The sequence below is a fragment of the Amycolatopsis thermalba genome (assembly GCF_023376025.1).
In the GTDB taxonomy this organism is placed as follows: domain Bacteria; phylum Actinomycetota; class Actinomycetes; order Mycobacteriales; family Pseudonocardiaceae; genus Amycolatopsis_E; species Amycolatopsis_E thermalba.
On sequence record NZ_CP091196.1, the window covers coordinates 3,404,079 to 3,633,589 of the forward strand.

Annotated in this window: 204 protein-coding genes, 4 tRNA genes, 6 pseudogenes and 1 riboswitch (2 of these 215 cut by a window edge); of the genes and pseudogenes, 130 read left to right on the forward strand and 84 right to left on the reverse strand. The window is 73.4% G+C overall.

The annotated features are described in order from the left end of the window. Positions 1-135: the 3' portion of a sugar ABC transporter permease gene (locus tag L1857_RS16385; protein WP_249465491.1), read on the forward strand. The gene continues 1,296 nt to the left of window position 1, outside the view; only the last 135 of its 1,431 coding nucleotides appear in the window; its start codon lies off the left edge, out of view; the stop codon is at positions 133-135. A 45-nt stretch (positions 136-180) separates the two neighbouring features. Next, positions 181-1,356 (forward strand): ROK family transcriptional regulator, encoded by a 1,176-nt coding sequence (locus L1857_RS16390; RefSeq protein WP_094008675.1) that lies wholly within the window; start codon positions 181-183, stop codon positions 1,354-1,356. Between the two features lie 111 nt (positions 1,357-1,467). Here L1857_RS16390 and L1857_RS16395 read toward each other — a convergent pair whose 3' ends face one another. The 5 genes from L1857_RS16395 to L1857_RS16415 form a co-directional block, all read right to left on the reverse strand. Beyond that, positions 1,468-3,051 carry an ABC transporter ATP-binding protein gene (locus L1857_RS16395; protein WP_249465494.1) on the reverse strand — a complete coding sequence of 528 codons (1,584 nt, stop codon included), beginning with the start codon at positions 3,049-3,051 and terminating at the stop codon, positions 1,468-1,470. Beyond that, positions 3,048-3,929 (reverse strand): ABC transporter permease, encoded by an 882-nt coding sequence (locus L1857_RS16400; protein WP_094008673.1) that lies wholly within the window; start codon positions 3,927-3,929, stop codon positions 3,048-3,050. Before L1857_RS16400 ends, L1857_RS16395 begins: the two co-directional genes overlap by 4 nt. Further along, entirely contained in the window at positions 3,926-4,882 is a 957-nt protein-coding gene (locus tag L1857_RS16405; RefSeq protein ID WP_094008672.1) for an ABC transporter permease, read from the reverse strand. Before L1857_RS16405 ends, L1857_RS16400 begins: the two co-directional genes overlap by 4 nt. 5 nt (positions 4,883-4,887) lie before the next feature. Continuing rightward, on the reverse strand, positions 4,888-6,528 hold the full coding sequence (locus L1857_RS16410; protein ID WP_094008671.1) for an ABC transporter substrate-binding protein: 1,641 nt from the start codon (positions 6,526-6,528) through the stop codon (positions 4,888-4,890). Between the two features lie 177 nt (positions 6,529-6,705). After that, positions 6,706-8,493: a gamma-glutamyltransferase family protein gene (locus tag L1857_RS16415; protein ID WP_094008670.1), complete on the reverse strand. Its 1,788-nt coding sequence runs from the start codon at positions 8,491-8,493 to the stop codon at positions 6,706-6,708. A gap of 87 nt (positions 8,494-8,580) precedes the next feature. On the opposite strand from L1857_RS16415, the gene L1857_RS16420 reads away from it, so the two are divergent. Further along, on the forward strand, positions 8,581-9,462 hold the full coding sequence (locus L1857_RS16420; RefSeq protein ID WP_233157517.1) for a LysR family transcriptional regulator: 882 nt from the start codon (positions 8,581-8,583) through the stop codon (positions 9,460-9,462). A 9-nt stretch (positions 9,463-9,471) separates the two neighbouring features. Here L1857_RS16420 and L1857_RS16425 read toward each other — a convergent pair whose 3' ends face one another. Both L1857_RS16425 and lysA read right to left on the reverse strand, forming a co-directional pair. Further along, positions 9,472-9,855, reverse strand: a complete 384-nt coding sequence (locus L1857_RS16425) for a VOC family protein (RefSeq protein WP_094008668.1) — start codon at positions 9,853-9,855, stop codon at positions 9,472-9,474. 17 nt (positions 9,856-9,872) lie between these two features. Then, on the reverse strand, positions 9,873-11,189 hold the full coding sequence (gene lysA / locus L1857_RS16430) for a diaminopimelate decarboxylase (RefSeq protein ID WP_116109966.1): 1,317 nt from the start codon (positions 11,187-11,189) through the stop codon (positions 9,873-9,875). 144 nt (positions 11,190-11,333) lie between these two features. Here lysA and L1857_RS16435 point away from each other — a divergent pair, with 144 nt between their 5' ends. Continuing rightward, the gene (locus L1857_RS16435; RefSeq protein ID WP_094008666.1) at positions 11,334-11,837 is read left to right on the forward strand and encodes an OsmC family protein; all 504 of its coding nucleotides are present in this window, start codon (positions 11,334-11,336) and stop codon (positions 11,835-11,837) included. On the opposite strand, the gene L1857_RS16440 is transcribed toward L1857_RS16435, so the two are convergent. The 4 genes from L1857_RS16440 to L1857_RS16455 all read right to left on the reverse strand — a co-directional run bounded on the left by L1857_RS16440 (position 11,792) and on the right by L1857_RS16455 (position 15,460). Further along, entirely contained in the window at positions 11,792-12,712 is a 921-nt protein-coding gene (locus tag L1857_RS16440; RefSeq protein WP_094008665.1) for a cobalamin-binding protein, read from the reverse strand. The two genes, L1857_RS16435 and L1857_RS16440, sit on opposite strands and share 46 nt — an antisense overlap. 9 nt (positions 12,713-12,721) lie before the next feature. Then, complete coding sequence (locus L1857_RS16445) at positions 12,722-13,210, reverse strand: pyridoxamine 5'-phosphate oxidase family protein (protein WP_094008664.1); 489 nt, start codon at positions 13,208-13,210, stop codon at positions 12,722-12,724. Positions 13,211-13,277: 67 nt separating this feature from the next. Then, positions 13,278-14,024: an IclR family transcriptional regulator gene (locus L1857_RS16450; RefSeq protein ID WP_094008663.1), complete on the reverse strand. Its 747-nt coding sequence runs from the start codon at positions 14,022-14,024 to the stop codon at positions 13,278-13,280. Beyond that, entirely contained in the window at positions 14,021-15,460 is a 1,440-nt protein-coding gene (locus L1857_RS16455; RefSeq protein WP_249465497.1) for an APC family permease, read from the reverse strand. The genes L1857_RS16450 and L1857_RS16455 overlap by 4 nt, the downstream gene beginning before the upstream one ends. A gap of 242 nt (positions 15,461-15,702) precedes the next feature. On the opposite strand from L1857_RS16455, the gene L1857_RS16460 reads away from it, so the two are divergent. Together L1857_RS16460 and L1857_RS16465 are read left to right on the forward strand one after the other, a co-directional pair. Beyond that, entirely contained in the window at positions 15,703-17,103 is a 1,401-nt protein-coding gene (locus L1857_RS16460; RefSeq protein ID WP_249465500.1) for an APC family permease, read from the forward strand. 11 nt (positions 17,104-17,114) lie between these two features. Beyond that, complete coding sequence (locus L1857_RS16465; protein WP_249465503.1) at positions 17,115-19,031, forward strand: primary-amine oxidase; 1,917 nt, start codon at positions 17,115-17,117, stop codon at positions 19,029-19,031. Here L1857_RS16465 and L1857_RS16470 read toward each other — a convergent pair. Continuing rightward, positions 18,946-19,957: pseudogene (locus L1857_RS16470) on the reverse strand (LysR family transcriptional regulator). The gene L1857_RS16465 and the pseudogene L1857_RS16470 sit on opposite strands and share 86 nt — an antisense overlap. A gap of 99 nt (positions 19,958-20,056) precedes the next feature. Between L1857_RS16470 and L1857_RS16475 the strand changes: the two are divergent. The 4 genes from L1857_RS16475 to L1857_RS16490 are packed head-to-tail and all read left to right on the forward strand — an operon-like array spanning position 20,057 to position 23,997. Beyond that, a complete protein-coding gene (locus L1857_RS16475; protein WP_249465506.1) occupies positions 20,057-21,349 on the forward strand; it encodes a CitMHS family transporter in 1,293 nt (430 codons plus the stop codon). Continuing rightward, positions 21,346-22,644: an acyclic terpene utilization AtuA family protein gene (locus tag L1857_RS16480; RefSeq protein WP_249465511.1), complete on the forward strand. Its 1,299-nt coding sequence runs from the start codon at positions 21,346-21,348 to the stop codon at positions 22,642-22,644. The genes L1857_RS16475 and L1857_RS16480 overlap by 4 nt, the downstream gene beginning before the upstream one ends. Beyond that, entirely contained in the window at positions 22,644-22,952 is a 309-nt protein-coding gene (locus tag L1857_RS16485) for an AtuA-related protein (protein ID WP_233157519.1), read from the forward strand. Before L1857_RS16480 ends, L1857_RS16485 begins: the two co-directional genes overlap by 1 nt. Positions 22,953-22,962: 10 nt before the next feature. Further along, positions 22,963-23,997, forward strand: a complete 1,035-nt coding sequence (locus tag L1857_RS16490) for a DNA polymerase IV (RefSeq protein ID WP_094008655.1) — start codon at positions 22,963-22,965, stop codon at positions 23,995-23,997. Positions 23,998-24,027: 30 nt separating this feature from the next. Here L1857_RS16490 and L1857_RS16495 read toward each other — a convergent pair whose 3' ends face one another. Further along, positions 24,028-24,969 (reverse strand): zinc-binding dehydrogenase, encoded by a 942-nt coding sequence (locus tag L1857_RS16495; RefSeq protein ID WP_249465513.1) that lies wholly within the window; start codon positions 24,967-24,969, stop codon positions 24,028-24,030. A 57-nt stretch (positions 24,970-25,026) separates the two neighbouring features. Here L1857_RS16495 and L1857_RS16500 point away from each other — a divergent pair, with 57 nt between their 5' ends. From L1857_RS16500 to L1857_RS16510, 3 genes are all read left to right on the forward strand, one after another. Then, positions 25,027-25,881 carry a universal stress protein gene (locus L1857_RS16500; RefSeq protein ID WP_116109974.1) on the forward strand — a complete coding sequence of 285 codons (855 nt, stop codon included), beginning with the start codon at positions 25,027-25,029 and terminating at the stop codon, positions 25,879-25,881. 84 nt (positions 25,882-25,965) lie between these two features. Then, positions 25,966-26,736 carry an ABC transporter ATP-binding protein gene (locus L1857_RS16505; protein WP_116109975.1) on the forward strand — a complete coding sequence of 257 codons (771 nt, stop codon included), beginning with the start codon at positions 25,966-25,968 and terminating at the stop codon, positions 26,734-26,736. A gap of 2 nt (positions 26,737-26,738) precedes the next feature. Beyond that, on the forward strand, positions 26,739-28,583 hold the full coding sequence (locus L1857_RS16510; RefSeq protein ID WP_249465515.1) for an FtsX-like permease family protein: 1,845 nt from the start codon (positions 26,739-26,741) through the stop codon (positions 28,581-28,583). On the opposite strand, the gene L1857_RS16515 is transcribed toward L1857_RS16510, so the two are convergent. The 3 genes from L1857_RS16515 to L1857_RS16525 form a co-directional block, all read right to left on the reverse strand. Further along, positions 28,564-29,751 carry a cytochrome P450 gene (locus L1857_RS16515; protein WP_116109977.1) on the reverse strand — a complete coding sequence of 396 codons (1,188 nt, stop codon included), beginning with the start codon at positions 29,749-29,751 and terminating at the stop codon, positions 28,564-28,566. The two genes, L1857_RS16510 and L1857_RS16515, sit on opposite strands and share 20 nt — an antisense overlap. A 14-nt stretch (positions 29,752-29,765) precedes the next feature. Continuing rightward, positions 29,766-30,707, reverse strand: a complete 942-nt coding sequence (locus L1857_RS16520; RefSeq protein WP_476726861.1) for a PDR/VanB family oxidoreductase — start codon at positions 30,705-30,707, stop codon at positions 29,766-29,768. 72 nt (positions 30,708-30,779) lie between these two features. Beyond that, entirely contained in the window at positions 30,780-31,541 is a 762-nt protein-coding gene (locus tag L1857_RS16525) for an IclR family transcriptional regulator (RefSeq protein WP_162830987.1), read from the reverse strand. 91 nt (positions 31,542-31,632) lie between these two features. Between L1857_RS16525 and L1857_RS16530 the strand changes: the two genes are divergently transcribed. Continuing rightward, positions 31,633-32,037, forward strand: coding sequence for a winged helix-turn-helix domain-containing protein (locus tag L1857_RS16530; protein ID WP_094008647.1), 405 nt, complete (start codon positions 31,633-31,635; stop codon positions 32,035-32,037). Between the two features lie 167 nt (positions 32,038-32,204). On the opposite strand, the gene L1857_RS16535 is transcribed toward L1857_RS16530, so the two are convergent. Then, positions 32,205-32,543 carry a cupin domain-containing protein gene (locus tag L1857_RS16535; RefSeq protein WP_094008646.1) on the reverse strand — a complete coding sequence of 113 codons (339 nt, stop codon included), beginning with the start codon at positions 32,541-32,543 and terminating at the stop codon, positions 32,205-32,207. 170 nt (positions 32,544-32,713) lie between these two features. Between L1857_RS16535 and L1857_RS16540 the strand changes: the two genes are divergently transcribed. Genes L1857_RS16540 through L1857_RS16560 form a run of 5 tightly spaced genes read left to right on the forward strand, consistent with a single transcriptional unit; the run spans position 32,714 to position 37,382 of the window. Next, positions 32,714-33,538: an ABC transporter permease gene (locus tag L1857_RS16540; protein ID WP_094006943.1), complete on the forward strand. Its 825-nt coding sequence runs from the start codon at positions 32,714-32,716 to the stop codon at positions 33,536-33,538. Further along, complete coding sequence (locus L1857_RS16545; RefSeq protein ID WP_116109979.1) at positions 33,523-34,233, forward strand: ABC transporter ATP-binding protein; 711 nt, start codon at positions 33,523-33,525, stop codon at positions 34,231-34,233. The genes L1857_RS16540 and L1857_RS16545 overlap by 16 nt, the downstream gene beginning before the upstream one ends. Continuing rightward, entirely contained in the window at positions 34,220-35,230 is a 1,011-nt protein-coding gene (locus tag L1857_RS16550; protein ID WP_116109980.1) for an ABC transporter substrate-binding protein, read from the forward strand. Before L1857_RS16545 ends, L1857_RS16550 begins: the two co-directional genes overlap by 14 nt. A gap of 1 nt (position 35,231) precedes the next feature. After that, a complete protein-coding gene (locus L1857_RS16555) occupies positions 35,232-36,371 on the forward strand; it encodes an LLM class flavin-dependent oxidoreductase (protein ID WP_116109981.1) in 1,140 nt (379 codons plus the stop codon). 33 nt (positions 36,372-36,404) lie between these two features. After that, entirely contained in the window at positions 36,405-37,382 is a 978-nt protein-coding gene (locus L1857_RS16560) for a serine hydrolase domain-containing protein (protein WP_240323106.1), read from the forward strand. Here L1857_RS16560 and L1857_RS16565 read toward each other — a convergent pair. Further along, complete coding sequence (locus L1857_RS16565; RefSeq protein WP_249465518.1) at positions 37,372-38,280, reverse strand: proline dehydrogenase family protein; 909 nt, start codon at positions 38,278-38,280, stop codon at positions 37,372-37,374. The two genes, L1857_RS16560 and L1857_RS16565, sit on opposite strands and share 11 nt — an antisense overlap. 11 nt (positions 38,281-38,291) lie before the next feature. Further along, entirely contained in the window at positions 38,292-39,917 is a 1,626-nt protein-coding gene (gene pruA, locus L1857_RS16570) for an L-glutamate gamma-semialdehyde dehydrogenase (protein ID WP_249465521.1), read from the reverse strand. A 96-nt stretch (positions 39,918-40,013) separates the two neighbouring features. Between pruA and L1857_RS16575 the strand changes: the two genes are divergently transcribed. Then, a complete protein-coding gene (locus tag L1857_RS16575; RefSeq protein ID WP_249465525.1) occupies positions 40,014-41,573 on the forward strand; it encodes a PucR family transcriptional regulator in 1,560 nt (519 codons plus the stop codon). A gap of 191 nt (positions 41,574-41,764) precedes the next feature. On the opposite strand, the gene L1857_RS16580 is transcribed toward L1857_RS16575, so the two are convergent. Then, the gene (locus L1857_RS16580; protein WP_094006954.1) at positions 41,765-42,217 is read right to left on the reverse strand and encodes a hypothetical protein; all 453 of its coding nucleotides are present in this window, start codon (positions 42,215-42,217) and stop codon (positions 41,765-41,767) included. A 123-nt stretch (positions 42,218-42,340) separates the two neighbouring features. Between L1857_RS16580 and L1857_RS16585 the strand changes: the two genes are divergently transcribed. Continuing rightward, on the forward strand, positions 42,341-43,081 hold the full coding sequence (locus tag L1857_RS16585) for a TetR family transcriptional regulator (protein ID WP_249465528.1): 741 nt from the start codon (positions 42,341-42,343) through the stop codon (positions 43,079-43,081). Positions 43,082-43,363: 282 nt separating this feature from the next. Here the strand turns inward: L1857_RS16585 and glgB are convergent, their stop codons facing one another. From glgB to malQ, 9 genes are all read right to left on the reverse strand, one after another. Next, complete coding sequence (gene glgB / locus L1857_RS16590; RefSeq protein WP_094006958.1) at positions 43,364-45,550, reverse strand: 1,4-alpha-glucan branching protein GlgB; 2,187 nt, start codon at positions 45,548-45,550, stop codon at positions 43,364-43,366. Beyond that, the gene (locus L1857_RS16595; protein ID WP_094006960.1) at positions 45,547-46,938 is read right to left on the reverse strand and encodes a maltokinase N-terminal cap-like domain-containing protein; all 1,392 of its coding nucleotides are present in this window, start codon (positions 46,936-46,938) and stop codon (positions 45,547-45,549) included. The genes glgB and L1857_RS16595 overlap by 4 nt, the downstream gene beginning before the upstream one ends. 1 nt (position 46,939) lies before the next feature. Then, positions 46,940-48,751, reverse strand: coding sequence for a maltose alpha-D-glucosyltransferase (gene treS / locus L1857_RS16600; RefSeq protein ID WP_094007146.1), 1,812 nt, complete (start codon positions 48,749-48,751; stop codon positions 46,940-46,942). Between the two features lie 101 nt (positions 48,752-48,852). After that, positions 48,853-50,838 (reverse strand): maltotransferase domain-containing protein, encoded by a 1,986-nt coding sequence (locus tag L1857_RS16605; RefSeq protein WP_094006962.1) that lies wholly within the window; start codon positions 50,836-50,838, stop codon positions 48,853-48,855. A 745-nt stretch (positions 50,839-51,583) separates the two neighbouring features. Next, positions 51,584-53,719, reverse strand: a complete 2,136-nt coding sequence (gene glgX / locus L1857_RS16610) for a glycogen debranching protein GlgX (RefSeq protein WP_094006963.1) — start codon at positions 53,717-53,719, stop codon at positions 51,584-51,586. A gap of 453 nt (positions 53,720-54,172) precedes the next feature. Next, the gene (gene treZ, locus L1857_RS16615) at positions 54,173-55,882 is read right to left on the reverse strand and encodes a malto-oligosyltrehalose trehalohydrolase (RefSeq protein ID WP_094006971.1); all 1,710 of its coding nucleotides are present in this window, start codon (positions 55,880-55,882) and stop codon (positions 54,173-54,175) included. Further along, positions 55,879-58,149, reverse strand: coding sequence for a malto-oligosyltrehalose synthase (gene treY, locus L1857_RS16620; protein WP_249465530.1), 2,271 nt, complete (start codon positions 58,147-58,149; stop codon positions 55,879-55,881). The genes treZ and treY overlap by 4 nt, the downstream gene beginning before the upstream one ends. Next, positions 58,146-60,263 (reverse strand): glycogen debranching protein GlgX, encoded by a 2,118-nt coding sequence (gene glgX, locus L1857_RS16625; RefSeq protein WP_094006975.1) that lies wholly within the window; start codon positions 60,261-60,263, stop codon positions 58,146-58,148. The genes treY and glgX (L1857_RS16625) overlap by 4 nt, the downstream gene beginning before the upstream one ends. A gap of 61 nt (positions 60,264-60,324) precedes the next feature. Further along, on the reverse strand, positions 60,325-62,265 hold the full coding sequence (malQ, locus tag L1857_RS16630; RefSeq protein ID WP_249465532.1) for a 4-alpha-glucanotransferase: 1,941 nt from the start codon (positions 62,263-62,265) through the stop codon (positions 60,325-60,327). A gap of 58 nt (positions 62,266-62,323) precedes the next feature. On the opposite strand from malQ, the gene L1857_RS16635 reads away from it, so the two are divergent. Further along, the gene (locus L1857_RS16635) at positions 62,324-63,580 is read left to right on the forward strand and encodes an alpha-amylase family protein (RefSeq protein ID WP_249465535.1); all 1,257 of its coding nucleotides are present in this window, start codon (positions 62,324-62,326) and stop codon (positions 63,578-63,580) included. Between the two features lie 66 nt (positions 63,581-63,646). Here the strand turns inward: L1857_RS16635 and L1857_RS16640 are convergent, their stop codons facing one another. Continuing rightward, positions 63,647-63,979, reverse strand: coding sequence for a hypothetical protein (locus L1857_RS16640; protein WP_249465538.1), 333 nt, complete (start codon positions 63,977-63,979; stop codon positions 63,647-63,649). A gap of 46 nt (positions 63,980-64,025) precedes the next feature. Next, a complete protein-coding gene (locus L1857_RS16645) occupies positions 64,026-64,664 on the reverse strand; it encodes a DUF6801 domain-containing protein (protein ID WP_094006980.1) in 639 nt (212 codons plus the stop codon). A gap of 247 nt (positions 64,665-64,911) precedes the next feature. On the opposite strand from L1857_RS16645, the gene L1857_RS16650 reads away from it, so the two are divergent. Next, positions 64,912-66,411 (forward strand): AMP-binding protein, encoded by a 1,500-nt coding sequence (locus L1857_RS16650; RefSeq protein WP_116109990.1) that lies wholly within the window; start codon positions 64,912-64,914, stop codon positions 66,409-66,411. A gap of 69 nt (positions 66,412-66,480) precedes the next feature. Further along, positions 66,481-67,374 (forward strand): IS982 family transposase, encoded by an 894-nt coding sequence (locus tag L1857_RS16655; RefSeq protein WP_116109991.1) that lies wholly within the window; start codon positions 66,481-66,483, stop codon positions 67,372-67,374. Between the two features lie 20 nt (positions 67,375-67,394). Here L1857_RS16655 and L1857_RS16660 read toward each other — a convergent pair whose 3' ends face one another. Together L1857_RS16660 and L1857_RS16665 are read right to left on the reverse strand one after the other, a co-directional pair. Then, positions 67,395-68,663, reverse strand: a complete 1,269-nt coding sequence (locus tag L1857_RS16660) for a PucR family transcriptional regulator (protein ID WP_249465541.1) — start codon at positions 68,661-68,663, stop codon at positions 67,395-67,397. 211 nt (positions 68,664-68,874) lie between these two features. Then, positions 68,875-70,035, reverse strand: coding sequence for a helix-turn-helix domain-containing protein (locus tag L1857_RS16665; RefSeq protein ID WP_249465544.1), 1,161 nt, complete (start codon positions 70,033-70,035; stop codon positions 68,875-68,877). Between the two features lie 157 nt (positions 70,036-70,192). Here L1857_RS16665 and L1857_RS16670 point away from each other — a divergent pair, with 157 nt between their 5' ends. Continuing rightward, the gene (locus L1857_RS16670) at positions 70,193-71,257 is read left to right on the forward strand and encodes a T6SS phospholipase effector Tle1-like catalytic domain-containing protein (RefSeq protein ID WP_116109993.1); all 1,065 of its coding nucleotides are present in this window, start codon (positions 70,193-70,195) and stop codon (positions 71,255-71,257) included. 104 nt (positions 71,258-71,361) lie between these two features. Here L1857_RS16670 and L1857_RS16675 read toward each other — a convergent pair whose 3' ends face one another. From L1857_RS16675 to L1857_RS16685, 3 genes are all read right to left on the reverse strand, one after another. After that, complete coding sequence (locus L1857_RS16675; protein WP_116109994.1) at positions 71,362-72,474, reverse strand: CapA family protein; 1,113 nt, start codon at positions 72,472-72,474, stop codon at positions 71,362-71,364. Positions 72,475-72,544: 70 nt separating this feature from the next. After that, positions 72,545-75,823: a PQQ-dependent sugar dehydrogenase gene (locus L1857_RS16680; protein WP_240323104.1), complete on the reverse strand. Its 3,279-nt coding sequence runs from the start codon at positions 75,821-75,823 to the stop codon at positions 72,545-72,547. 43 nt (positions 75,824-75,866) lie between these two features. Beyond that, positions 75,867-76,826, reverse strand: coding sequence for a sugar phosphate isomerase/epimerase family protein (locus L1857_RS16685; protein WP_116109995.1), 960 nt, complete (start codon positions 76,824-76,826; stop codon positions 75,867-75,869). A 187-nt stretch (positions 76,827-77,013) separates the two neighbouring features. Between L1857_RS16685 and L1857_RS16690 the strand changes: the two genes are divergently transcribed. The 13 genes and pseudogenes from L1857_RS16690 to L1857_RS16750 all read left to right on the forward strand — a co-directional run bounded on the left by L1857_RS16690 (position 77,014) and on the right by L1857_RS16750 (position 92,189). Beyond that, complete coding sequence (locus tag L1857_RS16690) at positions 77,014-78,210, forward strand: ROK family transcriptional regulator (RefSeq protein WP_249465547.1); 1,197 nt, start codon at positions 77,014-77,016, stop codon at positions 78,208-78,210. 200 nt (positions 78,211-78,410) lie between these two features. After that, complete coding sequence (locus L1857_RS16695; RefSeq protein ID WP_249465549.1) at positions 78,411-79,634, forward strand: ROK family transcriptional regulator; 1,224 nt, start codon at positions 78,411-78,413, stop codon at positions 79,632-79,634. Further along, entirely contained in the window at positions 79,634-81,142 is a 1,509-nt protein-coding gene (locus L1857_RS16700; protein WP_249465552.1) for a sugar ABC transporter ATP-binding protein, read from the forward strand. The genes L1857_RS16695 and L1857_RS16700 overlap by 1 nt, the downstream gene beginning before the upstream one ends. After that, positions 81,139-82,170: an ABC transporter permease gene (locus L1857_RS16705; protein WP_094006994.1), complete on the forward strand. Its 1,032-nt coding sequence runs from the start codon at positions 81,139-81,141 to the stop codon at positions 82,168-82,170. The genes L1857_RS16700 and L1857_RS16705 overlap by 4 nt, the downstream gene beginning before the upstream one ends. A gap of 34 nt (positions 82,171-82,204) precedes the next feature. After that, complete coding sequence (locus tag L1857_RS16710; RefSeq protein WP_162830650.1) at positions 82,205-83,260, forward strand: substrate-binding domain-containing protein; 1,056 nt, start codon at positions 82,205-82,207, stop codon at positions 83,258-83,260. A gap of 28 nt (positions 83,261-83,288) precedes the next feature. Next, complete coding sequence (locus L1857_RS16715) at positions 83,289-84,437, forward strand: Gfo/Idh/MocA family protein (protein WP_198958305.1); 1,149 nt, start codon at positions 83,289-83,291, stop codon at positions 84,435-84,437. After that, on the forward strand, positions 84,430-85,581 hold the full coding sequence (locus L1857_RS16720) for an inositol-3-phosphate synthase (protein WP_249465554.1): 1,152 nt from the start codon (positions 84,430-84,432) through the stop codon (positions 85,579-85,581). The genes L1857_RS16715 and L1857_RS16720 overlap by 8 nt, the downstream gene beginning before the upstream one ends. Continuing rightward, positions 85,578-86,432 (forward strand): SCO3242 family prenyltransferase, encoded by an 855-nt coding sequence (locus L1857_RS16725; RefSeq protein WP_249467434.1) that lies wholly within the window; start codon positions 85,578-85,580, stop codon positions 86,430-86,432. Before L1857_RS16720 ends, L1857_RS16725 begins: the two co-directional genes overlap by 4 nt. Beyond that, positions 86,429-87,841: an EboA domain-containing protein gene (locus tag L1857_RS16730; RefSeq protein ID WP_249465557.1), complete on the forward strand. Its 1,413-nt coding sequence runs from the start codon at positions 86,429-86,431 to the stop codon at positions 87,839-87,841. Before L1857_RS16725 ends, L1857_RS16730 begins: the two co-directional genes overlap by 4 nt. Next, positions 87,841-88,716: a TatD family hydrolase gene (locus L1857_RS16735; protein WP_116110002.1), complete on the forward strand. Its 876-nt coding sequence runs from the start codon at positions 87,841-87,843 to the stop codon at positions 88,714-88,716. The genes L1857_RS16730 and L1857_RS16735 overlap by 1 nt, the downstream gene beginning before the upstream one ends. After that, positions 88,713-89,798 (forward strand): metabolite traffic protein EboE, encoded by a 1,086-nt coding sequence (gene eboE, locus L1857_RS16740; protein ID WP_116110003.1) that lies wholly within the window; start codon positions 88,713-88,715, stop codon positions 89,796-89,798. Before L1857_RS16735 ends, eboE begins: the two co-directional genes overlap by 4 nt. After that, positions 89,795-91,188, forward strand: a pseudogene (locus L1857_RS16745) (alkaline phosphatase family protein). The gene eboE and the pseudogene L1857_RS16745 overlap by 4 nt, the downstream one beginning before the upstream one ends. Further along, the gene (locus tag L1857_RS16750) at positions 91,185-92,189 is read left to right on the forward strand and encodes a sugar phosphate isomerase/epimerase family protein (RefSeq protein WP_094007004.1); all 1,005 of its coding nucleotides are present in this window, start codon (positions 91,185-91,187) and stop codon (positions 92,187-92,189) included. Before L1857_RS16745 ends, L1857_RS16750 begins: the two are co-directional and overlap by 4 nt. Positions 92,190-92,323: 134 nt before the next feature. Here L1857_RS16750 and L1857_RS16755 read toward each other — a convergent pair whose 3' ends face one another. Together L1857_RS16755 and L1857_RS16760 are read right to left on the reverse strand one after the other, a co-directional pair. Beyond that, entirely contained in the window at positions 92,324-93,328 is a 1,005-nt protein-coding gene (locus L1857_RS16755; protein WP_249465560.1) for a 1-aminocyclopropane-1-carboxylate deaminase, read from the reverse strand. 153 nt (positions 93,329-93,481) lie between these two features. Next, a pseudogene (locus L1857_RS16760) lies at positions 93,482-94,122 on the reverse strand (GntR family transcriptional regulator). 67 nt (positions 94,123-94,189) lie between these two features. Between L1857_RS16760 and L1857_RS16765 the strand changes: the two are divergent. The 7 genes and pseudogenes from L1857_RS16765 to L1857_RS16795 all read left to right on the forward strand — a co-directional run bounded on the left by L1857_RS16765 (position 94,190) and on the right by L1857_RS16795 (position 101,143). After that, positions 94,190-95,359 carry an AI-2E family transporter gene (locus L1857_RS16765; RefSeq protein WP_094007009.1) on the forward strand — a complete coding sequence of 390 codons (1,170 nt, stop codon included), beginning with the start codon at positions 94,190-94,192 and terminating at the stop codon, positions 95,357-95,359. A 51-nt stretch (positions 95,360-95,410) separates the two neighbouring features. Beyond that, the gene (locus L1857_RS16770) at positions 95,411-95,980 is read left to right on the forward strand and encodes a biotin transporter BioY (RefSeq protein WP_094007010.1); all 570 of its coding nucleotides are present in this window, start codon (positions 95,411-95,413) and stop codon (positions 95,978-95,980) included. Positions 95,981-95,982: 2 nt separating this feature from the next. Beyond that, on the forward strand, positions 95,983-97,212 hold the full coding sequence (locus L1857_RS16775) for a class I adenylate-forming enzyme family protein (RefSeq protein ID WP_116110028.1): 1,230 nt from the start codon (positions 95,983-95,985) through the stop codon (positions 97,210-97,212). 157 nt (positions 97,213-97,369) lie between these two features. Then, positions 97,370-98,317, forward strand: a pseudogene (locus tag L1857_RS16780) (thiolase family protein); the annotation flags it as partial. An 85-nt stretch (positions 98,318-98,402) separates the two neighbouring features. Beyond that, positions 98,403-99,077 carry an energy-coupling factor ABC transporter ATP-binding protein gene (locus L1857_RS16785; protein ID WP_094007014.1) on the forward strand — a complete coding sequence of 225 codons (675 nt, stop codon included), beginning with the start codon at positions 98,403-98,405 and terminating at the stop codon, positions 99,075-99,077. Positions 99,078-99,726: 649 nt separating this feature from the next. Beyond that, on the forward strand, positions 99,727-100,326 hold the full coding sequence (locus L1857_RS16790; protein ID WP_116110008.1) for an energy-coupling factor transporter transmembrane component T family protein: 600 nt from the start codon (positions 99,727-99,729) through the stop codon (positions 100,324-100,326). A gap of 40 nt (positions 100,327-100,366) precedes the next feature. Further along, positions 100,367-101,143 carry an adenylate/guanylate cyclase domain-containing protein gene (locus tag L1857_RS16795; protein ID WP_094007156.1) on the forward strand — a complete coding sequence of 259 codons (777 nt, stop codon included), beginning with the start codon at positions 100,367-100,369 and terminating at the stop codon, positions 101,141-101,143. A gap of 345 nt (positions 101,144-101,488) precedes the next feature. On the opposite strand, the gene L1857_RS16800 is transcribed toward L1857_RS16795, so the two are convergent. Continuing rightward, the gene (locus tag L1857_RS16800; RefSeq protein WP_116110009.1) at positions 101,489-101,719 is read right to left on the reverse strand and encodes a hypothetical protein; all 231 of its coding nucleotides are present in this window, start codon (positions 101,717-101,719) and stop codon (positions 101,489-101,491) included. 354 nt (positions 101,720-102,073) lie between these two features. On the opposite strand from L1857_RS16800, the gene L1857_RS16805 reads away from it, so the two are divergent. Then, a complete protein-coding gene (locus L1857_RS16805; protein WP_249465562.1) occupies positions 102,074-103,153 on the forward strand; it encodes a polyprenyl synthetase family protein in 1,080 nt (359 codons plus the stop codon). 36 nt (positions 103,154-103,189) lie between these two features. Here the strand turns inward: L1857_RS16805 and L1857_RS16810 are convergent, their stop codons facing one another. Continuing rightward, positions 103,190-103,711, reverse strand: a complete 522-nt coding sequence (locus L1857_RS16810; RefSeq protein ID WP_116110011.1) for a YceI family protein — start codon at positions 103,709-103,711, stop codon at positions 103,190-103,192. Positions 103,712-103,819: 108 nt separating this feature from the next. Between L1857_RS16810 and L1857_RS16815 the strand changes: the two genes are divergently transcribed. Further along, complete coding sequence (locus L1857_RS16815; RefSeq protein ID WP_116110012.1) at positions 103,820-104,944, forward strand: sensor histidine kinase; 1,125 nt, start codon at positions 103,820-103,822, stop codon at positions 104,942-104,944. Further along, positions 104,932-105,585: a response regulator transcription factor gene (locus L1857_RS16820; protein WP_094007024.1), complete on the forward strand. Its 654-nt coding sequence runs from the start codon at positions 104,932-104,934 to the stop codon at positions 105,583-105,585. Before L1857_RS16815 ends, L1857_RS16820 begins: the two co-directional genes overlap by 13 nt. A gap of 4 nt (positions 105,586-105,589) precedes the next feature. Here the strand turns inward: L1857_RS16820 and L1857_RS35705 are convergent, their stop codons facing one another. From L1857_RS35705 to L1857_RS35715, 3 genes are read right to left on the reverse strand one after another with little or no spacing between them, the layout of a single operon-like run. Then, positions 105,590-105,760, reverse strand: a complete 171-nt coding sequence (locus L1857_RS35705) for an Orn/Lys/Arg family decarboxylase (RefSeq protein ID WP_429727764.1) — start codon at positions 105,758-105,760, stop codon at positions 105,590-105,592. Further along, positions 105,697-106,602, reverse strand: coding sequence for an aminotransferase class I/II-fold pyridoxal phosphate-dependent enzyme (locus tag L1857_RS35710; RefSeq protein WP_116110013.1), 906 nt, complete (start codon positions 106,600-106,602; stop codon positions 105,697-105,699). Before L1857_RS35710 ends, L1857_RS35705 begins: the two co-directional genes overlap by 64 nt. Continuing rightward, positions 106,554-106,916, reverse strand: a complete 363-nt coding sequence (locus L1857_RS35715) for a hypothetical protein (protein WP_429727765.1) — start codon at positions 106,914-106,916, stop codon at positions 106,554-106,556. The genes L1857_RS35710 and L1857_RS35715 overlap by 49 nt, the downstream gene beginning before the upstream one ends. Before the next feature lie 327 nt (positions 106,917-107,243). On the opposite strand from L1857_RS35715, the gene L1857_RS35400 reads away from it, so the two are divergent. The 5 genes from L1857_RS35400 to L1857_RS35405 all read left to right on the forward strand — a co-directional run bounded on the left by L1857_RS35400 (position 107,244) and on the right by L1857_RS35405 (position 110,497). Continuing rightward, positions 107,244-107,369, forward strand: a complete 126-nt coding sequence (locus tag L1857_RS35400) for a hypothetical protein (RefSeq protein WP_255407928.1) — start codon at positions 107,244-107,246, stop codon at positions 107,367-107,369. 74 nt (positions 107,370-107,443) lie between these two features. Beyond that, on the forward strand, positions 107,444-107,653 hold the full coding sequence (locus L1857_RS16830) for a hypothetical protein (protein ID WP_094007025.1): 210 nt from the start codon (positions 107,444-107,446) through the stop codon (positions 107,651-107,653). 326 nt (positions 107,654-107,979) lie between these two features. Further along, positions 107,980-108,741: a 3-hydroxyacyl-CoA dehydrogenase gene (locus tag L1857_RS16835; RefSeq protein ID WP_116110015.1), complete on the forward strand. Its 762-nt coding sequence runs from the start codon at positions 107,980-107,982 to the stop codon at positions 108,739-108,741. Between the two features lie 80 nt (positions 108,742-108,821). Further along, on the forward strand, positions 108,822-109,466 hold the full coding sequence (locus L1857_RS16840; protein WP_094007029.1) for a TetR/AcrR family transcriptional regulator: 645 nt from the start codon (positions 108,822-108,824) through the stop codon (positions 109,464-109,466). Continuing rightward, entirely contained in the window at positions 109,463-110,497 is a 1,035-nt protein-coding gene (locus L1857_RS35405) for an enoyl-CoA hydratase/isomerase family protein (RefSeq protein WP_094007030.1), read from the forward strand. Before L1857_RS16840 ends, L1857_RS35405 begins: the two co-directional genes overlap by 4 nt. Before the next feature lie 208 nt (positions 110,498-110,705). Here the strand turns inward: L1857_RS35405 and L1857_RS16855 are convergent, their stop codons facing one another. Next, a complete protein-coding gene (locus L1857_RS16855) occupies positions 110,706-111,713 on the reverse strand; it encodes a zinc-dependent alcohol dehydrogenase (protein WP_116110016.1) in 1,008 nt (335 codons plus the stop codon). A gap of 345 nt (positions 111,714-112,058) precedes the next feature. After that, positions 112,059-112,136: riboswitch (S-adenosyl-L-homocysteine riboswitch) on the forward strand. Positions 112,137-112,151: 15 nt separating this feature from the next. Here L1857_RS16855 and metH point away from each other — a divergent pair. The 5 genes from metH (at position 112,152) to L1857_RS16880 (ending at position 120,145) form a co-directional block, all read left to right on the forward strand. Next, positions 112,152-115,760: a methionine synthase gene (metH, locus tag L1857_RS16860; RefSeq protein WP_116110017.1), complete on the forward strand. Its 3,609-nt coding sequence runs from the start codon at positions 112,152-112,154 to the stop codon at positions 115,758-115,760. After that, the gene (locus L1857_RS16865) at positions 115,757-116,626 is read left to right on the forward strand and encodes a hypothetical protein (protein WP_162830988.1); all 870 of its coding nucleotides are present in this window, start codon (positions 115,757-115,759) and stop codon (positions 116,624-116,626) included. The genes metH and L1857_RS16865 overlap by 4 nt, the downstream gene beginning before the upstream one ends. 67 nt (positions 116,627-116,693) lie before the next feature. Further along, positions 116,694-117,161 (forward strand): DUF6292 family protein, encoded by a 468-nt coding sequence (locus tag L1857_RS16870; RefSeq protein WP_094007037.1) that lies wholly within the window; start codon positions 116,694-116,696, stop codon positions 117,159-117,161. Positions 117,162-117,587: 426 nt separating this feature from the next. Further along, on the forward strand, positions 117,588-118,766 hold the full coding sequence (locus L1857_RS16875) for a 4-hydroxybenzoate 3-monooxygenase (RefSeq protein WP_116110019.1): 1,179 nt from the start codon (positions 117,588-117,590) through the stop codon (positions 118,764-118,766). A 104-nt stretch (positions 118,767-118,870) separates the two neighbouring features. Further along, entirely contained in the window at positions 118,871-120,145 is a 1,275-nt protein-coding gene (locus L1857_RS16880) for a sigma-70 family RNA polymerase sigma factor (protein WP_116110020.1), read from the forward strand. A gap of 315 nt (positions 120,146-120,460) precedes the next feature. Here L1857_RS16880 and L1857_RS16885 read toward each other — a convergent pair whose 3' ends face one another. From L1857_RS16885 to L1857_RS16895, 3 genes are all read right to left on the reverse strand, one after another. Further along, positions 120,461-121,660, reverse strand: coding sequence for an ROK family protein (locus tag L1857_RS16885; RefSeq protein ID WP_094007042.1), 1,200 nt, complete (start codon positions 121,658-121,660; stop codon positions 120,461-120,463). 49 nt (positions 121,661-121,709) lie between these two features. Then, positions 121,710-122,888 (reverse strand): xylose isomerase, encoded by a 1,179-nt coding sequence (gene xylA, locus L1857_RS16890; protein ID WP_094007043.1) that lies wholly within the window; start codon positions 122,886-122,888, stop codon positions 121,710-121,712. 105 nt (positions 122,889-122,993) lie between these two features. Next, positions 122,994-124,100: an ABC transporter ATP-binding protein gene (locus tag L1857_RS16895; RefSeq protein WP_094007045.1), complete on the reverse strand. Its 1,107-nt coding sequence runs from the start codon at positions 124,098-124,100 to the stop codon at positions 122,994-122,996. A 105-nt stretch (positions 124,101-124,205) separates the two neighbouring features. On the opposite strand from L1857_RS16895, the gene L1857_RS16900 reads away from it, so the two are divergent. Then, positions 124,206-125,333, forward strand: a complete 1,128-nt coding sequence (locus tag L1857_RS16900; RefSeq protein ID WP_249467436.1) for an ROK family transcriptional regulator — start codon at positions 124,206-124,208, stop codon at positions 125,331-125,333. Positions 125,334-125,557: 224 nt separating this feature from the next. On the opposite strand, the gene L1857_RS16905 is transcribed toward L1857_RS16900, so the two are convergent. Further along, complete coding sequence (locus L1857_RS16905; RefSeq protein WP_233157381.1) at positions 125,558-126,265, reverse strand: GntR family transcriptional regulator; 708 nt, start codon at positions 126,263-126,265, stop codon at positions 125,558-125,560. 93 nt (positions 126,266-126,358) lie between these two features. Here L1857_RS16905 and manD point away from each other — a divergent pair, with 93 nt between their 5' ends. From manD to L1857_RS16935, 6 genes are read left to right on the forward strand one after another with little or no spacing between them, the layout of a single operon-like run. Then, positions 126,359-127,567 carry a D-mannonate dehydratase ManD gene (gene manD / locus L1857_RS16910; RefSeq protein WP_094007074.1) on the forward strand — a complete coding sequence of 403 codons (1,209 nt, stop codon included), beginning with the start codon at positions 126,359-126,361 and terminating at the stop codon, positions 127,565-127,567. Next, the gene (locus tag L1857_RS16915; protein ID WP_249465564.1) at positions 127,564-128,964 is read left to right on the forward strand and encodes a mannitol dehydrogenase family protein; all 1,401 of its coding nucleotides are present in this window, start codon (positions 127,564-127,566) and stop codon (positions 128,962-128,964) included. Before manD ends, L1857_RS16915 begins: the two co-directional genes overlap by 4 nt. A gap of 35 nt (positions 128,965-128,999) precedes the next feature. After that, entirely contained in the window at positions 129,000-130,370 is a 1,371-nt protein-coding gene (locus L1857_RS16920) for an MFS transporter (protein ID WP_094007077.1), read from the forward strand. Next, complete coding sequence (locus L1857_RS16925) at positions 130,367-131,392, forward strand: L-idonate 5-dehydrogenase (RefSeq protein ID WP_094007079.1); 1,026 nt, start codon at positions 130,367-130,369, stop codon at positions 131,390-131,392. The genes L1857_RS16920 and L1857_RS16925 overlap by 4 nt, the downstream gene beginning before the upstream one ends. After that, positions 131,389-132,348, forward strand: coding sequence for a sugar kinase (locus tag L1857_RS16930; RefSeq protein ID WP_116114682.1), 960 nt, complete (start codon positions 131,389-131,391; stop codon positions 132,346-132,348). The genes L1857_RS16925 and L1857_RS16930 overlap by 4 nt, the downstream gene beginning before the upstream one ends. Further along, on the forward strand, positions 132,345-132,950 hold the full coding sequence (locus L1857_RS16935; protein ID WP_249465567.1) for a bifunctional 4-hydroxy-2-oxoglutarate aldolase/2-dehydro-3-deoxy-phosphogluconate aldolase: 606 nt from the start codon (positions 132,345-132,347) through the stop codon (positions 132,948-132,950). The genes L1857_RS16930 and L1857_RS16935 overlap by 4 nt, the downstream gene beginning before the upstream one ends. A gap of 90 nt (positions 132,951-133,040) precedes the next feature. Here the strand turns inward: L1857_RS16935 and L1857_RS16940 are convergent, their stop codons facing one another. Beyond that, on the reverse strand, positions 133,041-133,355 hold the full coding sequence (locus L1857_RS16940) for a zinc-binding dehydrogenase (protein WP_205413407.1): 315 nt from the start codon (positions 133,353-133,355) through the stop codon (positions 133,041-133,043). 87 nt (positions 133,356-133,442) lie between these two features. On the opposite strand from L1857_RS16940, the gene L1857_RS16945 reads away from it, so the two are divergent. Further along, entirely contained in the window at positions 133,443-134,141 is a 699-nt protein-coding gene (locus L1857_RS16945; RefSeq protein ID WP_094007084.1) for an alpha/beta fold hydrolase, read from the forward strand. Here the strand turns inward: L1857_RS16945 and L1857_RS16950 are convergent, their stop codons facing one another. Further along, on the reverse strand, positions 134,142-134,603 hold the full coding sequence (locus L1857_RS16950) for an OsmC family protein (RefSeq protein ID WP_094007086.1): 462 nt from the start codon (positions 134,601-134,603) through the stop codon (positions 134,142-134,144). Beyond that, positions 134,600-135,235: a GntR family transcriptional regulator gene (locus L1857_RS16955; RefSeq protein WP_198958304.1), complete on the reverse strand. Its 636-nt coding sequence runs from the start codon at positions 135,233-135,235 to the stop codon at positions 134,600-134,602. Before L1857_RS16955 ends, L1857_RS16950 begins: the two co-directional genes overlap by 4 nt. A 185-nt stretch (positions 135,236-135,420) precedes the next feature. On the opposite strand from L1857_RS16955, the pseudogene L1857_RS16960 reads away from it, so the two are divergent. The 4 genes and pseudogenes from L1857_RS16960 to L1857_RS16975 form a co-directional block, all read left to right on the forward strand. Then, positions 135,421-135,855: pseudogene (locus L1857_RS16960) on the forward strand (Type 1 glutamine amidotransferase-like domain-containing protein); the annotation flags it as partial. 241 nt (positions 135,856-136,096) lie between these two features. Continuing rightward, entirely contained in the window at positions 136,097-136,363 is a 267-nt protein-coding gene (locus L1857_RS16965) for a DUF1876 domain-containing protein (protein WP_094007091.1), read from the forward strand. Positions 136,364-136,454: 91 nt separating this feature from the next. Next, positions 136,455-137,030, forward strand: a complete 576-nt coding sequence (locus tag L1857_RS16970) for an RNA polymerase sigma factor (protein ID WP_249465570.1) — start codon at positions 136,455-136,457, stop codon at positions 137,028-137,030. After that, positions 137,027-138,184 carry a hypothetical protein gene (locus tag L1857_RS16975; RefSeq protein ID WP_249465572.1) on the forward strand — a complete coding sequence of 386 codons (1,158 nt, stop codon included), beginning with the start codon at positions 137,027-137,029 and terminating at the stop codon, positions 138,182-138,184. Before L1857_RS16970 ends, L1857_RS16975 begins: the two co-directional genes overlap by 4 nt. 70 nt (positions 138,185-138,254) lie before the next feature. Here L1857_RS16975 and L1857_RS16980 read toward each other — a convergent pair whose 3' ends face one another. Then, positions 138,255-138,911 (reverse strand): nitroreductase, encoded by a 657-nt coding sequence (locus L1857_RS16980; protein ID WP_116114692.1) that lies wholly within the window; start codon positions 138,909-138,911, stop codon positions 138,255-138,257. Between the two features lie 61 nt (positions 138,912-138,972). Between L1857_RS16980 and L1857_RS16985 the strand changes: the two genes are divergently transcribed. Then, a complete protein-coding gene (locus L1857_RS16985) occupies positions 138,973-139,770 on the forward strand; it encodes a sigma-70 family RNA polymerase sigma factor (protein ID WP_116114694.1) in 798 nt (265 codons plus the stop codon). Between the two features lie 86 nt (positions 139,771-139,856). Then, a complete protein-coding gene (locus L1857_RS16990) occupies positions 139,857-140,474 on the forward strand; it encodes a class I SAM-dependent methyltransferase (protein ID WP_116114696.1) in 618 nt (205 codons plus the stop codon). Here the strand turns inward: L1857_RS16990 and L1857_RS16995 are convergent, their stop codons facing one another. Then, on the reverse strand, positions 140,475-141,779 hold the full coding sequence (locus L1857_RS16995) for a cytochrome P450 (RefSeq protein ID WP_116114698.1): 1,305 nt from the start codon (positions 141,777-141,779) through the stop codon (positions 140,475-140,477). A gap of 89 nt (positions 141,780-141,868) precedes the next feature. On the opposite strand from L1857_RS16995, the gene L1857_RS17000 reads away from it, so the two are divergent. The 3 genes from L1857_RS17000 (at position 141,869) to L1857_RS17015 (ending at position 145,379) form a co-directional block, all read left to right on the forward strand. Beyond that, a complete protein-coding gene (locus L1857_RS17000; RefSeq protein ID WP_094007099.1) occupies positions 141,869-142,480 on the forward strand; it encodes a TetR/AcrR family transcriptional regulator in 612 nt (203 codons plus the stop codon). A 54-nt stretch (positions 142,481-142,534) separates the two neighbouring features. Then, positions 142,535-144,151: an SLC13 family permease gene (locus tag L1857_RS17005; protein WP_094007100.1), complete on the forward strand. Its 1,617-nt coding sequence runs from the start codon at positions 142,535-142,537 to the stop codon at positions 144,149-144,151. Between the two features lie 415 nt (positions 144,152-144,566). Continuing rightward, positions 144,567-145,379 carry a muconolactone Delta-isomerase family protein gene (locus tag L1857_RS17015; RefSeq protein ID WP_240323431.1) on the forward strand — a complete coding sequence of 271 codons (813 nt, stop codon included), beginning with the start codon at positions 144,567-144,569 and terminating at the stop codon, positions 145,377-145,379. Here the strand turns inward: L1857_RS17015 and gabT are convergent. Next, positions 145,321-146,649 (reverse strand): 4-aminobutyrate--2-oxoglutarate transaminase, encoded by a 1,329-nt coding sequence (gene gabT, locus L1857_RS17020; RefSeq protein ID WP_094007163.1) that lies wholly within the window; start codon positions 146,647-146,649, stop codon positions 145,321-145,323. The genes L1857_RS17015 and gabT overlap by 59 nt on opposite strands. Before the next feature lie 70 nt (positions 146,650-146,719). On the opposite strand from gabT, the gene L1857_RS17025 reads away from it, so the two are divergent. Then, a complete protein-coding gene (locus tag L1857_RS17025) occupies positions 146,720-147,604 on the forward strand; it encodes a LysR family transcriptional regulator (protein WP_233157384.1) in 885 nt (294 codons plus the stop codon). 116 nt (positions 147,605-147,720) lie between these two features. Here L1857_RS17025 and L1857_RS17030 read toward each other — a convergent pair whose 3' ends face one another. The 6 genes from L1857_RS17030 to L1857_RS17055 all read right to left on the reverse strand — a co-directional run bounded on the left by L1857_RS17030 (position 147,721) and on the right by L1857_RS17055 (position 150,420). Continuing rightward, entirely contained in the window at positions 147,721-148,329 is a 609-nt protein-coding gene (locus L1857_RS17030; RefSeq protein WP_249465575.1) for a LysE family translocator, read from the reverse strand. Between the two features lie 66 nt (positions 148,330-148,395). Further along, entirely contained in the window at positions 148,396-148,914 is a 519-nt protein-coding gene (locus tag L1857_RS17035) for a hypothetical protein (RefSeq protein ID WP_094007103.1), read from the reverse strand. A gap of 722 nt (positions 148,915-149,636) precedes the next feature. Continuing rightward, positions 149,637-149,708 (reverse strand) — tRNA-Val (locus tag L1857_RS17040). Position 149,709: 1 nt separating this feature from the next. After that, positions 149,710-149,780: transfer RNA gene (locus L1857_RS17045), tRNA-Cys, on the reverse strand. A 24-nt stretch (positions 149,781-149,804) separates the two neighbouring features. Next, a tRNA-Gly gene (locus L1857_RS17050) sits at positions 149,805-149,877 on the reverse strand. Positions 149,878-149,994: 117 nt separating this feature from the next. Next, the gene (locus L1857_RS17055) at positions 149,995-150,420 is read right to left on the reverse strand and encodes an SsgA family sporulation/cell division regulator (protein WP_094007105.1); all 426 of its coding nucleotides are present in this window, start codon (positions 150,418-150,420) and stop codon (positions 149,995-149,997) included. Between the two features lie 384 nt (positions 150,421-150,804). Between L1857_RS17055 and L1857_RS17060 the strand changes: the two genes are divergently transcribed. The 15 genes from L1857_RS17060 to L1857_RS17130 all read left to right on the forward strand — a co-directional run bounded on the left by L1857_RS17060 (position 150,805) and on the right by L1857_RS17130 (position 166,703). Further along, positions 150,805-150,879: transfer RNA gene (locus tag L1857_RS17060), tRNA-Val, on the forward strand. A gap of 210 nt (positions 150,880-151,089) precedes the next feature. Then, the gene (locus tag L1857_RS17065; protein WP_116115538.1) at positions 151,090-151,896 is read left to right on the forward strand and encodes an IclR family transcriptional regulator; all 807 of its coding nucleotides are present in this window, start codon (positions 151,090-151,092) and stop codon (positions 151,894-151,896) included. A gap of 655 nt (positions 151,897-152,551) precedes the next feature. Beyond that, positions 152,552-154,066, forward strand: coding sequence for a sugar transferase (locus L1857_RS17070; RefSeq protein ID WP_249465577.1), 1,515 nt, complete (start codon positions 152,552-152,554; stop codon positions 154,064-154,066). Positions 154,067-154,092: 26 nt separating this feature from the next. Beyond that, complete coding sequence (locus L1857_RS17075) at positions 154,093-154,749, forward strand: PIG-L deacetylase family protein (RefSeq protein WP_249465581.1); 657 nt, start codon at positions 154,093-154,095, stop codon at positions 154,747-154,749. Next, positions 154,746-155,819: a class I SAM-dependent methyltransferase gene (locus L1857_RS17080; protein ID WP_094007108.1), complete on the forward strand. Its 1,074-nt coding sequence runs from the start codon at positions 154,746-154,748 to the stop codon at positions 155,817-155,819. The genes L1857_RS17075 and L1857_RS17080 overlap by 4 nt, the downstream gene beginning before the upstream one ends. 217 nt (positions 155,820-156,036) lie before the next feature. Then, positions 156,037-157,311: a class I SAM-dependent methyltransferase gene (locus tag L1857_RS17085; protein WP_249465584.1), complete on the forward strand. Its 1,275-nt coding sequence runs from the start codon at positions 156,037-156,039 to the stop codon at positions 157,309-157,311. After that, positions 157,312-158,115 carry a glycosyltransferase family protein gene (locus L1857_RS17090; protein WP_094007110.1) on the forward strand — a complete coding sequence of 268 codons (804 nt, stop codon included), beginning with the start codon at positions 157,312-157,314 and terminating at the stop codon, positions 158,113-158,115. Beyond that, positions 158,115-159,140, forward strand: a complete 1,026-nt coding sequence (locus tag L1857_RS17095) for an NAD-dependent epimerase/dehydratase family protein (RefSeq protein ID WP_094007167.1) — start codon at positions 158,115-158,117, stop codon at positions 159,138-159,140. Before L1857_RS17090 ends, L1857_RS17095 begins: the two co-directional genes overlap by 1 nt. Before the next feature lie 70 nt (positions 159,141-159,210). After that, positions 159,211-160,137: a glycosyltransferase family 2 protein gene (locus tag L1857_RS17100; RefSeq protein WP_094007111.1), complete on the forward strand. Its 927-nt coding sequence runs from the start codon at positions 159,211-159,213 to the stop codon at positions 160,135-160,137. Next, a complete protein-coding gene (locus L1857_RS17105) occupies positions 160,134-162,290 on the forward strand; it encodes a glycosyltransferase (RefSeq protein WP_249465587.1) in 2,157 nt (718 codons plus the stop codon). Before L1857_RS17100 ends, L1857_RS17105 begins: the two co-directional genes overlap by 4 nt. A gap of 31 nt (positions 162,291-162,321) precedes the next feature. Further along, positions 162,322-162,681, forward strand: coding sequence for a hypothetical protein (locus L1857_RS17110; protein WP_094007114.1), 360 nt, complete (start codon positions 162,322-162,324; stop codon positions 162,679-162,681). After that, entirely contained in the window at positions 162,678-163,919 is a 1,242-nt protein-coding gene (locus L1857_RS17115) for a lipopolysaccharide biosynthesis protein (RefSeq protein ID WP_249465592.1), read from the forward strand. The genes L1857_RS17110 and L1857_RS17115 overlap by 4 nt, the downstream gene beginning before the upstream one ends. Next, positions 163,916-165,916, forward strand: coding sequence for a hypothetical protein (locus tag L1857_RS17120; RefSeq protein WP_094007117.1), 2,001 nt, complete (start codon positions 163,916-163,918; stop codon positions 165,914-165,916). The genes L1857_RS17115 and L1857_RS17120 overlap by 4 nt, the downstream gene beginning before the upstream one ends. Next, positions 165,913-166,476, forward strand: coding sequence for an acyltransferase (locus tag L1857_RS17125; protein ID WP_094007119.1), 564 nt, complete (start codon positions 165,913-165,915; stop codon positions 166,474-166,476). The genes L1857_RS17120 and L1857_RS17125 overlap by 4 nt, the downstream gene beginning before the upstream one ends. Next, on the forward strand, positions 166,473-166,703 hold the full coding sequence (locus L1857_RS17130; RefSeq protein ID WP_094007120.1) for a hypothetical protein: 231 nt from the start codon (positions 166,473-166,475) through the stop codon (positions 166,701-166,703). The genes L1857_RS17125 and L1857_RS17130 overlap by 4 nt, the downstream gene beginning before the upstream one ends. 5 nt (positions 166,704-166,708) lie before the next feature. On the opposite strand, the gene L1857_RS17135 is transcribed toward L1857_RS17130, so the two are convergent. After that, on the reverse strand, positions 166,709-168,046 hold the full coding sequence (locus L1857_RS17135) for a glycoside hydrolase family protein (protein WP_116111805.1): 1,338 nt from the start codon (positions 168,044-168,046) through the stop codon (positions 166,709-166,711). A gap of 56 nt (positions 168,047-168,102) precedes the next feature. On the opposite strand from L1857_RS17135, the gene L1857_RS17140 reads away from it, so the two are divergent. The 5 genes from L1857_RS17140 (at position 168,103) to L1857_RS17160 (ending at position 173,130) form a co-directional block, all read left to right on the forward strand. Further along, a complete protein-coding gene (locus L1857_RS17140; RefSeq protein ID WP_116111803.1) occupies positions 168,103-168,939 on the forward strand; it encodes a glycosyltransferase family 2 protein in 837 nt (278 codons plus the stop codon). 36 nt (positions 168,940-168,975) lie between these two features. Then, a complete protein-coding gene (locus tag L1857_RS17145; protein ID WP_116111800.1) occupies positions 168,976-169,779 on the forward strand; it encodes a glycoside hydrolase family 16 protein in 804 nt (267 codons plus the stop codon). A gap of 80 nt (positions 169,780-169,859) precedes the next feature. Beyond that, complete coding sequence (locus L1857_RS17150) at positions 169,860-170,474, forward strand: malonic semialdehyde reductase (RefSeq protein ID WP_116111798.1); 615 nt, start codon at positions 169,860-169,862, stop codon at positions 170,472-170,474. A 74-nt stretch (positions 170,475-170,548) separates the two neighbouring features. Further along, positions 170,549-172,585 carry a threonine--tRNA ligase gene (gene thrS / locus L1857_RS17155; protein WP_249465595.1) on the forward strand — a complete coding sequence of 679 codons (2,037 nt, stop codon included), beginning with the start codon at positions 170,549-170,551 and terminating at the stop codon, positions 172,583-172,585. Continuing rightward, entirely contained in the window at positions 172,582-173,130 is a 549-nt protein-coding gene (locus L1857_RS17160; RefSeq protein ID WP_094007129.1) for an HIT family protein, read from the forward strand. The genes thrS and L1857_RS17160 overlap by 4 nt, the downstream gene beginning before the upstream one ends. A 52-nt stretch (positions 173,131-173,182) precedes the next feature. On the opposite strand, the gene L1857_RS17165 is transcribed toward L1857_RS17160, so the two are convergent. After that, complete coding sequence (locus tag L1857_RS17165) at positions 173,183-173,731, reverse strand: YceI family protein (protein ID WP_116111793.1); 549 nt, start codon at positions 173,729-173,731, stop codon at positions 173,183-173,185. A 93-nt stretch (positions 173,732-173,824) separates the two neighbouring features. On the opposite strand from L1857_RS17165, the gene L1857_RS17170 reads away from it, so the two are divergent. The 6 genes from L1857_RS17170 to L1857_RS17195 all read left to right on the forward strand — a co-directional run bounded on the left by L1857_RS17170 (position 173,825) and on the right by L1857_RS17195 (position 178,202). Next, the gene (locus L1857_RS17170; RefSeq protein WP_094007169.1) at positions 173,825-174,331 is read left to right on the forward strand and encodes a MarR family winged helix-turn-helix transcriptional regulator; all 507 of its coding nucleotides are present in this window, start codon (positions 173,825-173,827) and stop codon (positions 174,329-174,331) included. A gap of 144 nt (positions 174,332-174,475) precedes the next feature. Continuing rightward, positions 174,476-175,084 carry a phosphatidylinositol phosphate synthase gene (pgsA, locus tag L1857_RS17175; protein ID WP_116111791.1) on the forward strand — a complete coding sequence of 203 codons (609 nt, stop codon included), beginning with the start codon at positions 174,476-174,478 and terminating at the stop codon, positions 175,082-175,084. Then, the gene (locus L1857_RS17180; protein WP_116111788.1) at positions 175,084-176,001 is read left to right on the forward strand and encodes a phosphatidylinositol mannoside acyltransferase; all 918 of its coding nucleotides are present in this window, start codon (positions 175,084-175,086) and stop codon (positions 175,999-176,001) included. The genes pgsA and L1857_RS17180 overlap by 1 nt, the downstream gene beginning before the upstream one ends. Next, positions 175,998-177,137, forward strand: a complete 1,140-nt coding sequence (locus L1857_RS17185; RefSeq protein ID WP_094007134.1) for a glycosyltransferase family 4 protein — start codon at positions 175,998-176,000, stop codon at positions 177,135-177,137. Before L1857_RS17180 ends, L1857_RS17185 begins: the two co-directional genes overlap by 4 nt. Further along, on the forward strand, positions 177,134-177,628 hold the full coding sequence (locus tag L1857_RS17190) for an NUDIX hydrolase (RefSeq protein ID WP_094007135.1): 495 nt from the start codon (positions 177,134-177,136) through the stop codon (positions 177,626-177,628). The genes L1857_RS17185 and L1857_RS17190 overlap by 4 nt, the downstream gene beginning before the upstream one ends. A gap of 73 nt (positions 177,629-177,701) precedes the next feature. Beyond that, positions 177,702-178,202, forward strand: coding sequence for an XdhC family protein (locus tag L1857_RS17195; protein ID WP_094007137.1), 501 nt, complete (start codon positions 177,702-177,704; stop codon positions 178,200-178,202). Between the two features lie 617 nt (positions 178,203-178,819). Here L1857_RS17195 and L1857_RS17200 read toward each other — a convergent pair. Together L1857_RS17200 and L1857_RS17205 are read right to left on the reverse strand one after the other, a co-directional pair. After that, entirely contained in the window at positions 178,820-179,134 is a 315-nt protein-coding gene (locus L1857_RS17200) for a hypothetical protein (RefSeq protein ID WP_094007139.1), read from the reverse strand. Positions 179,135-179,177: 43 nt separating this feature from the next. After that, a complete protein-coding gene (locus L1857_RS17205; protein WP_249465598.1) occupies positions 179,178-181,301 on the reverse strand; it encodes an elongation factor G-like protein EF-G2 in 2,124 nt (707 codons plus the stop codon). A gap of 209 nt (positions 181,302-181,510) precedes the next feature. On the opposite strand from L1857_RS17205, the gene pdxS reads away from it, so the two are divergent. The 13 genes from pdxS to L1857_RS17270 all read left to right on the forward strand — a co-directional run bounded on the left by pdxS (position 181,511) and on the right by L1857_RS17270 (position 195,124). After that, on the forward strand, positions 181,511-182,425 hold the full coding sequence (pdxS, locus tag L1857_RS17210; RefSeq protein ID WP_094007143.1) for a pyridoxal 5'-phosphate synthase lyase subunit PdxS: 915 nt from the start codon (positions 181,511-181,513) through the stop codon (positions 182,423-182,425). Between the two features lie 1,096 nt (positions 182,426-183,521). Further along, positions 183,522-184,157 carry a pyridoxal 5'-phosphate synthase glutaminase subunit PdxT gene (pdxT, locus tag L1857_RS17215; RefSeq protein WP_116111777.1) on the forward strand — a complete coding sequence of 212 codons (636 nt, stop codon included), beginning with the start codon at positions 183,522-183,524 and terminating at the stop codon, positions 184,155-184,157. Further along, positions 184,154-184,906: a YebC/PmpR family DNA-binding transcriptional regulator gene (locus tag L1857_RS17220; protein WP_094008396.1), complete on the forward strand. Its 753-nt coding sequence runs from the start codon at positions 184,154-184,156 to the stop codon at positions 184,904-184,906. The genes pdxT and L1857_RS17220 overlap by 4 nt, the downstream gene beginning before the upstream one ends. Before the next feature lie 109 nt (positions 184,907-185,015). Beyond that, positions 185,016-185,534 carry a DUF4262 domain-containing protein gene (locus L1857_RS17225; protein WP_094008395.1) on the forward strand — a complete coding sequence of 173 codons (519 nt, stop codon included), beginning with the start codon at positions 185,016-185,018 and terminating at the stop codon, positions 185,532-185,534. 96 nt (positions 185,535-185,630) lie between these two features. Then, positions 185,631-186,260, forward strand: coding sequence for a crossover junction endodeoxyribonuclease RuvC (gene ruvC, locus L1857_RS17230; protein ID WP_116111773.1), 630 nt, complete (start codon positions 185,631-185,633; stop codon positions 186,258-186,260). Beyond that, positions 186,257-186,850 (forward strand): Holliday junction branch migration protein RuvA, encoded by a 594-nt coding sequence (gene ruvA / locus L1857_RS17235; protein WP_116111770.1) that lies wholly within the window; start codon positions 186,257-186,259, stop codon positions 186,848-186,850. The genes ruvC and ruvA overlap by 4 nt, the downstream gene beginning before the upstream one ends. A gap of 87 nt (positions 186,851-186,937) precedes the next feature. Then, positions 186,938-187,921, forward strand: coding sequence for a Holliday junction branch migration DNA helicase RuvB (ruvB, locus tag L1857_RS17240; RefSeq protein ID WP_233157495.1), 984 nt, complete (start codon positions 186,938-186,940; stop codon positions 187,919-187,921). A gap of 99 nt (positions 187,922-188,020) precedes the next feature. Beyond that, positions 188,021-188,425: a preprotein translocase subunit YajC gene (gene yajC / locus L1857_RS17245; protein WP_094008392.1), complete on the forward strand. Its 405-nt coding sequence runs from the start codon at positions 188,021-188,023 to the stop codon at positions 188,423-188,425. Between the two features lie 140 nt (positions 188,426-188,565). After that, positions 188,566-190,140, forward strand: coding sequence for a protein translocase subunit SecD (secD, locus tag L1857_RS17250; protein ID WP_094008391.1), 1,575 nt, complete (start codon positions 188,566-188,568; stop codon positions 190,138-190,140). 1 nt (position 190,141) lies between these two features. Further along, positions 190,142-191,371 (forward strand): protein translocase subunit SecF, encoded by a 1,230-nt coding sequence (gene secF, locus L1857_RS17255; protein ID WP_249465601.1) that lies wholly within the window; start codon positions 190,142-190,144, stop codon positions 191,369-191,371. 1 nt (position 191,372) lies between these two features. Then, on the forward strand, positions 191,373-191,891 hold the full coding sequence (locus L1857_RS17260) for an adenine phosphoribosyltransferase (RefSeq protein ID WP_116111765.1): 519 nt from the start codon (positions 191,373-191,375) through the stop codon (positions 191,889-191,891). A gap of 106 nt (positions 191,892-191,997) precedes the next feature. Continuing rightward, a complete protein-coding gene (locus L1857_RS17265) occupies positions 191,998-194,328 on the forward strand; it encodes a RelA/SpoT family protein (RefSeq protein ID WP_094008411.1) in 2,331 nt (776 codons plus the stop codon). A 22-nt stretch (positions 194,329-194,350) separates the two neighbouring features. Continuing rightward, on the forward strand, positions 194,351-195,124 hold the full coding sequence (locus L1857_RS17270) for an enoyl-CoA hydratase/isomerase family protein (RefSeq protein WP_249465604.1): 774 nt from the start codon (positions 194,351-194,353) through the stop codon (positions 195,122-195,124). 55 nt (positions 195,125-195,179) lie between these two features. Here L1857_RS17270 and L1857_RS17275 read toward each other — a convergent pair whose 3' ends face one another. Continuing rightward, positions 195,180-196,028, reverse strand: coding sequence for a peptidylprolyl isomerase (locus L1857_RS17275; protein ID WP_094008387.1), 849 nt, complete (start codon positions 196,026-196,028; stop codon positions 195,180-195,182). Between the two features lie 145 nt (positions 196,029-196,173). Here L1857_RS17275 and L1857_RS17280 point away from each other — a divergent pair, with 145 nt between their 5' ends. Together L1857_RS17280 and L1857_RS17285 are read left to right on the forward strand one after the other, a co-directional pair. After that, positions 196,174-196,779, forward strand: a complete 606-nt coding sequence (locus L1857_RS17280) for an MBL fold metallo-hydrolase (RefSeq protein WP_094008386.1) — start codon at positions 196,174-196,176, stop codon at positions 196,777-196,779. Positions 196,780-196,790: 11 nt separating this feature from the next. Continuing rightward, complete coding sequence (locus L1857_RS17285) at positions 196,791-197,444, forward strand: hypothetical protein (RefSeq protein ID WP_094008410.1); 654 nt, start codon at positions 196,791-196,793, stop codon at positions 197,442-197,444. Here the strand turns inward: L1857_RS17285 and L1857_RS17290 are convergent. Further along, positions 197,401-197,673: a hypothetical protein gene (locus L1857_RS17290; protein WP_094008385.1), complete on the reverse strand. Its 273-nt coding sequence runs from the start codon at positions 197,671-197,673 to the stop codon at positions 197,401-197,403. The two genes, L1857_RS17285 and L1857_RS17290, sit on opposite strands and share 44 nt — an antisense overlap. 87 nt (positions 197,674-197,760) lie before the next feature. Beyond that, the gene (locus tag L1857_RS17295; RefSeq protein WP_249465606.1) at positions 197,761-199,491 is read right to left on the reverse strand and encodes a YibE/F family protein; all 1,731 of its coding nucleotides are present in this window, start codon (positions 199,489-199,491) and stop codon (positions 197,761-197,763) included. Between the two features lie 129 nt (positions 199,492-199,620). On the opposite strand from L1857_RS17295, the gene L1857_RS17300 reads away from it, so the two are divergent. Beyond that, positions 199,621-200,025: an SsgA family sporulation/cell division regulator gene (locus tag L1857_RS17300; RefSeq protein WP_094008384.1), complete on the forward strand. Its 405-nt coding sequence runs from the start codon at positions 199,621-199,623 to the stop codon at positions 200,023-200,025. A gap of 194 nt (positions 200,026-200,219) precedes the next feature. After that, complete coding sequence (locus L1857_RS35720; protein WP_429727767.1) at positions 200,220-200,753, forward strand: helix-turn-helix domain-containing protein; 534 nt, start codon at positions 200,220-200,222, stop codon at positions 200,751-200,753. 49 nt (positions 200,754-200,802) lie between these two features. Here the strand turns inward: L1857_RS35720 and L1857_RS17310 are convergent, their stop codons facing one another. From L1857_RS17310 to L1857_RS17320, 3 genes are read right to left on the reverse strand one after another with little or no spacing between them, the layout of a single operon-like run. Beyond that, positions 200,803-202,062, reverse strand: coding sequence for an ABC transporter substrate-binding protein (locus L1857_RS17310; protein WP_116111758.1), 1,260 nt, complete (start codon positions 202,060-202,062; stop codon positions 200,803-200,805). Next, on the reverse strand, positions 202,059-203,147 hold the full coding sequence (locus tag L1857_RS17315) for a hypothetical protein (protein ID WP_143266245.1): 1,089 nt from the start codon (positions 203,145-203,147) through the stop codon (positions 202,059-202,061). The genes L1857_RS17310 and L1857_RS17315 overlap by 4 nt, the downstream gene beginning before the upstream one ends. After that, complete coding sequence (locus L1857_RS17320) at positions 203,144-204,967, reverse strand: serine/threonine protein kinase (RefSeq protein WP_249465609.1); 1,824 nt, start codon at positions 204,965-204,967, stop codon at positions 203,144-203,146. The genes L1857_RS17315 and L1857_RS17320 overlap by 4 nt, the downstream gene beginning before the upstream one ends. An 80-nt stretch (positions 204,968-205,047) precedes the next feature. On the opposite strand from L1857_RS17320, the gene L1857_RS17325 reads away from it, so the two are divergent. Then, complete coding sequence (locus tag L1857_RS17325) at positions 205,048-206,088, forward strand: GlxA family transcriptional regulator (protein WP_162831144.1); 1,041 nt, start codon at positions 205,048-205,050, stop codon at positions 206,086-206,088. A gap of 82 nt (positions 206,089-206,170) precedes the next feature. Then, positions 206,171-206,542 (forward strand): peptidase inhibitor family I36 protein, encoded by a 372-nt coding sequence (locus L1857_RS17330; RefSeq protein ID WP_162831143.1) that lies wholly within the window; start codon positions 206,171-206,173, stop codon positions 206,540-206,542. A gap of 69 nt (positions 206,543-206,611) precedes the next feature. On the opposite strand, the gene L1857_RS17335 is transcribed toward L1857_RS17330, so the two are convergent. The 4 genes from L1857_RS17335 to L1857_RS17350 form a co-directional block, all read right to left on the reverse strand. Continuing rightward, on the reverse strand, positions 206,612-208,717 hold the full coding sequence (locus L1857_RS17335; RefSeq protein ID WP_249465612.1) for a transglycosylase domain-containing protein: 2,106 nt from the start codon (positions 208,715-208,717) through the stop codon (positions 206,612-206,614). 78 nt (positions 208,718-208,795) lie between these two features. Then, positions 208,796-209,512: a WbqC family protein gene (locus L1857_RS17340; protein WP_233157493.1), complete on the reverse strand. Its 717-nt coding sequence runs from the start codon at positions 209,510-209,512 to the stop codon at positions 208,796-208,798. A 13-nt stretch (positions 209,513-209,525) separates the two neighbouring features. After that, positions 209,526-210,179 (reverse strand): YdcF family protein, encoded by a 654-nt coding sequence (locus L1857_RS17345; RefSeq protein ID WP_094008378.1) that lies wholly within the window; start codon positions 210,177-210,179, stop codon positions 209,526-209,528. A gap of 7 nt (positions 210,180-210,186) precedes the next feature. Further along, the gene (locus tag L1857_RS17350; protein ID WP_094008377.1) at positions 210,187-211,278 is read right to left on the reverse strand and encodes a helix-turn-helix domain-containing protein; all 1,092 of its coding nucleotides are present in this window, start codon (positions 211,276-211,278) and stop codon (positions 210,187-210,189) included. A 299-nt stretch (positions 211,279-211,577) separates the two neighbouring features. On the opposite strand from L1857_RS17350, the gene L1857_RS17355 reads away from it, so the two are divergent. Together L1857_RS17355 and mmuM are read left to right on the forward strand one after the other, a co-directional pair. Next, entirely contained in the window at positions 211,578-212,201 is a 624-nt protein-coding gene (locus L1857_RS17355; protein WP_094008376.1) for a TetR/AcrR family transcriptional regulator, read from the forward strand. Beyond that, a complete protein-coding gene (mmuM, locus tag L1857_RS17360) occupies positions 212,198-213,076 on the forward strand; it encodes a homocysteine S-methyltransferase (protein ID WP_094008375.1) in 879 nt (292 codons plus the stop codon). The genes L1857_RS17355 and mmuM overlap by 4 nt, the downstream gene beginning before the upstream one ends. Here mmuM and L1857_RS17365 read toward each other — a convergent pair. The 4 genes from L1857_RS17365 to L1857_RS17380 are packed head-to-tail and all read right to left on the reverse strand — an operon-like array spanning position 213,045 to position 216,747. Then, positions 213,045-213,932, reverse strand: coding sequence for a UbiA family prenyltransferase (locus L1857_RS17365; protein ID WP_116111751.1), 888 nt, complete (start codon positions 213,930-213,932; stop codon positions 213,045-213,047). The two genes, mmuM and L1857_RS17365, sit on opposite strands and share 32 nt — an antisense overlap. Further along, complete coding sequence (locus L1857_RS17370; RefSeq protein WP_116111750.1) at positions 213,920-215,152, reverse strand: cytochrome P450; 1,233 nt, start codon at positions 215,150-215,152, stop codon at positions 213,920-213,922. Before L1857_RS17370 ends, L1857_RS17365 begins: the two co-directional genes overlap by 13 nt. After that, positions 215,153-215,728, reverse strand: coding sequence for a prenyltransferase/squalene oxidase repeat-containing protein (locus L1857_RS17375; protein WP_249465615.1), 576 nt, complete (start codon positions 215,726-215,728; stop codon positions 215,153-215,155). Further along, positions 215,680-216,747 (reverse strand): hypothetical protein, encoded by a 1,068-nt coding sequence (locus L1857_RS17380; protein ID WP_249465618.1) that lies wholly within the window; start codon positions 216,745-216,747, stop codon positions 215,680-215,682. The genes L1857_RS17375 and L1857_RS17380 overlap by 49 nt, the downstream gene beginning before the upstream one ends. 142 nt (positions 216,748-216,889) lie before the next feature. On the opposite strand from L1857_RS17380, the gene L1857_RS17385 reads away from it, so the two are divergent. Continuing rightward, a complete protein-coding gene (locus L1857_RS17385; RefSeq protein ID WP_116111749.1) occupies positions 216,890-217,798 on the forward strand; it encodes a proteasome assembly chaperone family protein in 909 nt (302 codons plus the stop codon). Positions 217,799-218,000: 202 nt separating this feature from the next. Here L1857_RS17385 and L1857_RS17390 read toward each other — a convergent pair whose 3' ends face one another. After that, complete coding sequence (locus L1857_RS17390; RefSeq protein ID WP_116111748.1) at positions 218,001-219,332, reverse strand: carboxylesterase/lipase family protein; 1,332 nt, start codon at positions 219,330-219,332, stop codon at positions 218,001-218,003. 59 nt (positions 219,333-219,391) lie between these two features. Beyond that, complete coding sequence (locus tag L1857_RS17395; protein ID WP_094008370.1) at positions 219,392-219,991, reverse strand: HNH endonuclease; 600 nt, start codon at positions 219,989-219,991, stop codon at positions 219,392-219,394. Between the two features lie 113 nt (positions 219,992-220,104). Here L1857_RS17395 and hmgA point away from each other — a divergent pair, with 113 nt between their 5' ends. Next, positions 220,105-221,427 (forward strand): homogentisate 1,2-dioxygenase, encoded by a 1,323-nt coding sequence (hmgA, locus tag L1857_RS17400; RefSeq protein WP_116111747.1) that lies wholly within the window; start codon positions 220,105-220,107, stop codon positions 221,425-221,427. Between the two features lie 120 nt (positions 221,428-221,547). Continuing rightward, entirely contained in the window at positions 221,548-222,840 is a 1,293-nt protein-coding gene (locus L1857_RS17405) for a phosphoribosyltransferase family protein (protein ID WP_249465621.1), read from the forward strand. 241 nt (positions 222,841-223,081) lie between these two features. Here L1857_RS17405 and L1857_RS17410 read toward each other — a convergent pair whose 3' ends face one another. After that, positions 223,082-224,074, reverse strand: coding sequence for an SDR family oxidoreductase (locus L1857_RS17410; RefSeq protein WP_116113253.1), 993 nt, complete (start codon positions 224,072-224,074; stop codon positions 223,082-223,084). A gap of 104 nt (positions 224,075-224,178) precedes the next feature. On the opposite strand from L1857_RS17410, the gene L1857_RS17415 reads away from it, so the two are divergent. Continuing rightward, positions 224,179-225,177: an acyl-CoA dehydrogenase family protein gene (locus L1857_RS17415; protein WP_249465624.1), complete on the forward strand. Its 999-nt coding sequence runs from the start codon at positions 224,179-224,181 to the stop codon at positions 225,175-225,177. A 142-nt stretch (positions 225,178-225,319) separates the two neighbouring features. After that, positions 225,320-225,493 carry a hypothetical protein gene (locus tag L1857_RS17420; RefSeq protein ID WP_167481527.1) on the forward strand — a complete coding sequence of 58 codons (174 nt, stop codon included), beginning with the start codon at positions 225,320-225,322 and terminating at the stop codon, positions 225,491-225,493. A 107-nt stretch (positions 225,494-225,600) separates the two neighbouring features. Here L1857_RS17420 and L1857_RS17425 read toward each other — a convergent pair whose 3' ends face one another. Beyond that, entirely contained in the window at positions 225,601-226,176 is a 576-nt protein-coding gene (locus L1857_RS17425; protein ID WP_116113255.1) for an NUDIX hydrolase, read from the reverse strand. 80 nt (positions 226,177-226,256) lie between these two features. Between L1857_RS17425 and L1857_RS17430 the strand changes: the two are divergent. Beyond that, positions 226,257-228,265: pseudogene (locus L1857_RS17430) on the forward strand (acyltransferase family protein). A gap of 166 nt (positions 228,266-228,431) precedes the next feature. Continuing rightward, positions 228,432-228,803 (forward strand): hypothetical protein, encoded by a 372-nt coding sequence (locus L1857_RS17435; protein WP_233157490.1) that lies wholly within the window; start codon positions 228,432-228,434, stop codon positions 228,801-228,803. Here the strand turns inward: L1857_RS17435 and L1857_RS17440 are convergent. Together L1857_RS17440 and L1857_RS17445 are read right to left on the reverse strand one after the other, a co-directional pair. Beyond that, positions 228,790-229,203, reverse strand: a complete 414-nt coding sequence (locus tag L1857_RS17440) for an STAS domain-containing protein (RefSeq protein WP_094008363.1) — start codon at positions 229,201-229,203, stop codon at positions 228,790-228,792. The two genes, L1857_RS17435 and L1857_RS17440, sit on opposite strands and share 14 nt — an antisense overlap. Positions 229,204-229,279: 76 nt before the next feature. After that, a protein-coding gene (locus L1857_RS17445; RefSeq protein WP_249465626.1) for an MFS transporter crosses the window boundary here: on the reverse strand, positions 229,280-229,511 show its 3' end. 971 nt of this gene lie beyond the right edge of the window; the window shows 232 of its 1,203 coding nt (coding positions 972-1,203); the start codon falls outside the window, past its right edge; its stop codon occupies positions 229,280-229,282.

The window sequence follows — 229,511 nt, forward strand, 5'->3', positions numbered from 1 at the left end:
CTGGCGACCGTCCAGAACGGCCTCGGCCTGCTCGGATTCCAGGCGGCAACGGTTAACATCATCACCTGCCTGGTCCTACTGGTGGCGGCAGCCGTCGACGCGCTCTCCCGCAAGCGTGCCGCGGTGGCGCGCTGAGGCACGGGTGAGGACCGCCGATCACAGGCCAGCAGGGAAGCGCAGGTGACGACCACACCGACCGCGGGCACGCGCCCGGACGACGTGCGCCGGCACAACAGGGCCGCCCTGTTGCGCCGGCTGCACGTCCATGGTCCGTCCACACGGGCCAGTCTCGCCACCGATCTCGGGCTGAACCGCAGCACGATCAAGGCGCTGGTGGACGGGCTGGCCGAGGACGGGCTCGTCGAGGAACGGGTGCCTGCCCAGCGCAGCGGGGCCGGCCGCCCGTCGCTGCTGGTGCTGCCGCAGCCGCAGGCCGCGGTGGTGCTGGCGATCGACATCCGGGTCGAGCGGGCCGGGATGGCGCTGGTCGGGATCGGCGGCGAGATCCTCGGGCGGGGCGGGTGGAACATCCGCTCCACCACCAACGACCCGCGCGAGGTGTTCACCAAGATCGTCGACACGGCCGGCCCGCTGATCGACGAGCTGGGCGTCCAGCCGGTCGCGGCCGGGGTGTCGGTGCCGGGTGTGGTGCGGCACGCCGACGGGTTCGTGCACGAGGCGCCGAACCTGCACTGGACGGACATCCCGCTCGGCGCGTGGCTGTCGCGCGCGCTGCACCTGCCGGTGCACATGGGCAACGACGCCGAGCTGGGCGCGCTGGCCGAGCACCTGCGGGGCGTGGCGCGCGGGTTCGACGACCTGGTCTACATCAGCGCGGACGTCGGCGTCGGCGGCGGCGTGATCTCCAACGGGGTGTCGATGCGCGGCGCCGGCGGGCACCACGTCGGCGAGGTCGGGCACATGGTGGTGCGGCCGAGGGGGCGGCAGTGCTATTGCGGCTCGCGCGGCTGCTGGGAGACCGAGGTGGGGGAGCGGGCCCTGGCGCGGGCGCTGGGGCTGGACGAGGACAGCCCGGTCGGCGCGATCGTGCACGAGCTGCGGCTGCTGTCGGCGAACGGTGCGGCGCTGGACAAGCTGGCCGAGTTCACCGACTGGCTCGCGCTCGGGCTCGGCAACGTGGTCAACCTGCTGTGCCCGCAGCTGGTCGTGCTGGGCGACCTGCTGACCGCGCTGCCGCCGGTGCTGGTCGAGCAGGTGGAGCGCTCGGTGCGCGAGCGGAGCCTGGTGAGCCGGGCCCTGGCCGGCACCCGGGTGGCGACCTCGGCGCTGGGCACGGACGCGAAGCTGCTGGGCGCCGCGGAGCTGGCCTTCGAGACGGTACTCGCCGACGGGTGAGGGCATGCCCCGGCGGCACGCCGCGGGGCCTGGACGGTGGCGCGGCGCAAGGACGCCCGGCCGACCGCGGAGCTGACTCGTCGCGCTGGTCGGCCGGTCCGTGTGCACCGGTCAGGCGAACACGCCCGCTCCCGGGATGGCGTCCAGCAGTGCCTGCGTGTAGGGCTCCTCCGGGGCGGCCAGCACCTTCCCGACCGGGCCCTGCTCCACCGCCCGCCCGGCGCGCATCACCACCACGTCGTGCGCGATGGCGCGCACCACGGCCAGGTCGTGCGAGATGAAGAGGTAACTGAGCCCCAGCTCCTCCTGCAGGCGCCGCAGCAGGGTGAGGATCTGGTCCTGCACCAGCACGTCCAGCGCGGACACCGCCTCGTCGCACACCACCAGCCTGGGGTCCAGCGCCAGGGCCCGCGCGATCGCCACCCGTTGCCGCTGGCCGCCGGACAGCTCGTTCGGGTACCGGTGCGCCACCGACGACGGCAGGGCCACCTGGTCCAGCAGCTCCCGCACCTTCGCCGCGCGGCTCGCCTTGTCGCCGATCCGGAAGACCCGCAACGGCTCGCTGATCAGCCGCTCCACCGTGAACAGCGGGTCGAGCGAGGCGTACGGGTCCTGGAACACCGGCTGCATCGCCCGGCGCGCCGCCTTCAGCCGCGCCCCGCGCAGGCCCAGCACGTCCTCCCCGTCCAGCCGGATCGTGCCGGCGGTCACCGGGACCAGCCCGAGCACCATCCGCGCCGTCGTCGTCTTGCCCGACCCCGACTCGCCGACGATCGCCGTCGTGCGGCCGCGCTCGACCGTGAACGACACGTCGTCCACCGCCTTGAACACGCCCCCGCCGCCGCGGATCCGGTACTCCTTCGACACCCCGGACACCTCGAGCACCGGCGCGGCCGCGGCCGCCACCGGCAGCGGTTCCTTCAGCGACGGCGCGGCCGCGATCAGCCGCCGCGTGTACTCGTGCTCCGGCGCCGTCAGCACCCGCCGCGCGGGACCGGACTCCACGACCCGGCCCTGCGACATCACCACCACCCGGTCGGCCCGGTCCGCGGCCAGCCCCAGGTCGTGCGTGACCAGCAGCATCGCCGTGCCCAGCTCGCGGGTGAGCCCGTCCAGGTGGTCCAGGATCTGCCGCTGCACCGTGACATCCAGCGCCGAGGTCGGCTCGTCGGCGATCAGCAGGTCCGGCCGGCACGCCAGCCCGATCGCGATCAGCACCCGCTGCCGCATGCCACCGGAGAACTCGTGCGGGTACTGCCGCGCGCGCCGCGCCGGATCGGGCAGCCCCGCCTCGCCGAGGATCTCCACCGCCCGCGCCATCGCCTCCCGCCGGTTCGCCAGCCCGTGCGTCACCAGCGTCTCCGCGACCTGCCTGCCCACCCGCGCGACCGGGTTCAGGTTCGTCATCGGATCCTGCGGCACCAGGCCGATTTCCCGGCCGCGCAGCCGCCGCATCCGCTTTTCGCCGGCGTGCGTGACGTCCTCGCCGCGCACCACGATCCGCCCGCCGGTCACCCGGCCGGATCCGGGCAGCAGGCCCAGCACCGCGTGCGCCGTCGTCGACTTGCCGGACCCGGACTCGCCCACCACGGCGACCCGCTCCCCGGGCATGATCGTCAGGTCCGCGCCGTGCACGACCTCGGTGCCGCCGAAGGACACCCGCAGGTCCTCGACCCGCAGCAACGGTTCGGTCATCGGGAGCTCCTCGGGTCGAGTGCGTCGCGCAGCGCGTCGCCGAACAGGTTGAACCCCAGGCAGATCAGGGCCAGCGCGATGCCCGGGAACACCCCCGGCCACACGGTGCGGAACAGGTACTGCTGCGCGTCGGAGAGCATGATGCCCAGGCTCGGCTCGGGCGGCTGGATGCCCAGCCCGAGGAACGACAGGATCGCCTCGCCGAGCACCGCGGCCGGCATGATCACCGTCGCCTGCACGATGATCGCCGACATCGCGTTCGGCAGGATGTGCTGCCCGAGCACGCGCAGCGGCCCGGCGTGCATGGTGTGCGCCGCGAGCACGAAATCGCTGTCCTTCAGCCGCAGCGTCTCCGCCCGCACCACGCGGATCATCGTGGGGATGTTGGCGATGCCCAGCGCGATCGCCGCGTTGGTCAGCCCGCCGCCGTTGATCGCGGCCAGCCCGACCGCCAGCAGCAGGAACGGGAACGCCAGCATCAGGTCGGTCAGCCGGGACACGATCGCGTCGAGCCACCGCCAGTATCCGGCCAGCAGCCCCAGCGGGACGCCCACGACGATCGCGAGCAGCACCGACAGCAGCCCGACCTCGAGCGAGGTCCGCGTCCCGTACAGCACGCGGGAGAGCACGTCGCGGCCGAGGTCGTCGGTGCCCAGGGCGAACCCGACCGTCGCCGGCTGCTGGAACGGCGTCGTGAAGTGCACTTCGGACGGTGCGTAGGGCGCCAGCCACGGCGCGAAGATCCCGGCGACGAGCACGATCAGCAGCAGCACGCCGCCGGTGATGCCCATCGGGTTGCGCAGCAGGTTGCGCCACACCCGGCCGCGGACCCGCCCGGGAGCGAGCGTGGTTTCGGCAGTGACCTCGGGCGCGGTCATGCGGCCCTCCCAGACACCCGGACCCGCGGGTCGATGACCGTGTAGAGGACGTCGACCAGCAGGTTGATGACGATGTAGGCGAAGGTGATCACCAGCACGACGGCCTGGATCACCGGGTAGTCCCGGCTGAACACCGAGTCGAGCGTGAGCTTGCCGATGCCGGGCAGGCTGAAGATCCGCTCGGTGACCACCGCCCCGGCGATCAGCCCGCCCAGCTGCAGGCCGACGATCGTGGTGACCACGATGAGGCTGTTGCGCAGCCCGTAGCGGAAGATCACCGCGCCGCGGCCCAGGCCCTTCGCCCGCGCGGTGCGCACGAAGTCGGCGGTCAGCGTGCCGGTCATCGAGGCGCGGGTCTGGCGCTGCACCACCGCGGCGTGCGACAGGCCGAGGATCACCGCGGGCAGCGTCAGGTAGTACACGCCGCGCAGCGGATCCTTCAGCGGGGACACGTATCCCGACGCCGGGAACCATCCCAGCTGGACGGACAGGTAGACCACGGCGAGGATGCCGAGCCAGAACGTCGGCACCGACAGGGCGAACAGCGAGAACCCGTTGGCGGCCCACTCCGGCCAGCGGCCGCGGAACACCGCGGCGAGCACGCCGAGCAGCACGCCGGCCAGCACCGCGATCAGCATCGCGTACACCGCGAGCTGCACGGTGACCGGCAGGGTCGTGCCGATCATCTCGGTCACCGGCGTGCCGGTGCGGGTCGAGCGGCCGAAGTCGCCGGTCACCGCGTTGCCGAGGAACTTGAAGTACTGCACCGGCAGCGGCTGGTCGAGGCCGAGCTGGGCGCGCACGGCGGCCAGCGTCTCGGCGTCGGCCTCCTCGCCCGCCATCGCCAGCGCCGGGTCGCCGGGCAGCGCGCGCACCCCGGCGAACACCACGATCGAGGCGAGCACCAGCGTGACCGCGGACTGCCAGAGCCGGTGGAACAGGTAACGCAGCATGGTCGTCAGCCCTCCTGGCCCGCGCGGAAGGCGGCCTTGCCGAGCCGGACCACGCCGTCGGCGTACACCTCGACCCCGGCCACCCGGGCCGAGTGGACGGTGAGGTTGCGCAGCCGGTAGGTGTAGACGATCGGGTTCTCCCGCTGGATCACCCGCGTGGCCTGGCCGTACAGCTCGGCGCGGGCGGCGGTGTCGGTGGTGCGGGCGGCCCTGGCGAGCAGATCGTCCAGTTCGGGCGAGGCGAACCCGCCGTAGTTGCCGGCCGAGCCCGACGACAGGAACCGCGCGGTGTTGGCGTCCGGGTCGATGCGGCCCGACCAGCCCAGCTGCAGCACCTCGAACGCGCCGCGCTTCTGCACGTCCAGCAGCGTCGAGTACTCGACCGGGACGATCTTCAGGTCGAACCCGCCCTCGGCGACGCTGGCCTGCAGCGCCTGGGCGTAGCGCAGCTGGTCCTGGCTGTTGGACACCTGCAGCGTGACGGTGTAGGGCACCGGCACGCCGGCCTCGGCCAGCAGCCGCCGCGACCGCGCCGGGTCGAAGGCGGGGCAGGCGTTGCTGGCCGGTGTCGCGTACGGCGACTGCGGCGCGATGGGGGAGCAGGCCACGTCGAACCAGTTGTTGAAGACGGTGTCGACCAGGGTCTGCCGGTCGATGCTCGCGGCGAACGCCTCCCGCACCCGCCGATCGCGCGCGATCGGGGTGTCGATCGGCTTGGCCGGGGTGCCGGCGCCGTCGACGTTGCCGGTGTTGATGGTGACGCCCTGGTAGCCCAGCGACGGGGACTGCAGCACCTTCAGGTCCGGGTCCTTGGCCAGCGCGTCGACGTCCTGCGGCGAGATCAGGTCGGCGACCTGGATGTCACCGGAGCGCAGGTTCGCGGCGCGGATGTTGGCGTCGGGCATGATCCGGTACAGGATGCGGTCGAAGTGGACGTGCGCCGCGTCGTAGTACAGCGGGTCGCGCTCGACCTCGATCGAGGTCTGCGGCACGCGCTTGACGAACTTGAACGGCCCCACGCACACCGGGTGGTCGCCGAAGTTCGCGCCATCGGCCGCCAGCGCGGCGGGGGACAGGATCATCCCGGCGCGGTCGGCCAGCGCGGCGGTGATCGGCGCGAACGGGCGTTTGTAGGTGAGCACGACGTGGGTCGCGTCGGGCGCCTCGACGCTCTGCACGGGACCCATCTCGCTGGCCCGCTGCGAGCCCTTGAGCGTGAGGTGGCGTTGCAGGCTGGTGCGGACGGCGGCGGCGTCGAACGGGGTGCCGTCGGCGAACGTGATGCCGGTGCGCACCGGGATGGTGACCGTGAGGCCGTCCGCGGACAGCGCCGGCAGCGCGGTGGCCAGCTGCGGCACGATCTGCCCGGACGCATCCAGGTCGTAGAGCTTCTCGCAGATCGAACTCATCACGTACCGCGTGTAGAGCGAGCTGGACGTGGTCGGGTCGAGCCGGTCCGGCTCGGACGACAGGCCCATCACGAGCTCGCCCCCGGCCTGCACGGCCTGGGCGCCGACCGGCGTGCCGTAGTCGTCGGTGTGCTCGGCGGTGCTCGCCACGTGCTGAACCGGCACGCACGCGGTGAGCGCCACGGTGACCGCCGCGAGTGACGCGAAAACGCGCCACCGGGACTTCTCGTGGGGCATGGGCAAACTCCAGCGCGTTCGAATGTGTGCGCAGCCTACGGTAGTTTCCCGCGGTTTGTCATCGATTTCCGGCGAGTTAATTCCGGTAACGAATCACGGTCGCCGCGCGGGCAGGAAAAACAGCGGTCCGGGGGGATGGATCGGACCGCTGATTTCCGTTTTCGGAAATGTCGCGGGCTAGCGTCCGACGGCGTAGCCCTGCATGCCGCGCGGGTTCGCACCCGCTGACAGCACACCGGTTTCCGGGTCGCGGGCGACCGCGCAGAGCCGTCCCTCCGACCACGGGTCGGCGATCTCGACATCGTGCCCACGGCGGCGCAGTTCGGTTATCGCGGAATCGCCGATGCGCGATTCGACGGTGACGCTGCCCGGTTTCATCGCGCGCGGGTAGAACGAACTCGGGAAACTGTCGGTGTGCCAGTTCGGGGCGTCGATCGCGCCCTGCAGGTCGAGGCTTCCGCGTACCGTTCCGCGCAGCGCGACGGCGAGGAAGAAATGCACGCTCCACTGGTCCTGCTGGTCCCCGCCGGGCGTGCCGAACGCCATCACCGGCACCCCGTCGCGCAGCGCCATCGACGGCGACAGCGTGGTGCGCGGGCGGCGGCCGGGTACCAGGGAGTTGGGCAGGCCCTCGTCGAGCCAGGCCATCTGCAGCCGGGTGCCCAGCGGGAAGCCGAGGGCCGGGATGACCGGGTTGGACTGCAGCCAGCCGCCGCTCGGGGTCGCCGCGATCAGGTTGCCCCACCGGTCGGCCACGTCGAGGTGGCAGGTGTCGCCGCGGGTGGCGCCGTCCTTGGCGACGGTCGGCTCACCGGCGCCCGCGGCGGGCGGCGGCGGGACCGCGCCGCTGAGCGCCAGTTCGGCCTGCTTGCTCAGCCGCGGCTGACGGCCGTCGGGCGAGCCGGGCCGCAGTTCGGCCGACGCCCGCTCGCCGATCAGGGCGCGGCGGGAGTCGTTGTAGGACGCGGACAGCAGGGTGTCCAGCGAGACGCCGGTGCTGTCGCCGTACCACGCCTCGCGGTCGGCCATGGCGAGCTTGGTGCCCTCGATCAGCGTGTGCAGGTAGTCCGGGGTGCCGTACTCGAGACCGTCCGGCAGCAGGGCGAGCTGCTGCAGGAACGACGGCCCCTGGCTCCACAGGCCGCACTTGGCGACCGTCCAGCCCTGCCAGTCGTAGGTGACCGGGTCCTCGTAGCCGGCTTCGAACGCGGCGAGGTCGTCGGCGGTCAGGGTGCCGGCGTGGCGTTCGCCGGAGGTGTCCAGGGTGGGGCGGGCGGCGGCCTCGGCGATCGCCTCGGCGATGAAGCCCTCGCGCCAGATCCGGCGGGCGGCCTCGATCTGGGTCTCCCGGCCCGCGCCGGCGGCTTCGGCCTCGGCGATCACCCGGCGCCAGGTCGCGGCCAGCGCCGGGTTGCGCAGCATCTCACCGGGCTTCGGCGGGCGCGCGTCGCGCAGGTAGATCTCCGCGGAGCTGGTCCACTCGGTCTCGAACAGCTCCCGCACGCTGGCGATGGTCGAGCCGATCCGCTCGACCGCCGGGTGCCCGTGCTCGGCGTAGCCGATGGCGTAGCGCAGCACCTCGGCCAGCGTCTTGGTGCCGTGGTCGCGCAGCAGCAGCATCCAGGCGTCGAACGCGCCGGGCACGGCGGCGGCCAGCGGGCCGGTGCCGGGCACCAGGTCCAGGCCGAGCGAGGTGTAGTGCGCGACCGTCGCCCCCGCCGGGGCCGGGCCCTGCCCGCACAGCACGCGCGGCGCCTGGCCGGCGGGCGCGAGGATGATCGGCACCTCGCCGCCGGGACCGTTGAGGTGCGGTTCGACGACGTGCAGCACGAACCCGGCGGCCACGGCCGCGTCGAAGGCGTTGCCGTCGTCCTCCAGCACCGCCATCGCCGTGGCGGAGGCGAGCCAGTGGGTCGACGACACCATGCCGTGAGTGCCCTGCAGCGTGGGACGGGTGGTGAACACGGATCGAGTAGACACCCTCGAACGGGTGAACGTCCAAGACATGTGTGACACCATCCCCATAGCCGTTCGCTATCGATGGGAGCCGTGGTGGAACGCCGCCAGCTGGAGTACTTCGTCGCGATCGTCGAGCACGGCGGGTTCACCGCGGCGGCGAAGGCGTTGCACGTCGCGCAGCCGTCGCTGTCCCGCGCGATCGGCAAGCTCGAACACGAGCTGGGCGTCACGTTGTTCCACCGGGTCGGCCGCCACGCCGTGCTGAGCACCGCGGGCGAGGCGCTGACCGGCCGGGCCCGGTTGGTGCTGCGGGACCTGGACGCGTTGCGGGCCGCGGCGGGCGCGATCGGGGACGGCGCGGCCGGGCGGGTGGACGTCGCCGCGACCTCGTCGTCCGGGCTGGAACCGGTCACCAGCGTGATCGCCGAGCTGGCGCGGCGGCATCCGGGGGTCACGGTCAGCACGACGTCGGCGATGTCGGCGGCCGAGGTGGTCGCGATGGTGCTGCAGGGCCGGTGCGAGGTCGGGGTGTGCGGCAGCGCGGAGCGGCCGTCCGGGCAGGGGCTGGTGACGCACCACCTGCGGGACGAGGAGTTCCTGCTGGTCGTGCCGCCCGGCGCGCTCGGCGTGCCGGGGCCCGCGGTGGCGCCGGAGATGCTGCGCGGCATGCGGTTCGTGGTCACCAAGCCGGCCACGGCGGTGCGGGCGCTGTTCGACCGGCTGGCCGCGACCGTGGGGGACATGACGATCGCGGCCGAGGCCGGGGACCGGGGCGTGGTGCTGCCGATGGTGCTGAAGGGCATCGGGGCGGGGCTGATGCCGGACGGCTGGTCGGACCTGGCCGTCCGGGCGGGCGCGGACGTCTACCGGTTCGACCCGCCGGAGCGGCTGCCGCAGTGGCTGGTGCACCGCAGCGGCCCGGTCACCGCCGCGACGCGCGCGTTCATCGACACGACACTGGCGGCGCGGAACTGACCCGGCGCGTCAGGATTCCCCCGCGGCCCGATCGGACTCGCTGCGCAGCACGCAGAACTCGTTGCCCTCGGGGTCGGCGAGGACGGCCCAGCCGGAACCGTCCGGGTTCCGGCGGTCGGCGACGAACGTGGCGCCGAGGCCCAGCAGCCGCGCCACCTCCTCGTCGCGCGAGGTCTCCGGGCGCAGGCACAGGTGGATCCGGTTCTTGATCGTCTTGGGCTCGGGCACCTGGTTGAAGTGCAGCACCGGGCCCTCCGCGAGCAGCACCTGCGTCTCCGGATCGCCCGGCCGGTCGTCCGGGTGGAGCGGACGGCCGGTCACCCCGCTCCAGAACCGGGCCAGCTCGTAGGCGTCCGCGCAGTCGATCGCGACGTTCTGCAATACCGAGACCATGTGCCGAGCTTCCCGGATCAGCCCACGTCGCGGCGCAGCAGGTCCTCCTCGGTCTCCCGGCGCACCAGCACCCGCGCCGCGCCGGCGGCGACGGCGACCAGTGGTGGGCGGCCGGTCAGGTTGTAGTTCGACGCCAGCGCGTGGTGGTAGGCGCCGCTCACCGGCACCGCCAGCAGGTCGCCGGGGCGGACGTCGGCGGGCAGCGGGACGTCCTCGGCCAGGATGTCCCCGGCCTCGCAGTGCCGGCCGGCGATGGTCACCGGGCGGCGGGGCGCCCTGGTGTGCCGTCCGACGAGCCGGGCGGTGTAGCGCGCGCCGTACAGCGCGGGGCGCGGGTTGTCGCTCATGCCGCCGTCCACCGCGACGAAGCCGTCCTTCACCGCGGCCACCCGGTACAGCGTGATTCCGGCCGTCGCGACGAGCCAGCGGCCGGGTTCCAGCACCAGGGCCAGGACTCCGAGCCGGTGGCGGTCGCACTCCAGGCGCAGCGTGCCCAGGATGCGGCGGGCGGCGCCGGTCAGGTCGAAGGCCGCCTCGCCCGGCCGGTAGGGCACGGCGAACCCGCCGCCGAGGTCGAGCTGGTCGAGCGTCACCCCGTGCCGGTCGCGGACCTGGGCGAGCAGGTGCACCATGCGCCGTACGGCTTCGGCGTAGGCGCCGGTGTCGCGGACCTGCGACCCGAGGTGGCAGTGCAGCCCGGCGGCCCGCAGGCCCGGCTGGGCGAGGACGTGCCCCACGGCGTCCAGCGCGGCGCCCGAGGCGAGGGAGAACCCGAACTTCTGGCCGTCGACGGCGGTGGCCAGCGCGCGGTGGGTGTGCGCGTCGACGCCCGGGGTGACCCGCACGAGGACCCGCTGCCCGGCGGGGGCGAGCGCGGCGAGCTGGTCGATCTCGTCGCCGGAGTCGGCCACGATCCGGCCGGCGCGCGCGGTGAACGCGGCCTTGAGGTCCTCCGGGGTCTTCACGTTGCCGTGCACCAGGATCCGGTCGCCCGGCACGCCCGCCGAGCGCGCCATCGCGATCTCCCCGGCCGAGCAGACGTCCGCGCTGAAGCCCAGCAGCCGGAGCACCCCGCGCACGGGCAGTGCCTTGGTGGCGAAGGCGATCTCGGCGCCCGGGAACGCGGCGCGCAGCGTCTCGGCGCGGTGCCGGATCTCGGTTTCGTCGAGCACCTGCACCGGCGTGCCGAACCGCGCGGCGAGCCGGGACAGGCTCACCCCGCCGCAGGTCAGGTCACCGCCCTCGGCGAGGCGGGTGGTGCGCGGCCACAGGCCCTCGTCCAGCGGCGGTTCACCGGCGAGGCCCACGCTGGGCAGCACCTCGGCGAGTGTCATGACGTCCTCCTTCGGTTTCCCTGAAGGAGATCGCCGCGGCGGCTCGCGCGGGGCCGGGGCTGACGCGGCCATGACTCGCGCGGGCGCGGTCTTGATCCGGCCTTGACACCGGCGTGACCCCGTTCACGCGGCCATACTGGCGGCATGGACGCGACCGAACTCAGGGAACTGCAGGCGCCGCTCAAGGAGCGCTACCGGGAGGACCCGTCACGGGCGCTGATCACCTTGCGCGCCAACGCGGAACTGGACGGCCTGGGCATCTCGTGCAAGGTCGAGACCGGCCGGGCGGTGGTCGAGGCGGGCCTGCACCCGGCCACCGGCGGGGACGGCAGCCTCGCCTGCTCCGGCGACATGCTGCTGGAGGCCCTGGTGGCGTGCTCCGGGGTGACACTGCGGGCGGTCGCGACGTCGCTGGGGCTGGAGATCCGCGGCGGGACCGTGCGCGCCGAGGGCGACCTGGACTTCCGCGGCACGCTCGGGGTCGACAAGACGGCGCCGGTCGGGTTCCGGTCGATCCGGCTGTCCTTCGACCTGGACACCGACGCCTCCGCCGACGAGCTGGCGACGCTGCGCAAGCTCACCGAGCGGTACTGCGTGGTGTATCAGACGTTGCGGACGCCACCGGAGATCGAGGTGCGCCTCGCCTGATCCGGCTCGACGGTCCCGATGCCGTGCAGCACGTGGGCGAGGATTTCGGCGCCGCGCACGACGCGCGGGCCGGGACGGTTGAAGTAGGACGGGCCGTCGAGGATCCACACCCGGCCGCCGCGCACGGCGGGCAGGTCGCTCCAGCCGGGGCGGCCGGTGAGCAGGCCGAGTTCGGCTTCGGTGCGGTCCGGCGGCAGGCCGCAGGGGAGCAGCAGGAGGACGTCCGGCCGGGCGGCGGTCAGTTCGGCCCAGCTGATGGCTTTCGTGTGTTCGCCGGGGCGCGCGAGCAGGGGCTCCCCGCCGGCGGCGGTGATCTGCTCGGGCACCCAGTGACCGGCCGGCCAGAGCGGATCGAGCCACTCGATCGCGGCGACGCGCGGCCGGGGCAGGCGCCGGGTCCGCTCCTGGAGGGTCGCCAGGCGGGCGCGGAGTTCCTCGTGCTTGGCGCGGGCGACCTCCGGCACGCCGAGGACGTCGCCGACCTGGCGCACGCAGTCCAGGACCTCGGGCAGGGTGCGGGGTTCCAGGCTGAGCACCCGGGGGCCGGCGTCCATCAGGCGCAGGGTGCCGGAGACGTGGCGGTAGGAGACCGCGCAGAGGTCGCACAGGTCCTGGGTGAGCACGACGTCGGGCCGCAGCTCGGCGAGTTTCGCCGCGTCGAGGGCGTAGAGCGCGGAGCCGGCGTGCGCGCCCCCGACGGCCTGGGAGATCTCGCGGCTGCTCATCGTGGTGTCCAGACCGCTGCCGGTCACGACGGGCACGTCCTCGATGCCCGGCGGCCAGTCGCATTCGTGCGTCCGGCCGACGAGGTCCCCGAGCAGCCCCAGCTCGGCCACGAGGTCCGTCGCGGCGGGCAACAACGACACGATCCGCACGGTTCGAGCCTAGGCGGGGCCGGCACTCCGCGCCCGGATCAGGTCCTCGACCGCCTTGGGCAGGGTCGTCTCGAAGTCCAGCAGCTTCGCCCAGTCCGGGGTGACCGTGATGACCACCATCTGCTCGTACAGCGCGCGCACGCTCTGCTCCCAGGACTCGAACACCTCGGCGGGCGTCACCTTCCGGGACGCCTCGATGTAGGCCTCCGGCACCCCGCCGACCAGCTCCAGGCGCGCCGTGCCGCGGATCAGCAGCACGCGCGGGGGCCACGGGGCCATGCGGTCGATGGTGATCGCCACGCGCGGGTTGCGTCGCAGGGCCGCCACCTTCGCCGACGCCGGCAGGGTCGCCATCACCAGGTGCTCACCGTCCCACCAGAAGCCGATCGGGATCACCCGCGGCACACCGTCCAGCCCGTCGTAGGCCAGCCTCGCCGGGATGTCCGAACGCAGCAGCTCCCGCGCGATCGGCTTGGCCAGTTCAGCGGTGACATCCATGTCCGTCTCCTCCGGTTCGGGGTGTGTCACGCCAGGGACGGACCCGGCCCCGCGTTCTCGACATCGCTCACGCCAGAAGCGGCGCCAGCTGCCCGGCGTGGTCGCGCACCAGCGCCACCAGCTCGGCGTTCGGCTCGGCGACCCGCTCCGCCGGGCCGCTCACCGCCAGCCCGGCGACCAGCTCGCCGGTCACCACGTCCCGGATCGCCACCGCCAGGCACCCCTTGCGCTCCAGCAGCTCACCGCACTGCCGCGCCATCCCGCTGCGCGCCACCTCCGCCAGCTCGGCGTCCAGCCGGTCGGCGTCGACGATCGTGCGCTCGGTGAACGACCGCAGCTCCCGCACCACCGCCCGCCAGTCGGCCTGCTCGGCCAGCAGCAGCTTGCCCAGCGCGGACACGTGCGGGTACCGCGCGAGCAGCGCCCCGTCCGACGGCGGGTGGTCGGGGTCCGGGTCGGCCAGCGTCAGCCGCCCCGTCCGGTAGGACGCCAGGTGCACGCCCCACCGCACCCGCTGCCGCAGGTGCTCCACGATCGCCCGCGCCGCCGCGGGCGGGCGCACCGTCACCGGCATCGCCAGCCGTCCGGCGCGGCGGCCCAGCGCGAACCCCCGCAGGTCCGGCAACCGCACCAGGTACTCCTCGCCGACCAGCAGGTTCAGCAGCCGATAGGTCGTTGCCGGCGGCAGTTTCAGCGCGGCCGAGATCTCCTTCGCCGTCACGCCCGGCCCGGACGCCACGACCTCCTCCAGCACGGCCAGCGCGCTGCGGACCGCCTTCGGCTGGCGGCCCGACAGCGGCGTCTCCGGGCTCACCGCGCACCGCCCAGCAGATCGGCCTCGGAGGTCTCGTCGTAGATGCCGATCCGCGCCAGCTGCCGCGGCCGCCGTCGCCGCAACCAGGCGAACCACGCCAGGCCGCCGAGCGCGAACAGCCCGAACACCGCCGGGTACGGCCCGCCCAGGTTGTCCGCCGTGAACACCACCAGCGCCGCCAGCAGGGCGGGCGCGGTGATCGCGCTGACCACCAGCACCCCGCGCGTCAGCTCGCCGATCCGGTACAGGAACACCGGCGCCGCCACGCACACCAGCAAGTACGCCACCAGGTACCCGAACACCGCGACGTTGAGCAGCGTGACGAACACCGACGTGGTGCTCATCCCGGCCGCCATCAGCACCACCGGCACCACCGCGACCGGCGGGAGCACCGCCAGGATCGCCACGTGCGGCGTCCGGTACCGCGGGTGCGTCCGGCCCAGCGCCGCCGGGGCCACACCTTCGCGCCCCATCGACAGCAGCACCCGCACCAGCGCGCTGCCGGTCGCCAGCGTGCACGCCAGGAACGACGCCGCGATGCCCAGGTCCAGCAGGTAGGACAGCCACGGCAGCTGCTGCCGCGCGGCCAGCGTGCTCACCGGCTCGGCCTGCCCCGCCAGCCCGCCCGGCAGCGCCCCCAGCCCGACGACCTGGGTGTACGCCGCCACCAGGTACAGCACCCCGCACAGCGCCGCCGTGCCCTGCACCGCGCGCGGCACCGTGCGGAACGGCCGCCGGGCCTCCACCCCGAACGACGCGGCCGCCTCGAAGCCGATGAACGCGCCCAGCGCGGGCAGCACCCCGGCCGCGATCCCGCCGACGCCGCGGTCCGGCGCGGCGGGCGCCAGCTCCGGCCCGACGCGGGCCAGCAGCAGCCCGAACACCACCAGCATCAGCGAGATCGACACCGCCTCGGTGACGAGCACGACCGTGGCCGACAACCGCACGCCCCGCAGCACGCACGCCGTGGCCAGCGCGCCCAGCACGAGTACCAGCACCGCCACCAGGCCCCAGCCCGGGTCCGCCCCGGCCCGCCGCAGCAGGTCCTGCAGGTAGACGCCGGACCCGGTGAGCGCGGCCATGGTCAGCAGGCCGTAGCCGACCAGCAGCGCGCAGCCGCACGCGAAGGCCGCGACCGGGCCGAGCCCCTTCGCGGTCAGGCTGTACAGCGACCCGGCCGCGGCCATGCGGCGCGTGAACTGGGCGATGCCCAGGCCGATGAGCAGCGCGAGCACGGTCGCCACGACGAACGACCACAGCACCCCGGTGCCGGCTCCGGCCGCGGCGACCGCGGGCGCGGCCGCCATCGCCGCCGACGGCGCCGCCGCCGAGATCGACTGCGCGAACACCTGGAGCGGGCCGAGGTTACGGCGGTCGAGCCCGGACATCGGGGACTCACGCCGCAGCGGCGGCAGCACCCGGGGTGGCAGGGACATCCGGCTCTTCCTCCTCTGTGGACGGTAGCCTGGCACTGTAACTCCGGGGTCACGCCGCGGCACACGCCTCGTGACGCCGAATGAGAATTTTCCCCGGCCCGTTCCCGCGTTGGGAGAACGCCGCCGCGGGAGTTCCCGGTGCCGGAGACCGGGGTTTGACCCGGGGCTGACGGCGGCGCAACGTTGCTGCTCAACGCTGTGCAGCCGTCACCGGAAATCCCCGATGAGCCCCCGGAGGTCTCATGGATACGCCACGGTCGCTGACCGGTTCACTGGGCGCCGGCTCCATCGTCTTCATGGTCGTCGCGGCCGCCGCGCCGCTCACCGTCGTCGCCGGCAGCGTGCCGCTGGGCGTCGCGCTCGGCAACGGCGCCGCCTTCCCCGCCACCTTCGTGCTGTGCTGCGTGGTCCTGCTGCTGTTCGCGGTGGGGTTCTGCGCGATGAGCCGTCACGTGCCCAACGCCGGGGCGTTCTACGCCTACATCCGCGAGGGCCTGGGCCGCGCGCCCGGCCTCGGCGCGGCGTTCCTCGCCCTGGTCACCTACACCGCGGTGCAGCTGGCCGTCTACGGCTACCTCGGCGCTGCCCTGGACGGCCTGGTCCAGCACTACGGCGGTCCCGCGCTGCCGTGGTGGGTGTGGTCGCTGGCCGCGCTCGCGGTGGTCGGCGTGCTCGGCTACCGGCACATCGACCTGAGCAGCAAGGTGCTCGGCGTGCTGCTGCTGTGCGAGGCCGGGATCGTGCTGGTCTTCGACGCGGTCGTCACCGTGCGCGGCGGGGACGGCGGGCTGTCCACGGCGTTCCTGCAGCCCGCGCAGATCGGTTCCGGCTCGGTGGGCATCGCGATCATGTTCGCCATCGCGAGCTTCATCGGGTTCGAGGCCACCGCGGTCTTCCGGGACGAGGCCCGCGACCCGGCCCGCACGATCCCGCGCGCCACCTACCTGTCGCTGCTGCTCATCGCCGGGTTCTACACGCTGTCCAGCTGGGCGGTCGTGTCCGCGTGGGGGGATGCGGGCGCGGTCGAGCAGGCCGGTGCCGACCCGGGCGGCATGCTGATCACCACGGTCGGCCGCTACCTGGGCACCGCCGGCGCCGACGTGGTGCAGGTCCTGCTGGTCACGAGCCTGTTCGCCGCGCTGCTGTCGTTCCACAACGTCCTCGCCCGGTACGCGTTCTCGCTCGGCAACTCCGGGGCGCTGCCCGCCGCGTGCGGCCGCAGCCACGCCCGCCACGGTTCGCCGCACGTCGCGTCGCTGGCGCAGTCGGCGAGCGCGGTCGCGCTGATCGCGGTGTTCGCCCTGGCCGGGATGGACCCGGTGACCCAGGTGTTCTCGTGGATGGCCGGCACCGCGACCCTCGGCGTGCTCGTGCTGATGACGCTGACGTGCTTGGCTGTGGTGGTGTTCTTCCGCCGCACGCGGGTGGACCGGCGCGCCTGGCACACGTTCGCCGCGCCGGTGCTCGGCCTGGCCGGGCTGGGCACGTGCCTGGTGCTGACCGTGCTCAACTTCCCGACGCTCATCGGCGGCTCGTCCGGCCTGGCCGCCGTCATCTTCGCCGTGCTCGCCGGAGCGTTCGCCCTCGGCGCCGTGCTCTCGGCCGTCCTGCGCTCGCCCGCCACCGAACCCGCCCTCGCCTGAAAGGATCGCCGATGACACTCGCCGAAGAACGCATCACCACCGCGCACCCGCTGGACCCGATGACCGCCGGGGAGGTGCGCGCCGTCCGCGAGATCCTCGCCGCCGCCGGGCTGCTGGGCGAATCCGCCCGGTTCGCCTTCCTCGCGCTGGAGGAGCCGGACAAGGCGGCGGTGCGCGCCCACCAGCCGGGCGACGACGTGGACCGCCGGTTCCGGGCGATCCTGCTCGACCTGGCCGACGGCACGTCGACGGACGTGGTCGTGTCGGTCACCCGGTCCACTGTGGACGAGCTGCGGGAGATCGACCCGGTCACCGACGGCCAGCCGCCGATCATCGACACCGAGTTCGAGCTGATCGAGGACATCCTGAACGCCGAACCGCGGTGGACCGAGGCGCTGCGCAGGCGCGGCCTCGACCCCGCCACGGTGCGCGCGGTGCCGCTGTCCGCGGGCGCCTACGACCACCCGGAGGAGACCGGGCGGCGCGTGGTGCGGGCGCTGGGCTTCCAGCAGCTGCACGCCAAGGACCACCCGTGGGCGCACCCGGTGGACGGGCTGGTCGCCTACGTCGACCTGACCGCCCGCGCGGTGACGCGGGTGATCGACCACCGGGACCTGCCGGTGCCGGCCGAGCCGGGCAACTTCGACGACCCGGCGCAGACCGGGCCGCACCGCACCACGCTCAAGCCGATCGAGATCACCCAGCCCGAGGGCCCGAGCTTCACGGTCGAGGGCAGCCGGGTGCGGTGGGAGAACTGGGACCTGCGGCTGGGCTTCAACGAGCGGGAAGGCCTGACCCTGCACCAGATCGCGTTCCACGAGCGGCCGGTGCTGTACCGGGCGTCGGTGGCCGAGATGGTGGTGCCCTACGCCGACCCGTCGCCGGTGCGGTTCTGGCAGAACTACTTCGACTGCGGCGAGTACATGTTCGCCCGCTACACCAACTCGCTGGAGCTGGGCTGCGACTGCCTGGGCGAGATCCGCTACTTCGACGCCGTGGTGGCCGACGACCTCGGCGAGCCGCGCACCATCCGCAACGCGATCTGCATGCACGAAGAGGACTTCGGCGTGCTGTGGAAGCACAGCGACATGTTCGCCGGCTCGCACGAGACGCGGCGGCAGCGGCGGCTGGTGGTGTCGTTCTTCACCACGATCGGCAACTACGACTACGGCTTCTACTGGTACTTCTACCTCGACGGCACGATCGAGCTGGAGGCGAAGGCCACCGGCATCACGTTCACCTCGGCCTACCCGGCGGAGGGGCACGAGTACGCGACCGAGATGGCGCCCGGCCTGGGCGCGCCCTACCACCAGCACCTGTTCTGCGCGCGGCTGGACGTCAGCGTCGACGGTGACCGCAACGCGGTGGACGAGGTCGACGCGGTGCGGGTGCCGGTGAGCGAGGCCAACCCGTACGGCAACGCCTTCCGCGAGGCCCGCACGCGGCTGACCCGGGAGTCGGAGGCGGCGCGTGCCGCCGACAACACCCGTGGCCGGGTGTGGCACATCGTCAACCCGGAGCGGCGGAACCGCTTCGGCCGCAACCCGGCGTACGTGCTGTACCCGGAGGGGCAGCCGACGCTGCTGGCGGACGAGTCGTCGTCGGTGCACGCGCGGGCGACGTTCGCGACGAAGCACCTGTGGGTGACCCGCTACGACGCCGCCGAGCGTTATCCGGCCGGGGACCTGGTGAACCAGAACCCCGGCGGCGCCGGGCTGCCCGCGTGGACGGCGGCCGACCGGGACATCGACGGCGAGGACATCGTGCTGTGGCACACCTTCGGGCTGACGCACTTCCCGCGCCCGGAGGACTGGCCGGTGATGCCCGTGGACTACACCGGGTTCAAGCTGAAGCCGGTCGGTTTCTTCGACCGGAACCCGACGCTGGACGTGCCGCCCTCGGCGCAGGGCCACTGCCACGGCGGGTGAGCCAGCGCGCGTGATCCGGCAGGCCGTCGCCGCGGTCCCGGGCCCGCAGCAGGGCTTCGGTGAACGCGGCGACGGCCGGCGGCCGCGGCCGGGACGGGTCGCGCACCAGGGCGATCGTGCGCTCGGCGCGCGGCCCGTCCAGCGGCCGGTGGCGCAGCCCGGCGAAGGCGACCAGCGGCAGCACCAGGCCGGGGATCGCGGACACGCCCAGCCCGGCCGCGGCGAGCCCGGCGACGGCGGCGATGTTGCGTGCCTCGATGGTGCGGCCGGGCACGACCCCGGCCCCGGCGAGCGCGTGGTCCACCAGCGGCCGGATGCTGCTGCCGGGGGAGAACGCGATGAACGGCTCACCGGAGATGTCCTGCCAGGTCAGCGTTTCCGCGTCCGCGAAGGGGTGGCCGGGCGGGAAGACGCAGCAGCACTCGTCGGCCGCCAGCGGCCGCACCTCCAGGTCGCCGGGCGGCTCGCCGGCGACCGTGACCGCGAGGTCCACCGCGCCGGAGCGGACCCGGGTGAGCACCTCGTCGGACAGGCAGTCCTCGATGGACAGTTCGACGTCCGGCAGCTCCCGCCGGTAGCGGGCGATCACCGGCGGCAGCAGGATCGCGGCCAGCGACGGCAGGGTCGCCACCCGGACGTGCCCGCGCGTGCCGGCGAGGAATCCGGTGAAGTGCCGCAGCCCGGCGTCGAACGAGGCCAGGACCTCCCGGGCGATCCGGGTGAACTCCACGCCCTCGGCGGTGGGCACCAGCCGCCGGGTGGTGCGCTCGAACAGCGGCACGCCCACCTTGCGTTCGACCTCGGCGACCGTGCGGCTCAGCGACGACCTGGGCCAGGTGCAGCCGCTGGGCGGCCGTGGTGAACCCGCCGGCGTCGGCCACCTCGACCACGGCCCGGAGCTGCTGCACCGTCAGATCCATGCGCATGACGCATGAGTCTATGCGGAACTCTTGTTTGACCTCGATAGCTGTGATGCCGCAGAGTCGGCAGGCGTCATCGTCGACAGCGCACTGGAGGTCTCCGAGATGCTTGCCCTGGCGGGCTTTCTGACGATCGGCATGTTCCTCGCCGGGGTGCTCTCGCGCCGCGTCTCGGTCCTGCTGGCGCTCACCGTGGTTCCGGTGGTGGCCGCGCTCGCCGTGGGCGCGGCCCCGCGTCTGGGCGAGCTGATCGGCAAGGGGCTCACCACCGTCGCCCCGGTCGCGATCATGATCACCTTCGCGGTCCTGTACTTCTGCCTGATGATCGACGCCGGCCTGTTCGACCCGGCCGTGCGGCGGATCCTGCGGTGGGCGAAGGGCGATCCGCTGAAGATCACGGTCGGCACCGCCGCGCTCACCGTGCTGGTCGCCCTCGACGGCGACGGCGCCTCGACGTTCCTGATCACCGTGTCCGCGCTGCTCCCGCTGTACCAGCGGCTCGGGATGCGGCGGCTGGTGCTCGCCGGGGTCGTCGCCCTCGGCGCCGGCGTGATGAACCTGGTCCCGTGGGGCGGCCCGACCGCGCGGGCGATGGCGGCGCTGAACGCCGACAGCGGGCGGATCTTCCTGCCGCTGCTGCCCGCGATGCTGGCCGGGATCGCCTGGGTGCTCCTCGCCGCGTGGCTGATCGGCCGCGCCGAGCGCAGGCGGATCGGCGTGCTCGACCTCGACGGTGAGATCCCGGCCGCTTCGGTGGAGCGCACCCGCGCCGATCGCGTGCGGTACTGGGCCAACGTCGTGCTGACCCTCGCCCTGGTCGCCGCCCTGCTGGCCCAGGTGGCGAAGCTGGAGGTGCTGTTCGTCGGCGCGTTCGTGCTCGCCCTGCTGGTCAACCGTCCGAAGTGGAGCCGGCAGCAGGAGCTGTTCGAGCGGCACGGGCACAACGTGGTGCTGGTGACCACGATGATCTTCGCCGCCGGGGTGTTCACCGGCGTCCTGTCCGGCACCGGGATGATCGAGGCGATGGCGCGTGCGCTGGTGGGCGTCGTGCCGGACTGGGCCGGTGGCGCGCTGCCCGTGCTCACCGCGCTGACCGGGATGCCGCTGAGCCTGGTGTTCACCCCGGACGCCTACTACTTCGGGGTGATGCCGGTGCTCGCCGAGACGAGCGCGGCGCTCGGCGGTGATCCGGCGGAGATCGCCCGCGCCGCGCTGCTCGGGCAGATGACCACCGGGTTCCCGCTCAGCCCGCTGACCGCGTCCACGTTCATCCTGCTCGGCTTGGCGGGCGTGGATCTGGGCGAGCACCAGCGGTTCGTCTTCAAGTGGGCGTTCGGCACGACTGTCGTCATGACCGCCGTCGCCCTTGTCACGGGCGCGATCCAGGGGAGTGCATGAACTGCGTGCGGATCGGTGGGGGAGCGGGGTTCGCCGGGGACCGGTTCGAGCCCGCGGAGGCGCTCGCCCGCGACGGGGACCTGGCCGACCTCGTGCTGGAGTGCCTGGCGGAACGGACGATCGCGCTCGGCCAGCAGCGCCGGCTGGCCGACCCGTCAGCCGGTTACGATCCGCGGCTGGTGGCCCGGTTCGAACGGCTGCTGCCGATCACCGCCGCCCGCGGCGTGCGGGTGATCACCAACATGGGCGCGGCGAACCCCCTCGCCGCCGGCCGGGTGACCGCGGATCTGGCCGACCGCCTCGGGCTCGGGCTGGGTGTCGCGGTGCTGACCGGGGACGACGTGCTCGACCGGATCGACCCGGCCGCCCCCGCCCTGGAGACCGGCCGTCCGCTCGCCGCGCACGGTGAGCTCGTCTCCGCCAACGCCTACCTCGGCGCCGAGCAGATCCTGCCCGCGCTGGACACCGGCGCCCAGGTGGTGCTCACCGGCCGGGTCGCCGATCCGTCGCTGTTCACCGCGCCCCTGGCCCAGCGGCTCGGCTGGGACCTGCGCGATCCGGCGGCGATGGCGGCCGGGACCGTGGCCGGGCACCTGCTGGAGTGCGCCGGCCAGCTCACCGGCGGCTACTTCGCCGACCCCGGCCGCAAGGACGTGCCCGGCCTGGCCGAGCTGGGTTTCCCGTTCGCCGACGTGCGTGCCGACGGCGGTGTCGAGGTGTCCAAGCCGGCAGGCACCGGCGGCCTGGTGTCGCGGGCGACGGTGCGGGAACAGCTGCTCTACGAGGTCACCGACCCCACCGCCTACCTGACCCCGGACGTCACGCTCGACCTGCGCGAGGTGACGGTCACCGAGACCGGGCCGGACCGGGTGGCGGTGCGCGGCGCGGCCGGCCGGGCGCGGCCCGAGCGGTTGAAGGTCAGCGTCGGCTACCGCGCCGGGTGGCGGGCCGAGGCCGGGATCTCCTACCAGGGTCCGGGCGCCCGGGCCCGCGCCGAGCTGGCCGGGGAGGTGGTCGCGCGGCGGCTCGCGGGCGCGCCGGTGCGGGTCCGGGCCGACGTGCTCGGCGCGGAGGGGTCGCCGGAGTGCCGGTTGCGGGTCGCCGCGTCGGCCGCGGACCGGGCCGGGGCCGAGGTCGTCTGCCACGAGGTGGAGGCGCTCTACACGAACGGGCCGGCCGGCGGCGGGGGCGTCCGGACGGCGGTGACGGAGGTGATCGGGATCGTGTCCACGTTGATCGACCGGGACCGGGTGGAGCCCGCGGTGACCGTGTTCGGAGGTCCGCCGTGCGGGTGATGCTGCACGAGATCGCGCACTGCCGGGCGGGCGACAAGGGCGACACGTCGATCCTGTCGCTGTTCCCCTACGACGACCGGCACTTCGCGGACCTGGCGCGCGAGGTGACCGCGGAGCGGGTCCGGGAGCACCTGGCCGGCCAGGTGCGCGGCGAGGTCGTCCGGTACGCGCTGCCGAAGCTGTGCGCGCTGCAGTTCCGGTGCCGGCAGGCGCTCGGCGGCGGGGTCACCACGTCGCTCGCGCTGGACACCCACGGCAAGGGGCTGAGCTCGCGGTTGCTGTCGCTGGAGATCGAGCTGTCCGGCTAGCCTGGACCGCGTGTGCCCGGACAACTGGGTCCTGCACGTGGACCTGGACCAGTTCATCGCGGCGGTCGAGGTCGCCCGGCACCCCGAGCTGCGCGGCAAGCCGGTGGTGGTCGGCGGATCCGGCGACCCGGCCGAGCGGGCCGTGGTGGCCACCGCCTCGTACGAGGCCCGCGAGTTCGGCATCCAGTCGGGCATGCCGCTGCGGCTGGCGGCCCGGCGGTGCCCGGACGCGGTGTTCCTGCCGGTCGACAAGGAGGCCTACGAAGAGGTCTCGGAGCGCGTGATGGCGACGCTGCGGACCTTCCCGGTGGTCGTCGAGGTGATCGGGTGGGACGAGGCGTTCCTGGGGGCCCGGACCGGCGATCCGGAGGCGCTGGCGGCGGAGGTCAAGCAGCGGGTGGCCGAGCGGACCGGGATGTCCTGCGCCGTCGGGATCGGCGACAACAAGGTGCGGGCCAAGATCGCGACCGGGTTCGCCAAGCCGGGCGGGATCTACCGGCTGACGCGCGCGAACTGGGTCGAGGTGATGGCCGACCGGCCGACCGACGCGCTGTGGGGGATCGGGCGCAAGACGGCGAAGAAGCTCGCGGCGGCGGGGCTGACCACCGTGCGGCACCTGGGCACCGCCGACCCGGACGAGCTGGCGGCGCGCTTCGGGCCGACGATGGGGCCGTGGTACCGGCTGCTCGCCCAGGGCGCCGGCGACACCGAGGTGACGGCGACGCCGTACCTGGCGCGCTCACGCAGCCGGGAGACGACCTTCCAGACGGATCTGGAGGACCGCGCGTCGGTGGAGGCGCAGGTGTCGGTGCTGGCGGCGCGGGTCGCCGAGGACGTCCTGGCCGAGGGCCGCCCGGCGGTGCGGATCGGGGTCAAGGTGCGGTTCAAGCCGTTCCTCACCTACACCCGCAGCGTCACCCTGCCCGCGCCGACGAGCGACCACGCCGAGATCGAGCGCGCCGCACTGTCCCTGTTGGACCGTTTCGAGTGGACCCGCCCGGTGCGGCTGCTGGGCGTGCGAGCGGAGTTCCACCGCGACGAGTGAGCCCGGCCGGTGCAGGCGTCACCGCCGTGGCTAGATCAGCAGCAGCGTCTTCCCCTTCGCGGCGCGGTCTTCCAGCGCCCGGTGCGCGTCGGCGGCGTGGGTGAGCGGGAAGGTCTGCCCGATGACCGTCCGCACGGCGCCCCGGGCGGCCAGGCGCAGCATCCGTTCCGCCCGGTCGTGGCGGCCGGGGGCGTAGTCGTGCAGCTGCTCCAGCCCGTAGGCCGTCACGTCCGGCTTCACCTCGTCCACCGCGACGGGCGCGCCCCCGGCCCACCCGTAGCTGGAGTACCGGCCACCGGGCACGACCAGCTCCGCGGCCGCCCGGCCCAGGTCGCCGCCCACGCCGTCGAACGCCACGTCCACCGGACCGACCCGCGAAGCCCACCCCGGCTCGCTGTAGTCCACCACCGCGTCCGCGCCCAGCGCCCGCACCGTCTCCAGCTTCTCCGCGCCCCGCGCCGCGCCGATCACCCATGCGCCCGCCGCGTGCGCGAGCTGCACCAGCAGGCTGCCCAGCCCACCCCCGGCCGGCTGCACCAGCACCCGCTCACCGCGCTGGACGGCCACCCGTTCGAACACCGCCAGCGCCGTCGACCCGTCGTGCAGCAGCGCCATCGCCTCCCGCAGCCCCACCCCGGCGGGGATGCGGATCAGCTGATCCGGCGTCGCCACCACCTGTTCGGCGTACCCGCCGCCGTCGACGTCGGCCAGCACCCACTCCCCGCACCACGACGGGTCGACCCCCTCGCCGATCTCGGTGACCTGACCGGCCGCCCCCACCCCGGGCACGTACGGCGGTGTCACCGGGAACAGGTGCCCGGCCTCACCCCGGCGGATCACCGTGTCGATCGACAACACGCCCGCCACCTTCACCTCGATCACGACCTGCCCTGGCCCCGGGTGCGGGTCGGGCACCGTCTTCACCCGCAGCACCTCGGGACCGCCGAACCGCTCCACCTCGATCACTCGCATGGACCCAGGCTGCAACCTCCACCGCGCTGGAGGTCAAGCGTGAGTAGCGTGGCAGGCATGGCGGAGGAGATCGTGGTCGGAGTGGACGGTTCGCCGGCGGCGCTGGACGCCGTCCGGTGGGCGGCGGGCGAGGCGGCACTGCGCAAGCTGCCGCTGCGGCTGGTCTACGCGGCCGACGTCACCGGCGGCCGGTTCGACGGCGGCCTGCCGGTGCCGCAGAGCTTCTTCGACGAGCTGCAGCGCGCCGGGCAGCAGCTGCTCGCCGAGGCGGCGGCGGTGGCGGGCGAGGTGCCGGTGTCCACCGAGATGCCGCTGGAACCGGCGGTGTCGCTGCTGCTGGAGTGCTCGCGCGCGGCCCGGATGATCGTGCTCGGCTCGTCCGGGCGGGGCGGGTTCACCGGGATGCTCGCCGGGTCGACGGCCGTGTCGGTGAGCGCGCACGCGTCGTGCCCGGTCGCGGTGGTGCGCCGGCGCCCGGACGCCAGCGGCCCGGTGGTCGCGGGCGTCGACGGCAGCCCGACCAGCGAGCAGGCGCTGGCGGTCGCGTTCGACGAGGCCGCGTGGCGGGAGGTGCCGCTGGTGGCGGTCCACGCCTGGAGCGACGCCGACTACGGCGTCCCGCTGCCCGCCCCGGACCTCGACTGGGCCGAGGTGGAGAGCGAGCAACAGCGCCTGCTGGCCGAGCGGCTGGCCGGCTGGCACGAGCGGTACCCGGACGTGCGGGTGGAGCGGGTCGTGGTGCGGGACCGCCCACGGGACGAGTTGCTGGCCCGCAGCCGGAACGCGCAGCTGGTGGTGGTCGGCAGCCGCGGCCGCGGCGGGTTCCGCGGGCTGGTGCTGGGGTCGACGAGCCAGGCGCTGATCCACCACGCCGGCTGTCCCGTGCTGGTGGTGCGCCCGCGATCCGCCTGACGGCCGGGGGTAGGGCCAGCCCCACCGCGGATCCGGTGGTCGGCACCGCTGACCGCCGAGGCGTTCCGCGATGGGATTTGATCCATGACAACACCTCGGGAATCCGTGCTGACCGCCGCGGATCACCAGCACGGGCTGCCCGCCGTCGAACTCCGCGCCGTCACCCGCACCTACGCCGCGGGGCCGCAGCAGGTTCGCGCCCTGGACGGCGTGAGCGTCGCCTTCCCGGCCGGGTCCTGGACCGCCGTGATGGGGCCCTCCGGCTCCGGCAAGTCCACCTTGCTGCACTGCGCCGCCGGCCTGGAACGCGTCACCAGCGGGCAGGTCCTGCTCGGCGGCCAGGACATCACCACCGCCGGGGACGCCGACCTCACCGCGCTGCGCCGCCGCGAGATCGGCTTCGTCTTCCAGAGCTTCAACCTCATCGGCTCCCTCACCGCCGAGCAGAACGTCGCGCTCCCGCTCAAGCTCGCCGGGGCACGACCGTCCACGAAGGACGTCCGCGCGGTGCTCGCCGCCGTCGGGCTCGACGACCGCCGCCGGCACCGGCCGCGTGAGCTGTCCGGCGGCCAGCAGCAGCGCGTCGCGATCGCCCGGGCCATGGTCACCCGGCCCCGCGTCCTGTTCGCCGACGAACCCACCGGCGCCCTCGACTCGGCCGCGGCCCGCAAGGTCCTCGGCCTGCTGCGCGAACTCGTCACCGCGGGCCAGAGCATCGTCATGGTCACCCACGACCCGGCCGCCGCGGCCGCCGCCGACTCCGTGGTGTTCCTGCGCGACGGCCGCATCGTCGGCCACGCCGCCGCCCCGACCGCCCGCGAGGTCGCCGACCGCCTCGCCCGCCTGGAGGCCTGACGATGCTGCGCCTGTCCTGGAACACCTTCACCGACCGCTGGACGCTGTTCCTCGGCGCGATCCTCACCGTGTGCCTCGGGGTCGCGCTCGTCCAGTCGTCCCTGCTGATCCTGGTTTCCGCGGCGACCGCCGGCGGCGAGGTCGTCGAAGCGATCACCCTGCTCGCGCTGACCCTGGGCATCTCGGCGTTCCTCGCGGTGTTCATCGTCAGCTCGACCTTCGCCTTCACCGTCGCCCAGCGCCGCCGCGACCTGGCGCTGCTGCGGCTCGTCGGCGGCGGCCGCGGCCAGGTCCGCCGCCTGCTGCTGTCCGAGGCCCTGCTGCTCGGGGTGCTCGGCACCGCCGTCGGCGCGCCGCTCGGCCTGCTGGTGATGCGGATCCAGACCTGGCTGCTGCGCGATCTCGGGTTCGTCCCGCCCACGTTCACCCCGCGCTGGCAGGACTGGATCCTCGGTGTCTCCGCGGGCATCGGGCTCGGCGTCTCGGTCGCCGGGGTGCTCGCCGCCTCCCGCCGGGCCGCGAAGGTCCGCCCGCTGGAAGCCCTGCGCGAAACCGGCGCCGCGGCCCGCGTGATGACCGGCGCCCGCTGGTTCTTCGGGGTGCTGTTCCTGGCCGGGGCGGTCGCCATGGCCATCGTGTCCGCCTTCGCCCCACCCGACGGCGCCATCGCGCTGTCGATCAACACCGCCATCGCCGCTGCGGTCGCGCTGACCGCGTTCAGCCCGCTGGTCGTGCCCCTGGCCGGACGCGTGGCCGGGCTGGTGCTGCGCGGCCCGCTGGGACGGCTCGCCGAGGCGAACCTGCGCGACGGGGTCCGCCGCAGCGCCTCCACCGCCGCCCCGCTGATCGTGCTGGTCGCGCTGCTGGTTGCCCAGGCGGGCACGCTCGCCACCATCGGGAAGGGCGCCGAGATCGAGCAGCGCGCCGACATCCGCGGCGACCTCGTCGTCACCACCACCGGACCGTCCGATCTGGACGTTCCCGGGGTGGCCGTGGTGTCCCCGCAGGCCCGGGTGCCGGTCTCGGTCGTCACCTACTCCGACGACGACACCGACACCGAACAGGGCGTCGCGACCGTGGTCGACCCCGCCGCCTACGCCGCGACCCACACCCGCGGCCCGGCGAGCGGCTCGCTCGCCGACCTGACCGGACCCGCCATCGCCGTCGCCGACGGCTTCGCCCCGGTCGGCAGCACCGTCACCGCCCGGATCGGCGAGTCCGAACTGGACCTGCGGGTCGTGGCCGAGCTGCCGGAATCCCTCGGCGGCGGCGCCGAGTTCCTGGTGCCGCGCGAGATCGTGCCCGCCGCGCTGCTGGCAGGCGCACCCACCGAGTCCATCGTGCGACTGGAACCCGGCGCCGACGCGAGCGCACTGGCCGGCCGCGGCGAACTGACCACAGTGGACGACTGGATCGCCGCCGCCAGCTCGGAGCAGCAGGACGTCAGCACCGGCATCATGACCGTGATCATGGGCCTGGCCGGGCTGTACGCGCTGATCGCGGTGATCAACGCCGTGGTGATCGCCGCCGCCGACCGCCGCCGCGAGTTCGCCGTGGCGCGGGTGACCGGCCTGACCCGCGCTCAGGTGGTGCGGGCCGCGGTGCTCGAGTCCGGCGCGGTCACCGGCATCGGCCTGGTGCTGGGCGGCCTGGCCGCGTCGGCGACGCTGATCGGCATCTCGTCGGCGGCCGGCCGCATCACCGGGCAGTCCGTCCTGGTGGTGCCGTGGCCGCTGGTCGCCGTCCTGGTGCTGGGCGCGTTCGCGGTGGTCGGGGTGACCAGCGCGTGGACGGCGCTGTCCGCGACCCGGCCCACCCCGGTGTCGCTCACCGCCGCGGCGGACTGAGGTGCAGCCGCATCGGCAGCGACCGCCACGCGCGCAGCGTGTTGTTCAGGTGGCGGGTGCCCGGGCCGAGCAGTTCGAACCGGCGCACCCGCTTCGCCAGCGCGGTCAGCAGCGCCTCGGCCTCCAGCCGGGCGACGTGCTGGCCGACGCACTGGTGCAGGCCCATCCCGAACCCGACGTGGCCGGACGGGTCGCGGCCGAGGTCCAACACGTCCGGATCGGCCCAGCGGCGCGGATCCCGGTTGGCGGCGCCGAGGAACATCAGGACCTTGTGCCCGGCCGGGACGGTCACGTCCGCGATGGGCATGTCCCGCGTGGCGGTGCGGAAGAACGTCTGCACCGGCGACTGCCACCGCACCGCCTCGTCGAAGGCGGCCCGGGCCAGCTGGGGCTGCGCGCGCAGCCGGTCCCACTGGCCGGGGTGCGTGGCGAAGGCGTAGAGCGCGGCGGCCAGCCCGTGCACCGTCGTGTCCACCCCGGCCGTGAGCAGCGACCGGACCACCAGCGGAGCCTGCTCGTGGGTGATCTCGCCGCGGTCGGCGGCGGCCCAGATCGCCGCGCCGAACCCGTCGCCGGTGAGCCGGTCGCGGGCGCACTGCTCGTTCACCCACGCCGACCACTTCGGCATGTCGGCGGCCAGTGCGGTGACCAGCTCGTTGCGCGGGCCGAACGCGTTGAAGGCGAAGTTGCCGTAGGGCAACAGGTTCTCGCGTCCCTCGCGGCCGATGCCGACCGCGTCCGGGAAGACGCGCAGCGGGAACGCCTCGGCGAGCGCGGGGACGACGTCCAGTTCGGTGTCCAGCACGCTGTCGACCAGGTCGTCGGCCGCGGCGAACCAGTCCTGACGCAGCTTCCGCAGCGCGCGCGGGCCGAGGATCCCGGACAGCACACGACGCGGGGCGTCGTGGTGCGGCGGGTCGGCCTCGAGCAGCAGGCTCGGCGGGCGCCACGGCTTCTCCACGCGGAAGTTGGCCAGTCCGACGCCCGCGGCGGAGGAGAAGTCCTGCCAGTTCACCAGCGCGGCGTGCACGTGTTCGTAGCGGGCGAGGGCGTAGACGTCGTAGCGGCTCAGGTACACGACCGGGCCGGCGTCACGCAGCTTCGCGTGCAGGGGTTCCGGTTCGGCCAGGACCTCGGGCGCGAACGGGTCGGTGTCGTCGGTGATCATTGGGGGCCTCCGGGTCACAGGTCGAGGACCAGGCGGTCGGTGCGGGAACGGGACACGCACACGAACATGCAATCGCCGTCCGCGCGCTCGTGGTCGGCGAGGATCGAGTCGCGGTGGTCCGGAATCCCCGCCAGCACACCGGTTTCGCACGTGCCGCAGGTGCCCTGCCGGCACGAGGACAGCACGTCCACGCCCGCGCCGCGCACCGCGTCCAGCACCGAGACCTCCGGGGTGACGGTGACGGTCGCGCCGGTCCGCCGCAGCTCGACCTCGAACGGCTCGTCCCGCACCGGGGCCTGCTCACGCGCGGTGAAGCGTTCGACGTGCAGCGAGTGCGGCGGCCAGCTCTGGCAAGCGGTTTCCACGGCGGCCAGCAGGGGAGCGGGCCCGCAGCAGTAGACCCTGGTGCCCGGGCGCGGGGTGCCCAGCCAGGACGCGAGGTCGAGCAGGCCGTGCTCGTCCTCCGGCACCAGGTGGACGCGGTCGCCGTACCCGGCCAGCTCGTCGGTGAAGGCCATCGATGCGCGGCGGCGGCCGCCGTAGAGCAGTGTCCAGTCCGCGCCGAGCAGGTCGGCCTGGTGGATCATCGGCAGCAGCGGGGTGATGCCGATGCCGCCCGCGACGAACAGGTAGCGGTCGCTGGGCACGAGCGGGAAGTTGTTGCGCGGCCCGCCGACGCCGACGCGGTCGCCGACGCGCAGGTGGTCGTGCACGTACGCCGAACCGCCGCGTCCGGCGGGTTCCCGCAGCACGCCGATGCGGTAGCGGTGGGCGTCCCACCGGTCGCCGCACAGCGAGTACTGGCGGGTTTCCCCGTTGGGGAGCACGAGGTCGATGTGCGCGCCGGGGGTCCAGTCCGGCAGCCGGCCGCCGTCCGGGCGGGACAGGGTCAGCGCCAGCACCCCCTCGGCGCGTTGTTCTCGTGCGGTGACCTGCAGGGTCACGACTTGGCTCACCGGACGCCTCCTTGCGGCTGGGTTGCTGGCACGAAGGATGCGTTTCCGCGGCGCCGGGTGGCGACCGGGTTCTCACTGAATGAGAGGCGAGGCCGGGAGCGAGCGGGTGATGCCGCGGGCGGCGGCCATCAGGATTCCGGTGACCGCCCTGCTCTCGGCGGTGTTGGGCACGATGACCGACAGGGCCGCGACGACGATGCCGCGCGCGTCCTTCACGGGGACGGCGACCCCGAGCGCCTCCTCGTGGATGTGACCCGGGCACCAGGCGAAACCCTGTTTGCGGATGTCGGCCAGCGTGGCCCGCAGGCGGTCCGGTGTGGTGATGGTGTTGGCGGTGTAGGCCCGCAGCGGCCTGGCGAGCACGCGTTCGCGCAGGTCGGCGGGCCCGTGGGCGAGCAGGACGAGCCCGGAGGAGGACGCGTGCAGCGGCAGCCGGCCGGCGACCCGGGTGTAGTTGATCACCGCCTTCGGGGCGGAGAGGCGTTCGAGGAAGATCACCTCGTCGCCGTCGCGGACACCGAGCTGCACGTGGTGCCCGACGACGGCGTGGACGTCCTCCATGAACGGCATCGCGGCGTCGCGGAGCGTGGCCGTGGGGGAGGCGCGCAGGGCCAGCTCCCACATCCGCACGCCGATCCGCACCCGGCGGTCGTCGTCGCGGGTGAGCAGGCCGTGGCTGGTCAGCTCGGCCACCAGGCGGGACGCGGTGGCCAGGTGCAGACCCGTCCGCCGCGCGATCTCGGAGACCTGCAGGACCGGTTCGTCCGGCGTGAAGGCCTCGAAGATCCGCACGGCGCGGGAGAGAACGGACTCACCGGTCGGCTGCCTTGCCACGGCCCGAGTCTGCCACGCGGCGCGCGGCAACCCGCGCCCACGCACCGGGACGCGATTGACCCCCCGGTGGCCCCGTGGCTTGCATGGGTCCATGACGCAGTCCCTCACCCGGGTCGACCGGCCGGACGGCGCGGTCGAGCTGCACATCGTCGTCCACGGCGATCCGGACCGCATCGGCGCGGTGATCGGCGAAGCGCTGGACGCCCTGGATGCCGCGCTGTGCATCGACACCACGTCGCGGCGGGTCCGCTCGCACGGCGCCGAGGTGGAGCTGACCCGCCTGGAGTACGAGCTGCTGCTGTTCCTGGCGAGCCACCCCGGCCGGGTCTTCGACCGCGAGGCGCTGACCGAGCACGTGTGGCGCCTGCCCGGACCGAGCCGCGGCCGCACGATCGACGTGCACGTCCGCAAGCTGCGCAGCAAGATCGACCGCTTCTCGATCACGACGGTCCGCGGGATCGGCTACCGGTTCGACGGCCGCGCCGACATCACCTGAGCACGCGCCCGCGGTCGAAAAGACAGGCTGGGTGATGGCCGGCGCCGTGGGGCGGGCGCGGTGTGGTTGGCCCGTGCCCACGACGGCGGTGACATCCGCATTTCCCTGCCGGAGGGAGCCGAGTGGGTGCGATGAGCGCGCGCACTGCTCCGGTGTCGGCGCCGACATCACCTGAGCACGCGCCCCACCTCCGGTGGCGGCGCCTTGAACTCCAGCCACCGGCTGTCCGTCACCGCGCTGATCGTGTGCCGCACGCCGCGTGGGTGCACCACCGTGCCGCCGGGGCCCAGCCGCACCGGTTGCCCGTCCAGCGTGCCGGTCACCTCACCCGAGAGCACGTAGACGAAGCTGTCGTGGTCGTGGAAGTGCTCCGGCGAGGCCACCCCCGCCGGGTACTCCAGTTCGAGCAACAGCCCCCGCTCGGAGTTCTGCAGGACGCGGAAACGGCCGGAGCCGCCGAGAAGCGGGAGGCCTTCGACGGAAGTCAGCGGCTGGAAGTCGGTCACCCGGGCAGCCTGACCGCCGATCCGCCGCCCTGTCAACGTTTCCCCAAGCGGTGAACGAAACTCCGGCCTGCTCAGCGACGCCGGTTCCGCGATCCGGGAGGACGTTGACCCACCCGATCGTGGGAGGAAGCATTTTCCGGGAAACCCCCGCAAAAAATGGGAGAAAATCCGTGTCGCTGTCCGCAACGGACGTTCTCGCGCGCCCGGAGGAGGCATCCGGGACGCGGCCGCGTCCGGCCCGGAGACGCCGCCTGCCCGACCTGCGCCGCTGGATCAGTCCGCTCGCGCTGCTCGCCCTGTGGCAGCTGGCCTCCTCGACCGGTGTGCTCTCGCCGGACAAGCTCAGTTCACCGTGGACGGTCCTGCAGGCCGGGATCGAGACCGCGCGCTCCGGCGAGCTGGGCGAGGCGTTCGCCGTGTCGATCGTCCGCGTCGGGCTCGGCTTAGCGTTCGGCGCCGGTGTCGCGCTGGTGCTGGGCGTGGTCGCGGGCCTGTCGCGCTGGGGCGGGGTGCTCATCGACCCGCCGGTGCAGATGCTGCGCACCCTGCCGTTCCTGGGCCTGATCCCGCTGTTCATCCTGTGGTTCGGCATCGGCGAGGAACCGAAGATCGTCCTGGTCGCACTCGGCGTGGCGTTCCCGCTCTACCTCAACATCCACTCCGGTATCCGGGGCGTCGACGACCACCTCGTCGAGGCCACCACGGCGCTCGGCTACACGCGCTGGGAACGGCTGGTCCACGTCGTGCTGCCCTCCGCCGTGCCGCAGACCCTGGTGGGGCTGCGGCAGGCGCTCGGCGTCGCGTGGCTCGCGCTGATCGTCGGCGAGACCGTCAACGCCGACGCCGGCCTGGGCTACCTCATCAACAACGCGCGCGAGTTCCTGCGCACCGACGTGATCGTGGTCGGCCTGATCGTCTACGCCGTGCTCGGTCTGGTCACCGACGCGCTGGTCCGCCTGATCGAACGGAGGGCGCTGCGATGGCGCGGGAACTGATCGCCCGGGTGCACGGCCTGACCAAAAGCTTCGGCGACCGCACCGTGCTGTCCGATGTGGACCTCGAAATCGGGCGGGGCGAGTTCGTCGCCCTGCTCGGCCGCAGCGGCTCGGGCAAGTCGACCCTGCTGCGGATCCTCGCCGGGCTGGACACCGCCGTCGACGGCGAGGCCGGCGTCCACGGCGCGGTGTCCGTGGCGTTCCAGCAACCCCGGCTGCTGCCCTGGCGGCGCGTGTGGCGCAACGTCGTCCTCGGCCTGCGCGACCGCGGCCGGGACCGCGCGCTCGCCGAGCGCGCCCTGGCCGAGGTGCGGCTGGCCGATCACGCCGACGCCTGGCCACGCACCCTGTCCGGCGGTGAGGCGCAACGGGTCTCGCTGGCCCGCGCGCTGGTGCGGGAACCGGACCTGCTGCTGCTCGACGAGCCGTTCGGCGCGCTGGACGCCCTGACCCGGCTGGCGATGCACCGGCTGGTCGAGGACCTGTGGACCGAGCACCGGCCCGGCGTGCTGCTGGTGACCCACGACGTGGACGAGGCGCTGCTGCTGGCCGACCGCGTCCTGGTCCTGGGGGAGGGGCGGATCATCGCCGAGCACGTCCTGCACCACCCGCGGCCGCGTGCCGTGTCCGACCACCTCGACGTTCGCGCCAGGGTGCTGGCCGATCTGGGAGTGACCGACCATGCGATTGCCTAGAATCCTCGCCGCCGTCACGGCGCTCGCGCTGAGCCTCACCGCGTGCGGTGGCGGGAGCGAGCCGTCGTCCAGCCCGTCGGTGCCGCCGCCGGTGAGCGCGGCCGACCTGGCGAAGGTGACGTTGACGGTGGGTGACCAGAAGGGTGGTTCGCAGGCCCTGCTCAAGGCCGCCGGGCTGCTGACCGACCTGCCGTACCGGATCGAGTGGTCCACCTTCACCTCCGGCCCGCCGCTGCTGGAGGCCGCCTCGGCCGGCGCGATCGACATCGGCGGGGTCGGCAACACGCCGCCGATCTTCGCCGCGGCCGCGAAGGCGCGGATCTCGATCGTCAGCTCCGCGCAGGGCAACGTCGCCGGCGACGCCCTGCTCGTGCCCGCCGACTCGCCCCTGCGAACCGTCGCGGACCTGCAGGGCAAGACCATCGGCGTGGCCAAGGGCAGCTCGGCACACGGCCAGATCCTGCTGACCCTGGCCAAGAACGGACTGTCCACGAAGGACGTCAAGCTGTCCTTCCTGCAGCCCGCCGACGCCTACGGCGCGTTCACCCAGCGCCAGATCGACGCGTGGGCGGTGTGGGATCCCTACACCTCCCAGGCGAAGCTGGAGACCGGCGCCCGGGTGCTCGCCGACGGGACCGGCACCGCCAACGGCTACACCTTCCAGGTGGCCGGGCACAACGCGCTGTCCGACGCCGGCCAGAACGCCGCCATCCGCGACTACGTGGTGCGGATCGCGAAGGCCCAGCAGTGGGCCGGCACGCACCGCGAGCAGTGGGCGCAGGCCTGGTCCGCCGAGTCCGGGCTGAAGCCGGAGGTCACGCTCGCGTCCGTGCAGAACGGACCCGATCTGCCGGTGCCGCTCGACGGCACGGTGATCGCCTCCGAACAGCAGCTGGCCGACGCCTTCACCGAAGACAAGGTTCTGCCGGGACGTGTGGACTTCGCCGGGTTCACCGACACCCGGTTCGCCGCCGACCTGGCCGCAGCGAGGGGATGACATGACCATCACACCGCACTGGTTCCTGCCCACCACCGGCGACGGCCGCACGATCGTCGAACGGTTCCACGCCAACCGCTCGCTCGGCCCGGTCGCCCAGCGCGAACCCACCATCGACTACCTGGCGCAGATCGCCCGCGCCGCCGAGCAGCTCGGGTTCGCGGGCGTGCTCACCCCGACCGGCACCTGGTGCGAGGACGCCTGGCTGACCACCGCGGCGCTGCTCCGCGAGACCAAGCGGCTCAAGTACCTCGTCGCGTTCCGCCCCGGCGTCCTCTCGCCGACCCTGGCCGCCCAGATGGCCGCCACCTACCAGCGGATCTCCGGCGGCCGGCTGCTGCTCAACGTCGTCACCGGCGGCGATTCGATCGAGCAGAAGCGCTTCGGCGACTTCCACGACCACGACCAGCGTTACGCCCGCACCGACGAGTTCCTCACCATCGCGCGCGGCGTGTGGAGCGGGCAGCCGTTCGACTTCACCGGCGAGCACCTGTCGGTCGAGGGCGCGACCGTGCTCGCCCCGCCGGACCCGGTGCCGCCGCTGTACTTCGGCGGCTCGTCCCCGGCGGCGCTGCCGGTCGCGGCGAAGCACGCCGATGTGTACCTGACCTGGGGCGAGCCGCCGGAGCAGGTGGCGGACAAGATCCGGCGCGTGCGGGAGCTGGCGCAGGCGCAGGGGCGGCGGATCCGGTTCGGCATCCGGCTGCACACCCTGTCCCGGGACACCTCGGCCGAGGCGTGGGCGGAGGCGGGCAAGCTGCTGGACGCGCTGAGCCCGGAGCAGGTGGCGAAGGCGCAGGCGCAGCTGGCCGCCAGCGAGTCGGAAGGGCAGCGGCGGATGGTCGCCCTGCACGGCGGCGGCCTGGACCGCGGCGTGCGCGGGCTGGAGATCCACCCGAACCTGTGGGCGGGCATCGGCCTGGTCCGCGGCGGCGCCGGAACGGCGCTGGTGGGCAGCCACAGCGAGGTCGCCGACCTGATCGAGGAGTACCACTCGCTCGGCATCGAGGAGTTCGTGCTGTCCGGGTACCCGCACCTGGAGGAGGCGTACTGGTTCGCCGAGGGCGCGCTGCCGGAGCTGGCGCACCGCGGCCTGCTGCGCGGCACACGCGACCAGCGCGTCACCGCCGCCGCACGGTAAAACCAGGTGAGACGATCCCCGCCACCCGGCAGAATGGCCCGGGTGGCGGGGATCGACGCGGTGGCGGCCGAGACCGGGTTCTCCGGTGTCGTCCGGGTGGACTCCGGTGGCCGCACGTTCGCCCGAGCCTACGGCTTCGCCCACCGCGGGCTGCGGGTGCCCAACACCGTCGGCACCAGCTTCGCCCTGGCCAGCGGCACCAAGGGCCTCACCGCGCTGACGATCGCCGCGCTGGCCGAGCGCGGGGTGCTCGGCCTGGACACCACGGCCCGGTCGCTGCTCGGCGACGACCTGCCGCTGATCGGCGACGAGGTCACCGTCGAACACCTCCTCGCGCACCGCTCCGGCATCGGCGACTACTGCGACGAGGACGCCGACCGGCCCATCACCGATCACATCCTGCCCGTGCCGGTGCACGAGCTGGCCACCACCGAGGACTACCTGCGCGTCCTGGACGGGCATCCGCCGAAGTTCCCGCCCGGGCAGCGGTTCTCCTACTGCAACAGCGGTTACGTGGTGCTCGCCCTCCTCGCCGAACGGGCCGCCGGCCGCCCGTTCGGCGAGCTGGTGCACGACCTGGTGTGCGTGCCCGCGGGCATGACGGACACGGCCTTCCTCCGCTCCGACGAGCCCGCCGCCGGGGTCGCGCTCGGCTACGTCGGCGAGCGGCGGACCAACGTGTTCCACCTGCCCGTGCTCGGCAGTGGCGACGGCGGGATCCACTCGACCGCCGCCGACGTCCACGCCTTCTGGACAGCCTTGTTCGCCGGGCGGATCGTCCCGCTGTCCCGGGTGCGGGACCTGACCGCGCCCCGCAGCCACGTCCAGGCGGAGAACATGCGCTACGGCCTGGGGTTCTGGCTCACCGGGGACGCGGTCCAGCTGGAGGGCCACGACGCCGGCGTGTCCTTCCGGACCGTCCACAGTGGTGCGACGACCTGGACGGTGCTGTCCAACACGTCGGAGGGCGCCTGGCCGGTCGCCCGCCGGATCACCGAACTCACCGCGTGACCAGCGCCCGCAGGAAGAACGCCAGGTTCGCCGGGCGCTCGGCCAGGCGGCGCATGAAGTAGCCGTACCACTCGTCGCCGTAGGGCACGTACACGCGCATCGTGTGCTGCCGCGCCAGCCGCCGCTGCTCGGCGTCCCGGATGCCGTACAGCATCTGGAACTCCCAGTCCGGGCGGTCCTTCCCGAGTTCCGCGGCGATCGCGATCATCCGCGGATCGTGGGTGGCGACCATCGGGTACCCCTCGCCGTCCATCAGGACCCGCAGGCACCGCACGTAGGACTTGTCCACATCGGACTTGTCCGGGTAGGCGACCGAAGCGGGCTCGGCGTAGGCGCCCTTGCACAGCCGGACCCGCGAACCGGCGTACGCCAGGTCCCGGCAGTCCTGCTCGGTGCGCCGGAGGTAGGCCTGCAGCACCGCGCCGACCCACGGGAAGTCCGCGCGCAGCTCACGCAGCACACCCAGCGTGGCGTCGGTCGTGGTGTGGTCCTCCATGTCCAGCGTGACCGTGGTGCCCGCGGCGGCCGCGGCCCCGCAGATGCGGCGGGCGTTGTCCAGCGCGACGCGGTCGCCGTCGGGCAGGCGCTGCCCGACGGCGGACAGCTTGACCGACACCTCAGCGCCCGCGGCGAGCCCGGAGTCGGCCAGCAGCGCCAGCAGTTCGACGTAGGCCTTCACCGTGGCGGCGGCCATGGCCGCGTCGGTGGTGTCCTCGCCGAGGTGGTCGAGCGTGACGGCCCGGCCGCCGCCGATCAGGCCGGCGGTCACGGCCAGCGCGTCGTCCACCCCGGCACCGGCGACGAAGCGGCGGACCACGGGGCGGGTCATCGGGGACCGCTCGACGAGCGACCGGCAGGCCGGTGACCCGGCCGCGGCGAGCAGTGCGGTGCGCAGCACGGTGATCCTCCTCAGCCCTGGTGCGGGTAGCCGACGGTGGTGGGCGGCACGAACGTCTCCTTGATGGAGCGCGGGCTGACCCAGCGGAGCAGGTTGTGGATCGACCCGGCCTTGTCGTTGGTGCCCGACCCGCGGCCGCCGCCGAAGGGCTGCTGCCCGACCACCGCACCGGTCGGCTTGTCGTTGACGTAGAAGTTGCCCGCCGCGAACCGCAGCTCCTCGGTGGCGTGCGCGATGGCGGCCCGGTCGGTCGCGATGATCGAACCGGTCAGCCCGTACGGCGCGACGCTCTCCATCTGGCGCAGCACGGTGTCGTAGGCGGCGTCGTCGTAGACGTGCACCGCGAGCACCGGCCCGAAGTACTCGGTGGTGAACACCTCGTGCCCGGGGTCGTCCGAGGCGATCACGGTCGGCCGCACGAAGAAGCCCTCGCTGTCGTCGGCGGTGCCGCCGGCGAGGATCTCCAGCCGGTCGTCGGCGCGGGCGCGGTCCAGGACACCGGACAGCCGGTCGAACGAGCGGCGGTCGATGACGGCGCCGAGGAAGTTGCTCAGGTCGGTGACGTCACCCATGGACAGCGACTCGACCTCGGCGAGGAAGTCGTCCTTCAGCCGCGCCCAGACCGACCGCGGCACGTAGGCGCGCGAGGCGGCCGAACACTTCTGGCCCTGGTACTCGAACGCGCCGCGGACCAGCGCGGTGCGCAGCACGTCGAGGTCGGCCGACGGGTGGGCGAGCACGAAGTCCTTGCCGCCGGTCTCGCCGACGATCCGGGGGTAGGTGCGGTAGTTCGCGATGTTCGCCCCGACCTGCGACCACAGGTGCTGGAACGTGCGGGTGGACCCGGTGAAGTGGATGCCGGCGAGGTCCGGCGCGGCGAGGGCGACCTCGGAGACCGCCAGGCCGTCCCCGGGCAGCAGGTTGATCACGCCGGGCGGCAGCCCGGCCTCCTCCAGCAGCCGCATGGTCAGGTGCGCGGCGAAGCTCTGCGTGGGAGACGGTTTCCACAGCACGACGTTGCCCATCAGCGCGGGCGCGGTCGGCAGGTTGCCGGCGATCGCGGTGAAGTTGAACGGGGTGATCGCGTAGACGAACCCCTCCAGCGGCCGGTGGTCGGTGCGGTTCCACACGCCCGGCGAGCTGGCGGGCTGCTCGGCCAGCAGGCGGCGGGCGAAGGCGACGTTGAACCGCCAGAAGTCGGCCAGCTCGCACGCGGAGTCGATCTCGGCCTGGTACACGGTCTTGGACTGGCCGAGCATGGTGGCGGCGTTGAGCTTGGCCCGCCACGGGCCGCTGAGCAGGTCGGCGGCGCGCAGCAGGATCGCGGCGCGGTCGTCGAAGGACAGCTTCCGCCAGGCCGGGGCGGCCTCGCGGGCGGCGGCCAGCGCGTCGCGGGTGTCCTGCTGGGTCGCGGAGCCGAGGGTGCCCAGCACGACGCGGTGGTTGTGCGGCTGGACGACGTCGATCCGCGGCCCGCCACCCATCCGCTGCTCGCCGCCGATGGTCGCGGTCAGCTCGATCGGTTCCTTCCCCAGTTCGGCGAGCGCGGCCTGCACCTCGGCGCGTTCCGGGCTGCCCGGCGCGTACTGCAGAACCGGCTCGTTGGCCGGGGTGGGAACGGTGGTCACGGCGTCCACGGCTGCTCCTCCTCGTCGTCGGATGTCTCAACGCTAGGAAGATCGCGGGCGCCGGTTTTTGTCGGTTCGGCCAATCCTGGGACTAGTGTTCGTCCCGTGGCACAACTGCGGCAGGTCCTGATCGCGCTCGGTGATCCGCTGGTCGAGGTGGAGGTCGCTCCGGACGGCCTGGCGGGCGAGGTCTCCGACGTCGTGGTGCTCGAACCGGACGACACGCCGGAGCTGCGACCCGGCGACCTGGCGCTGGTGATCGGCGCGCGCGGGCGGGCGGCGGTGCCGCTGATCCGGGCCGCCGGGCGGCAGGGCGCGGCGGCGGTGGCGGTCAAGGTGGAGTCCGATTCGGCGTTGCCGCTGCTGCGGAACGCGGCGACCGACGCCGGGACCGCGCTGCTGGCCGTCGCCGCCGACGTGCGGTGGGAGCAGCTGGCCGCGCTGGTGCGCGGGGTGCTGGAAACCGCCCGGGGCGCGGCGGACGAGGACGCGGGGGAGACGCTGGGGGACCTGTTCTCGCTGGCCCAGACGATCGCCGCGCTGACCGGCGGGATCGTGAGCATCGAGGACACCGCGAGCCGCGTGCTGGCGTACTCGAGGTCCGACGACGAGGTGGACGAGCTGCGCCGGTTGTCGATCCTGGGCCGTCAGGGGCCGGCGCCGTACCTGAAGATGCTGCACGAGTGGGGCGTCTACCAGCGGTTGCGGGCCACCGAGGAGGTCGTGCGCATCGAGGAGCGGCCGGACCTGGGCATCCGCACGCGCCTGGCGATCGGGGTGCACGCGGGCGGGCGGCCGCTCGGGTCGATCTGGGTGCAGGAGGGTGCGGCGCCGCTGGCTTCGCGCGCGGAGCAGGCACTGGTGGGCGCGGCCCGGGTGGCGGCGCTGCACCTGGTCCGGCGGCGCAGCGCGGCGGGCGCCCGGTTCCGGGAGAACCTGCTGGCCGGGATGCTGGAGGGGCGCAGCGACCCGGTCTCGGTGGCGCGGCAGATCGGGGCCGATCCGGCGAAGCCGGCCGCGGTGGTGGCCTTCGCGCCGCGCGGGGCCGAGCCGGTGGACCGCACGGAGCTGGAGCTGCGGCGGTCCGCGCTGGCGTCGGTGATCTCGGTGCACGCGGCGGCCTACCGGCGCAGCGCGCTGGTGACCCAGCTCGGCGGCCGGACGTACGTGTTCCTGCCCGATCTGCCCGCCGGGGTGTCGTTGCTGGACCTGACGCGCGAGATGGTGGCCTCGGCGGGGACGCCGGTGCGGGCGGCGATCGGCCGGGTGGTGCCGGGGGTGGAGGACGTGGGGGTGTCGCGGCAGGAGGCGGACCGGGTGCTGGACGCGATGGCCCGCGGGCTGGACCTGGAGGTGGCGACGCTGGCGGACGTCCGGTCGCAGGTCCTGGTCAGCGAGACGCTCGCGGTGCTGGCCGAGCAGCCGCGCCTGCGCGACCCGCGGCTGACGGAGTTGCGCTCGCGGCACCCGGACCTGGCGTCGTCACTGCTGGCGTACCTGGACGCGCTGGGCGACGTCCGCTCGGCAGCCGCGAAGCTGCACGTGCACCCGAACACGCTGCGCTACCGCGTGCGGCGAGCGGGCGAGGTGGCGGGACTCGACCTGGGCGATCCACTGGTGCGGCTGTTCGCGGCGCTGCAGTTGCGGCTGCCGCCGGGCGTATAACGACCTATACCGCGCCGCCGTGAAGCTCCGGCTGATCGTCCGCTCCCGATCCTGGAGATCCGACGGCACGAGCACGAGCCCGGCCTTGCCGGGCACGAACTTCGTCTCAGCGATCACCTCAGCGGCGAGACAGTCGTCAAGATCGCAATCGCAACGCGGCACTGCCTCCGCGCCGGGAAGCGCTTTCCTCCTCAGCGGTAGCGGCCCGCCGAGCGGATGGCCGCCAGCACGGCCGTCAGGCTCGGCAGCCAGCGCTGGTGCGGGTCCGGCGCCACGATCCACCGCGCGAGGTCGGCGGGGCCGTGGGTGCCGGGCAGCGGGATCGACGTGCCCGCCGTCAGCACCCGCACGTCGCTGGGGAGGAACTCGGCGTCGCTGCCCAGGATGTCGGCCTCGACCAGGAAGATGACCACCGAACCGTGCTTGGTGGGCACGCTCAGCGCGGGCCCGCGGCAGCCCTGGCGCGCCAGGTTCTCCAGCACCTGCTCGGCCCGGGCCCGCGGCACGGCGACCGCGCCGATGCCGGCCCCGATCACGAAGTTCAGGGTGCCGTTCTGCCAGTGGACCGGCCAGCCGAACGTGCGGCGGTAGTCCATGGGCGTGCTGGCCGGACGCTTGGTGCCCAGGTCGTGATCGACGCTCATCACGAGCCCCCTTCCCGGTGAGGCGGGGCACCAGAGCCACAGTGCCCGAGATCGGTGGTGGATGACTGTGATGCTAATGGCACTGCGTGCCCTTAGCAAGCCCGGCCTGTTAGGTTCGGCCTCATGTCCGACGAGTCCCGGTCCGCGCCGCGACCGCGGGTGGGCAGGACCACCGCGGGGCGCAGGCGGCTGCGCCACGCCCTCACCGTGGCGGCGATCGAGAAGTTCTCCGAGCAGGGGTACGACGCCACCACGGTCGACGAGATCGCCTCGGCCGCGGGCGTGGGGCGGCGCACCTTCTTCCGGTACTTCCGGTCGAAGGAGGACGCGATCTTCCCGAACCACGAGGAGGTCCTCGGCCGGATCGAGCAGCTCTTCGCCACCGCTGACGACCGGCAGAACCCCCTCGAGGTGGCGTGCGCCGGCGTCGGGCTGGTGCTGGACTCCTACCTCGCCGACCCGGACGTCTCGGTCAAGCGGTTCGCGCTCACCCGCACGGTGCCCTCGTTGCGGGACAAGGAGGTCGCCAGCGTCGACCGCTACCAGCGCGTGCTCGCGACCTACCTGCGCGCGCGGTTCCAGGCCGCCGGGGACCCGCTGTGGGACCTGCGCGGCTCGGTCGCCGCGGCGGCGGTCGCGGCCGCGCACAACCACGTCCTGCGCCGGTGGCTGCGCAGCGGCGGCACGGAGGACGCGCACGCCCACGCCAAGGAGGCGTTCGCGCTGGTGATCGACGCCTTCGCCGACGCGGCCCCGCCCCGGTCCGCCGGCGACGACGAGTCGGTGATCGCGGTCCTCAAGGCCTCCGCCCCGCTGTCCGAAGTGGTCCGCCAGATCAGCCAGGCCCTCCGGCGCGACGGCTGAGATGGCACGGGGTGCCACTCCGCGGGGAAGTGGCACCCCGTGCCACTAGCAACTTCACAAGCACGAAACTCACGCACGAGCGCGGAACTCACGCACGAGCGCGGAACTCGCGCACGAGCGCGGAACTCGCGCACGAGCGTGGAACTCGCGCCCCTGAGCGCGGAACTCGCGCACCTGAGCGCGGAACTCGCGCACGCCGCGAGTCCCACGTTCCCGCCCGCGAGTTCCACGTTCCCGCCGGCGAGTTCCACCTTCCGGCGCGCGAGTTCCGCGCTCGGCGGCTCACTCCTCGGGAGCGAGCCAGAGCACCCCGTTCGGCGGGAGCTGCAGCACCGCCGACGCCGGCTGGCCGTGCCACGGCTCCGGCTCGGCCTCCACGGCCCCGAGGTTGCCCACCCCGGACCCGCCGTAGACCTCCGCGTCGGTGTTGACCACCTCGCGCCACCGGCCCGCCACCGGCAGCCCGACCCGGTAGTCGTGGTGCGGCATCCCGGCGAAGTTCGCCACGCACGCCAGCCGCGAGCCGTCCTCGCCGAGGCGCAGGAAGCTCAGCACGTTGCCGGCCGAGTCGTTCGCGTCGATCCACGCGAAGCCCTCCGGCGTGGTGTCCGCGCTGAACAACGCGGGCAGCGACGCGTACACCGAGTTCAGGTCGCGCATCAGCTTCTGGATCCCGCCGTGCAGCGGCTGCTCCAGCAGGTGCCAGTCCAGCGACCGCTCCTCCGACCACTCCTGCTGCTGCCCGAACTCGCCGCCCATGAACAGCAGCTGCTTGCCCGGGTGCGCCCACATGAACGCCAGCAGCGACCGCACCCCGGCCGCCTTGTTCCAGTCGTCGCCGGGCATCCGCCCCCACAGCGAGCCCTTGCCGTGCACCACCTCGTCGTGCGACAGCGGCAGCACGAAGTTCTCGCTCCACGCGTACACCAGCGAGAACGTCATCTCGTTGTGGTGGTAGGACCGGTGCACCGGATCGTGCGCCAGGTAGTGCAGCGTGTCGTGCATCCAGCCCATGTTCCACTTGAACCCGAACCCGAGCCCGCCCAGGTGCGTCGGCCGCGTGACACCCGGCCACGCCGTCGACTCCTCGGCGATCATCACCACGCCCGGGTGTCGCTTGTAGACGGTCGCGTTCAGCTCCTGCAGGAACCGCACCGCGTCCAGGTTCTCCCGGCCGCCGTACTGGTTGGGCACCCACTGGCCCTCCGGCCGCGAGTAGTCCAGGTACAGCATCGAGGCGACCGCGTCCACGCGCAGACCGTCCAGGTGGTACTCCTCCAGCCAGAACAGCGCGTTGGCGACCAGGAAGTTGCGCACCTCGTTGCGGCCGAAGTCGAACACGTAGGTGCCCCAGTCCGGCTGCTCGCCGCGGCGCGGGTCGGCGTGCTCGTACAGCGGGGTGCCGTCGAACCGCGCCAGCGCCCAGTTGTCCTTCGGGAAGTGGGCCGGCACCCAGTCCACGATCACGCCGATGCCGCGCTGGTGCAGCCGGTCCACGAAGAACCGGAAGTCGTCCGGGTGCCCGAACCGCGCGGTCGGCGCGTAGTAGGAGGTGACCTGGTAACCCCACGACCCGCCGAACGGATGCTCGGCGATCGGCAGCAGCTCGACGTGCGTGAACCCCATGTCCTGCACGTAGTCGGCCAGTTCCTCGGCCAGCTCGCGGTAGCCCAGCCCGGGCCGCCACGACCCGAGGTGCACCTCGTACACGCTCATCGGCGCGTTGGCCCAGTTCGTCGCGTTGCGCCGGGCCAGCCACTCGTCGTCGGACCACTCGTAGGCCGACGCGGTGACCACGGACGCGGTCGCGGGCGGTTTCTCCGTCGCGAACGCCATCGGGTCGGCCTTCTCGTGCCACTGGCCGTCGGCGCCGAGGATGCGGAACTTGTAGTGCGTCCCGATCTCCACGCCCGGGATGAACAGCTCCCACACCCCGGACGAGCCCAGCGACCGCATCGGGTGCGACCGGCCGTCCCACCCGTTGAAGTCGCCGATCACCCGCACCCCGCGCGCGGTGGGCGCCCACACCGCGAACGACGTGCCGGTGACGACCCCGCCGGGCGTGTCGTAGGAGCGCGGGTGCGCGCCGAGCACGTCCCACAGCCGCTCGTGCCTGCCCTCGCCGATCAGGTGCCGGTCCAGCTCGCCGACCGTGGGCAGCCACCGGTACGGGTCGTCGATCACGCACACGTGCCCGTCGTAGTCGACCTCCAGCCGGTAGTCGCCGGGGTGCTCGGGCACCGTTCCGGCCCACAACCCGTCCACGACGCGTTCCAGGTCGGACTTGTGGTCAGCGGCGATCACGCTCACCCGGCGCGCGCCCGGCCGCAGCGCTCGCACCACCACCGACTCGCCCGCGGTGTGCACACCGAGGACCGAGTGCGGGTCGTGGTGCGAGCCGGCCAGCAGCCGGTCGATGTCGCCGGGCGGCGGGGCCGCTTCGGGCAGCTCGGCTGGGACCGCGTTCACGGTTGTTCGCCTCCTGCGGTGATCCGGGCGATGGACGCCAGCGGCACGGTCAGCCATTCCGGCCGGTTGGCGTGTTCGTAGGCCACCTCGTAGACGGCCTTGTCGAGCTCGAAGGCGCGCAGCAGGTCGCTGTGCGCGCGCGGGTCGCCGACCGTCTCCGGCGCGGCCTTGGCGTAGCCGTCGCAGAACGCCGACCGGTTGCGCCGCGCCCACTCCAGCGCCCGCTCGGTCAGCCGCGGGTCGTCCTCGTCGTGGCCGATCAGCATCTGGTGCGCCGCGTAGTCGAACGAGCGCAGCATCCCGGCGACGTCCCGCAGTGGTGAGCGCAGCGCCACCCGCTCGGCCGCCGGCGCGGCCGGCTCGCCCTCGAAGTCGATCAGCAGCCACCCGGTGACGGTGCGCAGCACCTGCCCCAGGTGCAGGTCACCGTGGATGAACTGCATGGACACCGGCCCGCGCGTCTCGCGCACCTTCTCGAACGCGGCGCGCAGCGCGGGGGTGTATTCGGCCAGCTGGGGCACCGCACGGCTGACGGTGTCCAATCGATCCCGCATCGCCTTGACCGTGCGGTCGAACTCGCCCTCGTCGGCGATCTCGTCGCCGAGGGCCCGCCGCAGGTCGCTGTGCACGGAGGCGACAGCCTGGCCGAGCCGCTGCGCCTCCCCGGCGAAATCGCCGCCCACCTCGTCGGGGGGCAGCTCGGGATCGGCCATGAGGTCACGGACGCTGGTGGTGGCCATGGCCCAGCCGTCCACCGCGTCGGGCACGAACTTCTGCAGCATGCCGATCGTGACCGGCTCACCGCCGAGGTCGCCGGTGATCGAGCCGAGCAGTTCGGCGATGTGCTTGCAGCCCACCTCGTGCAGCGCCCGGTGCAGCCGCAGGTCCGGGTTCTCGCCGGGGGTGAGCTTGCGGAACAGCTTGAGGATGTAGTGGTGACCGAACACGAGCGAGGTGTTGCTCTGCTCCGCGCCCACCGGCCGGGCCCGCAGGCCGCCGCGCAGCTCCGTGCCGGGTTCGCGCGCGAACCGCAGCGAGCCGATCCGCGCCTGTTCGGCGACGAGGTCGAGCAGCTTGCTGGTCAGGTCGGCGTCACCGGTGGCCTCGTAGCAGGGCAGCCCCTTCTCGGTGCCGATCCAGCTCGACCCGAGGTACTCCGGCAGGTGGGCCTGGCTCCCGATGAGGAGCTGGTACGGCTCGCGCCGGTCGTCCTGCTCCACCTCCACGACGAGGTGGAGCAGGAGCGGGTCGCCCGGCATCAGGACCGTCGTGCTCAGCGGGCGCACCGCAGTGATCGGGCGGTCCTTCCCGGCGAACCACCGCTGCGTGGGCAGCCACTCCGGCAGTTCGGTCACCAGCGCGCCGACCAGCTCACGGGGATCGGTCAAATCACTCACCTCGCCTCGCCTTCGCGTCCGCGTCCAGCAGCTGGAACCAGTAGAAGCCGTGCCCCGGCAACGTCAGCAGGTAAGGCAGTTCCCCGATGTCGGGGAACTGAACACCGCCGGTGAGCTCCAGGGGCGTGTAGCCGTGATGCTCCGACAGGTCCAGCTCGACCGGCTGCGGGAATCGCGACAGATTGTTCACACACAGGACGATGTCGAGCCGCCCGTCCGGCCGGATCCAGGTGCGCTTGTAGGCCAGCACGCTCGGGTTGGACCCGCCGAGCTCGACGAAGTCGCCCTCGGCGAACGCGTGGTGCTGCTTGCGGACCTCGATCATCCGCCGCGTCCAGTTGAGCAGCGACGACGCGCTGTCCCGCTGGGCCTCGACGTTGATCGCCTGGTACCCGTAGACCGGGTCCATGATCACCGGCAGGTAGATCCGGCCCGGGTCGCAACCCGAGAAACCGGCGTTGCGATCGGGCGTCCACTGCATGGGTGTACGCACCGCGTCGCGGTCACCCAGCCAGATGTTGTCGCCCATTCCGATCTCGTCACCGTAGTACAGAACGGGTGAGCCGGGCAGGGACAGCAGCAAAGCCGTGAACAATTCGAGCTGGTTGCGGTCGTTCTCCAGCAGCGGCGCCAGGCGGCGGCGGATGCCGATGTTGGCCTTCATCCGCGGGTCCTTGGCGTACTCCGCGTACATGTAGTCGCGCTCTTCGTCGCTGACCATCTCCAGGGTCAGCTCGTCGTGGTTGCGCAGGAAGATGCCCCACTGGCAGCCGTCCGGGATCTTCGGCGTCTGCGCGAGGATCTCCGAGATCGGGAAGCGGGACTCCCGGCGCACGGCCATGAAGATGCGTGGCATCAGCGGGAAGTGGAACGCCATGTGGCACTCGTCGCCGCCGGTGGCCGGGTCGCCGAAGTACTCCACCACGTCGGAGGGCCACTGGTTGGCCTCGGCCAGCAGGACCCGGCCCGGGTACTCGTCGTCGACGACCTTGCGGCAGCGCTTGAGGAACTCGTGCGTGCGCGGCAGGTTCTCGCAGTTGGTGCCCTCCTGTTCGAACAGGTAGGGGACCGCGTCCAGGCGGAACCCGTCGATGCCCAGGTCCAGCCAGAACCGCAGGACGTCGAGCATCGCCTCCTGCACGTCCGGGTTCTCGTAGTTGAGGTCGGGCTGGTGGGCGAAGAAGCGGTGCCAGTAGAACTGGCCGCGCACCGGGTCGTAGGTCCAGTTCGAGGTCTCGGTGTCGACGAAGATGATGCGCGCGTCGGCGTAGCGCGAGTCGTCGTCGCTCCAGACGTAGTAGTCGCCGTAGGGCCCGTCGGGGTCGGACCGGGACTGCTGGAACCACGGGTGGGAGTCGGAGGTGTGGTTGAGGACGAGGTCGGTGATCACCCGGATGCCGCGCCGGTGGGCCTCGTCGAGGAGGTAGACGAAGTCCTCGACGGTGCCGAACTCCGGCAGCACGGCGCGGAAGTCGCTGATGTCGTAGCCGCCGTCGCGCAGCGGCGAGGCGTAGAAGGGGGGCAGCCAGAGGCAGTCCACGCCGAGCCACTCGATGTAGTCGAGACGGCTCGCCAGGCCGCGCAGGTCGCCGGTGCCGTCGCCGTTGGAGTCGGTGAACGCACGCACCAGCACCTCGTAGAACACCGCGCCCTTGTACCAGTGCGGGTTGGCCGGCGCCTGCTTCGCGGATTTGAAGTCGTCGGCCTGCGGCTCGACGAGCATCCCGTCCGCGGTCATCGCCTCACCGGTGTGCGGGATGCCCTCCAGACCGAGCGCCGCGTCCGGCCGGGCGTCTTCGTCCATGAACTCCACCTCTCCCCACCTCATCCGGGTGCGTTCGACTACCCCGGCGCCGGTCGGTGCGCGGGGTGCTGCGGGAAACTCTGTTGTCGGGCCGGCGCGGATCAGTCCCGGCCGGCCAGGCGGCGCTGGACGCCGACGATGTGCGCGACCGACCGCCACGGTTCGAGGCGCACGTAGTTGGCCTGGCCCCAGTCCCAGGTCTCGGCGGTGACCTCGTCGTGCGCGATCAGCCGCTCGTGCCAGTCGAAACCGAGCGCGGGCAGGTCGAGCCAGAGGGTCCCCTCCTGCGCCTCGCGCGGGTCCAGGGTGACCACCACGACGACGGTGTCGCCCGTCGCCGGATCCTGCTTGGAATACGCGATCAGCGCCGGGTTGTCCACGTGGTGGAACCGCAGGGTGCGCATCTGCTGCAGGGCCGGGTGGGCGCGGCGCACCGCGTTCAGCTTCGTCAGCCACGGTTCCAGCGAGCGGCCCTCGGCCAGGGCCTGGTCGAAGTCGCGCGGGCGCAGCTCGTACTTCTCCGAGTGCAGGTACTCCTCGCTGCCCTCCCGCACCGGCTCGTGCTCGTACAGCTCGTAGCCGGAGTAGACGCCCCAGGTCGGCGACAGCGTCGCGGCGAGCGCGGCGCGCAGCGCGAACATGCCCGGGCCGCCCTTCTGCAGCGACTCGTGGAGGATGTCCGGGGTGTTGACGAACAGGTTGGGCCTGCCGACGTCCCAGTGCTCGACCAGGTCGACGCCGAACTCGGTGAGCTCCTCCTTCGTCGTGCGCCAGGTGAAGTAGGTGTAGGACTGGGTGAAGCCGAGCTTGGCCAGCCCCCACAGCCGGGCCGGGCGGGTGAACGCCTCGGACAGGAACAGCACGTCCGGGTGCGCGTCCTTCACGGTCTTGATCAGCCAGGCCCAGAAGTCCGGCGGCTTGGTGTGCGGGTTGTCCACCCGGAAGATGCGGACCCCGTGCGAGACCCAGTGCAGCACGACCCGCAGGACCTCGGCGTAGATGCCCTCGGGGTCGTTGTCGAAGTTGATCGGGTAGATGTCCTGGTACTTCTTCGGCGGGTTCTCCGCGTAGGCGATGGTGCCGTCCGGGCGGGTGGTGAAGAACTCCGGGTTCTTCAGCACCCACGGGTGGTCGGGGGCGGCCTGCAGCGCCAGGTCGAGCGCCACTTCGAGGCCGAGCTCGTTGGCGCGGGCGACGAAGTCGTCGAAGTCGTCGATGGTGCCCAGCTGCGGGTGGACGGCGTCGTGGCCGCCCTCGTCGGAGCCGATGGCCCACGGCGAGCCGACGTCGGTCTCGTCCGGGGTGAGGGTGTTGTTGCGCCCCTTGCGGTTGACGCGGCCGATCGGGTGGATCGGGGGCAGGTAGACGACGTCGAAACCCATCCGCGCGATGCGGTCCAGGGCCTTCGCCGCGGTCTGGAAGGTGCCGTGCACCGGGCGGCCCTGGGCGTTCCAGCCGCCGGTGGAGCGGGGGAAGAACTCGTACCAGGACCCGAAGGCGGCGCGTTCCCGGTCGACCCAGATGCGCATCGGCTTGCCCTTGGTGACCAGCTCGCGCACCGGGTACTCGTGCATGATCCGGTCGATGTCGGCGGACAGCGCGGGGCCGACGCGTTCGGAGAGGTAGCGGTCGGCGTCGCGCAGGGCGTGCGCGGCGCTGGCGAGCAGGGCCCGCTCGCGGCGGCGGTCCGGGCGGCGGGAGACGCGGTCCAGCAGGCGGGCGCCGGTTTCCAGGTCGTTGGCCAGCTCGGTGGCGTCCTGACCCGCGGCCACCTTGACCTTGACGGCGTGCTTCCAGGTCGACCAGGGGTCGCTCCACGCGTCGACGCGGAAGGTCCACAGCCCTTCGGCGTCCGGGACGATGACCGCGCCGAAGCGGTCCAGACCAGTGCCCTGCTCGGTCATCCGGGTGCGGCGGGAGATGCGGTCGTGCGGGCCGCGCCAGGACACGGTGGCGGCGACCGCGTCATGACCCTCCCGCCAGACCGTCGCCGAGATCGGAACGTGTTCCCCCACCACGGCTTTCGACGGGTGGTGGCCACAGCTGACCGCTGGGGTCACGTCGTCGATGCCGAGCCGGCCGGTCATCGGCAGCGCCCCTCTCACAGTGTTGTCGAATGTGCAGCGTCCGGGGACGTACAGGTCTTCGGAAGGGAGTACCCCGCTGCGAACGTGCGCAAACTACCGCCTTGGGTGTCACTCTCCGTCGGCGGGCCACGTGTGTCCAGTGTGGTCATCGACTGGTAACCCAGGCGTCACGGCCTGGTTCGCTGGGGTGCGTTCCTCGCGCACTTTCGACCCTTCAACGGTGTTCAGGCAAGTCGGATAACCCCAACGGGCGTCAGCTCGAAAGGACTTGCTGCGTCTGGGATCGGGGTGCCCCGGGGTACTCGCGGGTAACCGCGGGGACGCTGGTCTGTTCCGGTGGTCGTGCCGGGGTGAGGGAGGGCGCCGATCACGCTCCGCGATGGGAGGGGCGGTCGCGGGGAGGGATCTTCTCGGCGGTGAGGGCGCCGCGAAGCTACGCGGCTACGCGGCTCGTGGCTGCGGTGCTGCGCGGCTACTGGGCTGAGCGGCTGTGGGGCTGCGCGCCTGCGGCGCAGTGCCGGCGTGCTGGACGCTTTCTCACCCGGGCACCTGGCACAGCGACCCGGCCGGGTCGCTGTGCCGCACCCCGCCGCATCCGGGCGCTTCTCCTGGGCGCTCGTCCGGGGCGGCCGCCGTGGCTGAGGCCCGCGAGGGGCGCGCCCGATCGCGCCCCAGTGCCGCGGCTGAGGCCGGGAAGCGCCGCGCCCGCTGCGCTGGCGCTGTCGCGCCCGCTGCTCCTCCCGGCCTACTGCGGCGTGATGTCCCGCGGCGCGCGGAGCAGCAACAGCGCCCGCGCGGGCATCGTCAGCCTGCTGCCCGCCGTCAGCGCCCCCGGGGTGGCGGGGCTGCCGTCGGGCGTGGTGGTGTCCAGCGTCGGCTTCAGGGTCTCGCCGAATTCGGGGCCCGGCAGCGTCACCTTCGCCGGCTCGTCGCCGGAGTGGAGGATCAGCAGCCAGGAGTGGTCGGCGATCAGCTCGCCCTCCCGGGTGCGGGACTGGCTGTTCGACCCGTCGATCCACATCATCAGCGTGCGGCGGCCGCCGTCGAACCAGTCCTCCTCCGTCATCTCCTCGCCGTCGGGGCGGAACCAGATCAGGTCGGGGCGCCCGGTGGGCGTGGTGCGGCCCTCGAAGAACTCCGGCTGCCTCAGCGCGGGGCTCGCCGCGCGCAGGTGCACCAGCCGGCGCGTGAAGGCCAGCATCGCGGTCGCGTCGGGGTCGCCGGACCAGTCCAGCCACGACGTCTCGTCGTCCAGGCAGTAGGCGTTGTTGTTGCCGCCCTGCGTGCGCCACAGCTCGTCACCCGCGACGAGCATCGGTGTGCCCGTCGACAGGAGCAGCGTGGCGAGCAGGTTGCGCGCCTGCCGGGCCCGCAGCGCGCGGATCTCCGGGTCGGCGGTCTCGCCCTCGGCGCCGTGGTTCCACGAGCGGTTGTCGTTGGTGCCGTCTCGGTTGTCCTCGCCGTTGGCCTCGTTGTGCTTGTCGTTGTAGGACACCAGGTCGCGCAGCGTGAAGCCGTCGTGGGCGGTGATGAAGTTGATCGACTGCCACGGGCGGCGCAGGTTGTGGTCGTACAGGTCCGAGGACCCGGACAGCCGGAACGCCAGGTCGTCCACGCCGACCGCGCCGCGCCAGAAGTCGCGCACCGTGTCGCGGTAGCGGCCGTTCCACTCCGCCCACTGCGCGCCGAAGTCGCCGACGCGGTAGCCGTGCCCGGTCACGTCCCACGGCTCGGCGATCAGCTTGCACCGGGACAGCACCGGGTCGGTGGTGATCGCGGTCAGCAGCGCCGAGTCGCGGTCGAACACGCCGCCGCCGGGGCGGCCGAGGGTGCTGGCGAGGTCGAACCGGAACCCGTCGACCCCCATCTCGGTCGCCCAGTACCGCAGCGAGTCGGTGACCAGGCGGATCACCGTCGGCGAGCGCGGCTCCAGCGTGTTGCCGCAGCCGGTCAGGTCGATGACGTTGCCGCGGCCGGCGTGCAGGTAGTAGGCGGGGGCGTCCAGGCCGCGGAAGGACAGCGTCGGCCCGTCCAGGCCGCCCTCGCAGGTGTGGTTGAAGACCACGTCGAGGATGACCTCGATGTTGGCCGCGTGCAGGGCGGCGACCATGGTGCGGAACTCGGCGACCTCGCGGCCCGGTTCGCTGGCGTAGCCGGCGTGCGGCGCGAAGTAGCCCAGAGGCGAGTAGCCCCAGTAGTTCTTGCGCCCGGTGCGCACCAGGTACGGCTCCTCGGTGAACCAGTGCACCGGCAGCAGCTCCACGGCGGTGACCCCGAGCCGCACCAGGTGCTCGATCGCCGCCGGGTGGGCCAGGCCCAGGTAGGTGCCGCGCAGGTTCGGCGGGATCTCCGGGTGGCGCTGCGTGAAACCCTTGACGTGCATCTCGTAGATGACCGACTCCTCGAACGGCACCTCCGGCTTCACGCCGGTGTCCGGCCCGCCGTGCGAGGTGACCACCGACAGCGGCACGCTGCCCAGCGAGTCGACCTTGGAACGCCGGGGGTGCATCGGGTCGCCCGCGTAGCCCAGGGCCGCGGTCAGGTCGGTGAGGCCGCCGGTGATGCGGGTGGCGTACGGGTCGACGAGGATCTTGTCCGGGTTGCAGCGCAGGCCGCGCGACGGGTCGTAGGGGCCGTGGACCCGGTAGCCGTACTTCTGGCCGGACGTCACGCCCGGCACCAGGCCGTGCCACACGCCGAAGGTGCGCTCGGTCAGCTCGACGCGGCGTTCGGAACCGTCCTCGCTGATCAGGCACACCTCCACGGCGTCGGCGACGGTGGAGGTGACGGCGAACCGGACGCCCCCGCCCTCGGGGTGGGCGCCCAGGGGGAAGGGACGCCCGGCGAGGACGAGGTTGCCGGGGGCGGGTCGGATGGCCATGTCCCGATTGTCCCAGGACCCCCCGACAATTCCGTCACCGCCGAACGGTGTTGATCAGGCGCGGGTGGCCGGCCGGGTGGTGACGGGGCGTGGCCGCGGCTGGGGTGCGCGGGGATGTTCGCGCAGGTCGGTGGCGCCTTCTGCGGGGAGGGGTGGCGGGCTGGCCAGGCCCGCTACGGGGTGGTGAGGGTTTGGTCACCGCCGGGCGGTGTCGATCATCCGGGGGCGGGTGGATGGTGGGTGGCCGCACCCCGGGATAGCGGCACCTCGCGGGGTTGTTCGCCCAGGTGCGGGTGGGCACGGGCCGGCTGCGTGGGGTGGTGGCGGGTCGGTCACCGGCGGGTGGTGTCGGTCAGGACGAAGGTGTCCGGGGGCGGGTGCGCGGCGGTGGCCGCTCCCCGGGGAAGCGGCACCTTGCCGGGTCGTTCGCCCCGGTGGGGTGATGAGGGTCGGTCACCGCCGGGCGGTGTCGATCAGGACGAACGTGTCCGGGGGCAGGTGGGTGGCGGTGGCGGCGCCCCACGACGCGAGGACCTCGCCCGCGGGTTCGCCCAGGTCGGCCGGCTCGGGGCCGAAGTTGCACACCAAGCGCAGCGCGCCGCGGTCCAGTACCAGCAGCGCGTCGTCGGCGTGCACCGCGAACCGGTCCAGCCACGGGTCCGCCAGCTCGGGCCGGGACCGGCGCAGCGCGATCAGCGACCGGTACAGCTCGAGCATCTTGCGGTGCCCCTCCTTGCCCGGCTCCGACCAGTCCAGCCGCGACCGCTCCACCGTCGCCCGGTCCATCGGGTCCGGCACCTCGGCCTCGCCCCAGCCGTGGCGCGCGAACTCGCGCCGGCGGCCCGTCCGGACCGCCTCCGCCAGCTCCGGGTCGGGGAACGAGGCGAAGAACTGCCACGGCGTGCTCGCCGCCCACTCCTCGCCCATGAACACCATCGGCGTGTACGGCGAGCAGAACACGATCGCCGCGCCGCAGGCCAGCCGGCCGGGGGACACCGAGGCGGACAACCGGTCGCCGGTCGCCCGGTTGCCGATCTGGTCGTGGTTCTGCAGGTAGATCAGGAACCGGTGGCCGGGAACGGTCCGCGTGTCCACCGGGCGGCCGTGCGTCCGCTCCCGGAACGACGACCACGTGCCGGCGTGGAAGAACGCCTGCCGCAGCGTCCGCTCCAGCGCCCCGGGCGCGCCGAAGTCGGCGTAGTACCCGCTGGTCTCCCCGGACAGCGTCACGTGCAGCGCGTGGTGCAGGTCGTCGCACCACTGGGCGTGCAGCCCGTACCCGCCGCCCTCGCGCGCGGTGACCAGCCGCGGGTCGTTGAGGTCCGACTCGGCGATCAGCGTCAGCGGCCGCCGCACCGCCGCGGACAGCGCCTCCACCTCCACGGCCAGCTCCTCCAGCAGGTGCGTGGCCCGCCGGTCGTTCAGCGCGTGCACCGCGTCCAGCCGCAGCGCGTCGACGTGGAAGTCGCGCAGCCAGCCCAGCGCGTTGTCCAGCACGTACCGGCGGACCTCGTCGGAGCCCTCCCCGTCGAGGTTCAGCCCGGGACCCCAGTCGTTCCGCCCGGCGAAGTACGGCCCGAACCGGTCCAGGTACGCCCCGGACGGCCCGAGGTGGTTGTAGACCACGTCGAGCACCACGGCCAGGCCCCGCGCGTGGCAGGCGTCGACGAACCGCTTGAACCCGTCCGGCCCGCCGTAGGGCTCGTGCGCCGCGCCCCACAGCACGCCGTCGTACCCCCAGCCGTCGGTGCCGTCGAAGGAGTTGACCGGCAGCACCTCGACGAACGTGACCCCGAGGCCGGCCAGGTGGTCCAGCCGCTCGATCGCCGCGTCGAACGTGCCCTCGGGCGTGAACGTGCCGATGTGCAGCTCGTAGATCACCCCGCCGGGCAGGGCGCGTCCGGTCCACGAGGCGTCGGTCCAGGCGAACGCGGAGTGGTCGTAGATCCGCGACGGCCCGTGCACACCCTGCGGCTGCCAGGCCGAGCGCGGATCGGGAAGCGCTTTCTCATCGTCGTCGAGCACGAACGCGTAGTCGGCGCCCGGCGGCGCGGGCACGTCGGAGAACCACCAGCCGCCGCCCCCGGCGGTCATCTCGTGGTCGGCGCCCCCGGTGCGCACGCGGACCCGGGAAGCCGCGGGGGCCCACACGCGGAACGTCATGACTCTCCTCGCACCAGCAGGGCGACCGGGTACCGCGCCAGCATTGCGGACAGCTCACCGGTGACCGCCGCCCCGGTGATCGCGTCGGTCCACGCACCGGCGGGCAGCGGCAGCACCGTGTCCCGCCAGCCGCCGCCCTCGGCGAGCCCCACCGGCAGCCGCGTGGCCACCGTGATCAGCCCGCTGCGCTCGAAGGCGACCGCGTGCGCGGCGGCCGGGCCCTCGGCGTGCAGGCGGCGGTAGCCGGTGAACAGCTCCGGGCGGTCCCGGCGCAGGGTCAGCGCCCGGTGCACGACGAGCAGCTTCGCCGCACCGGAGGAGTCGACCGGCGGCAGCCACCCGCCCGCGATCTCCTCCAGCAGCCTGGCGCGCAGCGCGTAGTCCACCGGCCGCCGGTTGTCCGGGTCGACCAGCGACAGGTCCCACAGCTCGGTGCCCTGGTAGACGTCCGGCACGCCGGGCGCGGTGAGCTGGATCAGCTTCTGCGCCAGGGAGTTCGACCACCCCGGGCCGCGCACCCGCTCGACGAACTCCTCGACCTCGGCCGCCAGGTCCGCGTCGCCGAGGACCTCGTCCGGCCAGGCCGCGACCGCCCGCTCGAACTCCTCGTCGTGGTCGGTCCAGGTGGTGCGGAGCTTGCTCTCCTTGGCCGCCTTGTCCAGGTAGCCGCGCAGCCGGTCCGGGGTGATCGGCCAGGCGCCCACCAGCGTCTGCCACGCCAGCAGGTTCAGCGACGGCTCGTCGATCCCGCGCCGCGCGGTCCACCGGGTCACCGCCTCGGCGAACTCGCCCGCCACCTCCGACAGCACCGCCAGCCGGGCCCGCACGTCCTCGGACCGCTTGGTGTCGTGCGTGGTCAGCGTGGTCATCGCCGCCGGCCAGCCGGCCTCGCGCGCGGCGGCCATCGCGTGGAAGGCGTCCACGGAGGAGCCGAAGTCGTGGGGGGAGCCGCCGACCTCGTTGAGCGCGGCGAAGCGCGTGTAACGGTAGAAGGTGGTGTCCTCGGTGCCCTTGGCGACCACCATGCCGGACGTCTGCTGGATGCGGGTGGCCAGCTCGCCGCGCGGGTCCTCGCGCACCTGGAAGTCCAGCGCGTCGATCGCCTCGGCGAGATCGGGCCGCGCGGCGCGGGCGGCGGCGATCGCGGCCGCCCAGTGCGCCGCGCCCTCGGGCAGGTAGGACCGGTACACCGGGAACGCGATCATCGTCTCGGCCACCGCGCCCTGTGCCGCCTCGGGTTCCACGCCGCGCACCAGCGCGGCGATCCGGCGCACCTCGGCCACCAGGATCCGGTCGGTCACCAGGCGCCGCGCCCGGTCCTCGACCTCGGCGTAGTCCACCGGCTGGCCCAGCCACCGGGCCAGCTCGGTCAGCGGCGCCTCCCCGGCCGGGTCGACCAGCAGCCCGGTGATCTCCCGCAGCGCGTCGTAGCCGGTGGTGCCGTCCACCGGCCAGCTCTGCGGCAGGTCCTCACCCGGGTGCAGGATCTTCTCCACCACCAGCCACGCCTCCGGCGCGCCCGCGCGCAGCATCCGCATGTAGCCGCCCGGATCGGCCAGGCCGTCCGGGTGGTCCACGCGCAGCCCGGTGACCTCGCCCTCGGCGACCCAGCGCAGCACCTCGCCGTGCGTGGCCTGGAAGACGTCGGGCAGCTCGACCCGCACCGCGGCGAGCGTGGTGATGTCGAAGAAGCGGCGGTAGTTCAGCTCCGCGTTGCCGCGCCGCCAGCCCACCAGCTCGTAGTGCTGCCGCGCGTGCACCTCCTCGGGGCTGCCCTGCCCGGTGCCGGGCGCGATCGGGAACCGGTGCTCGTAGTAGACGAGTTCCTCGCCCTCGACCCGCAGCCCGGCCACGTCGGCGTCGTCCCCGAGGACGGGCAGCAGCACCTTGCCGCGCCGCCAGTCGATGTCGAAGTAGTCGGCGTGGGCCGAGCCGGGGCCGTGCCGCAGCACGTCCCACCACCACGGGTTCGCCTTGGCGACCTCGACCGCCATGTGGTTGGGCACGATGTCCACGACGAACCCGAGCCCGGCCTCGCGCAGCCGCTTCGCCAGCGCCCGCCGCGCGTCCTCGCCGCCCAGCTCCGGCCGTGCCCGCGTCGGGTCGACCACGTCGTAGCCGTGGGTCGAACCGGGCGTGGCGTCCAGCACCGGCGAGGCGTAGAGCGCGCCCACGCCGAGCTCGCGCAGGTAGGGGATGCGGTCGGCGGCGTCGGCGAAGGTGAACTCCGGGCGCAGCTGGACCCGGTAGGTGGCGGAGGGTCTCATGCGTCCACCCGCTGCAGCACCACGAGCGAGCGGGCGGGCAGGTTCAGCGTGCCGCCCGCGGGCACCGGCTCACCCGGCTCCTCGGCGACCGTGCCGGCCTCGGTGTCGACCACCACCGCCCAGCCCGCGCCGTAGTCGGCGCCCGGCAGCACCAGCTCGATGTCCTCGTAGTGCGCGTTGAACGCCAGCAGGAACGAGTCGTCGGTGACCTTCATGCCGCGCGGGTCGAGGTCGTTGATGCCCTCGCCGTTGAGGAACGCGACGATGGCCTTGCCGAAGCCGTCGTCCCAGTTCTGCTCCTTCATCTCCTCGCCGGACGGGGTGAACCAGGCGATGTCGCGCAGCTCCTCACCCTTGCCGATGGGCTTGCCCGCGAAGAAGCGGCGGCGCCGGAACACCGGGTGCTTCTTGCGGAAGGCGGCCAGCGCGGCGGCGAACTCGACCTGGTCGGCGTTGGCCTTGGCCAGCGACCAGTCCATCCAGGAGATCTCGTTGTCCTGGCAGTAGACGTTGTTGTTGCCCCGCTGGGTGCGGCCCATTTCGTCGCCGTGCAGCAGCATCGGCACGCCCTGCGACAGCAGCAGGGTGGCGAGCATGTTGCGGCGCTGCTTCGCCCGCAGCGCGAGCACCTCTTCGTCGTCGGTCTCGCCCTCGACACCGCAGTTCCACGAGCGGTTGTCGTCGGCGCCGTCACGGCCGTCCTCGCCGTTGGCCTCGTTGTGCTTGGTGTTGTAGGACACCAGGTCCTGCAGCGTGAAGCCGTCGTGCGCGGTGACGAAGTTGATCGAGGCGTACGGGCGGCGGCCGTCGTCCTGGTACAGGTCGGATGATCCGGTCAGCCGCGAGGCGAACTCGCCGAGCGTGGCCGGCTCGCCGCGCCAGAAGTCCCGCACGGTGTCCCGGAACTGGCCGTTCCACTCCGTCCACAGTGGAGGGAAGTTGCCGACCTGGTAACCGCCCGGCCCGACGTCCCACGGCTCCGCGATCAGCTTGACCCGGCTCACCGTCGGGTCCTGCTGCACCAGGTCGAAGAACGTGGACAGCCGGTCGACGTCGTAGAACTCGCGGGCCAGGGTGGCGGCGAGGTCGAACCGGAACCCGTCGACGTGCATCTCGGTGACCCAGTACCGCAACGAGTCCATGATGAGCTGCAGGGTGTGCGGGTTGCGCACGTTCAGCGAGTTGCCGGTGCCGGTGTAGTCCATGTAGTACTGCGGCTCGTCCTCGACCAGCCGGTAGTAGGCCTGGTTGTCGATGCCGCGCATGGACAGCGTGGGGCCGAGGTGGTTGCCCTCGGCGGTGTGGTTGTAGACCACGTCGAGGATGACCTCGATGCCGGCCTCGTGCAGGGCCTTGACCATGCCTTTGAACTCCTGCACCTGGCCGGCCTGCTCGGGCAGCGCCGCGTAGCCCTCGTGCGGGGCGAAGAACCCGATCGTGTTGTAGCCCCAGTAGTTGCGCAGGCCCTTCTCGGCGAGGCCGTGGTCGGTGATGAACTGGTGCACCGGCATCAGCTCGATCGCCGTGACGCCGAGCTTCGTCAGGTGCTCGATGACCGCCGGGTGCGCCAGGCCGGCGTAGGTGCCGCGCAGCCGCGGCGGCACCTCCGGGTGGTTCATGGTGAGGCCGCGCACGTGCGCCTCGTAGATCACCGTCTCGTTGTAGGGCGTGCGCGGCGGCCGGTCGTCACCCCAGTCGAAGAACGGGTTGACCACCACCGCGTGCGGCACGTGCGCCGCCGAATCGGCGTCGTTGCGCTCGTCCGGTTTGCCGAACGGGTAGGCGAACAGCGCCTCGTCCCAGTCGATGTGACCGGCGATCGCCTTGGCGTAGGGGTCGATCAGCAGCTTGTTCGGGTTGCAGCGCAGGCCGCGCGACGGGTCGTAGGGACCGTGCACGCGGTAGCCGTAGCGCTGACCGGGACCGACACCGAGCAGGTACCCGTGGTGGACGAACCCGTCGACCTCGGTGAGGCGGTGCCGTTCCTCGGTGCCGTCGGCGTCGATCAGGCACAGCTCGACGAACTCCGCGACCTCCGAGAAGAGGGCGAAGTTGGTGCCCACACCGTCGTAGGTGGCGCCGAGCGGGTAGGGCATTCCGGGCCAGGGCGGCACAGGTTCTCCTTCTAGCGTTGAGCGAGCCGTGATGTCCGACGTGTGCCCAATCTAGCGGTCTTCACGCGCTTCGCCCGGCCAACGGGCGCGCGGCGCGCAAATACTCCACGACATGGCGCACTCGTGCGTCCGCGAAGAACGCTTCCACCGCGACGGGCAAGGGAATCCGCCAGTTCGGGTACTCGTCCGTGGTGCCGGGCAGGTTGGGCTGGCGCCGCTCGCCGATCACGTCGGCCGGCGCGGTCAGCAGCAGGCGCGACGCGGCGGAGGCGAGCAGGGTGTGCAACGCCGTCACCGGGTCGTCGCCCGGGATGCCCTGCTCGGCGATGAACGCGAGCAGGTCGGACCGTTCGGCCGCGGCGCTCGCCGCCTCCTTCTCCGGCGGCCCGTCGAGCAGCCCCAGCTCGGCCCGCACCCGCACGTGCTCGCCCGCGAGCCACCCGGCCACGGTCGGCAGGTCGTGGGTGGTGATGCTCGCCATCGCGTCGCGGTCCCACTCGGCGGGCGGCACGAACGGGTGACCGGGGGAGTCGTAGTCCCGCTGGAACCACAGCACCGCGGAGCTGAGCACCCCGCGCTCGTGCAGGGTCTTGGTCACCGCGGCCTCGACCGTGCCCAGGTCCTCGCCGACGACCACCGCGCCCGCGCGGTGCGCCTCCAGCGCGAGGATGCCCAGCATCGCCTCGGCGTCGTAGTGCACGTAGGTGCCGCGGGAGGGCGGCTCGCCCGGTGGGATCCACCACAGCCGCCACAGCCCGGCGACGTGGTCGATCCGGATGCCGTCGGCGTGCCGCAGGACGCCGCGGATGACGTCGCGGAAGGGCGCGTAGCCCAGCTCGGCCAGCCGGTCCGGGCGGAACGGCGGCAGGTTCCAGTCCTGGCCCTGCTGGCTGAAGGCGTCCGGCGGCGCGCCGACGGTCACCTCGGCCGCGAACGCGTCCCCCAGCGCCCAGGTGTCCGCGCCGCCGGGGTGCACGCCGACCGGCAGGTCGTGCACGATCCCCACCGGCATCGCCCCGGCCGCCTCGCGGGCCCGGCCGAGCTGGTCCTCGCACAGCTGCTGCAGCCAGCCGTGGAAGGCGATCCGGCCGGCCAGCTCGGTGCGCGCGGCGGCGACCGCGCCGCCGCGCGGATCGCGCAGCGGTTCCGGCCATTCGCGCCAGTCCGGGCCGTGCCGCTCGGCCAGCGCGCAGAACGTCGCGAAGTCGCGCACGGCCTCGTCCAGCGCGGTGGGCTCGTGCAGCGGCCACAGCAGTTCGAGCGCGGCCAGCTTGGCGCTCCAGATGGCATCGTAGTCGATCAGGTCCGCGTTGTCCGGCCGCAGGGCCAGCACCCGCGCGCGCAGGTCCTCGCCGGCGCGGGCGAACTCGGGCGTGCCGGTGACCCGCAGGTAGAGCGGGTTGGCGTAGCGGCGGCTGGCCGGCGAGTACGGGGAGCGTTCGACCGGGTGGACCGGGCTGATCGCCTGCACCGGGTTGACCAGCAGCACCCCGGCGCCCAGCTCGGCGGTCGAGCGCCGGGCGAACTCGGCCAGGTCGCCGAAGTCCCCGGCGCCCCACGAGGCGTCCGAGCGCAGCGAGTACAGCTGCAGCATCCAGCCCCAGGCCGGCGGCACCTCGGGCAGGCGGTGCGGCACGACGGCGAGGGTGATCTCCTGCCCGGCGGTCTCCACGCGGTGCCAGCCCAGCGGCAGATCGGCGGGGATCATCCGGCCGATCTCCCGGCGGGTGCCGTCCTCCAAATGCAGGACAGCGGGCCCGCCCGCGTCGTGTTCGGTACCTTCTCGCAGCACGAGCGTCGGGGGCAGCACGGTGGCCGCCCGGCGTTCGCGGACCGCGGCCAGCTCGCGGCGGATCGCGTCCGGCCCGGACGCGTCCACCCCGAACTGGGCGAGGACGGCGACGACGACGTCCGGCTCGACCTCGACCTCGCGTTGCTCGGCGTTCTCGTACCGGGTGGCCACTCCGTGGGCGTGCGCGAGGGCGATCAGGTCGGGTTCCACCCGTTCAGGATCCCGGTCCGGGGCGGGTGCCGCCACACGAACGAGACGAGGAGAACGCATGGCGCGCTGGGCCGATCACGCGATCTGGTGGCACGTGTACCCGCTCGGCTTCACCGGCGCCCCACCGTCGGCGCTGCCCGAGGGCAGCGGGCCCGAGCACCGGCTGGCGCGGCTGGAGCCGTGGCTCGACTACGCCGTCGAGCTGGGCTGTTCCGGCCTGCTGCTGGGGCCGGTGTTCGCGTCGCGGACCCACGGCTACGACACGGTCGACCACTTCCGGATCGATCCGCGGCTGGGCGACGACGCCGATTTCGACCGGTTCGTCGCCGCCGCGCACGGCCGCGGCCTGCGGATCGTGCTGGACGGTGTCTTCAACCACGTTTCGCGCGAGTTCGGGCATCCCGAGTGGTTCCGGCGCGAGGGTTCCGGCCACGCGGTGTTCGAGGGGCACCAGCACCTGGTGGCGCTGGACCACACGCAGCCGGCGGTCGCGGACTACGTGGGCCGGGTGATGAGCCACTGGCTCGGGCGCGGCGTGTCCGGGTGGCGGCTGGACGCGGCGTACGCGGTACGGCCGGAGTTCTGGGCCGCGGTGCTGCCCGGGGTGCGGCAGCGGTTCCCGGACGCGTGGTTCGTGGGCGAGGTGCTGCACGGCGATTACGCGGGGTACGTCGCGCGCAGCGGCCTGGACTCGGTGACGCAGTACGAGCTGTGGAAGGCGATCTGGAGCTCGCTGCACGACGGGAACTTCTTCGAGCTGTCGTGGGCGCTCAAGCGGCACGACGAGCTGATGGAGTCGTTCGTGCCGCAGACCTTCACCGGCAACCACGACGTGACGCGGCTGGCGAGCCGGCTGCCCGACGAGCGGCACGTGGCGCACGCGCTGGCCGTGCTGTTCACGGTGGGTGGCGTGCCGAGCGTGTACTACGGCGACGAGCAGGCCTTCCGCGGCGTCAAGGAGGAACGGGAGGGCGGGGACGACGAGATCCGCCCCGAGTTCCCGGCCGGCGCGGGGCAGCTCGCGCCGTACGGCTGGCCGGTGTACCGGCTGCACCAGAGGCTGATCGGCCTGCGGCGGCGGAACCCGTGGCTGGTGCGGGCGCGCACGGAGGTCGAGCACCTCACCAACCGGGCGATGGCGTTCCGCTCCCGCGACGGTGACGAGGAGATCCTGACGTTGCTCAACACGGGTGACGACCCGTATCGATTCCCGGTGGGCATCTATGGGTTGCGGGTGCTGGACTCCTCGTCGCCGGACGGGAAGGCCCCGTGGCCGACGGTGCCGCCGCACGGATGGGCGGTGCTGGGCCGGTGACCGGGGTGCGGCCGGATTGAGCCGCGCCCTCCGCGCACCTGCTGCGGGCCGGCGTTGAACCAGTCTTCAGGCGGTGTCCTCCGGGCGGCGCCGCTCGATCATCGTGTCCGGCGCCGACTCCGGGACCTCCGTGCGCAGGTCGGAGTCCCGCAGCACCTCACGTGCCTGGGCCTCCGGGTCGGCGCTGCCGGCGTGCTCCTCCTCGGGCAACAGGGTCGACCGCGTTTCCGCGCGGTCGTCCACCGCGTTGCGCTCGTCGAACACCCGCGGCCGGTCGAGGTCGTGCTCGGCGCGGACGCGGTTCTCCTCGGCGGGCGACATCTCCGTGGCGCCCAGGTCCAGTGGCTCGTCGTTGCGCGGTGTCACACCGCGGGCGTACCCGATCACGGGTTCCTTCACACCCCGCCGGCCCCGCGTCCGCGCGGGGCCGGCGACAGCACGCGCGTCAGCGGGTCCGCTGCTCGGTCGCGGCCGGGGTGGCCTCCGTGATCTGCACGGTCGCGAGCACGTTGTCCTGGCCGGGGTTCTGCGTGCACTGCGAGTCGAACGTGCCGAGGCCGGTGTCGGAGCCGTCGGCCTTCTTCGGGTGCAGCGTCAGCAGCAGGTCGCCGACCGAGACGGTCGCCGGGCCGGCCTGGGTGAACGTCAGCGACGGCGTCGTGCCGGTCGCGGTCACCTCGAAGGCGCCGGAGGCGGGGATCGCGGTGGGGGCGATCGTCGTCGGGACCGTGACCGGCAGCGTCGCCTCCGGGGCGGCGACCGTCGCGGACGCCTGGGCGGTGCCCTCGACCGTCTTGGCGCCGACCAGGTTCAGCCCCGCCGTCGCGGTCGCCGGCACGGTGGCGACGGCCTCGATGCCGAACTCGGGCGTCGGCTGGCCCACGGTCGCGGTGGCGGGGATGTCGGCGTTGATCACGACGCTGATCTGCTGGTTGCCGATCAGCGGGAACGGGCAGGTGTAGGTCAGGGTCAGCGAGGCCGGGTCGGCGGCGCCGGTGCCGGCCCCGGCGAGCAGCCCGGCCGCGGCCGAAACCGCCAGAACCGACCCGGAGAGAAATCCGCCCGCAACGCTCTTCCGATTCATCGAAATCTCCGTTGATTGTTCGCCGGAAAGGATTACCGGCGAGTAATCTAATGACCGGAAAATGGCCGGGCAAGGCGCGGCGGAAAACTTGTCACCGGGTGCAGGGGTTTTCCCGGGGAAGTTGGCATTCCCGGTGGAGCTGCGGATTTCCGCTTCGCACTCACCCGGATGACAAGTCTCGATTCGTTCCGCTGGCACCGCGCTGACAAGTTTTGACACCCATTCGCAAGATCACTAAGGTCCCGTCGTGACCCAATCCCTGCCGCAGTTTCTCGCGACCTGGGCCCGCCGGGAACCGGACGCCGTCGCGGTGTCCGACGCCACCCGCTCGCTCACCTGGGCCGAACTCGACCGGCGCGTGACCGCGGTGGCCGCGTGGCTGCGGCGCTTCAGCTTCGACGGCGTCCGCGCCGCGATCCTGGCCGACGAGGGCGTCGACTGGGTCGTGGGCTTCCTCGCCACCCTGCGCGCCGGCCTGGTCGCGGTGCCCGCCTTCGCGCCCGGGCGCGACGACGCCTGGCTCACCGCGACGATCACTGACGCCGCTCCGGAAATCGTGCTCACCACCGGGGAAAAACTGCTCGACGTCCGCGCGCTCCTGGACACCGCCGGGGTCGAGGTGTGGCGGATCGTCGCGATCGACTCCGTGCCCGCCGAGGAGTCGGGCCTGGCCGAGCCGGACCCCGCCGGCGACGCCTGCCTGTGCTACACCTCCGACTCGGTCGGGGTGGTGCTCACCCACGCCGGTCTCGTCGACAGCGCCGCGCGCACCGCCGAGGCGCTCCGGCTCGGCGACCGGGCCGCCGTGGTCGTCAACTGGCTTCCGCTGTGCCAGCTGGGACTTCCGCTCGCCGTGGCCGCGCCGGTGTTCGCCGGCTGCCCGGTGGTGCACCTGCCGCCCGAGGAGGTTCGGGAGCGCCCGGAGATCTGGCTGCGCGCGCTCGAGGCCCACCCAGGCGCGGTGACCGCGGCGGCGAACTCGTTCCTCGCGCGCTGCCCGGTGCCCGAGGGGCTGGACCTCAGCGGCGTCCGTGCGCTGCTCGACGTGGGCGAACCGGCGCGGTATCGCGCGGTGCTGCCCGGGTCGGGCCTGCGCCCGGACGCGCACCGCGCCGCGTACGGGCTGCTGGAGGCCACCGGCCTGGTGTCGGTCGGAGACGGCCCGATGTCCAGCGGGCGGCCCGGCCGCTCCGTGGTGATCGCCGACCTGCGGACGCGGCGCTCGCTGCCCGCGGGCGTGGTGGGGGAGATCTGGGTGACCGGGCCGACGGTCGCGCGCGGGTACTGGCGGCGGCCCGCCGCGTCGGCGGAGACGTTCTGCGCCCTGCTGCGCGACGACGCCGAGGCGGGCGAGCCGGGCTGGTGGCTGCGCACCGGCGACGCCGGGTTCCTCTCCGGCGGCGAGCTGACCGTCCTCGGGCGCCTGGCGAACCGGTTCCGGGCCGGGGACGCGGAGATCCAGGCGGAAACCGTGGAGGCGACGGTCGAACGGGTCGTGCCCGAGCTGCTGCCGGGCTCGGTGATCGTCTTCCCGGTCGCCGAGGGGGAGGTCGTGGTGCTGGCCGAATCGGACGGCCCGTTCGCCGGCGCGGTGGCGATCGAACAGGCCGTCGCGGACGGCTTCGAGCTGCGGGTGCGTGACGTGCACGTGGGCTCACCGGGCTGGCTGCCGCGCACCGTGGCGGGCAAGCCCGCGCGCGGCGCCTGCCGGGACGCCTACCTGGCGGGCATCCCGGCGGCTCCGTAGCCGCTAGACGAGTAATGCGGAAGTCTGGGTGGTGTCTGGAGACGGGCGAAGGGTGTTCAAGATCCGTTTGTGACGACAGACCTGAACACCCTTCTCACCGCACTCTACGTCAAGATTGACGACCGCTTGGCGGGCCGGCGTCGGCTGGGCCGGCCACCGAAACTGACCGACGCCGAGTTGGTCACCCTGGCCGTGGCCCAGGCACTGCTGGGGTTCACCTCCGAGGCCCGGTGGTTGCGGTTCCTGCCCGCCCGGATGCCCGGCGCGTTCCGGTACTTGCCCGGCCAGTCCGGCTACAACCGTCGCCTGCGTGCCGCGTTGCCACTGGTCAAACAGGTGATGCGCTGGTTGGCGGCGGACACCGACCTGTGGACCGACGCCACCTGGATCGTCGACTCGACCCCGGTGGAGTGTGGCCGCTCCTTGCCCACCGTAAAGCGCTCGGACCTGGCCGGTTGGGCCAAGTACGGCTTCTGCCGCTCGCACTCCCGCTGGTTCTGGGGCCTGCGCCTGCACCTGATTTGCACCCCGGCCGGACTCCCGGTCGTCTGGGCTCTGGCCGACCCGAAGATCGACGAGCGGCAGGTACTCATGGCGATCTGCGACCACGAACCTCACCTGCTTACCGAACGCCCCGGCCTGCTGATCATCGCCGACAAGGGCTACGTCTCCCGCGAACTCGACCGCTACCTCACCGAACGGGGGGTCCGGCTGATCCGGCCCTCCTACCGCAACCGCCAGCCCCACCCCGGCGAACCGCTGCTCAAGTCCATCCGCCAGCTCATCGAGTCAGTCAACGACACCCTCAAAGGCCAACTGAACCTGGAACAGCACGGCGGACGCACCATCGAAGGCGTCGGTGTCCGCATCGCACAACGACTACTCGCCCTCACCGCCGCCATCTGGCACAACCACGCCACAAGCCAACCCATCACCCGATCCCTGACCGCCTACGACCACTGACCAAGTTACGCATTACTCGTCTAGGTCCTGTCCGGCGTCAGCAGTTCCGCGGCCCGCAGCGCGATCTCCAGCCGCAGGCGGTGCTCGGGATCGTTCAGGCGGTCCCCGAACAGCTCCTCGATCCGGCGCATCCGGTAGCGCACGGTCTGCGGGTGCACGCCCAGCCGCTCCGCCATCTCCGGCGCGCTCCCGCTGGACTGCAGCCACGCCAGCAGCGTCTGCCCGAGCCGGGTGCGCTGCTTGTCGGTCAGCCCGTGCAGCGGGGCCAGGCACCTCTCCCGCAACTGTCCGATCAGGAACTCGTCGGCCAGCAGCCACAGCGTCGCCAGGTGGTCGTCGGCGTGCAGCACCGGGGTCCGCGGGAGGATGCCGCGCACGCTCAGCTCCATCGCGCGGCGCGCCCAGCGCAGCGACACGGCGGCCTCCGCCAGGGGCACCCGCGGCCCGACCGCGACCCGCCAGCCGCGCAGCGCCCCCTCCAAATCCTCCGGTGGCGCGGCCGCGAGCAGGCACGGCTGCGGGCTCTCCAGGTCCGCGAGGACCTCGGCGGGCAGCGCGGGCGGCGGCAGCCGGTGCTGGTCGTGGCGCGGCTCCAGGGCCATCGCGACGACCTTGTCCGGCACGTGCCACCCGGCGGCGCCGGCCAGTCCCTCGACGGCCTGCGGCGCGGGCGCGGGCTCGGACAGCACCAGGCCGAGCAGCTGCCTGCGCTGCCGCGCGCGGGTGCCGGCCGCGCGGGCCTGCGCGGCGCGGTAGCCCTGCACCGACAACGCGGAAATCTCGTCCACATAGGCCAGTACGGCCTCGGCGCCGACGTAGAGCAGGTCCGACGGCAGGCCGCGCGCCTGGCCGACCTTGGCGATGTAGCGCCACGCCGCCAGCCCGCCGACCCGGTAGGCCGTCTGGATCTGGTCCAGCGGGCGGCCCTCGCTGTACTCGATGCGGCCCAGGTGCCGGAACACGCCGATCCAGTTCTCCTGGTTCACCGCCGGGTTGCCGAGGTTGTCCAGGCACTGCCCGACCGCCTCCCGCACGCCGCGCACGATGACCTCGCCGAACGGGCCCTCCAGCGGCCGGGCGTACTCGGGCACCGCGCGCTGGATCTCGGCCAGGATGACCCGGGTGAGCGCGTCGGCGTGCGGGCGGAACACCTTGGTCAGCTCGCGCGGCAGCGACGCCCACAGCGCGCCGGCCCGGCCGAGCACCCGGGCCTCGCCGGGCGGGCGGCGCGGGTGCGGCGCCCGCGGCGGCGCGGTGCGTCCGGGCCGGACGTCGGCATCGATCGTCATGTCAACCCCTGCTCGGGAACCCGCAGCGCTGGCGGTGGATGGAGTTTTTCGCCGGCGGCACGCTGATCGTGACCCGCTCGCGGAGCCAACATGGCATCACCCGGCCCGCGTTGGCAAGAACCGTTGACACACTCCGAATTCCTCCGCCACCCGTTCGGGTGACGAGTGTCGAAGCGGGTGACACCCGGCCGGGGCCGGGTTCGCGCGTGCCTCACAAAGCCCGCTCCCCGGTCCCGAGTCGCCTGCGCAGCACCAGGTGCAGGCCGAACCGCGTGTCCGCGTCGTCCAGCCGGTCGCCGAACAGCTCGCGCAACTGGTGCAGCCGCGCCCGCACGGTCTGCGGATGCACGTGCAGACGGCGCGCGATCTCCGGTGCGCCACCACGGGTTTCCAGCCAGGCGAGCAGGGTTTCGCCGAGCCGGGCGCGCTGCCGGTCGCTGACCGCGTCCAGCGGCGCCAGGTACTTCGCGGACAGCCGCTCGGCGAGGAAGTCCTGGGAACGCAACCAGAGCGTGCCGAGGTGGTCGGCGCACCACACGACGTCCCCGGGCAGCGCCAGGCCGCGGCGGGCCAGCCGGTGCGCGGCGGCGGCCAGGGCGAGCGGAACCGGGGGCGACACCGCGGCGCGCGCGGGTTTTTCCCAATTGCCGGACAGGATCTCGAGTGCCCGCTCCGGGCTCGGGGTGATCAGGCACGGGCGGTCGCCGTCCGGACCGGCGAGGACGTCGTCGCCGAGGCGGCCGGCGGGCAGGCCCTCGGCGTGCGCGAGCGCGATGACGGAAACCTCCCCGGGCAGCCGCCACCCCGCGTCCGCGGCGGGTCCGGTGAGATCGGGCTGCGGCTCGGCCAGGACCAGGGCGGCCAGCCGGCGGCGCAGTTCGTCGCGGGCGGAGCCGGGCGGGTGCTGCGCCGCCTGGAAACCTTCGAGCGCGGTCGCGGACAGCTCGTCGACGAAGGCGAAGATCGCCTCCGCCGCGGTGGTGAGGGTCTGCGGGCCGGCGCCGAGGTCGCGCAGCACCGGGGTCAGGTACTGCCAGGCGACCCGGCCGCCGATGCGCACCGCGGCCTGCAGGGCGTCGAGCGTGCGGCCCTCGGCGAACTCGCGCCGCCCGCGCTGCCGGAACTGCCGCACCCACTCGCTGTGGTCCGGGCGCGGGTTGCCGATGCAGCGGAAGCAGTGCCGCACCGCGACCTCGATGCCCTCGGTCAGCGCGCGGGCGAACCGGCCGCCGGGCGGGCCGGCGTACTCCGGCACCTCCCGCCGCACCTCGCGCACGATCGTCTCCGCGAGCGGCCGGGTGTGCGGCTCCAGGGCGGCCGCGAGTTGTCGGGGCGCGGCCGCCAGGGCCTGCGCGCTGCGGTAGTCCGGCACTTCCCACCCCCTTGACGCGCCGGGACCAAACCTGAAGCTGCCTCGCGTTCGTGCAGGTCAGCCGATGGGACGAACGATGCTACCGCCTGGTAGCAAGACCGGGCAGTAACCCTCGGCACTCGATCGGCGACAATCCGGGCGTCGAGGGGAGCGGGACATGACCAAGCGGCTGGTGATCTGCTGCGACGGGACCTGGAACACGCCGGACCAGCCGGCGCCGACCAACGTGTGCCGGGTCGCGCTGGCGGTCGCGCCGTCCGACGGGGCAGGCCGCGAGCAGCGGATGTTCTACCACTCCGGCGTCGGCACCCGGCCCGGCGAGCGCCTGTGGGGCGGGGCGTTCGGGTTCGGGTTGTCCCGCACCGTGCGCGAGGCCTACCGGTTCCTGGTCCGCACCTTCGAGCCGGGGGACGAGCTGTTCCTGTTCGGGTTCAGCCGCGGCGCCTACACCGCGCGCAGCCTCGCCGGGCTGGTGCGCAACTGCGGCATCCTGCGCCCCGAGCACGACGACCGGATCGGCGAGGCGTACGCGCTCTACCGCGCCCGCGGGTCGAAAACGCATCCGCGCTCGGCGGCCGCGGAGCTGTTCCGCCGGTCGTACTCGCGCGAGACCCGGATCCGGTTCCTCGGCGTGTGGGACACCGTCGGGGCGCTCGGCATCCCGCTGTCCGGGCTGCGGCTGGTCAACCTGGTGAACCGGCGGCGGCAGTTCCACGACACCGAGCTGAGTTCGAGCATCGACGCGGCCTGCCAGGCGCTCGCGATCGACGAGCGCCGCCCGCCGTTCCGGCCCGCGCTGTGGCGGTCGAGCGGCCGGACGCGCGTCGAGCAGGTCTGGTTCGCCGGGGTGCACTCCGACGTCGGCGGCGGCTACCCGGACCGCGCGCTGGCCGACATCAGTCTGTTGTGGATGGTCGAGCGGGCGCGGGCGCACGGGCTCGCGTTCGAGCCGGGGGCGTTCGCGACCGCGGAGCCGGACCCGCTGGGGCAGGCGCACGAGTCGCGCGCCGGGTTCTACAAGCTGATGCGCCCGCACGTGCGGACCCTGGGCACGACCGCGCACGAGTACGCGGCGTCCAGCGCGGTCCAGCGGCAGGCGATGGTCGCCGGGTACGCCCCGAACCTCGACACGTACCTGTCGGAGGGCGGCGCGGTGCTGCCGGTCGGCAGCGACGAGGGAGAGCGCTTCCCGGTGCCCAGCCCCGCACCGGAGCCCGCCTGACCGCGTCCCCGAACGCAGAACTCACGCGCCCGAACGCAGAACTCACGCGCCTGAGCGTGGGACTCGCGGGCGTGAGGAGTTCTGCGTTCGCGTGACGGGTGCGGTCAGCCGCGGGTCAGGCCGTGTGCGGCGGCGCCGCGGCTGAGCACCACCTGGTCGGTGCGCGCCAGCGCCTCCGCGGCGCGTGACCGGTCCAGCGCGGGGTCGTCGGCGGTGCGCAACCGGATCGGGGGGCCCAGGTCGATCACCGTCGGCACGTACTCGGCCCGGTCCACCGTCCATCCCGCGCCGGAACGGGTGAAGTGGAACCGCCCGATCAGGCCCTCCTCGGTCGTCCCGCGGGGCTCGGAGTGCCGGGCGATCGAGTTGCCCAGCCCGTAGGCCACCCACTTGCCGCCGATCTTCTCCATCGGCTGAACCACGTGCGTGTGGTGGCCGATGATCAGGTCCACCGCCGGGTCCGACAGCACCCGCTGCGCGATCTGCCGCTGCGCGGCCGTCGGCTCGTGCTGGTACTCCGTACCCCAGTGCAGGCTCGCGATCACCATCTGCGCCCCGGCCGCCCGCGCCGCCCGGGCCTCGGCGAGCACGGCGTCGGTGTCGAGCGTGTTCGACACCCACTGCTTGCCGCCGGGCAGCTTCTTGCCGTTGAACCCGAACGTGTAGGACACGTGCCCGACCTTGGCCCCGCGCACGTCCAGCACCAGCGGCGTGCGCGCCTCCTGCTCCGTCCGCGCCGAGCCGGTGTGCCGGATCCCGGCCTCGTCCAGCTCGTCCAGCGTCCGGTTCACGCCCGCGGTGCCGGTGTCGATCGTGTGGTTCGACGCGGTCGAGCAGTCGTCGTACCCGGTGTCGGCCAGCGCGTCGGCGATCTCCGGCGGTGCGCTGAACTCCGGGTAGCCCTGGAACGGGCCCTCCTCGGGCGCGAGCGGCGTTTCCAGGTGGCACACCGCCAGATCGGCCGAGCTGATGTCGTCGCGGATCCCGGCCAGCAGCGGCCGGTAGTCGCGCTTCCCGCCGCCGTCGGCGACGGCCTGTTCGGTCAGCGCCGGGTGGATCAGCACGTCCCCGGTCGCCGCGACGGTGAACCCCGCCTCCGCCGGCGGGGCCGCCACGCTCGGCGCGGCCGGCTCGACGGGCGCGTCTTCGTCCGGTGCGAAGCAGGCGGCGAGCACCGCGCCCGCCGCGAAGCCCGCGAGAACCAGACGGATGCGCATGACTCCCGATCCTGCCAGAGGGCCACTCTCGGTGCTTCCGGCACCGAGAGTGGCCCTGGCGTTCACCCGGTCAGGGCTTCAGTGCTCCCGACAGGGCGGTGGCGTCGCGACGGAGAGTCTCCGCGGCGAGCCGGTCCGGGACCTTGGTGCGGTCCTGGGTGATGGCTGCGAAGTTCCGCAGCGCGTCCCGGGCGGCGTTGATCCGCCCGGCGTCGGCGTGCTTCTGGGCCGTGTCGAGGGCGTTGTGCAACTGCATCGCCCCCGTCCTGGTGACCCCGCCGGCGTCGCGGAACCGGTCGATCAGGGCGCGCACGTCACCGAACGACGTCCCGGTCGTGAAGTTCACGGCCTTGGTCGTGGTGAGCCCGGCCCGGTCGGTCACGGTCACCGACAGCTGGTGCGCCCCGAGCGGCAGCCGCCACAGCTCCAGCGGCGTGCCCGGCGTGACCGGCCGACCGTCCACCGTGGCCTGGACCGTGCCCACGCCGGACGCGGCGTCGGTCGCGGTGACCACCGGCGTCAGGGCCGCGGCGTCACCGAAGGCCTGCCCCTCGGTCACCCCGCCGATCGTCACCGCGGGCGCGGTCTTGTCGATCTTGACCGTGAGCGTGCCCGGCGCGGACACGTTGCCGCCGTTGTCCGTCGCCCGGTACAGCACCGTCGTGGTGCCCTCGGCCGACAGCGTCACCGGGTTGGCCGCGTTGGCCCACGTGGCGCCGTTGTTCACCGAGTACTGCCTGCTGGCCACCGTGCCGTTGTCGGTGGCGGACACGGTCAGCGTGACGTTGCCCGTGTACCAGCCGTTCGCCCCGGTCGGCGCCGACGGCGTCAGCGCGGCCGACACCGTGGGCGGCGTCTTGTCCGCGACCCCGGCGCCCTGGAACGTGAAGGCGTCGACGTCGACCCCGCCGCTGGAGGTGACGAACAGCTTGCCGGCGCCCGAGGGCAGCCCGGACAGCGGTGTGGTCACCGTCCGCCAGCCCGCACCGGCCGGGACGTCGATCGTCGCGAACGGCGCCGCGTCGGCGGCGTTCCACCGCAGCTGCAGCTGGCCGGCGCCGCGTGCCTTGGTCTGCACGCCGGTGATGCCGCTGAAGTTCACCGGGTCGTAGGCCAGCCAGTCACCGGCGTCGAAACCGGTGATCGCGCGCAGCCCGGACGCGGTGGAGTCGTCGGTGATCGTCACGCCGCTCGACTCGTCGGCGTGCTCGCCCTGCATGAGCTTCGGGTTCAGGATCGCCTGCGCCTCACCGGTCGCCGGCGGCACACCGTTCGCGCCGTTGTCGGTGTAGGTCACGTTGAGCACGCCGAAGACGTTCTCCGTCTCACCGTGCCCGGCGTCGGTCGGCGTGGCCACGGCGCCGGTGCAGCCGGTGCCGCTGTTGACCGGGTGCCCGTGCTGGTTGTGGCCCAGGCCGAACGCCCACGACACGCGGCTGCACACCGGGGTCGTGCCGTCCTCCGGGTCGTTGACGGTCACCGCGTAGGGGATCGCGTCGCCCCAGTCGAAGAACCCGCCGTGCGCCGGGGCGGTCAGCCCGACCGTGGGCGCGGTGTTGCCGATGGTGACCTGCCGGGAGGTCAGGCCGTGCCTGCCCGCCGGGTCGGTGACCCGCAACCGGGCCTCCACCTGCCCGTTCGCGGTGTAGGTGTGGGTCGCCCGCGGCCCGGTGGCGTCGAAGGTGCCGTTGCCGTCGAAGTCCCACTCGTAGGTCAGCGCCGCACCCTCGGGGTCGCTGGAGGTGCTGCCGTCGAAGGACACCGTGAGCGGCGCCTGCCCGGACGACGGGGTCGCCGTCATCCGCGCGGTCGGGGTCTTGTTGCCCTGCGCGAAGTCGATCCGGTACAGCCCGGCGTCCGGGTTCTGCCGGAAGAAGCCGTCCCCGTAGTCCAGGACGTAGAGCGAGCCGTCCGGGCCGAACTCCAGGTCCATCGGGTTGTCCCAGATCGGCTGGCCCAGCGTGGACAGATCCTTGTTCGGCAGGAAGTTCTCCAGCTTCGTCACCGGGCCGTCCGGGCCGGCCAGGGTGAACGCGGCGACGTAGTCCTGCGAGAACTCGCCGAAGAAGGCCTTGCCGTCCCAGTAGGCCGGGAACTTCGTCGGCGACGGGTTGTTCGCGTCGTAGTGGTAGACCGGGCCGCCCATCGGGGCCTGGCCGCCGCTGGAGCGGAACGCGGTCAGCTCGGGCCACGGCTGGTCGCTGTCCTTGTCGCCGTACCACAGGGTGGCCGGGGTGGACGGCGGCAGCGTGCGCAGACCGGTGTTCCAGCGCGAGTCGTTCACCGGCGCGGCGCAGTCGAACGCCGGGCCCGGGGTGAGGGTGGCGAAGTCGAAGTCCCGGTAGGGCTGGGAGTTGTCGGCCGTGCAGAACGGCCAGCCCGAGTTCATCGGCTTCGTCGTGATCTGCCATTCGACGTAGCCCATCGGGCCGCGGTTCGGGTCGGCGGTGCCGGCGTCGGGGCCGTAGTCGCCCCACATCACCGCGCCGGTCGCTTTGTCCACGGTCATCCGGAACGGGTTGCGCAGGCCCATCACGAAGATCTCCGGCCGCGTCAGCGGCGTGCCGGGGGCGAACAGGTTGCCCTCGGGGATCGTGTAGGAGCCGTCGTCGTTGACGTGGATGCGCAGGATCTTGCCGCGCAGGTCGTTGGTGTTGCCGGCGCCGCGGCGCTCGTCGAGGCCGGGGTTGTAGCCGGGCGCGTCGTTGATCGGGGTGTAGCCGTTGACGTTCGGGCCGGAGGCGGGGGTGTTGCCACCGGTCGACAGGTACAGGTTGCCCTGCGCGTCGAAGTCGACGTCGCCGGCCACGTGGCAGCACTGGCCGCGGTTGGTGGGGATGCGGATGATCTCCTGCTCGGTGCTCAGGTCCAGCGACTCGCCGGTCCACTTGAACCGGGACAGGACGTCGTAGCCCTCCCACTGCTTCCAGTACGAGTCGTCCGCGCCGGCGGGCAGCGTGTTCGGGGCCGAGCCGGGCGGGGTGTTCAGCTTCGGCGAGTAGAAGAGGTAGACCCAGTTGTTCTCGGCGAAGCCCGGGTCGAGCGTCACCGTCTGCAGGCCCATCTCCGAGTTCTGGTAGACGGGGATCGTGCTGACGACCTTGGTGACGCCGGTCTTCGGGTCGGTCAGCCGCACCTCACCGCTGCGCGCGGTGTGCAGCACGCGGTTGTCCGGCAGCACGGCCAGGTCGATGGGTTCGCCCACGTTCTTGGTGAGCGTGATCTTCTCGTAGTTGTGCCAGTCCAGGGCCGGGTCCGCGGCCTGTGCCGCGGCGGGCACGGCGAGGCCGAGCACCGGCAGGGCCGTCACCGCGGCGGCGGTGATCAGCCGTCTCAGGGCAGGGTGCATCGCGAGATCACTCCGGTGGGATTTCGACGGGGAGGGGAGGGGGTCAGCCGCGCAGTTCGGCCAGCGCCTGGTAGCTGCGCAGCGCCGCGCCGAACGAGCCGGGCGGGTTGGGCTGCGTGCTGGGCGCGGTGTCCTGCTCCCAGATGCCGTGGTAGCGGCCGCGGCCGTTGACCCGCTTGAGGAACCGGTCGTAGGGCAGGTCGCCGGCGCCGAACTCGACGATGTCGTAGCCGTTGGGGTTGGCCGGGTTCGCGTCGCCGTCCTTCAGGTGCAGCAACGGGTAGCGGTGCGGGGCGCGGGTGATGTAGTCGGCGGGCTCGAACCCGGGGTAGCGGTACTTGCCGACGTAGGCCCAGTACACGTCCATCTCGAGGTAGACCAGCCGGGGATCGGTGTTGTCGAAGAAGACGTCGTAGAGCCGGACGCCGGGACGGTCGGTGGCGAAGGCGAACTCGCCGGCGTGGTTGTGCTGGTAGAACTTCAGGCCGCGCGCGGCGGCCGCGGCGCCGATGCGGTTGAACTCCTCGGCGGCGGCCTGGTAGCCGGCCACGGTGTTGATGTTGGTCGGGGCGTTGGCGGTGCCGATGTGCTTCAGGCCGAGGATTTCGGCGTTGTCCAGTTCGGCCTGCAGGTTGGTGCGGAAGTTGTTGAGGCCGACGTGACTGCCGACCGCCTTGAGCCCGAAGTCCTTCAGCAGCTGGGCGATCTCGGGCACGGTGATCTGCCGCCCGAGGATCGAGGTGCTCTGGGTGTAGCCGGCGAACTCGATCTCGCGGTAGCCGATGCGGGACAGCTCCTCGAACACGGCGCGGAAGCCGAGCTGGGAGACCTTGTCGCGGACGCTGTAGAGCTGGATGCCGATCTGGTTCTGCGGGACGAGACGGCCGCCGCCCTGGCTGGCGGCGGCGGGCAGCGATCCGGCGAGCGCCGCGGCGCTGACCGCGACGGTCGCCCCCGCCGCGGTGCGCAGGAAACCGCGGCGGTCGAACGACGAGTGGGACACGGATTTCTCCTTCAGCCGAGTGTGAACCGACCCCCTTGTCACGTGCGCCGGTAACGTAGGCAACTTCCGCTGAAAGTGTCCAGAGTTTCGGACTTTCCGGAACAAAGTTCGGCCGCGTCTGCTCAAAAGAGGCGGGAACGGGTCTACAGTCGGGGCACGCGCGAGCAGCGAGGAGGCTGGTGCCCCCATGACCACCAGCGGTTTTCCCCCGTCGGCCGAGACCCGCGAGCAGGCCGGGCTGCTCGCCCTGCTGCGGGACGAGGGCCCGATGGCGCGGGTCGAACTGGGTGAACGGCTCGGGGTGCCGCGGGCCCGGCTGGCGGCGGAGATCACCCGGCTGGCCGAAGGCGGGCTCGTCGAATCCGGCGGCCCGGCGGCCAGCCGCGGCGGGCGGCGGTCGACGCTGGTGCGCCTGGCCGACGACGTGCGCTTTCTCGGCGTGGACGTCGGCGCGACGTCGGTGGCCGTGGCGGTGACCGACGGGCGGTGCGAGGTGCTCGCGCGGGCGGTCGAGGACTGCGACGTGCGGCAGGGCCCGGTGCCGGTGCTGGACCGGGTGGAGCAGCTGGCGGCGAAGGTGCTGCAGGACGCCCCCGGGCGGCTCGCCGGGGCCGGGATCGGGCTGCCCGGGCCGGTGAGCTTCCGGGACGGGATGCCGGTGGCGCCGCCGATCATGCCGGGCTGGGACCGGTTCCCGGTGCGCGACCGGCTGGCCGGGCACTGGGGTTGCGCGGTGACGGTCGACAACGACGTGAACGTGATGGCGCTGGGGGAGCGGCACGCCGGGGTGGCCCGGTCGCTGGACGACCTGATCTTCGTGAAGGTCGGGACCGGTATCGGCGGCGGGATCGTCGTCGCGGGCCGCGTGTACCGCGGCGTGGCCGGCACCGCGGGCGACATCGGGCACATCAAGCTCGACGACTACGGGCCGGCGTGCGCCTGCGGCGAGGTCGGCTGCCTGGAGGCCTACTTCGGCGGGGCGGCGCTGGCCCGGGACGCGCTGACGCTGGCGCGCAGCGGGCGGTCCCCGTATCTGGCGGCGTTGCTGGAAAGCCGTCCGGCGCTGACCGCGCGGGAGGTGGCCGAGGCGGCGCAGGCCGGCGACTTCGCGGCGGTGACGCTGGTGCGCGAGGGCGGGCGGCGGCTGGGGCAGGTGATCGCGTCGCTGGTGAGCTTCCTGAACCCCGGGATGGTCGTGATCGGCGGCGGGGTGTCCCGGCTCGGGCACACCCTGCTGGCCGAGGTGCGGTCGTCGGTGTACCGGCGGTCGCTGCCGCTGGCCACCGGGAACCTGCCGATCGTGTTGTCGGAGCTGGGTGACCAGGCGGGCGTGATCGGCGCCGCGTGGCTGGCCACCGATCACGCGTTCAGCGTGCCGGCCTGACCGATCCGGCCTCGCCGGGCGTCGCTTGTCCGAACTTGAGCACACTTTCGGCAGTCCGGTTCAAAAGTAACGATCTGATTGTTACTCCTTTTGCCGGATTGTGGCAGAAGTACCCGCCAGTCAGAGTAGGCGGCGTACGCCAGAGCACTGACACCCAGCACTGAGACCGGCCAGTTTCCCGACGAAGTGGAGCGTCCCCGGTGCCCCATCCTTTCGACCGGCCGACGGACCGCGCCGGTGTTCGCAGAGCCAACCTGTCTCTGCTGGTCCGGCTCCTGCGCCGGCACGGGGGCCTGTCCCGCGCGCAGCTGGCGGCCCTGAGCGGCCTGAGCAAGGCCACCGTCTCCGGCCTGGTCGCCGAACTGGAGGTCCGCGAGCTGGTCCAGGCAGGCGGCCGTCACGAGGGCGGCCAGGGCAGGCCGGGCCAGCTCGTCGAGCTGCGGCCGCGCGGCAACTGGGGCATCGGGCTGGAGGTCGCCGAGGACCACCTCGGCAGCACGGTCCTCGACCTGTCCGGCACCGCCGCCGCCCGCCGCCGCGTCACCTGCGACGTCCGCGCCCTCGGGCCGGAGCGCACCCTCGACGAACTGGCCGCCCTCGTGCTCGCCGCGGTGTCCGAAGTGGACCAGGTCGCGGGCATCGCGGTGGCCGTGCCCGGGCTCGTCGACCCCGCGGGCACCGTCCGCCTCGCGCCGGGCCTGCGGTGGCGCGACCTCGCCCTCGCCGACGGGCTCGCCGCCCGCACCGGCTTCCCGCTCGATCGCGTCGTCGTCGGCAACAACGCCAACCTGGCCGCGCTGGCCGAGGCCGACAGCGGGGCCGCCCGCGGCTGCCACGACGTCGTGTACCTCCTCGGCGGCGTGGGCGTCGGCGCGGGGCTGATCACCGGCGGCCGGCTGATCGGCGGCGCGGCCGGCGAGGTCGGGCACCTGTCGCTGGAACCCGCCGGCCGCCCCTGCGTGTGCGGCCGCCGCGGCTGCTGGCAGACCGCCGTCGGGATCGACGCGTTCCTGCACTCGCTGGCCACTCCGCGGGACCTGGTCCACGACCCGTCCCTCGACCTGGCCCAGCGCACCGCGATCGTGCGCCAGCGCGCCCAGCAGGGTGACCGCCGCGTCCTCGACGCGCTCACCCAGCTCGGCGCCGGCCTCGGCCACGGCATCGCGGTCCTGGCCGACCTGCTCGACCCGCGGATCGTCGTCCTCGGCGGCTACTTCGCGCCGCTGCGCGACTGGCTCGCCGAGCCGATCCGCGCCGAACTGGCCGCCCGCTCGGTGACCGCCGAGACCGGCGGCCCCCGCATCGTGGCGTCCCGGCTCGGGTTCACCGCGGTCGGCACCGGCGCGGCGCAGGCCGCGATCCGGCCCCTGCTGGACGATCCGACGCTGGCCCCGGCCGGCGCCCCGGTGAGCGTGGAGGCGTGATGACCGAAGACCTGTTGTCCATGCGCGGCATCGTCAAGACGTTCCCGGGTGTCCGGGCGCTGGACGGTGTCGAGCTGTCGGTGCGGGCGGGGGAGGTGCACTGCCTGCTCGGCCAGAACGGCGCCGGCAAATCGACCCTGATCAAGGTCCTCGCCGGGGCGCACCAGCCGGACTCCGGCGAGATCCGCTGGCAGGGCGAACCGGTCACGCTGTCCTCCCCGGTCGCGGCCCTGCGCCGCGGGATCGCCACCATGTACCAGGAGCTCGACCTCATCCCCGCGCTGTCGGTGGCCGACAACATCTTCCTCGGCCACGAGCCCGCCCAGGCCGGGTTCACCCGCGACCGGCAGGCCCGCGCGAAGGCCGGCGAGCTGCTGGCGCGGCTGGGCCACCCGGAGATCCACCCCGACCGCGAGGTCGGCGAACTGTCCGCCGCCGGGCAGCAGCTGGTCTCCATGGCCCGGGCCCTGGTCCACGACGCGCGCCTGATCGTGATGGACGAGCCGACCGCCGCGCTCGCCTCCGACGAGGTGGACAACCTGTTCCGCATCGTCGCCGAGCTGACCGCGGACGGCGTGGCCGTCGTCTACATCTCGCACCGGCTCGAGGAGATCCGCCGCATCGGCAACCGCGTCACCGTGCTCAAGGACGGCGCCACCGTCGCGGCCGGGCTGGAGGTCGCCGACGTCACCACCGACCACCTGGTGTCGCTGATGTCCGGCCGCCGCGTGGAGACCGTCTACCCGGAACGCCTGGAATCCACTGTGGACACCGGGACCGAGCTGCTGCGCGTGGAGAACCTGACCCGCCGCGGCGAGTTCTCCGACGTCAGCTTCACCCTGCGCCGCGGCGAGATCCTCGGCCTGGCCGGCCTGGTCGGCGCCGGCCGCAGCGAACTGCTGGAGACCATCTTCGGCGCCCGCAAACCGGACGGCGGCCGGGTCTTCGTCGAGGGCAGGCGGCTCAAGCCCGGTGACGTCCCGAGCGCGGTCAAGGCCGGGATCGGCCTGGCGCCGGAGGAACGCAAGAGCCAGGCGCTGCTGCTGGAGATGTCGGTCGCGCACAACGTGACGCTGGCGAGCCTGCCCGAGTACAGCCGCCTCGGCTTCACCGACCGCGCGCGCGAGATCGGGGACTCGGCCGAGCGCCTGCGGCAGCTGGACCTGCGCCCGGCGGACCCGCGCCGCCCGGTGGGCACGCTCTCCGGCGGCAACCAGCAGAAGGCGGTCGTCGCGCGCTGGCTGGTGCGCGGCTGCTCGATCCTGCTGCTGGACGAGCCGACCCGCGGCGTGGACGTCGGCGCGCGGGCCGAGCTGTACCGGCTGATCCGCGAGCTGGCCGCGGCCGGGGTCGGGCTGGTGCTGGTCTCCAGCGAGATGCCCGAGGTGCTCGGGCTCGCCGACCGCGTGCTCGTGCTGCGGGAGGGCCACGTGGTCCGCGAGGCCCCCGCGAGCGAGCTGACCGAAGCAGACGTGCTGAATCTGGTGATGGAGGGAAGTGCGGCATGACGAAGGACTCCTCGTCGGTGTTGCCGGAGGCCACGCAGGCCCCGCCGCCCCCGGCCGCGCCGCCGGCCCCGAAGGCCGCGCGCGGGCGGTTCCCGGTGGACGCCCGGCTGGCCGGGCTGTTCGGCGTGTTCGTCCTGCTGTGCCTGGTGGGGTGGCTGACGCGGCCGGACGCGTTCTTCACCGAGGGCAACCTCTCGACCGTGCTGCGGCTGGCGGCCGCGATCGGCGTGGTGAGCGTCGGCATGACGTTCGTGATCATCAGCGGCGGGATCGACCTGTCCGTCGGCTCGATCGTCGCGCTGTCCAGCGTGTGGGCGACGACGCTGGCGACGCAGTCGTTCGGCCCGGTGGTGATGGTGGTCTGCGCGCTGGCGGTCGGCGTCGGCTGCGGCCTGATCAACGGCGTGCTCGTCTCCTACGGCAGAGTGGTGCCGTTCATCGCCACGCTCGCGATGTACGCCTCGGCGCGCGGCCTGGCCGAGCGGATCAGCGGACGGCAGACCCAGGTCGTGCGGGAAACCGGGTTCCTGACCGTCTTCCGCGGTGACTTCCTCGGCATCCCGGTGCTGATCTGGATGTTCGCCCTGGTGTTCGTGGTCGGCTGGGTCCTGCTCAACCGCACCACGTTCGGCCGCCGCACGTTCGCCGTCGGCGGCAACACCGAGGCCGCGCGCCTGGCCGGCATCAACGTCAAGCGGCACACCGCGCTCGTCTACGCCGTGGCCGGGCTGTGCTGCGGCATCGCGGCGATCATGGTCGTGGCGCGCACCACCTCGGGCGCCTCGACCAACGGCCTGTACTACGAGCTGGACGCGATCGCCGCGGTGGTCATCGGCGGCACGCTGCTCTCCGGCGGCCGCGGCACCCTGATCGGCACGCTCATCGGCGTCCTGATCTTCACGGTGCTGGGCAACATCTTCACGCTCAACAACCTCGACACCGACATCCAGAACATCGCCAAGGGCGCGATCATCGTGCTCGCCGTTCTGCTGCAGTTCCGCACCAACCGCAGTCGCAAGTCCACTTAGGAAACACCACCCCCGACGACCACTGGAGTTCGCCATGTCCGGACCATCCTCCCTCGCCCGCCGCCGCTTCCTCACCGGTGGCGCGGCCGTCGGCGCCGGCGCCCTGCTGGCCGCCTGCACGTCCAACGAGTCGCCGCAGTCCGCCCCGCAGGCCGTCGCCGGCACCGCGGGCCAGAACGCCCAGCCCGGCAAGCACGTGACGATCGGCTTCTCCGCCCCGGCCGCCGACCACGGCTGGATGGCGGCGATGACCAAGAACGCCCGCGCCCAGGCCGGCCGGTTCTCCGACGTCACCTTCACCGCCACCGAGGGCACCAACGACGTCAACCAGCAGATCGCCCAGGTCGAGACCCTGATCAACCAGAAGGTCAACGTCCTGGTGATCCTGCCCTTCGACGGCAAGGCCCTCACCCAGGCCGGCCAGCAGGCCATGGACGCCGGCATCCCGGTCGTCAACGTGGACCGGGTGTTCGACACCCCGCTGGCCTACCGCACCTGGATCGGCGGCGACAACTACCGCATGGGCGTCAACGCCGGCAACTACATCGCCGGGGAGCTGAAGAAGAAGGGCGTGAGCAACCCGGTGATCGGCGAGGTCGCCGGCATCGACTCGCTGCCGCTGACCCAGGAACGCAGCCAGGGCTTCAAGGACGCGCTCGCCAAGCACGGGTTCGCCGTCGGCCCGCGGGTGTCCGCGCAGTTCACGCCGGAGAGCGGCGAGCAGATGACCTCGAACCTGCTCCAGTCGGCCAGCAGGCTCGACGCGCTGTGGAACCACGACGACGACCAGGGCATCGGCGTGCTCGCGGCCATCGACAACGCGCGCCGCAGCGAGTTCTTCATGGTCGGCGGCGCCGGGTCGCGCAACATGATGGACCTGATCAAGGCCGACAGCGGCGTGATGAAGGCGACGGTCCTCTACAGCCCGTCGATGGCGTCCTCGGCGATCGCCCTGGCCCGGCTGCTCGGCCAGGACAAGGGCATCGGCGACCTCGCCGAGCACGAGATCCCCGCGAACGTCACGACCTACTCGGCCGTGGTGACCAAGGAGAACGTCGATTCCTATGCCGATGTCGCCTTCGACTCCTGACCCCGTGGGCGCCTCCATCGGCGTGGGCATGATCGGGCACGCCTTCATGGGCGCCGTCCACGCCCACGCCTGGCGCTCGGTCCACCGGTTCTTCGACGTGCCCCTGGTGCCGCGGCTGGCCGTGCTCGGCGGCCGCGACCCGGAGCGCACGAAGGCCGCCGCCGCCAAGCAGGGCTGGCCGGACACCGAGACCGACTGGGCCACCCTGGTCGCCCGCGACGACGTCGGCATCGTCGACATCTGCACGCCCGGGGACTCGCACGCCGAGATCGCGCTGGCCGCGCTGGCCGCGGGCAAGCACGTGCTGTGCGAGAAACCCCTGGCGAACTCGGTCGCCGAGGCCGAGGAGATGGCCGCGGCCGCCGAGCGCGCGGCGGTCAACGGGCAGCGGGCGATGGTCGGGTTCAACTACCGGCGGGTGCCGGCGATCGCGCTGGCCCGCAGGATGGTCGCCGACGGCAGGCTGGGCACGATCCGCCAGGTGCGGGCCGCCTACCTGCAGGACTGGCTGGCCGACCCGGCCACGCCGATGACCTGGCGGCTGCGGCGGGACAAGGCCGGGTCCGGGGCGCTGGGCGACATCGCCGCGCACGCGGTGGACACCGCCCAGTTCGTCCTCGGCGACCGGATCACCGGGGTGTCGGCGATGACCGAGACGTTCGTGCGGGAGCGGCCGCTGTCCGGGGAGCCGGGCAGCGCGCTGGGCGAGGTCGACGTGGACGACTGCGCGGTGTTCCTGGCCCGGTTCACCGGCGGCGCGGTCGCCACGTTCGAGGCCACCCGGTTCGCGCTGGGCCGCAAGAACGCGCTGCGGCTGGAGATCAACGGGTCGCGTGGCAGCCTGGCCTTCGACTTCGAGTCGATGAACGAGCTGTCGTTCTACGACGGCGACGACGACCCGGCCGAGGCGGGGTTCCGGCGGATCCTGGTGACCGAGCCGGACCACCCCTACGTCGGGGCGTGGTGGCCGCCCGGACACCTGCTGGGCTACGAGCACACCTTCACCCACGAGATCGCCGACTTCCTCACCGCCATCGGCGAGCAGCGCGACCCCGAGCCGTCCTTCGCCGACGGCCTCCAGGTCCAGCGGGTGCTGCACGCGGTGGAGGAGAGCGCGGGCAACGGAACGTCCTGGGTCGGCGTATCAATGTCGACCGAAAGGGTGATCGATGCCTGAGAGAACTGGATTGTGGCTGGTCGGCGCGCGTGGCTCGGTGGCCACGACGGCGATCAGCGGGCTGCTCGCGATGCGGTCCGGCCTCGCCGGGCCGGACGGCTGCGTGACCGAGCGGCTCGACGTGGCGCCCGGGGTGCTCCCGGGCTGGGACGAGCTCGTCGTCGGCGGGCACGACCTGGTGGACACGCCACTGGAGAAGAAGGCGGAGCAGCTCACCGCGGGCGGGCTGCTCCCGGCCGGCCTGCTGCCGGCCATCCGCGACGGCCTGCGTGCCGTCGAGGCCGACCTGCGCCCGGTGCCCGCCGGGCGCACGCAGGCCGAGATCGCCGCGCGGCTGGCCGACGACCTGCGCGAGTTCCGCACCCGGCACGGCCTGTCGGCCGTCGTGGTGATCAACGTCTCGTCCACGGAACCCCCAACCGTGGACGCGCCGGAGCACCACGACCTCGACGCGCTGGTGGCGGCGCTGGACGAGCCGGGCCGGGAGGTGCTGCCCGGCAGCTCCCTGGCGGCGTACACGGCGGTGTCGGCGGGGTGCCCCTTCGTGGACTTCACGCCGTCGACGGGCATCCGGTTGCCCGCGCTGGTGGAATTCGCCCGGCGGCAGGGTCTGCCCTACGCCGGATCGGACGGCAAGACCGGTGAGACGCTGCTGCGCTCGGTGCTCGCGCCGATGTTCGCGGCCCGGGCGCTCAAGGTGCGCTCGTGGTCGGGCACGAACCTGCTCGGCGGCGGGGACGGCGCGACCCTGGCCGACCCGGTGAAGGCGGCCGGGAAGCTGGAGTCCAAGGCCCGCGGCCTGGCGGCGCTGCTCGGTGACGACGTGACCGCGCCGCTGCACATCGACCACGTGCCGGACCTGGGCGAGCAGAAGACGGCGTGGGACCACGTGTCGTTCGAGGGCTTCCTGGGCGCGCGGATGACCCTGCAGTTCACCTGGACCGGCTACGACTCGGCCCTGGCCGCGCCGCTGGTGCTGGACCTGGCGCGGCTGACCGCGGCCGCGTACCGGGCCGGCGAGTCCGGGCCGCTGGGCCAGCTGGCGTTCTTCTTCAAGGACCCGGTGGGCACCGGCGAGCACCGGTTCGCCGAGCAGGCGCGGATCCTGGCCGAGTGGGCGTCGTCGCTGGGGCGGCAGCAGTGAACCCCTACGTGCAGCTGGTCCGGGCCCCGGCCGCGCTGAGCGTCCTCGGCGACACCGTCGCGGGCGCCGCTGCGGCCGGTCGTCCGTTGCGGGGACGGCGGCTCGCGCTGCCGCTGGCCTCGGTGGCCTTCTACTGGTCGGGCATGGCGCTCAACGACTGGGCCGACCGGGACCTGGACGCGGTCGAGCGCCCGGAGCGGCCGATCCCGTCCGGCCGGGTCAGCCCGAACCGGGCGCTCGGGATCGCGGCCGGGCTGACCGGGGCGGGTCTCGGGTTGTCCGCGCTGGCGGGTGGCCGGGACGCCCTCAAGGTCGCCGCGCCGCTGGCGGCGGCGGTGTGGGCCTACGACACCGTGCTGAAGAAGACCCCGCTCGCGGCGGTGTCGATGGCGGTGTGCCGGTCGCTGGACGTGCTGCTCGGCGCGGGTGGCTCGGGTGCGGCGAAGGCGGTGGTCCCGGCTGCGGTGCTGGGCGGGCACACGCTCGGCGTGACGGCGTTGTCGGCCGGTGAGGTGCACGGCGGTTCCCCGGCGCGGGCGGCCGGTGCCCTCGCGCTGACCTCGGCGTCCGCGGCCGCCGCGGTGTCCGGCCGCGGCGGTGCGCCCGGTCACCGGGTGGCGGCGCTGGCCGCGGCCGCCGGATACGGCGTGAGCGTCGGGTCCAAGCAGTACGCGGCGGTGCGCAAGCCGTCCGCGGCGGTGGTGCGGACGGCCACGGCCGCCGGGATCCACGGCATGGTCCCGCTGCAGGCCGCGCTCGCGGCCCGGCGCGGCGGCGTGCTGGGCGCCGGCCTGGTCGCGCTGGCGCTGCCGCTGGCCAAGCGGCTCGGCCGGAAGGTGAGCCCGACATGAGCGGCTACCACCTCGGCTACGGCACCAACGGGTTCGCCAACCACCGGCTCGACGACGCGCTGGCGATCATCGCCGACCTCGGCTACACCTCGGTCGCGCTGACGCTGGACCACCAGCACCTCGACCCGTACGCCGGCGACCTGGCCACGCGGGTGGACCGGGTCGCGGCCCGGCTGGGCGCGCTGGGCCTGCGGTGCGTCGTGGAGACCGGCGCGCGGTTCCTGCTCGACCCGTGGCACAAGCACGAACCGACCCTGGTCAGCGAGAACGCGGACCGGCGCCTGGACTTCCTGGCCCGGGCGATCCGGGTCGCCGAGGGCCTGGGTGCCGACTGCGTGTCGTTCTGGTCCGGGGTGTCCACAGTGGACAGCGCGACGGCGTGGGAGCGGCTGCGGTCGCGGATGCCCGCGGTGCTGGCCGAGGCGGACCGGCGCGGTGTCCGCCTCGGCCTGGAACCGGAACCCGGGATGCTGGTGGAGACCCTGTCGGACGCGCTGCGGCTGCGCACCGAGCTGGGCGAACCCGAGCTGCTCGGGATCACCCTCGACGTCGGGCACTGCGTGGCCGTCGAGCCGACCGACGCGGCCGCCTGCATCCGGCAGGCCAAGGGGCTGCTGGTCAACGTGCAGCTGGACGACATGCGGCCGGGCGTGCACGAGCACCTCGAGTTCGGCGACGGCGAGCTGGACCTGCCGGCCACGCTCGCCGCGCTGGACGAGATCGGCTACACCGGGGTCGCCGCCGTCGAGCTGCCCCGGCACAGCCACGCCGCGCCGCAGGTCGCCCGTGCCGCGCTGACCGCGTTGCGGGCGGCGCGGCTGGACCAGTCGTGGCTCGGCGAGGCGCAGCGCCGGATCGCGACCGATCCGGCCGCGGTGGCGACCCTGTTCCCGGCCGCCGGACGGCACGTCGGGCGCGGGCCGCTGCACCCGGACACCGATCCGGACGGCCTGGTCCACGGCACGGCCGACGACCTCGCGCGCACGCGGCTGCTGCAAACACTGGCGGCCGCCCTGCCCGCGGACGACTTCGCCGCGGAGCTGGCCGACCTCTACCGCTACGGCGACGGCGCCGAGCGGCGGGGCGTGCTGCGGGCGCTGGCCGCGGTCGGCGACAAGGCCGTCGCCGCCGGTCTCGACCTCGTCCGCGACGCCCTGCGCAGCAACGACACCGGCCTGATCGCCGCCGCGCTCGGTCCGTTCGCCGCCCGTCACCTGGACCAGCACGGCTGGCGCCACGGCGTGCTCAAATGCCTGTTCACCGGCATCCCGCTCGCCGCCGTCGCCGAGCTGGACCGGCGGGCCGACGACGAGCTGCGCCGCATGATCACCGACTACGCGGGGGAGCGCCGCGCCGCCGGCCGCCCGGTTCCCGCCGACGCCCTCCGCTTCCTGGAAGAGACACCCTGATGCGCCTGTTCGATCCGCACATCCACATGACCTCCCGCACCACCGACGACTACGAGGCCATGTACGCCGCCGGCGTGCGGGCCCTGGTCGAGCCCGCGTTCTGGCTCGGCCAGCCGCGCACCGGTGTGTCGTCGTTCACCGACTACTTCGACGGCCTGATCGGCTGGGAACGCTTCCGCGCCGCCCAGTTCGGCATCCGCCACCACTGCACGATCGCGCTCAACCCCAAGGAGGCCAACGACCCGCGCTGCACGCCGGTGCTCGACGTGCTGCCGCGTTACCTCGCCAAGGACGGCGTGGTCGCGGTCGGCGAGGTCGGCTACGACTCGATGACCCCGGCCGAGGACGCCGCCTTCGCCCGCCAGCTGGAACTGGCGAAGGAACACGACCTGCCGGTGCTGGTGCACACCCCGCACCGCGACAAGCTGGAAGGCACCAAGCGCACGCTCGCGGTGGTCGCCGAGTCCGGCATCGCCCCGGCGCGGGTCGTGGTCGACCACCTCAACGAGGTCACCGTGGGCCTGGTCAAGGAGTCCGGCGCCTGGATGGGCTTTTCCATCTACCCGGACACCAAGATGGACGAGCAGCGCATGGTCGCGATCCTGCGCGAGTACGGCACGGAGAAGATGCTGGTCAACTCCGCCGCCGACTGGGGCCGCTCGGACCCGCTCAAGGTGCACAAGACCGGGCTGGCGATGCTCGGCGGCGGGTTCGCCGAGTCCGATGTGGACAAAGTGCTGTGGGCCAACCCGGTCGCCTTCTACGGCCAGAGCGGCCGGCTGGTGCTCGACGAGCTGCCTGGCTTCAGCGCGGCCAAGGAGACCTTCGAGGGCAACTCGGTGCTGCGCGGCGGGCGGGACGAGGCGGTCGCGTGACGCCCCTGTCCTACTGCACCAACGTCCATCCGGCCGAGGACCTGCACGGGGTCCTCGGCCAGCTCGACTCCTACGCCCTGCCGGTGCGCGAGCGGCTCGGCGCGGACCGGCTCGGGCTCGGGCTGTGGCTGGCCGCCGACGTCGCGTCGGCGCTGGCCGCGGACGCGGGCGAGCGCAAGCGGTTGCGCGCCGAGCTGGACGCGCGCGGCCTGGAAGTGGTGACGCTCAACGCCTTCCCGTACGGCGGGTTTCACGACCCGGTCGTCAAGCAGAAGGTCTACCACCCACGGTGGACCGACCGGGCACGCGCGGAGTACACGCTGAACTGCGCGGCCGTGCTGTCCGCGCTGCTGCCCGACGACGCGGAGTACGGCAGCATCTCGACCCTGCCGCTGGGCTGGCGGGAACCGTGGACGCCGGAGGACGACACGGCGGCCCAGCGGTTGCTCGACGAGGTGACCGCCGGGCTGCGGGCTCAGGAGCGGACGATCCGGCTCGCCGTCGAGCCGGAACCCGGCTGCATCCTGGACACCGTGCACGACGCCGTGTCCTGGCTGGCCGGGCGCGTCGATCCGGCCCACGTCGGCCTGTGCCTGGACACCTGCCACCTCGCGGTGTCCTTCGCCGACCCGGCCGGGGCGGTCGCCGAGATCGGCGCGGCCGGGCTGGACGTGGTGAAGGTCCAGATGTCGGCCGCGCTGCACGTGCCGGACCCGCGGGACCCGGCGGCGCGCGAGGCCCTGGCGGCGTTCGACGAGCCGCGGTACCTGCACCAGACCCGGGAGTCGGCGGGCGGCGGCGTCCGCAAGGCCGACGACCTGGGCGAGGCGTTCGCGGACCTGCCGGGGGAGGGGCCGTGGCGCGTGCACTTCCACGTGCCGCTGCACGCGACCCCGGCGGCGCCGCTGTCCTCGACCACCGAGGTGCTGGCCCAGGCCCTCGCCGCGCTGCCGCCGAAACCGGCGCACCTGGAAGTGGAAACCTACACCTGGACGGTGCTGCCGGAGGCGCACCGCCAGGACCTCATCGGCGGGATCGCGGCGGAGCTGTCCTTCGCCGCGGGATTGGTGGCGACGAAGTGAAACCGCTCCTGGTGCTCGACGTCGTGGGGATGACCCCGCGGCTGCTCAGGCACATGCCGAACGTGGCGAAGCTGGGGCAGCAGGGCTGGCAGGCGCGGCTGGACACCGTGCTGCCCGCGGTGACCTGCAGCGTCCAGTCCACGTTCCTGACCGGGCGGATGCCCAGCGAGCACGGCGTCGTCGGCAACGGCTGGTACTTCCGCGAGCTGGGCGAGGTCTTCCTGTGGCGCCAGCACAACAAGCTGGTCGAGGGCGAGAAGCTGTGGGAGACCGCGCGGGCGGTGCACCCCGGGTACCGCGCGGCGAACGTGTGCTGGTGGTACGCGATGGGCGCGACCACGGACTTCACCGTGACCCCCGGCCGATCTACTACGCCGACGGGAAGAAGGCGCCGGACTGCTACACGCGCCCGCCGGAGCTGCACGACCGGCTCACTTCGCGGCTGGGCGAGTTCCCGCTGTTCCAGTACTGGGGCCCGACCGCGTCGATCGCCTCCACCGACTGGATCGTCGGGGCGACCTCGGCGATCCTGCGGGAGGACCGGCCGGAGCTGACCCTGGCCTACCTGCCGCACCTGGACTACGACCTGCAGCGGTTCGGCCCGGACTCGCCGCAGGCCATCGCGGCGGCACGCGCGGTCGACGCGTCCGTGGCGCCGCTGCTGGACCAGGCCCGCGCCGACGGTGTCGGGGTGGTGGCGTTGTCGGAGTACGGCATCACCAACGCGCACCGGCCGGTGGACGTCAACCGGCTGCTGCGCCGCGAGGGCCTGCTCGAGGTCTACACGCAGGACGGCATGGAGTACCTGGACCCGTGGACGTCGCGGGCCTTCGCCGTCGCCGACCACCAGGTCGCCCACGTCTACGTGGCCGACGAAGCGGACCTGCCGCGGGTGCGCGGCCTGCTGGGGGAACTGTCCGGTGTGGACGAAGTGCTGGACCGGCAGGCCCAGTCCCGCTACGGCATCGACCACCCGCGTGCCGGTGAGTTCGTGGTGACCGCGGAGCCGGACGCGTGGTTCACCTACTACTACTGGCTCGACGACGACCGCGCGCCGGACTTCGCGCGTGGCGTGGAGATCCACCGCAAGCCCGGGTACGACCCGGCCGAGCTGTTCTTCGACCCGGCCGATCCGCTGGTCAAGGCCAAGGCCGGGCTGAACCTGGTGCGCAAGAAGGCCGGCCTGCGGTACGCGATGAAGACCACGCCGCTGGACCCGGCGCCGGTGCGCGGCTCGCACGGGCGACTGCCGGACTCGCCGGACGACGGGCCGGTGCTGCTGTGCGGGGACGCGGACGTGCCGGAGCGGGCACGGCTGGCCGCCACCGAGGTCCGCGACCTGCTGCTGAGCGTGCAAGGACTGAAGACGACGGAAGGGAGCCGGCGATGAGCCGTCCGGTCACGTTGTTCACCGGCCAGTGGGCCGATCTGCCCTTCGAGGAGGTGTGCCGGCTCGCCTCGCAGTGGGGCTACGACGGGCTGGAGATCGCCTGCAGCGGCGACCACTTCGAGGTCGACCGGGCGCTCGCCGAGGACGACTACGTCGCGGGACGGCACAAGATCCTGGAGTCCCATGGCCTGAAGGTGTGGGCGATCTCGAACCACCTGGTCGGGCAGGCGGTGTGCGACGACCCGATCGACGAGCGGCACCGCAACATCCTGCCGCCCCGCGTCTGGGGCGACGGCGAGCCGGAGGGCGTGCGTCAGCGGGCCGCCGCCGAGATGGCCGACACCGCCCGGGCCGCGGCGAAGCTCGGCGTGGACACCGTCGTCGGCTTCACCGGGTCGAAGATCTGGAAGTACGTGGCGATGTTCCCGCCGGTGTCGCAGGACGTGATCGACGACGGGTACGCCGACTTCGCCGAGCGCTGGAACCCGATCCTGGACGTGTTCGACGAGGTGGGGGTGCGGTTCGCGCACGAGGTGCACCCGTCGGAGATCGCCTACGACTACTGGACGACTCGCCGGGCCCTGGACGCGGTGGGCAACCGGGCGGCGTTCGGGCTGAACTGGGACCCGTCGCACTTCGTGTGGCAGGACCTCGATCCGGTCGGGTTCATCCTGGACTTCGCCGACCGGATCTACCACGTCGACTGCAAGGACACGAAGAAGCGGTTCGACGGCCGCAACGGGCGGCTCGGGTCGCACCTGGCGTGGGCCGATGCGCGGCGCGGGTGGGACTTCGTGTCCACCGGGCACGGTGACGTGCCGTGGGAGGAGTGCTTCCGGGCGCTCAACTCGATCGGCTACCGCGGGCCGATCTCGGTGGAGTGGGAGGACGCCGGCATGGACCGGTTGCGCGGCGCCGAGGAGGCGGTCGGGTTCGTCCGGAACCTGCTGTGGGACAAGCCCGCCGCCGCCTTCGACTCCGCGTTCAGCACCGAGCGCTGACCCCGCGAGTCCCACGTTCAGTCGCGCGAGTCCCACGTTCAGGGCCTCGAGTTCCGCCTTCAGGCGCCCGGGTCGCCCAATCGCCAGTTCAGTGACTGGGCGACCCGCGTTCCGGAGCGTGGGACTCGCGCCGGTCAGCTGAACAGCGCGCTGTAGCCGTTGAGCGCGGGCTGGCCGCCGAGGTGCGCGTACAGCACGGTCGAGCCGGCCGGGATCTCCTTGCGCGACACCAGGTCGATGAGCCCGGCCATCGACTTGCCCTCGTACACCGGGTCGGTGACCATGCCCTCGGTGCGGGCGGCGAGCTTCATCGCGTCGAGGGTCTGCTCGTCGGGGATGCCGTAGATGCCGGCGTGGTAGCGCTCGTCGAGTTCGACCTCCGGTTCGCGCTCGACGCCGAGCAGTCCGGCGGTGTTGCGGGCGATCCGGGCGATCTGGTCGCGGGTCTCGTCCGGTTTGGCGGAGCCGTCGATGCCGAGGACGCGGCGCGGCCGGTCCTCGTCCAGGGCGGCGAACCCGGCGATCATCCCGGCCTGGGTGGAGCCGGTGACCGAGCAGACGATGATCGTGTCGAAGTGCACGCCCAGCTCGCGTTCCTGCTCGGCGACCTCGGCGGCCCACCGGGCGAAGCCGAGCCCGCCCAGGCGGTGGTCGGACGCGCCGGCCGGGATCGCGTAGGGCTTGCCGCCGCGTTCGCGGATCTCCTCCAGGGCCTGCTCCCAGCTCTCCTTGACGCCGATGCCGAAGCCGGCCTTGACCAGCCGCACGTCGGCGCCGGCCAGGCGGCTGATCAGGATGTTGCCCACCTTGTCGTAGACGGCGTCCGGCCAGTCGACCCAGCTCTCCTGCACCAGGACGCACTTCAGCCCGGCCCGTGCCGCGACGGCCGCGACCTGCCGGGTGTGGTTGGACTGGACGCCGCCGATGGAGACCAGGGTGTCGCAGCCCTGGGCGATGGCGTCCGCGACGAGGTACTCCAGCTTGCGGGTCTTGTTCCCGCCGAACGCGATGCCGGAGTTGCAGTCCTCGCGCTTGGCCCAGATCTCGGCGCCGCCGAGGTGGGCGGTGAGCCGGTCCAGCCGGTGCACCGGCGAGGGCCCGAAGAGCAGGGGATAACGCTCGAAGTCGGCGAGGGACATGGGGGCTCCGTTCTCGTGGGGGCGTTCGCGCAGGGTTCGCGGGCGGGAAGGTGGGACTCGCGGGCGGGAAGGTGGGACTCGCGCGCGGGACGGTGGGACTCGCGCGCGGGAAGGTGGGACTCGCGCGCCGGAGTGTGGGACTCGCGGGCGGGGTCAGTCGGCGAGGTCTTCCAGTTCCCGCCAGATCTCGGTGGTCACCTCGGTGGCCGCGGCCGTGTCGCGGACGCGGCAGGTCGCGATGAGCCGCTCGTGCAGCTCCGCCGACTGGTGCCCGGCCCCCTCGGCGAAGCGGATCCGCTCCAGGCGGCGGATCAGTGGCGTGTAGCGGTCGATCGTCGCGGCGACCGCGCGGTTGCCGCAGGCACGCACCAGCACGTCGTGCAGGTCGTCGTCCGCGCGCAGGGCCCCGTCGACGTCTCCGGCGCGGGCCGCGGCGGCGAAGCGGTCGTTCGCGGCCGCCATCGCGTCGCAGTCGGCGTCGGTCAGCCGGGGGACCGCCGTGCGCGCGGCCAGTTCGTGCATCGCCCGCACCACGGCCGCCGCGTCGCGGACGTCCCGGGACAGCAGGGGGTGACCCGGGTGTGGCTCTGCGGTTTGGTCTCGATCAGCCCCTCGTCGGCGAGCCGGGCCAGTGCGTCGCGCACCGGCGCCCGCGACAGGCCCAGCTCCTGCGCCAGGTCGGCGTCGCGCACCACGCTGCCCGGGGCGAGATCGCCGCGCACGATCGCGTCCCGGATGACCTGGTGCGCGGTTTCCCGCAGCAACGTGCGCCGGACTCGTTCCACAACTGACATGTTAGATGTCAATCGCCAGGAAAACCAGCCCGGTTTCGCCACCCCCTCCGCCGGTTACTCGCCCAGCGTGGCGGCGTCAGCTGCGGATTCCGAGGGGCCGGACGACCTGGTCGGCCAGCCCCGTGACGCCATCACCGGCCCGGTCGCCGACGCCGAGGCCGTCGCCGAGCGCATCAGCAGCGAGGAGCGCCCGCTCGGCCCGCCCGGCAAGCCGATGAACAAGCGCTCGCCGTTCTTCGTGGGCATGGCCGCGGCCGCCGGGGCGGCGGTCACCGCCGGCGCGGTCTGGTTCCTGTTCATCGCCAGCGGCACGCTCGTGCTCATCGGCGTCGCGCTGTTCGCGGCGATCGGACTGGAACCCGTCGCGTCCTGGCTCGTCCGGCACGGCCTGCCGCGGCCGCTGGCGGTCACGGTGATCGTGGTCGGCGGGCTGGGCCTGGCCGCCGGGTTCTTCGCCGCGCTGATCCCGCCCCTGGTCGAGCAGGCCGTCCGGTTCATCGACCAGGTGCCGGAGTACCTGGCGCGGCTGGGCGACCGCAGCTCGTGGCTCGGCCAGGTCAGCGCGCGGTTCGACCTGCAGCAACGGCTCCAGAGCACGTTCAGCGACCCCAACCCGGCCCTGGTCAGCGGCCTGCTCGGCAGCGGGCGCGCGGTGCTGGGCACGCTCACCGACACGCTGATCGTGCTCGTCCTGACGATCTACTTCCTCGCCGACTTCCCGCGGCTGCGCGCCACGATCTACCGGTTCGTGCCGCACACCCGCCGCCCGCGCGCGATCCTCATCGGCGACCAGATCTTCGCCAAGGTCGGCTCGTACGTGCTGGGCAACGTCGTCATCTCGATCATCGCCGGGGTGCTGGGGTTCATCTGGTTCACGATCTTCGGCATCCCGTACCCGGTGCTGCTGGCGCTGCTGCTCGCGGTGCTCGACCTGATCCCGGTGATCGGCGCGATCATCGCCGGGGTCGTGGTGAGCCTGACCGCGCTGACCGTGTCCTGGCCGGTGTGCCTGGCCACGGTCGGGTTCTTCATCGTCTACCGGTTCGTCGAGGACTACCTGCTGACGCCGAAGATCATCGGCCGGTTCGTGGACGTGCCCGCGCTGGTCACGGTCGTCGCGGTGGTGCTCGGCGGGGTGCTGCTGGGCATCGTCGGCGCGCTCGTGGCCATCCCGGTGGCCGCCGCGGTGCTGCTGTTCGTGCGGGAAATCGTGTTCCACCGGCTCGACCACAGCTGAATGTGACCTGCGTCTTTCCCACCGCGGCGAGCCACGGGTTACCGTTCCCGCGTGCCACGCCCCACCCTTCCCGCCGGTGACCTCGCCCGCACCGTCGTCTTCGCCGCGTTCATCGCCGTGCTCGGGCTGTTCCCGGGCCTCTACGTCGGCGGCTCCGGTGTGCCCATTGTGCTGCAGAACGCCGGCCCGCTGCTGGCCGGATGCGTGCTCGGCGCGCGCCGCGGCACCGCGTCGGTCGTGCTGTTCCTCGCGCTGACCGCGATCGGCCTGCCCCTGCTGTCCGGCGGCCGCGGCGGGATCGCGCCCTTCATCGGCCCCAGCGGCGGGTTCCTGATCGGCTGGATCCCGTCGGCGCTGGTGGTGGGGCTGATCGTGGCGCGGCTGAAGCGGGCCAACCTGCCGGTGCTGCTGCTCGCCGCCGCGGCCGGTCTGGTCGTCGACTACGTCTTCGGCATCACCTACCTCGGCGTCTACACCGGCGACCTGGGTGCCGCCGCCGTGCAGTCGCTGGTGTTCCTGCCCGGCGACGCGGCCAAGGTCGTCGCGGTCGCCCTGATCGGCGCCGTCGTGCACCGCGCGCTGCCCGGCAAGCTGGTGGGATCGGCGTCCCGGAGCGAGTGACGGTGGTGCCGGACGAACGGGCGTACGGCGCGGCGCGGTGGCTGGCCGGCCGCGGGATCGGCGAAGGCTCGCGGGTCGCGCTCGACGTGCCGGACGTGCTGCCGTGGTTCCTCGGCGCGGACCTGCTGGGCGCCGCGTCCCTGGTGATCGAGCCGTCCTGGACGCCCACCGAGCGGGCCGCGGTGCTGGCCGACGCTCGCCCGGACCTCGTCGTCACCGCCCCGGCTCCCACCCCCGCCGAGCCGGTCGAGGCCGCCGGCGACGGGGAGACGTTCTTCTACCTGCCCACGACCTCGGGCAGCAGCGGCAGCCCGAAGGTCCTGGTGCGCACCCGGGACTCGTGGCTGCGCAGTTTCGCCGCGCTCGGCCCGCTGCCCGGGCCGGTGCTGATCCCCGGGCCGCTCAGCTCGTCGCTGTTCCTGTTCGGCGCGCTGCACGGCCGGTGGTGCGGCCGGCCGGTGATCACGTTGCCGCGCTGGGACGCCGAGGCCGCGGCCCGGACCGAGGCGGCGACCGTGCACCTGGTGCCGGCGATGCTGTCCACTCTGCTGTCGGTGCTGGAGCGGCGTGGTGGCTCGTCCGGGTTGCGGACGGTGGTGTGCGGCGGGGCGCATCTCGGCGACGAGGTCCGTGCCCGGTTCGCCCGTGTGCTGCCGGAGGCGGAGCTGATCGAGTACTACGGCTCGGCGGAACACTCGCTGATCGCGATCCGGCGTGGCGCCGGGGGACTGCGTCCCGTTCCCGGCGTGGAGCTGGACGTGCGCGACGGGGTGCTGTGGGTGCGGTCTCCGCTGGCCTACGCCGGGCAGCTGCGCGATGGCGACCTGCGCGCGGCCGGTGACTGGTCCACCGTGGGCGACCTCGCCGAGTTCGATGCGTCCGGTGCGCTGGTCGTGCGGGGCCGGGCCGGGGCCACGGTGTCCAGCGGCGGGCGGCTGGTGCCCGCCGAGGAGGTCGAGGCCGTGCTGCGGAGCGCGCCCGGCGTGGTGGACGTGCTGGTCAGCGGCACGCCGCACCCCCGCCTGGGCGAGCTGGTCACGGCGGTCGTCGAGGGTCCGGCGCGGCTGCGGGAGCTGCGGGCGGTCGCCCGGGACCGGCTCGCGCCCGCGAACCGGCCGCGGCGCTGGCTGCTGGTCAAGGAGCTGCCACGCACCGCGTCCGGCAAGCCGGCCCGGGCGGTGGTCGCCGCGCGGCTGGCTGAGGGGACTCTGCCCGCGGAGCCGTTGACGTGACCATGGCTGCCGTGATGGCCGTGCTCGATGAACCGGCCCGGGCGCTCGCCGCCGCGCGGCTCGGGACTCTGTCCGTGGAGCCGCTGCCGTGACCACGCCCGTCGTGATCGCCGCGCGGCGCACCGCGATCGGCAACGCGTTCGGTGCCCTGCGCGGGGTGCCGGTGGACGAGCTGGCCGCGCCCGTGCTGCGCGCCGCCCTCGACGACGCCGGTCTGTCCACAGTGGATGACGTGGTGCTGGGCAACGTGTTCGGGCCCGGGGGGAATCCGGCGCGGGTCGCGGCGTTGCGCGCGGGGCTCGGGGTGCCCGGGGTGACCGTGGACCGGCAGTGCGCGAGCGGGCTGGCCGCCATCACCCTGGCCGCGGCGATGATCCGGGCCGGGGACGGCGAGGTGTTCCTCGCGGGCGGGGTGGAAAGCGCCTCGACCGCGCCGTTCCGCGCCTGGCGGGTCGACGGCAGCAGCGAGCCGGGCGAGTTCTACACGCGCGCGCCGTTCGCGCCGGCCGAGATCGGCGACCCGGACATGGGCCCGGCCGCGGACCTGGTCGCCGCGGAGGCCGGGATCTCGCGGCAGCGGCAGGACGCGTTCGCCGCCCGCAGTCACGCGCGCGCGGTCGCGGCGCAGCGGGCGGGCCGGTTCGACGCGGAGATCGTGCCGGTGCGCGGGGTCGCGCGGGACGAGCGTCCGCGGGACGGCTTCACCGAGGCCCGGCTGGCGCGGTTCCGGCCGGCGTTCACCCCGGACGGCACCGCGACGGCGGCGAACTCGTGCGGAATCAACGACGGCGCGGCGGCGGTGCTCATCGTCAGCGAGCGGGTGCAGCGGCGGCTCGGCGTGCCGGGGCTGCGGCTGGTCGCGTCGGCGACGTCGGCGGTGGACCCGAACCGGCTCGGGCTGGGCGCGGTGCCGGCGATGCGGACCGTGCTGGACGGGACGCCCGATGTGGTCGAGTTCAACGAGGCGTTCGCCGGGCAGGCGCTGGCGTGTCTGGACGCGGCGGGCCTCGACGAGCAGATCGTGAGCCCGGACGGCGGGGCGATCGCGCTCGGTCACCCGTGGGGGGCCTCGGGTGCGGTGCTGGTGGTGCGGTTGTTCGGCACACTGGTGCGGCAGCGGGGCGGTGGGTGCGGCGTGGCCGCGCTGTCCGCCGGGGCGGCGTGGGCGTCGCGACGAGGTGGGAGGCCGGATGATCGAGTTCGAGGGCGTCGGGCACCGCTACGGCGCGCGGGTGGTGCTGTCCGAAGTGGACTTGCGCATCCCGGAGCGGCGGGTGGCGTTCGTCGGCGCCAACGGGTCCGGCAAGTCGACCCTGGCGCGGATGATCAACGGGCTGGTGGCGCCGACGTCGGGCCGGGTGCTGGTCGACGGGCTGGACCCGGTGCGCGAGGGCCGGGCGGTGCGCAGGCGGGTCGGGTTCCTGTTCACCAACCCGGACAGCCAGATCGTGATGCCCACGGCCGGTGAGGACGTGGCGTTCTCGCTGCGCCGGAGCGGACTGTCCAAAGCGGAGCGTGCTGCCCGGGCGGCGGAGGTGCTGTCGCGCTACGGGCTGGGGGACTATGTCGATCATCCGGCGCACCAGCTGTCCGGCGGGCAGAAGCAGTTGCTGGCGCTGTGCGCGATGCTGGTGCTGGAGCCGGACATCCTGGTCTGCGACGAGCCGACGACGCTGCTGGACCTGCGCAACAAGCGCCGGTTCGCGGAGACGCTGGCCGGGCTGCCGCAACAGGTGGTCCTGGTGACGCACGACCTGGACCTGCTGGACGCCTTCGACCGAGTCGTGGTCCTGGACGCGGGCCGCATCGCGGCGGACGACACCCCGGAGGCGGCGCTGGCGCACTACCGGAAGTTGATCGCATGAGCCCGCACCACGCCCCGGCGGCCGGCCCGCCGCGCGGAGCTGATCTCGCCGGCGGGCGGTTGGTCCATGGGCGACCTGGTCGTGCCCCCATTCGGTACGGGCTCGGCTCCGGCCTCCTGTGCTGGGCGCCGGTGGCCGGCGTGCCCGGTGGGGCTGGTCTCGGCGCGGGCGGGTGGCTTGCCCGTGTGCTACCTGGTTCTACCTTCACTCGGCACGGGCTGGGCTCCAGCTTCCTGCGCCGGGCGTTGTGGGCTGGGGCTGGTCCCGGCGTTGGTGGGCGGTTGGCTCGTGTGCTAGCTGGTCGGGCCCCCGCGCGGTGCGCGCTGGGCGGGGGAGGGCCGTTGCCTGGCTGGATGAACGCCTGGTACGAGCGGGGCTCCGACCCCCGGCACCGGGTTCCGGCGGCCGGCCGGCCGCGCGGGGCTGATGTCAGCGCCGGCGGGCGGGTGGCCCCTGAGCGACCTGGTCGTGCCCCCATTCGGTACGAGCTGGGCTGCAAGGTCCTGCACGGGGCTTCGGCGGCCGGCCCGCCGCGCGGAGCTGATCTCGCCGGCGGGCGGTTGGCTCGTGTGCGACCTGGTCGTGCCCCCATTCGGTACGAGCCGGGCGCGCGGGGGCCGTTGCCTGGCCGGGATTCGGGGCTGGCCGGATGAACGCCTGGTACGAGCCGGGCACCAGCGTCCTGCACCGGGCTCCGGCGGGGGTGAAGTTCCTGGCGCTGCTGGCGCTCGCCGCGGTGATCTTCGTGTTGCGGTCGCCGTTGTGGCTCGGTGCGTTGTGCGCGGTGGCCGTCGCCGGGTATGGGGTCGCTCGGGTGTCCTGGCGGCGGTGCTGGGGGCTGCTGCGGTCGCTCGGGCTGCTCGTCGTGGTCGTGTTCGCGCTGCAGTGGTGGCTGCTCGGCCTGGAACCGGCCGTCGTGGTGTGCCTGCGGATCGTCGCCGCGCTCGCCGCCGCGAACCTGGTCACCCTCACCACCCGGGTGGACGACCTGGTCGCCGCGGTCGAGCGGGGGCTGGGGCCGCTGCGGCGGTTCGGGGTGCGGCCGGAGCGGCTCGGCCTGCTGGTCGGCCTGACGCTGCAGGCCGTGGCGACGCTGACCGGCATCGCGGGTGAGGTCCGGGAGGCGGCGAAGGCACGCGGCGCGGACCGGTCGGTGGTCGCGTTCACCGTGCCGTTCCTGGTGCGGACCCTCCGCCACGCCGACGAGCTGGGCGAGGCCCTGGCCGCCCGCGGCGAGGGTGATCGCTGACGCGTCGCGCCGGGTGATCGCCGCCCACTATCCTGGGCCGGTGACCGACGAGGCCCCCGGCGGCCGCCGCAGCAGGCTCGGCCAGGCGTTGCGCGAGGTCGACCGGCGCGAGAGCCTGCTCCGCACCGCGCGGTTCGTGCGGCGGCTCGCACCCGGCGACAGCGAGATGGGCGACCCGCTGTCCACCGCGGGCCGGCTGCCGTCGCACCGTCTGGCCCGCGCCCTGGCCGGCAGCCCGGAGCCGAGCGTGCTCCGCGAGCTGGGGCTGACCGCGGTGCAGGTGTGGCAGGCGTTCACCGGCTCCCGGCACGCCACCGAAACCGCCGGGATCACCATCCTCTTCACCGACCTGGTCGGCTTCTCGACGTGGGCCCTGGAAGCCGGCGACGACGCGGCGCTCCGCCTGCTGCGGGAGGTCGGGCGCGTGACCGAGCCCGAGATCACCCGCCGCGGCGGCCGGGTGGTGAAACGCCTCGGTGACGGCCTGATGGCCGTGTTCGCGGACCCGGGCGCCGGGGTCGACGCGGCCGTGGAGGCGTGCGCACGGGTCGCCGAGCTGGAGATCTCCGGGCACCGGCCGAGCCTGCGGGCCGGCCTGCACGCGGGGACGCCGCGCAAGCTCGGGCACGACTACCTGGGCGTGGACGTCAACGTGGCGGCGCGGGTGGCCGACGCCGCGGCCGGCGGGCAGGTCCTGATCTCCGCCCCCGTGCGCGACGCGCTCGACCCGGAGCGCTTCGAGGTGCGCCGCAAACGCTGGTTCCGCGCGAAGGGCACGCCACGGGACCTGGAGATCTTCTCGGTCGAGCCCGCCTGACGCCGGTCGGGGCCCCCGCGGCGCCGAGGATGGGGAACACGGCGCTGACCCGATGGGGACACGGCTGTCTGTCGCGGCCCGGCGGCCGACCCCCGGCAGCGCGCCGACGCCAAGGCCGAGTGGGTGCGTTCGTTCGCGTCGGCGAAGGCCGCGTCTTGCCGACCGGCCTGGGTTCACGCTGCGGTTGATCGGGCTGCACCGTGGCTGCGGCCGGCCGCAGGCCCGGTGGCCGCACTGGCCTCCCGACCGCACTGGCCCTCCCGAGGTTCACGGGTACTGCCCGTGCCCCACGTCTGCGGCCCCGCCGGCCGAAATCCCACCCCCGTGCCCCGCGCGCGCAGGTGCCTACCCGAGCGTCCCGCCCGGCCGGAGGGGCACGGCCACCCACCCGCCGGGCGCGATTCCCGGCGGCGCTCGGCGGCCGGCCAGGACGGTCCCGCCGGTGGCTCGCGGCCCGTGGCGGTGCATTCCTCCGGCGAGCGGGGCAACATCCGGGAACGGCTCGCGGATCTCGTGCGGCACCAGCACGTCGGCGCCACCCGGGGCGACGAGCGGAGCCACTTTCCCGGCCGTCATGGGGATCCTCCTGTTCCGCCCAAATCGGGCGCCGGTGCGGGTCGGCGAAAAAACGCTGCCACACAAGGGTTTTCGGGTTCCGGTGAACACCGGACGACTCCACGTTGCCCGAAGCGTCCGCCGGGTTCAAGCCCGCCCCGCAGCTTCATACGAACGGGTTTTTGCTTCCCTTGCGCCGCAACGGGTTCATCATGACGCGGAGGTGTTCACCGTCCGCGACGAAAGCCTCCGATTCCTCGCTCACAAGGTCTGCCGCGGCTCCCGGAAGTGTGGTGCGGCGTTTTCGCCGTTTCACCCGGCAGCCGGAGTGCTACACCTCCGACCGCGTCTTTCCCCTTCCCCCGAGGAGAATTCATGTCGACCCGCCTCGCCGATGTGTCCGCACCCCCGCGACCGCGTGCCCCGGCGGAACCGGACTTCGGCCGGGCGCGTGCGGTGGCCGAGAGCGCCCTCGGCGAGTTCCTCGACGCGCAGGCCCGCGATCCGGCCGACGACTGCCTGCCGCCGCTGGTCGACGTGCTGCGCGAGTTCGTCCGGGACGGCACCTGGTTGCGCCCGCTGTGCTGCCACTGCGGATGGCTCGCCGCGGGCGGTGACCCGGCAGGCGGGGCGGTCGCGCGGGTCGGCGCGGCGCTGGAACTGTTCCACTCCTTCGCGCTCATCCACGCCGACGTCCTGGACGGCTCGGACCTGCACCGGCGGCTCGCCGGGCGCTACCGCGGCCACGACGCCGAGGCGGCCGCCCGGTTCGCCGCGCACGCGGTGATCCTGCTCGGCGACCTGTGCCTGGTATGGGCCGACGAACTGCTGCTGACCGCCGGCCTGGGCGAGGACGACCTGCGGCGGGTCGCGCCGGTGCTGCACGCGATGCGCAGCGAGGTCCTGGCCGGCCAGTACCTCGACCTCGGCGGCGAGTGGACCGAGGACGTGCTCGACCGCAGCTGGCGCGCCCTGCGCCTGACGAGCGCCGGCTCCACCGTGGAACGGCCGTTGCAGATCGGGGCCGCGCTCGCCGGGGGCGGCCCCGATCTGCTGCGCTGGTGCACCGCCTACGGCCGTCCGCTGGGCGAGGCGTTCCAGCTGCGCGACGACCTGCTCGGCGTGTTCGGCGACCCCGGGACCACCGGCGAGTCCGTGCTCGACGACCTGCGCCGCGGCAAGCGGACCGTGCTGATGGCCCTGACCTGGCGGCGCGCGCGGCCCGGGCAGCGCGAGCTGATCCGTACGCTGCACGGCGATCCGGAGCTCGGCGAGGACGGTGCGGCGCGGCTGCGGGAGGTCATCACCGAGACCGGTGCCGAGCATGCGGTTGGGGAGCTGATCGAGGCCAGGGCGCGTGAGGCGTTGGCCGCGTTGGAGGCGGCGGAGTTGCCCGCGCCGGCCCGTCGTGCCTGTGCGGAGTTGGTGCGGCTGGCCACCCGTCGCACGCCGTGATCCGCACGGCGTGTCCACTTCGGACCACCGGCCCGGTCATCCGCGCTCGGCGATCAGCTCCAGCTCCAGGTCGAGGTACCGGCCGGTCATGCCCTTCATCGCGGTGACCCCGAAGGCGTAGCGGTCCACCCGGCTGCGGGCCCGCGCCCGCAGCCGGGGCCCCTCCGCGATCACCGAATCGACGACCACGTCCAGCGGGCCGCTGGTGCCGCGCACCGTCAGCGTGCCGCGCAGCACCCACCCGGCGCCGTCGCGCTCCGCCGCTGCCGACGTGAACGTGATGTCCGGGTGCCGCGAGGTGTCCAGGTACTGGCCGGATCGCACCGTGCGGTCGCGCCCGGAGTTGCCGGTGTCGATGCTCGCCGCGTCGATGGTCGCCACCACCTCCGAGCCACCCACCGGGTCGGCCACCCGCACCTGCCCCTCGCGCAGGCGGAACGACCCGCGCACCGGGCCCAGGCCGAAGAAGTGCCGCGTGCGGAACGACAGGCGCGAGGCGGCCGCGTCGATGCGGTAGGCGCCCGCCGCCGGGACTTCGATCGTGCTGGAAGCCGTCATGGTGGCCAGTCTGGCACGCACCACCGGCCGCGCGTCGGCCGGAGGTGGCCGGCGATGTCGACTTTGGTCGCTGGTCGCCGCGGCCGAAGTGGCCGTAGGCTCGCCGACGTGTACGGCGAGCTGCTCTGCGAACGGGGGCGGACGGTCCTGACCGTCGCCGCCGCGATCGGGTTCGCCGCCACCGCGGCGGGGGAGGCCCTCTCCGGGGTGCGCGGCGCCCTGCTGGTCGCGGATCTCGTCCTCGGCGCCCTGGGTTGCGCGCTGGTGCCGCTGCTGTTCCGCCGGCCGGTGCCGGCCGCGGTCGCGCAGATGGTGCTGACCGCGCTGGTGCCGACCGCGACACCCCCGGCGAGCATCGGCGTCGTGCAAATCGCGCGGCGCGGGCCGCTGGCCGTGGCGGTGGGGGTCGCCACGGCCGGGGTCGCCGGGCACCTCGTCCGCGGGCTGTGGCGGCCCACCCCCGGCCTGCCCTACCAGTGGTGGGTCGTGCTGGTGGTGCTTGGGCACGCCGCGCTCGTCGGCGGCGGCGCGCTCGCCGAGGCCCGCCGCCAGCTGATCCTGTCGCTCACCGAACGCGCCCGCCGCGCCGAGGCCGAGCAGGGCCGCCGCATCGCCGAGGCCCGCGCGGCCGAGCGCACCCGCATCGCCCGCGAGATGCACGACGTGCTCGCGCACCGCCTGTCGCTGCTGGCCACCTACGCCGGGGCGCTGGAGTACCGGCCGGACAGCTCGCCGGACCGCATCGCACAGGCCGCCGGAGTCATCCGCGCCACCGTGCACCAGGCGCTGAACGAGCTGCGGGACGTGATCGCGCTGCTGCGGGACACCGACGAGGACCCCGAGGGCCCGCTCCCGACGCTGAGCGGGCTGTCCGACCTGGTCGAGGAGTCCCGCGCGGTCGGCACCCCGGTCGAGGTGCGCGACGGGCTCGCCGACCCGGCCGCGGTGCCCGGCGCGACCGGCCGCACCGCCTACCGCGTCCTGCAGGAGGCGCTGACCAACGCCCGCAAGCACGCGCCCGGCAGCCCGGTGCGCATCGACCTCCGCGGCGCGCCCGGCGAGCGGCTGCGGATCGTGGTGTCCAACCCGGTGTCCGGTGGCGCGCCCGGGCCGGGCGGCGGGACGGGGCTGGTGGGCCTGACCGAGCGGGTGCGGCTGGCCGGCGGCCGGCTCGACCACCAGGCCGCGGCGGGGGAGTTCCGGTTGGCGGCGGAGCTGCCGTGGCCGGCGTGACGCGCGTGCTGATCGTGGACGACGACGCCCTGGTGCGCTCGGGCCTGACCATGATGCTCGACGGCGCGCCGGGCATCGCCGTGGTGGGCCAGGCCGGCGACGGGGACGAGGTGGCCGCCGCGCTCGACGCGCACCCCGCCGACGTCGTGCTGATGGACATCCGGATGCCGCGCCTGAACGGGATCCTCGCCACCCACCGGACCCGGGCGCGGCCGAACCCGCCCGAGGTGGTCGTGCTGACCACGTTCGACACCGACGAGAACGTGCTGCGGGCACTGCGCGCCGGGGCGAGCGGGTTCCTGCTCAAGGACGCGCCGCCCGCGGACATCGCCGACGCCGTCCGCCGGGTCGCGGCCGGTGATCCGATCCTGTCCCCGCGCATCACGCGCAGGCTGATGGACCGCGCCGCCGTGGAGGCCGGGTCCTACGAGCGGGCGCGCGCCGCGTTCGCCACCCTCAGCCCGCGCGAGCGGGAAGTGGCCCTCGGCGTGGGCCGTGGCTCGACGAACGCCGAGATCGCCGCGGAGCTCCACCTCAGCGTGGCGACGGTGAAGGCGCACATCACCCGGATACTGTCCAAACTGGACGCCGGCAACCGCACCCAGATCGCGCTCATGGCGCACGACGCCGGTTTCTGTTGAGCCGTCAGCGTTTCACCACGCGGAACGTCTTCAGCTGCGGGTCGGCGGGATCCGGCAGGTACATGCCCGCGTCGAGGCCGCTCAGCAGGTAGTCCACCACGGCGCGGGTGATCACCTCGCCCGGCGCCACCGCGGGTACGCCCGGCGGGTACGGGCTGATCGTCTCCGCGGCCACGCGGCCGATCGCCTCCTCCGGCGGAACGTCCTCGATGGGGCCGAAGAACGCGTCGCGCGGCAGGATCGCCTGCTCCAGCTCCAGTTCACCGGGCTCGGGCAGGTCCACCGCTTGGCGGGGCGGATCTCGTCGATCCGGTCCGCCAGGTCGCGGATCGCGGTGAGCAGCCTGCCGGTGGTCTCCTCGTCGTCGGCGATCGTGATCTGCGCGGCCATCCGGCGGTGGTCGGACAATCCCATGTCGATCCGGTGGTGCTCGCGCAGCCATTCGCTCGCGTCGTAGCCGGATCGGTCCAGCTCCTGCAGATCCAGCACGATCTTCAGCGGGTCGTGGTCGTCGGCCAGCCGCGGCCCGACCAGGTCGTCCCGTTCCAGCACGCGGATTCCGGGAACGGCGGCCAGTTCCGCCCGCACGGACGCGGCCAGGTCGAGCGCCCGGCCGAGCAACTCCTCGCCGTGCTGCACCATCTGCCGCCGCCAGCCGTCGAGCCCGGCGAAGATCAGCGCGCTCGGGCTCGTGGTGCCCAGCAGGTCCGCCCGGGATGCCAGCACCTGCGGATCGACCCGCTCGCCGCGCAGGTGGAACACCGAGCCCTGCTCCAGGCCGCAGCCCATCTTGTGCACGCTGGTGACGCAGATGTCCGCGCCCGCGTCCATCGCCCACCACGGCAGCGCCGGGTGGAACGGGAAGTGCGCGCCCCACGCCTCGTCCACGATGAGCGGCACGTCGTGGACGAGGCACACCCGCGCGGTCTCGCGGATCGCCGCGCACGCCCCGTAGTCGGTCGGCGTGATCAGCAACATCCCCTTGGCGTCCGGGTGTTTCGCGAACGCGTCCCGCACGTCCTCCGGTCCCGGCGGGTGCGCGAGGTGGAACCGCCCGTCCCACCGCGGTGCACCCACACCGGCTGCACGCCGCTGATGATCAGCCCGGCCACCACGGACTTGTGCGCGTTGCGGGACACCAGCAGCTTCTCGCCCGGCCCGGCGACGGCCAGCATCGCGCTCTTGACCGACAACGAGCTGCCGCACGTGGAGAAGTAGGCCTCCTCGGCGTCCACCGCGTCGGCCATCAGTTCCTCGGCCTTGGCCAGCACGCCCCGCGACATGCGGCGGTCGTCGAGGCCGTTCATCAGGATGATGTCGGAGGCGAACACGTCCCGGCCCACGACCTCGGCCAGCCGCGGTCGATGCCGCGTCCCTGTTTGTGGCCGGGCGGGATGAATCCCAGGTGACCGTGCTCGCGGTACCGCTGGATGGCTTCGATCACGGGTGCCTGCGCATGGTCCACGGCCGGGGCTTCCCCGTGCGCGCGGACGGCAAACTCCTCAGTGGACGCGGGGGTCCACCCCCGGAAAGGTGTCCCCCGTTCATGGGATTCCGCGTGGCGGTTGCCGCTGGTCGCGTGTTAATTTCCGACCTCGCGTGGCCGTACACGACGCTGGAGGGGAACGTATGTGTGCCGAGCCGGTTCCGGGTGCCCGATGAGCGACCGGACTCCCATCTTCGACGACGTGGTCGCCGCGGCCGGGCTCGACTGGGCCGAGCTGCAGGCCGGTGACGAGGTCCCATCGGCCGCGGAGGGAGTCGCGGAGGAGGCCGTCTCGTGACCCGGCCGGGTTCCGATCGCGTGGAATCCGGCGTTGCGGTGGCGCAGGCACGCGGGAGCCGCCATCCTGCGAGCATGGCGGACGGGACAGAAGCCGGGCCGGGCGAGCTCTTCTGGCAGATCGTCGAAGTGCTGCACGTGCCGCGTTCGCTCGCCGAGCGGGAGCTCGCGCGCTCCCGCTCCGACGTCGCGAACGGCGTCATCCGGCCGGGTGATCCGGCCGAGCCCTACGCGCTGGCCTGGCGGCGCATCCGCACCCAGTGGGCGGGGCAGGAACTGGCCTGAGTGCGCGGCCCTGGCGGATCGGCGTGCCGGGCGGTGCGGTCGTGCGCGCGTGCCGCGACGCTGGGTGCGGCGCCCGCTCAGTCAATCGCGTCGGCGCCGGGTGCCTGGCGTGAGCGGCTCCCGCCGCTGCCGAACCAGCCTGAGCGCGCGGCGCGGCGTCTGCGTCGCCGAGGCGCAGGTGCTGCTCGGCGCGCGTGCGGACTGGATGCCGGGCCTGAGACGTTCGCCCCGGGGCCTTCCCCGCACCGCCGATCTCCCTTAACGTGCGCTAAGCAAGGTTCCGGCCGTCGCGGCCGGGACGGGCTAACGGGAAGGGGTGTTGCGACATGGAGGTCGGCAACGCGGTCGCGCTGGTGACCGGTGGTGCGTCGGGGCTCGGGCTGGCGACGGTCAGGGAGCTGCACGGGCGCGGCGCGAAGGTCGTCATCGTGGACCTGCCCTCGTCGCAGGGCGAGGCCGTGGCCAAGGAACTGGGCGACGGGGTGGTGTTCGCCGCGGCCGACGTGACCGACGAAGCCCAGGTGAGCGCGGCGCTGGACGCCGCGGAGCAGCTGGGCACGCTGCGGGTGGCGGTGAACTGCGCCGGCATCGGCAACGCGCACAAGACCGTGGGCAAGCAGGGCGCCTTCCCGCTGGAGGCCTTCACCAAGGTCATCAACGTCAACCTGGTCGGCACGTTCAACGTGATCCGCCTGGCCGCCGAGCGCATCGCCGAGGCAGAGCCGGTGGGCGAGGAGCGCGGCGTGATCGTCAACACCGCCTCGGTGGCGGCGTTCGACGGGCAGATCGGCCAGGCCGCGTACTCGGCCTCGAAGGGCGGCATCGTGGGCATGACCCTGCCCATCGCCCGTGACCTGGCGAGCCTGAAGATCCGGGTGGTCACGATCGCGCCGGGCCTGTTCCACACGCCGCTGTTCGCGACCCTGCCCGAGGAGGCCATCGCGTCGCTGGGCGCGCAGGTGCCGCACCCCTCGCGCCTGGGCGACCCTGCCGAGTTCGCGGCGCTGGCCCGGCACATCGTGGAGAACCCGATGCTCAACGGCGAGACCATCCGCCTCGACGGCGCCATCCGCATGGCACCCCGCTGACCCGGTGGCGCGGCAGCGGCGCCCCGGCCCGCTGCCGCGCCCCGTTATCGTTCCCCCGTGACCTCTTCGATGGGCAGGACATGACACGACCCGAGGGAGCGTGGCGGGAGTACGGACCGCTCGAGCTGACCCCGATCCTGGCGGCCGCGCTGGAAGCCTTCTACGAGCAGGGCTTCCACGGCACCCCGGTGCGGGACATCGCGCGACGCGTGGGCCAGACGGTGCCCGCGCTGTACTACCACCACGAGAACAAGGAGGGCGTGTTCACCGCGCTGGTCGAGGAGGCCACGAGCGACCTCGACTGGCGGGTGCGGCAGGCCGCCGAGGAGGCCGGTGACCGGCCGGACCGGCGGCTGGTCAACGTCGTCGAGGCGATCGTGCTGCACATGGCCCACCGGACCCGGCTCGCCGCGCTGGACTTCGAGCTGCGGCACCTGTCCCCGGCCAACCGCAAGCGGTACGCGGCGCGGCGCAAGGAGATCGAGGTCCTGGTCACCCGGATCGTCTCCGACGGCGTGGCCGAGGGGCTGTTCGTCGCCACGCGGCCGGCCGAGACCGCGCGGGCGCTGCTGGGCATGCTCCAGTCGATCGGCCGCTGGTACCACCCCGACGGCGGCCCGCTGTCGCCGGACGAACTGGCCGAGCGCTACGTCGACATCGCGCTGATGACCGTCGGGGCCCGCAAGCGGCCGGCGGCGCGCCGCACCCGGGCCCGCTCGGCATGATCACCGCGCTCGCCGGCGGCGCCGCGCACGACCCGCTCCTGGACGACGCCGGCCAGGTCCGGCGCCCGCTCGTCGTGGTCGATCTCGACGAGCCGGTGCCCGCCGACGTCGTCGAAGCCGCCGCGCGGGCGGCGCGCTCGTGCGAGCGCATCCTGGTCGGCGTGGCCACCCACCCGGTCGACGACGAGCGCTGGGCCCTGGCCGACGCCCTCGACCTGACCTTCGCCGCCGATGGCTGCGGCAGTGGTCCCCAGTTCGCGGCGAGCGACGACCCGGCGGGCGACGCGGACGTGGTGTGCCGGGCGGCCGAGGCGAACCCGCAGGCCGCGCTGGTCCTGGTCCAGGTGCTGCGGGCGAGCGGGCGCCTGGACGTGGCCGCGGCGCTGGACGTCGAGTCGTTCGCCTACTCGACCCTGCTCGGCGGGCCGGAGTTCGTGCGGTGGCTCCGCGGCCGCGGGGACCGCCCGCTGCCACCGCCCGCCGCCGAACCGCCGGTGCTGCTGACTCGCGACGGCGAGGTCCTGCGCGTGACGCTCAACCGGCCGCGGCGGCGCAACGCCTACGGCCGCGAGATGCGCGACGCGCTCGTCGGTGCCCTGCGGGCCGCGGCGGCGGAGGAGTGCCGGGTCGTGCTCGACGGCGCGGGCCCGGTGTTCTGCTCCGGCGGCGATCTCGACGAGTTCGGCACGGCCCCGGACCTGGTCACCGCGCACTTCGTCCGCACCAGGGCCGGAGCCGCGCGGGCGCTGCACGCGATCGCCGGGCGGGCGGAGGTGCGCGTGCACGGGGCGTGCGTGGGAGCCGGGCTCGAACTGGCGGCGTTCGCGGGCCGGGTGGTGGCCCGGCCGGGCACCGTGTTCCGGTTGCCGGAGGTCGCGATGGGCCTGATCCCGGGCGCGGGCGGAACGGTGAGCGTGCCGCGCCGGATCGGCCGGTGGCGGACGCTGTGGCCGGCGCTGTCCGGACGGCCGCTGAGCGCGGACACCGCGCTGGACTGGGGCTTGATCGACGCCATTGCGGACGGTTCCTGACCGCTTCCCGGCCTGGCGTCCGGGTCAGGAGCGAGCGCGTCCACGGCGCCGACGATCCGGTCGGTCTGCTCGCCGTCGAACCGTTCACCACGCTGAGCGCTGCGCACCGCCGCGAGCCGGACGGCCGGGTGTCCCGGCTGGGGGAGATCCTCGGCCTCGCGCCGCGGCCGACCGTCGGCCCGGTCACCGTGGGCGCGCACGCCTGACCTCAGCGGCGCGGGTCGACGTGGATCTTCGGCGCGCCGCCGCCCGGCCGGTCACCGGCGAGCACCGCGGCCACCGCGTCCAGGCCCACCGTCGCGGCGACCAGCGGCACCGGATCGACCGCGCCGGTGGCGTACTGCTCGATCGTCCCGGCCAGACCGGGGGAGGCCGACAGCACGCCGACCGCGGTGACGTCCTTCAGCGCCAGGCGACGCGTGTCGAGCAGGCTCGGGCGCCCGGCCAGGCCGATGCAGACGACCCGCCCGCCCGGCTCGACCAGCTCCACCGCCCGGGCCGGCGACTCCGCCGCCCCGGAGGCGTCGATCACCGCGTCGAACGGCAGCGCCGACACCTCGCCGGCCGCCCAGGCATTGCCGAACCCGAGGGAGCGGGCGAACCCCAGCGACGCGGCGGTGGCGCCGAGCAGGTGCACCTCCGCGCCCGCCGCGCGGGCGAACATCGCGCACAGCAGGCCGATCGTGCCGGGCCCGAGGACCAGCACGCGGTCGCCCGGGCGCGGGTCCGCGCCGCGCACCGCCCGCAGCGCGTTGCCGCCCGGCTCGACCATCGCGCCCGCGGCCGCGCCGACCGTGTCCGGCAACGCGTGCAGCGCGGTCACCGGCACGGCCAGCCGCTCGGCCAGCGCCCCCGGCCGCCCGCCGCGGATGCCGATCTCGGTGCGGGTTTCGCACAGGTGCTGGCGTCCGCTCCGGCACCGGCGGCAGGCGCGGCAGCCGAGCATCGTGTCCCCGGTGACCCGCCGTCCCACCCAGCCCGGGTCGGTGCCCTCGCCGGTCTCCACGACGGTCCCGCACCACTCGTGCCCCAGCCGCACCGGGTAGCGGGCGTGCCCGTCGTGCAGGTACGGCATGCTGCCGTCGAAGAACTCCGCGTCCGTGCCGCAGATCCCGGCCCGCTCCACGGCGACGACCACCTCGCCCGCCGCCGCGACCGGCGGCTCGACCTCGGTCACGCCGCCCTCGCCGGGAGCGGTCACCACGAACGCCCGCACGCACCCAGCGTAGCCGGAAAGATCCACTGTGGACGGCAATGGCACAAAGTCCTCATTTTGAGGACTTCCGCCTTGCCCCGGACGGCCCCTCGCGGCGCATACTGGTGGAGCACGTGCGGGTGCTCGGGGCACCGCACGGCGGGGAAAGCGGGTTCCGTCGGGGGATGGCGCCCGCGGGAGGTCGATGCCCGGCCGGTCGGGGCCAGAAGGGCAGGCGGTCTCCGACGGCGGGCCGGCTTGGGGAAGCCGGCCCGCCGTTCTGCTGTGCGCCGGTGTCCCACGGCGCCGCGTCCACATCGCGGAACGGCTTTGGTGCCGCCGCGGGCCGTCCAGTACTGTGTTCGCCAGGCCGAGAGGCGCTGCAACGGACCCTGGTCCGCCACGCTCGGCCCCCGGAAACCGCAACAAGGGCGCCTCCCGACAGTGGGGAGGGCGCCGGTGGACACGACGAAGGCTCTGCGGGAGATCCTGAGCGACCGGGTGGCCGTCCTCGACGGCGCCTGGGGCACCATGCTGCAGGGCGCGGGGCTCACCCCGGCCGACTACCGCGGCGACGTGATCGGCGACCACCCGCAGGACGTGACGGGCGACCCCGACCTGCTCAACCTCACGCGGCCGGACCTGATCCTCGACGTGCACCGGCGCTACCTCGCCGCGGGCGCCGACATCACCACGACCAACACGTTCACCGCGACCAGCATCGGCCAGGCCGACTACGGCCTGCAGCACCTGGTGCGCGAGATGAACGTGCGCGGCGCCCAGCTGGCGCGCCAGGCCGCCGACGAGGCCGACGGCAAGTTCGTGGCCGGGTCGATCGGGCCGCTCAACGTCACCCTGTCCCTGTCGCCGAAGGTCGACGAGCCCGCCTACCGCGCGGTCACCTTCGACCAGGTCCGCGACGCCTACGCGGAGCAGATCGCCGCGCTCGCCGAGGGCGGCGTGGACCTGCTGCTCATCGAAACGATCTTCGACACCCTCAACGCGAAGGCCGCCATCGCGGCGGCCCGCGACGTGGCCCCGCACCTGCCGCTGTGGATCTCGGTGACGATCGTCGACCTGTCCGGGCGCACCCTGTCCGGCCAGACCGTCGAGGCGTTCTGGAGCGCGATCGAGCACGCCCGCCCGCTGGTCGTCGGCGTGAACTGCTCGCTGGGCGCCGAGGAGATGCGCCCGCACGTCGAGCAGCTGTCGCGGCTGGCCGGCACCTACGTGGCCTGCCACCCCAACGCCGGGCTGCCCAACGCGTTTGGCGGCTACGACCAGACGCCTGCGGAGACCGCCCGCATGCTCGGCGAGTTCGCCGGCAGCGGCATGGTCAACATCGTCGGCGGCTGCTGCGGCACCGGCCCGGAGCACATCGCCGAGATCGCGCGGGCGGTCTCCGGCGCGGCCCCGCGCGAGGTCCCGCCGCCGCGCACGCACACCCGGTTCAGCGGGCTGGAGCCGTTCGAGATCGGCGCCGACACCGGGTTCGTGATGATCGGCGAGCGCACCAACGTCACCGGCTCGGCGAAGTTCCGGCGGCTGATCGAGTCCGGCGACTACCAGGCCGCCGTCGACGTCGCACTGGACCAGGTCCGCGGCGGCGCCAACCTGCTCGACGTCAACATGGACGCCGACCTGCTCGACTCCGAGCACGCGATGACCACGTTCCTCAACCTGATCGCCACCGAGCCCGAGGTGGCCCGGATCCCGATCATGATCGACAGCTCGCGGTGGAGCGTGCTGGAGGCCGGGCTCAAGTGCGTGCAGGGCAAGGGTGTGGTCAACTCGATCAGCCTCAAGGAGGGCGAGGAGCAGTTCCTGAGCCAGGCCCGCCGCATCCGCGACTACGGCGCCGGTGTCGTCGTGATGGCCTTCGACGAGAAGGGCCAGGCCGACACCCGCGATCGCAAGGTGGAGATCTGCGGCCGCGCCTACGACCTGCTCACGAGTGAGGCCGGCTTCCCGCCCGAGGACATCGTCTTCGACCCCAACGTGCTCGCCGTCGCTACCGGCATCGCCGAGCACAACGGTTACGCCAAGGCGTTCATCGAGGCGCTGCCGCTGATCAAGCAGCGCTGCCCCGGCGCGCGTACCAGCGGCGGCATCTCGAACCTGTCGTTCTCCTTCCGCGGCAACGACGTCGTGCGCGAGGCGATGCACTCGGCGTTCCTGTTCCACGCGGTGCGCGCGGGGCTGGACATGGGCATCGTCAACGCCGGCCAGCTCGCCGTGTACGAGGACATCCCCGCTGACCTGCTCGAACTGGTCGAGGACGTGCTGTTCGACCGCCGCGAGGACGCCACCGACCGGCTGGTCGAGTTCGCCGAGACCGTCCGCGGCGAGGGCCGCAAGCGCGTCGTGGACCTGTCCTGGCGCGAGGCGCCGGTGGCGGAGCGGCTGCGGCACGCGCTGGTGCACGGCATCGTCGACTACATCGAGGCGGACACCGAAGAGGCCCGGCAGAACTTCGCGCGGCCGCTGGAGGTCATCGAGGGCCCGCTGATGGACGGCATGAAGACCGTCGGCGACCTGTTCGGCTCGGGCAAGATGTTCCTGCCGCAGGTGGTCAAGAGCGCGCGCGTGATGAAGCGGTCGGTCGCCTACCTCGAGCCGTTCATGGAGGCGGAGAAGGAACAGGCGCGGCTGGCCGGGCGCGTGGAGACCGAGCGCGGCAACGGCAAGATCGTGCTGGCGACCGTGAAGGGCGACGTGCACGACATCGGCAAGAACATCGTCGGCGTCGTGCTGGGCTGCAACAACTACGAGGTGATCGACCTCGGCGTGATGGTGCCCGCGGCGAAGATCCTGGACACCGCGGTCGCCGAGAACGCCGACGCGATCGGCCTGTCCGGGCTGATCACCCCGTCGCTGGACGAGATGGTGTCGGTGGCGGCGGAGATGCAGCGGCGCGGGCTGAAGATCCCGCTGCTGATCGGGGGCGCGACCACGTCCCGGCAGCACACGGCGGTGCGGATCGCCCCGGCCTACGACCACACGACGGTGCACGTGCTGGACGCGTCGCGGGTCGTCGGGGTGGTGTCGGACCTGCTCGACGCGGAGCGCGGCGCGGCGCTGGACTCGGCGAACCGCGCGGAGCAGGAGCGGCTGCGGGAGCAGCACGCGCGCAAGCAGCGCCGCCCGATGCTCACGCTGGAGCAGGCCCGGGCCAACCCGGAGCGGGTGTCGTTCGACGACCTGCCGGTGCCGTCGTTCACCGGGGTGCGGGTGGTTTCGCCCGGCCTGCCGGCGCTGCGGGAGATGATCGACTGGCAGTTCCTGTTCCTGGCCTGGGAGCTGAAGGGCAAGTACCCGGCGATCCTGGACCAGCCGGTGGCGCGGGAGCTGTTCGACGACGCCAACGCGCTGCTGGACGAGATCGTCGCGGACGGTTCGCTGCGGGCGCGGGGCGCCTACGGGTTCTGGCCGGCGCACCGCGAGGGCGACGACATCGTGCTGGAGGGCGGTGTGCGGTTCCCGATGCTGCGCCAGCAGACGTCCAAACCGGACGGTCGCGCGAACCGGTGCCTGGCCGACTACGTGGCCCCGGCGGGCGATCACCTCGGCGGGTTCGCGGTGGCGGTGCACGGGGCCGAGGAGCTGGCGCGCCATTACGAGTCCCGGAACGACGACTACCGGGCGATCATGGTGAAGGCGCTGGCCGACCGCTTGGCCGAGGCGTTCGCCGAGTACATCCACCTGGAAGCGCGGCGGGAGTGGTTCGAGCCGGACGCGTCGCCGTTGCTGGAGGACCTGCACGCCGAGCGGTTCCGCGGGATCCGCCCGGCGCTCGGCTACCCGGCGAGCCCGGACCACAGCCAGAAGCGGGAGCTGTTCGAGCTGCTGCGGGCGTCGGACCTGGGCCTCGGCCTGACGGAGTCGTTCGCGATGACCCCGGCGGCCAGTGTGAGCGGGCTGATCTTCGCCCACCCGGAGTCCCGGTACTTCACGGTGGGCCGCCTGGGTCTCGACCAGGTCACCGACTACGCCCGGCGCCGCGGCCTGCCCCAGGCGGAAATCGAGAAGTGGCTGCGCCCCAACCTGGACTACGATCCCGCGGAGTGATGATCTCCGAGGAGCTCCGCGACACCGACGTGGTCGCGGAGCTCCAGTTGTGGTTTCCCGCGCGCGATCTCGCCACCGCGGTGGAGGCGTGCCAGGGACTGATCGCCGGGCTGGGGGCGTGGCGGTTCTCCATCGGGCCGGGCAACACCGACCCGCCGGGTCCGTACGACGCCCGGCTGGTGATCCGGTCACGTTCGCGCGAAGGCGAGAGCGCGATCCAGGCGATCCGGCGGGTGGCGCTCGGGCACCTGGAGGTGATCGGGCTGGACCCGGCGCTGCTGGAGATCGTCGAGCTGCGCGGGCGCCCCTTCGGGCGGGTCTTCCGCGCGGAGCTGCCGGACGGCACCGTTGTGACGATGATCGTCGAGCGGGGCCGGGATCCGTTCGGCACCGAGCCGGAGGAGATCGAGATCGAGGAGCTCGAACCGCTCGGCCCCGAGGGCGGGTTCGACGAGGACGAGATCCGCGAGCTGATGGACCTGGTGCACGCGGCCACCAGCACGCGGATCGTGATCGTCGCCGAGATTTCGGGCGCGGACGGGATCGACGCGCGGGAGATGGTGCGCGAGCTCGCCGGCGACCTCCGGCGGCAGACGTTCCCCTCGGAGGAGGACATCGAGGTCAGCGAGCCGCGGCGGCGGCCCAGCGGCACGATCGAGGTCGCCGCGCTCGTGGGTGGCACCGAGCGGGAGGCGTTCGAGGCGGTGGAGGCCGCGGCCCGGGCACTGCGGACCTTCACCTGGCTCGAGCCCGCTCCGGTCGACGATCCGCGTCGCGAGGACTACTTCGCCGTCGAGGCGGTTCCGCAGGAGCAGTTCGTCCGGCTGGAGGTTCACGCGGCGACCGGACTCGGCGTGTTCGGCTGAGGGGTTTGGTCACCCGGTCAGGTGGTAGCCCCGCCCCAGGCGGACTACTCACTCAACGGGGCGTGAGATGCATCTGGAATACGAGCACGCGGCGGCCTCCGGGCTGCGCCGGTACGTCAGCGCGGTCGCCGAGGAACTGGGCTGCAGCGGCGAGGCCTACTACGCCCACCTGGACCCGCCGCCGGCCTACGCCTACCTCGCGCTGGACGACCGGCTGCCGGACCACCCCGGCCAGGACACGGCCCTGGTGTGGAACGAGCACGACGGCTGGGCGGTGGCGATCGAGACCACGGCCGGGCACGAGCTGAGCGTGGTGCGCTACCTGGGCGCCGAGCTGCTGCCGCCGCCGCCCGAGGTCGCCCGGTTCGTGGACGAGGTCTTCGCCGGACGCGCCCCCGACGCGGCGCCCGCGGGCACCACCGACGGCGCCAAGGTCCGCCAGCACCTGGCGACCTACGCGATCCCGTACCAGGAGAGGCCCACCGAGAGGCCCGGGCGGCCGGTGGAGCAGGCTCGCCGCCGGCCGGCGCGCTGACGGCCGGCTCCCGCAGGGGAGATTGGTGGCCTGGGCGGCAGGTTCGCCGCTGGCTGGCGCGCTGATGGCCGGTTCCCGCTGGGGAGATTGGTGGCCTGGGTGGCAGGTTCGCCGCGGGCCGGCGCGCTGACGGCCGGCTCCCGTTCGGGAGACCGCCGCGAGTTGTCGCAGGTGAGGGCTGCTGCTGCGGTCTGCCTACGCGGCCCTGACCGGGTGCCGGTGAGATCGCCCCTGGCGGCGCTCGTGCCACTGACCGCCTCGGCGCTGTCGCGCCGGGCGCCGTTGCGCCCGCCCCGGCCGCGCCCCGCGGTCGCCACCGCCGCCAGCACTGTCCGGCTCCGCGTGATCACCGGTGGCCACGGGAACCGTTGCGGCACTGGGCGATTTCGGGCAAACTGCCGCAATCGCACCACCTGGGGAGGAATCGTGGTTGCGCGCACCGGGGTCGTCGTCGTGGGGGCCGGGCCCGCCGGGCTCGCCCTCGCCAACGTGTTGCGGGACCGGGGAATCGGCTGCGTGCTGCTGGAGGAGCAGACCCGCGCGTTCATCGAGGCCCGCCCGCGCGCCGGGTTCATCGAGGAGTGGGCGGTCCGCGCGCTCGACGACCGCGGCCTGGCCGGCAACCTCCTGTCCACCGCCCCCAGCCAGGGCCGCTTCGAGTTCCGGTTCGAAAACCGCCGCCACCCCTTCTCCTACGAGCGGTGGGCCGGGCAGCGGCACTTCGTCTACCCGCAGCAGCTCCTCGTCACCGACCTCGTCGCCCAGTACGCCGACAACGGTGGCGCTCTCGAGTTCGGGGTCCGGGACGTCGCCCTGCACGACGTCGACTCGTCGACCCCGTCGGTCACCTTCACCGACGCCGGCGGCACCGCCCGCCGCCTCGGCTGCGACTTCATCGCGGGCTGCGACGGCGCCCAGGGCGTCACGCGGCGTCACCTCGACGGTCACCTGCTGACCCACGACTACGGCATCGGCTGGCTGGCGCTGCTCGCCGAGGCGCCGCCCAGCGCCGACGGCGTCCTGTTCGGCATCCACCCGCGCGGGTTCGCCGCGCACATGGCGCGCACCGCCACCGTCACCCGCTTCTACCTGCAGTGCCCGCCCGGCGACTCGGCGGACAACTGGCCGCACGAGCGCGTCTGGTCCGAGCTGCACCAGCGGCTGGGGGTGCCGGACGGGCCGCTGACCGAGGGCGAGCTGATCGAAAAGCGCGTCCTCGACATGCACAACTACGTCATCGAGCGGATGTCCCGCGGCAGGCTGTTCCTGGCCGGCGAGTCGGCGCACCTGGTCGCGCCGATCGCGGCGAAGGGCCTCAACCTCGCCCTGCACGACGCCTTCCACCTGGCCGAGGCGATCGCCGCCCACTACGGCGGCGACGACGGCCCGCTGGAGCGCTACTCGGACACCTGCCTGGCCCGGGTGTGGCAGTACCAGGAGTTCTCGCAGTGGCTGTCGGACGTCTTCCACAGCTCGACGCTCGACCCGCCCGCCGACCCGTTCCGCGCCCGGCTGGGCCAGGCCCGCCTGCGGCGTCTGCTCGGGTCGCCGGCCGCGGCGGCCTCGTTCGCCGAGATCTACATCGGCAAGGCCGCGGATTTCTGATCATCGCTGTACGTGATCCAGCCGGCGTGGCAGGCTGCGCCGTAACGAAACTCGCGACTGCGGAGTCTCCCCGGGCAGAGGCGCCCGGGGTGACGAGGAGGACCATGGCGGGGGACACGGACGTCGACGCCGACCTGATCGAGGCGGTCCGCGCGGGCGACCTGCTCGCCTACGACCGCCTCTTCCGGCGGCACCTGCCGGCCGCGCGGCGGGTGGCGTCGATGATGTGGCGGGACCGGTCCGAGGTCGACGACCTGGTGGCCGAATCCTTCCTGCGGGTGCTCGTGGCGATCCGCGACGGCGCCGGCCCGGCCGAGCGGTTCCGGCCCTACCTGCTGGTGACGCTGCGGAACCTGGCGATGGACTGGGGCCGCCGCCGCGAGCGGTGCGACCCGTGGACCGCCACCCGTGACGAGGGCGCGCCCGGCGTCGAGGAGATCGTGATCGACCGGCTGACCGGCGAGGTCGCGCGGTCGGCGTTCGAGACGCTGCCCCCGCGGTGGCGGTACGTGCTCTGGCACACCGAGATGCTGGGCACCCGGCCCGCGACGCTGGCCGGTGAGCTGGGCATGACCGCCAACGGGGTGGCCGCGCTGGCGGTGCGGGCCCGTGAGGGGTTGCGGCAGGCGTTCCTGCAGGCCCACGTGCCCGCGGCGGGTGTCGAGGACTGCCGCACGGTGCGGCGGCGGCTGGGTGCGTGGACGCGCGGCAAGGTGACCGCGCGGCAGGGCCGGGCGGTGTCGGCGCACCTGGCGGACTGCCCGAAATGCCACCGGGTGGCCGACGTGCTGGAAACCGTCAACGGCGGGTTGCCCGTGCTGGCGCTGGTGCCGCTGTTCGGGCGGCTGCTGGGCGGCGGGGCGCCGACGGCGTCGGTGGCCGCCGGGGGCGGGGTGATCTCGAAGATGGCCGCGGCGGTGACGCTGGCCGCGGTCGCGGTCGCCGGGCCCGCGGTCGTTCCCGATCGGTCCGCTCCGCCGCAGGTCCTGGCGGCGCCGGCCGCGTCGCGCCCCGCCGAGCCGGTCCCGGACGGCGCCACGCCGGAAGCCCGGGAGGAGAACCGCACCGGCCCGGCACGGGACACGGCCGCGAGGGGCAGCACCGCGCCGGACAAGGGGGCGGCGAAGGGCAACAGCGGGGAGAAACGCACCGGCGCGGTGAAGGACGACGGCGCAGTGAAGGGCAACGGCGCGGCGCGGGACAACGGCGTGGCGAAGGGCAACAGTGCCGCGCAGGGCAACAGCGCGGCGAGGGGCAACAGTGCCGCGAAGAGCGCACCGGGCCGGGCCAAGGCCACCGCCCCCAAGTCACCGAAAGCCCGCAAGTCCCCCGAGCCCAAGCCGCCTCCCGAGAAGGCGCAGGGCCCGTCACCGAAGTGACAGCGCGCGTCCCTCGGCGGCGGATGGGCGGGGGCCCGGGCCGAGGGCCAGCCGCTGTCTCCGGGCATCCGGGATGGGCGCAGAGCGCGCTGCCGGCCGGCATCCCCGGGCATCCGGGGCGGCCCAGGCCGGAAAGCCAGCCGCTGTCGCCGGGCATCCCAGAGCGGGCACCGGGCCGGGAGCCCGCCGCCGGCCGCTGTCTCCCGGCAGGACCGACCCGGCAGGTTGGCTGGTGGTCAGCTGAGCCGGCCGGCCATGCCGGCAGGACCGGCCCGGCATTGACCAGGCGGCTCGGCCAGGGCCCGGAGCCGGCGGTCAGGGCAGCCAGCGCGCCGGGTCGGCCAGGACCGCCGTCAGTTCGCGGTACGCGGCACCCGTCGCGCCGGGGGCGGGGGTGTTCTTCGCCGCGTGGATCGCCGGCGGGGTCCACCGCGCCGACAGCACCCGCTCCCGCAGGTGGCTCTCCAGCTCCGGCCGCAGCAGGTCCGCCACCTGCGCCAGATGCCCGCCGAGCACCACCGTCGGGATGTCCAGCACGTTGATCACTCCGGCCAGCGCCACCCCGAGCGCCCGCGCCGCCGCCGTCACCGCCTCCCGCGCCCGCCCGTCGCCGGAGGCGGCCAGTTCCGCGAGGTGCGCCGGGGTCGACGCGGGCGTCAGACCGGCGGCGGCGAGCAGCGCGTCCCGGCCCGCGTAGGTCTCCAGGCACCCCGTCGACCCGCACCGGCACGCCGGGCCGTCCGGGTCGGCGCACACGTGCCCGATCTCGCCGGCCCACCCGTGCCGCCCCGCCATCACCTCGCCGCCGACGACCGCCGCGCCGCCGATGCCGATCTCGCCCGACAGGTACACGAAATCCGGAAACGGCCCCGGCCGTCCGGGCGCGACCTCGGCGACCGTGCGGGCCGCGAGGCTGGCCTCGTTGCCCACCCGCAGCGGCAGCCCCGCCACCGCGGCCGGGTCCAGCAGCTCGGCCGGGCGCACGTCGGACCAGCCGAGGTTCGGCGCGCGCAGCAGCGTCCCGGTCGCGGCCGCGACGATGCCGGGCAGCGCCAGTCCCGCCCCGACCAGCCGCAACCCCTCGGGCAACCCGCTCAGCACCCGCGCCGACAACGCACCCAGCCGGTCCAGCGTCGCCGCCGGATCGCTTTCCACCAGGTCGGCGTACTCCAGCGACTCGGCGACGACCCGGCCCCGCAGGTCGACCACCCGCACCGCCAGGAACCCGGCGTTGACCTGCAGCCCGGCCGCGGCCAGCCGCGACCCGGGCACCAGGGGAGTGGCCGGACGGCCGCGCCTGCCGCCGCCGTCCGGCTCGATCTCGCCGAGGACCCCGCCCGCGACCAGCTCGTCGGCCAGCCGGGTCGCGGTGGTGCGGGTCATCGAGGTCGCCGCCGCCACGTCCGCCCGCGACAACGGCCGCGCCGACGCGCACACCGTGCGCGCCACCAGCGCCAGGTTGCTCGCCCGGAGGCTGGACTGGCGCGCGCTGGTTCGCTGATCGAGGGCGGTCACGCCGGCGATCCTAACCGGAGCGCCGAATTCGTCCAGCGGATGGACGAATTCACCCGATGAGGTGCTCGAGCGCGAGCTGCTGCAGCTGGACGAACCCGTAGTCGCGCTGGGCGGCCTTCTCCGGGTCGAAGCCGTCGTCGGCGGCCAGGAAGTCCGCCACCGACTCGCCCGCGCCCAGCGTCGGCTCGGACAGCTCGAGGATCCCGGCCCGGTCCCACGCCTCGCGTACCCGCGGGTCCTCGCGGAACGCCTTCGCCTTCTCCGCCAGCATCAGGTAGGTCGCCATGCACGCCCGCGCCGAGTCCCAGATCCCGTCCAGGTACTCGGTGCGCGAGGGCTTGTAGTCGAAGTGCCGCGGGCCGGTGTAGCGGGGCGCGCCCGAGGAGCCGGGGAAGCCGTTCTCCAGCAGGTCGACGGTGAAGAACGCGGAGATCAGGTCGCCGTGGCCGAACACCAGGTCCTGGTCGTACTTCAGGCCGCGCTGGCCGTTGAGGTCGATGTGGAACAGCTTGCCGCTCCACAGCGCCTGGCCCAGCGCGTGCGTGTAGTTGAGGCCGGCCATCTGCTCGTGCCCGGTCTCCGGGTTGAGACCGACGATGTCGCCGTGCTCCAGCTCGGCGATCAGCGCGAGCGCGTGACCGACGGTGGGCAGGAAGATGTCGCCGCGTGGCTCGTTCGGCTTGGGCTCCAGGCCGATCCGCAGGCCGTAGCCCTGCGACTTGATGTAGCCGGCGACGGTGTCCAGGCCCTCCTTGTAGCGCTCGAACGCCGCGTGCAGGTCCTTCGAACCGTCGTACTCGGAGCCCTCGCGGCCGCCCCACATGACGAACGTGCTCGCCCCCATCCCGGCGGCGATGTCGACCGCCTGCAGCACCTTGCGCAGGCCGAAGCGGCGCACGGCGCGGTCGTTGGAGGTCAGCCCGCCGTCCTTGAACACCGGGTGGCTGAAGGTGTTGGTGGTGACCATCTCGATCACCAGGCCGGCCTTGTCCGCGGCGTCCTTGAGGCGGCCGGTGAGGCGCTGCTTGGTGGCCAGGTCGGCGTCGAACGGGAAGACGTCGTTGTCGTGGAAGCTGATGCCCCACGCGCCCAGCTCGGCGAGCTTGTCGGAGTACTCCCACGGGTCCAGCGCCGGGCGGCTCGGGCCGCCGAAGGGGTCCGTGCCGGTCCAGCCCACGGTCCACAGGCCGAACGAGAACTTGTCCTCAGGGGTCGGTTGGCGCACCATCGCAGCTCCTCCGGGTTTTGTTTTCCGGGGTAACTTATTTCCGGGTGCGCACACAGTCAAGGGGCCGGGCGGCGGATGCCGCCCGGCCCCTCGTGGTGTCCGGTGTCAGTCGGCCGACGGCAGCCGCTCACCCGTCTCCGGGTGGAAGGCGTGCACCTCTTCGGCCTCGCCGACCGCGATCTGCACGGTCTCGCCCAGCTGCGGCGGGCGGCGGCCCTCGGCGCGCACCACGAACCGCTCGACGCGGTCGCCGATCTTCACGCCGCCGTGGATGTAGGCGTCGGCGCCCAGCTCCTCGACCAGCTCGACGGTCAGCTTCGCCGCCTGCTCGCCCGCGCCGGCCAGCCGCAGCGACTCCGGCCGCAGGCCCAGCGTCACCGACTCCACGCCGGCCGACCGCGCGGCCGCCAGCGTCGCGCGGGGGAGCGGCACGGTCAGCCCGTCGAGCTGCGCGCCGTCCGGGGTGAGGGCGACGGTCTTGAGGTTCATCGCCGGCGAGCCGATGAACCCGGCCACGAACGCGTTGCGCGGGCGCTCGTAGAGGTTGCGCGGGGTGTCGCACTGCTGGAGCTTGCCGTCCTTGAGCACCGCGACCCGGTGGCCCATCGTCATGGCCTCGACCTGGTCGTGGGTCACGTAGATGGTCGTGGTGCCCAGGCGCTTCTGCAGCGCGGCGATGTTCGCGCGGGTCTCCACGCGCAGCTTGGCGTCCAGGTTGGACAGTGGCTCGTCCATCAGGAACACGGCCGGCTCGCGCACGATGGCGCGGCCCATGGCGACGCGCTGGCGCTGGCCGCCGGAAAGCGCTTTCGGCTTGCGGTCCAGGTACGGGGTCAGGTCGAGCAGGGCGGCGGCCTCGCGCACCCGCTCGGCGATCTTGGCCTTGGACACGCGCTTGAGCTTGAGCGCGAAGCCCATGTTCTCCGCGACCGTCATGTGCGGGTAGAGCGCGTAGGACTGGAACACCATCGCGATGTCGCGGTCCTTCGGCGGCACCGCGGTCACGTCCCTGCCGTCGATGTGGATGGCGCCCTCGTCGACGTCCTCCAAACCGGCGAGCATGCGCAGTGCGGTCGACTTGCCCGAGCCCGACGGCCCCACCAGCACGAGGAACTCGCCGTCGGCGATGTCGAGATCGAGGCTGTCCACGGCCCGGACCGGCGGGTTGCCGGGGTAGAGCCGCGACGCCTGCCGGTAGCTGACCTCAGCCATGGGGACCGCCCTTTCGCGTCACGTCGTTGTCCCCGCCTGTCTATCCGGGCGCCGGGCCCGGTGACCAGAGTTCGTCAATTCACTAAACTGACGAATGTGGAGGCGATGGGTGCGCAGGCGATGCGGCGGCACAACGTCGCCCTGGTCATGGAGCTGATCGCGCGGGACGCGCCGGTGTCGCGGGTCGAGCTGGCGCAGCGGACCGGGCTGACGAAGGCGACGGTGTCCAGCCTGGTCGCGGAGCTGACCGGGGCGGAGCTGGTGCGGGACCTGGGGCCGGAACCGGGCCGGGCGCCGGGGCGTCCGGCGGGGCGGCTGGTGCTGGATCCGTACGGGCCGGTGGCGCTGGGCCTGCAGTTCGCCTCCGGGCACATCGCGGGGGTGATCCTGGACTTGTCCGGGCGGCCGCTCGCGCGGCAGCTGCGGCGGTTCGACGTGGCCGGGGCGGACGCGGCCGACGGGGTGCGCGCGTCGCGGCCGGTGCTGCGGCGGCTGTTCGACGAGGCGACGACGGCCGGGCGGCTGGTGGCGGGGGTCGGGGTCGCGGTCGGGGGGCTGGTCTCGGGCGGGCTGGTGTCGGCGTTGCCGCTGGGGTGGCGCGGGGTCGACGTGCGGGCGCTGGTGGCGGGGGAGTTGCGGGCGCTGGACCTGCACGGGCTGGACGTGGTGGTGGCCGGGGAGGTGGCGTGCGCGGCGCTGGCGGAGTACCAGGCCGGGGCGGCGCGGGACTGGCTGTACCTGGGTGGTGAGGAGGTGATCGGGCTGGCGCCGCTGAACCCGGCGGCGGAGCTGGCCGGCGATCTGGGGCACGTGCCGGTGCGGCGCCGGGGCGAGCCGTGCCCGTGCGGGGGGCGGGGGTGCCTGGAGCTGTACGCGGGCCGCGCCGGAATGGCTTCGGCGGCGGGGGTGGCGGAGGCGGCCGGGGTGGAGGAACCGCTGGTCGCGCGGGTGCGTGCGGGGGACCCGGGGGCGCTGCGGGCGCTGGACCGGGCGGCCGAGGCCCTGGCCGACGCGCTGGTGGGGGTGCGCGCGCTGCTCGCCCCGGAGACGATCGTGCTGGGCGGACGACTGGCAGCCTTCGGCGAGCCGTTCCGGCGGCGCGTGGTGGAGCGGCTGGCGCCGGGGCTGACGCTGCGCCCCGCGAAGCTGGGAGCGGACGCAGCACTACGCGGTGCGGCGGGCAGTGTGATCGCGCGGGTGGTGGCGGATCCGCTGGCCTGGATCGAGGGCTGAGCCACGGCGCGAAGAGCGCTTCGTCACGGCAAGGACGGACCCGGCGCGCGAAGGGACACACGCCACTCCGCGGGGCGCGGCGAACACCCGCGGGGAGCGGCAAACATGCCGCGGGGAGTCGCGAACCCGCCCCGAGTGCGGACACCCCGCGGCGAGCACCCCGCGAGCGGTGAACGCGCCCGAGGCGGGACGTGCCCGCTCTCGCGGGTGCCGAACCGTCCGCCCTACTCCCAGACCACCACGTTCCGCCGCACCGGGGTGGATCCGGAGTTCGACGCGAACAGCTCGGGCTTGCGGGCCCGGATGCGTTCGATGTCGGCGAAGACCTCGCGCAGGTGGGTGCGCATGGTGTCCCTGGCGAGGGGCACGTCGTGGTCCACCACGGCCCTCAGGATCTCCCCGTGCTGGCCCGCGAAGACCTCCGGGGTGTTCGCCTCGTAGAGACCCAGCCGGCGGGCCCGGTCGAGGTGTCCCTTCGCCGACACGACCGTCGGCCAGGCGCGGTCGTGTCCGCTCAGCTCCAGCAGCCCCCGGTGGAACTCCTCGTCCAGCGCGAAGAACTCCTCCAGGTCGATGCCGGGCTCCCGCTGCCGCGCCAGGTTCGCCTCCAGCGCGGCCACCACGGCCGCGTCCGGGCTCTCCGGCAAGTCCTCCAGCGCCGCCAGCTCGACCGCCTCCCGCAGGAACTGCGCGTCCGCCACCCGCTGCATGTCCACCCGCGACACGAACGAACCGACCTGCGGGAACACCTGCACCAGGCCCTCCTCGGCGAGCAGGATCAGGCTCTCCCGCACCGGCGTCCGGCTCACCCCCAGCGCCGCGGCCAGCTCGTTCTCCGACAACGCCGCCCCCGGCGCCAGCTCCAGCGTCAGCACCTTCCGCCGCAGCGTCTCGTACACGACCCGCCGGTTCGTGCGTCCTCGTCCGGTCACCACACCGACACTAGCCGACAAGGCTGCCCGACTAGTTGACGCTCTGCACGACAGATGCTTGTATACAAGTACTGCCACACAGAAGGAGCGAACGTGAGCACGATCGAGCGGGCCGAGGTGTTCGTGGCCTCGCCGGGCCGCAACTTCGTCACCCTGCGCCTGACCACCTCCGACGGCGTGACCGGCCTGGGCGACGCGACCCTCAACGGCCGCGAGCTGGCCGTCGCCGGCTACCTGCGCGATCACGTCGCGCCGCTGCTCATCGGCCGCGACCCGGCGCGCATCGAGGACGTGTGGCAGTACCTCTACCGGGGCGCGTACTGGCGCCGCGGCCCGGTGACGATGACCGCGATCGCCGCCGTGGACACCGCGCTGTGGGACATCAAGGGCAAGGTCGCCGGCCTGCCGGTCTACCAGCTGCTCGGCGGCCGCTCCCGCGACGGCGTGCTGGTCTACTCGCATGCCAGCGGCTCCGACGTCGCGGAGCTGCTCGACGACGTCGCCCGCTTCCGCGAGCAGGGCTACCACGCCATCCGCGCCCAGGCCGCTGTGCCCGGCATCGGCGGCAGCTACGGCGTGCGCAAGGGTGTGGTCTACGAACCCGCCGCCACCGCGCTGCCCGACGAGCAGCCGTGGTCCACCGAGGCCTACCTGGATTTCGCGCCCGCCTACCTGGAAGCCGTCCGCGAGAAGTTCGGTTTCGGCTTCCACCTGCTGCACGACGTCCACCACCGCCTCACCCCGATCGAGGCCGCCCGGTTCGGCAAGCGCGTCGAGGACTGCCGCCTGTTCTGGATGGAGGACCCGACCCCCGCCGAGAACCAGGAGGCCTTCCGCCTGATCCGGCAGCACACCACCACGCCGGTCGCGGTCGGGGAGAACCTCTCGTCCATCTGGGACGTTCAGCACCTGATCACCGAGCAGCTCATCGACTACGTGCGCACCACCGTCGTGCACGCGGGCGGCATCACGCACCTGCGCCGCATCTTCGACCTCGCCGCGCTCTACCAGGTGCGCACCGGCTCGCACGGCGCCACCGACCTCTCGCCGGTCACGCTCGCCGCCGCCGTGCACGTCGACATCGCCGTGCCGAACTTCGGCATCCAGGAGTACATGCCGCACGTCCCGGAGACCGGCGAGGTGTTCCGCAGCGGGGTCACCCTCGCCGACGGGATGCTGCACCCCTCCGAGGAGCCCGGCCTGGGTGTGGAGTACGACGAGAAGGCCGCCGAGAAGTTCCCCTACGAGCCGCGCTACCTGCCGGTGGCGCGCCGCCTCGACGGTTCGGTGCACGACTGGTGAGGCTCGATCTGTCCGCACTGGACGCCCTGAGTCCGGAGAACCGTCCGAAGACCGACCCGCGCGAGCTCGCGGCGCAGGTCGTCCACTTCGGACTCGGCGCCTTCCACCGCGCCCACCAGGCCGTCTACACCGAAGCCGCCGCGGCGGCGTCCGGGCAGCCGTGGGGCATCGCCGCGGTCAACCCGCGGTCCCCGGAGCCGGTCGAGGGCCTGCGTGCCCAGGACTGCCTGTTCTCGGTCACCGACCGCGAGACCCGCGTGGTCGGCTCGATCGTCGAGGCGCTGCGGATGGTGCCGGACGCCGAGCGGGCCGACCAGCTGCTCACCTCGCCGGAGGTGACCGTCGTGACCCTGACCGTCACCGAGAAGGGCTACTTCCGCGACCCCGCCACCGGCCGCCTCGACACCACGCACCCGGAGATCGCCGCCGACCTCGCGGGCCGCCCGCCGCGCACGGTGATCGGCCGCCTGGCGACCTCGCTGGCGAACCGCTTCCGCGGCACCCGCGCGCCGATCAGCGTGGTGTCCTGCGACAACGCGGCCGGCAACGGCGCCGCGCTGGCGGACGTGGTCACCGGTTTCGTCGCGGCGTCGGACTGGCCGGACCGCGACGCCGTCCAGGACTGGCTGCGCGCCGCGGTCGCCTTCCCGTCCACGGTGGTCGACCGCATCGTCCCGGCGGTCACCGAGGCCGGCAAGGCCGCCGCGGAAGCCGCCCTCGGCGTGCGCGACGAGATGGCCGTCGCGGCGGAGCCCTACCGGCAGTGGGTGCTCGAAGACACCTTCGCCGCGCCGCGCCCGCCGTGGGAGGCCGGCGGCGCCCGGTTCGTCCCGGACGTGGCGCCCCACCAGCTGATGAAACTGCGGCTGCTCAACGGCTCCCACTCCGCGCTGGCCTACCTCGGCCTGGCCGCCGGCTGCCGGACGGTCGCCGACGTTCTCGCCACCGGGTGGGGTGAGAGGATGGTGCGTGGCTTCACGGCGGAGGTCGCGCCGACCCTGCCCGCCTCGGACCTGGACGTGCCCGCCTACGTCGACGCCCTGGTCGGCCGGTTCGCCGATCCCGCGATCGGCCACCGGCTGCGGCAGATCGGCTCGGACGGCTCGCTGAAGATCGCCGAACGCTGGCTGCCCGTGCTGCGGGAGCGGGGCGGCGCCGGACCGGTGCTGGCCCTGGCCCTGGCGGCGTGGGCGCACGCGACCCGCGCCGGCTTCGGCACCACCGATCCCGCGGCGGACACCCTCGCCGCGTGCTGGGACGGAGCGCCGGACGCGGCGACGGCGGTCGCCCGGCTGCTCACCGCGGTCGGCGGCGCCGACCTGGCGGGTGACCCGGCACTGGTGGCCTCGATCGCGGCGCGCCTGCCCGAGGTCGAGGCCGGGCGGATCGAACCGTAGACCGCCGCCACACACGTGAAGCAAAGGAGCGCACGATGACCGACAGCACCCAGACGGCGCCGGGAGGGGCCGTGACCCGCACCACCCGGGACCTGAGCCGGGCCGCCATGTCCGGCTGGCTCGGCACGGCCATGGAGTTCATGGACTTCCAGCTGTACTCGCTGGCCGCCGCGATCGTGTTCAACAAGATCTTCTTCCCCAACGTGAGCCCGGCCATCGGCCTGATCGCGGCGATGGCGACCTACGGCGTCGGCTACGTCGCGCGGCTGGCCGGAGCGGTCTACTTCGGACGGATGGGCGACCGGATCGGCCGCAAGAAGGTGCTGTTCGTCACGATCGCGCTGATGGGGGTCTCCACGACGCTGATCGGGGTGCTGCCGCCGTACTCGATGATCGGTCTCGCCGCCCCGATCCTGCTGGTCGCGCTGCGGCTGGTCCAGGGCTTCGGCGCGGGCGCGGAGATCGCCGGGGCGACCGTGATGCTCGCCGAGTACGCGCCGGTCAAGCGCCGCGGGCTGATCGCGTCGCTGGTGTCGCTGGGCACCAACTCCGGCACGCTGGCCGCGTCCGGCCTGTGGGCCGTGCTGCTCGCGGTGCTCTCCGACGAGCAGCTGCTGAGCTGGGGCTGGCGCCTGCCGTTCCTGCTGAGCTTCGTGCTGCTGATCCTCGGCGTGTGGATCCGGGCCAACCTCAAGGAGAGCCCGGTGTTCGAGGAGCGGCCCGACGTCGTCGACGGGGTCGCATTGTCCCGCAAGGAGATCGAGGAGTCCGGCGAGAGCACCATCGAGGCCGGTCTCAAGCAGCGCAAGGGCAAGTCGTTCCTGCTGGCGCTGGGGCTGCGGTTCGGGCAGGCCGGCAACTCCGGTCTGGTGCAGACGTTCCTGGTCGGCTACATCGCCACCGAGCTGGCCGTCAGCAAGTCGGTGCCGACCGCGGCGATCGTCTACGGCTCGCTGCTCGGGTTCGTCACCATCCCCGTGGTGGGCCTGCTGGGTGACCGGTTCGGCCGGCGCCCGGTCTACCTGGGACTGTCGCTGCTGACCGTGGTGATCGCCGCGCCGATGATGGTGACCATCGCAGGCGGCGGCACGGCCGCGCTGACCGTCGCGATGATCGTCGGCCTCAACGTGGGTGTGCTGGGCTTGTTCTCGCTGGAGAGCGTGACCATGGCGGAGCTGTTCGGGTCGCGCACCCGCTTCACCCAGCTCGCCGTCGCCAAGGAGATCGGCGGCATCCTCGCCACCGCGATCGGCCCGGTGCTGGCCGCGTCGCTGACCGCCGTGACCGGTCACTGGTGGCCCATCGCGGCGATGCTCGTCGCCTACTCGCTGATCACGTTCGTCTCCGCCTACCTCGCGCCGGAGACCCGCGGGCGTGACCTGGTCCGTCTGGAGGACGCCGCATGAGAGCAGCCGTCGTGCACGGCCCGGGGGACGTCCGGATCGACACCCGGCCGGACCCGGTGCCCGGCCCGGGTGAGGTGCTGGTCGCGATGGAGTGGGGCGGCATCTGCGGCTCCGACGTGGCCTACTGGCGGCACGGCGCCTCCGGGACGGCCGTGCTCGAGCACCCGCTGGTGCTCGGGCACGAGGTCGCCGGGCGGGTCGCCGCGCTCGGCCCCGGGGTGACCGGGGTCGAGCCCGGGCAGCCGGTGACCGTGCACCCGGCCGAGCCGGTCGGCGACACCACGCTGCCCGCGCGGATCGCCGGGCGCACCAACCTGCTGCCGCGCGTGCGGTACTTCGGCTCCGCGGCGTTCCACCCGCACACCGACGGCGGGTTCAGTGAGCTGCGGGCCGTGCGCGCGGACCAGCTGCGGCCGCTGCCGGACGGGGTGAGCACCCGGCAGGGCGCGCTGGCCGAACCGCTGGCCGTGGCGCTGCACGCGGTCCACCGCGCCGGCGACGTCACCGGCCGCACGGTGCTGGTCAACGGCGCCGGGCCGATCGGGTGCCTGGTCGCGGCGGCCGCGAAGCACCGCGGCGCGGCGACGGTGATCGCGGCCGATCTGGCGCCCTCGGCACTGGCGATCGCGCGGCGGCTCGGGGCCGATCAGGTGGTCGACCTCGCCGCCGGGGACGCCCTGCCCGGGGACGTGGAGCTGGTGTTCGAAGCCTCCGGTGCGCCCGGGGCGCTGGGCGGCGCGCTGCGGGCGACCGCGCGCGGCGGCACGCTCGTGCAGGTCGGGAACCTGCCCGGGGAACCGGCCACCGCGGTGCTCGGCGACCTGGTGACCCGCGAGATCACCTGGATCGGCTCGTACCGGTTCGTCGACGAGATCACCGACGCGGTGCGTGCCCTCGGTGAAGGGCTGGACGTGTCGCCGCTGATCACGCACACCTTCGACCTGGACCAGGCGGGGGAGGCGCTGGCGGTCGCGGCCGGCCGGGACAGCAGCAAGGTCCTGCTGCGATTGGGTGGCTCATGACGGTCGTGACGCTGGGCGAGACGATGGCCCTGCTGTCCACCCCGGCCTGGGGCCGGGTGACCGGCGGCTCGGCGCTGCCGGTGGGCATCGGGGGAGCGGAGTCCAATGTGGCCATCGGGCTGGCGCGGCTGGGCGTGCCCGCGACGTGGATCAGCCGCGTCGGCGACGACGCGTTCGGCGCACTGGTGACCCGCGAGATCCGCGGCGAGGGCGTGCGGGTGCTCGCCGCGGCCGACCCCGCGGCGCCGACCGGGCTGATGGTCAAGGAGATGCGTGGCGGGAAACCGTGGCGCGTGCGCTACTACCGGCGGGGCAGTGCCGCGTCGCGACTGTCCCCGTCGGACATCGAGGCCTCGGTCGTCGAGCAGGCCGACGTCGTGCACCTGACGGGCATCACCGCGGCGCTCGGCCCGGGGCCGCGGAAGACACTGGACCACGTCATCGGGCTGGCGCGAGCGGCGGGAACGCTGGTGTCGTTCGACGTCAACCACCGCGCGACGCTCTGGCCGCCCGCGGAGGCCGGGCCGGTGCTCGCCCGGCTGGCCGCCGCCGCGGACGTGGTGTTCGCCGGGCCGGCGGAGGCGGCGCTGCTGCTCGGCCGCGACCTGCCCGGCGAGCCGTCGTTCGAGCTGGGCGAGGATCTGGCGCGGGAGCTGGCGAAGACCGGGCCGCGCACGGTGGTGGTCAAGCTCGGCGCGCTGGGGTCGGTGGCCCTGCACGGCGGTGAGGTGCACCGGGCCGAGGCGGTGCCGGTGACCGTCGTCGACCCGGTCGGCGCGGGTGACGCGTTCGTGGCCGGATACCTGTGCGGGCTGGTGTCGGGCGAGCCGGTGCCCGGGTGCCTGCGGCTCGGCAACGCGGCCGGTGCGGCGGTGTGCCGGGTGCCCGGCGACTGGGAGGGACTGCCCGCACGGGACGAACTGGGAGCCACGGAGCCGGTGGAGGTGGTCCGATGAGCCTGCTGTCGCGATGCCCGGTCGTGCCCGTGGTGGTGCTGGACGAGCCGGATCAGGCGGTGCCGCTCGGGGAAGCGTTGCTGGCCGGGGGCATCGACGTCGTCGAGATCACCCTGCGCACGCCGGCGGGCCTGCCGGGCATCCGGCGCCTGTCGGCCCTGCCGGATCTGCTGGTGGGCGCGGGATCCGTGCTGCTGCCGTCTCAGGTGGACGCGGCGGTCGAGGCGGGCGCGCGGTTCGTGGTCAGCCCGGGCGTGTCGGCGGACGTGCTCGGCCGCGCGGCCGAGCAGGGCGTCCCGGCGCTGCCCGGCGTGGCGACGGCGACCGATCTGATGGCGGTGACCGCGCTCGGGCTGGACGAGGTGAAGTTCTTCCCGGCCGGGCTGCTCGGCGGGCCGGCCGCGATCCGCGCGCTGGCCGCCCCCTTCCGCGACGTGGCGTTCATGCCGTCGGGCGGGGTGACCGCGGAGACCATGGGCGAGTACCTGGCGCTGCCCGTGGTGCCCGCGGTGAGCGGCAGCTGGATGGCCGAGCCCGCCCTGCTGCGCGAGCGCCGCTGGGACGAGGTGACCACACGCGCGGCGGCCGCCGTCCGACGGTGAGCACCACCTTCGCCCGCGCGTGCTCGGTTTCCCGGTAGCGGATCGCGTCCGCGGCCTTCTCCAGCGGGTGCCCGCCGGACGGGCCGTTGATCAGCCCCATCGGGCCGAACACGCCGGCACGCGGCGGAGGTCGGACAGCGCGCGGTTGCCGACGAGGTCCAGCACGAGCTCGTAGCGGGTCGTGGCGCGGGTGCAGTCCTCGCGCGTGCGGTCGACGACGTGGTCCGCGCCGAGCGAGGCCACCAGGCCGGTGTTGCGTGTGCTGCACACCGCGGTGACGGTCGCGCCGAGCGCCTCCGCGATCTGCACGGCGAACGTGCCCACCCCGCCGGACGCGCCGTTGATCAGCACGTGCTGCCCGGCCTGGAGGTTCCCGGCGTCACGCAGGCCGGCGGTCGCCTTCATCGGCAGCCTCCGCGGCGGTACGGCGACCGTAGGGCGAACCGGGCAAAATCGGTATCGGGGACAGCCCCGGCCTTCTAGGCTCGGCCCATGATCGTGATCCTCGTTCCCGGGTTCTGGTTGGGCGCGTCCTCGTGGCGGGAGGTCGGGCCCGCGCTGACCGCCGCCGGCCACACCGTGCGCGCGCTGACCCTGCCCGGCTTGGAGTCGACCGGTGCCGACCGCGCCGGGATCGGCGTGCGCGAGCACGTCGGCGCCGTGATCGCGGCGATCGACGCCGAGGACGAACCGGTGGCCCTCGTCGGGCACTCCGGTGGCGGCCCGCTCGCCTACGCGGCCGCCGACGCCCGGCCCGATCGCGTCGCGCGGATCGTCTTCGTCGACGCCGGACCGCTGGCCAGCGGCGCGTCGATCAACGACGCCCTGCCCGCGGCCGGCGCCGACGTGCCGCTGCCGGACTGGACGGCGTTCGAGGAGGCCGAGCTGGCCGGGCTCACCGCCGAACTGCGCGACCGGATGCGTGCCGAGGCCGTGCCCGAGCCGGTCGGGGTGGCCCGCGAGCCGATCGAGCTGTCCGACGAGCGCCGCCGCGCCATCCCGGCGACCGTGATCTGCACGTCGATGCCGGCCGCGCAGGTGCGTGAGCTGATCGCCGCGGACCACCCGTACGTGCGCGAACTCGCGGCGATGCGCGACGCGGCGCCGGTCGATCTGCCGACCGGGCACTGGCCCCAGTTCAGCAGGCCGGCCGAGCTGGGCGCGCGGATCGTGGCGGCGCTGGGATCCTGACTATCCGATGTGGATCGTCGGTTCGTGGTGGACCGGGAAGTTCACCGAGCCGGCGATGAAGCACAGCTCGTGCGCCCGGTGGTGCAGCTCGGCGGCCTTGTCCGCCAGGGCCTCCTCGGCGATGGTGACCTCCGGGTGCAGCGTCACCTCGGTGAAGTGCCCGCCGCCGCCCGGGGTTTCGGCCATGCGGCCGGTCGCGGTGTCCCGGTAGCCGGTGACGGTGATGCCGTGCCGCGCGCACAGCGCGAGGTAGGTCAGCAGGTGGCACTGCGACAGCGCCGCCACCAGCAGCTCCTCGGGGTTCCAGCGGGCCGGGTCGCCGAGGAAGGCCGGGTCCGCGGTCGCCGCGATGGGCGGTTTGCCCGCGGCGGTGACGTCGTGGCCGCGGTCGTAGGCGCGGTAGCCGCCGGCGGTGGTGCCGCTCCAGGTGACGGTGACCTGGTAGCCGTGTTCCTTGCTCATCGCGGTGTTCCTCCCGGAAGTGCGGACAGGGTGCTCAGGACGTGGTCGCGGGCCAGGGCCGCGGCCGCCGGCCCGTCGCCGGCGGTGATCGCCGCGACGAGGCGGCGGTGTTCGTCGTCGACCTGGCCGGTGCGGCTCGGCGCGGCCAGCGAGTCGCGGGTGGACACCACGATCCGGTCCCACACCCGGTCCAGGAAGCCGAGCGCGAGCGCGTTGCCGGACAGGACCGCGATGTGGCGGTGGAACTCGCGGTTGTGCCGCACCCCGGTGGCCAGGTCGCCGTCCCGGGTCGCGCGGTCGGCGTCGCCGGCGTGGCCGGTCAGCCGGGCGAGTGCGGCGGGCGCGATCTCGCCCGCCCGCTGACGCAGCGCGGCCAGCTCGGCGGTAAGCGCTTCCAGGCTGGCGCGGACGAGGTAGGCCTCACGCAGTTCGCCGTCGCTCAGCCGGACCACCATCACCCCGCGCTGCCCGCTCTCGACGAGGCCGTCGCTCTCCAGGCGCCGCAGCGCCTCCCGCACCGGGGTGCGGCTCACGTCGAGGCGGTGCGACAGGTCGAGTTCGGTCAGGCGCTCGCCCGGCGGGAAGACCCCGCCGACGATCAGTTCCCGCACGCGGTCGTAGATCGTCGTCACGGGATGCACTGTATACAGTGAATGCAATCAGCGCCAGTCGTAGGATCCCAGCCGTGCCTGCCGACGAACCGACGATCCTCGCCACCTCCGGCGGTATCCGGGCCTCGGCCCGCCTGGACTGGGAGGTCGGCCCGCTGACCCGGTACGCCGTCGAGCTCGCCGGGGTCACCGGGCGCGCGCCGCGCGTGTGCTTCCTGGCCACCGCCTGCGGCGACGATCGCCGGCTGATCGCCGCCTTCTACGAGAACGCGTGGCGGGAGGGGTGGGCGGGCAGCCACGTGGCGCTGATGCCGATGCCGAACATCCCCGACCTCGCGGGGCACCTGCTGTCCCAGGACGTGATCTGGGTGTGGGGCGGCAGCGTCGCCGGGTTGCTGGCGCTGTGGCGGCTGCACGGCCTCGACGGGGTGATGCGCGAGGCGTGGCAGGCCGGGGTGGTCCTGACCGGCGTCTCGGCCGGCTCGATCTGCTGGCACGCCGGCGGCACGACCGACTCGTTCGGGCCACAGCTGCGGCCGGTGACGAACGGGCTGGGCCTGCTCCCGTGGTCCAACGGCGTGCACCACGACAGCGAACCCGCCCGGCGCCCGCTGTTCCAGTCGCTGATCGCGGACGGCACGCTGCCGCCCGGCTACGCGACCGACGACGGGGCCGGCCTGCTCTACCGCGGCGGTGAGCTGGCCGAGGCGCTGGCGGAGCGGGACCGCGCCGGGGCCTACCGGGTGGACCGCGGGCCCGGCGGCGGCGCGGTCGAGACCCCGCTGGACGTGCGCGGATCCACTGAACCACCCGGTGACTTCCGGCCCTTTTCGCAGGTGGCTGGGCGGGGCAGCGTGGAACGAGCACCACCGGGAGGCTGCCATGCGGGACAAGAACTGGCGTGTCGACATCGTGATCGACGAGCACGAGACGCGGACCCGCGCCACCGCGCGACTGCACACCGACGGCCGGACCGGCCTGGTCGGGATCGGCACGGCCCGGCTCAACCCGGCCGACACCAACGTGCCGGAGATCGGCGACGAGCTGGCCGCGGCGCGGGCGCTCAGCGATCTGGCGCACCGCCTGCTCGACGCGGCCGCCGGGGACATCGAGGAAGTGACGCACCAGCCCGCCCACCTGCGGTACTGACAGCGCCTCCCGCGATCAGCCGACCTGCGGCGGGACGCCCTCCCGTCCGTGACAACATCGGCGCCGGTGCCGGCCACTGTCCGGTGTGACCATGCAACTGACCGGACTGGGGGTGTCGGTGGAGCCGGGCGACGCCGACCTGTGGGCGCGCGCCGCGGGCGGTGACCGGGAGGCCTTCACGGCGCTCTTCGAACGCCACGCGCAGGCCGTGTGGAACCACGCCTACCGGCTGACCGGTTCCTGGGCCAGCGCCGAGGACCTCACCTCCGGCACCTTCCTCACCGCCTGGCGCAAGCGCGGCGACGTCACCCTGGTGCGGGACAGCGCCCTGCCCTGGCTGTTCACGGTCGCCGGCAACCTCGCCCGCGACGAGCACCGGGGCCGCGCGCGGCGGTCGCGGCTGCTGCGCCGGATCCCCCGCCCGGCGCCGGAGTCCGACCACGCCGACGGCGTCGCCGACCGCGTGGACGGCGAGGCGCGCCTGCAGCGGATCGTCGACGCGGTCCGCGCGCTTCCGGCCGCGCAACGGCAGGTCGTCGAGCTGTGCCTGCTCGGCGAGCTGCCGATCGGTGACGCCGCCGCCCTGCTCGAGGTCGCCGAAGTGACCGTGCGCGCGCACCTGTCGCGCGCCCGCGCCCGGCTCCGTGCCCTGCTGGAGGAGAAATGAGCCACGCCCTGCCCCCGCGCCGCGAACTGCCGCCCGAGGTCCGCGAGCGGATGCGCGCCACCGTGCGTGCCGGGCTCGCCCCGCGCCGGGGGCGAGCCCTCGCGGCCGCCGCGGCCGTGGTCCTGCTGGTCGGCGGTGCGTTGATCGGCGCCCAGTTCCTCCGCCCGGCGGAGCCGGTCGCCGGTGCCGGCGGCGGCGTGGACGACCGGTGCTGGGCGGCGATCGCCTCGGCGGGCCGGGCCGGCCAGGTCCCGCCGCGCGCCGAGTGGCAGGTCACCGGCAGGCGCGCGCTCGGCGACGACGTGGTCACGTCCTACCTCGCCGGCGGGAAACCGGTGTTCTGCGAGACCACCGCGACCACGGTGACCGTGTCCGATCCGGGCGCCGCGCCGGCTTCCGCGCCCGGCAGCCGCACCGGGCTGCTGCTGCGCACCGGGACTGGCCTGGTGGCCGGGGTGGCGGACCCGTTGTGGCCGCGGATCGAGCTGTCCCTGGCCGACGGGCTCGGCGTCACCGTCGAGCCGGTCACGCCGGCGAGCGGGGTGTTCACCGCGTTCACCGGGACCGGCCCGGCAACCCCGTTGTGGGCCGGGATGTCGGTCGAGGGCCAGACCGCCCGTCCCGGTCCGCGCGTCGAGCTGCCGCCGGCGCCGGCGCCGCTGGTCTCGGTGGTCGACGTGCCGGGCGACCGGTCCTCGCCGGCCGGCCGCGCGCTGGGCGAGTGCCTGGCGGCGCTGGCCGAATCGCCCGACGACGCCGACGGCTACCAGCCCGGCGCGATGCTGGAGAACGGGCCGTACCGGGTCGTGCTGGGGCGCAGCGCCGAGCACACCATCGCGTGCGTCAGCGGCCCGGCCGGGGCCACGCTGCAGCTGGACACGTTCGTCGGCCGGTCGATCCCGGTGCGCCGGCTGTCGGTGCCCGCGCAGGGCGGGAAGGTGCCGTTCGTGGGCATCGCGCCACGCTCGGCCGCGAGCATGGTCGCCGATTTCGGCACCGGTGAGCCGGTCACCGTGCCGGTCGTGAACGGGACGTTCGCCGGATGGCTGCCCCAGGGAGCGACGCCGGTGTACCCCGAGCGGGGGGACGCGTGGGTGCGGGTGGCGGACGCGCGCGGCGTGACGCTCTACAACGGCTCGGTCACGCTTCGGTGAGCGGCGAGCTGTAACGGCGCCCGCGCGGCAGGTTCGCCAGGTTCGTCCCCCCGCTCGCGGTGCTGGTGACCTACCCCAGGAAGGTCACCGTCTCGGCCATCGGCGCGCGCTCGATGCGTTCCTGGCTCGCGGCGGGGTCGGCGTAGCCGATGGACATGCCGCAGAACAGGATCAGCCGCTCCGGCGGGGACACCACCTCGGCCACCGTGGTGCGGTAGACCGACCACGCCATCTGCGGGCAGCTGTCCAGCCCCTCCGCGCGCAGCAGCAGCATGACCGTCTGCAGGTACATTCCCGCGTCCGCCCACTGGGCCGCGCCCATGGTCCGGTCCAGGTAGCAGAACAGCGCGGCCGGGGCGCCGAAGCAGTCCCAGTTCCGCGCGACCGCCGCCTGGCGCGCGGCGGCGTCGTCGCGGGCGATGCCGCGGTAGCGCTGCGCCGCCGCCGCGGATCGGCGTTCCCGGTACGGAGACGGCAAATCGGGCGGGTACATGGTGTACTCGCGCTCGTCGCCGGGGTCGCCCGCCGCCACGCGCTCGGCGGTCCGCTTCTTCAGCTGCGCCAGTGGCTCCCCGGTCACCACGTACACGTGCCAGGGCTGCAGGTTTCCCCCGGACGGCGCCCGCGACGCCGCCCGCAGCACCCGCGCGAGCACCTCGTGCGGAACCGGGGTGCCGTCGAACGCGCGCACCGCCCGGCGCGTCGCCACCGCTTCGTAGACGTCCACAGTGGTCCTTCCTCCTCGTGGTCCTAGGGTGGTGACGACCGACGACGGGGAAAGGTGACCGGTGGAATTCGAAGCGCATCGCGACCACCTGATCGGCGTGGCCTACCGCATGCTCGGCTCGCTCGCCGACGCCGAGGACGCCGTCCAGGAGACGTGGCTGCGCATGGCCCGCACGGACACCGCCGAGGTGCGCAACCCGGCCGGCTGGTTGCGCACCGTGCTGTCCCGCGTGTGCCTGGACGTGCTGCGGCAGCGCGCCCGGCACGAGCCCGAGGCGGACCCGGACCCGGCGCCGGGCGCGGACCGGGAAGTGCTGCTCGCCGACGAGGTGGGCCGCGCGCTGCTCGTGGTGCTGGACCGGCTGGGGCCCGACGAGCGGGTCGCGTTCGTGCTGCACGACGTGTTCGCCGTGCCGTTCGACGAGATCGCCCCGATCGTCGGCCGCACCACGGCGACGGCGAAGAAGCTCGCCAGCCGGGCACGCGCGAAGGTCCGCGGCGCCGCCCCGAGCCCCGATACGGCCGGGCACCGGCGGGTGATCGAGGCGTTCCTGGCGGCGTCCCGGACCGGCGACCTCGACGCGATCGTCGCGGTGCTCAGCCCGGACGTGGTGCGCCGCGCCGACGGCCGCCCCGAGGTGCGGGGCGCCCGCCGGGTGGCGAAGGAGATCGTCGTGTTCGGCCGGAACGCCCGGTTCGCGGACTTCGCCCTCCTCGACGGCGAGCCGGGCCTGGTGATCGCGCCGGACGGCCGCCTCCGCCTGGCGATCCGCTTCACGATCACCGGCGAGCGGGTCGGCGGCTACGACCTGATCACCGAGCCGGCCCGCCTGAAGCGGATCACGCTCACGCTGGGGTGAGGCGCACGCCGTCGTCGTCCACTTCGGACCGCGGTTGCGGGCCTTCCGGCCCTACCGGACGCCGCCCGCATCGGTCAGGCTGTGTCATGGGCATCTACCAGCAGCAGGTCCTGCCGCGCGTGATCGACGTGCTGTGCGGGCTGGAGGTGGCGAACCCGTACCGGGCCCGCGTGTGCGCCGGCCTGCACGGGCGGGTCCTGGAGATCGGTTTCGGTTCCGGGCACAACGTCCCGTTCTACCCGGCCGCGGTGACGGCCGTGGACGCGATCGAGCCCTCCGACGTGGCCTGGAAGCTGGCCGCGGAACGGGTGGCCGCCTCGCCGGTGCCGGTCGAGCGGTCCGGCCTGGACGGGCAGTCCCTGCCGCTGCCCGGCGCCACCTGCGACACCGCCCTGTCGACCTACACGCTGTGCACGATCCCGGATGCCGGATCGGCGCTGAGGGAGGTCCGGCGCGTGCTGAAACCGGGCGGCACGCTGCACTTCCTCGACCACGGCCTCGCTCCCGACCGCGGGGTGCGGCGCTGGCAGCACCGCCTGGACCCGCTGCAGGCCCGCCTCTTCGGCGGCTGCCACCTCGACCGCCCGATCACCGACGTGATCACCGGAGCGGGTTTCGTCATCCGCGAGGCCGACCGGTTCTACGAGAAGGGCTCCCCGAGGTTCCTCGGCGCGGACTACCTCGGCGTCGCGGTGTCGCCCTAGTCAGCGCAGGCGTGCCGGCAGGTGCTCGAAGCCCCGCAGGATCCGGGTGCTCCGGCGGGTCGCGCCGCCGGTGAGGCGCAGCTCCGGGAAGCGGTCGAACAGCGTCCGCAGCCCGATCTCGCCCTCCATGCGGGCCAGCGCGGCGCCCAGGCAGTAGTGCCGGCCCGCCGAGAACGAGATGTGCTCGCGCGCGTTGGCGCGGCGCACGTCGAACCGGGCCGGGTCCGCGAAGACCGCCGGGTCGCGGTTCGCGCCGGCCAGGATCGTCGTCACCACCGAGCCGCCGCGCACCCGCACCCCGCCGACCTCCGTGTCGCGCAGGCAGGTGCGCCCGGTGAGCAGCACCGGCGGGTCGGCGCGCAGGATCTCGTCGACCGCGTTCGGCCACAGCGACGGCTCCGCGCGCAGCGCCGCGAGCTGATCGGGGTGGTCGTGCAGCAGGGCGATGCCGTTGCCGAGCAGGTTCACCGTCGTCTCGAAGCCCGCCGCGAGCACCAGTCCGGCGGTCGCGCGCAGCTCCAGATCGGTCAGCCCCACCCCGTCCTCGCGCGCGGCCACCAGCTGGCTGAGCAGGTCGTCGCCGGGACGGGCGCGCAGGTGGTCCAGGTGCCCGGCGAGCCAGGCGTCGAAATCGGCCAGCGCCGACTCGACCGCGCGGAACTCCCGCCACGGCAGCCCCAGGTCCAGGCTCGGCGCGGCCGCGGTGCCCAGCTCCAGCACGCGCTGCCGCTGCTCCGGCGGCACCCCGAGGATTTCGGCGATCACGGTCACCGGCAGCAGCGCGCAGTAGGCCGCCACCAGGTCCACCGGCCGGTCCGGATCGAGCGCGTCCAGCAGCTCGCGGGCGATCTCCTCGGTGCGCACCCGCAGCTTCTCCACCGCGCGGACGGTGAACACGCGGGTGACGAGCTTGCGGTAGCGGGTGTGGTCCGGCGGCTCGGTCGCCAGCAGCGACGGCGGCGCGATCGGGTGCAGCGTGCCGGTCGCCGACCAGTCGCTCAGCCGCGCGAGCACCCCGTCCGGCGCGGCGCCCACGCCGGCGCGGAAGTCGTTGCTGGTCAGCACTTCCTTCACCGCCGCGTGGCTCGTCGTGACGTAGGCGAAGGAGCCCCGGTAGAGCGGGCCGTGGCCGCGGATCTCGTCGAACAGGCCGGTCAGCGCGGCGGTGGGGGACACCGCGGCCTCGGCCACCAGCCGCGCCTGCAGGTCGCCGCGCCGGGCCGCGGCTCGCAGCGCGGTGCGTGGCAGCGCGTGGCCGACGCCCCAGCGCACCACCGGTTTCACGCCGTCCCGCAGCCGCGCCATCACGACACCTCCACCGTGGTACTGACGGGTACCACGCACCGTAGAGCCGGACGTGCCGCCCGGTCAAGCGGCTGGGTTAGGTTGGCGGCGTGACCGACGTCGACGTGGCGGGCACCGGGTTTCGCGACCGGCTCCTGCAGGGCATGGCCGCGGCCGTGCGCGAACGCGACTACCACGACGTCACGATCGCCGACGTGGTCAACCACGCCCGCACGTCCAAGCGCACCTTCTACGAGCAGTTCGCGAGCAAGCAGGAGTGCTTCGTGGAGCTGCTGCGGCAGACCAACGCGCGGATGGTGCGGGACATCGCGGCCGCGGTCGAGCGGGACGCGCCGTGGCAGGTGCAGGCGCGCCAGGCGGTCGAGGCGCTGATTTCCTCGATGGAGAGCGACCCCGCCCTGTGCCTGAGCTGGATGCGGGCCGCGCCCTCGCTCGGCGAAGCGGGCCGTGCGCTGTCCCGCGAGACGATGGACTCGTTCGTGGCGCTGATGCGCACGCTGGCGGACACCCCCGAGTTGCGGGCGGCGGGCGTGGTGCCCCCGTCGCGTGAGCTGGCGATCACCCTGTTCGGCGGGTTGCGCGAGCTGATCGCGATCACCCTGGAGGAGGGCGGGAACCTGGCCGGGACGGTGGACGTGGCGACCGAGGCCGTCATGCTGATCCTGGGTCCCCGGCCGCGCCGAGCTGACTCGACCGATTGATTCGCCTCACACCGAAGAGTGACGCGGGTCACGTTCTGTCGCTATCGTCCCTGTATGTCCACAAGTGAGGAACGCACCAGAGAGCGTGAGCGTACGGAGAGCGTGACCTCGGCCCTGCTGACCGGCGGCACCTACCGGGGCCTCGCGGAGCAGAAGCTGTCCCCGGCGGAGGAGCGGTTCGAGCGGGCCCGGCGGACCGTCGGGTTCGTGCTCGCCCCGCTCGTGACCATCGTCTTCCTGTTCGTGCCCACCACCCTGGACTCCGGCCAGCAGACCCTGGCCGCGGTGCTGCTCGGCGTGGTGGTGCTGTGGGTGTGCGAACCGGTGCCGATCCCGATCGGCGGCCTGATCGGGGTCGCCGCCATCGTGGTGCTCGGCGTGCTGCCCGCCGACGACGTGCTGGAGCCGTTCGGCTCGTCCACGGTGTTCGTCTTCATCGGGGCGTTCATCCTGGCGCAGGCGATGCTGCGGCACGGGCTGGCGCGGCGGTTCGCCTTCTTCATCCTCGCCATCCCGGGCGTGGGCCGCAGCACCTGGCGGGTGATCGCCGCGCTCGGGTTCGTCACCTGCGTGCTGTCGGCGTTCATCTCCAACACCGCGACGGTCGCGATGCTGCTGCCGACCGCGGTCGGCCTGCTCACCGTCATCGCCGAGCTGATCCGCGGCCGGACGCCGGAGGGGGAGCGGTTCGACCCGCTGCGGCTGCGCGTGGGCATCGCGCTGATGCTCGTGCTCGCCTACGGCGCCAGCGTCGGCGGCCTGCTCACGCCGATCGGTTCGCCGCCCAACCTGATCGGGCGCGGCCTGATCGAGGAGGCCACCGGCGAGCGGATCTCGTTCCTGCAGTGGACCACGATGGCGCTGCCCGCTTGCGTGGCGATGTTCGTGATCCTGGTGGTGCTGCTGATCCTGCTCAACCGCCCGGAGATCCGCAAGCTCACCGGCGTCGAGGAGTACGTGGCCGGCGAGCGGGCGAAGCTGGGCCGGTTCTCGCCCGCGGAGCGCAACACGCTGATCGCCTTCACCATCACCGTCGTGCTGTGGGTGACGCCCGGCATCGTGGCCCTGGTGGCCGGCAACGACTCCCGCGCCTACGAGCTGATCAGCGACCGGCTCGACGAGGGCATCGTGGCCGTGCTCGGCGCGGCGCTGCTGTTCGTGCTGCCGACGAACTGGGCGCAGCGCCGGTTCACGCTCACCTGGTCCGAGGCGGCCCGCATCGACTGGGGCACTGTCCTGCTGTTCGGCAGCGGCATCATCTTCGGATCGCTGCTGTCCAGCACCGGGCTCGCGGAGCGGGTGGGCAACGGGCTGGCCGGGGCGCTCGGGATCGGCAGCGGGCTCGCGCTCACCATCTTCGCGGTGCTGCTGGCGATCCTGGTGTCGGAGACGACGTCCAACACCGCGTCCGCGGCCGTGGTCGTGCCGATCGTCATCCCGATCGCGCTGGCCGCCGGGGTGGATCCGTTCACCCCGGCGCTGGCGGCGACCTTCGCCGCGTCGTTCGGGTTCATGCTGCCGGTGTCGACCCCGCAGAACGCGATCGTCTACGGCTCCGGCGCGGTGCCGATCACCAAGATGATCCGCTCCGGCGCGGCGTTCGACGTCATCGGCGCGATCCTGATCATGCTGCTGATCCCGTTGATGGTCGCGGCGGTCGGCTTCTCCTGAGCCGGCTGCCTCAGACCGGGACCGCGGTGCGCCAGCCGGGCCGGTAGCTCTCGCGCGCCATCGCCGAGTAGGGCGCGGGGCTGACGACGGCACGCACGGGGAACTGTGGGTGCGGCTGGACGGTGACCTCGGCGCCGAGGGTGACGTCCGGGTCGACGGTGGCCAGGGACAGGGCGACGAGGTTGCCGTCGGCGTCGGTGACGGAGTCGAAGCTGGACGATCCGTAGTTGGCGTTGGGGGACGGAGGGGATCGAGCTGATCATGTGGCTGGTGATGCGCGGCGCGCTGAGCGGGCACCTCTGGCGGGTGCACGAGACCTACCACGTGCCCGCGTCCAACACCGCCGCCGGGCACGAGGTGCACACGCCGACGCTGACCGGTCTCAGCGACCGGGCGCACACCCTGCATCCCGGGGGTGGGCCTGGGCACGCACGTCCAGGACGTGGTGGCGTTGATCGAGGCGTGGGACCTGCACGACGTGGTGCTGGTCGGGCACAGCTACGCCGGGCAGGTGATCACCGGCGTGGCCGACCGGGTGCCGGATCGCGTGACGCGGCGGGTGTACCTGGACGCGTTCGACGGCGACGCGGCGATCGCCCTGCAGCCGGAGGAGATCGCCGCGCACTACCGCGAGTCGGTCGCCGGGCCCGGCTTCGGGTGGCTGATCCCGGTGCGGCCGCTGCGGGTGCTGGGCGTCACCGAGCGGTCCGATGTGGACCGGCTGAGCGCGCGGCTGACCCCGCGCCCGTGGCTGGGTTGCACCGAACCGCTGCGGCTGTCCGGCGCGGTGCAGCGGGTGCCGGCGGCGTTCGTCGAGCGCACCGGCTGGATGCGGGTGTTCCAGCCGCACGCGGCCCGGGCGGCCGCGCGGGGGTGGCCGGTGCTGATGATCGGCACCGGCCACGAGGCGATGGTCACCGAGAACCGGCTGCCCGCCGACACGCCCGGCCAGACCCGCGACCGGCTGCGCGAGGCGGAACGGGAGCGGGCGATGCAGCTGCGGGCCGAGGGCGTGCTGAAGCCGCTGTGGCGGGTCCCCGGCCGCAACGCCACGATCGGCCTCTACGACGCCGAGGACCCGGCCACCCTGCACGACGCGCTGACGTCCCTGCCATGTGGCCGTGGAGGGACGTCACGGTCGAGCCGCTGGCTACCCACCCCCAGGAGCGCTAGGCGCGCAACGCCTCGGCGAGGACGTCCATCGCGTCGTGGAGCAGTTCGTCGCTGATCGTCAGCGGGGGCAGGAAACGCAGGACGTTGCCGTGGGTGCCGCAGGTCAGCACGATCACGCCCCGCTCGTGGGCCGCCGCCGCGACCGCCTTCGCCAGCGCCGGGTCCGGATCGAGCGAGCCGGGCCGCACCAGCTCGACCGCGATCATCGCGCCGCGGCCGCGCACGTCCCCGATCCGGGGGTCGGCCAGCGCGCGGAGCCGGGACGTGAGCAGCGCGCCGATCTCGCGCGCCCGTGCCACCAGCCCGTCCTGCTCGATGGTCTCGATCGCGGCCAGCGCGGCGGCGCACGCCAGCGGGTTGCCGCCGTAGGTGCCGCCCAGCCCGCCGGTGTGCGCGGCGTCCATGATCTCCGCGCGCCCGGTCACCGCCGACAGCGGCAGCCCGCCCGCGATGCCCTTCGCGGTCACGATCAGGTCCGGCACGACACCCTCGTGGTCGCAGGCGAACCAGTCGCCGGTGCGGGCGAACCCGGTCTGCACCTCGTCGGCGACGAACACCACCCCGTTCGCGCGGCACCACTCCGCGAGCGCGGGCAGGAACCCCGGCGCGGGCGCGATGAACCCGCCCTCGCCCTGGATCGGCTCGATCACCATGGCCGCCAGGTTCGCCGCCCCGACCTGCTTCTCGACCACCTCCAGCGCCCGGCGCGCGGCCTCGGCGCCGTCCAGGCCGCCGTCGCGGAACGGGTAGGACAGCGGCGCCCGGTAGACCTCGGACGCGAACGGCCCGAACCCGTGCTTGTACGGCATGGACTTCGCGGTCATCGCCATCGTCAGGTTGGTGCGGCCGTGGTAGGCGTGGTCGAACACCACCACCGCGTGCCGGCCGGTGTGCGACCGCGCGATCTTGACCGCGTTCTCGACCGCCTCGGCACCCGAGTTGAACAACGCCGTGCGCTTGTCGTGATCACCGGGTGTCAGCCGGTTGAGTGATTCGGCGACGGCCACGTATCCCTCGTACGGCGTGACCATGAAACAGGTGTGGGTGAATGCCTCCACCTGCTCCCGCACGGCCGCCACGACCCGCGGGTTGCTCGCGCCGACGGTCGTGACCGCGATGCCCGAGCCGAGGTCGATCAGGTGGTTGCCGTCGACGTCCACCACGATCCCGCCGCCGGCCGCGGCCGCGAAGACCGGCATGGTGGTGCCGACGCCCGCGGCGACCGCGGCGCCCTTGCGCGTCATGAGTTCGCGGGACAGCGGTCCCGGGATCGCCGTCTCCAGCCGCCGCTGCTGGCGGATGCCTGTGTCCGTGCTCGTGGTCATGCCCCAGTTTCGGAACCGGCCGGTCATGCTGTCCAATACTTGATTGGCAGAATTTCGATGCCCGGGAGGCATGATGGAGCTGCGGCACCTGCGGTACTTCGTGGTGACCTGCGAGGCGGGCACGGTCAGCCGGGCGGCCCAGCTGCTGCACATCACCCAGCCGAGTCTGTCGCGGCAGTTGCGGCAGCTGGAGGAGGAGCTGGGCGCGGACCTGTTCGACCGGGCGGGGCGGCGGATGACGCCGTCCCGGGTCGGGCGGGCCCTGCTGGCGGACGCGCGGGACGTGCTGGAGCGGGCCGAGGCGCTGAAGACGGCGGCGACGTTCCACGCGCACGGCCGCATCGACCGGCTGACGATCGGCGCGCCGACGGTGACGCTGACCGACGTGGTGGCTCCGTTCATCGCGACGCTGGCGCCCGAGGACCCGACGATCGACGTCCTGGGCGCGGACGGGCTGTCCGCGGTGGAGACGCTGGCGCGCGGCGCCGATCTGGCGATCGCCACGGCCGCGCCCCGCGCGCCCTACCGCTCGCGGCGGCTCGCGGTGCTGCCGGTGTGGGCGTACGTGCCGGAGCGGCACCCGTGGCGGGGCCGGGGGAGCGTGCCGCTCGCGGAGGTGCTGGAGGAGCAGGTGATCATCCTGCCGCCGGCGTTCACCGCGCGGCAGTCGCTGGACGCGGCGCTGCTCGAGCTGGGCACCACCTACGCGCGGGTCATCGAGGCCGCGAACGGCACGGTGGCGCAGGCGCACGCCGCGGCGGGCCGGGGAGTGGCCCTGGTGTCGGACGACCCGCGGTTCGGGCTGGTGCCGCTGCGGGTGCGCACGGGGGAGCGCCGGCTGGAGATCAAGCTGACCGCGGCGTGGGACGCGCGCCACAAGGCAGCCGCGACGCTGGAAACCTTCGCCCACCGCTTGGGTGATTTCGTGGGGGAGCGCTACGGACAGCCGGGTTGAGCCGCGCCACGGGCACGAACGGCAGGCCTGAGTCCCGCTCCCACACGTGGCAGGCGATGCCGACGCTGTCGCTGGCTGGGAAGACCGGCGTGCGGTGGAGTCCTTCCGTCCCCGGGTCAGGGCAGGGCAATCCGCACCCCGAGCCCGACCAGTAGCGTGCCCATCACGGCGTCGATCCCGCGCCGCACCCGCGCCGCGGACAGCACCCGCCGCAGCGCGCCCACGACGTTCGCCAGCACCAGGAACCACGCCAGCGTCACCCCGGACGCCACGACGGCCAGCAGCAGGTGGTCACCGGGCCCGGCGCCGCCGGGGACGAACTGGGGCAGCAGCGCGAGGAAGAACGCCGCGACCTTGGGGTTGAGCAGGTTGCACACCAGACCCTGGCGGAACGCGCTGCCGGCTTCCGCGGCCGGCTCGGGTGCGGTGTACCGGCCGCGGCGCGCGGCGAGCAGGGCCCGGATCCCCAGGAACAGCAGGTAGGCCGCACCGGCGAGCTTGACCACCGTGAACGCCACCGCGGACGCCGCGAGCAGCCCGGCGAGCCCGAGCGCGGTCACGATCGCCCAGCAGAACACCCCGGCGGTGATGCCCGCCGCGCACGCCATGCCGGCGCGGCGCCCGGAGACCAGCGCGTTGCGGCTGACGATCACGAAGTCCGGTCCTGGCGCCATCGCGCCGAGGACGATCACGCCGGCGAGCGCGACGAGCTGGGTCATGGTCATCCGGCGACCCTACCGCTCCGGCCCGCGTCGTCACGCGGTTTCCGGAACGGTCCACAGTGGACTTGCTCAGGCGGCGCGCGCGGCTCCGCCGCCCAGCCGGTCGAGCAGGCCGGCCCGGTGCAGGTCGGCCACCGGGGAGAGCAGGTCGGGGTGCCGCAGCAGCACGGCCGCCTGCCGGTCGCGGAGGTCGGGGTCGGTGAGGCGGCGGAAGTCGGGGGCGAGACCGGCGGCGTGGACGGAGCCGGTGACGGTCGCGGCGGCGGCCAGCGCGAGTTCGCGGTCGGCGAGCAGGCAGGCCGCCCAGCTGGCGACGACCTCGTCGACCCAGGTGCGCCAGGCGGTGTCCTCGCCCGGCACGACGTCGACTCCCGCGACCCAGTCCAGCCGCCCGGACCCGCCGGGGCCGACGACGTCGAGGAGCCCGGCGTCCAGGGCGGTGGGGTAGCGCAGCCACGCGGCGACGGTCGCGGCCTGGCGGCACTGCGCCTCGGCGAGGGCGGCGCTCAGGGGGCCGCGCTCGGGCGGGTACGCGCGCAGCAGCCACTGCGCGGTGGCCGCGATGACGGACGACAGGTCGGCGGACACTTCCGGGCACCTTCCGGGACTACGGGGCGGTTCGAGCACGCTAACAGCTGGTCGCGCCCCGCCCAGCGCACTTTTGCCGCACGTCACAGCCCCGCGGACGACGATCACACCGCGCCAGGGTTCTGGGAGGGGCCGCCAGGTGTGCGCGGAGGGGAGGGCCGACCCCGGAGGGGGAGGTGGTGGTGATCGCCGCCGGGACGGGCGGCCGGTCCGGCGCCGAGGGCGGGCCGGGCGGGCTGTAGTGATGGCCGAGCCGCGGCTGATCCCGGATGGGGCGTGATGCCGATCGGACCCCGGAGAGGCGGCCGGTCACAGCGGCGAGGCTGCAGGGTGGCCGGGAGTGGGCGTGGTTGTGGTCGCGCCGCGGGTGGGGCTGACTGCGGGGAGGGCTGACCCTAGAAGGGAGGTGTGGTGTCGATGGCAGCCCGGAGGGGCGGTCGCGGCGCCGAGGCTGGAGTGTGGCCGGGAGTGGGTTGCCGTGGCGACCGAGCCGCGGGTGGGGTGGCTGCAGGAGGGGAGGGCCAACCCCGATGGGCTCGCGGTGCACCCCGCGGGATGGGCGACCGCGGCGCGAGGCCGCGGGGTGGCCGGGCGGGCTGCGATAGCGGCCGAGCCCCCAGGATGGCTGCACGGGGTCCGCGCTCGCACCCTGTGGCGGCCGGCTGGACAACGACCAACGGCCCGCCGGTGAGTGATCACCGACGGGCCGTCGAGCCGGAGAGTGCGCGATACTGGGATTGAACCAGTGACCTCTACCGTGTCAAGGTAGCGCTCTCCCGCTGAGCTAATCGCGCGAGGTGGAGACGGGATTCGAACCCGTGTACACGGCTTTGCAGGCCGTTGCCTCGCCTCTCGGCCACTCCACCGTGCGGGCCCGAGTGGGCTCCCCGAGCGGACGACGGGATTCGAACCCGCGACCCTCACCTTGGCAAGGTGATGCGCTACCAGCTGCGCTACGTCCGCCTACCGTGACTCCGGGTTCCGGTGAAGGCCCCCGTCGTCGTGGTGTGAGAGAACAATATCCGACCCGGCAACCCGCGAAAACAGGGGGGTGGGTGTTCCACGCCCCCAGCGCGGGTGCTATCCAAGATCGTTGGGGATCAGGTGGGTCAGCGCGTCGTCCAGGTCGATCCACAGGTGCTCGTTGCCCGGCAGCACCACGTCGTAGGTGCGGTCCAGGAAGTCGGCCAGCTCCTGGGCGGAGGCCTCGAACACGGCGTGCCCGGACGGCGAGTTCAGCTCGATCATCACCGACTCGGGGTCCTCGACCGAGGGGCGGATGCGGACGTCGCCGTCACCGGCCTCGGCCAGCAGGCCGTCGGCGAGCAGGTCGCGGGCGTACACCCATTCGACCCAGCCGGCGCGGCCGGTCCGGAACGCCGCCACGACCGCGTACGGGTCGCGGGTGTCGTACCGCAGCTCCACCTTCACGGGCACGGCCGGGGCACGCGGCGCCAGGAGGTCGAACACCGCTGTGGAGCGGAGCGTCACGTGGTCGTTGCGCATCGTCTTACCTTTCGTCTCCCTTCACGGCCCGCTCGGCCGAGCTTCGAGTGTGAGACGCACGAACCCACCGTCTCGCTTCGCGAACTCCCCGGGCTTCACCCGGACGGGTTCGCGCACCTCTCGCACTCGCGCTCGCGCGGTACCGGCCTGCGGGACCGGCCTCGCTGATCGTCTACCCACACATACTGCTCGGTTCAACGCGGGCAGGACAGCACGGCTTCGCAGCCTGGCACGTGACCTGGATCGCTCCACGGGCGGGGGCGACCTCGATCACCTCGGGCTTCTCCGCAGCGTGTCGGGTCGTATCCGCAGCGTGTGGCCCAAAGACCACCCGTTTGCAGTGCCCGGCAGGCTATCCGCTAGAGTTCCTTCTCGTACGGACGGGGGCGATTAGCTCAGCGGGAGAGCGCTTCGTTCACACCGAAGAGGTCACTGGTTCGATCCCAGTATCGCCCACCACCGAAACCGGCCCCAGGTGAAGCCTGAAGTTCAGTCCCAAGGCTTCCAACCTGGGGCTGTTCTGTTTCATTCCGGCACGGGTTCCACGTCACTCGGGCGCGGGAGACGGCCGTCACCCGCCCCCTTTCTCCGGTTCGTTCCGGCGTGACGGCTGTGTGAAGCGGTGTGGTCGCGGTAACATGAAACGCTCACTCCTGCTGATGAAACGAGGTGAGTTCGCTGTCGCCGCACCGGAACTCCGACGAACCTCCCTCCACCGAAGACCGCGACTACTCGCTGCGCGCCGTCGACCGGGTCTGCGCCATCCTCAACCTGCTGCAGGAGTCCGTGGACGGGATCACCCTCAACGAGGTGGTCGAGGCCACCGGAATGCCGAAGTCCTCGGCCTACCGCTACCTGTGGACCCTGGAGGCCCACCGCTACGTCGAGCGCGACGAGGTCACCGGGCTGTGCCGGCTGGGGCTGGGGTTCCTCGGCATGCAGTCCCGCCACCTCGAGCTGCTGCGCGAGCGGGTGCGGCCGTGGCTGGAGAGCGTGCGCGACGAGTTCGGCGAGACGGCGAACCTCGGGCTGCTGGACAGCGACCACATCATCTACATCGACATCATCGAAAGCCGCCGCGGCGTCCGGCTGGCCGCCTCGCGCGGCGACCGTGACCCGCTGCACTCCACCGCGCTCGGCAAGGCGATCACGGCCCACCTGCCCGAGGCCCGCGTGCGGGAGCTGCTCGGGCGGTCCGGAATGCCGGCGCGCACCGATCGCACCATCGTCACCGTCGAGGACTACCTCACCGAGCTGGACAAGGTCCGCGCCCAGGGCTTCGCGGTGGACGACGGCGAGAACGAGGCCGACGGGCGGTGCGTGGCCGTGCCACTGCTCGGGACGAACCTGCCCGCCGCGATTTCGCTGAGCGCGCCCGCGGCGCGGTTCCCGCAGCGGGACGTGCCCGCGGCGGCGAAGGCGTTGCAACGGATCGCGGAGCAGATTTCCACTCGGCCTTCGGGGGAAGTGGCGTAGGGCGCTACGCGCGTATCTGAACTGCGCCGGCTTCGCTACGCCCGGATTGAGCCTCCCGAACCCGATCTTTCAGTGCTCGGCAACCGATGTGGGCTGGGGATCGGGTGCGGGAGGGGGAGTGGTTCGGGGGTGGGTGGTTTGTGTTGCCGGGTGGCGGGTTCGCTGTGGTGCTGGGAGGGAACCCCGGTGCACCGGGGAGGGCGGAAAGAAAACTAGTGCGCCGGGGTTCCCTCTGGACCAGCCGCGGCCGGGGGTGTCAATGGCTGTGGCACTACAGCTGGCTGCCGCCCCGGTGAGGAAACGACCGTGCGGCGGGAGCAATCCTCGCTGGCGGGCAGAGGTCCGGCAATGCCCCGAACGGGGCAAATTCAGCTTCTACGTTTTACTAGGTGAAACACCGCGAAGTGTGGTCAATTAACCGGCTACCACCAGTAGTTGTTCGCGGCTGAGTAACGAGCGGCCGCGGTGATCCGTCCGGGATCGTCCCCTGCGGCAAATTCCTTGGAGTGGCTTGTAACACCACTCTGAACGGTACCGACTCCAGGTCAGACGCCGCCCCAGGAGGGTGTGGCAGAACACAGAGCACGGTTACTTCGGGTAATCGTCGGCGTGATCGGGGCGCGCCGGTAACCAGCCGGACGTCGCGGGAGGTCGGATGGAAGAGCCGGTGCGGAAGCCCATGTCGCTGGGGGACGCGGTCCTGGGTTCCGAGACGCGAGGCCACGCCCGGCTGCACGCCGTCGGCCCGGGCGAGGAAACCACGCCCCGCGCGGCCGCCCAGCCCTGGGAGAACCGGTACCGCGCCTCCGTGATCGCCGCGGACGTGATCGCCACCCTGCTGGTCATCGTCACCGGCGCGGTGCTCGTCCTGAACATCACCGGCCGGCCCTACTTCCTGCACGCCTCCGGCACCGCGTTCGCGATCCTGTGCTCGCTGCCGGTCAACCGCGCCTGGAGCCAGCACGTGCTCGGCGAGGGCACCGAGGAGTTCCGCCGCCTGGGCCGCAGCCTGGTGATCGCCGCCGTGGTCGTGGCGCTCGCGGGACTGCTGTTCGGCGCGCTCGACGTGCAGCCGTGGGTGTTCTACGCGGTCCCGGCGGTCGGGGTGATCGCGTTCCCGGCGCGGTACGGGCTGCGGCAGGTGCTGCACCGCAAGCGCCGCGCCGGTGAGTGCATGCACGCGGTCATCGCGGCCGGGTCGCCGGACACGCTGCGGGACCTGATCGAGCGCACCCGCACCGAATCGCACGTCGGGTGGCAGGTGTCGGCCGTGTGCACCGCGACCGGTCAGGGCGAGCGCGCCACCGGCGAGATCGGCGGCATCGCGGTCGCCGGGCGCCTCGACGAACTGGCCGACCAGGTCCGCCGCGGCGGCTACCGGGTCGTGGCCGTCACCTCCGATCCCTATTGGACACCGCAGCGCCTGCAACGCCTGGCGTGGGACCTGGAGGGCACGGGGGCGGAACTGGTCGTGGCCCCGGTGCTGATGGAGGTCGCCGGGCCGCGGCTCAACGTGTCCGGGGTGCTGGGCATGCCGCTGCTGCGCGTTTCGGCGCCCACGTTCACCGGCGGGCGGCGGATCGTGAAGGACGTGGTGGACCGCCTGGGCGCCGCGGCGCTGCTCACGCTCGCCGCGCCCGTGCTGCTGGGCATCGCGGTGCTGATCAAGCTCAACGACGGCGGCCCGGTGTTCTACCGCCAGCTTCGGGTGGGCCGCGACGGCCGCACCTTCACCATGATCAAGTTCCGCACCATGGTCATCGGCGCCGACCGGCTGCGCCACGGCCTGCTCGGCGACAACGAGGGCGCCGGCCCGCTGTTCAAGCTCCGCCGCGACCCGCGCATCACCCGCGTCGGCGCGGTGCTGCGCCGCTACTCCCTCGACGAGCTGCCGCAGCTGTTCAACGTCCTGGGCGGCACCATGTCGCTCGTCGGCCCGCGCCCGCCGCTGCCCGCCGAGACCGAGAACTACGAGCGCGCCGCCCGCCGCAAGCTGCTCGTCAAACCGGGCATGACCGGGTTGTGGCAGGTCAGCGGCCGCAGCGACCTGTCCTGGGAGGAAAGCGTCCGGCTCGACCTGCGCTACGTGGAGGACTGGTCCCTGGCCCTGGACATGGCGATCCTGTGGAAGACCTTCCGCGCCGTCACCGGAGGCCGGGGCGCGTACTGACGCCGCCTCTGGCACCCTGGCCCGACGTGCAGGCCCTCACCTTCCCCGACCTCCGCTCGGTCGCGCTGCTCGGCGCCCACTGCGACGACCTCGCCATCGGCGCCGGCGGCGCGCTGCTCACGCTGTGCGCGGACCGCCCGGACCTCGCGGTGCACGCCCTCGTCCTCTCCGGCGGCGGCACCGCACGCGCCGCCGAGGAACAGGCCGCGCTGACCGAGTTCTGCGCCCCGGCGCACGTCGAGCTCACCGTGCTGGACCTGCCCGACGGGCGGATGCCGGCGCACTGGGACGCGGTCAAGGAAGCCGTCACCGCACTGCGCGGCCGCGTCACGCCGGACCTGGTGTTCGCGCCGCAGCCCGGCGACCGCCACCAGGACCACCGGCTGCTCGCCGAAATCGCGCCCACCGTGTTCCGCGACCAGCTCGTGCTCGGCTACGAGATCCTCAAGTGGGACGGCGACCTCGGCCAGCCCACGGTCTACCAGCCGCTGACCGACGAGATCGCCGAGACCAAGGCCGACCTGCTGGCCAAGCACTACCCGTCGCAGCACGGCCGGGACTGGTACACCCGCGACGCGTTCCTCGGCCTGGCGCGGCTGCGCGGGGTGCAGCAGCACACCCGCTACGCCGAAGCCTTCTACGTGGACAAGCTCGCGCTGACGCTGGGCAAGGGGACACGATGATCAGCTGCCGGGCGTGCGGCGCCACCGACGGACAGGTCGTGCTCGACCTGGGCGAGCAGCCGCCGTGCGACCTGTTCCCGCCCGCGGCCGATCCCGGCCCGGACCCGGTGTGGCCGCTGCGGATGTGGATGTGCGCGCGGTGCGCGCTGGCCCAGCTGGCCGAGGACCCGGGCACCGCCGAGGAACCCGCCGGGGTGGAGCCGAAGGCGCTGACCGACCAGGCCGCCGACGCGGTCGCCCGGCTCACCCGCGCCGGGCTGGTGCGCCCGGGCGCGACGGTCGCCGAATTCGGCAGCCCGCACGGTGGGTCCTGGCTGCCGCTGCTGCGCGCCGCGGGCATGCGGGAAGCCGCCGAGGACGAGCCGGCGGACGTCGTCGTCGACTGCTTCGGGCTGATGCACGAACCGGACCAGCGCGCGGCCATGGCCCGGCGCGCGGTGCGGCTCGCGCCCGGCGGCGCGCTGCTGATGCAGTTCCACTCGCTGGCCTCGATCGTCCGGCAGGGGCAGTGGAACGCCCTGCGGCACGGGCACTTCGCCTACTACTCGGCCCCGGCGGCGATCACCCTGGCCGCCTCGGCCGGGCTGCGTCCCGGGCGCAGCTGGACCTTCGACCTCTACGGCGGAACCGTGCTGCTGGAACTCGGCCGCGACCGCACCCCGGCCGCGGAGACCACCCGCCTGGTGGCCGCGGAACGTGCCGCGGGGGCCACGGAGATCCCCGTCGTCGCCGGGCTCGGCCGGGCCGTCGAAGCGGGCTGCGCGCGCATCCGGGAGCGGCTGCGGGAGCACGCGGGGGAGCGCGTCGTCGGCTACGGCGCCGCGTCGCGCGCGGTGGCACTCCTGCGGCGCGCCGGAATCGATATCGATCTGTTGCCGGCGATCGCCGACATCTCCCCGGCCAAGCACGGTCGGCGCATGCCCGGTACCCGGATTCCGGTGGTATCAACGGCGGCCCTCACCCACCCGATCCCACACGCTGTCCTGCTGTTCGTCCCCGATCTCGAGCCCGAGGTGCGCGCGGCTTTCCCGCAGCTCGACGGGGCCCACTGCGAGTGGATCGTGGCGTGAACCGGTGCCGGGCAAACCGGTCGAAACGCGAAAATGATCTCTTCCTGGTGACTTCTCGTCAATCTGCCTACTACAGCGAGTGGTAGCGATCACCCGATCGGGGCCAATTGATCAGCCAGTTGCTCGTAACGCCAGCCACCGCGATCCCTATAGTCACGTTGACATAGGGCCCGCTACGGGGCGGGGTGGTCCGATCACAGGGGAGGACGCGCGCGCCATGCCAGCCGAGACGCTGTCCTGCCGCCTGTGCGGCTCGCCGGGTCTGCGCAGCGTGGTGGACCTCGGCGCGAGCCCGCCGTGCGAGTCGTTCCTCGCCGCCGAGGACCTGGACGCCCCCGAGCCGGCCTACCCGCTGCACCTGCGGATCTGCCCGGAGTGCCTGCTGGCCCAGCTGCCGCCCCTGATCGATCCGGTGGAGACCTTCACCGAATACGCTTACTTCTCGTCGTTTTCCCACTCCTGGCTGGCGCACGCCAAGGAGTTCGTCGACTCCGCCGCCGGCCGCCTCGGCCTCGGCCCGGACTCCTTCGTCGTCGAGGTCGCCAGCAACGACGGCTACCTGCTGCGCAACGTCGTCGCGCGCGGCCTGCGCTGCCTGGGCATCGAGCCGTCGGTCAACGTCGGCGCGGCCGCGCGGGAGGCCGGAGTGCCGACCCTGACCGCGTTCCTGACCCCGGAGACCGGCGCCGCGGTCCGCGCCGAGCACGGGCCGGCGGACCTGGTGGTGGCCAACAACGTCTACGCGCACATCCCCGACGTCCTCGGGTTCACCCGCGGCCTGCGCGCGCTGGTCGCCGACGACGGCTGGGTCTCGATCGAGGTGCAGCACCTGCTCAGCCTCGTCGAGCTGACCCAGTACGACACGATCTACCACGAGCACTTCCAGTACTACACGCTCGCCTCCGCGCGGCGGGCGCTGGCGACGGCGGGGCTGGCCGTGGCCGACGTCGAGCTGCTGGACACCCACGGCGGCTCGATCCGCGTGTGGGCGCGGCCGGCCGAAACCGCGGGCGAACCCTCCCCGCGCGTGGCGCAGGTGCTGGAGCGTGAGCGCGCCGCCGGGCTGCACGAGCTGTCCGGCTACGCCGGCTTCGCCCGCCGCGTCGAGGAGATCCGCCTGTCGCTGCTGGAGTTCCTGATCGGCGCCAAGCGGCGCGGCGAGCGGGTGGCCGGCTACGGCGCGCCGGGCAAGGGCAACACCCTGCTCAACCACTGCGGGATCCGGCCGGACCTGCTGGAGTACACAGTGGACCGCAACCCGTACAAGCACGGCCGGTTCACGCCCGGCACCCGCATCCCGATCTTCCCGCCGGAGCGGATCGCGGCCGACCGGCCCGACTACGTGCTCGTGCTGCCCTGGAACCTGCGCGCCGAGCTGACCGAGCAGCTGGCCTACGTCGCGGACTGGGGCGGCCGGCTGGTGTTCGCGATCCCCGAGCTGGAGATCGTCTCCCCGAAGAACCCCGTGCTGCAGGCTGTCGAGGTGAACTGAATGAAGGTGGTGCTCTTCTGCGGAGGCTACGGGATGCGCATGCGCAACGGCCCCGCGGACGACGTGCCCAAGCCGATGCAGATGGTCGGCCCGCGGCCGCTGCTGTGGCACGTGATGCGGTACTACGCGCACTTCGGGCACACCGAGTTCATCCTGTGCCTGGGCTACGGCGCCCGGCACATCACGGACTTCTTCCTGTCCTACACCGAGACCGCGTCCAACGACTTCGTGCTGCGCGGCGGTGAGGTCGAGCTGCTGTCCACCGACATCAGCGACTGGTCGATCACGTTCGTGCACACCGGCATCGAGTCGCCGATCGGGGAGCGGCTGCGCCGGGTCCGCAAGTACGTCGACGGCGAGGAGATGTTCCTCGCCAACTACGCCGACGTGCTCACCGACGCGCCGCTGGACGTCATGGTGGACAACCTCGCGGCCTCCGACGCCGGGGCGTCGATGATGGTGGTGCCGCCGCAGTCGTCGTTCCACTGCGTGGAGTTCCGCGAGAACTCCAACCGGGTCTCCGGCATCAGCTCGGCCAGCCGCCTGCCGCTGTGGGAGAACGCCGGCTACTTCGTGCTGCGGCAGGAGATCTTCGACCACCTCCCGGAGAACGGCGACCTGGTCGAGGACGGCTGCGCGGCACTGGCCGAAAAGGACCGGCTGATCGCCTACCCCTACCGCGGCTTCTGGCAGCCCGCGGACACGTTCAAGGAACGCGCCGCGCTCGACGCGGCCTACGAAAGCGGCGCGCGCCCGTGGATGCTGTGGGAGCGCCCGGCCTCGATCCCGGCGGGGGTGCGGTGATGCGGGTCCTGCTGACCGGGCACCAGGGCTACCTGGGATCGGTGATGGCGCCGGTGCTGCGCGCGGCCGGGCACGAGGTGCTCGGCCTGGACTCCGGCCTGTTCGCCGCGTGCGTGCTCGGGCCCGCGCCGGACGACCCGCCCGGTGATCCGGTGGACCTGCGGGACGTGACCGCGGACCGGCTGTCCGGTGTGGACGCGGTGATCCACCTGGCCGCGCTGTCCAACGACCCGCTGGGCGCGCTCGCGCCGGAGCTGACCTACGAGATCAACCACACCGCGTCGGTCCAGCTGGCCAAGCTCGCCAAGGACGCCGGGGTGCGCCGTTTCCTCTACGCCTCGACGTGCTCGGTCTACGGCGCGGCGGGGGAGGACCTGGTGACCGAGGACGCGCCGCTGCGGCCGGTCACCCCGTACGCGGAGTCGAAGGTGCGCGTCGAGGACGACCTGCACGACCTCGCCGACTCCGGGTTCAGCCCGGTGTACCTGCGCAACGCGACCGCCTTCGGGTTCTCGCCGCGGCTGCGCGCCGACATCGTGCTGAACAACCTGGTGGGCCACGCCGTGCTCACCGGGCAGGTGCGGGTGCTCTCCGACGGCACGCCGTGGCGGCCGCTGGTGCACGCGCACGACATCGCGACGGCGTTCGCGGCGGCGCTGACGGCGCCCGCCGAAGCCGTGCACGACCGGGCGTTCAACGTGGGCACCGAGGCCAACAACCTCACGGTGCGCCAGATCGCCGAGTCCGTGGTCACCGCCGTCCCCGGCTCGGAACTGCTGATCACCGGTGAGGCGGGCCCCGACCCCCGCTCCTACCGGGTGGACTTCTCCCGCATCCGGGAAGCGCTTCCCGGGTACGCGGCCACCTGGACGGTGGCGGCGGGCGCCCGGGAACTGGCCGCGCACTACACCCGCCACGGCCTGACCATGGACACCTTCAGCCGGCGCTTCACCCGCCTGGCCTGGCTGAAATCCGCGCAGGCGCGCGGCGACCTCGCGCCCGATCTGCGAAGACACCGAACCTGACCGCAGGGCCGCGCGTCATCCGTTCGAGCAAGCCCCGCCCTTCCCCGACCCGCACACCCTCGCGACCGGTGTGCCCGCCAGCAAGGACAGCACGGCGTTGACGATCATGGATTCCCCCAGTCCCGTCACCGACTACGAGAACCTGGGCGACGCGTTCGCCTTCGCCGCCGCGCACCCGCCCCGCCGCGGGCCCGATCCCCGCGTCACCGTCGTGGTGCCGGCGAAGAACGAGGCGGACAACCTGCGCGAGATCCTGCCCGAGCTGCCACCGGTGCACGAGGTGCTGGTGGTCGACGCCGACACCGGGGACGGCACCCCGCAGGTCGTCGCGCGGGCGCGGCCGGGCACGCGGGTCATCCGGCAGACCCGCCGCGGCAAGGGCAACGCGCTGGCCTGCGGGTTCCTCGCCGCCTCCGGCGACGTGATCGTGATGTTCGACGCCGACGGCTCGGCCGACCCGGCGGAGATCCCGCGGTTCGTGGCAGCGCTCACCGACGGAGCCGACTTCGCCAAGGGCACCCGGTTCGCCCCGGGTGGCGGCAGCCACGACATCACACACCTCCGCGCCGCGGGGAACTCCGGGCTCAACCGCCTGTCCAACACGCTGTTCAGCGCCGGGTTCACCGATCTCTGTTATGGCTACAACGCGTTCTGGCGCGATCTGGTTGCCTTGCTGAACCTGCCGCCGGTGTTCGCGCCCGCGGGCGAGGAGATGCTGTGGGGCGACGGCTTCGAGATCGAGACCGTCATCAACTGCCGGATGGCCGCGCTCGGCCTGTGGATCACCGAGGTGCCCAGCGTCGAGCGGGCCCGCCTGCACGGGGAGACGAACCTGCGCACCTTCTCCGACGGCGGCCGGGTGCTGCGCACGCTCGTGGCCGAGTGGCAGCGGGTCGGCCGTCAGCGCCGCAGCCGCCGGTTCGGCCTGTTCACCCCCGAGCCCGTCGCGGACGCCCCGGCGCCGCTCGTGCTGGACACCGGAGCGCCCGAAGCATGACCTCGTTCGACACCACCGTGGTGATCTGCGCCTACACGGCGGACCGCTGGGACGACCTGACCGCGGCGGTGGCGTCGGTGCGGGACCAGTCGGTGCCGCCGCGCGAGATCATCGTGGTGATCGACCACAACCCGGAGCTGGAGCGGCGGGCCGCCGCCGAGTTCGCCGGCGTGACGGTGGTGCCCAACGCCGGGCGGCGCGGGCTGTCCGGCGCCCGCAACACCGCGGTCGGGCTCGCCAAGGGCGACGTGATCGCGTTCCTGGACGACGACGCCGAGGCCGCGCCCGACTGGCTGGAGCAGCTGCTGGCCGGCTACCGCGACCGGGACGTGCTCGCCGTCGGCGGCTCGGCCCGCCCGCGCTGGCCCGGCGGGCGGCGGCCGGCCAAGCTGCCCGCCGGCCGCGGGTCGGCGCACGGCGAGCTGGACTGGGTGGTCGGCTGCACCTACACCGGGCAGCCCGCGGCGGAGGCGCCGGTGCGCAACCTGATGGGCTGCAACATGTCCTTCCGCCGGGAGGCGTTCACGCTCGCCGGGCCGTTCTCCGAGGATCTGGGCCGCATCGGGCGCACCCCGCTGGGCTGCGAGGAGACCGAGCTGTGCATCCGGCTGCGCCAGGCCTCGCCCGGTGCGCGGATCGTGTTCCGGCCGCAGGCGGTGGTGCGCCACCGCGTCACGCCGGAGCGGACCACCTGGGCCTACCTGCGCCGCCGCGGCTGGGGCGAGGGGCTGTCCAAGGCCTACGTGTCGCGCCTGGTCGGCAGCGAGGCCGCGCTGTCCACCGAGCGCGACTACCTCAGCCGCACCATCCCGGCCGCCGTGGCGCGCGAGTTCGGCCGGCTCGCGCTGGGCCGCACGGCCGGCGCCTCCGGCGTGCTCGGCCTGGTGACCGTGGTGTCCTCGACCGCGGCCGGGTACCTGCGCGGCAAGGCGCAGCTCCGCCCGCCGCGGCCGCGCCCGGCGTCGGCGCTGGTGCACGGCCCGATCCACATCGCCACCGTCGACGCCCGCACCGCGCCCGAGGAACTTGCCGTGCCGCACCGGCCGGTAGGCCACTACCGCGCGGCGCAGGTCCTCGTCCGCGACGGCGACCGCACCGTCGACGTGCTGCTGCTGCCGGTGGAGCGCGGCGTCGTGCGGCTGCCGAAATTCGCCACCGCGCCCGCCCCGCGCCGCCGCCCGGGGTTCGCCCGGCCGCCGGTCAGCGTCGTCATCCCGACCGCGCACCGCAAGCGGCAGGCCGTGGCCAGCGCCCGCGCCGCGCTCGAGGCCGGGTACCCGGACCTCGAGGTGATCGTCGTGGACAACCTGCCGCGGCTGCCCGAGGGCGACGCCTGGCTGCGTGGCGAGGTGGAGGCACTGGGCGCGCGCTACGTCGTCGAGCCGCGCAAGGGCGTCAGCATCGCGCGCAACACCGGCGCCCGCGTCGCCCGCCACGGCGTGATCGCGTTCGTCGACGAGAACATCACCGTGGAGCCCGGCTGGTTCCACGCCGTCACCGAGGAGTTCGCCGCCGATCCCGCGGTCGGCTGCGTGACCTCGCTGGTGCTGCCGGCCAGCCTGGAGACCGACGCCGAGGTCCTGTTCGAACGGCTCAAGGGCTACAGCAACTCCGTGCGGTGGCAGCGGATCGACCGGGACACCGCGCGCGAGGACCCGCTCTACCCGCTGTCCATGGCGCGCTACGGCCCGGGCAGCTGCGCCACCTGGCGCCGCGAGGTGTTCGAGGACCTGGGCGGTTTCGACCCGCTGCTCGGCGCGGGCACGCCGACGATGGCGGGGGAGGACCTGGACCTGTTCGTGCGGCTGGCCTACGCCGGCGGCGCGGTGGTCCACACCCCGCACGCGGTGGCCCGGCACATCCACCGCGCGGACTGGCTCGAACTGCGCGAGCGGATGCGCGGCTACGGCGTCGGCCTGGCGGCGATGCTGGCGCTGTCCGTGCGGCGGCGCCCGGTCACCGCGTTCTCGATCCTGCGGCGGGTGCCGCGCGGGGCCGCCCGTCTCGCCGCCCGCACCCCGGAGCTGCCGCTGTCCGACCGCGCCGCCCGCTCGCGGCTGCGCCAGCTGCGCCGCGACGAGCGCCTGGGCCTGCTCGGCGGCGCCGCGGCGCTGATGCGGGCCCGGGGTGAGGGCGGATCCGGCCGCCGGTGATGATGGAGGGCGACGGGCAGGAAGGGCACGTGTGGTCGAGCAGCAGCTGAGGATCCGGCGATACACCGCCTACGGGCTGCTCGCTGTCTGCCTGGTGACGATCGTGCTCGTCTGGTCCGGTGTGGACTTCGTGCTGCGGCCGCTGGCGGTCCTGGTGTTCGTGCTCACCGCGCCCGGCTGGGCCCTGATCTCCTACGTCAACGTGCGCCACCTGTCGGTGACCTGGGTCAGCGCGGTCGGCATCTCACTGGCGATCACCCTGATCGTGGCGCAGGTGCTGGTGCTGACCCGGTTCTGGCACCCGGAGGCGGCGGTCGTGGTGCTCGCGGCCGTCACCGCGCTCCCGCTGGCGCACCACGTGCTGCGCAGCCGTCCGGGTGAGGCCCGATGACGGTCGGCAAGGAGACCGCCCCGGGCAAGGGCATGGTGGCCGACGGCCTGGCGCTGTCGGCCTCGGCCGCGATCACCGCGCTGGCCGGGATGATCGGCTGGGTACTGGCCGCGCGGCTGCTGCCCGCCGCCGCGGTCGGGGACACCTCGGCGTTCGTGTCCGGTTTCCTGCTCGTCGCCGGCATCGCCGAACTCGGCCTGGGGCCGGCGGTCCTGCGCTGGCTGCCCCGCGCCGGCGCGCGGCGGCCGCGGCTGCTGCTGCGCACCTACCTGGCCGTCCTCGCCGGTGGGGTGATCGGCTCGGTCGTGTTCGTGCTCGTGCCCGCCGGTGCCGAGGTGGTGCACCGGGTGCCGGCCGGGGTCGCCTGGTTCCTCGTCGCCGGGATCGGCTGGACCCTGTTCCAGTTCCAGGACGAGGTGCTCACCGGGCTCGGCCTGGCCCGCTGGGTGCCGGTGGAGAACAGCGCGTTCTCCGTGGCGCGGCTGGGACTGCTGGCCGGGCTGGGGCCGCTCGCCGGCGCGCTCGGGCTGGTGCTGTCCTGGGCGGTGCCCACGCTGATCGGGGTCGCGGTCGTGACGTTCCTGATCTGGCGGTCGGTGCGGCGCACCTCGCCCGCCCTCGCGCCGGGGGTGCTGCCGGGCCGCCGGGAGATCGTGCGGCTGCTCGCGCCGTCCTACCCGGCCATGGTGTGCGTGGTCGTGCTGTACAACCTGGTGCCGCTGATCGTGCTGCACCGCTTCGGCGCCGAGGCCAACGCCGTCTTCTTCGTGGTCTGGACCGCGATCAACGCGCTGGACGTCGCCGCGACCGCGTTCGTGAACCCCCTCGTGGTGCGCCTGTCCGCCGAGCCCGGCCACGCCCGCTCGCTGGTCGCGGGCGCGGGCAAGCGGCTGGTGCTGGTGTTCGTGCCGCTGCTGGCCGTCGGCGCCGCGCTGGCCTGGGTGATGCTGGCGATCTTCGGCGCGGAGTACACGGCGGGCACCGACCTGCTGCGGGTCCTGCTCGCCGCGCAGGTGCCGCGGCTGGTCGTGGTGCTCGGGGTGGCCGTGCACCTGGCCGCGGGCCGCGGTGCCGGGGTCGCGGTGCTGCACGCCGTGACCGCCGTTTCCGCCGTCGTGCTCGCGCTGGTGGTGCCGACCGAGTTCGGGTTCGGGGTGGGCATGCTCGTCGCGCAGGCGGTGATCGCCGCCGCGGTGCTGGCCGACCTGAGGCGCCGGGTGTTCGGGGCGCGTCCGTGACCGAGCCGCCCACCCGGTTCCTGCGCCCGGTGCGCCCGAACCGGACCACCCGCCCCTCGCCCCGGCCGCGTGAGCCGATGCGGTTCCCGCAGCCGCCGCCCGGCCCGCCCACGCGCTACATCCCGGCGTCGGGCCGCCTGGCGCCGAAGCCGGAACCGCCCGCGCGCGCGGTCGAGTCCCGGCCCCGGCTGGGCACCGGCGCCGGACGGCCCGCCTTCCTCGCCGACCCGTTCTTCGGTCCCGGTCTCGCCGCGGTCGCGGTGGTGCTGTGGATCATCGGGCTGCACCCCGTCCCGCCCGAGGCGATCGGCGGGCTCGGGCTCGTCGCCGAGCTGTCGGTGCCGACGCTGCTGTCCTATCCGCTGCTGGTCGCCGCCGTGGTGCTGGAGCTGCTGCGCTACCGGCCGCGCACCTGGCTGCTCTCGCTCTACACGCTGCTCGGCGTGCTCGGCGTGTACGGGCTGCAGCCCGCGATCCAGGAGGTCGCGCGGCTGCCGGTCGCGTGGCTGCACGCCGGGTTCGCCGACTACATCGCCACGCACGGCGACATTCTGCACGACTACGACGCGCGGTTCTCCTGGGCCGGGTTCTTCTCGCTGGTCGCGATGATCACCCGCGCCGCCGGGATGCCCGACGCGATCCCGTTCCTGAACTGGGCGCCGGTGGTGCTGTCCGGGCTCGCGGTGCTCGGCGTGCGCGCCCTGGCCGTGTCGGCGCTGGGCAACCGGCGCGCGGCGTGGATCGCGCCCTGGCTCTACCTCGTGGCGAACTGGACCGAGCAGGACTACTTCTCGCCGCAGGGCACGGCGATGATCCTGATGCTCGCCGCGCTGGCCCTGACCTTCCGGCACCTGGTGCGGCCCCGCCTCACCGAGCCGGTCAAGGCGCGGCTGCGGGCCCGGCTCGCGCCGCGGTCCAGCCCGAAGGCGCGGCTGGTGGCGCAGGGCGCGGTGGTGCTGATCGGGCTCGCGCTGGCGCCCACCCACCAGCTGACCCCGTTCGTGCTCGGCGTCCTGCTGCTGTTGCTGCTGGTGTTCGGGCGGCTGTGGCCGGCGTGGGTGCCGTTCGTGATCCTCGGCGGCGCGGTGGTGTGGTTCTCGCTCGGCGCGTCGGAGTTCTGGAGCGGCCAGCTGGTCCAGATGATCCTCAGCCCGCTCGGCGACGTCGGCTCCTCGGTGGACGAGGGCATCGTGGCCCGGTTCGCGGGCAGCCCCGGCCGGCTCGTCGTGCTGACCGTGCGCATCGGGATCACGCTGTTCGTCGCCGGCATGGCCGCCTACGGCATCTGGCAGATGCGCCGCGACTCGCTGAAGTCGTGGCTGCTGCCCGCACTGTGCGTCGCGCCGTTCGGGCTCGCCGTGGCCCAGCCCTACGGCGGCGAGGTCTTCATGCGCTGCTTCCTGTTCTCGCTGCCGGTGATGGCCCTGCCCGCGTCGCTCGCGCTGGAGAAGGCGGTCACCTCGGCCCGCCGGCTGCGCTGGCGCAACCGGCCGGCGCGCACGGTGCTCGCCGCCGCGGTGCCGTGGGTCGTGCTCACCGGCCTGCTCGCCTCGACGGTCACCGCGCGCGGCGGCAACGACGCCTACATCAGCTTCCACGAAAGCGACATCGCCGCCGCGAGCTGGGCGGTGCACCAGGCGCAGCCGGGGCAGCGGGTGGACTCGCTGGTCAACTCGGTGCCGCTGTCGTTCGCGCGCGTGGGCGAGGTGTCCCAGTTCGAAGTCGACGGCTACTGCGAAGAGGTGATGGACGACGTTCCCGCGCTGGTCGCCTGCCTGCGCCTGAAGGGCCCCGATTATCTTGTGCTCACCGAGCCGCAGTGGGCCTACATGAAGATCTTCGACCAGGTGCCCGACACCTACGGCGCCGACCTCGTGCGCGAGCTCGAGGCCACCGGGCTGTACCGCCTGGTGTTCGACGATCAGGGTTCGCTGGTGCTCGGCCGGACGACGCCCGCCGACAAGTTCGTGCAGGGCAGTGGCGGAGGGAACACGTGAACCAGACCCGGTCCCTGGGACGGCGCCTGCGCGAGCAGGTGCACATCGAGCTGTGGTCGATGACGGTCGGCGCGATCGTCAACGGCGTGCTCGGCAGCGCGCTGGTGCCGCGCCCGCTGCGGCTGCTGGGCTACCGCGCGTTCGGCGCGCGCATCCGCTCCGGGAACATCTTCCCGGGGCTGCGGATCCACGGCGCCCTGCGCAACGTCGAGATCGGGCGCCACACGTTCCTCAACGCCGAGTGCTACCTGGAGTCGGTCGGGCCGATCACCATCGGCGCGTCCTGCCAGTTCGGCCCGCAGGTCATGATCGTCACCTCGCACCACCCGACGCTGCCCGACGGCCGGGTCTCCCGGGTCGCCCAGGCCCGGCCGGTCGTGATCGGCGACCGCGTGTGGGTCGGGGCGCGGGCGCAGATCCTGCCCGGGGTGCGCATCGCCGACGACGCGGTGATCGCCGCGGGCGCGGTCGTGGCACGCGACTGCCCGGTGCCCGGGGTCTACGCCGGGGTGCCCGCCCGCCTGGTGCGCGAGACGTCCGTCGTGGCGGAGCCGGCGTGAGCCAGGCCGACTTCCTCACCCTGGTCACGGCGCTGTCCGGGGTGGCGTTGCTGGTGGTGCTCGTGTGGCGGACCGTGCTCAAGGAGATGACCGTCGGCCGCCGCTCGACCGACACGGCGTCGGCGCGCACCGAGCGGATCCGCACGCTCGACCTGGTCGCGGTGGGGCTGACCGTGCTCACCGCGGTCGGCGCGATCTGGCGAATCGTGGTGGGACTGTCGTTGTGACGGGCTCAGCCCGGCACCCGGATGGTCAGCGGCGGCACCCGCACGCTGAGACCGCCCGCCCGGACCAGCCCGGTCTCCGGCCGCGGGTTGACGACGACCTTCCCGCCCGGCGTGCTGAACTGCACCACGTCCGCGGGCCGCTGCACGTCGACCAGCCCCTCGCGCAGCCGCGGCGCCAGCCAGGTCCACGCGGCGGTCAGGCTCGTCGGCCGCAGCACGTCGACGCCGGGCCGTGCCTCCGACCACAGCGCCGCGTACGGCAGGTCGTCGCTGGCTTCCGGTTGCCACAGCAGCATCGCCGCCGCGCCCGCCTCCGCCGCCCTGGCCACGGCGTCCAAAGTGGCCACCGCGCGGGCCTGGTCCGCCGGCACGGGCGCGCTCTTCGCCTTCCCGGTGGACTCCTGCGGCGGGGGAGCGGTCTCCGGGTAGAACTCCGACCACCACACCGGCAGCCCGGTGAGGCTGCGCGCCCAGCGGGTGGCGTCGGCGTAGATCTGGCTGGCCTTGTCCGGCGTGGTGATCAGGCCCTGGTCCCGGGTGCCGGTGGAGGCGTCCAGCGCGACGAAGTCGGCGCCGTGCTTGTGCTCGTTCCAGTACTCCACGACGTCCAGCGACCGCTGGTCCACCACGCCGTACGGGCCACGCAACTCGGACGGGTGGTTCGTGGCCGACGCCGAGGACCAGCTGTTCAGGACCACGTACGGGCCGCCGATCAGGGCGTCCGGCCGCACCGCCTTCACCGCGTCGTAGACCTGGTTGTACAGGTCGGTGTAGCCCTTCGCGTCCCAGGCGCCGGCCTGGGCGTCCCAGAACCCCTTGAGCTCGTTCCACACCTGGAAGTACTTGACCTGCGGGTAGCGCTGGGCGACCTTGGCGGACAGCCGCGCGAAGTCGTCGAAGTGCGCCGGCAGCGGGGCGGCCGCCAGGTCGTCCCAGTCGGTGGTGCCCGCCGCGCCGCCCTTCATCCAGTCCGGTGCGCAGCACAGGGTGATCACCGGGGTGCCGCCGGTGCGCTCGATCAGGTCCATCCGCTCGTCCAGGCGGGACCAGTCGAAGCGGCCGGGCGCGGGTTCGGGGTTGCCCACGCCGAAGCCCATGATGTGCTGGTTCTGCAGCAGCGGGGTGGCACCCAGGATCTGTTCCCCGCTCGTGCGTTGTCCGGGTGTGAGCCACGAGTCGAGGCTGTACTGTGCGTGCGTCACGCCGAGTACGAGCCCATCCCCGGCGCCGGGCAGCAGCGTCACGGCCGGCGGCCCGGGTTCGTCCCGATCAGCCGGAGGCCAGCCGAAGAGCCCCGCCACCAGCAGGGCGACCATCGCGAAGATCCCCACGCGTGCCAGCATGCGCGACCGACCACCGTTTTGCCTGTTCAGAGCTACACCCGGAAGGGGGAAAAGCCGTGAGCGCGGCCACGGTCTCCGTGTGCGTCCCGGCCTACCAGGCCGGGCGGTACATCGCCGACACCGTCTCCAGCGTCCTTGCGCAGACCTTCGGCGACTTCGAGCTCGTCGTGCTGGACAACGCCTCGACCGACGCGACCCCGGAGATCCTGCGGGGCTTCGCCGATCCGCGGCTGAAGGTGCTCCGCAACGACCGGGTGCTGCCGCTGGCGGAGAACTGGAACCGCGTCGTGGCCGCATCCAGCGGCCGGTTCGTGAAGGTGCTGTGCGCGGACGACCTGCTGCACCCGGACTGCGTGCGCCGCCAGTACGAGGTCCTGGCGACCGATCCGGGCATCGCGCTGGTGTGCTCGCGCCGCGACATGATCAACGAGGCCGGCGAGGTCCTCGCCGCCAACCGGGGGCTGCGCGGGCTGGTGGGCCGCCACGAGGCGAGCGCGGTGATCCGCAAGATCGTCCGCCACGGCGGCAACCCGCTCGGCGAGCCCGGTGGCGCGTTGTTCCGCCGCGAGCAGTTCGACGCGGTCGGCGGGTGGGACGCGCGCTGGACGTTCCCGATGGACCTGGCGCTGTGGATCGGGCTGCTGGGCCACGGCGACTTCTTCGGCCAGCCGGAGTCGCTGGCGGCGTTCCGGATCGGCCGCGATTCGCTGTCCGCGCGGGCGCAGCGCGCGGAGTACGCCGAGCAGCGGGCGCTGTCCGAGGGGCTGGCCAGTGATCCGGGGTGGGGCGTGCGGCCGGTCGACCGGCTCGTCGGCGCGGCGATGGCGCCGGGCGCCCGGTTGCGGCGGCAGGCGCTGTTCCTGGTCGCGAAGCGGCAGGGCGAGCGGGGCTAGAGCGGCCACCCGTCCGGGGGACGATAAGTTGTCGCGGTGGTGCGTCGCGTAGTCATCCTGGTCGCCTGTGTAGTCCTGGCGGGTGTCGCGATTCTCGCCGTGCGGGTGACGTCGGAGCGGTTCGGCGACACCGAGGGGGCCTCGCCGACCGTGGTCACCGAGGCGCCGGGCACCGCCGTGATCACCCCCGAGGCGTCCGGCGAGGCCGCGGTCAACTTCGGCTGGCGGCTGATCGCCCAGGACGACTTCGACGGCCGCCGGGTCGACACCGCCAACTGGGAGATCTACCAGGGCCACAACCCGGTGTCGGGGGAAACCCTCGGCGCGGACCAGTGCGTGGTCCGCGGCGGCGTCCTCACCCTGGTCGGTGACGGGGACGCCACCGCGGCGACCTGCGGCATCGCCTGGCACGAGGACCGCACCTACGGCCGGTGGGAGGTCCGCGCGCGCTTCCCGGCCCCGGCCGACCCCGACTTCAACCCGGTGCTGCTGCTGTGGCCGGAGAGCGACACCAACCTCGACGGCGAGATCGACTTCGCCGAGATCTACGACCCGGCGCGCCAGTACGTGGAGAGCTGGCTGCACGGGCCGGGCAACACCGACGCCGGGCACATGCGCAAGGACCTGGACATCACCCAGTGGCACAACTACGCGGTGGAATGGCAGCCCGGCCACGTCACCTGCTACATCGACGGCGTCGCCTGGGCGACCTACGGCGAGCCCGGCACCATCCCGAGCGAGCCGATGCACCTGGTCATCCAGCAGAACCACAACCGGCACAAGGCCACCCCGCCGATCCGCAGCACCGCCGAGATCGACTGGGTCCGCATCTACGAGTGACGAGCCGCACACCAGAAATAGTCAAGCGCTCAACTAGGTTGGGGGGAGGGAAGGCACCGACACGTCTCTCGGGAGTACCCATGACCTCTACCGCCAGCCTCGCCGACACCCTCCACCTGCCGCAGGACGTGCAGGACCTGCTGTTCCGCGAGGCGCGCACGGCGAACTCGTTCTCCGCCGAGCCGGTGAGCGAGGAGCAGATCCAGGCGATCTACGACCTGGTGAAGTGGGCGCCGACGTCGATGAACACCCAGCCCCTGCGCGCGCTGGTGATCCGCACCGAGGAGGGCAAGCGGCGGCTGCTGCCGCACATGTCCGAGGGCAACCGCGCCAAGACCGCCGCCGCCCCGGTGACCGTGGTGCTGGCCGCCGACACCGACTTCCACGAGAACCTGCCCAAGACCTTCCCGCACAAGCCGGACGCCAAGGACCTGTTCGCCGACGAGTCCGGCCGGGAGGGCTTCGCGCGGCTGAACGCGCTGCTGCAGGTCGGCTACTTCATCATCGGCGTGCGCGCCGCCGGGCTGGCCGCCGGCCCGATGACCGGCTTCGACGCCGCCGGGATCGACGCCGAGTTCTTCGCCGGCCGCAAGTGGAAGTCCCTGGTCGTGGTCAACGTCGGCAAGCCGGGGGACAACCCGTGGTTCGACCGGCTGCCGCGGCTGGACTACGACGAGGTCGTCGAGACCGTCTGAAGTCCCTCGCGGAAGACCGCGGGCGGGCGGCGGATAGCATCGGTGGGACATCACTTCGTTCGAAGGAGCCCATCGTGAACCAGCCGTCGTCCACCGCAGCCGCACCCGCCGCCAGCGTGGTGGTGCCGGCCGGGACCACGGCCGGAGCCGCGATCCGCGAGGCGGGCCTGCCGGCCAAGGGGCCGGACGCGATCGTCGTCGTCCGCGACGCCGAGGGGCGCCTGCGCGACCTGGCGTGGGCGCCCGAGGCGGACGCCCCGGTGGAGCCCGTCGCGGCGGACACCGAGGACGGCCGCAGCGTCATCCGCCACTCCGCGGCGCACGTGCTCGCGCAGGCGGTGCAGCAGCAGTTCCCGGAGGCCAAGCTCGGCATCGGCCCGCCCGTCAAGGACGGCTTCTACTACGACTTCCTCGTCGACAAGCCGTTCACCCCGGAGGATCTGCAGGCGCTGGAGAAGCGCATGAAGCAGATCATCAAGGGGGCGCAGCAGTTCTCGCGCCGCCGCTTCGACTCGGTCGAGCAGGCGCGCGAGGAGCTCGCGGACGAGCCGTTCAAGCTGGAGCTCATCGACCTCAAGTCCGCTGAAGACACAGTGGACACCTCCGAGGTGATGGAGGTGGGTGGCGGCGAGCTGACCATCTACGACAACCTCGACCCGCGCACCAAGGAGCGCGTGTGGAGCGACCTGTGCCGCGGCCCGCACGTGCCGACCACGAAGTTCATCCCGGCGTTCAAGCTGACCCGCGTGGCCGCCGCGTACTGGCGCGGCAGTGAGAAGAACCCGCAGCTGCAGCGGATCTACGGCACCGCGTGGGAATCGGCCGAGGCGCAGGACGCCTACCTGGAGCGGCTGGCCGAGGCGGAGCGGCGCGACCACCGCCGCCTGGGCGCGGAGCTGGACCTGTTCTCCTTCCCCGAGGAGATCGGCTCGGGCCTGCCGGTGTTCCACCCCAAGGGCGGCATCATCCGGCGCGAGCTGGAGAACTACTCGCGCCGCCGCCACGAGGAGTCCGGCTACGAGTTCGTGAACACCCCGCACATCACCAAGTCCGGGCTGTTCTACACCTCGGGTCACCTGCCCTACTACGCCGAAACCATGTTCCCGCCGCTGCCCCTGGAGGGCGAGGAGTACTACCTCAAGGCGATGAACTGCCCGATGCACCACCTGATCTTCCGGTCGCGCGGGCGGTCCTACCGGGAGCTGCCGCTGCGGCTGTTCGAGTTCGGCACGGTGTACCGCTACGAGAAGTCCGGTGTGGTGCACGGCCTGACCCGGGTGCGCGGGCTGACCATGGACGACTCGCACATCTACTGCACGCAGGAGCAGATGCCGGGCGAGCTGCGGTCGCTGCTGCGGTTCGTGCTGGACCTGCTGGCCGACTACGGCCTCTCGGACTTCTACCTCGAGCTGTCCACCCGCGGGGACTCGGACAAGTTCATCGGCTCCGACGAGGAGTGGGAGGAGGCCACCGAGACACTGCGGCAGGCCGCCATCGACTCCGGGCTGGAGCTGGTACCGGACCCGGGCGGCGCGGCCTACTACGGCCCGAAGATCTCGGTGCAGGCCAAGGACGCCATCGGCCGGTCGTGGCAGATGTCGACCATCCAGCTGGACTTCAACCACCCCAAGCGGTTCGAGCTGAGCTACACCGCCGCCGACGGCAGCCGCAAGCAGCCGGTGGTCATCCACCGCGCGTTGTTCGGCTCGATCGAGCGGTTCTTCGGGGTGCTCACCGAGCACTACGCGGGCGCGTTCCCGGCGTGGCTGGCGCCGGTGCAGGTGGTCGGGATCCCGATCGCCGACGAGCACGCCGAGCACCTGCGCGGCGTGGAGAAGGCGTTGCGCGCCAAGGGGATCCGCGTCGAGGTGGACACCAGCGACGACCGCATGCAGAAGAAGATCCGCACCCACACCACCCAGAAGGTGCCGTTCATGGTGCTGGCCGGTGGCAAGGACGTCGAGGCGGGCGCGGTGTCGTTCCGGTTCCGCGACGGCAGCCAGATCAACGGGGTGCCGGTGGCCGACGCGGTGGAGGCGATCGCCGGCTGGATCGCGCGGAGGGAGAACAGCTCGCCGACGGCCGAGGCGCTCCAGGCGGTCCTGCCTTGACCGAGCCGGAGCTGGTGGGCCAGGACGGGGTCGGGGTGCCGGACGCGTTGCAGCGGCTGTGGACCCCGCACCGGCTGGCCTACGTGCAGGGGCAGGACAAACCGGAGGGCGACGAGCCCGAGGGGTGCCCGTTCTGCCGCCTGCTCGGCCTGGACGACGCCGAGGCGCTGATCCTCGCGCGGGGCGAGCACGTGTGGGCGGTGCTGAACCTGTACCCGTACAACCCGGGGCACCTGATGGTGCTGCCGTACCGGCACGTGGCCGACTACCCGGACCTGACGCCGGAGGAGACGCGGGAGCTGGCGGAGTTCACCCAGCACGCGATGAAGGTGGTGCGGTCGGTGTCCGGGGCGCACGGGTTCAACATCGGGATGAACCAGGGCGTGATCGCCGGTGCCGGCATCGCGGCGCACCTGCACCAGCACCTGGTGCCCCGCTGGGGTGGCGACGCGAACTTCATGCCGGTGATCGGCCAGACGAAGGTGCTGCCCCAGCTGCTGGGCGAAACGCGCGAGCTGCTGTCGACGGCCTGGCACCGGATCTGAGCGCGCGAACGGGCCCGGACCGGGAGGTCCGGGCCCGTTTCGTCGCGGTGTTTCAGGCCTTGAGACCGGCCTCGATGTTCAGCTCGATCTTGACCTTGTCGCCCAGGACGGCGGTCGGGATGGAGGCGCCGACACCGAAGTCGGAGCGGCTGATCTCGGTGGTGGCCGAGATGCCGAAGACCTTGCTGCCCTCGGTCATGCCGTCGGCGAACCCGCCGACCTCGGCGGCCAGGGTGACGGCCTTGGTGACGCCGTGGACGGTCAGCTCACCGTCGATGAAGTACTCGCCGTCCTCGGCGCGCACGCCGGTGGAGACGAAGGTCAGGGTCGGGAACCGCTCGACGTGCAGGAAGTCGGCGTTCTTGACGTGCGCGTCGCGGTCGGCGTTCTTCGTGTCGATGCTGTCGGCCTTGATCGTCGCGGTGACCTTCGAGTCGGCGAGGTCGGCGCCGGTCACGATCTCGCCCTCGACCTCGGCGAACCGGCCGCGGACCTTGGACACGCCGAGGTGGCGCACGACGAAGTCGACGTCGGAGTGCGTGGAGTCGATGGTCCAGGTGCCGGCGATGTAACCGGGGATCTCGGTCGTCGAAGCGGTCATCAGTCGTCTCCTCGAAAACTATGCTTGGTTGAGCCCTCAACCACACCGTAGCGCACGCTGGTTGAGCTCTCAACTAGAGGTACCATGTACGTCATGTCCGAACCGCGATGGCTCAGCGAAGACGAACAGCGTGTGTGGCGCGCGTTCTCGGCCGCCGTCACCATGCTGCGCAGCCACGTGGAATCCCAGCTCCAGCGCGACGCCGGCATGCCGCACACCTACTACGAGGTCCTCGTCGTGTTGTCCGAGTCGCCCGGCCGCACGCTGCGGATGAGCGAGCTGGCCGAGAAGTGCCATTCGTCACGCAGCCGGCTCTCGCACGCGGTCGCGCGCCTGGAGGCCAACGGCTGGGTGCGCCGCGACAGCTGCGGCACCGACAAGCGCGGCTCGTTCGCCAGGCTGACCGACCGGGGCTTCGCCGCGCTCGTCGCCGCGGCTCCCGGGCACGTCGAGGCCGTGCGCGAGGCCCTGTTCGACGCGCTCACCCCCGGTCAGGTGCGGGCGCTGGAGGAGATCTCCGAGGCGATCCGCGACCAGCTCACGCCCCAGTGCGCGAAGGCGAGGGCCGCCGCGGACGAGCAGCTGGACCAGCTCGCCTGAGCGCGCGCGGCGCCTTGGGCGCGCCGCGTCACCGGAGTGTCGTAGCGGGTGGATAGGCTGCGGTCAGCAAACCGACCCCGCAGCCCCAGGTGGAACGCCGAGAGCGATGGACATGCCCGCCGATACCGCCACCCCGACGATCCGATGCTGAACATCTTCGCGCGAGCGTCCGTCTCGCGAGCCCTGGACCCGCTCGGCCACGCGCTGGTGCGGGCCGGGCTCACCCCGAACGCGATGACCATGATCGGCACGGCCGGCGCGATCGCCTGTGCCCTGGTGTTCTTCCCGAACGGGATGCTGCTCGCCGGCACGTTCACCGTGTGGGGCTTCGCGATGCTCGACCTGCTCGACGGCGCGATGGCCCGCGCCCGCGGGTACGGCACGCCGTTCGGCGCGACCCTGGACGCCACCTGCGACCGGCTCGCCGACGGCGCCCTGTTCGCCGGCATCGCGTGGTGGTGCTTCGCGGTCGAGCACAACCTGCGCGCCGCCGCGGCCTGCCTGATCTGCCTCGTGCTGGCCCAGGTGATCTCCTACATCAAGGCCCGCGCCGAAGCGGAGGGTCTCAAGGCCGACGGCGGGCTGGTCGAGCGCGCCGAGCGGCTGATCATCGCGCTCGTCGGCACCGGGCTGGAGGGCCTGGGCGTGCCGTTCGCCGTCGAGGGCACCCTGTGGCTGCTCGCGCTCGGCTCGATCATCACCACGATCCAGCGCATGCTCGCCGTCGCCGCCTCCGCGCGGGAGGCGGGCTGATGGGCCGGTTCGGCGAGCGGATGGCCGACCTCGGCTACGCGGCGGGCTGGAACGTGGTGCGCCGCCTGCCGGTGCCGCTGGCCAAGGCCGGCTTCGGGCTGGCCGCGGACTTCGCGGCCAAGCGCAAGGGCCCCGGGGTGCGGCAGCTGCGCCGCAACCTGGCCCGCGTCGTGCCGCAGGCCGACGACACCGAACTGGACGAACTGACCCGGCAGGCCGTGCGCTCCTACGCGCGCTACTGGCACGAGGCGTTCCGCCTGCCCAGCGTGGATCCGGACGACATCCGGGCCCGGGTCGGCGCGACCATCAGCGGGGTGGAGAACCTCGACGCGGCGCTGGCCGAGGGCAACGGCGCCGTGGTCGCCCTGCCGCACAGCGGGAACTGGGACGTGCCGGGCATCTGGGCGGTCGGCCGGTACGGCCCGTTCACCACGGTCGTCGAGCGGCTGAAGCCGGAGTCGCTGTTCCAGCGGTTCGTGGCCTACCGCGAGTCGCTCGGGTTCGAGATCCTGTCCGCCGACGGCGGCACCGGTTCGTTCCGGCTGCTGCTGCAGCGGCTGCGGGAGAACCGGGTGGTGTGCCTGATCGCCGACCGCGACCTGTCCGGCAGCGGCGTGCCGGTGTCGTTCTTCGGTGAGAAGACCAGCATGCCGGCCGGTCCGGCGCGGCTGGCGGCCAGCACCGGCGCGGCGCTGCTGCCGGTGGGCAGCTGGTTCACCGAGGACGGCTGGGGGATCCGCATCCACCCGCGGATCCGCGTGGCGCACCGCACCGAGGTGCCCGCCGCGACCCAGGCGCTGGCCGACGTCTTCGCCGGTGACATCGCGGCGCACCCGGCGGACTGGCACATGATGCAGAAGCTGTGGACCGCCGATTTCGAGGAGGCGACCTTTTCCGCGACGGAGGAAGCGGCGTGAAGGTCGGGATCGTCTGCCCGTACTCCTTCGACGTCCCCGGCGGGGTCCAGGGGCACGTCACGGACCTGGCGCGGGCGCTGCTGGACCGCGGCCACGAGGTGTCGGTGCTGGCGCCCGCCGACGAGGACGCCGATCTGCCCGATTTCGTGCACCCCGCGGGCAAGGCGCTGGGCATCCCGTACAACGGGTCGGTCGCGCGGCTGCAGTTCGGCCCGGTGTCCTACGCGCGGGTCCGGCGGTGGCTGCGTGAGGGCGGCTTCGACGTGCTGCACCTGCACGAGCCGGCCGCGCCGAGCCTGTCGCTGCTGGCGCTGAAGGTCGCCGACGGGCCGATCGTCGCCACGTTCCACACGTCCACGCCGCGGTCGCGGACGCTGTCGGCGTTCCAGCCGGTGCTGCGGCCGCTGCTGGAGAAGATCACCGCCCGCATCGCGGTGTCCGCGCTGGCGCGGCGGGTGCAGGTCGAGCACGCCGGCGGGGACGCGGTGGAGATCCCCAACGGGGTCGACGTCGAGTTCTTCTCCCGCGCCCAGCCGCTCGACGGGTATCCGCGGGCCGGGGGCACGATCGGGTTCGTGGGCCGGTTCACCGAGCCGCGCAAGGGCATGGAGGTCCTGCTCGGCGCGGCCCGCCGCCTGCTGCCGGAGTTCCCGGAGCTGCGGCTGCTCGTGGTGGGCCGCGGCGAGGCGGACGTGCTGCGCCGGATGGCGGGCCCGGAGCTGGCGCCGCACCTGGAGCTGCTCGGCCAGGTCGACGACGCCACGAAGGCGCGGGCGCTGCGCAGCGTCGACGTCTACTGCGCGCCCAACACCGGCGGCGAGAGCTTCGGGATGATCCTGACCGAGGCGATGGCGGCCGGGACCGCGGTGGTGGCGAGCAACCTGGACTCGTTCCGCCGTGTGCTCGACGACGGGCGCGCGGGGGCGTTGTTCACCACCGGCGACAGCGTGGCGCTGGCGAACTGCCTGCGGGAGCTGCTCGGCGACCCGGCGCGGCGGACGTCGCTGGCCGCGGCGGCGGGGGAGCGGGTCACGATCTACGACTGGCCGGTGGTGGTGACGCAGGTGCTGCGGGTCTACGAGACGGCGATCGCCGCCGACCCGCGGCGGGTCAGTGCGGAGGACGTGCCGCTGTGAACTGGTTCGTGCTGGTCGTCTCGATCGTCGCGGCGGTGGTGGTGCTCGGCGGGCTGTTCCTGGTCGCCACGGCGAACCGGCTGGACCGGCTGCACGTCCGGCTGGACGCCGGGTGGGCGGCGCTGGACGCGGCGCTGGCGCGGCGGGCGGTGGTGGCGCGGGCGGTGGCCGCGGTCGACGGGGCCGCGCCCGGTCTCCGGGAGGCCGCCGACATCGCGGAGAAGGCGCCGCGCGCCGAGCGGGAGGTCGCGGAGAACGAGCTGACGCGGCTGCTGGCGTCGATCGACCGGGCCCGGCTGCCCGCGGAGCTGGCCGGGGAACTCGCCGATGCCGAACACCGGGTCGTCATCGCGCGGCGCGTGCACAACGACGCGGTGCGGGACGCGCTGGCGCTGCGCCGGCGGCGGAAGGTGAGGTACTTCAAGCTCGCCGGCACCGCGCGGCAGCCGGAGTACTTCGAGATCGCGGAACCGCCGGTGCCCGGCGCTTAGGGGCGGGGCGTTGGTTGCCGTGTTCGCTTCGCTGGTGACGGAATCGCTGGTGCCGGGCGCTTAGGATCGGGGCATGGCTGCGGAAGATCCGGCGTGCGCGGTGGCGCACGGCGCGAAGGGTTCGCCGGCGCAGACGCGGACGCTGGTTGCCGTGTTCGCCTCACCGGTCGCGGAGTTCCTGCTGCGCTACGGCGAGGACCTCGGATACCGGACGGTGCTGTACGACCCGGACCCGTCGCGAGCGGTTCCGGGCGCGACGGCCGAGTTGCCGGATCTGGACGAGGACACCGACGTCGTGGTGACCGACCACCACCGGCCCGAGCTGGGTGCCGCGCTGCGGGACGTGCTGGCGCGGCCGGTGCGCTGGGCCGGGGTGATGGGCAACCCGCGGCACGAGGGCCCGCACGTGGCGGCGCTGCGCTCGCTGGGCGTGCCGGAGGCCGACATCGCCCGGGTGCACCGTCCGATCGGCCTGGACATCGGCTCACGCCACCCAGCCGAAATCGCGATCGCGACACTGGCCGGCCTGATCGCGGACCGCAACAACCGTCCCGGCGGCTTCTTCACCCGCTGACCGGCCGGGGCCCCGCGCCCCCCCCGACGACCCCGCGCCCGCCGCGGGGCGCGCGGCCGGGAAGTTCGCGCGGGCCGCGCGCGCCGGCCGGCGCGACTCACGCCCGCCAGCAATCCGCGCGGCACCCCCGGAGGCGACGGCGCGCCTCGCGCGCCCGACGGCGTGCCTTGCGCGCCCGGCCGCGCCTTGCGTGGCGAAGATCGATCCCACCCGCGACCCCGGAACTCACGCGCCAGAGCCAAAACTCCCGCGGCGAGTGCGGAACTCGCGCTCCTGAATGTGGAACTCACGCGGCGAGCGCAGGACTCGCGCTCCTGAATGTGGAACTCGCGCGGCTGAGCGCGGGACTCGCGTGCCTGAATGTGGAACTCGCGCGGCTGAGCGCGGGACTCGCGTGCCTGAATGTGGAACTCGCGCGGCTGAGCGCGGGACTCGCGTGCCTGAATGTGGAACTCGCGCGGCTGAGCGCGGGACTCGCGCGGCCGAGCGACCTTGCGCGAGTCCCACCTTCGTGACCGCGAGTCCCACCTTCGTGGCCGCGAGTTCCCCGTTCGCGGGCGCGAACTGCCCGCTCCGCGGCGCGGGTTCCGCACGCGGCCGCGAGCGCGGAACTCGGCTCAGCGCAGTGCCGCCCGCGCCGCGGCTCCGGCGCTGCCCACGTCCAGATCCACCGTCACGAACTCGCCGTCCGCCCGGCCCCGCTCCGTCACCGCGAGCCCGATCAGCGCCAGCTCGGCCGCGAGGTCGCGCAGCGCCCACTGCTCCGGCGTCTCCGCCCCCACTGGCTCGGTCTCGTCGCGCTGCCACGCGGCCACGGCGGCCTCCGCGAGCGCGCGCGGCAGCCGGACGGTGATCCGGTGCTCCCCGATCGCCGTGCCGATCGCCGCCAGCACCTCCGCATCCTCGCGGTAGCGCGAGTACTGTCCGGTCATCCCGTGAGAATAGGCAACACACCGCCGCCCGCGCTGGTGAATTTCAGGCGTACGCGGCGGCCAGGTTCTCCGGCAGCGGGTCGTACCGCGTGTGCCGCCGGGTGAACGTCGCCGTGCCGGAGCTCAGCGAACGCAACTCCGTGGTGTACCGCAGCAACTCGGTCGCCGGCACCTCGGCGCGGATGACGCTCCGCCCACCACCGACCGACTCGGTGCCCAGCACCCGGCCCCGCCGCGAGGACAGGTCGCCCAGCACCGCGCCCAGGTACTCGTCGGGCACCCGCACGTCGACCTCGTCCAGCGGTTCGAGCAGCACGACCCGCCCGTTCGCGGCGGCCTCCTTCAGCGCCAGCGCGCCCGCGGTCTGGAACGCCGCGTCCGAGGAGTCCACGCTGTGCGCCTTGCCGTCGACGAGCGTCACGCGCACGTCGACCACCGGGTAGCCGGCCACCAGCCCGCGCTGCAGCTGCGCCCGCACCCCCTTCTCCACGCTCGGGATGAACTGGTGCGGGATCGCCCCGCCGACGATCCGGTCCACGAACTCGAACCCGGCGCCACGCGGCAGCGGCTCGACCTCGATGTCGCACACCGCGTACTGGCCGTGCCCGCCGGACTGCTTCACGTGCCGCCCGTGCCCCTTCGCCGGGCCGGCGAACGTCTCGCGCAGGCTCGTCTTGACCGGCTCGGTGTCCACTTCGGCCCCACCGGCCCGCAGCCGCGACAACACGACGTCCGCGTGCGCCTCGCCCATGCACCACAGGACCAGCTGCGACGTCTCGGCGTTGCGCTCCAGCCGCAGCGTCGGGTCGCCGGCCACGAGCCGGGACAGGTTGCGCGCCAGGGCGTCCTCGTCGCTGCGGTTGCGGGCGACCACGGCCACCGGCAGCAGCGGCTCGGGCATCGGCCACGGGCGCATCAGCAGCGGGTGGTCGGGGGAGGAGACGGTGTCCCCGGTCTCGGCCGAGCCGACCTTGGTCAGCGCGCACAGGTCGCCGGCCACGCAGTAGGGCACCTCGCGCAGGTTCGCACCCAGCGGCGAGTACAGGTGCGCCACGCGCTCGTCGGTGTCGTGGTCCTCGTGGCCGCGCTCGGCCAGGCCGTGCCCGGACACGTGCACCGGCCGCTCGGGCCGCAGCGTCCCGGAGAACACCCGGACGAGCGACACGCGCCCGACGTAGGAGTCCACCGCGGTGCGCACCACCTCGGCGGCCAGCGGCCCGTCGGGATCGGTGTTCAGCTCCGGGTGCGGCGCGCCGTCGGGCGTGGTGACCGGCGGCAGCTTGTGCTCCAGCGGTGACGGGAACGCGCGCACGATGCCGTCGAGCACCTCCGCCAGGCCCACGCCGGTGGTCGCGCACACCGGGATGACCGGGTGGAACGACCCGCGGGCGACGGCCGTCTCCAGGTCCGCGATCAGGGTGTCCTCGCTGATCTCCTCGCCGGCGAGGTAGCGGTCCATGAGGGTCTCGTCCTCGCTCTCGGCGATGATGCCCTCGATCAGCTCGTTGCGTGCCTCGGTCAGCCGCTCCAGGTCCTCGGGCGAGGGATCGGTCAGCCGCGGCGGGAAGCCCTGCGAGTAGTCGTAGCGGCGACGGGTGATCAGCCCGACCAGGCCCGGCTCCGGCCCGCTCGCCGGCAGGTACAGCGGCAGCACGCCGGCGCCGAACGCGTCCTGGCACGCGGCGATCTCGCCCTCGGGGTCGGCGCGGTGGTGGTCCAGGCGCGAGACGATCACGGCGCGGGGCATGCCCACGGCGGCGCACTCCTCCCAGATGGCCACCGTCGCCGGGTCGACGCCCTCGGCCGAGCACACCACGAACAGGGCGGCGTCGGCGGCGCGCAGCCCGGCGCGCAGCTCGCCCACGAAGTCGGCGTACCCCGGGGTGTCGATCAGGTTGATCTTGTGGCCGGCGTGCATCACCGGCGCCACCGACAGCCCGACCGAACGCTGCTGACGCACGGCCGCCGGGTCGTGGTCGCAGACCGTGGTCCCCTCCACAACGGAACCGGCCCTGGTCACGGTGCCGGACACCGCGAGCAGGGCCTCGGTGAGGGTGGTCTTGCCGGATCCCGAGGGACCCACCAGGACCACGTTGCGGACCTTGACCGGGTCGTCCACAGCGACCGCGGCTCCGGTGTCGGCGGTGCGGGTTTGCTTGTCGGCCATGGCGGGCTCCCCGGGGGCGACGCTGTCTACAGGTGTGTCCTCGATCACACACCCGGGGAGCATGGTCCGGCAAGCCCGCGGGGTCAGGTTGCGCCTGCGGGGCGAAAAGTGGACTGCTGAGATCGCGGCGAACTGGCCTGGGGGAGCGGTCCACCAGAACCTAAACTGGACGTCGAACCCCTTCGTGTTTTCGTGAAAGGCGTCCTGTCGTGTCCGAAGTTCAGTCCAGCAGTTCCGCCGCGCCCGGGCGGGGCACCGCGCGTGTCAAGCGTGGGATGGCCGAGATGCTCAAGGGCGGCGTGATCATGGACGTCGTCACCCCCGAGCAGGCGAAGATCGCCGAGGATGCCGGCGCGGTGGCCGTGATGGCGCTGGAGCGGGTGCCCGCCGACATCCGCGCGCAGGGCGGGGTCGCGCGGATGAGCGACCCGGACCTCATCGAGGGCATCATCGGCACGGTGTCCATCCCGGTGATGGCCAAGGCGCGCATCGGCCACTTCGTCGAGGCGCAGGTGCTGCAGTCGCTCGGGGTGGACTACATCGACGAGTCCGAGGTGCTCACCCCGGCCGACTACGCGAACCACATCGACAAGTGGGCGTTCACCGTGCCGTTCGTGTGCGGGGCGACGAACCTGGGCGAGGCGCTGCGCCGCATCAACGAGGGCGCCGCGATGATCCGCTCCAAGGGCGAGGCCGGCACCGGCGACGTGTCGAACGCGACCACCCACATGCGCAAGATCCGCGCCGAGATCCGGCGGCTGACGTCGCTGCCCGAGGACGAGCTGTACGTGGCCGCCAAGGAGATGCAGGCGCCGTACGAACTGGTGCGCGAGGTCGCGGAGAAGGGCAAGCTGCCGGTCGTGCTGTTCACCGCCGGCGGAATCGCGACCCCGGCCGACGCGGCGATGATGATGCAGCTCGGCGCCGAGGGCGTGTTCGTCGGATCGGGGATCTTCAAGTCGGGCGACCCGGCGAAGCGCGCCGAGGCGATCGTGAAGGCCACCACGTTCCACGACGACCCGGACGTGATCGCGAAGGTGTCGCGTGGCCTCGGGGAGGCGATGGTGGGCATCAACGTGGACGAGGTGCCGGAACCGCACCGCCTCGCCGAGCGCGGCTGGTAGGCGCGCTCGGCGAGGCGGGGGTGCTCGCTCGGCGGGTGCCTCCGCTTGGTGGGTGCCTCCGCTTGGTGGGTGCCTCCGCTTGGTGGGTGCCTCCGCTTGGCGGATGCTCCGCTTGGTGGGTGCGTTCGCTTGGTGGGCGCCTTCGCTTGGTGGGGTGCTCGCTTGGCAGGCGCCTTCGCTTGGTGGGTCCGTTCGTTTGGCGGGTGGGTTCGCCTGGCGGGTGCGTCAGGCGGGGGTGCACTCACGAGTGGACCCCTCGTGGCCTCATGACTGGCCCTCTCGCTCGGCGGCGAGCCGGTGGACACCTCGTGCGGCGACGACCGTGCCAGTCGTGCGCGCACGACTGGCCTCTTCGCCCGGGCGCGAGTGGTGCTTCTCGTGTGAGCACGAGAGTGCCACTTGGGCGGGTGTGAGAGTGCCACTCGTGCGGCTGTGAGTGGGCAGCTCTTGGTGCGCGAGAGTGCCTGTCGTGTGGGTGCGAGTGGCGCCTGCGCGAGTGGGCGTGTCGTGGCGAGCGAGAAGGTCTGTCGTGGGCTCGTGACTGGTCCTTTCGCTCGGCGGCGAGCCACTGGGCATCTCGTGCGGCGGCGACTGTGCCAGTCGTGCAGGCACGAGTGTGCTTTTCGCCCGGGCGCGAGTGGTGCTTCTCGTGCGGGCGCGCGCGAGTGCGGGTCGTCTGGGTGTGGGAGTGCAGCTCGTGTGGGGGTGGCTGGGCCGCTCGTGTGGGCGTGACTGGGCGGCTCGTGCGGGTGCGGGAGTCCCGCAGGTGTCGGCGCGAGTGAGCCGCTCGTGTGGGTGTGAGAGTGCCACTCGTGCGCGCGTGAGGGGGCCGTTCGTGCGGGTGCGAGGGTGCCACTCGTGTGGGCGCGAGAGTGCCGTTCGTGCGGGCGCGGCTGGCGATCGTGCGGCTGGCGATCGTGCGGCTGGGCATCTCGTGGCGGGGTGAGTGGGCCTCTCGTCAAACCCGCGACTGGACCCGCCGCGAGGTAGCACGCCGGGGCGGCCGCCCGCGGAACGAAACCCACCGAGGGGCCCTCGCCCACCCGGCGAGGCCCGCGGCGGAATACAGTAATCACGAAGCGTTTCAGGAGGTCAGGTGTCCGCGGTACCGCAGATCGGCGTGCTCGCGCTCCAGGGGGACGTCCGGGAGCACGCCGCCATGGTCGAGCGCGCCGGCGGGCGCGCCGTCACCGTCCGGCGGGCGTCCGAGCTCGCGGCCGTCGACGGGCTCGTCCTGCCCGGCGGGGAGTCCACCACCATGTCGCGCCTGCTCGAGACCTTCGAGCTGCTCGGCCCGCTCCGGGAGCGGCTCGCCGCCGGAATGCCCGCCTTCGGCTCGTGCGCGGGCATGATCCTGCTCGCGAAGCAGGCCCTGGACGGCCGCCCCGACCAGCACCAGCTCGGCGCGCTCGACGTCATCGTCCGGCGCAACGCCTTCGGCCGCCAGGTCGACTCCTTCGAGGAGGACCTGGCCTTCGACGCCCTCCCGGGCGGCCCCCTGCACGCGGTCTTCATCCGCGCCCCCTGGGTGGAAAAAGCCGGCGACGGGGTCGAGGTCCTGGCCACGGTGCCCGCGACCGAAACGACCGGCGCTAGGATCGTCGCGGTCCGGCAGGGGCCGGTGCTCGCCACGGCCTTCCACCCGGAGCTGACCGGGGACGATCGGGTCCATCGCCTGTTCGTGCAGATGGTGCGGGACGCGGCGACGACGAGCGAGACGGAGGAGAGATGAGCGGCCACTCCAAGTGGGCCACCACGAAGCACAAGAAGGCCGCCCTCGACGCCAAGCGTGGCAAGCTGTTCGCGAGACTCATCAAGAACATCGAGGTCGCCGCGCGGACCGGCGGGGGCGACCCCGAGGGCAACCCCACCCTCTACGACGCCATCCAGAAGGCGAAGAAGAACTCGGTCCCGCAGGACAACATCGAGCGCGCCCGCAAGCGCGGCGCCGGTGAGGAAGCGGGCGGCGCGGACTGGCAGACGATCAACTACGAGGGCTACGGCCCCAACGGCGTCGCCGTGCTGATCGAGTGCCTGACCGACAACCGCAACCGCGCGGCCGGCGAGGTCCGCACCGCGCTGACCCGCAACGGCGGCTCGCTGGCCGACCCGGGCTCGGTGTCGTACCTGTTCAACCGCAAGGGCGTGGTGATCATGCCCAAGAACGACCTGTCCGAGGACGACGTCCTGATGGCCGTCCTCGACGCGGGCGCCGAGGAGGTCAACGACCTCGGCGACAACTTCGAGATCGTCTCCGAGGCCACCGACCTGGTCAACGTCCGCAAGGCGCTGCAGGACGCCGGCTACGACTACGAGTCGGCCGACCCGACGTTCCTGCCGTCGGTGAGCGTCCCGCTCGACGCCGAGGGCGCCAAGAAGGTCTTCCGGCTGATCGACGCGCTCGAGGACTGCGACGACGTCCAGAACGTCTACGCCAACTTCGATGTCTCCGACGAGGTGCTCGAAGAAGTCGGCGCATAACACCCGCGCGTCCCAAGGCCCTCCGGCGCAGCCGCACCGGAGGGCCTTGTCGTGCAAGAAGAATTTTCCACCACCGGGGGCTGTGCCGCCGCCACCCGCGTACGGCAGAATGCCGCCCGTGACCGAGACCCTCGCGCCCGAAGAATCCGAGCTCCTCGAGTGGATCGTCAACCAGGCCGAAACCCGCGGCAACGCGGTGATCTCCGTGGCGGGCGACGATTCCGGGGCCGGGTACGCGTTCACGGCGTGCGTGTGGGCGCTGCACGAGGTCCCCGAGGCCGTCGTCGTCGGGCTGCCCGAGCAGATGGCGCCGGTCCTGCTCGACGCCTACGTCGACCGCGCCGCCAACGGCGAGGAGTTCGTGCCGGGCAAGGTCTACGACGACTTCTTCGAGGGCGTGCCGGTCACCTTCGAGCGCGTCGCCAAGGGCCACTACCTCGAGTACTTCGGCAGCGCGTTCCTGGTCTACCCGGACGGCGACTTCCCGGCGGTGCAGATCATCGTCGCCACCCCGGACGGGCACTGGCCGTGGAGCGCGGGCGCGCCCGAGGGCTTCGCCGGCTGGCAGCCGGTGCTCACCGAGAGCGGCGCGCCGGAGAGCTGGACCCCGGGCGTCGACGGTCCTTAATGGACGATCATCCGCCCCGGCGCGTCCTGCCGGGGCGGCGCCGCCCGGCGCGGTAGCCTCACCTCGAACGCGTGTTCGGCGGCAGGAGGGTGATCGGTGCGAGTGCTCGGCGTGGACCCCGGGCTGACCCGGTGCGGGCTCGGCGTGGTGGACGGGGGCACCGGCCGCACCGTCAGCTGCGTGGCCGTGGACGTCGTCCGCACCCCGGTCGACGACACCCTGGAACGGCGCCTGCTCGCGGTCTCCGACGCCGTCGAGCGCTGGCTGGACACCTACCGCCCGGAGGCCGTCGCCATCGAGCGCGTCTTCAGCCAGCACAACGTGCGCACCGCGATGGGCACCGCGCAGGCCGGGGGAGTCGTGGCGCTGGCCGCCGCCCGCCGCGGGCTGCCGGTCGTGTTCCACACCCCCAGCGAGGTCAAGGCCGCCGTCACCGGCAGCGGCCGCGCGGACAAGGCGCAGGTCACCGGCATGGTGACCCGGCTGCTCGGGCTCGCGAGCGCGCCCCGCCCGGCCGACGCCGCGGACGCCCTCGCGCTGGCCATCTGCCACCTGTGGCGCCAGCCGATGCGCGACCGCCTCGCCGAGGCCGAGGCCCGCGCGGCCGAATTCGCCCGCGCGCACCAGGCCCGGCTCGCCGCGGCGGCGAAGGCGGCCAATACCGTGTCGGCGGCGGTTCCGCGCCGGACGAAGGCGCGGACACCAGGGAAGGGAGTGCGGGGATGATCTCCTCGGTCCGGGGCGAGGTGCTCTCGGTCGGGCTCGACCACGTCGTGGTGGAGGTCGGCGGGGTCGGCCTCGCGGTGCAGGCCACGCCGTCGACGCTGGCCACGCTGCGGCGCGGCGAAGAGGTCCGCCTCTACACCTCGCTGGTGGTGCGCGAGGACTCGCTGACCCTGTTCGGCTTCGCCGACGCCGAGGCCCGCGAGCTGTTCGGCCTGCTGCAGACCGTCTCCGGCATCGGCCCGCGGCTGGCGCTGGCCGCGCTGGCCGTGCTCGACCCGGACAAGCTGCGCACCGCGCTGGCCGAAGGCAACATCACCGTCCTCACCCAGGTCCCGGGCATCGGCCGCAAGGGCGCCGAGCGGCTCACCCTCGAACTGCGGGACAAGGTCGCCGCGGCCGGCGGGAGCGCCGAGACCACCGCGGCCCCGGCCGCCGGCGCCGTGCGCGCCGAGGTCGTCGAGGCCCTCACCGGGCTCGGGTTCCCCGCCAGGCAGGCCGAGCAGGCCGTGGAGAAGGTGCTGGCCGCGGGCGGGGCCGACACCACCCCGGCCGTGCTCCGCGCCGCCCTGAGCACCCTCGGGCGCAAGTGAGGCTGCTGACGCGTGCACGATGACGAGGTGACCGAGCACCCGGCGGACGAGACCCTCTCCGCGCTGCCCCAGCTGGGCGAGCGCGAGATGGAGACGACGCTGCGCCCGAGCCGGCTGAGCGAGTTCATCGGCCAGCCCCGGGTGCGCGAGCAGCTGGAACTGGTGCTGGAGAGCGCCCGGCGGCGCGGCGTCCCGCCGGACCACGTGCTGCTGTCCGGCCCGCCCGGCCTGGGCAAGACGAGCCTGGCGATGATCGTCGCGGCCGAGCTGGACGCCGCCATCCGCATCACCTCCGGCCCGGCCCTGGAACGCGCCGGCGACCTCGCCGCGATGCTGTCCAACCTCGCCGAGGGCGACGTGCTGTTCATCGACGAGATCCACCGCATCGCCCGCCCCGCCGAGGAGATGCTCTACCTGGCGATGGAGGACTTCCGGGTCGACGTGGTGGTCGGCAAGGGCCCGGGCGCCACCAGCATCCCGCTGGAGATCGCCCCGTTCACCCTGGTCGGCGCCACCACCCGCTCCGGTGCGCTGACCGGCCCGCTGCGCGACCGGTTCGGCTTCACCGGGCAGATGGAGTTCTACGCCGACCACGAGCTCGACCAGGTGATCCGGCGCTCGGCGAAGATCCTGGACATCGAGATCGACGCCGAGGGCAGCGCGGAGATCGCCCGCCGCTCCCGCGGCACGCCCCGCATCGCCAACCGGCTGCTGCGCCGCGTCCGCGACTACGCCGAGGTGCGCGAGGACGGCCGGGTCACCCTGGCCGTCGCCCGCGCCGCGCTGGCCGTCTACGACGTCGACGAGCTGGGCCTGGACCGGCTCGACCGCGCCGTGCTCGAGGCGCTGGTGCACTCCTTCGGCGGCGGGCCGGTCGGGGTCTCCACGCTGGCCGTCGCGGTGGGTGAGGAACCGGCGACGGTCGAGGAAGTCTGCGAGCCCTACCTGGTGCGCGCGGGTATGCTCGCGCGCACCCCGCGTGGCCGGGTCGCGACGGCGAGTGCCTGGGAACACCTGGGTCTGCGCCCACCGCCGCGCCCGGACCAGGCAGGGCCTACCCTGTTCGACTAACCGGGTGCAGGCCTGGTCAGTGGCGCCTGGCACACTCGAAAGAGCACATCCGGACAAATAGGTGCGACGGCCGGGGGCCGTGACACCGAATGGAGAATCATGGAACAGCTTTTCCTGCCGTTGCTGCTCATGCTCGTCGTGGCGATCCCGCTGGTGATGGGCACCCGGAAGCAGAAGCGTGCCGTGCAGGAGCAGCAGAAGCTGCAGAGCAGCCTGTCCGAGGGCGACCGGGTGATGACGACCTCCGGCCTCTACGGCACGGTGGCCGACACCAGCAACGACACCACGATCGACATCGAGATCGCGCCCGGTGTCGTGACGACGTGGCTGCGCCAGGCGGTGCGCGAGAAGGTCGCGCCCGAGGTGGCCGACGAGATCGAGACCGACGAGGCCGACGTCGTCGAGACCGCCGAGGTCGCCGACACCTCGGACACCACGGTGGCGCCCAAGGTCCAGGCCGACGAGAAGACCGCTGCTCCCTCGCTGGAGAGCGAGAAGAAGTAGCCCGGCGAGGGCAGCACCCCGGCGTCCGACGGTGGCGCCGGGGTCAACGCCGCGTTCACAACGCGGCGAGTAGTGTCTGCGTACCGCCGCGTAGGCGGCACGAGTTCCCGCGTAGCTGACCGTCGAGGAGAACGACCACCGTGGCACCACCGGCCGGGCGGATCCGCCCGGGACGCTATCTCGGCTTCTTCGTCCTGATCGTGGTCGTGCTCTACGCCCTGGTGTTCTTCACCGGCGGCGGTAAGCCCACGCCGAAGCTGGGCATCGACCTGCAGGGCGGCACACGGGTGACGCTGAGCGCCCGCACCCCGGACGGCTCGGCGCCCTCGCGCGAGTCCCTCAACCAGGCCCGCCAGATCATCGAGACCCGCGTGAACGGGATCGGCGTCAGCGGCACCGAGGTGATCCTCGACGGCAGCAACATCGTCATCACCGTGCCCGGCGAGCAGGGTGACCAGGCCAAGAAGCTCGGCCAGACCGCCCAGCTCGGCTTCCGCAAGGTGCTCGACGCGCAGACCGTGACCACCCCGCCGGTCGTGCCGCCCCCGGGCCAGGGCGACGATCCGGCCGCGATCCAGCAGGCCAAGGCCGCCCGCCAGGCCGCTGACCTGGTGACCGGCAGCGGCGACACGCTCGCCGCCGGCCCCGCGGCCGCGCAGGCGCTGGCCGCGTTCACCTGCTCCACGCAGGACCCGCTGCGCGGCAACGACGACCCGAACCTGCCGCTGCTCGCCTGCGACCAGACCGGCACCGAGAAGTACCTGCTCGGCCCGGTGTTCCTGAAGGGCACCGAGATCGACAACGCGATGTCCTCGGCGCCGGCGCAGAACAAGCCCGGCTGGACGGTCGACCTGTCGTTCAAGTCCGAGGGCCGCCAGACCTGGGCCGACTTCACCACCAAGAACATCGGCCAGCGCGCCGCGTTCGTGCTCGACACGCAGGTCGTGTCGGCGCCGACGATCCAGAGCGCGATCCTGGACGGCAACACCCAGATCAGCGGCAACTTCACCCAGGCCCAGACCAAGGACCTCGCGGACATCCTGAAGTACGGCTCGCTGCCGCTGTCGTTCACTTCCTCCGACGCCACCACCGTGTCGGCCACACTCGGCCTGGCCTCGCTCAAGGCGGGCCTGATCGCCGGCGGCATCGGCCTGGCGCTGGTGTTCGTCTACTGCCTGGTCTACTACCGGCTGCTCGGGGTGCTCACGGTCGTCTCGCTGGCGCTGTCCGGCCTGATCGTCTACGCGGTCCTGGTCCTGCTCGGGCGCTGGATCAACTTCACCCTCGACCTCGCCGGGGTCGCCGGGTTCATCATCGCCATCGGTGTCACCGCGGACTCGTTCGTGGTGTTCTTCGAACGGCTCAAGGACGAGATCCGCGAGGGCGGGCGCAGCTTCCGCTCGGCGGTGCCCCGCGGCTGGGTGCGCGCCCGGCGCACGATCCTCGCCTCGGACGCGGTCATGTTCCTCGCGTCCGCGGTGCTCTACGCCATCGCGGTCGGCGACGTCCAGGGCTTCGCCTTCACCCTGGGCATGTCGACCGTGCTCGACCTGATCGTGGTGTTCCTCGTGACGCACCCGCTGGTCGTGCTGGCGTCGAAGTCGAAGTTCCTGTCCCAGCCGAAGCTCACCGGCCTCGGCGGCGTGCAGACGCTGGCCGCGCAGCGCCGGTCCGCGCGCAAGGTGCCCGCCGGCGCGGGCGCGAAGGAGTCCTGACGTGGCAGACGAGCCGAACACCCCGAGCACCGACGCCGCGCCGGCCACGAAGAAGGCCGGTAAGGAGAGCGTGTTCCACCGCCTCTACGTCGGCACCGGCGCCTTCGACATCGTCGGCAAGCGCAAGCGCTGGTACCTGTTCTTCGCCGTCCTGATGCTGGTCTGCATCGCCTCGATCGGCATCAAGGGCTTCAACCTCGGCATCGAGTTCGAGGGCGGCACCCAGATCCAGATGCCCGCGCGCGGCGCGAACGGCCCGATCACCGCCGACGCCGCCAAGCAGGCGTTCGCCGACGCGCTCGGCGAGCAGGCCGACTCGGCGCAGACGGTCGGCGTCGGCGACGCGGCCACCGTCGAGCTGCGGTCCGACACCCTGGACGCCGACCAGGTCGCCAAGGTCAAGCAGACCCTGTTCGACCAGCTCAAGCCGATCGGCAGCAACGGCCAGCCCAGCGTGCAGGCCATCAGCGACAGCGCGGTGAGCGCGTCCTGGGGCCAGGAGATCTCCCAGCAGGCGCTGATCGCGCTCGCCGTGTTCATGGTGCTGGTGACCGTGTTCCTCGCGGTCTACTTCGAACGCTGGATGGCGGTCACCGCGCTCATCGCGCTGGTGCACGACATCCTCGTCACCGCGGGCATCTACTCGCTCGTCGGGTTCGAGGTCACGCCGGCGACGGTGATCGGCCTGCTGACGATCCTCGGGTTCTCGCTCTACGACACCGTGGTGGTGTTCGACAAGGTCAAGGAGAACACCCGCGGCATCCTCGGCCTGACCCGCCGCACCTACGCCGAGACCGCGAACCTGGCGCTGAACCAGACGCTGATGCGCTCGATCAACACCTCGGTCATCGCGCTGCTGCCGGTGCTGGGCCTGCTGGTCGTCGGCTACGTCCTGCTCGGCTCCGGCACGCTGCAGGACCTCGCGCTGGTGCAGCTGAGCGGCATGCTCGCCGGTGTGCTGTCGTCGCTGTTCCTGGCGACCCCGCTGCTGGTCGACTTCAAGATGCGCGACCCGAAGTACAAGCAGCAGGCCGACCGGGTCCGCGCGCGCCGCGCGAACCAGGCGCGCAAGGCCGCCGAGCGCGACGAGGACTTCGACGCCAGCGACGACGAGGCGCTGGGCGCCGAGCTGCGCAAGGAGAAGGCGTACGCGGCCGCGGCGAGCGTCCCGGCGCGCACCCCGAAGGCGCAGCCGCGGCGCGGGCGGCCCTCGGGCAAGCGGAAGCGCTGACGTGGACCTGGAGCGTGCGCTCGGCCTGATCGCCGAGGTCCCGGACTTCCCGGAGCCGGGCGTGCTGTTCCGGGACCTGTCGCCGCTGTTCGCCGACGCGGACGGGTTCGCGGCGGTGATCGACGCGCTGGCGGCCACGGTCGACCCGGGCACCGACGTGCTGGCCGCGGTCGAGGCACGCGGGTTCCTGCTCGCCGCGGCCGTCGGCTACGCCCGCGCGATGGGCGTCGTGCTGGTGCGCAAGCCCGGCAAGCTGCCCAGCGTCGCGGGGCGGGTGGACTACGCCCTGGAGTACGGCACGGCGTCGCTGGAGCTGCCCTCCGGCGTGGTGCGGCCGGGGCAGCGGGCCGTGGTGGTCGATGACGTGCTCGCCACCGGCGGCACCGTCGCCGCGGCCTGTGAGCTGCTGGAGAAGGCGGGCGCGACGGTCACCGGCGTGTCCGTGGTGATGGAGCTGGCCGCCCTCGACGGGCGGTCGGCGCTGGCCGGCCGGAAGGTCAGCTCGCTCCTGGTCACCTGACCGTTCGGCGCGCGAGCGCGGCGGTCGGCGCGGCTGGGAACAACGAGGTGGCCCGCCGGGGTTACGCTTGGTGGTCTACAGGCCGCGCGATCAGCAGGAGGTGGGCTTGAGCCAGGAGCTCGAAAGCCCGGCGCCCGCCCGGGAGACCCCCGACAACCGCGGCACGCAGCCGCAGGGCGTCACCAGGGCACCGTCCGCCACCCGGCGTGTCCGCGCCCGGCTCGCGCGGCGGATCACCGCCCAGCGGGCCGCCCCGGTCAAGCAGGTCCTGGAACCGCTCGCCGCGATCCACCGCGACCTGCACCCGAACGCGGACCTGAGCCTCCTGCAGCGCGCCTACGACGTCGCGGAGGAGCTGCACCGTCACCAGCGGCGCAAGTCCGGCGACCCGTACATCACGCACCCGCTCGCGGTGGCGACCATCCTGGCCGAGCTGGGCATGGACACCACCACGCTGGTCGCGGCGCTGCTGCACGACACGGTCGAGGACACCGGCTACTCGGTGGAGCAGCTGACCGCCGACTTCGGCGAGAAGGTCGCGCAGCTCGTCGACGGCGTCACCAAGCTGGACAAGGTCAAGCTGGGCACCGCGGCCGAGGCCGAGACCATCCGCAAGATGGTCATCGCGATGGCCCGCGACCCGCGCGTGCTGGTCATCAAGCTCGCCGACCGGCTGCACAACATGCGCACCATGCGGTTCCTGCCGCCGGAGAAGCAGGTCCGCAAGGCCAAGGAGACCCTGGAGGTGCTGGCCCCGCTGGCGCACCGGCTGGGCATGGCCACGGTCAAGTGGGAGCTGGAGGACCTCGCGTTCGCGATCCTGCAGCCCAAGAAGTACGACGAGATCGTCCGGCTGGTCGCCGACCGCGCGCCCTCGCGGGACATCTACCTGCGCAAGGTGATCGACGAGCTGACCGGCGCCCTGGGCGGCTCCCGCATCACCGCGAAGGTCGAGGGCAGGCCCAAGCACTACTACTCCATCCACCAGAAGATGATCGTCCGCGGCCGCGACCTGGACGACATCCACGACCTGGTGGGCGTGCGGATCCTGGTCGAGGACGTGCGCGACTGCTACGCGGCGATGGGCGTCGTGCACGCGCTGTGGCAGCCGATGCCCGGCCGGTTCAAGGACTACATCGCCCAGCCGCGGTTCGGCGTGTACCAGTCGCTGCACACCACGGTGATCGGGCCGGACGGCAAGCCGCTCGAGGTGCAGATCCGCACCTACGAGATGCACCACACGGCCGAGTACGGCATCGCGGCGCACTGGCGGTACAAGGAGACCAAGGGCACCCATCACGGCACCGCCGTCGACATCGACGAGATGGCGTGGATGCGGCAGCTGCTGGACTGGCAGCGGGAGGCCGCCGACCCCGGCGAGTTCCTCGACTCGCTGCGCTACGAGCTGGCCGCCCGCGAGATCTTCGTGTTCACGCCCAAGGGCGACGTCGTCACCCTGCCCGTCGGCGGCACGCCGGTGGACTTCGCCTACGCCGTGCACACCGAGGTCGGGCACCGCTGCATCGGCGCCCGCGTCAACGGCCGGCTGGTGGCGCTGGAACGCAAGCTGGAAAACGGCGACGTCGTCGAGATCTTCACCTCCAAGGCGGAGAACTCCGGGCCCAGCCGCGACTGGCTGACCTTCGCCAAATCACCCAAGGCGCGCGCCAAGATCCGCCAGTGGTTCGCCAAGGAACGCCGCGACGAGGCCATCGACGCCGGCAAGGACGCGATCACCAAGGAGGTCCGCAAGGTCGGCCTCCCGTTGCAGCGCCTGGTGTCGGCGGAGGCGATGGGCGCGCTGGCGGCCGAGCTGCACCACCCGGACATCAGCTCGCTCTACGCCGCGGTCGGCGAGGGCCACGTCAGCGCCAAGCACGTCGTGCAGCGGCTGGTGGCGCTGATCGGTGGCGTGGAGGAGGCCGAGGACGAGCTCGCGGCCCGGTCCACGCCGTCCACGGTCACCCGCCGCCGCGCGGCCAACGACGTGGGTGTCGTCGTCAAGGACGCCACCGACGTGTGGACCAAGCTGGCGCGCTGCTGCACCCCGGTGCCCGGCGACGAGATCCTCGGGTTCGTCACCCGCGGCGGCGGCGTCAGCGTGCACCGCACGGACTGCACGAACGCCGAGGACCTGCGCGCCCAGCCGGAGCGGCTGGTCGAGGTGGAGTGGGCGCCGTCGGCGAACTCGGTGTTCCTGGTGTCCATCCAGGTCGAGGCGCTGGACCGGCACCGGCTGCTGTCCGACGTGACGAAGGTGCTGGCCGACGAGAAGGTCAACATCCTGTCCGCGTCGGTGCAGACCTCGCGGGACCGGGTGGCGGTCAGCCGGTTCACCTTCGAGATGGGCGACCCGAAGCACCTGGGCCACGTGCTGAAGGTGGTCCGCGGCGTCGAGGGCGTCTACGACGTGTACCGCGTCACGTCCGCCTCCTGACCCCGGCGGTTAGGGTGCCGGTATGGCACCAGGGCTGGAGTTCGCGCGCGACGGGGAAGTGGCCACGCTGACCTTCGCGCGGCCGGAGAAGAAGAACGCGATCACGCACGACATGTGGGCGGCGATCCCGGACGCCGTCGCCGCGGTGGAGGCCGATCCGGCGCTCAAGGTGCTCGTGCTGACCGGCGCCGGGCCGGACTTCTCCGCGGGCGCGGACATCTCCGAATTCGGCAGCCTGCGCTCCACCGCGGACGGCGCCGCCGCCTACGACGAGGTCGTCGAGGGCGCGGTGACCGCGCTGGCCGGCATGACCAAGCCGACCGTGGCGAAGATCCGCGGCAACTGCATCGGCGGCGGCTGCCAGATCTCCGTCGCCTGCGACTTCCGCTTCGCCGAGGACGGGGCGCGCTTCGGGATCACCCCGGCGAAACTCGGCATCGTCTACGACTTCCGCTCCACGCGCCAGCTGGTGTCGCTGATCGGGCCCGCCCACGCGCGCTACTTCCTGCTGTCCGGCCGGCTGATCGACGCCGCCCGCGCCCGCGAGATCGGCCTCGTCAACGACACGTTCGCCGACCTCGACGCCGGGGTGTCGGACTTCGTCACCACCCTGTGTTCCCGTTCGCAGGCCTCGATCCGCGGCATGAACCGGATCATCGGCAAGATCCTCGACGGACAGTCCGAAAGCGACGGCGAGGTCGAGGAGATCCGCTCCGCGGCCATCCACGGCGAGGACTACGCCGAGGGCGTGGCGGCCTTCCTGGGCCGCCGCCAGCCGAAGTTCACGGCCTCCTGAACGCGGCAGCGGCCTGGGGTCCACACTGGACTCCAGGCCGCTGCCGGGACGAGGATCAGCCGATCGTCACCGCGGTGAACTTGACCTCCGTGTTCGGCTTGCCGCCGCCCGGGCTCGGGTCGAAGCTGCCGTCGTGGCCGGCGCGGGCCACCTTGTCGAGCACCTCCAGGCCGGCGTCGGAGATCGAGCCGAACACGGTGTAATCCGGGCTCAGCTCCGCCGGGCCGTACACCATGAAGAACTGGCTGCCGTTGGTGTTCGGGCCCGCGTTGGCCATCGCCAGCAGGCCGCGGCCGTAGGTCAGCTCGGGGAAGGTCTCGTCGGCGAACGAGTAGCCCGGGCCGCCGCTGCCGGTGCCGCTCGGGTCACCGCACTGCAGCATCATCAGGCTCGCGTCGGTGCCCAGCCGCGCGCACGACGTGTCGGTGTAGTACCCCTGCTGCGCCAGGCTCAGGAAGCTGTTCACGGTGCACGGCGCGAGCGCGCGGTCCAGCGTCAGCGGGATGTCCCCGGCGGTGGTCTTCAGGGTGACGTTCACCGTGCCGGTCGACGGGATGTCCTTGCCCTGCGGCGGGTTGTTCGGCTTGGCCGCGGACTCGCCCGGCGTGGCCGGGTACTCGCACTGCACCGGGTTCGGCAGCGGCGTCGGCCGCTGCGGCACCGCGGCGCGCTGCGTCGGGATGTTCAGTCCGGAGGACGGGGCCGTCGTCGGGGAGGCGGCGGCGTCACCGCCGTCACTGCCGCGGGTCGCGAAGAACACCACCAGCCCGGCGACCACGACCACCGCGCCGACGGTCGCGCCGACGCCGACGATCTTGCGGCGTTTCGCCTGCTCCGCCCGGCGGGCCATCTGCCGCTCGAGCTTGCGCTTCGCGGCCTCACGGCGCTGCTGGTTGGTCGCCACCTGCCCTCCAGAATCCACTCGACGTCACCGATCGGGTGGCGGCAGTCTATGGGCACAGCCTGTGAGGACCCTGTACAGCCCCGGTTAGGGTGGGTGCCGGACATCCCGGGCACGGGTGGACGCGCGGACGCGGAGGTGGATTTTCGTGCTCGTCGTCGGGTTCCCGGCAGGCGCGCTGCGGGCCAACTGCTACCTGCTCGCGCCCGGCCCGGGCACCGCGTGCGTGGTCGTCGACCCGGGCGAGGACTCGGCCGGCCGCGTCGCCGAGGCGCTCGCCGAGCACCGGCTGACCCCGGCGGCGGTGCTGGCCACCCACGGCCACCCCGACCACGTCGGAGGCGCTCCGGTGCTGACTGCGGCCCACGACGTTCCGATGTGGATCCACCCGGCCGACCGCGGCCTGCACGACGGCTTGCCCGCGGACGTGCGCGACCTGACCGGCGCGCCGCTGGAACTGGCGGGCCTGGTGATCGACGTCGACCTGGTGCCCGGCCACACCGACGGCTCGGTGGTGTTCCGCGTGACCACGCCCGAGGGCGGCCGCCTCGCGCTGACCGGCGACACGCTCTTCGCGGGCTCGGTCGGCCGCGGCGACCAGCGGCGGCTGGGGGAGTCCCTGCGTGACGTGCTGCTGCCGCTGCCCGATGACACGGTGGTGCTGCCCGGGCACGGCCCGGCCACGACGATCGGCCGTGAGCGGGCCGGCAATCCGTTCCTGAGCGGGGCGCGCAGCGTCGTCCCGATGCCGTGATGGGGGAAGAAGTGACCGAGCCGAAGAAGCCGGCCGAACCGCGGCGGCTGCCGCTGCACCAGGAGGATCCGGGGCTGGCCCGGCGCCGGCTGCTCTCCGGTCTGGCCGGGGTGCTGATCATGGCCGCGGCGTTCGGCGGCATCGCGGGACTGATCGGCGGGCAGGTCCCGGGCCTGGTCACCGCGGCGGTGGTGGGGTTGCCGCTGCTGTACGTGGTGGTGTGGAACGTGCGGCGCAAGCTGTGGCTGGAGGGCACCGCGGTGCTGGTGCGCACCTTCCGCACCCGCCGCGTGGACCTGGCTCAGGCGCGGCGGATCGACCTGCTGGTCACCGACGTCCGCGGGGCGCGCACGGTCAGCCTGCTGTTCAACTCCGGGCAGCGCGGCCAGGTCGTCAAGATCGACCTCGCCGTCTACGCCGGGACCGGCGGGCGCGAGCTGCCCATCCTCACCCTGCGGCGGCTGGCCGACGCGGTGGCGAACAACATCGAGGCCAACGGGCTGGTCTTCGCCGAGCTGCTGGTCGCGCAGCTGCGGGCCGAGGCGCGCGGCGCGGGTGTGCCGGACCGGCCCCTCTACCAGCTGGCGTCCGCTGCGCCGCCGGGCAAGATCGCGCAGCGGTTCACGATGGAGGCCGTGAGCCGGTTCGTGGCGCGGCTGGGCTGACCTCGCCGTCGCGGCCGCCGAGCCGGTTCTCGATCGCGGTCAGCTGCTCGCGGATGCCCTCCAGCTGGTAGACGATCTCCGGCAGCTCCTCCGCGGCGAAGGTCGCCAGCCGTTCCAGGTGCTTGGCCGCGTCACGCAGTTCGGTGAGCGCGGTCGCGATGCGCGGCAGGCTCGTGAGCGTGCGGACGGCGGCGTTCGTCAGGCGCCGCGGCAATGCGTGAACGACCAAGACCCCTCCCCGCCGGACGGGAACCGTGTGCCCGGCCTTCGTACCCCATGGCGAGGGGCCTGACCAGCGCGGGGTGCTCGCCTGGGGCTAGTGATCGCTGCTGTGCCTGGTGGGGCTGACGGGTTCGCGGCTGGCGATCATCGCGGCCAGCACGGTGGTCACCGGCACGGCCGCGACGATGCCGACGCTGCCGGCCAGGGTCCGCACGATCTCCTGCGCGACGTCCTGCGAGCCGAGGATCGCGCCGAGCCCGACGCCGGAGATCGACGAGTACAGCATCACCGGCAGCGCGGCGCCGGCGTAGGCCATGACCAGCGTGTTCACCGCCGAGCCGACGTGGTCGCGGCCGATCCGCAGCCCCGCGGAGTACAGCTCGCGCCAGGTCAGCGACGGGTTGGCGCGGCGCAGCTCCCACACGGCGCTGGTCTGGGTGACGGTGACGTCGTCGAGCACGCCGAGCGCGCCGATCACGATGCCGGCCAGCAGCAGGCCGCGCGCGTCGATGCCGTGGCCGAGGGAGGCGATGAGCGTCGAGGTGCTGTCGTCCAGCCCGGTCAGGGACGCGGCCGCGGAGAAGGTCGCCGACAGCGCGCCGATCAGGGCCAGGCTGACCAGCGTGCCCAGCACGGCGACGGAGGTGCGGGCGGACAGGCCGTGGGTCAGGTACAGGGCGATGAACATGATGAGCCCGGCGCCGACGATCGCGACGAGCAGCGGGTTCTCCCCGGCCAGGATCGCGGGCAGCACGAACGCCACCAGCACGACGAAACTGAGCACCAGCGCGCCGAGCGCGGCCAGGCCGTGCCAGCGCCCGAGGACGACCACGGCGATCGCGAACAGCGCGGCGAGCACGGCGAGCGGGAGGCCGCGCTGGAAGTCGACCAGCTGGTAGGAGCCGGGATCGGCCGCATCGCCGCCGTTGTAGGCCAGGACGACGTCGTCGCCGGCGCTGAAGCGCGGGGTGCTCGGCTCGATGGGCACGGTCAGCTCGACGGTGCGCCCGCTGCCCGGCCCGTCGGTGAGGGTGATGGTGGCGGTGAGGCAGGGCTTGGCGTCCGGCTGGTCGCCGACCTGCACCTGACCGGCGGCCAGGCAGGGGCCGGAGGTGGCGGTGCTGATGGTGCCGTGGACGGGGGTGCCCTGCGAGATCGCCGAGTCCGGTTCGGCCTGGCCCCAGGGGTAGAGCAGCAGCAGGCCGGCGACGGTGGCGAGCGCGATGGGGGCCAGCAGCCAGATGAGGAGGAGCTTGACGCGCCGGGAGGCCGGCGGTGCGGGGGAGTGGCCGTGGCCGTGCCCGTGCCCGGTGGGTGGCGCGGCGGCGCGGGGCGGGGTGTCTTCGGAGCGGCGCGCCCGGTGGCCGGTGCTTTCGGCGCGCCCCCGTCGCGGGCGGCCGGCTCCGCTCGCACGATGCGCCGCGCGCGGAAGGCTCGCCTCGGAGGGCCCGGCGGCCTCGTCCGATCCGGCAGGGCTCCGGGGCGGGCGCGCCGTGCGCTCGTCAGGGTTCCGGCGGCCAGTGCGACGCGAGTCCGCTTCGGCGGCAGTCGCGCGCGATCGCCGGCCGGTGCCCGGGGCGCCGCCACCAGCACGTGCGGAGCTGCCACTTCCGGTGCCGTGACGCCCGTCCGCTCGGTGCTCCGCGGAGGAAGCCCCCGCGGCGGGCCGGCCACCCAGGGCGTCGCCACCCGCGGGCCGGGCGGGGGAGTCGCCGGTCTCGGCGTAGCGCCGCGCCCGTCGCGCGCGGCGGGGGTCGGCAGCAGGCGGCCCGGGGATCCGGCGGATCGGGCCGGTCTCCGCCGTGGGGTCGTCGTCGTGCTGCATCGGTCCATCGTCCCGCCCGCCGCCGTCACTCCAGCGGGTGGGTCGTGAAATTCCTCCGCGAAACCGCGTAACGACGGCCCCCCGGATCCGTCCTATTGGCGAAGAGCCGCGGGAGGACAGGAGGCCATCGTGCACGCGGAAACGGTCGAGGAGCACCAGTTCGTCAGCCTGGACGGCTACGACATCCCGGTCTTCTCGCGGTGGAGCTACACCACCGCCGATCCCTACGCCATCACCCTCGCTTTCCGGGCCGACCGCGGCCGCTGGGTCGAGTGGTGCTTCGCGCGGGACCTCCTCGTCGCCGGGATCAGCGAACCGGCGGGCGAGGGCGACGTGCGGATCCGGCCCGACCTGCCGACCGGTCCGGACCAGCTGCTCATCGAGCTGGAATCGCCGGACGGGTACGCCGTCGTCGAGCTCAGCCGCGAGGGCGCGGCCCGCTTCATCGCCTCCACCCACGCGCTCGTCCCGCTCGGCGCGGAGAGCGCCCTGGTCGACGTGGACGGGTTCATCGCGGAGATCACCAAGGTCTGAAACCCGTTCCCCGCGGCGGCGAACGGCGTTCACCCGGTCGTGATCCTGCACCCGGCCGCCGTCGCCGAGCGGGCCACCGTCTCCGCCCTCGTCGCCGCGCGGCACGCCGTCGCGGGCGTCAACGGCATCACCCCCACCGGCTCGTCGGTCGGGCCGGCCAGGCGACCTTCGACGCCAAGGTCGCCGAACGCCTGGTGGCCGCGTTGGACGCCCGGCCCCGGGGGAAGCCCTCGCTGCCGGACGGACTGACCGCACGCGAGGCGGAGGTCGTCGGGCTCATCGCCCGCGGGCTGACCAACGCGGAGATCGCCGCCGAGTTGTGCATCGGCGAGGCGGTGAAGACCCACATCAACAACGCGTTCGCGAAGATCGGCGTCCGGCACCGTGCCGAAGCCGTCCGCTACGGCCTGGAGCACCAGCTCTGGCCCGTGCCTACGTGGAAAGCCGGGCGGGACAGGGCAGGCGCCGGGGAAGCGGCTGGAAGGGGGCCGTCACCAGGGGCGCCCTCGACCACCTGGACGACCGGAACCGCCCGAACGACCACCGGCGCTGAGACACGGCCGGGGAAAGGGTCTGGGGACATGACCGGCGGACTGCTCCTGGCCGACGGCGACGGCATCATGGGCGAGCTGCTGCACGACTTCCTCGTGAAGGGCCTCATCGTGGTGGTGCTGGTGCTCATCGCCATGGTGGTGATCTGGAAGACCGCCGGCCGGAAGCGGGACTGATGGCTCCGCACGGCGGCACTCCGTCACCTCAGGTCGCAGGCCGTGGCGCTCAGCGTCCACAAGGGACGCTCAGCCACTCCTGCGGGCTGACGCCCAGCCGGATCCGGTCGAGTTGCTCCAGCAGCGTCTCCAGGCGGCCGGGGTCGTCGAGGTACTCCAGCGTCGCGCGGTAGAAGGCGTTCGCCATCGTCGCGGGCATCAGGTCCGAGGCGTCGAAGCAGAGGGTGCCGCCGGAGCGCAGCGTTTCGGCGATCTTGCGCGCCGCCGGGTGGCCGTCGTAGACGCGCAGGTCCACCGAGCGCGTCGCGGAGAACGCGCTGCCTCCGCTGACCCGCGGCCAGATCTCCTGCGCCGCCGGGGTCGCCAGGTACCGGATCAGCGCCCGCGACGCCGGCGTGTCGGTGAACATCCCCGCCAGATCGGCCGACACCTCGTACGTCCCCGGCGCCACGTCCGGCCCGGCCGGCGGGACGGCCACGAAGTCCAGCTCACGTCCGGCGTCCGGGTAGCGCGCCAGCATGAACGAGCCGTTGTGCTCGTAGGCGCAGCTCTGCGGCGAGGTCAGCATGCCCTTGCCGGCGCCGGCGAAGTTGGTCAGCAGCACCCGGCCCGGGTTGTCCCCGACGGTGCCGGCCATCATCGCGCCCCACGTCTGCCACGCGCGCCGCACCGCGGGCGCGGTCCACGCCAGCTGCCCGGCCGCCCACTGGCGGTAGACGTCCGGTCCGGACTGGTGCAGCAGGACGTCCTCCACCCAGTCGGTGCCCGGCCACCCGGACACCGGTGGCGCGCTCAGCCCGAGGCACCACGGGCGCGCGCCGGTCGCGGCCGCGAACTCGTCCCAGGTGCCGGGCTGGGCCAGGCCGTGCAGCGCCGGGTTGAACCACACGATGCTCTTCAGGTCCACCTTCACCGCGATCCCGTACAGGTGCGCCTGCCCGGCCACCTGCAGCTGGAGCCACTGTGGACCGTAGATCTCCGCCGGCGGCGCGCCGAGCACGTCGTCCAGCGGGTACAGGTTGTGCGAGCGCACGTAGGTGACCAGCTCACCCGGGTTCGGCACGACCGCGATGTCCGGCGGGTTGCCGTTCTGCACGTCCGAGGCGAGCACCTGCGACACCGCGCGCGTGCCCTGGTAGTGCACCCGGATCCCGGTCTCCGCGGTGAACCCCGCCAGCACCTGCTCGAACGCCGCGCCCTCCGCGCCGGTCCACGACGCGAGCACGGTGATCGTGCGCGTGCCCGCCCCGGCGCCGCAGCCGGTCAGGCACGCGGCGAGCAGGATCAGCACCCCGGCCAGGCCCCTCATGAGCGGAACCGGTATTCGTCGAGCCGGGCGTGCAGCCCCCACCCGGCGAGCACGGCGATCGCCAGCGTCACCGCGGGCACCACCAGCGGCAACTGGCTGCTCGCCGCGGCCGCCTCCAGCCGGTCGCTGACGTCCCGGGTGCCCGCCGCGGTGGTCGCCTCGTCCGGAATGGTGCCCGCCACGCTCGTCGGCACCTGGCCCGCCGCGCCCACCGTCGGCCCGCAGTCCCCGCCCCGGCAGTGCGCGGTGACCAGGCGGATCAGCTTGTCCTGGCCGTCGGCGTCGGTCAGCGCCATCCGCCGGTCCCACCCGGCCAGCACCTCGGTCAGCCGGTCTCGCGCGGTGTCCAGCCGGTGCGCGGCGACGAGGGTGAACATCATGCTGGCGCACAACCCGAGCAGCAGCAGCGTGGCCGCCAGCAGCTGCGGGTTCACCAGCCGCTGGAAGCGCTTTCCCAGGTACAGCTGGGTGACGCACAGCAGCGCGAGCAGCACCGCGATCGGCACCGCCCACAGCGCGGGCGTGGCCGGGTGCAGCCAGCCGGTGGTCAGCTGCCGCGCCAGGGCCTGCTCCTGCACCGACCGCAGGTCGCCGAGCTGCTCCAGCACGCCGTCGGGGGAGTGCAGCAGCTGCGAGGAGGCGTCCCACAGGTCCGCCGTGCCGACGACCTCGCCGCCGCCCTGCCGGTAGTGCGCGTCGGCCTGCGCGACCGCGGCCCGGTAGGCGGCGAGCAGTCCCTCGACCAGGCGCAGGATCTGGCTGCCCGCGTCCCCGGCCTCGTTCAGCTCGGCGACGCGGGTGAGGCTCTGGCTCGCCAGCGCGGTCTGCGTCGCGTACTCGGTGCCGGCCCCGGCGAGGCGGACCTCGCCGGAGGTGAAGCTGCGCACCGCCGCCCGGTCCGCCCGGATCAGCGCCGACTCGGCCGCCGCCACCTCGACCACCGCCTGCGCCGTCCGGTCCCGCACGGTCTCCGCCGCCATCTGCACGCCCCGCACCGTGGCGAACCCGGTGACCAGCACGGCCAGGGTGGTCACCAGCAGGGCCACCCGCAGCCGGACCAGCGTGCGCCGCGTCGTCGAGCTCACCACAGGGACCTCGCTCGCACGCCGTTGGCCCGGTCGATCAGCACACCGTGCTCGTCCGCGGTGCGGGCCTGCCGCGACAGCTCGCGGTAGGACCGTTCCAGCCGGTCCCGCAAACCCTTCTCCGACACCGGATTCCCCAGCACCGGGCCGGGCGGCAGCGAGCCGTCGCCGTGCTCCAGCACGAAGGAGAAAGCGCTCTCCTGCACCGCGGTCGCCAGGCGCTGCCACGACTCCTCGCTGTCCAGCGTCAAGGTGTGCAGCCGGTCGGCGGCCGCCGCGACGTCGCTCGCCGACGGGTGCGCGCCGCCGGGCAGGTGACCGGCGAGGATCCGGACCGCGGCCACCGCGGCGCCGTGCCGGTGCAGCGAGATCTCCGGCACCTCGTCGAGGATCGCCACCGCCGCGCCGCGCTCCCCGGCGCGCAGCCGGATGCGCGCCAGCCCGAACGCCGCGCTGGCCTGCAACCGGTCGCACGCCCACACCGCCTGGTAGAAAGCGGCCGCGGTGTCCGGCCGCGACAGGTACTCGGCGCAGAACCCCAGCGCCAGTTTCGGCGCGAGCTCGCCGGGGGTGGCCCGGTAGACCTCGTCGAACAGCTCCCCGGCCTCGCGCACCCGGTCCTCCGCCAGCGCCAGCAGGCCGCGGTGCCAGCTGGTGCGCCAGTCGTGGTGCGCCCGCCAGCCCAGCTGCCGCTCCGCCGACCGCAGGCAGTGCCCCGCCGCGGTCAGGTTGCCTGCTTCCAGGTGCGCGCGGGCCCGGTGGAAGTCCACCTCCACCGATCCCGGGACGCGCGCGAGCTTGGTGAGCAGCCGCCGCGGGTCCGGCGCGCGCACGGTGTGCAGCAGCGGCGTGTGCGGGTCGTCCGGATCGGGGAACGGCACGGGCAGGCCGGTCGCCACGTCCGCCGGGGAGGGCCGCCCGCCGGCCAGGGTGGTGCTGCCGCCGCCGGTCCACGTGGTCAGCGGCGGGGCCAGGCTGAGCCCGTCGTCCAGCAGCGCCGCGGATTCGGCGAACACCGCCGACCGCGCCGGCCGCGACTTGCCGTCGGTCAGGCAGCGCACCTCGCGCAGCACCCCGCGCACCTGGTTCAGCATCTCCGGCACGTCGGCGAAGCGCCGGTCGTAGCCGGCGGTCGCGCGGGCGACCAGACGGCGGAACGACTCCGCCCCCGGATCGCCGTCGCCGCACTCGACCAGCTCGTCGAGCATGACCCCGACGGCGTGGATGTCGGCCCGCTCGGTCAGCCCGTGCTCGCGGATCTCGGTGTGGCCGACCAGGTAGGGCGTGGTGCCCAGGATCGGGCTCTCCCGGTCGCCGGTGCGGCGGATCGCGCCGAAGTCGATCAGCTTGGCCGAGCGGCGCGTGCGGATCACGTTGTCCGGCTTCATGTCGCAGTACAGCAGGCCCTTGCCGTGCAGGTAGGCCAGCGCGCCCAGCACGTCGACGGCGCACGCGAGCGCGTCGGCGATCGTCATCCCGCCCGCGTCACGCACACTCCGCAGCGACGGCCCGTCGACGTGGTCCATCACCAGGTACCGCAGGCCGCGGTGGGTGACGACGTTGACGATGCGGACGATGTTGGGGTGTTCGAGCGCGGTGAGCACGCGGCTCTCGTGCACGGCCAGCTTGATCGCGGCCGTGTCGTGCGGGCGGGTCAGGCCCTTGAGCACCACCTGCTTGCCCTGCAGGTTCCGGTCGCGGGCGAGGTAGACGTAGCCGAACGCGCCGCGGGCGAAGCACCGGTCGACCTCGTACTGCCCGGCGACCAGCTCACCCGGCCCGAGCCCGGCGGGTTCCGGGGGCTCTTCCTCGAAGCCCACTCACCGGAGGTTACGACACGGCCCCGGTGCGTGGCTAGGTTGACCCCAGGCTGTCCGCCACGACGCGAAGGGGGTGTGACGTGCCAGCCGAGGACAGCGCGGTCCGGCGCGTGCTTCTGGTCGCCTACGACGATGCGCAGATTCTCGACCTCGCCTGCCCCAGCGCGGCGTTCGAGATCGCGAACAACCGCGGCGCGGCGCCACCGTATGCGATCGAGCTCGCCACGACGCGCGGGCGGCAAGTTCGCAGTTCCTCCGGAATCGGCCTGACCGGGGCCCGGCGGCTGGCGGCGGTCACCGGGCGGCTCGACACGATGCTGGTCGTCGGGGGACCGGGGACGGAAACCGCCATGGCCGACGATGGGTTGCTGACGCAGGTGCGCCGTCTGGCGCCGCGCTGCAGGCGGATCGCGTCGGTCTGCACGGGCGCCTTCGTGCTGGCGGCCGCGGGCTTGCTCGACGGCCGCCGCGCCACCACGCACTGGGAATACGGAGATCTGATGGCCTCGGCGTTCCCGGCCGTCACCGTCGACGTGGCGCCGCTGTACGTCCGCGACGGCAACGTCTACACCTCCGCCGGGATCACCAGCGCTCTGGACCTCACCCTGGCGTTGATCGAGGACGATCACGGACCGACCCTGGCCCGTGAGGTCGCCCGGGAACTGGTCGCCTACCTGCACCGGCCGGCCGATCAGGCGCAGATCAGCACGTTCCTGGCCCCGCCGCCCGGCGGCCGGATCGTCCGGGACCTGCTGGGGTACGTCGCCGCTCACCTTCCGGCGGATCTCAGCCCACCGGCGCTGGCGGCCCGCGCCGGGATCAGCACCCGGCACCTCACCCGTCTCTTCACGAGCCAGCTGGGAGTCACGCCGGCTCGCGCGGTTCGCCGGGTGCGCACCGAAGCCGCCGCCCACCTGGCGCGCGGCAGCGACCTGTCGCTCGCCGCGATCGCACGGCGGTGCGGGTTCCGGTCCGCGGAGACGCTCCGCCAGGCGTTCCTGAGCCACTACGGGATGACCGGGGACAGGATTCGCAGGATCACGGACATGCCCCGGCCGCTGACCCCGGCGCTTCCCGAGACTGACCGGTGTCAGGAACAGGGGCAGCCGCGCGAGGCGTAGTCATCGTGGTTCGACTGGGGATGTCCGGGGAGACAGCGGCGCATCGCGGGTACTGCCATCGACCGAAACCGGAGGATCCGTCGTGCACCGACCTCTTGCCCAGCTCTCGATCGCCTTGTCCGTCGCCGCCGCCTTCACCGCCCTGGCGGTACCGGCCGCGCAGGCGTCCCCGATCCACGTCTACTCGTTGAGCGACTGCCCGAACGGGCGGGTCTGCATGTGGACGGAAGGCAACTTCGCCTACGCCCCGACGGCCTACCCGGCGGTCTCCTTCCGCTCGCTGAACCCCGGCGACCACGACCGGGTCAGCAGCTGGGCCAACAAGACCCCGTACCAGTACTGCCTGTACGACAACGGCAACAAGGAACTCCTCGACACCCTCTCCCCGGGCAAGTCCCGCCGGACGATGCCGGAGGGAACCAACGATCGGGCGGACAGCTACGGGCGTTGCTGAGCCACGACCACGCCCACCGGCCAGGTGATCAAGCGGGAGGCCGGGCGACCCGGCCTCCCGCTGCGCCGGCTACGCGCGGGCCCGCAGGTACGCCGGATCGGCCGCGGGGATCGGGGTGTCCGGGCGGTTGCCGAGGATCTCGTTCATCGCGTGGAAGTACGGCGGCGCGGCCACCGTGCCGCCGAACGCGCCGTGCCCGCACGAGCCCAGGTGCACCGGCGGGCCGGGGCAGATTTCGGCCGGGTGCGGCCCGTCGGCGAAGACCATGGACGACACGGCGTAGTCGTCGACGCCGCCGACGAAGGCCACCGACTCGCTCCGCTGCGTCGTGCCGGTCTTGCCGAAGTCCGCGTGGTGCCAGCCCGCCGCGGCGGCCGCCGCCGCCGACGTGCCCGACACCGTGTCCTGGCTCAGGCCGTTCAGCAGCGAGTCCGCCAGCCCCGGCGGCACCGCCTGCTCGCACGCCTGCCGCCGCACCGGGACGTCGTGCCCGTACCGGTCGGTGACCGACAGGATCGGGTCCGGCGGGCACCAGGTGCCACCGCTCATCAGCGTCGCCGGCACGTTCGCCACCTCCAGCGGGCTCACCGGGCTGTTGCCGAGCGTGAACGACAGCTTGTCCTGGAAGTACTGCGACTGCGGCTGGCTGTACTGCGGGTCCGGCGACGACGGGTCGGGTTTCGCGCCCGCGTCGTTCGTGGTCAGCGTGTTCCGCAGGCCCAGCCGCCGCGCCACGTCCAGCACCGCGGGCATGCCGACCTGCTGCTCCAGGTTGACGAACGCGACGTTCGGCGAGGTGGCCAGACCGTCCCGCAGCGAGATCGGGTCCGGGTAGTGCACGCCGTCGTTCTGCACGCAGTACGGCTGCGTGTACTCGTTCGCTCCGGGCTGGGTGAAGCACTGGCCGGCCTGGTTGGGCAGTGGCGTGTCCAGGCCCGCCTTGCCGCTCTCCAGCGCGGCGGCCGCGGTGAAGATCTTGAAGGACGATCCGGCGCCGAACACGTTGCCCGCGCCCGCGACGATGTTGGTCGCCGTCTCGCCCCGCGCCGGGTCCGTGCCGTAGTTCCGGTTGGCGACCATCGCGAGCACCTCGTGGGTGGTCTGGCCCGGCCGGATCACCGCGAAGGTGTTCGCGACGCCGTCCTGCGTGACCGGCACGTTCGCGTCCACGGCGTCCTTCGCGATCCGGCTCACCCGCGGGTCCAGCGTGGTGCGGATGACGTACCCGCCGGTCTCCAGCTGGTCGGCGATGAACCCGGACCGGATCAGGTAGCTCTCCGCGTACTGGCAGAAGAAACCGGCGTCCGGCGCGGCGCCCAGGCACGTGCTGGACGGGACGTCCGGGCCGCCGGGCCGGACGCCGAGCGGCGCGGCCTTCGCGGTGGCGCCGTCGGCCGCGGTGAGGGCTTTCGTGCCGACCATCGCGTCGATCACCAGGTTCCGCCGCTGCCGGGCCTGGTCCGGGTGGGTGTAGGGGTTGAAGAGGCTGGGGTTGTTCACCATCCCGGCCAGCAGCGCGGCCTGCGGCACCGTCAGCCTGTCCGGCGTGGTGCCGAAGTACGCGTGCGCTGCGGCGCCGACGCCGTAGATGTTGCCGGTGAACTCGACCACGTCGAGGTATCCGGTGAGGATGTCCTCCTTGGACACGGTCTGTCCGAGCTGGACGGCGATCTTGGCCTCGCGCAGCTTGCGGGCGATGGTGTCGGCCTGGTCGGCCAGCTGCGCCGCCCGGTCGTTCCGGTCGACGACGTTGACGAGGTAGTTCTTGACGTACTGCTGGGTGATCGTCGACCCGCCCTGCGTGCTGCCGCCGGAGGAGTCGTGCAGCGCGGCGCGCACCATGCCCTTCACGTCGACGCCGCCCTCGTCGTAGAAGCGCCGGTCCTCGATCGACACGATCGCGGCCTTCATCGCCGGGGAGATCTGCCCGGCGGTGACCGGGAGGCGGTACTGGTCGAACAACGTCGCGATCGGGGTGCCGTCCCGGTCGGTCACGGTGGTCACCAGCGGCTGCTCGCTGCCGGCGAGCGTGGCGGAGATCCCGTCCACGGCGTCGGCGACCTGGTTCGACAGCACACCCGCGCCCAGCACGACGGGCGCGGCGACCCCGGCGGCGAGCACCCCCGCGACCGCGCAGAAGGCGAGGAACCGGGGCACACCACGAGACGGACGCACGGGAGCCGAGGGTAAGCGGGCCGCCGTGAAGACCCGGTTGCCGGAATGGTCTTTACCTTGTGGACAAGGGGTCTTGGGTCAGCGCGCCGGCACGCAGTCCACGGCGAGCGCGTCGCGGACACCGGCCGCGCCGCGCTGCGCGAACGCCCACAGCGCGCTGGCCGTGCGCATCCCGCGTTCCCGGCTCAGCGGGGGTGGCGGGGGGTAGCGCACGTGGAGCCCGCGCTCCAGGAACGGGCGCTCCGACAGGTACTTCGCCCCGCCCGGCCCGCACAGGTAGGTGCCGGCGCCGACCGCGGCGGCGAGGTCGGCCAGCCGCTGCGACCGGCCCTCCCGCGAGGGCAGGTCGCTGCTGCGCACCACCGCGCCGCGCCAGCCGAGCCGGTGCAGCATCGCGCGCACCGACACCTCGGCCACGACCGCCGGCCGCTCGTTCAGCGCCAGCGCGGCGAGCACCTCCTCGACCAGCTCGCCGGTCTCGCGCCAGTGCGGGCAGCGGCCGTAGTACTGCCGCACCAGGCGGGACACCGTGCGGTGGGTGCCGGCCGGATCGGCCAGGAGCAGTTCGCCGATCCGGCTGTCCCGGCCGCGCGGGCGGTGCACCGGCACGGTCAGCCAGCGCTGGGCCTCCGGGTCGGCGGCCGCGGCGAGCCGGGCGCGGTGCTGGTAGTCGCGGGCGTTGAACTGCACGTCGTCGAGCACGACCCACACGTCGGCGCGGAGCAGTTTGCCCAGTGTGGACAGTCGGGGGAAGAGATTCGGTTGATGGACGGCGCAGGAAAGCGTCTCGGACACGGGCCGTATGGAATCACAGCATGCGGCTGCGGAATCCGGCGGCCACCAGTCGGCGATAGGCCGAATACACGATCGGGGGAATTTTCTGCGGAATGGCGAAACCCTTTCGGGGATACTCGATGAGGCGCTGGAAATCGCCCACGATCATGTCGATCAGTTCGGTGCCGTGCTGCGTCCGCAGCGCGTACTCGGTCAGCGACACCGGGGCCGAGGCGCACACCGGCTCGACCTCCGGCCACACCTTGCGCGTCGTCGCGAACGCCCGCCGCTCCATGTAGGGCATGGAGACCAGCATCAACGACGAGACCTCGATGCCCGCGGCGGCGAGAACCCGCCGCGACAGCGCGATGTTCTCCCCGGTGTTGGTCGCGTGCGGCTCGACGAGGATGGCGTCGTCGGGCACCCCGAGTTCCAGCGCCCGCTCCCGGTAGTGCACGCCCTCGCCGCGCGGGAAGGCACGCGCGGTCTCGCGGCTGTTGCCGCCGCTGAACACCACGACCGGGAACAGCCCGCGGTGGTAGAGTTCGGCCGCGTGCGCGGCGACGCCGAGGTCGTTGCAGCCCAGCGCCACCGCGGCCGAGCACGGTTTCGGGCGGTGGCGCAGCCGGTGGAACTCCCAGACGAGTTCGGCGTCGGCCCACACCGTGTCGAGTAGTACTTTGCGCATGGGTTTCTCACCGGGACTCGAAACGGCGGCGAATGCCGTCGATGCTGCGCAATTGGTGCATGAGCCCGTAGCGGGTGGAAATGCGCGCGGTCCGGTCCAGAATGGCGAGCCCGGAATCCGCGGTGGCGGTGTCGGAGAGCAGGATGTGCGCGTGCGCGGTGTCCAGCCGCACCTGCTGCAGCGGGGTGTCGTCGACCCGGTTGGTCAGGGCCACGTCGATGGCCCGGCCGGCCGCGGTGAGATCGCCCGCGCCGCGGTGGGCCAGCGCCAGCTTCTGGTGCGCGATCGACCAGTCCGCGGGCTCTTCCAGCGCCTCGAACTCGCGGATGGCCGGCACGATGTGGTGCGTCGCCGTCTCGTGCAGCCCGCGCTTGCTCAGCGCCGTGCCCACCCACAGCCGGGCGCGCGTGCGGTCGTGCGCGGACAGCCGCTCGTCGGCGGTCAGGCTTTCGTAGCGCGCGGCGGCCGAATCCAGCTGCCCGGACATCTCGTCGATGACGACCAGCTGCAGTTCCAGCTGGGCCACGCGGCGCGGGGACTCCAGCTCGGTGAACACGCGCAGCGCCTGCCGGTAGACGTGCTCGGCGGACAGCGGGCCGCGCAGCGCGCCCTGGTCCTGCCGCACCTCGCCGAGCAGCCGCAGCGACCGGCCGTAGAGGTACATGCCCTGCCGGTCGGAGCTGTTCGGCTCGAACCGGGCCAGCCAGCGGTCCAGCAGCGTGCGCGCGAGCCGGAACTCCTGGCGCCCCAGGCACGCCACCGTGCGGTCCAGGTCGTCGGTCCAGGCCTCGTAGTCGTAGCGGGGGACCGGTTCCGGCGCGCGGCCGGCTTCGCGCGCCTGGGTCACCAGCACCTCGAACCGGGTGCGGGCGCCGGCGTCGGCCCTGGCCAGAGCGGTGTCGAGGATGGCCTGCGTGTCCGGCCGCGGCACCGTCGAGGTGCCGCCGCTCTCCCATTTGGCGACGGTGCGCGCCGCGACGCCGAGGTAGGCCGCGAACCCCCGCACCGACAGGCGGAGGGCGTGCCGCAGCAGCCGCGCCTCCCGCCCCGTCCACTGCTGGGCGGTCGCGGCTCCCGGAGGGTTCGTCCCGGCGGCCACACGATCAGGGTAACCACATCGGGGGGCGGTAAGTACACCGAAAGTGCAACGGTGGTTCGTTTCCGTCACGAGTTCGCTCGTTCAGGCTAGAGCAAGGCACTCGTCGCCGGGTTGACTCCTTTGTCCCGGGCCGATCCCCGGCGCCGGGTGCCGCTCCACCCTCCCTCCCGTGCCGGGGCGGGCGCGCTCCTCGTGCCCGCGGGATCTCCGCGCCCGCCCCGGCGCGGATCCCGCGCTGCGGCAGGGGAAACCGCCCGCGCGGAGGTGTCGTCCCCCGGACGGCGCACTACGATGGGGTGATGACCGGCATTTCCACGCCTGCCCGGAACACGTTCCGCGAGCAGCAGTGGCGGGAGGCGCACGACCGTTACCTCGAGTGCGCCCGCGAGGTCTTCGCCCGTCTCGGCTACCACGCCGCCACGGTCGCCGACATCGTGGCGGCCGCCAACGGCAGCCGGGCCACCTTCTACGCGCACTTCCGCGACAAGGCCGACATCGCGGCGGCGCTGTTCGAGCGGATCCTGCCGGACACGGCCGCGCTCTACCGGATGCTCGCGCGCTTCCCGGAGCTGACCCGCGACCGCGTGCGCGACTGGCTGGACGAGCACGTGCTCGCGTTCTGGGCACGCTACGCCGTGGAGATCGACGTGCTGACGCAGGCGGTCGCCGACGACCCGCGCGTCGCGGCACGGCACTACCAGTGGGGCGTGGACGCGGCGCGGGAGCTGGCGCCGTACCTGACACAGTGGACCGGCGAGCACGAGCAGGCCGGGCTGACCCGCGCGCTGTTGCTCGTGCTGCAGCTGGAACAGGCGTGCTACCACTGGCTGATCCGCGGCGTCGGTCACGACCGCGCGCTGGTGCTGGACGTGCTCGCCGACGTGTGGTGGCGCGAGCTGACCTTCCTGCGCACCGGCCCGTGACCGTCGTGCTGGACGGTGGGCTGGCCACCGAACTGGAGGCGCGCGGGCACGACCTGTCCGGCGAGCTGTGGTCGGCCCGGCTGCTCGCCGACGACCCGGCCGCGATCGTCGCCGCGCACCGCGCGTTCTTCCGCGCCGGGGCGCGGATCGCGACCACCGCGAGCTACCAGGCGAGCCTCGGCGGGTTCGCGGAGCTGGGCCTGGACTCCGGCGAGGCGGTCCGGTTGCTGGAGCTGAGCGTCGAACTCGCCCGCGAGGCACGGGTGACCGGCGACGAGCTGGTCGCCGCCTCGATCGGGCCGTACGGCGCCACGCTCGCCGACGGGTCGGAGTACCGCGGCCGCTACGGGCTGACCGTGGCGGAGCTGACCGCGTTCCACCGCCCCCGCGCGGAAATCCTCGCCGCGGCCGGGCCGGACCTGCTGGCCTGCGAGACGGTGCCCGATGTGGACGAAGCCGAAGCGATGCTGCTCGCCATCGAGGGGCTCGGCGTCCCGGCGTGGCTGTCCTACACGATCGAGGGCGGGAGCACGCGCGCCGGGCAGCCCCTGACCGAGGCGTTTTCGGTCGCTCGCGGCAACGACCAGATCGTGGCCGTGGGCGTGAACTGCTGCGATCCGCGGGATGTCGCGGTGGCGGCGCGGATCGCGCGGGAGGCGAGCGGGAAACCGGTGATCGCCTACCCCAACAGCGGGGAGACCTGGGACGCGCGGGCGCGCCGCTGGACCGGGCAGGCACGGTTCTCGCCGGAGGCGGTGCGCGACTGGCTCGCCGCCGGCGTCGAGTACGTGGGCGGGTGCTGCCGGGTGCGCCCGGACGACATCGCCGCGCTGGCCGCGGTGGTCACGCCAGGAGGGGGATCGCCACCAGCGTGAGGTCGCCGGCCAGCACGATCGGCGTGGCGAGCCGGCGCATGCGGGACAGGGAACCGCGCGGCCCGGCCAGCGCGATCATCCCGGCGAGGAAAGCGCCTTCGGCGACCACCCCGGCAACCGCCCAGCCCGGGCCGTACCGCCACCACAGCCCGCAGCCCAGCAGCGCCAGCCCGGCCGCCACGACCCCGCACGAGATCACCAGCGTCCGGCGCGGACCGTACCGCGCGCCCGGGGTGCGCACCCCCGTCCGCGCGTCGGCGGCGTGGTCCGGCGCGGAAAACCACGCCGTGCGGCCGAACGCGAGCACGCACAGCCCCGCCAGCACCGGCACCATCGACCGCTCCAGCGCCGGCCGCACCGCGAAGTACGACGCCAGCCCCGGCACCGCGAGGAACCCGGCCCCGAACACCGCGGGACCGGCGAACCCGCGTCGCTTCAGCCGCACCGGCTCCAGGTTGTACGCCAGGTGCGCGGCCAGCGCCACCGTGATCACCAGCAGCGCCGCCCACCGGCCCAGCCACACCGCCACCGCCGCGCCCAGCGCGAGCGCTGCCGCTGCTTCGGCCGCCGCCCAGGCGAAGATCCGCCCGCTGCCGATCCGCCGCGCCGCGCCCGCCAGGGCCGTCTTGTCCCGGTCCTGCTCGTCGGTGCGCAGATCGGCCGCGGTGTTCAGCGCCAGCGCGGCCAGCAGCACCAGCAGGGTGGCCGCCACGGTGAGCAGCACCGGTCCGCCGAGCAGGTGCCGCGGATCCGCGAACGCCGCACCCCAGCAGGCGTAGGCCAGATAGCTCAGCGGCAGCGGGAAGTGCAGGCGGTGCACGAGAACCACGTCGCGCCACCACGTCAGTCCCGGCACGCCACCACTTCCACGCGCAGCCGGGCCGACGGCGCCATCGCGTGCCCGCGGAGCTTCGCCACCCCGGCCCGCGGGTTGACGCACCGCAGCGCGCGGCGGCGCAGCAGGGCGGTGGTGATCATCCGGATCTCCAGCTGCCCGAGCTGGCTGCCCAGGCAGAACCGGGTGCCGCCGCCGAAGGGAAGGTAGCCCTCGGGCACGCCGCGGCGGCCCAGGAACCGGCCGGGGTCGAAGGTGTGCGGGGACGGGAAGTACTCGGACCGGTGGTGCGCCAGGTAGATCGCGGGGGTGAGCACGGTCCCGGCGGGCAGTGTCCGGCCGAGCAGCTCTGCCGTCTCCGGCAGCGCCCGGTTCCCGGCGACCTCGACCGGCGGGTGCAGCCGCAGCACCTCGGAGATCACCGCCTGCAGCACCGGGACCTCCGCCGGATCGGAACCGTCGCCGGTGGTGGCGGCCAGTTCGGACAGCACGGCCTCGCGCAGGTCGGCCCGGCGCGTGAGCCAGTACAGCGTCCACGCGGTCGCCGACGCGGTCGTCTCGTGCCCGGCGAACAGCAGCGACACCACCTGGTCGCGCAGCTCGTCGTCCGGCACCGCGCCGAGCCCGCCGTGCCCGGTCAGCAGCGGCGACACCAGGTTCCGCGGATCCGCCTTCGCGGCGGCGACCAGCCGCGCGTCCAGCTCCGCGCCCGATGCGGGCAGGCCGCCGCGCAGGAACCGGTGGGCCAGTGCGCGGCGGCGCGACCCCAGCGCGTGGTCCAGCCACGCCGTGACATCGCGCAGCAGCGCCGGATCCGCCTCACCCAGGATGATCCGCGCGACGATGTCCAGCGCGAGCCGCCGCGTCCACGCCGCCAGGCCGAACACCGTGCCCGCGCCGAGCGCGTCGATCGCCGCCGCGGCCGCCTGCGCGATGAGGCCGTGGTAGGCCCGCAACCGCCGTCCGCGCAGCGGTGCGCCGAGCAGCTTGCGGTACGCCGCGTGGCGCGCGCCGTCGGCCCACAGCATCGACTTCGGCCCCAGCAGCGGGGCGAGCGAGCGGCTGCCCGGGTGCCGCAGGCGCGGGTCCTGCCGGAACAGCGCCGTGAGCGCTTCGTGGTGCCACACCAGGATCTTCGGCGCCGGGCCGGTGCGCACGTCCAGCATCGCGGCCGGGTCGTCGGCGTGCGCGTCGAGGAACCGCAGCGGTGCGGCGGCGAGCGCGAGTTCCACCCGGTTCATTCACGCCGTCCGCTCGGCCGGTGCCGGCTCGAGCCGCGCCAGCAGCGCCGCGACCCGCGGCCGGCGGCGGGCCAGGTGCAGCGCGGCGATCCCCTCCGCGCGCACGATCCGGCCCGGGGTGTACAGGTCCTTGTCGTGCCACAGCGGGGGATGCGCGGTGTCCGGCCAGGACAGCAGGAACACGCAGCCGCGCGCGGCGGCCTCGTCCGCCCACGGCTCCCCGGCGCGGGCCAGGACCTGGACGGCGTAGGCGGTTTCCTCGAACGTGCCCTGCCAGCGGCCCCACGAGCCGTCCGGCCGCTGCGTCGCCGCGATCCACCGCAGCGCCCGGGCGCGGGCCGTCGCGCCGCGCCCGCTGCCCGCCAGCGCGAGGAAGCACCGCGCGGTCGCGTAGTACGGGGAGGCGTGCCACTTGTCGGTCCAGCTGCCGTCCGGGTGCTGCTGGTCCCCGATCCACGCGGCGACCCGTCCGGCCACTTCGGACGGTCCGTGCGCGCAGAGCGCCTGCAGCACGTGGGCGTTCGTGGTCACCGACGGCGTGCGCTCGTCCGGGTAGGTGCAGAAGTGACCGTCCACGTGGTACTCCCGCAGGCAGTCCAGCGGATGCGGCCGGCCCTGCGCCGCCAGCGCGTACAGGGCGGTGGAGGTGTCGTCAGCGTCCGGCGGCAGGCCCGCCCGCCCGCGAGGCCGTGCGGGCCGATCTCCGCGGCCAGGTCGTCGAGCACCTCGTCCGGGACGGTCACCGCCAGGCCCGCGTCGGCGAACGTGGACAGCACCCAGGAGCGTTCGAACACCGTCAGCGGCGCGGCGACCGGCACCGCTCCGCCGTGGCGCGCCTGGACGTTCTCCAGGTACCGCAGGCCGGGGTGGGCGCCGCCCTCGCCGCCGAGCCAGGCCGCGGTGGCGGCGGGGGAGCAGCCCAGCCCGTTCTCGCCGGGGGCGGAGCCGACGTTGCGCGCGGCCGGCCCCAGCGCCTCCAGCGAGTGCAGGATCTTGTCCGGCAGCGCCCGCCCGTCCTCGGCCAGCCGGCGCAATTCGTGCAGCAGGGCCGGGTGCGTGCCCTCGGGGTGCGGCAGGCGGCGGCCGCCGGTGAGCACGACGCCGTCGGCCGCCAGCGCGTCCAGGTGCGCGTTGAGCGCGGACACCAGCGACGGCACCAGGATCTCGACCGCGACCGTGTCCGGGAGGCGGACCCGCAGGTCCGGGCCCCACCGCGTGGACAGCGCCCGCAGCCCGTGCTCCGCGGCGGCCGCGATCGCCGGGGCGCCGGTGCGGCGGAACTCGGTCAGCAGGCCCTCGGTGGCGCTCAGCGTCGGGAGCAGACCGTAGCCCTCCGGCCCGCCCCAGCCGCCGTCGGCGGCCTGCCGGTCGAGCAGGAACGCGACGCGGCCGGCGTGCCCGGGCAGTCCGGGCAGGAGCGTGACGAGACGGGCGGTTTCGTACACCGACGGGGAGAAGTCCCCGTACGGATCGGTGACCATGGCGCGCAGCAGGTGGTGCGCGTGCTCGGCCAGGTCGGCGGTCATGGGCGGTCCCTCGTGGTCCAGCGGCACGTTGATCACGCTCGGTGTACCGGCCGTGACGGAGAGATCCAACCTAGCATCCCTGAACACCGTTCTTAACCGGTTTCGCCCGAGTGGCGCAGTAACCCGGTGGAACGAAACCCTTCGATGGGATGGATCTCGGCCCTCGCTACGTTGAGTGTCGAGGAGAGGTGCCCGGAACAGGCAGGAGGCTGTGGTGTTCGATCCGACGGATCTCTACGAGGTGGACTCGGAGCTCCCGGAGTTGAGCGGGGCGGTGCTGTTGCACCAGCTCGACGGCTTCATGGATGCCGGCCAGGCGGGGGCGCTGGTCAGCGAGCACCTCAAGGCGAACTGGGACAACCGGGTGGTGGCCCGGTTCGACGTGGACCGGCTGATCGACTACCGCGCGCGGCGGCCGGTGATGACGTTCGACACCGACCACTGGGAGAGCTACGACACACCAGAGCTGGCGGTGCGGCTGTTCCACGACGAGGTCGGCACGCCGTTCCTGTTGCTGAGCGGCCCGGAGCCGGACGCGATGTGGGAGCGCTACGCCGCCGCGGTGCGGACGCTGGTGGAGCGGTGGGACGTGCGGATGACCGTGTCGTTCCACGGGATCCCGATGGGCGCGCCGCACACGCGCCCGCTCGGCGTGACCGCGCACGCGACCCGGCGCGAGCTGATCGGTGACTACGAGCCGGTGCTCAACCGGCTGGAGGTGCCGGGCAGCGCGCTGAACCTGACCGAGTTCCGGCTCGGCGAGGCCGGGCACGACGCCGTCGGGTTCGCCGCGCACGTGCCGCACTACCTGGCGCAGTCCCGCTACCCGGCGGCGGCGCTGACCGTGCTGGGCTCGATCACGCGGCTGGCGGGCCTGTCCCTGCCGGACGAGGCGCTGCGGGCGGCCTCCCGCCGCACGGACGCCGAGATCGCCCGGCAGGTGGCCGAATCCGACGAGGTGGCCGACGTCGTGCACGCGCTGGAGCGGCAGTACGACCTGTTCGTCGAGGCGATGGACGGGAAGAAGACCCTGCTGGCCGACGAGAGCGCGATGCCGACCGCCGAGGAGCTCGGCGCGGAGTTCGAACGCTTCCTGGCCGAACAGGACCGCCGCGACTGAGCCCGGCCCGCGAGTCCCACGCTCGGGCGCGCGAGTCCCACGCTCAGGCGCGCGAGTTGCCCGCCCGGGCGCGGCCAGCAGGCCGCCGTTGGCGAGGCGCAGTGCGGAACTCGCGGGCGCGAACGTGGAACTCGCGGGCGCGAACGCGGAACTCGCGGGCGTGTACGTGGGACTCGCGGGCGGGAGCGTGGGACTCGCGCAGTCAGGGGAGGCGGTGCGGGGCGCGCTTCGGCGTGTGCCGCGGCCATCCCGGCGACGGGGTGCCGGTGCGGGTGAAGGACAGCCATGCCGCGCGTAGCTCGCGGCCCAGTTCGGTCAGTGTCGTCCACTCGGCGCCGGCCAGCATCGGCGCCGCCCGCCACGCCGTCTCGTCGCCGAGCAGGAACGGCAGGTCCACGCAGTGCCCGGCGCCGTACGGCGAATCCGGCGCGCCCCAGTCGAACACGTAGCTGTAGACCCGCCCGCCCCGCGCGGCGAGCTGGTCGGCGAAGGCCCGCGAGGGGGCCCCGAACATCCACCGCGTGATGCCGGCCTTCACCGCCGCCACCCCGCGCGCGGTGACCGGGAACCGTTCCAGGTGGGCGAATCCCGGCTTGCCGGTGAGGAACGAGTTCATCTCGGCCGCCGTGGTGCCGATCAGCACGTCCACGTCCGGGGCGAACCGCGCCCGCTGCGACAGCCAGTGCGTCACGCTCGGCAGCGGCGGCGCGTCGGCGACCGGGCAGAACGGCGGCACCGAGTACAGCCCGCCCGGCCCGGCGGCCTTGACGATCGTGTCGTTCTGGGCGCGCAGGATCTCCGCGACCGGGGCCGTCCGCGGATCCCCGCGCAGCGCGGTGGTGAACAACCGCGCCGTGCGCGCGGCGCTGCGGGGGCCGGCGAGCCGTAGGCCCAGCGGCGCGCTCTGCAGGATCGCCCGCCGGAACAGGCCCCGCGCCTCCGGCAGCGCCATCAGGCACGCGATCGAATGCGCCCCCGCCGACTGCCCGAACACGGTGACGTCGTCCGGGTTGCCGCCGAAGGCCGCCGCGTTCTCCCGGACCCACCGCAGCGCGGCGAGCTGGTCCAGCAGGCCGAGGTTGCCCGGCGAGACCCCGGGCAGGCGCAGGTAGCCGAGCGCGCCGAGCCGGTAGTTGGGCGCCACGAACACCACGTCGCCCTCGGTCACCAGCCGGTGTCCACCGTAGAACCCGAACGAGTTCGCCCCGGTGACGTACGCGCCGCCGTGCAGCCACACCATGACCGGCCGCTTGCGATCGTCGGCGGCGGGCGTGATCACGGTGAGATTGAGGCAGTCCTCGTCCTGGCCCGGCACGTCCGCCGGGACGCCCATGACCCCGTCCGGCCGCACCGGCGGCTGGGGGCTGACCGGGCCGTGGCGGCCGGCGTCGCGCACCCCGGTCCACGGCTCGGCGGGCTCGGGCGGGGCGAACCGGGGCGCGCGGGCGAACGGGATGCCGCGGAACTCGGCCAGGCCGTCGGCCGTGACGAATCCGCGAAGCTTGCCGCCCCCGGCGGCCACCACGGTGTCCACACCACCACTGTAACCGCGGCCCCCGCGCGATGATCGCGGAGCGGATTCCGCCGCACCGCTCAGGACGGGCGCGGGTAGAGCCGCCGGGTGACCGACAGCCAGTGCGCCTCGTCCGGGCCCAGGGGCGGCCGGCCGAGGGAGTCCCACAGGTCGGCGTAGCGGTCGGCCAGACCGTGCCAGCCGTCGTCGGCCGGGTCCCGCAGCGTCCACCCCAGCGCGTCCAGAGGCAGGTTCCCCTTCGCGCTGTTGCACACCCAGCAGGCGGTGACGATGTTGGCCGGATCGAGCGGGTCGCCGCCCCGGGTCACCGGATCGACGTGGTCGTGGGTGGCCGAGATCGTCTCGACGGCCGGGTGCACTTCGCCGGCCTTCCAGTTCCGGTGGTACGGGAACTCCCGCGGGTACGCGGCCGACACCAGGCGCATGACGGGCGTGAGGACGGTCCGGACGCCGCAGTAGCGGCACTGGTAGCGGTCGCGCTCGAAGATCCCGGCCCGGGCGCGGACCGAGGGTGTCCGCCGGTGGACGGGCGGCCGGAGCCGCTCGGCGATGGCGGCCATCCGCGCGTCCGCCGCCGCGCGATCGCGCCGGATGAGCGCCCGGACCAGGTCGTCGAGCGCATCGGGGTAGCCGGCCGCGTTCCCGCTCGTCGTCCTCACCGCAACCCTCCCGCCGCCGGAGCGCCATGATCCTGGGGTGCCGCCGAAGTTGACCCGCGTGCGCCGCCCGACCACGCTGGAGTCAGCTCAGCAGCCGACGAGGGGTGTGCACGATGACGAGCACGATCGAGCCGGGCGTCCGGGCGGGCACCGAACTGGCGTACCTGACGGGCTTCGGCAACGAGCACCACAGCGAAGCGGTCCCCGGCGCCCTGCCGGTCGGCCGCAACTCCCCGCAGCGCGCGCCGCTCGGGCTCTACGCCGAGCAGCACAGCGCCACCGCCTTCACCGAACCGCGCGCCCACAACCGGCGCAGCTGGGTCTACCGCATCCGGCCCTCCGCCGCGCATCCGCCGTTTCACCCGATCGAGCATCCGACGCTGCGCAGCGCCCCGGTGACCGACGGCCTGCCGGACCCGAACCGGATGCGCTGGGACCCGGTGCCCTTCCCCGGCGAACCGGCCGACTTCGTCGACGGCCTCTACACCATCGGCGCGACCGGCAACGTCCTGCAGCGCGCCGGCATCGGCATCCACGTCTACCGCGCCGACCGCTCGATGACCGGCCGCTGCTTCGCCGACGCGGACGGGGAACTGCTGCTGGTGCCGGAACTCGGCGGCCTGATGGTCCACACCGAATACGGCAGGCTGCGCGTCGAACCCGGGGAGATCGCGGTGATCGGCCGCGGTGTGCGGTTCCGCGTCGACCTGCTCGGCGACCGCGCGCGCGGATACGTGTGCGAGAACTACGGGCAGCCGTTCACCCTCCCCGAACTCGGGCCCATCGGCGCCAACGGCCTGGCCAACCCGCGCGACTTCCAGTACCCGGTCGCGGCGTTCGAGGACCGGGAGGCGACCGTCGAGGTGGTGCAGAAGTTCGGCGGGCGGCTGTGGGCGGCCGAGTACGACCACTCGCCGCTGGACGTCGTGGCCTGGCACGGCAACCACGCCGCCTACAAGTACGACACCGCGCGGTTCAACGTGATGGGCACGGTCAGCTACGACCACCCGGACCCGTCGATCTACACGGTCCTGACCTCGCCGTCGGAACTCTCCGGACAGGCCAATGCGGACTTCGTGGTCTTCGCGCCGCGCTGGCTCGTCGGCGAGGACACCTTCCGCCCGCCCTGGTACCACCGCAACGTGATGAGCGAGTTCATGGGCCTGGTCAAGGGTGTCTACGACGCCAAGGCCGAAGGGTTCGTGCCGGGCGGGGCGAGCCTGCACAACATGTGGTCGGCGCACGGCCCGGACGCCGCCACCTACGCCACGGCCAGCACGCAGGAACTGGTGCCGCAGAAGATCGACGACACGCTCGCGTTCATGTTCGAAACGCGCTGGCCCGTGGTGACGACGGACTTCGCCGCGTCGGCGGCGCACCGGCAACCCGGCTACGACGAGGTGTGGCGCGGGATCCGGCGCGAGTTCACCGGCTGAGCACGGAAGGTGCGCGGCGGGTCCCGTACCGCCGTCCGGCCCAGTGGGGCCCTAGGACTCTCGCCGCGGATCCTCGCCGCCGATACGGTCGCCGGAGAACTTCGCGGAGGAGGTACTCCGATGCCGTTCACCGACCGGAGGGACGCCGGTCGCCGCCTCGCGGCGCGACTGGACCGGTGGCGAGGCAGCGACGCGGTGGTGCTGGGGCTTCCGCGCGGGGGCGTGCCGGTCGCGTCGGAGGTGGCCCGCGCGCTCGGCGCGCCGCTGGACGTGGTCCTGGTGCGCAAGCTGGGCCTGCCGTTCCAGCCGGAGCTCGCGCTGGGCGCGATCGGCGAGGGCGGGCTGCGGGTGGTGGACCCGGATCTGGTGCGGCGGTTCGGGATCAGCGCGGCGGAGCTGGCCGCGGTGGAGGCCGCGGAACGGTCCGAACTGGACCGTCGCGCCGCCCGGTTCCGGTCCGGCCGGGCGCCGGTGCCGCTGGCGGGACGGACGGCGATCGTCGTCGACGACGGGGTGGCGACCGGGGCGAGCGCGCGGGTCGCGGTGGCGGCCGCGCGGGCGGCGGGGGCGCGGCGGGTGGTGGTCGCGGTGCCGGTCGGGGCGCGGCAGGTGGTGACGGCGCTGCGGGCGGACGCCGACGACGTGGTGTGCCTGGAGTGCCCGGCGGCGTTCATCGCGGTGGGGCAGTGGTACGAGGACTTCACGCAGACCCCGGACGAGGAGGTCGCGCGGCTGCTGGCGGGCGAGCCCGGCGATCCGGACGCGGCGACCGGCGACGAGGAGGTCACCGTGTTCGCCGGGGCGGTGCCGCTCGGCGGGCGGCTGACGGTGCCCGAGTGCGCGGCGGGGATCGTGGTGTTCGCGCACGGCAGCGGCAGCGGCCGGTACAGCCCGCGGGCGCGGTCGGCGGCGGAACCGCTGCACCGGGCGGGGATCGCGACGCTGCTGGTGGACCTGCTGACGCCGAGCGAGGAGACCGACCGGGCGCGGGTGTTCGCCGTCGAGCTGCTGGCCAGCCGGCTGGTGGAGGTGACGCGGTGGGTGCGTGCGCGGACCGGCCCGCCGGTCGGCTACTTCGGCACGGGCACCGGGGCCGCCGCGGCGCTGCTGGCCGCGACGGACTACCGGGTGGAGGTGGCGGCGGTCGTGGCGCGCGGCGGACGCCCCGATCTCGCCGCGAAGCGCCTGGGATGGGTCCGCACGCCGACGATGCTCATCGCGGGCGCCCGCGACGCCGCCGCGCTGGAGCTGTACCGGCGAGCGCACAGCCGGCTCCCCGGCGAGGCGCACCTGGCGGTGGTACCCGGGGCGACGCACCTGTTCGAGGAGCCCGGCACGCTCGACCAGGCGGCCCGCCTGGCCCGCGACTGGTTCCGCAGGTACCTGACACCGGTGACCATCGAGGGCGGTTAGGGCGAGCAGCTGCCCCGGCCGCGCCGACCAGGCCGCGATGCTCACGGCTGCATCGAGCGCCACGTGGCAGGGCGGTCAGCCGTGCCCCGCGCGTAGCCCGCGGTCGCCGGCGAGAGTGGTCCCCCCAGCGTGGCGCGCTGGAGCCCGGCGGCGCCGAGCAGGGCGTGGTGCGCCGATGCTCATGCCACGACCTGCCTCGCGCCGCCTCGCGGTCAGCCGTGCCCCGCGCGCCGCCCGGGGGTCAGCGGCGCGCGCGAGCGATCACGCCGCCCAGCGTGGCGAGCAGCAGTCCGGCCGCGCCGAGGAGGCCGTGGTGCCGCGAAGCCCACGGCTGCACCATCCGCCGCACCGCGCGGCGGTCGAAGCGGCCGTGCGCGCCGAAGTCGCGGCGCTCGTCGGCGGGCGACCACAGGTTCGCCGGCTGCGCGGGGTCGCGCCGCTGCCCGGCCTGCTGCGCTCCGTAGCCCGTGCGGGCCAGGTAGCGGTCCAGCAGCCCGGGCGCGAACTTGTCGCCGAGCAGGGTGGCCACCGTCGAGCCGCCGACCCAGTACTCGCGCCGCCCGGGGTGCTCGGCGGCGTGCACGATCGCCCGCGCCGCGACCTCCGGCTGGTAGACCGGCGCGACCGGCTGCGCCCGGCGCGGCAGCCGCGACAGCACCCAGTCGAACTGCGGCGTGTTCATCCCGGGCAGCTGCACCATCGTCACCCGCACCCCGGACCGCTCGTGCAGCAGCTCGCACCGCAGCGACTCGGTGAAGCCCTGGATCGCGTGCTTCGCCCCGCAGTAGGCCGACTGCAACGGGATGCCGCGGTAGGCCAGCGCCGATCCGGCCTGCACGATCACGCCCCGGTCCCGCGGCCGCATCCGGTCCAGCGCCGCCCGCGTGCCGTGCACGAACCCCAGGTAGGTCACCTCCGTGACCCGCCGGAACTCGTCCGGCTCCACCTGCGTGAACGGCGCGAACACCCCGCTGAACGCCGCGTTGACCCACACGTCGACGGGCCCCAGTTCCGCCTCGGTCCGGCTCGCCGCACGGTCGACGGCCGCGAAGTCGGCGACGTCGACCTGGATCGGCAGCGCCCGTCCACCGGCCCGCTCGACCTCCCGCGCGGCGGCCCGCAACCCCGCCTGGCCGCGGGCGAGCAGCGCGACGTCGTCACCTCGTTCGGCGAAGGCCCGTGCCGTCGCCCGGCCGACCCCGCCACTGGCTCCCGTCACCACCACGACTCCCATGCCTCCCGGCTACCCGGGCGGCGGCGGCCCTATCCGGTGGTTTTCCGGGAAGGCGGCCGGGTAGTAACGCTGTGTTCGCATCCCCGCACGCCAGGTGGTGGCCGGTGCTGGACCACACCGTTCTGCTCGACTCGGTGATCGAGTCGACGATCGCCCCGCAGGCCGACCAGGTCGACCGCGCCGGGCGGTTCCCGCGGTCGGGGATCGGCGCGCTCGGCGAGGTCGGGCTGCTGGGACTGGCCAGCGCGTCCGCGGTGGGCGGCGGGGGCGCCGGCCTCGCGGAGACCGCGCGCGTGGTGGAGCGCGTCGCCGGGGTCTGCGGTTCGACCGCGATGGTCCTGCTCACGCACTACGCGGCCACGGCCGCGGTGGAGGCGCACGGCCCGCCCGCGGTGCGCGGCGCGATCGCCCGCGGGGAGCACCTGGCCACGCTCGCGCTCGGCGAGCCGGGCGACCGGTGCACCCTGCGGGACACCGAGCTGGACGGGGCCAAGAGCTGGGTGGTCGCGGCGGGCGAGGCGGACAGCTACGTGTGGATCTGTGGCACCGGGGTCGCGCTGGTCGGTCGCGACGTGCCGGGCCTGCTGGTCGGCGCGCCGTTCGACGGGGTCGGCCTGCGGGGCAGCGCGGCCACGTCGGTCACGGCGGACCGCGTCGAGGTTCCGGCCGGTTCGGCGCTGGGGGAGGTCCTGGAGGCTGTGCTGCCGGGTTACCTGGTGCTCGGCACCGCCTTCTCGCTGGGCCTGATCGAGGCGATGCTCGCCGAAGCGGCCGGGCACCTTCCGGGGCGGCCGGAGCTCGCCGCGCTGCGCACGCGGACCGACCTGCTGCGCGTGTTCCTCGGTGACACCGTCGCGGCGGTCACCACGGGCCGGCCCGATGCGCTGGTGCGCGCGGTGCAGGCCCGGATGGTCGCCGCGGAGACGGCCACCGACGTCGGTGACCGGCTCCTCCGGCTGTGCGGCTTCGCGGCGGCGCGCAAGGAGCTGAGCATCGAGCGCCACTTCCGGGACGCGCTCACCGCGCGGGTGATGACCCCCACGGGTGAGATGCTGGCGGAGATCATCGGCCGGGATGCCGTTGGCCAGCCACTATTCCGCTGAGCCGGTGTCCTCAGTGGACGGTCGGGAAGATTCCGCCGCCGGGACCGGCGTGTCGGCTTGCGTGTCGTCGAACAGGTGTTCTACTGTTCGACGCGGCCGGTCGGGGAGTGACGGGCCGCGAGAGAACGGCAGGGGAGTGGCGATGGCCTACAAGATCACACACGTGTCACGCGCGCAGGAGATCCGGTTCCCGACCCAGGCGGCGGCGGAGCACTACGCCGACCGCCTCGGCGGCGGACTGGAGAAGTGGCAGGTCCGCGAAGCGGGCGCCGACCTGTCCGGCACGACGGCGACGGAGCCCGCCCAGCGCGGCTGAGCCCGCGGGGGCGGTGCCCGGCTGGGGTTGTGGTGCGGGGCGTGGCTTTCCGGGAGCGGAGCTGCCCGGCGCAACCGTGGCCGAGGCAGCTCCCGCACCACCCGGCCTCACCGCCACGCGAACACCGGCTGCTCGAAGTGCGCGACCCGCGTGGTGCGGCCGTACAGCGCGGCCTCCCGGAACTGGTACAGCACCGCGGCCGTCGGGGCGTGCACCAGGTGTCCCACCAGCGGCAGCTGGATCACCGGCCGGTCCGACTCCGGGATCGTGAGGAACCGGGGCTCCACCGCCAGCTCCCGCACCCCGATCTCGTGCACGTGCGCGACTTCCTCCGGGTTCGGGCGCAGCCGCGCCGGGCCGGGCAGTCGCACGACCACCGGCGTGATCACGTACCCCGAACGCGTCGGGTAGTCGTCCAGCAGGCCGACGCAGTCCGCCCGCTCCGCGACCACCCCCAGCTCCTCCTCGAGTTCGCGCAGCGCCGCCCCGATCGCGTCCTCACCCGGGTCGACCCGGCCGCCCGGCAGCGCGAACTGCCCGGGGTGGGCGCGCATCCCGCTCGCCCGCCGGGTCAGCCAGATCACGGGGTCGTCCCCGGACACCACGATCGCGATCGCCGCCGCGCGCCGCCCGTCCAGCGGCACGGCCACCCGCGGGAACGCCTCGATCACGTCGGTCCGCACCCCACCGACCCTAGCCGGACCGCGCCACGGCCGTGGGTAATCTCGATCTCCCCGGGAACGCCGAGCGAGGAAAGGTGCCGATGACCCCGCCCCACCAGCCGACCCGGTCCCGCTACCGCCCCGAGATCGAGGGCCTGCGCGCGCTCGCCTGCGTCCTGGTGGTCGTCTACCACGTGTGGCTGGGCCGGATCTCCGGCGGCGTCGACGTGTTCTTCTTCCTCACCGGCTTCCTGATCACCGGGCAGCTCTTCCGCGCCGGGCAGCGCGGCCGCATCGACGTCCGCGCGCTGTGGCGCCGCACGATCACCCGGCTGTTCCCGGCCGCGCTCACCGTGCTGCTCGTGGTCGTCGCGGCCGCCGCGCTCGTGCTGCCGCAGGCCCGCTGGTTCGCCACCATCCGCGAGATCTTCGCCGCCGCGCTCTACCTGGAGAACTGGCAGCTCGCCGCGAACTCCGCCGACTACTTCGCCCAGCACAGCGACGCCAGCGTGGTGCAGCACTTCTGGTCGCTGTCCATCCAGGGCCAGTTCTACCTGCTCTGGCCACTGCTGGTGGCCGGCCTCGCCGCCGCCGCGCGGGGCCGCCTGCGCCCCGCCCTGACCGGCACCCTGCTGGTCCTGACCACCGCGTCGCTGGCCTACTCCGTGTGGCTGACCGCGGAGAACCAGCCGCTGGCCTACTTCTCCGCCCTCACCCGGATCTGGGAGTTCGCGCTCGGCGGGCTGCTCGCGCTGGTCATCGACGCGATCACCCTGCCCGCGGCACTGCGCGTCGCGCTCGGCTGGCTCGGCGTCGCCGGGCTCGTCGCCTGCGGGCTGGTGCTGCAGGTCGGCACCGTCTTCCCGGGCATCGCCGCCCTGTGGCCGGTCGCCTCCGCCGCGCTCGTGCTGCTCGCCGGTACCACCGGCAGCCCCGCCGGCGCCGACCGGCTGCTCACCGCCCGCCCGCTGACCTGGCTCGGCCGGCTCAGCTTCCCGCTCTACCTGTGGCACTGGCCGGTGCTGGTGCTCTACCTGGTGTACCGCGGACGGACCGAGGTGGGCCTGCTCGGCGGCGCGTTCGTCGTCGGCCTCTCGGTCGCGCTGGCGGTCGCCACGCACCACCTGGTCGAAACGCCGGTGCGCCGGTCACAGCTGGCCGTGCGCGGCGCGTACCGGTTCGCCGTGCTGGCGATGCTCCCGGTGCTCGCCGCCGCCGGCGCCTGGCAGGTCGCGGGCCTGGCCCGCTCCGGCACGCCCGCGGCCGGAGGTCTCGACCACCCCGGCGCACTGGCCCGCACGCCCGGGTTCGTCTACCAGGGCGCCGCCGACGTGGCGCCGGTGCCGTCGCTGCTGGCGTTGCCCGGCGACTGGGCCTGGATCGACAACTGCGCCGACTCACCGCGCGGCAGCGAGCTGCGGGTGTGCACCACCACCCCGGACGGCCCGCCGGAGAAGACGCTGGTCATCGTCGGCGACTCGCACCCCACCCAGTTCATCGCGGCCCTGGAACCGGTGGCGCAGCGGCGCAACTGGCAGCTGGTGGTGATGTCCCGGGGCGGGTGCCCGTTCTCCACCGAGTCCGAGATCGACCCGGACGACCAGGCCTGCCGCGACTGGAACGCCGCGGCCGCCGACGAGATCCTCGACCTGCGGCCGGACGCGGTGTTCACCACCGCCACCCGTGACGTGCGGGCCGGGCTCACCGAACGGACCCCGCCGGGGTTCGTCGCGCAGTGGCGGAAGATCGAGGCGGCCGGCATCCCGGTGCTCGCGGTGCGGGACAACCCGCGCTACGACTACGCGCCGTCGGAGTGCGTGGAGCTGCGCGGCGCGGACGCCCCGAGTGCAACCCGCCGCGCGCCGACTTCTACGCCGACGAGCCGCCCTGGCTCTTCCTGGACGACGTTCCCCCGAACGTGTCGTTCCTGGACTTCAGCGACTACTACTGCGACGAGGCCGTCTGCCCGCCGGTGATCGGCAACGTGCTGGTCTACCTCGACGACAACCACGTCGGCGCGACCTACCTGGGCACCATGGACACGATCCTGGAACAGGCCATCGACGCCGCGCTCGGACCGCCGGACCCGGAGCCGCCCGCGCCGGCCTGATCGGCACCACCGGTAGAGCGGGTATCCGCCGTCCGGGTGGCCGAGTGCGCCCATCCGTGTGCTGCGCGCGGCCCCTCCGCGTGATTTCATTCGGTCCAAGGTTTGATGAACCCGCACGTGGGTAGCGACGGCGGCCGTTGACCAGACAGCGGAGGTGTCCGGGTCCTTGACCGACTCACTGGAGGAGCAGACGCCCGCCACGGCGGCGGTGCGGCTCGACGGCCCGGAGGGGCTGGCCCCGTTGCGCCGGCGGGTGCGCGCGATGCTCGCCGACTGCCCGGACCCGGTCGTGATCGACGTCGTCCTGCTGGTCGACGAGCTGGCCGCGTCGGCGTGCGTCACGGCGTTCCCGCCGTTCGAGGTCCGGTTGAGCCGGACCGCGGGCGTGCTGCGGGTGGAGGTCGACGGGGTGGGCGCGCCGCCGGAGCCGGGCATCGGCACCGGGGTGCTGGACACGATCAGCACCCGGTGGGGCACCGGGCCGGACGGGGTGCTGTGGGCGGAGCGCGAACTGGGCGCCGGGCTCAGCAGGAGCTGAGCGCCTCGTCGCGGGTGGCGTAGACCGGCAGGCGCTGGTCCAGACCGGTGATCGACAGCGGGCGCGCGGTCTGCCGCGTCGGGGCGACCACCCGGACGTCGGCATGTTCACTCGCCTGGGCGAGGGCGGCCAGGCCCGCGGAGCCGAGGAACTCCACCCCGCTGAGATCGACCACCGCGACCCGTGGCCGGTGCGCGGTCAGCTCGTCGAGCGCGCGGTTGAGCGGGGCGGCGGTGGCCACGTCCACGTCGCCGGCGACCTTCAGCACGGCGATCCCGGGCACGGGCCAGAACACCTGCAGGCGCAGGGCTCCCGGCGCGGCCCGTTGCGCGGGGACCCGGGCCCCGCGCCGGACGGCCGTGGTCACGGCACCGGTGGAGTTGCGCGCCGGGTGGGTCATGACTCTCCTCCCCGTCAGCCCTGTCTGGCCTGCTCTCTTCTCGTAGGGTAATCACCCTCGCACGGCGAGCACCAGTTCAGAGACGGTCACGCGGCTGGGCGAAATGTCGCGTGCCGGGCACCAGGGCGGCCGCCGCGGGCGCGAGCAGGCACACCAGCGCGCACGCCCCGAGCACCGGTCCGGGGCCGAATTCCGCCATCGCGGGGGCGATCAGGGCCAGTCCGGCCGGGGCCAGGCCGTAGGACAGCAGGAAGTCCAAAGCGGACACTCGGGCCAGCCGGGACGGGTCGACCTCGCGCTGGATCGCG

What these genes read in the sequence shown, in the direction of transcription:
- L1857_RS16790 (WP_116110008.1), top strand. Translation starts at nt 99,727, where the DNA reads ATGAACGCCTGGTACGAGCCGGGCACCAGCGTCCTGCACCGGGCTCCG.
- pgsA (WP_116111791.1), top strand. Translation starts at nt 174,476, where the DNA reads ATGCTGAACATCTTCGCGCGAGCGTCCGTCTCGCGAGCCCTGGACCCG.
- L1857_RS16410 (WP_094008671.1), bottom strand. Translation starts at nt 6,528, where the DNA reads ATGCCCCACGAGAAGTCCCGGTGGCGCGTTTTCGCGTCACTCGCGGCG.
- L1857_RS16660 (WP_249465541.1), bottom strand. Translation starts at nt 68,663, where the DNA reads ATGACGATCGATGCCGACGTCCGGCCCGGACGCACCGCGCCGCCGCGG.
- L1857_RS17345 (WP_094008378.1), bottom strand. Translation starts at nt 210,179, where the DNA reads ATGCGCAAAGTACTACTCGACACGGTGTGGGCCGACGCCGAACTCGTC.
- L1857_RS17420 (WP_167481527.1), top strand. Translation starts at nt 225,320, where the DNA reads ATGGCCTACAAGATCACACACGTGTCACGCGCGCAGGAGATCCGGTTC.
- L1857_RS17150 (WP_116111798.1), top strand. Translation starts at nt 169,860, where the DNA reads ATGACCTCTACCGCCAGCCTCGCCGACACCCTCCACCTGCCGCAGGAC.
- L1857_RS16945 (WP_094007084.1), top strand. Translation starts at nt 133,443, where the DNA reads ATGATCGTGATCCTCGTTCCCGGGTTCTGGTTGGGCGCGTCCTCGTGG.
- L1857_RS16710 (WP_162830650.1), top strand. Translation starts at nt 82,205, where the DNA reads ATGTCCGGACCATCCTCCCTCGCCCGCCGCCGCTTCCTCACCGGTGGC.
- L1857_RS16940 (WP_205413407.1), bottom strand. Translation starts at nt 133,355, where the DNA reads ATGAAGGCGACCGCCGGCCTGCGTGACGCCGGGAACCTCCAGGCCGGG.
- L1857_RS16445 (WP_094008664.1), bottom strand. Translation starts at nt 13,210, where the DNA reads ATGGATGTCACCGCTGAACTGGCCAAGCCGATCGCGCGGGAGCTGCTG.
- L1857_RS16700 (WP_249465552.1), top strand. Translation starts at nt 79,634, where the DNA reads ATGACCGAAGACCTGTTGTCCATGCGCGGCATCGTCAAGACGTTCCCG.
- L1857_RS16425 (WP_094008668.1), bottom strand. Translation starts at nt 9,855, where the DNA reads ATGGTCTCGGTATTGCAGAACGTCGCGATCGACTGCGCGGACGCCTAC.
- L1857_RS17085 (WP_249465584.1), top strand. Translation starts at nt 156,037, where the DNA reads ATGCCAGCCGAGACGCTGTCCTGCCGCCTGTGCGGCTCGCCGGGTCTG.
- L1857_RS17200 (WP_094007139.1), bottom strand. Translation starts at nt 179,134, where the DNA reads ATGACCGGACAGTACTCGCGCTACCGCGAGGATGCGGAGGTGCTGGCG.
- L1857_RS16995 (WP_116114698.1), bottom strand. Translation starts at nt 141,779, where the DNA reads ATGGCGCGGCTGCGGGACGGCGTGAAACCGGTGGTGCGCTGGGGCGTC.
- L1857_RS16805 (WP_249465562.1), top strand. Translation starts at nt 102,074, where the DNA reads ATGTCGACCCGCCTCGCCGATGTGTCCGCACCCCCGCGACCGCGTGCC.
- L1857_RS16705 (WP_094006994.1), top strand. Translation starts at nt 81,139, where the DNA reads ATGACGAAGGACTCCTCGTCGGTGTTGCCGGAGGCCACGCAGGCCCCG.
- L1857_RS17055 (WP_094007105.1), bottom strand. Translation starts at nt 150,420, where the DNA reads ATGCGCAACGACCACGTGACGCTCCGCTCCACAGCGGTGTTCGACCTC.
- L1857_RS16755 (WP_249465560.1), bottom strand. Translation starts at nt 93,328, where the DNA reads ATGTCCCTCGCCGACTTCGAGCGTTATCCCCTGCTCTTCGGGCCCTCG.
- L1857_RS16950 (WP_094007086.1), bottom strand. Translation starts at nt 134,603, where the DNA reads ATGAGCAAGGAACACGGCTACCAGGTCACCGTCACCTGGAGCGGCACC.
- L1857_RS16480 (WP_249465511.1), top strand. Translation starts at nt 21,346, where the DNA reads ATGAACTGCGTGCGGATCGGTGGGGGAGCGGGGTTCGCCGGGGACCGG.
- L1857_RS17135 (WP_116111805.1), bottom strand. Translation starts at nt 168,046, where the DNA reads ATGCTGGCACGCGTGGGGATCTTCGCGATGGTCGCCCTGCTGGTGGCG.
- L1857_RS16720 (WP_249465554.1), top strand. Translation starts at nt 84,430, where the DNA reads ATGCCTGAGAGAACTGGATTGTGGCTGGTCGGCGCGCGTGGCTCGGTG.
- L1857_RS16510 (WP_249465515.1), top strand. Translation starts at nt 26,739, where the DNA reads ATGCTGCGCCTGTCCTGGAACACCTTCACCGACCGCTGGACGCTGTTC.
- L1857_RS17030 (WP_249465575.1), bottom strand. Translation starts at nt 148,329, where the DNA reads ATGACCATGACCCAGCTCGTCGCGCTCGCCGGCGTGATCGTCCTCGGC.
- L1857_RS17080 (WP_094007108.1), top strand. Translation starts at nt 154,746, where the DNA reads ATGATCAGCTGCCGGGCGTGCGGCGCCACCGACGGACAGGTCGTGCTC.
- L1857_RS16645 (WP_094006980.1), bottom strand. Translation starts at nt 64,664, where the DNA reads ATGAATCGGAAGAGCGTTGCGGGCGGATTTCTCTCCGGGTCGGTTCTG.
- L1857_RS16690 (WP_249465547.1), top strand. Translation starts at nt 77,014, where the DNA reads ATGACCACCAGCGGTTTTCCCCCGTCGGCCGAGACCCGCGAGCAGGCC.
- L1857_RS16895 (WP_094007045.1), bottom strand. Translation starts at nt 124,100, where the DNA reads ATGGCTGAGGTCAGCTACCGGCAGGCGTCGCGGCTCTACCCCGGCAAC.
- L1857_RS16715 (WP_198958305.1), top strand. Translation starts at nt 83,289, where the DNA reads ATGATCGGGCACGCCTTCATGGGCGCCGTCCACGCCCACGCCTGGCGC.
- L1857_RS16800 (WP_116110009.1), bottom strand. Translation starts at nt 101,719, where the DNA reads ATGACGGCCGGGAAAGTGGCTCCGCTCGTCGCCCCGGGTGGCGCCGAC.
- L1857_RS17355 (WP_094008376.1), top strand. Translation starts at nt 211,578, where the DNA reads ATGACCGGCATTTCCACGCCTGCCCGGAACACGTTCCGCGAGCAGCAG.
- L1857_RS16880 (WP_116110020.1), top strand. Translation starts at nt 118,871, where the DNA reads ATGGCGGGGGACACGGACGTCGACGCCGACCTGATCGAGGCGGTCCGC.
- L1857_RS16475 (WP_249465506.1), top strand. Translation starts at nt 20,057, where the DNA reads ATGCTTGCCCTGGCGGGCTTTCTGACGATCGGCATGTTCCTCGCCGGG.
- L1857_RS16400 (WP_094008673.1), bottom strand. Translation starts at nt 3,929, where the DNA reads ATGACCGCGCCCGAGGTCACTGCCGAAACCACGCTCGCTCCCGGGCGG.
- L1857_RS17410 (WP_116113253.1), bottom strand. Translation starts at nt 224,074, where the DNA reads ATGGGAGTCGTGGTGGTGACGGGAGCCAGTGGCGGGGTCGGCCGGGCG.
- L1857_RS17225 (WP_094008395.1), top strand. Translation starts at nt 185,016, where the DNA reads ATGCCGCCCGTGACCGAGACCCTCGCGCCCGAAGAATCCGAGCTCCTC.
- L1857_RS16545 (WP_116109979.1), top strand. Translation starts at nt 33,523, where the DNA reads ATGGCGCGGGAACTGATCGCCCGGGTGCACGGCCTGACCAAAAGCTTC.
- L1857_RS16635 (WP_249465535.1), top strand. Translation starts at nt 62,324, where the DNA reads ATGGCGCGCTGGGCCGATCACGCGATCTGGTGGCACGTGTACCCGCTC.
- L1857_RS16830 (WP_094007025.1), top strand. Translation starts at nt 107,444, where the DNA reads ATGGCGGACGGGACAGAAGCCGGGCCGGGCGAGCTCTTCTGGCAGATC.
- L1857_RS16670 (WP_116109993.1), top strand. Translation starts at nt 70,193, where the DNA reads ATGACCAAGCGGCTGGTGATCTGCTGCGACGGGACCTGGAACACGCCG.
- L1857_RS17440 (WP_094008363.1), bottom strand. Translation starts at nt 229,203, where the DNA reads ATGACCCACCCGGCGCGCAACTCCACCGGTGCCGTGACCACGGCCGTC.
- treS (WP_094007146.1), bottom strand. Translation starts at nt 48,751, where the DNA reads ATGGACGAAGACGCCCGGCCGGACGCGGCGCTCGGTCTGGAGGGCATC.
- L1857_RS35405 (WP_094007030.1), top strand. Translation starts at nt 109,463, where the DNA reads ATGATCACCGCGCTCGCCGGCGGCGCCGCGCACGACCCGCTCCTGGAC.
- L1857_RS17090 (WP_094007110.1), top strand. Translation starts at nt 157,312, where the DNA reads ATGAAGGTGGTGCTCTTCTGCGGAGGCTACGGGATGCGCATGCGCAAC.
- L1857_RS16810 (WP_116110011.1), bottom strand. Translation starts at nt 103,711, where the DNA reads ATGACGGCTTCCAGCACGATCGAAGTCCCGGCGGCGGGCGCCTACCGC.
- L1857_RS16975 (WP_249465572.1), top strand. Translation starts at nt 137,027, where the DNA reads ATGAGCCACGCCCTGCCCCCGCGCCGCGAACTGCCGCCCGAGGTCCGC.
- L1857_RS17115 (WP_249465592.1), top strand. Translation starts at nt 162,678, where the DNA reads ATGACGGTCGGCAAGGAGACCGCCCCGGGCAAGGGCATGGTGGCCGAC.
- gabT (WP_094007163.1), bottom strand. Translation starts at nt 146,649, where the DNA reads ATGACCACGAGCACGGACACAGGCATCCGCCAGCAGCGGCGGCTGGAG.
- L1857_RS16835 (WP_116110015.1), top strand. Translation starts at nt 107,980, where the DNA reads ATGGAGGTCGGCAACGCGGTCGCGCTGGTGACCGGTGGTGCGTCGGGG.
- L1857_RS16515 (WP_116109977.1), bottom strand. Translation starts at nt 29,751, where the DNA reads ATGATCACCGACGACACCGACCCGTTCGCGCCCGAGGTCCTGGCCGAA.
- treZ (WP_094006971.1), bottom strand. Translation starts at nt 55,882, where the DNA reads ATGACGTTCCGCGTGTGGGCCCCCGCGGCTTCCCGGGTCCGCGTGCGC.
- L1857_RS35400 (WP_255407928.1), top strand. Translation starts at nt 107,244, where the DNA reads ATGAGCGACCGGACTCCCATCTTCGACGACGTGGTCGCCGCGGCCGGG.
- L1857_RS17205 (WP_249465598.1), bottom strand. Translation starts at nt 181,301, where the DNA reads ATGGCCGACAAGCAAACCCGCACCGCCGACACCGGAGCCGCGGTCGCT.
- L1857_RS16505 (WP_116109975.1), top strand. Translation starts at nt 25,966, where the DNA reads ATGACAACACCTCGGGAATCCGTGCTGACCGCCGCGGATCACCAGCAC.
- L1857_RS17270 (WP_249465604.1), top strand. Translation starts at nt 194,351, where the DNA reads ATGGCACCAGGGCTGGAGTTCGCGCGCGACGGGGAAGTGGCCACGCTG.
- L1857_RS17310 (WP_116111758.1), bottom strand. Translation starts at nt 202,062, where the DNA reads ATGAGGGGCCTGGCCGGGGTGCTGATCCTGCTCGCCGCGTGCCTGACC.
- treY (WP_249465530.1), bottom strand. Translation starts at nt 58,149, where the DNA reads ATGAGACCCTCCGCCACCTACCGGGTCCAGCTGCGCCCGGAGTTCACC.
- L1857_RS16495 (WP_249465513.1), bottom strand. Translation starts at nt 24,969, where the DNA reads ATGCGAGTGATCGAGGTGGAGCGGTTCGGCGGTCCCGAGGTGCTGCGG.
- L1857_RS16965 (WP_094007091.1), top strand. Translation starts at nt 136,097, where the DNA reads ATGCGGGACAAGAACTGGCGTGTCGACATCGTGATCGACGAGCACGAG.
- L1857_RS16735 (WP_116110002.1), top strand. Translation starts at nt 87,841, where the DNA reads ATGCGCCTGTTCGATCCGCACATCCACATGACCTCCCGCACCACCGAC.
- L1857_RS17105 (WP_249465587.1), top strand. Translation starts at nt 160,134, where the DNA reads ATGACCTCGTTCGACACCACCGTGGTGATCTGCGCCTACACGGCGGAC.
- L1857_RS16730 (WP_249465557.1), top strand. Translation starts at nt 86,429, where the DNA reads ATGAGCGGCTACCACCTCGGCTACGGCACCAACGGGTTCGCCAACCAC.
- L1857_RS16500 (WP_116109974.1), top strand. Translation starts at nt 25,027, where the DNA reads ATGGCGGAGGAGATCGTGGTCGGAGTGGACGGTTCGCCGGCGGCGCTG.
- L1857_RS16675 (WP_116109994.1), bottom strand. Translation starts at nt 72,474, where the DNA reads ATGCGCATCCGTCTGGTTCTCGCGGGCTTCGCGGCGGGCGCGGTGCTC.
- L1857_RS16405 (WP_094008672.1), bottom strand. Translation starts at nt 4,882, where the DNA reads ATGCTGCGTTACCTGTTCCACCGGCTCTGGCAGTCCGCGGTCACGCTG.
- L1857_RS16580 (WP_094006954.1), bottom strand. Translation starts at nt 42,217, where the DNA reads ATGAGCGTCGATCACGACCTGGGCACCAAGCGTCCGGCCAGCACGCCC.
- L1857_RS17165 (WP_116111793.1), bottom strand. Translation starts at nt 173,731, where the DNA reads ATGACCGCTTCGACGACCGAGATCCCCGGTTACATCGCCGGCACCTGG.
- L1857_RS16435 (WP_094008666.1), top strand. Translation starts at nt 11,334, where the DNA reads ATGGACGCGACCGAACTCAGGGAACTGCAGGCGCCGCTCAAGGAGCGC.
- L1857_RS16530 (WP_094008647.1), top strand. Translation starts at nt 31,633, where the DNA reads ATGACGCAGTCCCTCACCCGGGTCGACCGGCCGGACGGCGCGGTCGAG.
- L1857_RS16930 (WP_116114682.1), top strand. Translation starts at nt 131,389, where the DNA reads ATGACGGTCGTGACGCTGGGCGAGACGATGGCCCTGCTGTCCACCCCG.
- L1857_RS17370 (WP_116111750.1), bottom strand. Translation starts at nt 215,152, where the DNA reads ATGAACCGGGTGGAACTCGCGCTCGCCGCCGCACCGCTGCGGTTCCTC.
- glgX (WP_094006963.1), bottom strand. Translation starts at nt 53,719, where the DNA reads ATGGCCATCCGACCCGCCCCCGGCAACCTCGTCCTCGCCGGGCGTCCC.
- L1857_RS16550 (WP_116109980.1), top strand. Translation starts at nt 34,220, where the DNA reads ATGCGATTGCCTAGAATCCTCGCCGCCGTCACGGCGCTCGCGCTGAGC.
- L1857_RS16605 (WP_094006962.1), bottom strand. Translation starts at nt 50,838, where the DNA reads ATGACCGGCCGGCTCGGCATCGACGACGTGACCCCAGCGGTCAGCTGT.
- L1857_RS16560 (WP_240323106.1), top strand. Translation starts at nt 36,405, where the DNA reads ATGGCCCGGGTGGCGGGGATCGACGCGGTGGCGGCCGAGACCGGGTTC.
- L1857_RS16585 (WP_249465528.1), top strand. Translation starts at nt 42,341, where the DNA reads ATGTCCGACGAGTCCCGGTCCGCGCCGCGACCGCGGGTGGGCAGGACC.
- L1857_RS16920 (WP_094007077.1), top strand. Translation starts at nt 129,000, where the DNA reads ATGACCGACAGCACCCAGACGGCGCCGGGAGGGGCCGTGACCCGCACC.
- L1857_RS16555 (WP_116109981.1), top strand. Translation starts at nt 35,232, where the DNA reads ATGACCATCACACCGCACTGGTTCCTGCCCACCACCGGCGACGGCCGC.
- L1857_RS16395 (WP_249465494.1), bottom strand. Translation starts at nt 3,051, where the DNA reads ATGACCGAACCGTTGCTGCGGGTCGAGGACCTGCGGGTGTCCTTCGGC.
- L1857_RS16465 (WP_249465503.1), top strand. Translation starts at nt 17,115, where the DNA reads ATGACACTCGCCGAAGAACGCATCACCACCGCGCACCCGCTGGACCCG.
- L1857_RS16840 (WP_094007029.1), top strand. Translation starts at nt 108,822, where the DNA reads ATGACACGACCCGAGGGAGCGTGGCGGGAGTACGGACCGCTCGAGCTG.
- L1857_RS16460 (WP_249465500.1), top strand. Translation starts at nt 15,703, where the DNA reads ATGGATACGCCACGGTCGCTGACCGGTTCACTGGGCGCCGGCTCCATC.
- L1857_RS17180 (WP_116111788.1), top strand. Translation starts at nt 175,084, where the DNA reads ATGGGCCGGTTCGGCGAGCGGATGGCCGACCTCGGCTACGCGGCGGGC.
- xylA (WP_094007043.1), bottom strand. Translation starts at nt 122,888, where the DNA reads ATGGTGCGCCAACCGACCCCTGAGGACAAGTTCTCGTTCGGCCTGTGG.
- L1857_RS17295 (WP_249465606.1), bottom strand. Translation starts at nt 199,491, where the DNA reads ATGCAGCACGACGACGACCCCACGGCGGAGACCGGCCCGATCCGCCGG.
- L1857_RS17095 (WP_094007167.1), top strand. Translation starts at nt 158,115, where the DNA reads ATGCGGGTCCTGCTGACCGGGCACCAGGGCTACCTGGGATCGGTGATG.
- L1857_RS16900 (WP_249467436.1), top strand. Translation starts at nt 124,206, where the DNA reads ATGGGTGCGCAGGCGATGCGGCGGCACAACGTCGCCCTGGTCATGGAG.
- L1857_RS16680 (WP_240323104.1), bottom strand. Translation starts at nt 75,823, where the DNA reads ATGCACCCTGCCCTGAGACGGCTGATCACCGCCGCCGCGGTGACGGCC.
- L1857_RS16990 (WP_116114696.1), top strand. Translation starts at nt 139,857, where the DNA reads ATGGGCATCTACCAGCAGCAGGTCCTGCCGCGCGTGATCGACGTGCTG.
- L1857_RS16970 (WP_249465570.1), top strand. Translation starts at nt 136,455, where the DNA reads ATGCAACTGACCGGACTGGGGGTGTCGGTGGAGCCGGGCGACGCCGAC.
- L1857_RS16485 (WP_233157519.1), top strand. Translation starts at nt 22,644, where the DNA reads ATGCTGCACGAGATCGCGCACTGCCGGGCGGGCGACAAGGGCGACACG.
- ruvA (WP_116111770.1), top strand. Translation starts at nt 186,257, where the DNA reads ATGATCTCCTCGGTCCGGGGCGAGGTGCTCTCGGTCGGGCTCGACCAC.
- L1857_RS16455 (WP_249465497.1), bottom strand. Translation starts at nt 15,460, where the DNA reads ATGTCCCTGCCACCCCGGGTGCTGCCGCCGCTGCGGCGTGAGTCCCCG.
- L1857_RS16870 (WP_094007037.1), top strand. Translation starts at nt 116,694, where the DNA reads ATGCATCTGGAATACGAGCACGCGGCGGCCTCCGGGCTGCGCCGGTAC.
- L1857_RS17005 (WP_094007100.1), top strand. Translation starts at nt 142,535, where the DNA reads ATGTCCACAAGTGAGGAACGCACCAGAGAGCGTGAGCGTACGGAGAGC.
- L1857_RS17405 (WP_249465621.1), top strand. Translation starts at nt 221,548, where the DNA reads ATGCCGTTCACCGACCGGAGGGACGCCGGTCGCCGCCTCGCGGCGCGA.
- L1857_RS17070 (WP_249465577.1), top strand. Translation starts at nt 152,552, where the DNA reads ATGGAAGAGCCGGTGCGGAAGCCCATGTCGCTGGGGGACGCGGTCCTG.
- L1857_RS16750 (WP_094007004.1), top strand. Translation starts at nt 91,185, where the DNA reads ATGAGCCGTCCGGTCACGTTGTTCACCGGCCAGTGGGCCGATCTGCCC.
- L1857_RS16925 (WP_094007079.1), top strand. Translation starts at nt 130,367, where the DNA reads ATGAGAGCAGCCGTCGTGCACGGCCCGGGGGACGTCCGGATCGACACC.
- L1857_RS17025 (WP_233157384.1), top strand. Translation starts at nt 146,720, where the DNA reads ATGATGGAGCTGCGGCACCTGCGGTACTTCGTGGTGACCTGCGAGGCG.
- hmgA (WP_116111747.1), top strand. Translation starts at nt 220,105, where the DNA reads ATGACGAGCACGATCGAGCCGGGCGTCCGGGCGGGCACCGAACTGGCG.
- L1857_RS17195 (WP_094007137.1), top strand. Translation starts at nt 177,702, where the DNA reads ATGGCTGCGGAAGATCCGGCGTGCGCGGTGGCGCACGGCGCGAAGGGT.
- ruvB (WP_233157495.1), top strand. Translation starts at nt 186,938, where the DNA reads ATGGAGACGACGCTGCGCCCGAGCCGGCTGAGCGAGTTCATCGGCCAG.
- L1857_RS17220 (WP_094008396.1), top strand. Translation starts at nt 184,154, where the DNA reads ATGAGCGGCCACTCCAAGTGGGCCACCACGAAGCACAAGAAGGCCGCC.
- L1857_RS16935 (WP_249465567.1), top strand. Translation starts at nt 132,345, where the DNA reads ATGAGCCTGCTGTCGCGATGCCCGGTCGTGCCCGTGGTGGTGCTGGAC.
- L1857_RS16785 (WP_094007014.1), top strand. Translation starts at nt 98,403, where the DNA reads ATGATCGAGTTCGAGGGCGTCGGGCACCGCTACGGCGCGCGGGTGGTG.
- L1857_RS17170 (WP_094007169.1), top strand. Translation starts at nt 173,825, where the DNA reads ATGTCCGAACCGCGATGGCTCAGCGAAGACGAACAGCGTGTGTGGCGC.
- lysA (WP_116109966.1), bottom strand. Translation starts at nt 11,189, where the DNA reads ATGACACTCGCCGAGGTGCTGCCCAGCGTGGGCCTCGCCGGTGAACCG.
- yajC (WP_094008392.1), top strand. Translation starts at nt 188,021, where the DNA reads ATGGAACAGCTTTTCCTGCCGTTGCTGCTCATGCTCGTCGTGGCGATC.